204 protein-coding genes and 1 tRNA gene (1 of these 205 cut by a window edge) are annotated in these 230,686 nt (G+C 42.9%); 82 read left to right on the forward strand and 123 right to left on the reverse strand.

Features of this window, described 5'->3' with window-relative positions:
* On the reverse strand, positions 1 to 15 hold the 5' end (the start) of the coding sequence (locus tag ACQKCP_RS09335) for an argininosuccinate synthase (protein ID WP_057761167.1). Its footprint begins 1,224 nt before the window's first position; 15 of the gene's 1,239 nt are visible here — the first part of the coding sequence; it begins with the start codon at positions 13 to 15; the stop codon falls past the left edge of the window.
* Positions 16 to 350: 335 nt separating this feature from the next.
* On the opposite strand from ACQKCP_RS09335, the gene pyrC reads away from it, so the two are divergent.
* The 4 genes from pyrC to ACQKCP_RS09355 all read left to right on the forward strand — a co-directional run bounded on the left by pyrC (position 351) and on the right by ACQKCP_RS09355 (position 2,979).
* A complete protein-coding gene (gene pyrC / locus ACQKCP_RS09340; protein WP_101206305.1) occupies positions 351 to 1,421 on the forward strand; it encodes a dihydroorotase in 1,071 nt (356 codons plus the stop codon).
* A 291-nt stretch (positions 1,422 to 1,712) separates the two neighbouring features.
* Positions 1,713 to 2,372 carry a ribonuclease T gene (gene rnt / locus ACQKCP_RS09345; RefSeq protein WP_427612352.1) on the forward strand — a complete coding sequence of 220 codons (660 nt, stop codon included), beginning with the start codon at positions 1,713 to 1,715 and terminating at the stop codon, positions 2,370 to 2,372.
* 281 nt (positions 2,373 to 2,653) lie between these two features.
* Complete coding sequence (locus ACQKCP_RS09350; protein WP_134292217.1) at positions 2,654 to 2,851, forward strand: hypothetical protein; 198 nt, start codon at positions 2,654 to 2,656, stop codon at positions 2,849 to 2,851.
* Between the two features lie 52 nt (positions 2,852 to 2,903).
* Positions 2,904 to 2,979 (forward strand) — tRNA-Glu (locus ACQKCP_RS09355).
* 240 nt (positions 2,980 to 3,219) lie between these two features.
* On the opposite strand, the gene ACQKCP_RS09360 is transcribed toward ACQKCP_RS09355, so the two are convergent.
* From ACQKCP_RS09360 to ACQKCP_RS09415, 12 genes are all read right to left on the reverse strand, one after another.
* Positions 3,220 to 3,828 (reverse strand): BLUF domain-containing protein, encoded by a 609-nt coding sequence (locus ACQKCP_RS09360; protein WP_290177495.1) that lies wholly within the window; start codon positions 3,826 to 3,828, stop codon positions 3,220 to 3,222.
* 431 nt (positions 3,829 to 4,259) lie between these two features.
* Entirely contained in the window at positions 4,260 to 4,988 is a 729-nt protein-coding gene (gene ispD / locus ACQKCP_RS09365) for a 2-C-methyl-D-erythritol 4-phosphate cytidylyltransferase (RefSeq protein WP_427612128.1), read from the reverse strand.
* Positions 4,989 to 5,154: 166 nt separating this feature from the next.
* Positions 5,155 to 5,463 carry an FtsB family cell division protein gene (locus tag ACQKCP_RS09370; protein ID WP_057761172.1) on the reverse strand — a complete coding sequence of 103 codons (309 nt, stop codon included), beginning with the start codon at positions 5,461 to 5,463 and terminating at the stop codon, positions 5,155 to 5,157.
* Positions 5,464 to 5,613: 150 nt separating this feature from the next.
* Positions 5,614 to 6,930 carry a phosphopyruvate hydratase gene (gene eno / locus ACQKCP_RS09375; RefSeq protein ID WP_057761174.1) on the reverse strand — a complete coding sequence of 439 codons (1,317 nt, stop codon included), beginning with the start codon at positions 6,928 to 6,930 and terminating at the stop codon, positions 5,614 to 5,616.
* A gap of 323 nt (positions 6,931 to 7,253) precedes the next feature.
* Entirely contained in the window at positions 7,254 to 9,614 is a 2,361-nt protein-coding gene (locus ACQKCP_RS09380; protein ID WP_427612129.1) for a heavy metal translocating P-type ATPase, read from the reverse strand.
* A gap of 236 nt (positions 9,615 to 9,850) precedes the next feature.
* Positions 9,851 to 10,075: a heavy-metal-associated domain-containing protein gene (locus tag ACQKCP_RS09385; RefSeq protein ID WP_427612130.1), complete on the reverse strand. Its 225-nt coding sequence runs from the start codon at positions 10,073 to 10,075 to the stop codon at positions 9,851 to 9,853.
* A 254-nt stretch (positions 10,076 to 10,329) separates the two neighbouring features.
* Complete coding sequence (locus ACQKCP_RS09390; protein WP_296208386.1) at positions 10,330 to 10,587, reverse strand: heavy-metal-associated domain-containing protein; 258 nt, start codon at positions 10,585 to 10,587, stop codon at positions 10,330 to 10,332.
* Between the two features lie 27 nt (positions 10,588 to 10,614).
* Positions 10,615 to 11,490, reverse strand: coding sequence for a 3-deoxy-8-phosphooctulonate synthase (kdsA, locus tag ACQKCP_RS09395; protein WP_165598098.1), 876 nt, complete (start codon positions 11,488 to 11,490; stop codon positions 10,615 to 10,617).
* 214 nt (positions 11,491 to 11,704) lie between these two features.
* Positions 11,705 to 13,339, reverse strand: coding sequence for a CTP synthase (locus tag ACQKCP_RS09400; RefSeq protein WP_201568858.1), 1,635 nt, complete (start codon positions 13,337 to 13,339; stop codon positions 11,705 to 11,707).
* 195 nt (positions 13,340 to 13,534) lie between these two features.
* Positions 13,535 to 14,656: a porin gene (locus tag ACQKCP_RS09405; RefSeq protein ID WP_427612131.1), complete on the reverse strand. Its 1,122-nt coding sequence runs from the start codon at positions 14,654 to 14,656 to the stop codon at positions 13,535 to 13,537.
* A gap of 248 nt (positions 14,657 to 14,904) precedes the next feature.
* Positions 14,905 to 15,951 carry a porin gene (locus tag ACQKCP_RS09410; protein WP_427612132.1) on the reverse strand — a complete coding sequence of 349 codons (1,047 nt, stop codon included), beginning with the start codon at positions 15,949 to 15,951 and terminating at the stop codon, positions 14,905 to 14,907.
* Positions 15,952 to 16,559: 608 nt separating this feature from the next.
* Complete coding sequence (locus ACQKCP_RS09415; RefSeq protein WP_427612133.1) at positions 16,560 to 18,758, reverse strand: malate synthase G; 2,199 nt, start codon at positions 18,756 to 18,758, stop codon at positions 16,560 to 16,562.
* A gap of 551 nt (positions 18,759 to 19,309) precedes the next feature.
* Between ACQKCP_RS09415 and ACQKCP_RS09420 the strand changes: the two genes are divergently transcribed.
* Positions 19,310 to 20,107 carry a tRNA-(ms[2]io[6]A)-hydroxylase gene (locus ACQKCP_RS09420; protein WP_427612134.1) on the forward strand — a complete coding sequence of 266 codons (798 nt, stop codon included), beginning with the start codon at positions 19,310 to 19,312 and terminating at the stop codon, positions 20,105 to 20,107.
* 193 nt (positions 20,108 to 20,300) lie between these two features.
* On the opposite strand, the gene ACQKCP_RS09425 is transcribed toward ACQKCP_RS09420, so the two are convergent.
* The 6 genes from ACQKCP_RS09425 to mtgA all read right to left on the reverse strand — a co-directional run bounded on the left by ACQKCP_RS09425 (position 20,301) and on the right by mtgA (position 24,822).
* On the reverse strand, positions 20,301 to 20,501 hold the full coding sequence (locus tag ACQKCP_RS09425) for a hypothetical protein (RefSeq protein WP_201568855.1): 201 nt from the start codon (positions 20,499 to 20,501) through the stop codon (positions 20,301 to 20,303).
* 72 nt (positions 20,502 to 20,573) lie between these two features.
* A complete protein-coding gene (locus tag ACQKCP_RS09430) occupies positions 20,574 to 20,900 on the reverse strand; it encodes a hypothetical protein (RefSeq protein WP_427612135.1) in 327 nt (108 codons plus the stop codon).
* A gap of 66 nt (positions 20,901 to 20,966) precedes the next feature.
* Positions 20,967 to 21,224 carry a hypothetical protein gene (locus ACQKCP_RS09435; RefSeq protein WP_427612136.1) on the reverse strand — a complete coding sequence of 86 codons (258 nt, stop codon included), beginning with the start codon at positions 21,222 to 21,224 and terminating at the stop codon, positions 20,967 to 20,969.
* A 63-nt stretch (positions 21,225 to 21,287) separates the two neighbouring features.
* On the reverse strand, positions 21,288 to 21,458 hold the full coding sequence (locus ACQKCP_RS09440) for a hypothetical protein (protein WP_193834238.1): 171 nt from the start codon (positions 21,456 to 21,458) through the stop codon (positions 21,288 to 21,290).
* A 290-nt stretch (positions 21,459 to 21,748) separates the two neighbouring features.
* Positions 21,749 to 23,983 carry a polyphosphate kinase 1 gene (gene ppk1, locus ACQKCP_RS09445; protein ID WP_427612353.1) on the reverse strand — a complete coding sequence of 745 codons (2,235 nt, stop codon included), beginning with the start codon at positions 23,981 to 23,983 and terminating at the stop codon, positions 21,749 to 21,751.
* A gap of 149 nt (positions 23,984 to 24,132) precedes the next feature.
* Complete coding sequence (gene mtgA, locus ACQKCP_RS09450; protein WP_201548202.1) at positions 24,133 to 24,822, reverse strand: monofunctional biosynthetic peptidoglycan transglycosylase; 690 nt, start codon at positions 24,820 to 24,822, stop codon at positions 24,133 to 24,135.
* Between the two features lie 297 nt (positions 24,823 to 25,119).
* Between mtgA and ACQKCP_RS09455 the strand changes: the two genes are divergently transcribed.
* From ACQKCP_RS09455 to ACQKCP_RS09470, 4 genes are all read left to right on the forward strand, one after another.
* Positions 25,120 to 25,428: a glutaredoxin family protein gene (locus tag ACQKCP_RS09455; protein ID WP_427612137.1), complete on the forward strand. Its 309-nt coding sequence runs from the start codon at positions 25,120 to 25,122 to the stop codon at positions 25,426 to 25,428.
* Between the two features lie 56 nt (positions 25,429 to 25,484).
* Positions 25,485 to 26,684 carry an alpha-hydroxy acid oxidase gene (locus ACQKCP_RS09460; RefSeq protein WP_427612138.1) on the forward strand — a complete coding sequence of 400 codons (1,200 nt, stop codon included), beginning with the start codon at positions 25,485 to 25,487 and terminating at the stop codon, positions 26,682 to 26,684.
* A gap of 185 nt (positions 26,685 to 26,869) precedes the next feature.
* A complete protein-coding gene (locus ACQKCP_RS09465) occupies positions 26,870 to 27,958 on the forward strand; it encodes a rhomboid family intramembrane serine protease (protein ID WP_427612139.1) in 1,089 nt (362 codons plus the stop codon).
* Positions 27,959 to 28,105: 147 nt separating this feature from the next.
* Entirely contained in the window at positions 28,106 to 28,918 is an 813-nt protein-coding gene (locus ACQKCP_RS09470) for a MipA/OmpV family protein (protein WP_427612140.1), read from the forward strand.
* 169 nt (positions 28,919 to 29,087) lie between these two features.
* On the opposite strand, the gene ACQKCP_RS09475 is transcribed toward ACQKCP_RS09470, so the two are convergent.
* Positions 29,088 to 29,762 (reverse strand): DUF4145 domain-containing protein, encoded by a 675-nt coding sequence (locus ACQKCP_RS09475; protein WP_427612141.1) that lies wholly within the window; start codon positions 29,760 to 29,762, stop codon positions 29,088 to 29,090.
* Positions 29,763 to 30,054: 292 nt separating this feature from the next.
* Positions 30,055 to 31,458 (reverse strand): class II fumarate hydratase, encoded by a 1,404-nt coding sequence (gene fumC / locus ACQKCP_RS09480; protein ID WP_394212776.1) that lies wholly within the window; start codon positions 31,456 to 31,458, stop codon positions 30,055 to 30,057.
* Positions 31,459 to 31,670: 212 nt separating this feature from the next.
* Here fumC and ACQKCP_RS09485 point away from each other — a divergent pair, with 212 nt between their 5' ends.
* Both ACQKCP_RS09485 and ACQKCP_RS09490 read left to right on the forward strand, forming a co-directional pair.
* Positions 31,671 to 32,336, forward strand: a complete 666-nt coding sequence (locus tag ACQKCP_RS09485) for a 5-formyltetrahydrofolate cyclo-ligase (protein WP_427612142.1) — start codon at positions 31,671 to 31,673, stop codon at positions 32,334 to 32,336.
* Complete coding sequence (locus ACQKCP_RS09490; RefSeq protein WP_427612143.1) at positions 32,336 to 32,575, forward strand: hypothetical protein; 240 nt, start codon at positions 32,336 to 32,338, stop codon at positions 32,573 to 32,575. The genes ACQKCP_RS09485 and ACQKCP_RS09490 overlap by 1 nt, the downstream gene beginning before the upstream one ends.
* A gap of 99 nt (positions 32,576 to 32,674) precedes the next feature.
* On the opposite strand, the gene ACQKCP_RS09495 is transcribed toward ACQKCP_RS09490, so the two are convergent.
* On the reverse strand, positions 32,675 to 34,036 hold the full coding sequence (locus ACQKCP_RS09495) for a Na+/H+ antiporter family protein (protein ID WP_101205176.1): 1,362 nt from the start codon (positions 34,034 to 34,036) through the stop codon (positions 32,675 to 32,677).
* A 434-nt stretch (positions 34,037 to 34,470) separates the two neighbouring features.
* On the opposite strand from ACQKCP_RS09495, the gene lon reads away from it, so the two are divergent.
* A complete protein-coding gene (lon, locus tag ACQKCP_RS09500; RefSeq protein ID WP_427612144.1) occupies positions 34,471 to 37,074 on the forward strand; it encodes an endopeptidase La in 2,604 nt (867 codons plus the stop codon).
* A gap of 361 nt (positions 37,075 to 37,435) precedes the next feature.
* Entirely contained in the window at positions 37,436 to 37,993 is a 558-nt protein-coding gene (locus tag ACQKCP_RS09505) for a superoxide dismutase family protein (protein ID WP_427612145.1), read from the forward strand.
* A 408-nt stretch (positions 37,994 to 38,401) separates the two neighbouring features.
* Here ACQKCP_RS09505 and topA read toward each other — a convergent pair whose 3' ends face one another.
* Together topA and ACQKCP_RS09515 are read right to left on the reverse strand one after the other, a co-directional pair.
* Positions 38,402 to 41,068: a type I DNA topoisomerase gene (topA, locus tag ACQKCP_RS09510; RefSeq protein WP_427612146.1), complete on the reverse strand. Its 2,667-nt coding sequence runs from the start codon at positions 41,066 to 41,068 to the stop codon at positions 38,402 to 38,404.
* A gap of 283 nt (positions 41,069 to 41,351) precedes the next feature.
* Complete coding sequence (locus ACQKCP_RS09515; protein ID WP_427612147.1) at positions 41,352 to 41,948, reverse strand: hypothetical protein; 597 nt, start codon at positions 41,946 to 41,948, stop codon at positions 41,352 to 41,354.
* A 357-nt stretch (positions 41,949 to 42,305) separates the two neighbouring features.
* Between ACQKCP_RS09515 and ACQKCP_RS09520 the strand changes: the two genes are divergently transcribed.
* Positions 42,306 to 42,845 carry a DUF2799 domain-containing protein gene (locus ACQKCP_RS09520; protein WP_227679306.1) on the forward strand — a complete coding sequence of 180 codons (540 nt, stop codon included), beginning with the start codon at positions 42,306 to 42,308 and terminating at the stop codon, positions 42,843 to 42,845.
* A gap of 225 nt (positions 42,846 to 43,070) precedes the next feature.
* On the opposite strand, the gene ACQKCP_RS09525 is transcribed toward ACQKCP_RS09520, so the two are convergent.
* The 3 genes from ACQKCP_RS09525 to ACQKCP_RS09535 all read right to left on the reverse strand — a co-directional run bounded on the left by ACQKCP_RS09525 (position 43,071) and on the right by ACQKCP_RS09535 (position 45,371).
* Positions 43,071 to 43,472, reverse strand: a complete 402-nt coding sequence (locus ACQKCP_RS09525) for an ExbD/TolR family protein (protein ID WP_201548193.1) — start codon at positions 43,470 to 43,472, stop codon at positions 43,071 to 43,073.
* 141 nt (positions 43,473 to 43,613) lie between these two features.
* Positions 43,614 to 44,303 (reverse strand): MotA/TolQ/ExbB proton channel family protein, encoded by a 690-nt coding sequence (locus ACQKCP_RS09530; protein WP_427612148.1) that lies wholly within the window; start codon positions 44,301 to 44,303, stop codon positions 43,614 to 43,616.
* Positions 44,304 to 44,411: 108 nt separating this feature from the next.
* Entirely contained in the window at positions 44,412 to 45,371 is a 960-nt protein-coding gene (locus tag ACQKCP_RS09535; RefSeq protein ID WP_427612149.1) for a TonB family protein, read from the reverse strand.
* Between the two features lie 486 nt (positions 45,372 to 45,857).
* Between ACQKCP_RS09535 and ACQKCP_RS09540 the strand changes: the two genes are divergently transcribed.
* The 4 genes from ACQKCP_RS09540 (at position 45,858) to ACQKCP_RS09555 (ending at position 50,107) form a co-directional block, all read left to right on the forward strand.
* Entirely contained in the window at positions 45,858 to 46,910 is a 1,053-nt protein-coding gene (locus ACQKCP_RS09540) for a siderophore ABC transporter substrate-binding protein (RefSeq protein ID WP_427612150.1), read from the forward strand.
* Between the two features lie 82 nt (positions 46,911 to 46,992).
* Positions 46,993 to 48,078 (forward strand): ABC transporter permease, encoded by a 1,086-nt coding sequence (locus tag ACQKCP_RS09545; protein ID WP_427612151.1) that lies wholly within the window; start codon positions 46,993 to 46,995, stop codon positions 48,076 to 48,078.
* 95 nt (positions 48,079 to 48,173) lie between these two features.
* Positions 48,174 to 49,259, forward strand: coding sequence for an iron chelate uptake ABC transporter family permease subunit (locus ACQKCP_RS09550; protein ID WP_427612152.1), 1,086 nt, complete (start codon positions 48,174 to 48,176; stop codon positions 49,257 to 49,259).
* A 77-nt stretch (positions 49,260 to 49,336) separates the two neighbouring features.
* Positions 49,337 to 50,107, forward strand: coding sequence for an ABC transporter ATP-binding protein (locus ACQKCP_RS09555; protein WP_057761234.1), 771 nt, complete (start codon positions 49,337 to 49,339; stop codon positions 50,105 to 50,107).
* Positions 50,108 to 50,206: 99 nt separating this feature from the next.
* On the opposite strand, the gene ACQKCP_RS09560 is transcribed toward ACQKCP_RS09555, so the two are convergent.
* Positions 50,207 to 51,541 (reverse strand): PepSY-associated TM helix domain-containing protein, encoded by a 1,335-nt coding sequence (locus ACQKCP_RS09560; protein ID WP_427612153.1) that lies wholly within the window; start codon positions 51,539 to 51,541, stop codon positions 50,207 to 50,209.
* A 162-nt stretch (positions 51,542 to 51,703) separates the two neighbouring features.
* Positions 51,704 to 53,776, reverse strand: a complete 2,073-nt coding sequence (locus ACQKCP_RS09565) for a TonB-dependent receptor domain-containing protein (protein ID WP_427612154.1) — start codon at positions 53,774 to 53,776, stop codon at positions 51,704 to 51,706.
* A gap of 501 nt (positions 53,777 to 54,277) precedes the next feature.
* Between ACQKCP_RS09565 and ACQKCP_RS09570 the strand changes: the two genes are divergently transcribed.
* From ACQKCP_RS09570 to ACQKCP_RS09590, 5 genes are all read left to right on the forward strand, one after another.
* Positions 54,278 to 54,553, forward strand: a complete 276-nt coding sequence (locus ACQKCP_RS09570; RefSeq protein ID WP_427612155.1) for a Trp family transcriptional regulator — start codon at positions 54,278 to 54,280, stop codon at positions 54,551 to 54,553.
* 100 nt (positions 54,554 to 54,653) lie between these two features.
* Positions 54,654 to 56,072, forward strand: coding sequence for an anthranilate synthase component I family protein (locus ACQKCP_RS09575; RefSeq protein ID WP_427612156.1), 1,419 nt, complete (start codon positions 54,654 to 54,656; stop codon positions 56,070 to 56,072).
* Positions 56,073 to 56,144: 72 nt separating this feature from the next.
* Positions 56,145 to 56,792 carry an anthranilate synthase component II gene (locus tag ACQKCP_RS09580; RefSeq protein WP_427612157.1) on the forward strand — a complete coding sequence of 216 codons (648 nt, stop codon included), beginning with the start codon at positions 56,145 to 56,147 and terminating at the stop codon, positions 56,790 to 56,792.
* Positions 56,793 to 56,810: 18 nt separating this feature from the next.
* Positions 56,811 to 57,545: a lysozyme inhibitor LprI family protein gene (locus ACQKCP_RS09585; protein WP_427612158.1), complete on the forward strand. Its 735-nt coding sequence runs from the start codon at positions 56,811 to 56,813 to the stop codon at positions 57,543 to 57,545.
* Positions 57,546 to 57,844: 299 nt separating this feature from the next.
* Positions 57,845 to 58,798 (forward strand): DMT family transporter, encoded by a 954-nt coding sequence (locus ACQKCP_RS09590; protein ID WP_427612159.1) that lies wholly within the window; start codon positions 57,845 to 57,847, stop codon positions 58,796 to 58,798.
* A gap of 113 nt (positions 58,799 to 58,911) precedes the next feature.
* Here the strand turns inward: ACQKCP_RS09590 and ACQKCP_RS09595 are convergent, their stop codons facing one another.
* The 4 genes from ACQKCP_RS09595 to ACQKCP_RS09610 form a co-directional block, all read right to left on the reverse strand.
* Positions 58,912 to 59,655 (reverse strand): amino acid ABC transporter ATP-binding protein, encoded by a 744-nt coding sequence (locus ACQKCP_RS09595; RefSeq protein ID WP_057761251.1) that lies wholly within the window; start codon positions 59,653 to 59,655, stop codon positions 58,912 to 58,914.
* A gap of 241 nt (positions 59,656 to 59,896) precedes the next feature.
* Positions 59,897 to 60,640: an amino acid ABC transporter permease gene (locus ACQKCP_RS09600; RefSeq protein WP_057762590.1), complete on the reverse strand. Its 744-nt coding sequence runs from the start codon at positions 60,638 to 60,640 to the stop codon at positions 59,897 to 59,899.
* 14 nt (positions 60,641 to 60,654) lie between these two features.
* Positions 60,655 to 61,491: an amino acid ABC transporter substrate-binding protein gene (locus ACQKCP_RS09605; RefSeq protein WP_427612160.1), complete on the reverse strand. Its 837-nt coding sequence runs from the start codon at positions 61,489 to 61,491 to the stop codon at positions 60,655 to 60,657.
* A gap of 447 nt (positions 61,492 to 61,938) precedes the next feature.
* On the reverse strand, positions 61,939 to 62,712 hold the full coding sequence (locus tag ACQKCP_RS09610; protein ID WP_427612161.1) for a UTRA domain-containing protein: 774 nt from the start codon (positions 62,710 to 62,712) through the stop codon (positions 61,939 to 61,941).
* Between the two features lie 385 nt (positions 62,713 to 63,097).
* Here ACQKCP_RS09610 and hutU point away from each other — a divergent pair, with 385 nt between their 5' ends.
* The 11 genes from hutU to ACQKCP_RS09665 all read left to right on the forward strand — a co-directional run bounded on the left by hutU (position 63,098) and on the right by ACQKCP_RS09665 (position 75,136).
* Positions 63,098 to 64,816, forward strand: a complete 1,719-nt coding sequence (gene hutU / locus ACQKCP_RS09615) for a urocanate hydratase (protein ID WP_427612162.1) — start codon at positions 63,098 to 63,100, stop codon at positions 64,814 to 64,816.
* 70 nt (positions 64,817 to 64,886) lie between these two features.
* Positions 64,887 to 66,251 carry a YjiH family protein gene (locus ACQKCP_RS09620; protein WP_427612163.1) on the forward strand — a complete coding sequence of 455 codons (1,365 nt, stop codon included), beginning with the start codon at positions 64,887 to 64,889 and terminating at the stop codon, positions 66,249 to 66,251.
* A gap of 226 nt (positions 66,252 to 66,477) precedes the next feature.
* Positions 66,478 to 68,040: a histidine ammonia-lyase gene (hutH, locus tag ACQKCP_RS09625; protein WP_427612164.1), complete on the forward strand. Its 1,563-nt coding sequence runs from the start codon at positions 66,478 to 66,480 to the stop codon at positions 68,038 to 68,040.
* 23 nt (positions 68,041 to 68,063) lie between these two features.
* Positions 68,064 to 69,110: a formimidoylglutamase gene (hutG, locus tag ACQKCP_RS09630; RefSeq protein WP_427612165.1), complete on the forward strand. Its 1,047-nt coding sequence runs from the start codon at positions 68,064 to 68,066 to the stop codon at positions 69,108 to 69,110.
* Positions 69,111 to 69,206: 96 nt separating this feature from the next.
* Entirely contained in the window at positions 69,207 to 70,484 is a 1,278-nt protein-coding gene (gene hutI, locus ACQKCP_RS09635; RefSeq protein WP_427612354.1) for an imidazolonepropionase, read from the forward strand.
* Positions 70,485 to 70,727: 243 nt separating this feature from the next.
* Positions 70,728 to 71,090: a roadblock/LC7 domain-containing protein gene (locus tag ACQKCP_RS09640; protein WP_427612166.1), complete on the forward strand. Its 363-nt coding sequence runs from the start codon at positions 70,728 to 70,730 to the stop codon at positions 71,088 to 71,090.
* Positions 71,091 to 71,267: 177 nt separating this feature from the next.
* Complete coding sequence (locus tag ACQKCP_RS09645) at positions 71,268 to 71,762, forward strand: PAS domain-containing protein (protein ID WP_394124917.1); 495 nt, start codon at positions 71,268 to 71,270, stop codon at positions 71,760 to 71,762.
* 3 nt (positions 71,763 to 71,765) lie between these two features.
* Positions 71,766 to 72,515, forward strand: a complete 750-nt coding sequence (locus tag ACQKCP_RS09650; protein ID WP_427612167.1) for a PhnD/SsuA/transferrin family substrate-binding protein — start codon at positions 71,766 to 71,768, stop codon at positions 72,513 to 72,515.
* A gap of 124 nt (positions 72,516 to 72,639) precedes the next feature.
* A complete protein-coding gene (locus ACQKCP_RS09655; RefSeq protein WP_427612168.1) occupies positions 72,640 to 73,263 on the forward strand; it encodes a hypothetical protein in 624 nt (207 codons plus the stop codon).
* Positions 73,264 to 73,421: 158 nt separating this feature from the next.
* On the forward strand, positions 73,422 to 74,036 hold the full coding sequence (locus ACQKCP_RS09660) for a hypothetical protein (RefSeq protein WP_102093870.1): 615 nt from the start codon (positions 73,422 to 73,424) through the stop codon (positions 74,034 to 74,036).
* A gap of 419 nt (positions 74,037 to 74,455) precedes the next feature.
* A complete protein-coding gene (locus ACQKCP_RS09665) occupies positions 74,456 to 75,136 on the forward strand; it encodes a class I SAM-dependent methyltransferase (RefSeq protein ID WP_427612169.1) in 681 nt (226 codons plus the stop codon).
* Positions 75,137 to 75,155: 19 nt separating this feature from the next.
* Here the strand turns inward: ACQKCP_RS09665 and ACQKCP_RS09670 are convergent, their stop codons facing one another.
* The 7 genes from ACQKCP_RS09670 to nfsB all read right to left on the reverse strand — a co-directional run bounded on the left by ACQKCP_RS09670 (position 75,156) and on the right by nfsB (position 82,979).
* On the reverse strand, positions 75,156 to 75,731 hold the full coding sequence (locus tag ACQKCP_RS09670) for a GNAT family N-acetyltransferase (RefSeq protein WP_427612170.1): 576 nt from the start codon (positions 75,729 to 75,731) through the stop codon (positions 75,156 to 75,158).
* Positions 75,732 to 75,774: 43 nt separating this feature from the next.
* The gene (locus ACQKCP_RS09675) at positions 75,775 to 76,479 is read right to left on the reverse strand and encodes a nucleotidyltransferase family protein (RefSeq protein WP_427612171.1); all 705 of its coding nucleotides are present in this window, start codon (positions 76,477 to 76,479) and stop codon (positions 75,775 to 75,777) included.
* Positions 76,476 to 77,789, reverse strand: coding sequence for an XdhC family protein (locus tag ACQKCP_RS09680; protein WP_427612173.1), 1,314 nt, complete (start codon positions 77,787 to 77,789; stop codon positions 76,476 to 76,478). Before ACQKCP_RS09680 ends, ACQKCP_RS09675 begins: the two co-directional genes overlap by 4 nt.
* Positions 77,790 to 77,900: 111 nt before the next feature.
* On the reverse strand, positions 77,901 to 80,339 hold the full coding sequence (locus ACQKCP_RS09685; protein ID WP_427612174.1) for a molybdopterin cofactor-binding domain-containing protein: 2,439 nt from the start codon (positions 80,337 to 80,339) through the stop codon (positions 77,901 to 77,903).
* A gap of 2 nt (positions 80,340 to 80,341) precedes the next feature.
* Entirely contained in the window at positions 80,342 to 81,334 is a 993-nt protein-coding gene (locus ACQKCP_RS09690) for an FAD binding domain-containing protein (RefSeq protein ID WP_427612175.1), read from the reverse strand.
* Positions 81,331 to 81,987, reverse strand: coding sequence for a 2Fe-2S iron-sulfur cluster-binding protein (locus ACQKCP_RS09695; RefSeq protein ID WP_427612176.1), 657 nt, complete (start codon positions 81,985 to 81,987; stop codon positions 81,331 to 81,333). Before ACQKCP_RS09695 ends, ACQKCP_RS09690 begins: the two co-directional genes overlap by 4 nt.
* Positions 81,988 to 82,322: 335 nt before the next feature.
* Positions 82,323 to 82,979 carry an oxygen-insensitive NAD(P)H nitroreductase gene (gene nfsB / locus ACQKCP_RS09700; protein WP_427612177.1) on the reverse strand — a complete coding sequence of 219 codons (657 nt, stop codon included), beginning with the start codon at positions 82,977 to 82,979 and terminating at the stop codon, positions 82,323 to 82,325.
* A 391-nt stretch (positions 82,980 to 83,370) separates the two neighbouring features.
* Between nfsB and ACQKCP_RS09705 the strand changes: the two genes are divergently transcribed.
* Together ACQKCP_RS09705 and ACQKCP_RS09710 are read left to right on the forward strand one after the other, a co-directional pair.
* Complete coding sequence (locus tag ACQKCP_RS09705) at positions 83,371 to 84,024, forward strand: DsbA family oxidoreductase (RefSeq protein WP_427612178.1); 654 nt, start codon at positions 83,371 to 83,373, stop codon at positions 84,022 to 84,024.
* Positions 84,025 to 84,068: 44 nt separating this feature from the next.
* Positions 84,069 to 84,764 carry a haloacid dehalogenase type II gene (locus ACQKCP_RS09710; RefSeq protein ID WP_427612179.1) on the forward strand — a complete coding sequence of 232 codons (696 nt, stop codon included), beginning with the start codon at positions 84,069 to 84,071 and terminating at the stop codon, positions 84,762 to 84,764.
* A gap of 121 nt (positions 84,765 to 84,885) precedes the next feature.
* On the opposite strand, the gene ACQKCP_RS09715 is transcribed toward ACQKCP_RS09710, so the two are convergent.
* Positions 84,886 to 86,016 carry an S-(hydroxymethyl)glutathione dehydrogenase/class III alcohol dehydrogenase gene (locus ACQKCP_RS09715; protein ID WP_427612181.1) on the reverse strand — a complete coding sequence of 377 codons (1,131 nt, stop codon included), beginning with the start codon at positions 86,014 to 86,016 and terminating at the stop codon, positions 84,886 to 84,888.
* A gap of 292 nt (positions 86,017 to 86,308) precedes the next feature.
* On the opposite strand from ACQKCP_RS09715, the gene ACQKCP_RS09720 reads away from it, so the two are divergent.
* Positions 86,309 to 87,229: a LysR family transcriptional regulator gene (locus tag ACQKCP_RS09720; protein ID WP_427612182.1), complete on the forward strand. Its 921-nt coding sequence runs from the start codon at positions 86,309 to 86,311 to the stop codon at positions 87,227 to 87,229.
* Between the two features lie 111 nt (positions 87,230 to 87,340).
* Positions 87,341 to 87,859, forward strand: coding sequence for a DUF302 domain-containing protein (locus tag ACQKCP_RS09725; protein ID WP_427612183.1), 519 nt, complete (start codon positions 87,341 to 87,343; stop codon positions 87,857 to 87,859).
* A gap of 90 nt (positions 87,860 to 87,949) precedes the next feature.
* On the opposite strand, the gene ACQKCP_RS09730 is transcribed toward ACQKCP_RS09725, so the two are convergent.
* From ACQKCP_RS09730 to epmB, 8 genes are all read right to left on the reverse strand, one after another.
* Positions 87,950 to 88,237, reverse strand: a complete 288-nt coding sequence (locus ACQKCP_RS09730) for a DUF4031 domain-containing protein (RefSeq protein ID WP_057761296.1) — start codon at positions 88,235 to 88,237, stop codon at positions 87,950 to 87,952.
* 95 nt (positions 88,238 to 88,332) lie between these two features.
* Positions 88,333 to 90,597 carry a transglutaminaseTgpA domain-containing protein gene (locus tag ACQKCP_RS09735; protein WP_427612184.1) on the reverse strand — a complete coding sequence of 755 codons (2,265 nt, stop codon included), beginning with the start codon at positions 90,595 to 90,597 and terminating at the stop codon, positions 88,333 to 88,335.
* Positions 90,594 to 91,610 (reverse strand): hypothetical protein, encoded by a 1,017-nt coding sequence (locus ACQKCP_RS09740; RefSeq protein WP_427612185.1) that lies wholly within the window; start codon positions 91,608 to 91,610, stop codon positions 90,594 to 90,596. The genes ACQKCP_RS09735 and ACQKCP_RS09740 overlap by 4 nt, the downstream gene beginning before the upstream one ends.
* Positions 91,611 to 91,864: 254 nt before the next feature.
* Complete coding sequence (locus ACQKCP_RS09745) at positions 91,865 to 92,908, reverse strand: AAA family ATPase (RefSeq protein WP_427612186.1); 1,044 nt, start codon at positions 92,906 to 92,908, stop codon at positions 91,865 to 91,867.
* A gap of 24 nt (positions 92,909 to 92,932) precedes the next feature.
* The gene (locus tag ACQKCP_RS09750; protein ID WP_404693452.1) at positions 92,933 to 93,391 is read right to left on the reverse strand and encodes a c-type cytochrome; all 459 of its coding nucleotides are present in this window, start codon (positions 93,389 to 93,391) and stop codon (positions 92,933 to 92,935) included.
* Positions 93,392 to 93,441: 50 nt separating this feature from the next.
* Positions 93,442 to 95,529 carry an EAL domain-containing protein gene (locus ACQKCP_RS09755; protein ID WP_427612187.1) on the reverse strand — a complete coding sequence of 696 codons (2,088 nt, stop codon included), beginning with the start codon at positions 95,527 to 95,529 and terminating at the stop codon, positions 93,442 to 93,444.
* 310 nt (positions 95,530 to 95,839) lie between these two features.
* Positions 95,840 to 97,597, reverse strand: coding sequence for a hypothetical protein (locus ACQKCP_RS09760; protein WP_427612188.1), 1,758 nt, complete (start codon positions 97,595 to 97,597; stop codon positions 95,840 to 95,842).
* 357 nt (positions 97,598 to 97,954) lie between these two features.
* On the reverse strand, positions 97,955 to 98,962 hold the full coding sequence (gene epmB, locus ACQKCP_RS09765; protein WP_427612189.1) for an EF-P beta-lysylation protein EpmB: 1,008 nt from the start codon (positions 98,960 to 98,962) through the stop codon (positions 97,955 to 97,957).
* A gap of 160 nt (positions 98,963 to 99,122) precedes the next feature.
* Here epmB and efp point away from each other — a divergent pair, with 160 nt between their 5' ends.
* The gene (efp, locus tag ACQKCP_RS09770) at positions 99,123 to 99,695 is read left to right on the forward strand and encodes an elongation factor P (RefSeq protein WP_057761310.1); all 573 of its coding nucleotides are present in this window, start codon (positions 99,123 to 99,125) and stop codon (positions 99,693 to 99,695) included.
* Positions 99,696 to 99,853: 158 nt separating this feature from the next.
* Here efp and ACQKCP_RS09775 read toward each other — a convergent pair whose 3' ends face one another.
* The 11 genes from ACQKCP_RS09775 to ACQKCP_RS09825 all read right to left on the reverse strand — a co-directional run bounded on the left by ACQKCP_RS09775 (position 99,854) and on the right by ACQKCP_RS09825 (position 112,806).
* Positions 99,854 to 101,656 (reverse strand): ATP-binding protein, encoded by a 1,803-nt coding sequence (locus ACQKCP_RS09775; protein WP_427612190.1) that lies wholly within the window; start codon positions 101,654 to 101,656, stop codon positions 99,854 to 99,856.
* A gap of 30 nt (positions 101,657 to 101,686) precedes the next feature.
* Positions 101,687 to 102,547: a tRNA threonylcarbamoyladenosine dehydratase gene (locus ACQKCP_RS09780; RefSeq protein WP_427612191.1), complete on the reverse strand. Its 861-nt coding sequence runs from the start codon at positions 102,545 to 102,547 to the stop codon at positions 101,687 to 101,689.
* Between the two features lie 100 nt (positions 102,548 to 102,647).
* Entirely contained in the window at positions 102,648 to 103,604 is a 957-nt protein-coding gene (locus ACQKCP_RS09785; RefSeq protein WP_427612192.1) for a TatD family hydrolase, read from the reverse strand.
* A 137-nt stretch (positions 103,605 to 103,741) separates the two neighbouring features.
* Positions 103,742 to 103,918, reverse strand: coding sequence for a hypothetical protein (locus tag ACQKCP_RS09790; RefSeq protein WP_427612193.1), 177 nt, complete (start codon positions 103,916 to 103,918; stop codon positions 103,742 to 103,744).
* 204 nt (positions 103,919 to 104,122) lie between these two features.
* Positions 104,123 to 106,366 carry a type II secretion system secretin GspD gene (gene gspD / locus ACQKCP_RS09795; RefSeq protein WP_427612194.1) on the reverse strand — a complete coding sequence of 748 codons (2,244 nt, stop codon included), beginning with the start codon at positions 106,364 to 106,366 and terminating at the stop codon, positions 104,123 to 104,125.
* Positions 106,367 to 106,443: 77 nt separating this feature from the next.
* Positions 106,444 to 107,349 carry a type II secretion system protein N gene (locus tag ACQKCP_RS09800; protein ID WP_427612195.1) on the reverse strand — a complete coding sequence of 302 codons (906 nt, stop codon included), beginning with the start codon at positions 107,347 to 107,349 and terminating at the stop codon, positions 106,444 to 106,446.
* On the reverse strand, positions 107,350 to 108,177 hold the full coding sequence (gene gspN / locus ACQKCP_RS09805; protein WP_427612196.1) for a type II secretion system protein N: 828 nt from the start codon (positions 108,175 to 108,177) through the stop codon (positions 107,350 to 107,352).
* A 229-nt stretch (positions 108,178 to 108,406) separates the two neighbouring features.
* On the reverse strand, positions 108,407 to 108,730 hold the full coding sequence (locus ACQKCP_RS09810; protein ID WP_101204384.1) for an H-NS family nucleoid-associated regulatory protein: 324 nt from the start codon (positions 108,728 to 108,730) through the stop codon (positions 108,407 to 108,409).
* A 1,034-nt stretch (positions 108,731 to 109,764) separates the two neighbouring features.
* On the reverse strand, positions 109,765 to 110,364 hold the full coding sequence (gene ssb / locus ACQKCP_RS09815; protein WP_427612197.1) for a single-stranded DNA-binding protein: 600 nt from the start codon (positions 110,362 to 110,364) through the stop codon (positions 109,765 to 109,767).
* Between the two features lie 324 nt (positions 110,365 to 110,688).
* Positions 110,689 to 111,300 (reverse strand): DUF3833 domain-containing protein, encoded by a 612-nt coding sequence (locus tag ACQKCP_RS09820; RefSeq protein WP_427612198.1) that lies wholly within the window; start codon positions 111,298 to 111,300, stop codon positions 110,689 to 110,691.
* 141 nt (positions 111,301 to 111,441) lie between these two features.
* A complete protein-coding gene (locus tag ACQKCP_RS09825) occupies positions 111,442 to 112,806 on the reverse strand; it encodes an MFS transporter (protein WP_427612199.1) in 1,365 nt (454 codons plus the stop codon).
* Between the two features lie 667 nt (positions 112,807 to 113,473).
* On the opposite strand from ACQKCP_RS09825, the gene uvrA reads away from it, so the two are divergent.
* The 3 genes from uvrA to ACQKCP_RS09840 all read left to right on the forward strand — a co-directional run bounded on the left by uvrA (position 113,474) and on the right by ACQKCP_RS09840 (position 118,185).
* Positions 113,474 to 116,380, forward strand: a complete 2,907-nt coding sequence (uvrA, locus tag ACQKCP_RS09830; RefSeq protein WP_427612200.1) for an excinuclease ABC subunit UvrA — start codon at positions 113,474 to 113,476, stop codon at positions 116,378 to 116,380.
* Between the two features lie 316 nt (positions 116,381 to 116,696).
* Positions 116,697 to 116,963, forward strand: a complete 267-nt coding sequence (locus ACQKCP_RS09835; protein WP_427612201.1) for a hypothetical protein — start codon at positions 116,697 to 116,699, stop codon at positions 116,961 to 116,963.
* A 151-nt stretch (positions 116,964 to 117,114) separates the two neighbouring features.
* On the forward strand, positions 117,115 to 118,185 hold the full coding sequence (locus ACQKCP_RS09840; protein ID WP_427612202.1) for a WG repeat-containing protein: 1,071 nt from the start codon (positions 117,115 to 117,117) through the stop codon (positions 118,183 to 118,185).
* A gap of 198 nt (positions 118,186 to 118,383) precedes the next feature.
* Here the strand turns inward: ACQKCP_RS09840 and ACQKCP_RS09845 are convergent, their stop codons facing one another.
* Both ACQKCP_RS09845 and ACQKCP_RS09850 read right to left on the reverse strand, forming a co-directional pair.
* The gene (locus ACQKCP_RS09845; RefSeq protein WP_427612203.1) at positions 118,384 to 118,626 is read right to left on the reverse strand and encodes an acyl-CoA thioesterase; all 243 of its coding nucleotides are present in this window, start codon (positions 118,624 to 118,626) and stop codon (positions 118,384 to 118,386) included.
* A 106-nt stretch (positions 118,627 to 118,732) separates the two neighbouring features.
* Complete coding sequence (locus ACQKCP_RS09850; RefSeq protein ID WP_427612204.1) at positions 118,733 to 119,014, reverse strand: DUF503 domain-containing protein; 282 nt, start codon at positions 119,012 to 119,014, stop codon at positions 118,733 to 118,735.
* Between the two features lie 123 nt (positions 119,015 to 119,137).
* On the opposite strand from ACQKCP_RS09850, the gene ACQKCP_RS09855 reads away from it, so the two are divergent.
* The 4 genes from ACQKCP_RS09855 to ACQKCP_RS09870 all read left to right on the forward strand — a co-directional run bounded on the left by ACQKCP_RS09855 (position 119,138) and on the right by ACQKCP_RS09870 (position 122,382).
* Positions 119,138 to 119,926 (forward strand): threonine/serine ThrE exporter family protein, encoded by a 789-nt coding sequence (locus tag ACQKCP_RS09855; RefSeq protein ID WP_379543090.1) that lies wholly within the window; start codon positions 119,138 to 119,140, stop codon positions 119,924 to 119,926.
* A 1-nt stretch (position 119,927) separates the two neighbouring features.
* Positions 119,928 to 120,380, forward strand: coding sequence for a threonine/serine exporter family protein (locus ACQKCP_RS09860; RefSeq protein ID WP_101205820.1), 453 nt, complete (start codon positions 119,928 to 119,930; stop codon positions 120,378 to 120,380).
* Between the two features lie 174 nt (positions 120,381 to 120,554).
* A complete protein-coding gene (gene gorA / locus ACQKCP_RS09865; RefSeq protein WP_427612205.1) occupies positions 120,555 to 121,919 on the forward strand; it encodes a glutathione-disulfide reductase in 1,365 nt (454 codons plus the stop codon).
* Between the two features lie 301 nt (positions 121,920 to 122,220).
* Entirely contained in the window at positions 122,221 to 122,382 is a 162-nt protein-coding gene (locus tag ACQKCP_RS09870; protein ID WP_227511163.1) for a hypothetical protein, read from the forward strand.
* Positions 122,383 to 122,426: 44 nt separating this feature from the next.
* Here ACQKCP_RS09870 and ACQKCP_RS09875 read toward each other — a convergent pair whose 3' ends face one another.
* Entirely contained in the window at positions 122,427 to 123,050 is a 624-nt protein-coding gene (locus ACQKCP_RS09875) for a GNAT family N-acetyltransferase (protein WP_427612206.1), read from the reverse strand.
* A 365-nt stretch (positions 123,051 to 123,415) separates the two neighbouring features.
* Positions 123,416 to 125,065 (reverse strand): FAD-dependent oxidoreductase, encoded by a 1,650-nt coding sequence (locus ACQKCP_RS09880; protein ID WP_427612207.1) that lies wholly within the window; start codon positions 125,063 to 125,065, stop codon positions 123,416 to 123,418.
* A gap of 375 nt (positions 125,066 to 125,440) precedes the next feature.
* Here ACQKCP_RS09880 and truD point away from each other — a divergent pair, with 375 nt between their 5' ends.
* Positions 125,441 to 126,619: a tRNA pseudouridine(13) synthase TruD gene (gene truD / locus ACQKCP_RS09885; RefSeq protein ID WP_427612355.1), complete on the forward strand. Its 1,179-nt coding sequence runs from the start codon at positions 125,441 to 125,443 to the stop codon at positions 126,617 to 126,619.
* 105 nt (positions 126,620 to 126,724) lie between these two features.
* On the opposite strand, the gene ACQKCP_RS09890 is transcribed toward truD, so the two are convergent.
* A complete protein-coding gene (locus tag ACQKCP_RS09890; RefSeq protein WP_427612208.1) occupies positions 126,725 to 128,182 on the reverse strand; it encodes a diguanylate cyclase in 1,458 nt (485 codons plus the stop codon).
* A gap of 293 nt (positions 128,183 to 128,475) precedes the next feature.
* Positions 128,476 to 129,357: a PHP domain-containing protein gene (locus ACQKCP_RS09895; RefSeq protein WP_427612209.1), complete on the reverse strand. Its 882-nt coding sequence runs from the start codon at positions 129,355 to 129,357 to the stop codon at positions 128,476 to 128,478.
* 291 nt (positions 129,358 to 129,648) lie between these two features.
* Here ACQKCP_RS09895 and ispZ point away from each other — a divergent pair, with 291 nt between their 5' ends.
* The 6 genes from ispZ (at position 129,649) to ACQKCP_RS09925 (ending at position 134,476) form a co-directional block, all read left to right on the forward strand.
* On the forward strand, positions 129,649 to 130,200 hold the full coding sequence (gene ispZ / locus ACQKCP_RS09900; protein WP_101205812.1) for a septation protein IspZ: 552 nt from the start codon (positions 129,649 to 129,651) through the stop codon (positions 130,198 to 130,200).
* Between the two features lie 94 nt (positions 130,201 to 130,294).
* Positions 130,295 to 130,621 (forward strand): YciI family protein, encoded by a 327-nt coding sequence (locus ACQKCP_RS09905; protein WP_191114132.1) that lies wholly within the window; start codon positions 130,295 to 130,297, stop codon positions 130,619 to 130,621.
* The gene (locus tag ACQKCP_RS09910) at positions 130,618 to 131,067 is read left to right on the forward strand and encodes a hypothetical protein (RefSeq protein ID WP_427612210.1); all 450 of its coding nucleotides are present in this window, start codon (positions 130,618 to 130,620) and stop codon (positions 131,065 to 131,067) included. The genes ACQKCP_RS09905 and ACQKCP_RS09910 overlap by 4 nt, the downstream gene beginning before the upstream one ends.
* Positions 131,068 to 131,191: 124 nt before the next feature.
* Positions 131,192 to 133,219 (forward strand): FAD-dependent 5-carboxymethylaminomethyl-2-thiouridine(34) oxidoreductase MnmC, encoded by a 2,028-nt coding sequence (mnmC, locus tag ACQKCP_RS09915; RefSeq protein ID WP_427612211.1) that lies wholly within the window; start codon positions 131,192 to 131,194, stop codon positions 133,217 to 133,219.
* Between the two features lie 101 nt (positions 133,220 to 133,320).
* Positions 133,321 to 133,755 carry a secondary thiamine-phosphate synthase enzyme YjbQ gene (locus ACQKCP_RS09920; RefSeq protein ID WP_427612212.1) on the forward strand — a complete coding sequence of 145 codons (435 nt, stop codon included), beginning with the start codon at positions 133,321 to 133,323 and terminating at the stop codon, positions 133,753 to 133,755.
* An 82-nt stretch (positions 133,756 to 133,837) separates the two neighbouring features.
* On the forward strand, positions 133,838 to 134,476 hold the full coding sequence (locus tag ACQKCP_RS09925; RefSeq protein ID WP_427612213.1) for a hypothetical protein: 639 nt from the start codon (positions 133,838 to 133,840) through the stop codon (positions 134,474 to 134,476).
* Between the two features lie 151 nt (positions 134,477 to 134,627).
* Here ACQKCP_RS09925 and ACQKCP_RS09930 read toward each other — a convergent pair whose 3' ends face one another.
* From ACQKCP_RS09930 to ffh, 6 genes are all read right to left on the reverse strand, one after another.
* On the reverse strand, positions 134,628 to 135,305 hold the full coding sequence (locus ACQKCP_RS09930; protein ID WP_427612214.1) for a DUF4112 domain-containing protein: 678 nt from the start codon (positions 135,303 to 135,305) through the stop codon (positions 134,628 to 134,630).
* The gene (gene ubiA, locus ACQKCP_RS09935) at positions 135,298 to 136,215 is read right to left on the reverse strand and encodes a 4-hydroxybenzoate octaprenyltransferase (RefSeq protein WP_427612215.1); all 918 of its coding nucleotides are present in this window, start codon (positions 136,213 to 136,215) and stop codon (positions 135,298 to 135,300) included. The genes ACQKCP_RS09930 and ubiA overlap by 8 nt, the downstream gene beginning before the upstream one ends.
* Before the next feature lie 406 nt (positions 136,216 to 136,621).
* Entirely contained in the window at positions 136,622 to 137,521 is a 900-nt protein-coding gene (locus tag ACQKCP_RS09940) for a class I SAM-dependent methyltransferase (protein WP_427612216.1), read from the reverse strand.
* Between the two features lie 66 nt (positions 137,522 to 137,587).
* The gene (locus tag ACQKCP_RS09945; RefSeq protein ID WP_427612217.1) at positions 137,588 to 138,430 is read right to left on the reverse strand and encodes an undecaprenyl-diphosphate phosphatase; all 843 of its coding nucleotides are present in this window, start codon (positions 138,428 to 138,430) and stop codon (positions 137,588 to 137,590) included.
* 142 nt (positions 138,431 to 138,572) lie between these two features.
* The gene (gene tsaB / locus ACQKCP_RS09950; protein WP_427612356.1) at positions 138,573 to 139,274 is read right to left on the reverse strand and encodes a tRNA (adenosine(37)-N6)-threonylcarbamoyltransferase complex dimerization subunit type 1 TsaB; all 702 of its coding nucleotides are present in this window, start codon (positions 139,272 to 139,274) and stop codon (positions 138,573 to 138,575) included.
* Between the two features lie 267 nt (positions 139,275 to 139,541).
* The gene (gene ffh, locus ACQKCP_RS09955; RefSeq protein ID WP_427612218.1) at positions 139,542 to 141,086 is read right to left on the reverse strand and encodes a signal recognition particle protein; all 1,545 of its coding nucleotides are present in this window, start codon (positions 141,084 to 141,086) and stop codon (positions 139,542 to 139,544) included.
* 452 nt (positions 141,087 to 141,538) lie between these two features.
* Between ffh and ACQKCP_RS09960 the strand changes: the two genes are divergently transcribed.
* Positions 141,539 to 142,303 carry a cytochrome C assembly family protein gene (locus ACQKCP_RS09960; protein WP_427612357.1) on the forward strand — a complete coding sequence of 255 codons (765 nt, stop codon included), beginning with the start codon at positions 141,539 to 141,541 and terminating at the stop codon, positions 142,301 to 142,303.
* 84 nt (positions 142,304 to 142,387) lie between these two features.
* Here ACQKCP_RS09960 and purU read toward each other — a convergent pair whose 3' ends face one another.
* Both purU and ACQKCP_RS09970 read right to left on the reverse strand, forming a co-directional pair.
* A complete protein-coding gene (gene purU / locus ACQKCP_RS09965; protein ID WP_227679356.1) occupies positions 142,388 to 143,308 on the reverse strand; it encodes a formyltetrahydrofolate deformylase in 921 nt (306 codons plus the stop codon).
* 185 nt (positions 143,309 to 143,493) lie between these two features.
* The gene (locus ACQKCP_RS09970) at positions 143,494 to 145,563 is read right to left on the reverse strand and encodes an Ig-like domain-containing protein (RefSeq protein ID WP_427612219.1); all 2,070 of its coding nucleotides are present in this window, start codon (positions 145,561 to 145,563) and stop codon (positions 143,494 to 143,496) included.
* A gap of 484 nt (positions 145,564 to 146,047) precedes the next feature.
* Between ACQKCP_RS09970 and rpmB the strand changes: the two genes are divergently transcribed.
* Complete coding sequence (gene rpmB / locus ACQKCP_RS09975) at positions 146,048 to 146,284, forward strand: 50S ribosomal protein L28 (protein WP_057761372.1); 237 nt, start codon at positions 146,048 to 146,050, stop codon at positions 146,282 to 146,284.
* Between the two features lie 128 nt (positions 146,285 to 146,412).
* Positions 146,413 to 146,568, forward strand: coding sequence for a 50S ribosomal protein L33 (rpmG, locus tag ACQKCP_RS09980; protein ID WP_010201403.1), 156 nt, complete (start codon positions 146,413 to 146,415; stop codon positions 146,566 to 146,568).
* A 169-nt stretch (positions 146,569 to 146,737) separates the two neighbouring features.
* On the opposite strand, the gene ACQKCP_RS09985 is transcribed toward rpmG, so the two are convergent.
* From ACQKCP_RS09985 to ispH, 11 genes are all read right to left on the reverse strand, one after another.
* A complete protein-coding gene (locus ACQKCP_RS09985; RefSeq protein WP_427612220.1) occupies positions 146,738 to 147,049 on the reverse strand; it encodes a hypothetical protein in 312 nt (103 codons plus the stop codon).
* Positions 147,050 to 147,270: 221 nt separating this feature from the next.
* The gene (locus ACQKCP_RS09990) at positions 147,271 to 147,582 is read right to left on the reverse strand and encodes a hypothetical protein (RefSeq protein ID WP_057761376.1); all 312 of its coding nucleotides are present in this window, start codon (positions 147,580 to 147,582) and stop codon (positions 147,271 to 147,273) included.
* A gap of 120 nt (positions 147,583 to 147,702) precedes the next feature.
* On the reverse strand, positions 147,703 to 148,101 hold the full coding sequence (locus tag ACQKCP_RS09995) for a hypothetical protein (RefSeq protein ID WP_427612221.1): 399 nt from the start codon (positions 148,099 to 148,101) through the stop codon (positions 147,703 to 147,705).
* Between the two features lie 211 nt (positions 148,102 to 148,312).
* A complete protein-coding gene (gene rpe / locus ACQKCP_RS10000; protein ID WP_057761380.1) occupies positions 148,313 to 149,002 on the reverse strand; it encodes a ribulose-phosphate 3-epimerase in 690 nt (229 codons plus the stop codon).
* 114 nt (positions 149,003 to 149,116) lie between these two features.
* A complete protein-coding gene (locus ACQKCP_RS10005; protein WP_427612358.1) occupies positions 149,117 to 149,398 on the reverse strand; it encodes a TIGR03643 family protein in 282 nt (93 codons plus the stop codon).
* A 229-nt stretch (positions 149,399 to 149,627) separates the two neighbouring features.
* The gene (gene fghA, locus ACQKCP_RS10010) at positions 149,628 to 150,518 is read right to left on the reverse strand and encodes an S-formylglutathione hydrolase (RefSeq protein ID WP_427612222.1); all 891 of its coding nucleotides are present in this window, start codon (positions 150,516 to 150,518) and stop codon (positions 149,628 to 149,630) included.
* Between the two features lie 120 nt (positions 150,519 to 150,638).
* Positions 150,639 to 152,120, reverse strand: a complete 1,482-nt coding sequence (locus ACQKCP_RS10015) for a C13 family peptidase (protein WP_427612223.1) — start codon at positions 152,118 to 152,120, stop codon at positions 150,639 to 150,641.
* 320 nt (positions 152,121 to 152,440) lie between these two features.
* Positions 152,441 to 154,402 (reverse strand): molecular chaperone HtpG, encoded by a 1,962-nt coding sequence (gene htpG / locus ACQKCP_RS10020; RefSeq protein ID WP_427612224.1) that lies wholly within the window; start codon positions 154,400 to 154,402, stop codon positions 152,441 to 152,443.
* 534 nt (positions 154,403 to 154,936) lie between these two features.
* Positions 154,937 to 155,752: a thioesterase family protein gene (locus tag ACQKCP_RS10025; RefSeq protein WP_427612225.1), complete on the reverse strand. Its 816-nt coding sequence runs from the start codon at positions 155,750 to 155,752 to the stop codon at positions 154,937 to 154,939.
* 54 nt (positions 155,753 to 155,806) lie between these two features.
* Positions 155,807 to 156,055 carry a hypothetical protein gene (locus ACQKCP_RS10030; RefSeq protein WP_057761390.1) on the reverse strand — a complete coding sequence of 83 codons (249 nt, stop codon included), beginning with the start codon at positions 156,053 to 156,055 and terminating at the stop codon, positions 155,807 to 155,809.
* 53 nt (positions 156,056 to 156,108) lie between these two features.
* Positions 156,109 to 157,065, reverse strand: a complete 957-nt coding sequence (gene ispH, locus ACQKCP_RS10035; protein ID WP_057761392.1) for a 4-hydroxy-3-methylbut-2-enyl diphosphate reductase — start codon at positions 157,063 to 157,065, stop codon at positions 156,109 to 156,111.
* A 373-nt stretch (positions 157,066 to 157,438) separates the two neighbouring features.
* On the opposite strand from ispH, the gene gmk reads away from it, so the two are divergent.
* The 8 genes from gmk (at position 157,439) to ACQKCP_RS10075 (ending at position 168,391) form a co-directional block, all read left to right on the forward strand.
* The gene (gmk, locus tag ACQKCP_RS10040; RefSeq protein ID WP_102091897.1) at positions 157,439 to 158,065 is read left to right on the forward strand and encodes a guanylate kinase; all 627 of its coding nucleotides are present in this window, start codon (positions 157,439 to 157,441) and stop codon (positions 158,063 to 158,065) included.
* A 164-nt stretch (positions 158,066 to 158,229) separates the two neighbouring features.
* On the forward strand, positions 158,230 to 158,490 hold the full coding sequence (gene rpoZ, locus ACQKCP_RS10045; RefSeq protein WP_057761396.1) for a DNA-directed RNA polymerase subunit omega: 261 nt from the start codon (positions 158,230 to 158,232) through the stop codon (positions 158,488 to 158,490).
* A gap of 339 nt (positions 158,491 to 158,829) precedes the next feature.
* Positions 158,830 to 161,028 carry a RelA/SpoT family protein gene (locus ACQKCP_RS10050; protein ID WP_057761397.1) on the forward strand — a complete coding sequence of 733 codons (2,199 nt, stop codon included), beginning with the start codon at positions 158,830 to 158,832 and terminating at the stop codon, positions 161,026 to 161,028.
* Between the two features lie 113 nt (positions 161,029 to 161,141).
* Positions 161,142 to 161,522 carry a RidA family protein gene (locus ACQKCP_RS10055; protein ID WP_057761400.1) on the forward strand — a complete coding sequence of 127 codons (381 nt, stop codon included), beginning with the start codon at positions 161,142 to 161,144 and terminating at the stop codon, positions 161,520 to 161,522.
* 174 nt (positions 161,523 to 161,696) lie between these two features.
* A complete protein-coding gene (locus ACQKCP_RS10060; protein ID WP_427612226.1) occupies positions 161,697 to 163,985 on the forward strand; it encodes a primosomal protein N' in 2,289 nt (762 codons plus the stop codon).
* 234 nt (positions 163,986 to 164,219) lie between these two features.
* Positions 164,220 to 165,401, forward strand: coding sequence for a cation diffusion facilitator family transporter (locus ACQKCP_RS10065; protein WP_427612227.1), 1,182 nt, complete (start codon positions 164,220 to 164,222; stop codon positions 165,399 to 165,401).
* Between the two features lie 307 nt (positions 165,402 to 165,708).
* Positions 165,709 to 166,413, forward strand: a complete 705-nt coding sequence (locus ACQKCP_RS10070) for a hypothetical protein (RefSeq protein ID WP_102091894.1) — start codon at positions 165,709 to 165,711, stop codon at positions 166,411 to 166,413.
* Positions 166,414 to 166,504: 91 nt separating this feature from the next.
* Positions 166,505 to 168,391, forward strand: a complete 1,887-nt coding sequence (locus tag ACQKCP_RS10075; protein ID WP_057761405.1) for a monovalent cation:proton antiporter-2 (CPA2) family protein — start codon at positions 166,505 to 166,507, stop codon at positions 168,389 to 168,391.
* A 58-nt stretch (positions 168,392 to 168,449) separates the two neighbouring features.
* Here the strand turns inward: ACQKCP_RS10075 and ACQKCP_RS10080 are convergent, their stop codons facing one another.
* Entirely contained in the window at positions 168,450 to 169,379 is a 930-nt protein-coding gene (locus ACQKCP_RS10080; protein ID WP_427612228.1) for a DUF2628 domain-containing protein, read from the reverse strand.
* A gap of 201 nt (positions 169,380 to 169,580) precedes the next feature.
* Between ACQKCP_RS10080 and trmB the strand changes: the two genes are divergently transcribed.
* From trmB to ACQKCP_RS10095, 3 genes are all read left to right on the forward strand, one after another.
* Complete coding sequence (gene trmB, locus ACQKCP_RS10085) at positions 169,581 to 170,420, forward strand: tRNA (guanosine(46)-N7)-methyltransferase TrmB (RefSeq protein ID WP_427612229.1); 840 nt, start codon at positions 169,581 to 169,583, stop codon at positions 170,418 to 170,420.
* Between the two features lie 1,056 nt (positions 170,421 to 171,476).
* Complete coding sequence (gene recA, locus ACQKCP_RS10090; protein WP_427612230.1) at positions 171,477 to 172,529, forward strand: recombinase RecA; 1,053 nt, start codon at positions 171,477 to 171,479, stop codon at positions 172,527 to 172,529.
* 40 nt (positions 172,530 to 172,569) lie between these two features.
* Positions 172,570 to 173,661 (forward strand): regulatory protein RecX, encoded by a 1,092-nt coding sequence (locus ACQKCP_RS10095; protein ID WP_427612231.1) that lies wholly within the window; start codon positions 172,570 to 172,572, stop codon positions 173,659 to 173,661.
* Positions 173,662 to 173,853: 192 nt separating this feature from the next.
* On the opposite strand, the gene ACQKCP_RS10100 is transcribed toward ACQKCP_RS10095, so the two are convergent.
* From ACQKCP_RS10100 to ACQKCP_RS10125, 6 genes are all read right to left on the reverse strand, one after another.
* Complete coding sequence (locus ACQKCP_RS10100; protein ID WP_427612232.1) at positions 173,854 to 174,567, reverse strand: YidB family protein; 714 nt, start codon at positions 174,565 to 174,567, stop codon at positions 173,854 to 173,856.
* 241 nt (positions 174,568 to 174,808) lie between these two features.
* Positions 174,809 to 175,267, reverse strand: coding sequence for a hypothetical protein (locus tag ACQKCP_RS10105; RefSeq protein WP_427612233.1), 459 nt, complete (start codon positions 175,265 to 175,267; stop codon positions 174,809 to 174,811).
* 52 nt (positions 175,268 to 175,319) lie between these two features.
* Positions 175,320 to 175,601, reverse strand: a complete 282-nt coding sequence (locus ACQKCP_RS10110) for a succinate dehydrogenase assembly factor 2 (RefSeq protein WP_057761419.1) — start codon at positions 175,599 to 175,601, stop codon at positions 175,320 to 175,322.
* Positions 175,602 to 175,727: 126 nt separating this feature from the next.
* On the reverse strand, positions 175,728 to 176,621 hold the full coding sequence (folP, locus tag ACQKCP_RS10115; protein WP_427612234.1) for a dihydropteroate synthase: 894 nt from the start codon (positions 176,619 to 176,621) through the stop codon (positions 175,728 to 175,730).
* Positions 176,622 to 176,785: 164 nt separating this feature from the next.
* Positions 176,786 to 178,681, reverse strand: coding sequence for an ATP-dependent zinc metalloprotease FtsH (ftsH, locus tag ACQKCP_RS10120; RefSeq protein ID WP_057761422.1), 1,896 nt, complete (start codon positions 178,679 to 178,681; stop codon positions 176,786 to 176,788).
* Positions 178,682 to 179,082: 401 nt separating this feature from the next.
* Positions 179,083 to 179,715 (reverse strand): RlmE family RNA methyltransferase, encoded by a 633-nt coding sequence (locus ACQKCP_RS10125; RefSeq protein WP_427612235.1) that lies wholly within the window; start codon positions 179,713 to 179,715, stop codon positions 179,083 to 179,085.
* A gap of 334 nt (positions 179,716 to 180,049) precedes the next feature.
* Between ACQKCP_RS10125 and ACQKCP_RS10130 the strand changes: the two genes are divergently transcribed.
* Both ACQKCP_RS10130 and ACQKCP_RS10135 read left to right on the forward strand, forming a co-directional pair.
* Positions 180,050 to 180,361 carry a YhbY family RNA-binding protein gene (locus tag ACQKCP_RS10130; RefSeq protein ID WP_057761426.1) on the forward strand — a complete coding sequence of 104 codons (312 nt, stop codon included), beginning with the start codon at positions 180,050 to 180,052 and terminating at the stop codon, positions 180,359 to 180,361.
* A 219-nt stretch (positions 180,362 to 180,580) separates the two neighbouring features.
* Positions 180,581 to 181,354 (forward strand): hypothetical protein, encoded by a 774-nt coding sequence (locus ACQKCP_RS10135; protein ID WP_427612236.1) that lies wholly within the window; start codon positions 180,581 to 180,583, stop codon positions 181,352 to 181,354.
* 155 nt (positions 181,355 to 181,509) lie between these two features.
* On the opposite strand, the gene ACQKCP_RS10140 is transcribed toward ACQKCP_RS10135, so the two are convergent.
* Positions 181,510 to 182,238 (reverse strand): CHAP domain-containing protein, encoded by a 729-nt coding sequence (locus ACQKCP_RS10140; RefSeq protein WP_057761430.1) that lies wholly within the window; start codon positions 182,236 to 182,238, stop codon positions 181,510 to 181,512.
* A gap of 249 nt (positions 182,239 to 182,487) precedes the next feature.
* Between ACQKCP_RS10140 and ACQKCP_RS10145 the strand changes: the two genes are divergently transcribed.
* Positions 182,488 to 183,003, forward strand: coding sequence for a hypothetical protein (locus ACQKCP_RS10145; RefSeq protein WP_165597662.1), 516 nt, complete (start codon positions 182,488 to 182,490; stop codon positions 183,001 to 183,003).
* A 298-nt stretch (positions 183,004 to 183,301) separates the two neighbouring features.
* On the opposite strand, the gene lpxC is transcribed toward ACQKCP_RS10145, so the two are convergent.
* The 12 genes from lpxC to ACQKCP_RS10205 all read right to left on the reverse strand — a co-directional run bounded on the left by lpxC (position 183,302) and on the right by ACQKCP_RS10205 (position 198,580).
* Positions 183,302 to 184,219 carry a UDP-3-O-acyl-N-acetylglucosamine deacetylase gene (gene lpxC, locus ACQKCP_RS10150; RefSeq protein ID WP_201548757.1) on the reverse strand — a complete coding sequence of 306 codons (918 nt, stop codon included), beginning with the start codon at positions 184,217 to 184,219 and terminating at the stop codon, positions 183,302 to 183,304.
* Positions 184,220 to 184,543: 324 nt separating this feature from the next.
* Positions 184,544 to 185,749, reverse strand: a complete 1,206-nt coding sequence (gene ftsZ / locus ACQKCP_RS10155; protein ID WP_179797600.1) for a cell division protein FtsZ — start codon at positions 185,747 to 185,749, stop codon at positions 184,544 to 184,546.
* A gap of 266 nt (positions 185,750 to 186,015) precedes the next feature.
* A complete protein-coding gene (ftsA, locus tag ACQKCP_RS10160) occupies positions 186,016 to 187,308 on the reverse strand; it encodes a cell division protein FtsA (protein WP_057761435.1) in 1,293 nt (430 codons plus the stop codon).
* A 164-nt stretch (positions 187,309 to 187,472) separates the two neighbouring features.
* Positions 187,473 to 188,261, reverse strand: coding sequence for a cell division protein FtsQ/DivIB (locus ACQKCP_RS10165; RefSeq protein ID WP_427612237.1), 789 nt, complete (start codon positions 188,259 to 188,261; stop codon positions 187,473 to 187,475).
* Positions 188,262 to 188,638: 377 nt separating this feature from the next.
* Positions 188,639 to 189,631, reverse strand: coding sequence for a D-alanine--D-alanine ligase (locus ACQKCP_RS10170; protein WP_298809125.1), 993 nt, complete (start codon positions 189,629 to 189,631; stop codon positions 188,639 to 188,641).
* A 23-nt stretch (positions 189,632 to 189,654) separates the two neighbouring features.
* The gene (gene murC / locus ACQKCP_RS10175) at positions 189,655 to 191,094 is read right to left on the reverse strand and encodes a UDP-N-acetylmuramate--L-alanine ligase (protein ID WP_160022333.1); all 1,440 of its coding nucleotides are present in this window, start codon (positions 191,092 to 191,094) and stop codon (positions 189,655 to 189,657) included.
* A 66-nt stretch (positions 191,095 to 191,160) separates the two neighbouring features.
* Positions 191,161 to 192,246, reverse strand: coding sequence for an undecaprenyldiphospho-muramoylpentapeptide beta-N-acetylglucosaminyltransferase (murG, locus tag ACQKCP_RS10180; protein WP_427612238.1), 1,086 nt, complete (start codon positions 192,244 to 192,246; stop codon positions 191,161 to 191,163).
* Positions 192,247 to 192,542: 296 nt separating this feature from the next.
* Entirely contained in the window at positions 192,543 to 193,514 is a 972-nt protein-coding gene (gshB, locus tag ACQKCP_RS10185) for a glutathione synthase (protein WP_427612239.1), read from the reverse strand.
* 52 nt (positions 193,515 to 193,566) lie between these two features.
* Positions 193,567 to 194,280 (reverse strand): orotate phosphoribosyltransferase, encoded by a 714-nt coding sequence (gene pyrE / locus ACQKCP_RS10190; RefSeq protein ID WP_427612240.1) that lies wholly within the window; start codon positions 194,278 to 194,280, stop codon positions 193,567 to 193,569.
* Between the two features lie 62 nt (positions 194,281 to 194,342).
* On the reverse strand, positions 194,343 to 195,377 hold the full coding sequence (locus ACQKCP_RS10195) for a hypothetical protein (protein ID WP_427612241.1): 1,035 nt from the start codon (positions 195,375 to 195,377) through the stop codon (positions 194,343 to 194,345).
* An 80-nt stretch (positions 195,378 to 195,457) separates the two neighbouring features.
* On the reverse strand, positions 195,458 to 196,297 hold the full coding sequence (locus tag ACQKCP_RS10200; RefSeq protein ID WP_427612242.1) for an SDR family oxidoreductase: 840 nt from the start codon (positions 196,295 to 196,297) through the stop codon (positions 195,458 to 195,460).
* 135 nt (positions 196,298 to 196,432) lie between these two features.
* Positions 196,433 to 198,580: a DUF4105 domain-containing protein gene (locus ACQKCP_RS10205; RefSeq protein ID WP_427612243.1), complete on the reverse strand. Its 2,148-nt coding sequence runs from the start codon at positions 198,578 to 198,580 to the stop codon at positions 196,433 to 196,435.
* A 151-nt stretch (positions 198,581 to 198,731) separates the two neighbouring features.
* On the opposite strand from ACQKCP_RS10205, the gene ampD reads away from it, so the two are divergent.
* From ampD to ACQKCP_RS10225, 4 genes are all read left to right on the forward strand, one after another.
* The gene (gene ampD / locus ACQKCP_RS10210; RefSeq protein ID WP_427612244.1) at positions 198,732 to 199,340 is read left to right on the forward strand and encodes a 1,6-anhydro-N-acetylmuramyl-L-alanine amidase AmpD; all 609 of its coding nucleotides are present in this window, start codon (positions 198,732 to 198,734) and stop codon (positions 199,338 to 199,340) included.
* 36 nt (positions 199,341 to 199,376) lie between these two features.
* Positions 199,377 to 199,895 (forward strand): hypothetical protein, encoded by a 519-nt coding sequence (locus ACQKCP_RS10215; protein ID WP_427612245.1) that lies wholly within the window; start codon positions 199,377 to 199,379, stop codon positions 199,893 to 199,895.
* 142 nt (positions 199,896 to 200,037) lie between these two features.
* A complete protein-coding gene (gene murJ, locus ACQKCP_RS10220) occupies positions 200,038 to 201,588 on the forward strand; it encodes a murein biosynthesis integral membrane protein MurJ (RefSeq protein ID WP_057761456.1) in 1,551 nt (516 codons plus the stop codon).
* Positions 201,589 to 201,717: 129 nt separating this feature from the next.
* The gene (locus ACQKCP_RS10225; RefSeq protein ID WP_427612246.1) at positions 201,718 to 202,341 is read left to right on the forward strand and encodes a hypothetical protein; all 624 of its coding nucleotides are present in this window, start codon (positions 201,718 to 201,720) and stop codon (positions 202,339 to 202,341) included.
* 11 nt (positions 202,342 to 202,352) lie between these two features.
* Here the strand turns inward: ACQKCP_RS10225 and ACQKCP_RS10230 are convergent, their stop codons facing one another.
* Complete coding sequence (locus ACQKCP_RS10230; RefSeq protein ID WP_427612247.1) at positions 202,353 to 202,973, reverse strand: N-acetyltransferase family protein; 621 nt, start codon at positions 202,971 to 202,973, stop codon at positions 202,353 to 202,355.
* Between the two features lie 215 nt (positions 202,974 to 203,188).
* Here ACQKCP_RS10230 and ribF point away from each other — a divergent pair, with 215 nt between their 5' ends.
* On the forward strand, positions 203,189 to 204,271 hold the full coding sequence (ribF, locus tag ACQKCP_RS10235; protein WP_427612248.1) for a riboflavin biosynthesis protein RibF: 1,083 nt from the start codon (positions 203,189 to 203,191) through the stop codon (positions 204,269 to 204,271).
* Between the two features lie 79 nt (positions 204,272 to 204,350).
* Here ribF and ACQKCP_RS10240 read toward each other — a convergent pair whose 3' ends face one another.
* The 4 genes from ACQKCP_RS10240 to ACQKCP_RS10255 form a co-directional block, all read right to left on the reverse strand.
* Positions 204,351 to 204,590 (reverse strand): DUF2789 domain-containing protein, encoded by a 240-nt coding sequence (locus tag ACQKCP_RS10240; RefSeq protein WP_160022359.1) that lies wholly within the window; start codon positions 204,588 to 204,590, stop codon positions 204,351 to 204,353.
* Between the two features lie 294 nt (positions 204,591 to 204,884).
* Positions 204,885 to 205,874, reverse strand: a complete 990-nt coding sequence (locus ACQKCP_RS10245; RefSeq protein WP_201568741.1) for a malate dehydrogenase — start codon at positions 205,872 to 205,874, stop codon at positions 204,885 to 204,887.
* A 369-nt stretch (positions 205,875 to 206,243) separates the two neighbouring features.
* Entirely contained in the window at positions 206,244 to 206,924 is a 681-nt protein-coding gene (locus ACQKCP_RS10250; RefSeq protein WP_427612249.1) for a ribonuclease T2, read from the reverse strand.
* Positions 206,925 to 207,419: 495 nt separating this feature from the next.
* Positions 207,420 to 209,561, reverse strand: a complete 2,142-nt coding sequence (locus ACQKCP_RS10255) for a transglycosylase SLT domain-containing protein (protein ID WP_427612250.1) — start codon at positions 209,559 to 209,561, stop codon at positions 207,420 to 207,422.
* A 347-nt stretch (positions 209,562 to 209,908) separates the two neighbouring features.
* On the opposite strand from ACQKCP_RS10255, the gene miaB reads away from it, so the two are divergent.
* Positions 209,909 to 211,402 (forward strand): tRNA (N6-isopentenyl adenosine(37)-C2)-methylthiotransferase MiaB, encoded by a 1,494-nt coding sequence (gene miaB, locus ACQKCP_RS10260; RefSeq protein WP_191114172.1) that lies wholly within the window; start codon positions 209,909 to 209,911, stop codon positions 211,400 to 211,402.
* A 101-nt stretch (positions 211,403 to 211,503) separates the two neighbouring features.
* Here the strand turns inward: miaB and ACQKCP_RS10265 are convergent, their stop codons facing one another.
* The 5 genes from ACQKCP_RS10265 to ACQKCP_RS10285 all read right to left on the reverse strand — a co-directional run bounded on the left by ACQKCP_RS10265 (position 211,504) and on the right by ACQKCP_RS10285 (position 216,740).
* Positions 211,504 to 211,740, reverse strand: a complete 237-nt coding sequence (locus ACQKCP_RS10265) for a hypothetical protein (protein WP_427612251.1) — start codon at positions 211,738 to 211,740, stop codon at positions 211,504 to 211,506.
* Between the two features lie 150 nt (positions 211,741 to 211,890).
* Positions 211,891 to 213,105, reverse strand: coding sequence for an RtcB family protein (locus tag ACQKCP_RS10270; RefSeq protein WP_427612252.1), 1,215 nt, complete (start codon positions 213,103 to 213,105; stop codon positions 211,891 to 211,893).
* Positions 213,106 to 213,887: 782 nt separating this feature from the next.
* Positions 213,888 to 214,613 (reverse strand): LysE family translocator, encoded by a 726-nt coding sequence (locus tag ACQKCP_RS10275; protein ID WP_427612253.1) that lies wholly within the window; start codon positions 214,611 to 214,613, stop codon positions 213,888 to 213,890.
* A gap of 156 nt (positions 214,614 to 214,769) precedes the next feature.
* Positions 214,770 to 216,038, reverse strand: a complete 1,269-nt coding sequence (argE, locus tag ACQKCP_RS10280; RefSeq protein WP_427612254.1) for an acetylornithine deacetylase — start codon at positions 216,036 to 216,038, stop codon at positions 214,770 to 214,772.
* Positions 216,039 to 216,086: 48 nt separating this feature from the next.
* Positions 216,087 to 216,740 carry a UPF0149 family protein gene (locus tag ACQKCP_RS10285; protein ID WP_057761477.1) on the reverse strand — a complete coding sequence of 218 codons (654 nt, stop codon included), beginning with the start codon at positions 216,738 to 216,740 and terminating at the stop codon, positions 216,087 to 216,089.
* Between the two features lie 212 nt (positions 216,741 to 216,952).
* Between ACQKCP_RS10285 and ACQKCP_RS10290 the strand changes: the two genes are divergently transcribed.
* Both ACQKCP_RS10290 and ACQKCP_RS10295 read left to right on the forward strand, forming a co-directional pair.
* Positions 216,953 to 217,393 (forward strand): hypothetical protein, encoded by a 441-nt coding sequence (locus tag ACQKCP_RS10290; RefSeq protein ID WP_057761479.1) that lies wholly within the window; start codon positions 216,953 to 216,955, stop codon positions 217,391 to 217,393.
* A gap of 108 nt (positions 217,394 to 217,501) precedes the next feature.
* Complete coding sequence (locus ACQKCP_RS10295) at positions 217,502 to 217,948, forward strand: cell division protein ZapA (RefSeq protein ID WP_427612255.1); 447 nt, start codon at positions 217,502 to 217,504, stop codon at positions 217,946 to 217,948.
* Between the two features lie 78 nt (positions 217,949 to 218,026).
* Here ACQKCP_RS10295 and ACQKCP_RS10300 read toward each other — a convergent pair whose 3' ends face one another.
* From ACQKCP_RS10300 to ACQKCP_RS10315, 4 genes are all read right to left on the reverse strand, one after another.
* A complete protein-coding gene (locus ACQKCP_RS10300) occupies positions 218,027 to 218,317 on the reverse strand; it encodes a hypothetical protein (RefSeq protein WP_427612256.1) in 291 nt (96 codons plus the stop codon).
* 297 nt (positions 218,318 to 218,614) lie between these two features.
* Positions 218,615 to 220,708, reverse strand: a complete 2,094-nt coding sequence (glyS, locus tag ACQKCP_RS10305) for a glycine--tRNA ligase subunit beta (RefSeq protein WP_427612257.1) — start codon at positions 220,706 to 220,708, stop codon at positions 218,615 to 218,617.
* Positions 220,709 to 220,717: 9 nt separating this feature from the next.
* Entirely contained in the window at positions 220,718 to 221,719 is a 1,002-nt protein-coding gene (gene glyQ / locus ACQKCP_RS10310) for a glycine--tRNA ligase subunit alpha (RefSeq protein WP_427612359.1), read from the reverse strand.
* A gap of 460 nt (positions 221,720 to 222,179) precedes the next feature.
* Positions 222,180 to 222,392 (reverse strand): PspC domain-containing protein, encoded by a 213-nt coding sequence (locus tag ACQKCP_RS10315; RefSeq protein ID WP_238052839.1) that lies wholly within the window; start codon positions 222,390 to 222,392, stop codon positions 222,180 to 222,182.
* A 746-nt stretch (positions 222,393 to 223,138) separates the two neighbouring features.
* On the opposite strand from ACQKCP_RS10315, the gene nadR reads away from it, so the two are divergent.
* The 3 genes from nadR to ACQKCP_RS10330 all read left to right on the forward strand — a co-directional run bounded on the left by nadR (position 223,139) and on the right by ACQKCP_RS10330 (position 225,693).
* Positions 223,139 to 224,197 (forward strand): multifunctional transcriptional regulator/nicotinamide-nucleotide adenylyltransferase/ribosylnicotinamide kinase NadR, encoded by a 1,059-nt coding sequence (gene nadR / locus ACQKCP_RS10320; protein WP_427612258.1) that lies wholly within the window; start codon positions 223,139 to 223,141, stop codon positions 224,195 to 224,197.
* A 108-nt stretch (positions 224,198 to 224,305) separates the two neighbouring features.
* Positions 224,306 to 225,037 carry a nicotinamide riboside transporter PnuC gene (pnuC, locus tag ACQKCP_RS10325; RefSeq protein WP_238052837.1) on the forward strand — a complete coding sequence of 244 codons (732 nt, stop codon included), beginning with the start codon at positions 224,306 to 224,308 and terminating at the stop codon, positions 225,035 to 225,037.
* A 221-nt stretch (positions 225,038 to 225,258) separates the two neighbouring features.
* Complete coding sequence (locus ACQKCP_RS10330) at positions 225,259 to 225,693, forward strand: DUF962 domain-containing protein (protein WP_427612259.1); 435 nt, start codon at positions 225,259 to 225,261, stop codon at positions 225,691 to 225,693.
* A 171-nt stretch (positions 225,694 to 225,864) separates the two neighbouring features.
* Here ACQKCP_RS10330 and ACQKCP_RS10335 read toward each other — a convergent pair whose 3' ends face one another.
* From ACQKCP_RS10335 to ACQKCP_RS10345, 3 genes are all read right to left on the reverse strand, one after another.
* Positions 225,865 to 226,476, reverse strand: coding sequence for a nitroreductase family protein (locus ACQKCP_RS10335; RefSeq protein WP_427612260.1), 612 nt, complete (start codon positions 226,474 to 226,476; stop codon positions 225,865 to 225,867).
* Between the two features lie 109 nt (positions 226,477 to 226,585).
* On the reverse strand, positions 226,586 to 227,299 hold the full coding sequence (locus ACQKCP_RS10340) for a pirin family protein (RefSeq protein WP_427612261.1): 714 nt from the start codon (positions 227,297 to 227,299) through the stop codon (positions 226,586 to 226,588).
* 345 nt (positions 227,300 to 227,644) lie between these two features.
* Complete coding sequence (locus ACQKCP_RS10345) at positions 227,645 to 228,025, reverse strand: DoxX family protein (RefSeq protein WP_057761496.1); 381 nt, start codon at positions 228,023 to 228,025, stop codon at positions 227,645 to 227,647.
* A gap of 137 nt (positions 228,026 to 228,162) precedes the next feature.
* On the opposite strand from ACQKCP_RS10345, the gene ACQKCP_RS10350 reads away from it, so the two are divergent.
* Positions 228,163 to 229,068 carry a LysR family transcriptional regulator gene (locus tag ACQKCP_RS10350; protein ID WP_427612262.1) on the forward strand — a complete coding sequence of 302 codons (906 nt, stop codon included), beginning with the start codon at positions 228,163 to 228,165 and terminating at the stop codon, positions 229,066 to 229,068.
* Between the two features lie 34 nt (positions 229,069 to 229,102).
* Here the strand turns inward: ACQKCP_RS10350 and nhaC are convergent, their stop codons facing one another.
* A complete protein-coding gene (gene nhaC / locus ACQKCP_RS10355) occupies positions 229,103 to 230,509 on the reverse strand; it encodes a Na+/H+ antiporter NhaC (protein WP_427612263.1) in 1,407 nt (468 codons plus the stop codon).
* Positions 230,510 to 230,686: the final 177 nt, after the last annotated feature.

A 230,686-nucleotide genomic window follows, 5' to 3' on the forward strand; every position in this document is an offset into this window, starting at 1 on the left:
ATCAAGTTGAGCCATGAATAACTCCCATTATGAAATATAGTTTTAGAAAAGGCGACGATCAAATCGAAAGCAAGTTGAACGATAATTACCTGCTCAGTGTACATCATATTTACTATGGGCAAAAGTCTAACTGCCATAAGGCGTGCGCTTTTGACTTAAATTCTAGTCAACCTCATTTTTGCCACCAGCATTTAAACATCATTTAACGACAAGATATTAATCTTAGCTCGATGAATTATGTATAGATATCTAGCCTTATATTTAGTCAAGTGGGCAAATCTGTTATGATAGACCCACAGTATCACTCCCTTTTGTTTCCTTTATTTGACGATATAGAGCGCTTTGACACTATGACTGATTCGATTAGAGAATTGACCATCCTTCAGCCAGATGACTGGCATATTCATTTGCGTGACGATCTCGCCTTGAGCACGACCGTACCTCATGCAGCAAGCAGCTTCAACCGTGTCATCTGTATGCCAAACCTTGTGCCTCCAGTCAAAAATGCGCAGGATGCAATTGCCTACCGCGCACGTATCATGGAGCAATTAGCAGCTAGTGATTTAAGTCTTGAGCGCAAGTCAGCTTTTGATCCACGTATGACTCTATACTTAACGGATAACACCACTGCCCAAGATATCGAGTTGGCAGCGCAGTCAGGTATCGTACAGGCAGTCAAACTCTACCCTGCTGGGGCGACTACCAACTCCGCAGACGGCGTCACCAATATTAATGCCTGCGTCGATGTCTTTGAAGCACTAGAAAAATATAATTTGCCATTGCTAATTCATGGTGAAGTGACCCAAGACCATATAGATATCTTTGATCGTGAAAAACGTTTCTTAGATGAAGTATTGGCCCAAATTATCGTAAAATTCCCTACATTGAAAATAGTAGTAGAGCACATCACTACCAGCGATGCAGCAGATTTTGTATTGTCACAAGGTAACCATGTTGCTGCCACTATTACGCCGCAGCATTTGATGTTTAACCGCAATCATCTATTGGTTGGTGGTATCAAACCGCATTTCTATTGCCTGCCTATCTTAAAGCGTGAAAGCCATCAAAAAGTGCTATTAGATGTAGCCACTAGTGGTAATCCAAAGTTCTTTTTAGGTACTGACTCTGCGCCACATGCGACAGATAAAAAAGAAGCCGCTTGTGGCTGTGCAGGTTGCTATAGTGCAGCCACGGCGCTGCCCTTGTATGCGACTGCTTTTGATAGTGTTGGAAAAATAGATAAGTTAGAGGGTTTTGCCAGTCGTTTTGGCGCTCAGTTCTACGGCTTACCTCTAAATGAAAGCACTATCACGCTTGTCAACACGCCTATGCAAGTGCCGACTGACTATCCTTATTTTGATGGTGCATCATTGACGCCTTTAATGGCAGGTGAAACGCTACCTTGGTCAATTAAGGCTTAATACCCACAAAGCTTAGCATTCAATAAACGACCTATTATTTTATCCTATGATATTAATGATACCTTTGTAGTAGATTTCTTTGTACCTAAGGTACGATTGGTATCATAAGATGCTTATTTCTTATTCAATATATTAGTACGACTGATAAAAGTGATTTAACTTTATATGACCAATCGAAACATAGCGACCTTGCCTGACGAAGACTTATCAAACCCTAAATCTGCCAGTCCTGATGCTACTCTAAGCACTTCCGATGAAGATGCAGCTTCAGCGACAGATGAGCAAGCGCCTATGGCCTTAAAAGACCGCTTTCGCAAGTTCTTGCCTGTCGTCGTCGACGTGGAAACAGCAGGCTTCAACGCCCAGACCGATGCCCTGTTAGAAATTGCCTGTATTCCCGTCTTACTGAATGAGCAAGGTATATTTTATCCAGGTGAAGCTTTTAATGCTCATATCGAGCCTTTTGAAGGCGCAAACTTAGAGCCAAGTGCGCTTGCCTTTACCGGTATTGACCCTAAAAACCCAATGCGCAAAGCTATTGCTGAAGATGAAAAAACAGCCTTACGCCGCATCTTTAAAGGGTTAAAAGACGTACGCCGTGACGAAGAATGCCGTCAATGTGTCTTAATTGGGCACAATGCCCATTTTGACTTGGCTTTTTTGAATGCAGCTGTGCTACGAACCAATAGCAAAAACCACAATCCATTTCATAACTTTTCAGTATTCGATACCGTAACCTTATCAGCATTAGCCTTTGGTCAAACCGTCCTAGCACGCGCTTGTAAAGCAGCAGGATTGGAGTTTGATGGTAAGAATGCTCACTCAGCTCTGTATGACACTCAAAAGACTGCTGAGCTATTTTGCCATATACTAAATAACTATCCTATGTTGGCCAATGCGCTGCATAATGAAGAGGCTAAAGAAGAGCCAGCTGATAGCGACAGTCAATAAGTCACATATCCTATATTGCCAATCATACATAATAGTGCTATTTGTAATACTTGATGACTTTGACATCTTGATTTGGCAATCAATAGGGATATGGTTGATATCATAATAAATAGACGGAACTATTTTAGTGATTACAGATGTGGTTGTTTTATTCGATATGAATAACGGTCTGATGATAAAATATCACTCTTCAGCGATACAGTTATATCCTATAGATGGTTTAAGTTGCTCACACTGTCTTGATAGCAAGCACTATCAAGATTAATAGGAGGGACTTTATTATGGATCCACAGCTCAAGTTATGGGGCACCATTCTCGGCTATATGCTGCTCGCATTGACGATTAGCGCCTGTACTTCTTTATGGATTCGCTATCATTTAAAGCGAAATGACCTACATCCTCGTCGCGCAATTAAAAAAAGATATTTAATTTTAAAAAGACGTAGAAAAAGGCTTGACAGGAAGCGCCGTCGCTATTAAAATACGCACCACTTCAGCATAAATGGTGAAAGCAGTTGAAGTGTTGTTACTAGTCCCCATCGTCTAGAGGCCTAGGACACCGCCCTTTCACGGCGGTAACGGGGGTTCGAATCCCCCTGGGGACGCCACTATTTGGCGTCACTTGTTGGCACTATTGCTTAGCATTAGATTAGACTAACAAGCGTACCACCAAAACCCAGTTCATAATTTATTATGAACTGGGTTTTTTTACGTCTCTCATTAAGAGCCAACTTATTTTTTTAAATAAAAAAGCCAGCATTCAATTGATGCTGGCTTTTTCTATTTGGTTGTCTTATTAATTATAAATATAACTTCGCTTAATGGACAATTTTATTAAAATCTATCGATTACAGCAGTAACCATAGCAACGTAGCAACTATCATCAATCCCAATATCGTCTGGATTAAAAAGAACGCCTGATGCTGCCCTACAACCTTACTTAGAGTGACCCCTAGCGTACTGTATTTGACAGGAGGCGTGTCGACATTACCTGTTCTCGTTTGCTCTTCATAGTAGCCTTGCAAAACGTCCAAGAACTTCTGCCACTCATTAGAATCCCACTCATACGGCTTAAATGGCATTAACTTTTTAAGCTCAGGCTCTTTAGTCATCCAACGCTCAAGGGTAATCGAACGTAATGACCAACTGGCAAAACGACGTTTGGTAATTTCGGAAAAGTCTAAAATCTTTAATTCTTTATGTCGATCATCTACCAACAAACGATTTTTTAGATTGGTTAGTGCCTGCTCTGATCCCTCGACACACTGTAAAAAGTAGCCATTGCCATAGCAAAGAATACCGGTGACATTATCTATTTGATTGCGTTCAACCGCGGTCTCTGAGATATCATTAAGCGTGCTAGGACTTGAAAGACCAGTAGAGGTAATCCGGCTTATATATACAAGCTGGCAGAGATCTGGCGTTACTGGATTTGTTGAATCGTTGATTGTTGACAATCAGCTTCTCCCTATTATCAGGTAAATGTCGCTAAAACAATCATACTAACTTCAGAAAAAATATAGAGACAACATAACTAAGCGTAATGAATCGGTCTGATATATTATTGATTTTATAAGTTTTTATATTAATTGTATTAAGTTAGTTACATCATAGGTTAGTTTGGTCATTAAAGCAACCTATTACTGGACATAGGCTCGCTCAGACACAAAAAACATATGTAATAACCATATTATATTCCAAAGTAGATTATATATATTCTTGGTATAGGCTTTAGTAATAGATTATTTTTGAATTCATTAATTTCTAAGAACAGTACAGAAAAGTCTAACGAGGATATAGTGATTACTGAAGCCATAATACTTATCATGACCATTATTAAGTATAAAAGGAGTAAAACTGATGCTCGTTAGCGGAAGCAGAGTTGAAACTAAGACTGAAGCGCCATAATCGCTGTTAACAGTACCGCATCATCAGGATAGGTCAGTTTTATATTCTGGCGACTACCAGAGACTAAGCGTATTGGTAAACCTAGTTGTTCAAAAGCACTGGCCTCATCTGTAATGCTTAGCTGATGTTCAAACACATGTTTTAGGACTTTTTTTAATTGACCTAAGCGAAATACTTGCGGGGTTTGTGCTTGCCACATATTGCTACGATCAATGGTAGATTTGGTGTAAGAATATGGACGACTCTCTTCTGTATTTGTAGCTTGCTGATAGGAAGCTTTTAACGTATCGGCCACTGGTGTCGCTAGAATAGCGCCGTAAGGCTCCAACATCGCTGCTTCAATCACTTGATCGATATCTGAACTTGGTACAGCGGGACGTGCTGCATCGTGAATAAGCACCAAATCTGAATCATCAGCACCTGTCTGACTAATTGCTTCAACGCCTGCTTGTACTGACTGCCAACGCTTTGCTCCGCCGACTGCATAGCTTATAGGAAGGGCAAACTCTAATTGTTGAGCCGTCCTGTCATCTGCTGCCACGACCAATAGACACTTATCAATATAAGCACTACAAGCAAGCCGTGCCACGCTATGCTGCAATAGCGTCTGACCTTCTAGCATTGTATATTGCTTGGCGATAGACGCACCAAAACGGCTGCCGCGACCAGCTGCGACGATCATGGCATGTATATTAGGGGTTGTATTCATAGTGGTGTACTCATGGTTTAGCCCATGACAGTATATGTAAAGAGGAATAAAGCAGGTGTTAAGTATAATGAATGGTGTCAGATAACAACTTTATAATGCTACGTCATGAAAATTAATTCATGTCGTAAAAATTAGTGTATTCGTGAAAGCTAGTGTATTTATAAAGCTAATAGTTGCTGTGCGTGGTTGGTGCGGTGGATACTTGGACAAAAGTCTCATTGGGTTTGATTAAACCTAAATCTAAGCGAGCATGCTCTTCTACGGCCTCAAGTCCCGTTTTTAAATCTTGAACATCGGTGCGTAGTAAGTTGTTTGCTGCAACTTGATTGTCATTCAAACGTTGTTGCTCTTCAATTTGAGCTGTCAACTTATTGTGTTCAAAACGACCATTTTCACCCAACCAATACTGATATTGCAATCCTAAAAGCACTGCAACGGCTAAAGCAAGTAGTATAAATTGGCTAAAATATTTCATAAGGTGATAACGCCAAACGGTATAAAAGAGGATAGTAAAATTTAAGCTGATTAGGCGATATACAAATGATTATATATCGCCCAAATATTGACTTCAGCTGACGAGTCTAGGCTTTTCAACGTATATTACGCTAAAAAGCCAGTTAAACTCTTAGCCACGTAGACCGATAAACTCTTCACGGCCACGATAGCTTGCACGTACTTGCTGCTCGATACGTAGCAATTGGTTGTACTTCGCTACGCGATCTGAACGACATAGCGAGCCAGTTTTGATCTGACCAGCAGCGGTACCAACTGCTAAGTCTGCAATGGTGCTGTCTTCCGTTTCGCCTGAACGATGCGAAATGATGGTTGCATAGCCATTTTTCTTAGCCATATAAATCGCATCTAGCGTTTCTGACAAGGTGCCAATTTGGTTAAACTTAATCAAAATGGCATTAGCAATGTGCTTATCAATACCTTCCTGCAAGATCGCAGGATTGGTCACAAACAAATCATCACCAACCAATTGGACTTTATCGCCAATCTGCTCGGTCAGATATTTCCAGCCATCCCAATCTGACTCATCAAGACCATCTTCGATAGAGATAATAGGATACTGACGTGCCAGCCCAACTAGGTAGTCTGAGAACCCTTGGCTATCAAAGGCTTTATTACCTTCGCCTGCCAAAACGTATTGACCGTTTTTGTAAAACTCACTAGCCGCACAATCTAGCGCAAGATGGATATCTTCACCAGCTTTGTAGCCAACTTGTTCAATCGCCTGCATGATAACCGTGATGGCTTCTTCATTGCTACGTAGGTTCGGTGCAAAACCACCTTCATCACCAACGGCAGTATTTAAGCCTTGCGATTTTAATACAGACTTTAAGCTATGGAAAATCTCTGTACCAGCACGTAGCGCTTCTGAGAAGCTTGTGAAGCCTACAGGCTCAATCATAAACTCTTGGATATCAACCGTGTTGTCCGCGTGCTCGCCACCGTTCAAGATGTTCATCATTGGTACAGGCATGGTCAACGACGTTTGATTACGTAGATTGGCAATATATTGATGTAATGGCAGATTCTGTGACTTGGCTGCCGCTTTTGCAGTCGCAAGTGACACAGCTAGCATGGCGTTAGCACCCAAGCTTTCTTTGTTTTCTGTACCATCTAGCGCAATCATGGCATCATCAATCGCCTGTTGCTCAGTCACATCTTTGTCAATCAAGGCACTGCGAATTTGACTGTTGACATTAGAAACGGCTTTTTTGACGCCTTTACCCATAAAGCGGGTCTTGTCGCCATCACGTAGCTCAAGCGCTTCACGTGAGCCTGTTGATGCGCCACTTGGAGCAGCAGCACGGCCGACAGTACCGTCAGCTAAGATAACATCAGCTTCGATAGTTGGGTTGCCGCGCGAGTCTAAAATTTCACGAGCGCGAATGTCTTTAATTGCGGTGACGTTGTTGGTTTCTTCAGCGTACATAATGTCTGTTAATTCCTTTGGTCATGCCAAGTTTGTGAGATAAATAACGGCAGCTAGCATACAAAAAAGATAAAGCAAAATATCATATAGCGCGTAGTCCTAAAAACCCTTTATACCTTTCTATTTTTTGGCTATCGTTACTTAGCAATTAGAGGGATATAAAGCAGATTAATAGTCGGCTATAGTGCTTGGCATCATAGCATATATTTTACCAAACTTCCCTTATCTTACACCGACTTGCCGTCATAAAAACAATCTTATAGATACATATATGCGATGGTTGCCTCTTTTATATTTGTAGAATACCTAAGCAAATATGATAGCTACGATTTCGCTATGCGTTTATTATCCGTATGAGAGATTGATACTGTATTATCTAGCTCAACCTCTGTCTTAAACCGTGTCAATCGTAGTGCATTCATAAGTACTGAGATGGAGCTAAGTGCCATAGCAGCGGCGGCAATCATCGGATTCAAAAACCCAAACGCAGCAAGCGGAATACCAAGACAGTTATAAATAAAGGCAAAAAACAGATTTTGTTTAATATTGCGTAGCGTCGCTTGAGCGATTTTTTGTGCCGCATCGATATGCATGAGCGACTCGCCCATGAGACGTGCAGAGGCACTATGCTGCGCGACATCAGTCCCCTCAAACATCGCAAAACTGGCATCGGCAGTGGCCATCGCTGGTGCATCGTTGACGCCGTCTCCTGCCATCGCTACCTTATGACCAGCAGTTTGCAATAGTGCAATTTGACTGGCCTTGTCACGTGGGCTCATCTTGCCATAAGCCTTATCAATACCCAACTGCCCTGCTACATGATCGACGACGGACTGCTTATCACCACTCATCAAGATCACATTGATACCCGCATCTTGTAGTGCAGCGATTGCTTGAGGCGTATCTGCTTTTAAGTCATCGGCTAGTGCAAACGCGCCTAATGGCTCATCATTGATACTAATCGCAACGGTACTAGCAATTTGCCATACTTTTGGCATCAATTTAGGCAGCGTCAGGTTCGCAAACTCTGCCGTACCCACTTTTATTAATCCAAGCCCTTCGATATTTGCTTGTATACCAGCGCCTTTTATCACACTGATATCGGTCACATTAAATAAAGACAGTTGACGTTCTTTAGCCATATTGACGAGAGCCGTTGCTAATGGATGACTGGCGTGCGCTTCGACACTGGCCGCAATCTGCAATACATCGTCCACAGCAAGCGATTTATCCACCATGACATGATCGACGATAGTAGGTTTACCAATCGTCAATGTACCTGTTTTATCGAGTACTACCGTATCGATATTACCTGCTGCCTCAAGACTTTGTGCATCCTTGAACCACACCCCATGACGCGCGGCAACGCCCATACCAGCCATGATCGCCGCTGGCGTGGCCAAACCAAGCGCACAAGGACAAGCAATGACCAATACTGATACGGCATGCATTAGGGCAGTATCAACCATACCTGTTAGCCACCATGTAACCCCAAAGGTAACCAACGCAATCGTTACCACTACAGGGACAAAAGTAGCCGTTACTCGATCCGCGAGACGCGCTAGATTGGCTTTTGAGCCTTGTGCATCACTCAACGCTTGTACCATATCGCCGAGTTTCGTGTCGCTGCCCTTCGCACTGACACGATACAGCAGACTACCATTCTCTACTAAGGCACCTGCTAGTAATCCATCGCCTTGCTCTTTTTTGAGGGCTACCGACTCGCCAGTTAAATGACTCTCCACGCACCAACCGCTGCCATCTATGACGGTACCATCTGTAGCGACGCGGCTGCCTTGCTTTGCACGTAGGATGTCACCTACTTGTACATCAGACAACGCAATATTATGAAATTCACCATTTGGCTGCTGCTGCTCTACTTCATCAGGTGTCAATGACAATAATAAATCAATACTGTTTAGGCTGTGCTTCTTGGTACGTTCCTCAAGATATTTGCCTGTACGTACAAAGGCAATGACCATCACCCCTGCTTCAAAATATACGGCTGGACTGTTACCAGCACCGTGTCCGCCCAAATGTCCACTTTGCAACAAGCTGTTTAAAGTACCATCGCCGTGCGTGAGCCATAGATAAGTCGAATATGCCCATATCGTCACTGTACCAATGACCACCAGTACATCCATATTGGCAAGGCCACCTTTTATAGATGCCCATGCGCTCTTATAAAACGGTAGCGCTAAACCAAACTGTACTACAGTCGCTAAAATAAATTGCACCCAGACTGGCGGCATCCACGCCATATCAAAACCTGTCAACATTCCTGCCATACCTACCAAAAATGGCACCAAACAAACCCATAACCCGATCAAACGCCATGGGTATTGAGTGGCGGTGTCTTCGTCAGTCTGAGCAAATAAGCTATCGGCTGCCTGCACATTAGCGACAAAGCCTGTTTTATTCACCCACTCCGTCACCTGTTCGGGCGTCGTTTGGGTCGGATCATAATCAACATTGGCAGTCTCGCCAGCAAAACTCACACTTACCTCGTACACTGAAGGCTTCTTGTTAAGCACCTTCTCGATTCTTGAGGCGCAGGCCTGACAAGTCATGCCGTCAATCGCTAATTGCAAATGCGCACGTTGCGGTGTCAGTGGCGTGTTGGACTCAACATCAGTTTCGACATCATAAGACTTATCTTTGGTAGTACGGGTGGTATCGTTCATAAATAAAACTCGTCATGGTACCTATAAATTTGTAGGAACCACGATAAAATATCAGTGGGTGGGCAAAAAATTCAAATAAAGCAATTGGGTAATATCGTATTCAATATGAGTACTTTAGACAAAGTAGCAATGTATCAAAGTATCGAGACTGCAGACTCATAATCGTTAATCATTAAAAAACCAGCTATCATGCTTGCAATAACATGTTAGCTGGTTCTGTAAATAAGTGATGAGATTTATGAGTTAGCAACTGTCGCCTCAAATCCGGCATCATCAATAGCTGAAGCAATAGCCTCTGCACTGGTTTTGCTATCATCAAAGTTTACCGTCGCTAAGTTGTCAGCGAGGTCAACGGTAATAGTCTCTAATCCATCAATATCGGCTGTTGCTGTATGTACGCTTGCTACGCATCCGCCACAAGTCATACCATCAATTTTAATAATACGTGTTTGATCTGCCATATTGGGCTCCTTATTTTTATTAGTAACAGGCAGCTCTAATAGTGATTTTATTGATGCTTACTTTGATATTTTTTGAGTTATCAAAGTAAGAGCAACTATCAAAGCTGTATTAAATAAGCATAAGCCCTATTATCCTCGACAACAAGACCGTTTGGTTGTTGCTTTATTAACGAGATGCTACTAACGAGGCAGCAACTTATCAATAAAAACGTAAAAGAGCTCATCGACAAGTTTATAACAATAGCTATTTGTAATTATAAATCGTTATGGTGTGGGTTCTGCGGTGAATCAATCGGAAATGGCTGAGTCACATAATCCACCATACTAATCGCTGCTGTTAAGGCATGGATACTAGTATCTGTATCATCATAGCTTACCGTTGCGACATTATGCTTAGGATCCAAATTAATAGCCGTCACGCCTGAGATGTTCTTAAGCGCGGTCATTACGCTATCTAAGCCTTCTACATCATCGATATTTTCGATGCTTACTTGCGCCATCTGAATTGCCATTGTATAGCCCTCTTATCACGTACCGTATCAATGAGTATCCAATACTTCAAAACCTTTGACCAAATCATCAATTTGCTTAAGCTGACGTAAGAACGGCTCTAGTTGGCTCATACGCAGCGCACATGGACCATCACACTTTGCGGTCTCTGGGTTTGGATGCGCTTCTAAAAACAACCCTGCCAACCCTGTAGCCATACCTGCACGGGCAAGCGTTGTAATCTGCTCACGACGTCCACCAGCGCTATCACTACGTGCACCTGGCTGCTGTAAGCTATGCGTCACGTCAAAGAATACAGGGATATCCATCTGCTTCATGGTATCAAAACCAAGCATATCCACGACTAAATTATTATAGCCGAAGGCACTACCACGCTCACAAAGTATCAATTTATCATTACCACCTTCTAGGCACTTATTGACGATATGACGCATCTCGTGAGGGGCCAAAAACTGCGCCTTTTTGATATTAATAATGGCATCTGTTTTTGCCATCGCATGCACTAGATCCGTCTGACGTGACAAAAATGCAGGTAACTGAATAATATCAGCCACTTCAGCGACTGGTGCTGCTTGATGTGGTTCATGCACATCAGTGATAATCGGTACTTGGAATTTTTCTTTGATTTGTCCGAGCCAATCGATACCCTGCTCTAAACCAGGACCACGATACGAATGCAGACTTGAACGATTGGCCTTATCAAAGCTCGCTTTAAAAACATAGCCGATACCCAATCGCTGGCAAATATCAACATACTGCTCAGCAATCTCAAATGCCAATTCTTTAGACTCTAAAACATTCATACCACCAAACAATACAAAAGGCTGGTCGTTACCAATGTTAATCGTATCGTTGTTAGGAGTGTTAAGCGTGATATGTGATTGTGCGGTCAATAAGTTTTCCATGAAGCCATTACCTCTTATTTTGTTATAAATATGTCTATCCCATATTGTAACCGATAGGCTGATTAAAAAAAGTATGCAAGCGTAATTAGACGTCGTTAGTAAAAATGATTTTCGCTAATAACTACTCGCAGTTTGGATTAAGCAAAAAAAAGACCAATCCGAAGATCAGTCTTTTTTATAATAAACGCTTTCAATATACATTACATTTTGAGAGCTATTTTGCTTCGCTATGGTTCTTAGCGGCTTTTACAAAGCTATTAAACAGTGGATGACCACCACGTGGTGAGCTAGTGAACTCAGGATGGAACTGCACAGCGACAAACCATGGATGCTCAGAGATCTCTACCGACTCTACCAAATGCTGCTTGGCAGAATAACCAGATATGGTCATACCTGCTTGCTCTAACGGCTCGATATAACGATTGTTCATCTCATAGCGATGGCGATGACGCTCAGTGATATTGCTGGCACCGTAAATTTGACTTAGCTTACTACCAGAAACCAGCTCTGCTTGCTGTGCGCCTAGACGCATCGTGCCACCAAGGTCTGAATCATCACTACGAATCTGTAGCTCGCCGCGCTCATCTAACCATTCAGTGATAAGACCAATGATAGGCTCAGCTGTCTTACGATCAAACTCAGAAGAGTTCGCATTAATATTAAGTACATTACGTGCATACTCAATCACAGCCAACTGCATACCAAGACAAATGCCTAAATACGGAACGTTGTTTTCACGAGCATAAGTGATGGCTTTTATTTTACCCATCGTACCGCGCTCACCGAAACCACCTGGTACTAAGATAGCATCAGCATCGTTTAGCTGCGCAAGCAAAGTATCGTCATCTTCTAGACGTTCAGCATCGATGTAGTCAATCTTCACATCTACTTTATGAGTGATACCTGCATGTAGCAATGCTTCGTTAATAGACTTATAAGCATCTGGAAGCTCGACGTATTTGCCGACCATCGCAACAGTAACTGTTCCTTCTGGATTCAACTGAGCTTCAACCACTTTGTCCCAATCGCTCAAATCAGCTTCAGGCACATCAAGACCGAAACGCTCACAGATTAAATCATCAAGATCTTGCTCGTGTAATGTGCGTGGTATCTGATAGATACTCTGTGCATCTTCACACATGATGACCGCACGCTCTTCAACGTTGGTAAATAGCGCAATCTTGCGACGGTTGTCTTGTGAAATATGATGGTCAGAGCGGCAGATTAGGATATCAGGCTGTAGGCCAATAGAGCGTAATTCTTTCACTGAATGCTGCGTTGGCTTGGTTTTGGTCTCACCAGCACTAGCAATATACGGTACTAAAGTAAGATGCATTAGCATGGCTCTATTACGGCCAAGCTCTACTTGCATCTGACGTACAGCTTCCATAAACGGAAGTGATTCAATATCACCAACAGTACCGCCAATTTCGATAATAGCGATATCATACCCTTCGCCACTGGCAAGGATTTTGTTTTTAATTTCATCAGTAATATGCGGAATAACCTGTACAGTACCGCCTAGATATTCACCACGGCGTTCTTTATTCAACACATTCTGATAAATACGGCCACTTGTGAAGTTATTACTCTTACTCATTTTTGAGTGACGCAAGAAGCGCTCGTAATAACCCAAATCTAGATCGGTCTCTGCGCCATCTTCAGTGACGAATACTTCACCATGCTGAAACGGGCTCATTGTACCTGGATCGACGTTAATATACGGATCCATTTTGGTCATCGTGACAGTCACGCCACGTGCTTCTAAGACCGCTGCAAGAGAAGCTGCGGTGATACCTTTTCCTAGTGAGGACACTACCCCACCGGTCACGAATATAAACTTGGTCATAGTACTCTGTCGGTAATTGGTAAAGAAGGATTTTACTAAAAATACGCCATAAAATATAGGGCAAAAATGCAAACTGTCTAAAACTCTTATGTTTTCGTTCTGGTAGCAAACATTTTTCTATTGTTAAAACGCTACACAACAAAAAACTCACCCCGAAGGATGAGTTTTTATAAATAACTTATAAGCGTATCTGATTTAGAATTTGTATTCTAAACCGCCACCGATAGCGAATACATCCGCATCACCGCGTGCAACAACTTCTTCAGAAGTATTGTCGTCATAGTCTCTGACTACTAGGAGACCATTTTCTAAATCTGCAGAGTTTTTACCGATATAAGCATGTGCAATCATATTGTCTTTGAATTTATACTTACCGCCCAATACGATTTGGTCTGAATCATTGCCGCCTAGACCTGCTAAGTTCTCAGTCTTATCATACTGTAGATAAACAGAAGCTGGACGTGAGAAGTTGGTTAGACCCATTTCAGCACTGACGACCAAGCCTTTCTCTTCATTGTTTGAGTCATCAAAATCTACTTGTTGATATAGAGCGCCTAACTTCACTGGATAAGCCACGTATTTACCTAGGTCGACACTAGCACTACCGCGTAGAATCTCACCTGTGACACTCATATCTTTATCATACCCAACGCCTGCGGTAAAACCAGTGCCTGGGTCAAACATTAACGAAGCACCGAAGCCACTATCGCGATCACTACTATCAGAAACAAAAGATTCGTCAGCGCCGTACTGTAGCGCAAGCTCTACTGGTAAATCGTTATATTTAGGCGCAATCCACACGATTGAGTTATTGATACGCTCACCATCAGTCAAGGTAAGTGCTTCAGTTAGTGTATTGCTACTACCTAAAGAGCTCGAACCAATGTTATCCCAATACCCTTCATTTACAGTCACGTTGTTAACATAATCAGAAACTGAGTAGTTACGACCGAATCGGAATTGGCCAAAGTTTTTATTCTTTAGACCCAGATAAGTGTCGCGGCTTTTGAAACCAATATTGTCACTGCCACTGTCATCGATTTTGATACCGTACTCTAACTGATAGATGACGTCTGTATTAGCAGTGATTGCCTCAGATCCTTTGAATCCTAAACGTGAAGAGTGTGAGCTAACTTGTACCGAGCTGTTGTCTTCGTTGACATTGATAGCATCGTTTGGCAAATCCATCGACTGGCGATCAAGCTCAGCATTCACATAGTTAGCAGTCACAAATGCCTTACCATAGACAGTTGGGGCTGCTTGAACAGTAGAAACTGATAGCGTTGCAATTGCTGAAGCTAAAAGTAATTTTTTCAAAGGATATCTCCACTTTACGATTTGAGTGATAAATGGTCTAAGATCGTTAGATATATAATGGCAAGGTCCTATACCTTCGAAACCATATATATAGCGAGCCATAAGAACTGCTTAGACATAACTTTACCAAGAAAATATTACAGTAAGATGAAAAAACCAAAGTTTACATCGCCGTTATCATTCTTTATCGCACAAAAAAACTCACCCCGAAGGATGAGTCTTTTTATGTAATCTGCTTAAGTGTGATACTAGAATAAGTATTCTAGACCGCCACCCAATGCGAATACGTCAAGATCAGTATTGCTATCACCGTCTTCAGCAGAGTTGTTACCGATATAGGCATGAGCAATCATGTTGTCTTTAAAGTTATATTTGCCACCTACAACCACTTGATCTGAATCACGGTTGTTAACACCAGCTAAGTTTTCGGTACCGTTATACTGTACATATACAGATGCTGGACGAGCAAAGTTGTTTAGACCCATTTCAGCGCTTACGATTAGACCTTTTTCGTCTTTATTACCGCCATCGAAATCAGCTACTTGATACATAGCACCTAGCATAACTGGTGCAGCCATGTATTTACCTAGATCAACAGTAGCGCTACCACGTAGAAGGTCACCATCTTGGCTCATGTCTTTTTCGTAAGCAACACCAGCAGTGAAGCCAGTACCTTGGTCAAACATCAAAGAAGCACCGTAGCCACTGTCACGGTCATCACTGTCAGAAACAAATGATTCGTCAGCACCATACTGTAGAGCAAGCTCTAAAGGCAAACCGTTGTATTTAGGTGCAATCCATACGATAGAATCATTAACACGGCCGCCATCAGCCATAGTTACAGCGTCAAGTACGTCGCCATCCATATCAAGATTACTAACACCTAGGTTATCCCAGTAGCCTTCAGTAACAGTCACGTTGTTGATGTAGTCAGTTACTGAGTAGTTACGACCAAAACGGAACTGACCGAAGTCTTTGTTGTTTAGACCAAGGTAAGTATCACGGCTTTTGAAACCAATGTTGTCATCATTACCGTCGATAGCAATGCCATACTCTAACTGATAGATAACATCAGTGTTAGCAGTCATCGCTTCAGAACCTTTGAAACCAAGGCGTGAAATGTTTGAGTTGATTTGTACTGAATCGCTATCTACGTCGAACTGATCATCAGTACCGTCACGCTCAGCATTTACATAGTCAGCAGTAACGAAAGCTTTACCATAAACGGTAGGTGCTGCATTGGCTGCAGATACAGATAGGGCTGCGATTGCTGTAGCTAAAAGTAGTTTTTTCATGGGGTATCTCCACTTTACAATTGTAGTAATGAGCAAGCTATTATTAGCTGGCGCCCATAATGGTATCGTCACAAATCCTCAAAGATATAATGTGTAACTGGCTACCGAGATTAGTCAGAAACAAGTGTGGCGAATTTCTATTACAGTAAGGTAAAAAACCATGACACACATGACTGGGATTAAACAACGCAACTGCCATGTAACGTTTGGTCTTTATTGCTCCGTGCGTAACATCCGTTACCAAACTCATACTTCGAATACAAGCATAACAACTTTGACATAATTTGCAACATATTTTTTTGCTTTTTCGATACACGCGTTATCGAATAACAAATAATTTCTTATATTTGAACGATTGTAAAAAAACTTCTATTTACTCAGTTAGATACGAATAATATTGGTTAATACCGTTACTAATAGTCTTAAACGCACGTTATAGATACTAAGTAATATGCCAAAAAAGAGCGCTATTTATTGGTTACAAATAGCGCTCATAAAACAGTTTATGACTTATTTTTGACACATTTATTAGTTACAAACGAGCAAGACTGAATGGCATACTTGCTCACCAAGTATGCTCTAATACATGTCATATTTAGCCTATTGTTCTAAGCGTTTGCTTTAAGATCCAAACGTGCTTGATGCAACAATGGCTCAGTATAACCACTAGGCTGTGCGCGTCCTTTAAAAACTAAATCACAGGCGGCTTTGAACGCATAAGAGCTATCGAAGTTATCTGCCATTGATTGATAGTCATCGTCGCCTGCATTTTGCTCATCGACGACCTTGGCCATACGTTTCATCGTATCCATCACTTGCTGCTCGCTCACCACGTCATGATGTAACCAGTTGGCAATATGCTGGCTAGAGATGCGTAAGGTAGCGCGATCTTCCATTAAGCCGACATCATTGATATCAGGTACTTTGGAACAGCCAACGCCTTGGTTTACCCAGCGTACCACATACCCTAAGATACCTTGAGCATTGTTTTCAAGCTCTTGCTGCTTCTCTTCCTCTGCCCAATTGGTATTTTTTGCTAATGGAATGGTCAAAATATCATCTAAGCTGGCACGCTCACGCGACTTTAGGCTATCTTGTACATCGGCTACGCTAACTTGATGATAGTGTATGCTATGTAAGGTAGCACCCGTTGGTGATGGTACCCAAGCCGTACTGGCTCCAGATTTAGGATGAGCCGCTTTGGTGTCCATCATCTCTTTCATTTCGTCAGGTTTGGCCCACATGCCTTTACCAATTTGAGCATGACCTTGCAGACCAGTCTCTAGACCGATATCGACGTTCCACTGCTCGTAAGCGGGTTGCCATGCTTGCGACTTCATGTCACCTTTTGGCACAAATGGACCAGCATTCATACTGGTATGCATCTCATCACCAGTTCGATCTAAGAAGCCCGTATTAATGAAGATAACGCGCTCTTTTGCTTGGCGAATCGCTTCTTTTAGATTGACCGTCATACGGCGCTCTTCGTCCATGATACCGATTTTGAGCGTATTGCGTTCTAGACCTAGCAAGTCTTCTGATGCATTGAATAAATCATTGGCCATTTTGACTTCTTCAGGGCCGTGCATTTTTGGCTTCACAATATACATTGAGCCTTGGCGTGAGTTTGATAGCTCGTTTTTGCCTTTGATATCATTGAGTGACAACAATGGCGTAATTAAACCATCCATTAAGCCTTCAAATATCTGCTCTTGACCATTGCCTAAATCAACCAAAATTGCAGGGTTCTGCATGAGATGACCCACGTTACGAATCAACAATAGCGAACGGCCTGGCAAGATCAGCTTGCCACCATCTGGTGTGTTATATTCACGATCTGGGTTTTGCTTACGTGTACGCGTCTTGCCACCTTTTTCAAAGGTTTCTTGTAGGTCGCTATTCATCAAGCCAAGCCAATTACGATAAACTTCGACTTTTTCTTCTGCATCTACAGCAGCGACTGAATCTTCACAATCCTGAATGGCTGTCATAGCCGACTCAAGCAGTACGTCCTTGATGTTTGCTGGATCGTCTTTACCCACTGGATGACTACTGTCGATTTGAATCTCAGCATGCAAGCCGTTGTTCTTTAACAGCACACCTGTAGGAGCTTCAGCGTTACCGACAAAACCGACAAACTTAGCCGTATCTTTTAGCTCAGTACTGCTATCACCTTGTACGACTTCTAGCTTGCCATCGACTACCTTAAAGCCAGTCACATCATTGTAAGAGCCGGATGCTAGTGTGAAGTGCTCATCTAAGAACGCTTTAGCGTAAGCGACAACAGCAGCGCCGCGAGTAGGATTATAGCTACCACCCGCTTCTTGGCCATTATCACTGCTGATAACATCGGTGCCATACAAAGCATCGTATAAACTACCCCATCGTGCGTTGGTCGCATTAAGCGCATAACGAGCATTACGAACTGGTACGACTAGCTGCGGCCCTGCGATGTGCGCGATTTCATCATCGACGTTTTTGGTATCAACCGTAAATGCTTCGCCTTCAGGTAGCAAATAACCAATTTCTTGTAGGAATGTCTTATAAGCTGGATAATCTATTTCGCCATCTTTTGCAGGATTATCTAGATGCCATTGGTCAATCTGTGCTTGAATCTTGTCACGAGTCGCAAGCAACGCTTTATTGCGCGGGGTAAATTTTTTAATAACCTTTTCGAAACCTGACCAATAATCGTCTGAATCCACACCGACTTTCGGTAGTACTTCGTTTTCAATAAAGTCATATAACTGCTGATCGATGGCAAGACTGCCTTTTTGAATACGATTGGTGTTAGAAGACTGGCTCATATTGTTATCCTTAGCTGTTCGTGAGGGGTACTAATACTGAGTTGTGACAGTAACTATTTAAGAGTTTTTAAGCTTGTAAGGTTTTAAACGTTCATATCTCATTCATTGTGGAATCTTTGATTCTCTAATTTTTCTGAGAAGATATATCTACAAAGTTTATGTTCTAGTAAAAGGTAACCTATTAATATTAGACTTACTCTTTACTAAGAGCGAATCATAAAAGTAAGACGAAATGCTTAAATAGCAAAATCTCATCCTACTATCAAATAATAAAATTAACAAGGAAACACCATTCACTAAGTAAATACTTAGGCTGTTTAATAATGATAGTCTATAAGTGGCCTACTCTAGAGGCTATAATCATCATCTGGGAAATAGATGCAGCAATGTTAATATAAACAGTAAGTAATCATTGATACCTTTAATTATGCTTAACCGTTATCTATTAATAAACACCTATTGATGACTGTCAGTTATTTAGCATCGTATCTAGGTCAGACTAACGATATAATTACTCGTATTACCATTCATAAATAAAGCTTTCTTAGACTATGACTATCAATCAACAAGACCTCACGACATTACCATCAACAGTAAATGCTATAGATAACGAGAGTATCGAAAAAAAATCTGTCGAAGAAAATATCTCTCAAACTGTAAATAGTAGTGCTGAATCAGATCTAATCGAAGAAAAACTGCTTGAAGAAGACAGTGTCGATATTACGCATCTGCGCACTCCTATAAAGGTAGACTTATCTCCTGTTTATAACTTCTTGGGTGCTCGAACCACGCAATCTTGGGTAGATGCCGCGATTAAAAACCTACCTATGATTATTCAAGACCATGCTAACTGCGAAAAAAAGGCCGCTGGCACCGCGATGAATTTGATATTTCGTTATGAGTTCTCGTATGACTTGCAACGTAAATTGGCGCAGCTGATACGTGAAGAGATGCTGCACTACGAGCAAGTACTGGGTATCATGAATGAGCGTGGGCAGGAATGGAAATATCTGAGTGCTGGGCGCTATGCTAAGGGTATGTTGAAGCACAAACGCACTTATGAGCCAGCAGCGATGGTTGATGTATTGATAATTGGGGCGTTTATTGAGGCGCGCTCTTGTGAGCGTTTTGCAGCGTTGGCCGAAGTCATTAATGATGAACGCTTAGCGAAGTATTATCGTTATCTACTCAAGTCAGAGAGCCGTCATTTCGAAGATTATCTTGCACTCGCTCAATCATTGTCAGATGAGAATATCGATGAGAGAGTTGCCTTTCTTAAGGAAGTAGAGGCTGAATTAATCAGTAGCCCAGATGCTGAGCTACGTTTTCATAGTGGCACACCTGCTTAAAGCCTACGCCTTACCTAAACCTGTTACCTATATAATGTTGAAAGTAAAAATGCAGGAAGCAAAAATATAGGAAACAAAAAAAGGCACTATGTTTGATACGAGTTATATACTCTTACCAAATACAGTGCCTTTTTATCTATATACAAATGCCTATTTATGTACAAATACTAATAGCTATTAATATAGTGAATTCTTACTTTTTATCTTCCATCAATGGACTATCATACTGTTTGTTGCTCTTGGCAACATTATGCGGATCATGATCTTCCGTAGCCTTTTCTGCTGCGGCTGGATTTGCTTTTTGTAATGCATCATCAGGGACAATACCATTATTGTCATCTGCATCTTTTAAGCTATGATCGTTATTGACGCTTTCGTTATGTGAGTTATTCATTAATACTCCCTACTATGATAATTACTCGTCTAACCCAAGAAACACTATAGATCTGTCGAAATTTAAACCTATCTAATCTTTTTCATCAGGATTTAAAATACGGGTTTGTGCGTTATCAATGTTGGCATAACGATTTAAATCATTAATACCCTCACTTTTTGGTGCTGCACTACCGACAGTATCTTCATTGATATTGTCATCAAATGCGGTACTTCCTTCTTGATCACGGCGATCTGGTTGGCGCGCTGGATTGTCATTGTCATTTACATGTTCTGAGTCGACCACAGATTCATCAAAAGTATCAGTCCCTTTGTTCTCAGTAGTATTTTTTTCAATTGCACTATGATCATCAGATCCTAGTACTTTTTTCTTGTCTATTGCTAAGTCTTTGGCTTGCATTATCATATCCTCTTTTTATATTTATAATTTTATCGATTTGGTTAGCCTGCAGTTACCTATATTCCTTTACTTATTACCTTTTTGGCTCAAGTCATAGGCACTTAGTTCTGCTGCGTTCTTGCCACCAGCTGGAAGGTCTTCTTCTTTACGTGGGTCAGCATAAACTTCGTCAGTCTCTTGTGAGTCTTGCTCAGGGCCATCAATTTCAGGCTTGTGCTTGCGCCCTGCATAGCTATCTTTAGGGTTTTCTAACTCATTAGCAGCAGGGTCATCCACGATTACTTTTTCTTCTGTGTCTGTTGCTACTGGTTCTTGCATAGTCATGGCGCGTCCCTCGCTTTATTATTGGTTATTATTAATTATTAGGTCGATGTTTGATGTCGTAGATTACTTATCAGTACGTAGATCATCATCGATAAAAGGTGTTTGCTCTTCTTCGCTTAATGATTCAGGAGCGTCGACTTTTTTATTCTCTGCTAAGTTCTTCTCAACTTCCTGACCATTTACCTGTTCTACAGCTTGTTTTATATCTGAATTGTCATCGTTAGTAGTACTCATGGTTCATTTCCTATTATTATGATTTTATTAAATTGTTTTGAACTTGCACCAACGCCCAAATGAGTAACCAATACTTATCAAGTAGCGTCAGGATTGATATTAATTATAGGTATGACGTTGGGTAATGCACCAGTGTACTGCCGTATCAATATGTGAATAATTGTGAGGTTGCAAGTCAGTTTGTAACTTTTACAATTGGTGAGCACAAAAAACCAAGCACCAGTATTTACCAGTGCTTGGTCAGATAGATAATTGAATAGCTGATTATCGCCTAAAGGTGCTTTTACGGATTAGCTAGACTCTTCGACACGATTAATCGTTTTTAATAAATGCTCTTGTGCGACATGTGGCTCCTCACCTGCTGCTGGCTGTAGCTGCTGCCAAACGCCAGTGCCATCAAGTGTCCACGCTTGTGTATTATCCTGTAAGTAGTTAATTAAGCCATCTTGATAAATCTGCTTAAACAGTTTCTTGTTCTCAATCGGGAACGCCACTTCTACACGATGGAACAGGTTACGATCCATCCAGTCTGCACTACCGCAGTATAAACGCTCATCGCCATTATTATAGAAATAATAAACGCGTGTATGCTCCAAAAACCGACCGATAACAGAACGCACAGTGATGTTTTCAGAGAGTCCTTTTACTTGTGGACGTAAACAACACATAGACCGCAGAATTAACTCAATCTTAACGCCTGCCTGCGAGGCATCGTATAACTTATCAATAAGGCGGCGCTCAGTTAACGCATTGGCTTTGATAATGATATGAGAACGTTTGCCCGCTTTGGCATGAGCGATTTCATCATCGATAAAGCTCATTAGTTTTTCATGCAGCGTAAACGGGGCATGTAGCAGTTTTTTGAGGTTGGCAGGCTTACCCATGCCGGTTAGCTCTTGGAAAATCTTGTGAACGTCTTCTGAGATATCAGGATCAGCGCTAAACAGACCATAATCCGTATAAACCTTGGCATTGGCCGCGTGATAGTTACCGGTGCCCAGATGCACATAACGGCGGATTCGGTCTTCCTCGCGGCGTACGATTAGCATGAGCTTGGCATGGGTCTTGTAACCGACGATACCGTAGACCACGACCGCGCCTGCTTCTTGTAGATAGTTGGCAACTGCGATATTAGACGCTTCATCAAAACGCGCACGCAGTTCAATAACAGCCGTGACTTCTTTGCCATTACGAGCGGCGGCGGCAAGTGCTTTGACGATTTCTGAATTGGTGCCTGAACGATATAGCGTTTGTTTAATCGCCAATACTTTAGGGTCGCTGGCCGCTTGCCAAAGTAAATTAATAATCGGAGAAAAGGCATGAAAAGGATGATGAACCAACACATCGCTTTTACGCATGGCAGCGAACATACTGGTCGATTTATCTGACTTATCCATTTCTCGGCGGAATGCCTTTGGCACGACATGAGTAAATGGCTGGTAGCGTAGTGCAGGAATATTAAAGTCAAACAGTAAACGCGTTAGGTTGACTGGGCCATTGACACGGTATAGCTGATTGTCATGCAGCTCAAACTCATTGAGCAGATACTCACTGATATGCGTTGGGCAATCGGTTGTGACTTCAAGGCGCACCTTATCACCAAAGCGGCGGTTTTCAAGCTCGCCTTCTAGTGCTTTGGCAATATCTTCGACATCATCAGCCAAATCTAAATCAGCATTACGTGTCAGCCTAAATTGATGACAGCCTGTCACACTCATTCCAGGGAATAGCTCACCGATATGCTCATGAATGATAGCGGATAGCATCACATGATGCTCTTTGCCACCAGTTAGCTCATCTGGCAGGCGTATCACACGCGGTAGACTGCGCGGCGCAGGTACAATCGCTAAGTTGATATCGCGTCCAAAGGCGTCTTTACCTTCCAATGTGGCGATAAAGTTTAAGCTTTTATTTACAAGACGCGGGAACGGATGCGCCGGATCAATACTAATCGGCGTCAATACGGGTACGACTTGCTCCGTAAAATAGCGCTTCATCCATGCAGACTGTTCAGCGTTTAGCTCATCACGCTTTAGGTAGCGGATATCTTCGAGCGCAAGTGCTGGCAGGATATCCTCATTAAGAATACGATACTGCTCACTGATTGCAGCATGAGTGATAATAGATATCTCGTTTAGCACTTCGCTAGGACGCATGCCATGAGCACTGGTAGATATATCACCGATATTGAGCTTTTGCATGATACCAGCGACACGAATCTCAAAAAACTCATCAAGATTGGATGAAAAAATAATCAAGAAAAATAAGCGCTCAAGCAATGGGTGACGCGAACTAGATGCCTGCGCTAATACCCGCAGATGAAACTGTAGTAAAGACAAATCACGATTGATATAACTGCTCGGTGAATAGCTGCCATCTGCTGAGCGTTGCCATTCGATTTCTGCTAAATTATTCTGGATACTATCTACACTAATGTCTTCACTAATATTGTCATTAGCGCCGTCTTCAACATTATTAACGTCAATCATATCGTTAACATCACTACTGCCCTGATTACTAGTCATCTCTACCACGTCACTACTCCTTTTGCGTTATCGATACGCCATCATCTTTTATCGTTCTGTCTTTTCTAGGGCATGCCCTAGTTTTATTCGAAATAGCCGAGCCTACAACATTCGATCCTATAATCTAGCCCAACCCTAATGCTTTATACTTATGAAGAGGCTTGCGGTAATACAGCATTTTTCATGCGTTTTTTGATAATACGTTGCTTGTTACGCAAACGCTTATCACCTTGATTGTCTTCGTAGTACTTTGGATTGGTAAGCATCGCAATTAGAAGCGCTGACTCATCTCGGTTTAGATTGGCCGCAGACTTATCGAAATAATGATGCGCTGCTGCATCAATACCATAGATACCGTTGCCAAACTCCGCCACATTTAGGTAAGCGGTCATAATGCGCTGCTTGTCCCACAAGGTCTCAATCATCACAGTGATGACAGCCTCTTCCGCTTTACGCACATAAGAGCGATGCGAGGTTAGGAACAAGTTCTTTGCCAATTGCTGAGTAATCGTTGAGCCACCAGCAGACATTTTGCCTGTCTCTTCATTTTTCTTTTGCGCCGCTTTGATACCTTTAAAATCAAAACCACTGTGCTGACTAAACGTCGAGTCTTCACTCACAATCGCTGCTTGCTTGGCAGATTTGGCAATCGCATCATATTCAGCCCATGTCTGAGTGACTGTGCCGCCCGTTAGGCGATGCGTCAACATAAACATACTGTTGTTGATTGGCTGCGTTTTCCAAATTAATAGTAGCCCAACGACCAATATATGAAATGCGACAACCAGTAGCATAATTGCCAATAACAGACGTTTGATAAATGTGCCAAAACTTGCCATGCGCGATATCCGAGTGGTTAAAAAAGTAATAAGATAAGGTTGATACTCTATCAATAACTATGAGACATCAACTAAGAATCAATGATTATAAATGGGCTATTTATAGCCAATCATTAACTGTTGAGCATTAGTCATTAATAACGATCAATAGCAGGTCATCTTACCTAATCTCACAATCGCTGTCATTATTTACCCCACTTCTTTATGATGTAATGACCGTTAAAGTATTTTATGTTTTAAATAAGCGCATGCTGAGCATCAGCGCTTTGCAATCAATATGAAGATAAGAGACTAACCATGCACGATGATAATATAGAAGTATTACGAGCGCGTGTTATTGCAGCAAGCCCAAGCCTAAACAGCACTGAAAATAACAATCAATGGTGGCTACTGGGCACCTCGGGCTGTCATTTATGTGATATCGCTGAGCAAATAATTACTCAGTTTCAGGCGGTACAACCGATTAGTTATCAACATGTCGATATTGCAGACTTTGATGAGGCACTTATGATGGAATTTGCCACCACTATTCCTGTAATTTTGACGCCATCCAAACGATTAAACTATCCGTTTTCGGTGGTGGATTTACAGCAGCTGATCGTTTAATAGCATTAGACATATAACAAAGACGTCCTATTACGATGATAAAGTGGTGAGAAATCATGAAAGATTTAAAACCTGTCTTAAAGAAAATAACAGAGATTGAAGACCTGCGCCGTGTCGCCGAGCGTAAAGTGCCGCGCATGTTTTATGACTATGTCGATTCAGGCTCATGGACTGAGACCACGTATCGCAGTAATGAAACTGACTTTGACCGTATCAAGCTACGCCAACGGGTATTGGTCGATATGGACAATCGCAGCCTAGCGACACAAATGATTGGCGAGTCCGTCAATATGCCCGTTGCCATCGCCCCAACTGGGTTCACTGGCATGATATGGGCAGATGGCGAAATTCACGCCGCGCGTGCCGCTGAAAAATTTGGCGTGCCCTTCTCGCTCTCGACCATGAGCATCTGCTCTATCGAAGATATCGCTACTCATACCAGCAAGCCGTTTTGGTTTCAGTTATATGTCATGCGCGACCAAGACTATATGGCCAATCTGATTCAACGGGCCAAAGATGCCAATTGCTCAGCACTGATATTAACTGCCGACTTGCAGGTCATGGGTCAGCGTCATAAAGATATCAAAAACGGTTTGTCTGCACCGCCGAAACCGACACTTACCAATATCATAAACCTAATGACCAAGCCGCAATGGTGTATGAGTATGCTAGGCACTAAACGTCGTAGCTTTGGCAATATCGTCGGTCATGCCAAAGGCGTTGAAGACTTGTCATCATTAAGCTCATGGACAGAAGAGCAGTTTGATCCACGTTTGAGCTGGGATGATGTAGCGCGTATCAAAGATATGTGGGGCGGCAAGCTCATCATCAAAGGCATCATGGAACCTGAAGATGCCATCATGGCTGCCCGTAGCGGTGCTGATGCACTGGTCGTCTCTAACCATGGTGGCCGCCAATTAGATGGCGCACTGTCTTCTATTTCTGCACTATCTGACATCGTACAAGCCGTCCATGCTGAGGATAGCGATATCGAGGTATGGTTAGATAGTGGTATTCGCTCCGGTCAAGATGTACTAAAAGCCATCTCATTGGGTGCAAAGGGCACAATGATTGGTCGCGCTTTCCTCTATGGACTGGGTGCTTATGGTGAAGATGGCGTACGCCGCGCGCTTGAAATCATCTACAAAGAGTGTGATATCTCAATGGCGTTCTGCGGTCATACCGATATCAATAAAGTTACGGACGATATCTTGGTAAAAGGCACTTATGAAAATCTTAAAGTTGGTCATTTTTAGAGCTGTTCATTTTCAAGAGCTATCCGTTTTTCAGAACTTTCCATTTCTAAGAACTATCTAGTTTTAAAAGCTATCAAGTCATAAAGATTATAAAAACTTGTACTATGATGACCTGCGGATACATAACATTATCTGACCATACCCTTTATACTATCTATACAACATTTTGATGATATCTCGCTTTTATGACCATTCAACAACTATTAAAAACAGCACCCGTCACTACCCTGCTATTAGCCAGCTTTATTGGGCTATTTATTATGCAGATATTGACGGGCGTCGATGCCAACAATCCCTCCACTGAAGCGCTGCTCAAATGGGGTGCCAATGCATTACCATTTACCATGGGTGATGATCCTTGGCGACTGGTCAGCAGTGCGTTTTTGCACATTGGTTTGATGCATTTATTGTTTAATGGGTTTGCCATGTATTTCTTTGGGCAGATTGCCGAGCCGATGTTTGGCTCAGCCAAATTTTTAGCGTTATTTTTACTAGCAGCAATTGGCGGTAACTTGCTCAATAGCTATGTCACATGGCAAAGTATATTGGATGGTACGGGACAGCCTGGACTATCAGCTGGCGCATCAGGCGGTATCATGGGCATTGGTGCGGCACTATTAATCGCGGCACTATTTAAAATATCGGTCAATGGCATGGTGCTCAATCTAAAAAGCCTGATATTTATTATGGGCATCAACCTCGTCTATGGGTTTGCCGTACCGGGTATTGATAATGCTGGTCATATCGGTGGCGCAATCACAGGTTTAGTGATTGCATTAGCTTTTGCCATTGGCTACCGTCAGCGTCTAGCAGTCGCTATACAAAACGCAGCGATTCAGCAGCAGCGCACGCTAAACGCTTATCAAACCAACTATTCATATAGTGCTCACGACACCCCATCATATAACAGTCATTATAGTGGCCAGTATAATGACCAACACGATAATCAAAGTCCGTATGATGCCACTTCTATCGAACAATCGCCTTATCTTAATTCTGCTTCGACTGAGCAAGATACTGTGCTTGCTAACAATGAAACGAATGTGTCTGATATAAATGCTAACAATAGTGCTGAAAGCGTTACTGCTAACAATTCACCGTTAAGTCATGAAGCTGTTCATCATAATAGTATTGAACCCGAAGCACTTAAAAAACCTTCCATTATTTGGCAACTATTACCATGGTTGGCGATGTTACTTATTAGCATTGGTTTTGTCTGGTGGTGGCAAGATATTCATCAACAGTTACTGCAAGTACTAAAAGCCATTGAGTAAATGCTCATACTTATCTATCATTGCTATATAGTCTCCAAAAACAGCATACTGACCTATATTACTGATTCATTTTATAGCTTGCCCTTTTGAACACGTTTTGCTTAATCGCACCACTCAGTTATTTATACTCACTTACGAGATCCAATTATGTTAAAAATTGCAGCGCTACCTAATATCTCTACACGTACTATATTTAGCGCGTTCACAGCTACTGCACTACTTAGTGTGGCTAACATGTCTAACGCCGCACTTTTTAATGACAACCTGCCGACTGACAAAGATGCTGAGCTCAGCGTTGGGGTCAATGTCATGGCAGTCAAATCGGCCTATGATCTCGAAGACAGCACTGAAGTGCGCGTGCTACCAGGTGCATTTTATGACAACAACAAAGTCTATGTACGCGGTGCGCAAGCTGGTGCGTATCTGATCAATGATGGTGTCAATCAGCTGTCTGCTTATGCCAAGCTTGCAGGTTCTGAGTTTGATCCTGATGATGCCAATGGCGCACTGCAAGGCTTGGATGAGCGTAAATCATCAGCAGAAGCAGGTCTTAGCTATCAGCGTCGTACGGCTATTGGCGGCATCCGCGCGCAGATAGGTGCTGATGTATTAGATCGTAGTGGTGGTAACACGGCTCGCTTGACCTACCTTTCTAGAATTACTAGAGGCAAGCTGACGGTTTATCCAAGCATCGGCTTTGAATATCATGATGCTGATTACAATGAATACTACTATGGCGTCAGTGAAAAAGAGTCAGCAGAGACAGGCGTTGACGCTTATAAATCTAACTCAAGCCTGAATCCGTATATCAATATCAGTGCTAACTATGACTTTAATGAGCGCTGGGCAGGATTTGCCAATCAAAGCGTGAGCTATGTACCAAATGAGCAATACGATAGCCCAATGGTTGACTCTCGTACTGAAGCGGCGACAACGCTTGGTTTGCTTTATAAGTTTTAATTCAGCTTAGAATTTTGATAACAAAAAGACCTTGCCGCGTGATGTGGTAAGGTCTTTTTTTATGACAACTTTAATTGTAAGGTATGCCTAGCGCACCGATAATATAGCTATTTCTTGAAACTGGTATGTGAGACGCAGCCTAGTCTAGAAAATCCTTTTAAATATGTAGTTAAAGATTACTAACTTTGGATTTAGCATCTTTATCTTCTGCAGATTTCCTCGGACCTTCTGGAGTGAGTTGATACAAAGCGTCTAGTTCTTTTGGTTCTGAAATCCCTTTTTTTACTATGAAATTAAGAAGGTCAAACATTTTAGATGCTACAAAATCAAAATCTTCTTCTTTCATTGTTCCTGGATGTACAGCATTATTACCTGTAATGCGTACAGTGTCAGCTACTTTAACAACCATTGGAGGTAAGATATTTTTAGCAGCAAGACTACGGATATCGTTATTTATATTACTTCCATCCTCACCGAGGTGCTTACATAGTTTCTGCAACCCCAATCTAAGTAAAGCTGCTGCTCCACGAGGCGACTTTGAGAATATTCTTGCTGCCTCCACATAGTCAATTTTTACATCTTCGGGCATATCATTTTCAGGTAAGGCAGCCATACCGTTATCTGGAAATAAAATCTCGGCATTTTTAGCTATTCTTCCATACGAACTTTCATCATATTCAGTTACTCTCCACAAGCTATTCTCGTCACAGCATGAGCAAAGTGACTCATAATACTTTGTATATGAATTGGTATTTTTTAACTGATTCCAAGTCATATGTGAATAAGTGCCACATAAAGGACAATGGAAGCCGTTTTTTTTGAATTCTGGTGCAATAAATTTCATACTTATTTAACCTTTCTGGTACTTATCGATTCTATATGATACTAGTATTAGCTTCATAGTTTAAAGGCATAGATCTGAAAATGAAATTAAGCTATAAAATAACGAAATACTAATTTTTTTATTATAATCAACAATGAAAAAAGACCTTGCCACATTACATGACAAGGTCTTTTTATTTCTAGATTCTTAGTGGCACAAATGTGACACTGCTACTAGAAAGACGAGGGCAAATTGTACTTATCATACATTAAGCAAGTCTGACACCGTAGCAGGTCGTTATTTTGTCTACTGCTTACTTAGGATGTACCATATCAGCAGGAATGACCCACTCATCAAACTGCGCTTCAGTTAGTAGCTCTAGCTCAACCGCAACTTGCTTCAAAGTTTTGTTTTCTTTATAAGCCGTCTTAGCGATTTTGGCTGCATTTTCATAGCCAACATGACGGTTCAATGACGTCACTAGCATCAATGAGTTGTGCAAGAAGTCATCGATTTTGTCTTTTACTGGCTCGATACCAACGGCACAGTTTTCGTTGAAGCTGTTGCAAGCATCGCCAAGCAGCTTGATAGATTGTAACAAGTTAAAGGCGATAACTGGCTTATACACGTTTAGCTCAAAGTTACCTGACGCACCAGCCATGCTGATAGTCGTGTCGTTACCCATGACCTGAGCGACAACCATCGTCATTGCTTCTGACTGAGTTGGGTTTACTTTGCCTGGCATGATAGAAGAGCCTGGCTCATTTTCAGGAATCGTCAACTCGCCAAGACCACAACGAGGGCCAGATGCCAACCAACGTACGTCGTTAGCGATTTTGTTTAAGCTGGCTGCTAGCGTCTTTAATGCGCCTGAGGCGAATACTTCTGCATCACGAGCGGCTAGTGCTTCGAATTTGTTTGGTGACGTGACGAATGGCAAGCCAGTCAAAGTCGCTAGTTGCTCAGCTGATTTTACTGCATAGTCAGGGTGGGCATTTAGACCAGTACCAACCGCAGTACCGCCTAGTGGCAATTCATATAGGCCTTGTAGCGCGTTGTCGATACGAGTTAACGCGTGGTCAAGTTGGCTCACATAGCCGCTGAACTCTTGGCCTAGGGTCAAAGGCGTCGCGTCTTGTAGATGCGTACGACCAATTTTTACGATGCTATCGAATTCTTTGGCTTTTGCCGCTAGCGTATCGCGTAGTGCTTTTACCGCTGGAATCAATAAGCTGTTGATCTGACGAGCAGCAGCCACACGAATCGCCGTTGGGAAGCTGTCATTGGTAGACTGTGCATGGTTCACATGGTCATTTGGGTGAATTGGCGTGTAGCTGCCACGCTCAGAACCAGCGATTTCGTTAGCACGGTTGGCCAATACTTCGTTCATGTTCATGTTTGACTGGGTGCCAGAACCTGTCTGCCATACGACCAATGGGAACTGATCGACCAGACCACCATTGATGATTTCGTCAGCGGCTTGTACGATAAGGTCACGCTTGTCGCCTTCGATACGCTCTAGGCTTGCATTGGTAATCGCAGCGGCTTTTTTGACCAGTGCCATCGCTTCAATCATTGGACGTGGCAATGTCTCGCCACCGATTTTGAAGTTTTCGCGGCTACGCTGAGTTTGCGCACCCCAATAAGCATCAGCTGGGACTTCTACGTTACCCATGGTGTCTTTTTCGGTACGAGTTGCCTGATTCTGTGTCGACATAACTACCCTCTTTACTGGTTTGTTGTTAGATAACTGAACGATAAAAAGTGCAACAGCTGCTGCACATAAACGGAAATACGATGTAAAGTGGCGTTATGATAGCATGACTAAGGCGTGTTGAATATTCACAAATAGCCTTGATCAATGCCTAAAAACGAATGTCTAAAAACGCCTGTCACCACCAATCTGATACTTCATTGGATAAGATACCTATGCACTCTAAAACTATGCCCACTGAGCCAAAAACTTTTAACTCACAAGAGCCCACACTAAGTAACCCTCCTAGACGACACTTTACTCGCCAACGCCGTCAGTTGAATGTTGGCGCGCGCAGACAATTTGCTCAATCTGCAAGCTTACATTTGACCAAACTACAGCAGCGATTGCCTACACATGCGCGTATTGGACTTTATTATGATGGCTTTGGTGAGCTACCCACTCAGCCACTATTGGACTGGTGTCAGCGCTTAGGCTATTTACCTTATTTACCAATTGTTGGTTCACTTAGTCGTACTAGCAATGGCAATGATGATAAGCGCCTGCGCTTTGTACCTGTTTATCATTCAAAATTGATCAACGTCCCTACTCGCATTCACCAATTAGGCATGAAACAAAACCACAGTCGCGCTTTACTATGGGCATCAGAACTAGACATGATTATTTGTCCACTGGTAGCGGTTGATCTAAATGGTAATCGTATGGGCATGGGTGGCGGGTTCTATGATACGACCCTTGGAAAAAGCTATCGATCAGGTGCGTCAAGGCCGTTAAAAATTGGCTGGTGCTATGATTTTCAAGTGGTTGAACAATTAGCACGTCAACCGTGGGATGTGCCATTAGATGGTTTAATTACCCCAAGCGGCATAAGGTGGTTTTAATGAAAGACCATAAACAGTTTGAACAAGATTCCAGTGCAGACAGTGTGGATGAGTATTTGCAGACATTAGGCAATGGGGAGGCTAGAGAGCAACGCTACTACAGTCAAGAACAGCCCTTTAGCGCTGATGAGATGGCAAAGCTAGTCAATGAAGAACGCTTAAATGCGTTGCTCGCGCAAAGTGATACATTTTTGAGCAGTTTGAATGGTGAGATAAAAGATTTTGATGATGAGTATTAAAAAATATATTAATTAAGCAATAAAGAGAAATGAAAAAGGCGAGCATAGCTTATAGCTATACTCGCCCTTTATATTAAACCTAATCATTCAAATCACTTACTACAACACCATCGCTGCAATCCAACCAAAGGCCAGTAGCGGAATATTGTAGTGTAAGAATGTCGGTATCACACTGTCTTTAATATGGTCATGCTGTCCATCGATGTTTAGACCAGAGGTTGGCCCCAATGTCGAATCTGACGCAGGCGAACCGGCATCCCCAAGCGCGCCAGCCGTACCGATAATCGCCACAGTAGCCAATGGCGAAAATCCTAATGAAATGCATAGAGGTACATAAATCGCAGCCAAAATAGGAATGGTCGAGAATGAAGAACCGATACCCATAGTCACAATCAAACCAATCAATAGCATAATAAATGCCGCCATCGCTTTGTTACCAGCGAATAGTGAGGCTGCGCCATCGACCAATGGTTGAATCTGCTCAGTGGCTTTCATTACTTCAGCGAAGCCCTGCGCGGTAATCATAATAAAGCCAATCATCGCCATCAGTTTGATACCGTCATTAAAGACGCCATCAGCATCACGCCACTTCACCACGCCGGTCGCCATAAACACACCAAAGCCAAACATTGAGCCCAGTAGTAGCGAGTCAGTATATAGCTGCACCACAAAAGCCGTAACGATAGCAGCCAGTGCAACCAGTGTCTTTAGCTTGCTTTGCGACTGTGCGCCAGCAGCAGTTTTGCTTAATGCATCACCTTCTACTACGGCATCATGCGCTTGCTGATCTATCGCAATCTGCTGATATGCGCGTGGCTTACGGTAGCTAATAAATACAGCAACCAGCAGACCAATTAGCATACCCAGTGCAGGAATCGCCATAGCCTGCACCACAGAAATATTAGCAACATCAATACCTGCTTCACCCACGTTTTTTAGCATAATCTGATTGAGGTAGATATCACCAAAGCCATAAGGAATAAACATATAGGTGGTGACCAGTCCGAAAGTAATCAGACAAGCAATCAGGCGTCTATCAATCTGCATGCGATTGAATGCTAATAATAGTGGCGGTACCAGTAATGGAATAAAGGCAATATGAATAGGGATTAAGTTTTGGCTAAAGCAGCTCATAGTAATGAGGCCTGCAAACAGCATGTACTTAATCATGCCACTCGTACCAGCAGCATCAATACGCTTGATGACCGCGCCTGCCAATGACTGCGGCAAACCTGAATGAGCAATCGCTACCGCAAACGCCCCAAGCAGTGCATACGACAACGCAATCTCTGCGCCATTACGGATGCCTTCTTGAAAAGCATTGAGCGTATCAGTAATACCAAGCCCTGCTAGCAGTCCACCTGCCAGCGCCCCGATTAATAAACTGAGCACCACGTGCACTCGCGAAAGTGACAGTCCTAGCATGATAATAACTGCTAGCAATACTGCATTGATGGCCATGTGTTGCCCCTTGTTCTTTATACTTTGGTCTTAATGAGACCTATGAATATTGAAACTAATGAATATCGCCCTGTTGTCTAAAACGTCTCAATATGAGAGCCTGTTTTAGACGCGCGCCAGTTTACCTTATTTTGGGTATAAAGCCTACGCATAGAACCGATTAGGCATCAACATAGGTAGCCAAATACCACCTATACATCTAAACCCTCTTCTATAATTTCTGACTGTCTTTATCCTTCACAGACCAGTTATACCGTTGACGACATGTCATTGGTAACATTGATTGCATTAATAACTGGGCACTCAGACAACTATTTAACAAAGATAAGCAGACGACTTCACCAATCAGCCTTGCAATTTTTTTCGTGAGCACCATTTATCTAAACATGAACCACGAACTTGACTTTACAAGTCTGGGGAACGAGGAAAAACATATGAGTGAACATAATATTGATAAAGACAACATCGACATCGATGTATCATCTGCCCTTAACACTGACACGACGTCTGATGCAAATACTGACACTGACGCTAACATCAGTGCTGACGCGAATAATGAGACAGAAATCTCATCTACGGATGCGTCAAATGCCTCATTCAACGCTGTCAAAGACAATGAAGATGAAAGCTATCTGCCACTGCTAGCCTTACGCGACGTCGTCGTCTATCCACATATGCAGATTGCATTGTTTGTGGGACGTGCGCCATCGGTGAAAGCGGTTGAGTTGGCACAAGCTGAGTATGGCAACAAAGTATTAGTAGTCGCGCAAAAAGACTCACTGACCGAAGATATTGATCAAGATAACTTGTATCAGTACGGTACGGTGTGTCGCATCGTCAGCACCATGCCCCATGATAGCGATGAGAACTGCATTAAAGTATTGATCGAAGGTCAATACCGCGCTCGTGTCGATAACATAGAAGGCCATGACGATTTATTGATGGCGAGATTTGAACGTGCCGACCTCGATGTCAGCATGGATGAGAGCCAACAGAAAAACACCATTCAAGCATTAACTACATTATTCGAAAGCTATGCAGATGCGCGACTTCGCAATGCACGTGAGCTGACTCGTGTGGCCAAACGTATCGACGACTTGCTTGAGTTGGTTTATTTCATCTCAACTCGTGTGTCGATGGATCTTGATATCAAACAGTCTTTCCTAGAAGAAGACGATATCAAAACGCATATCAATACTTTGACTGAATATCTGGTCAAGCAAAGTGCTGAGCAAAATATCGAACAAGATATCCAAGATGCTGTCCGTCAGCAAATGGAAGACAATCAGCGCGAATACTTCTTGAACGAGAAGATGAAAGCCATTAAAAATGAGCTGTCAGATATGAATGACGGTGCATTCGATGGTGAAGATGATGTGGCTGAGCTAGAGCAGCGTTTAGAAGATGCTGACTTGCCAGACGATGTACGCAAAAAAGCTGAGCAAGAGTTCAAAAAGCTCAAAATGATGCCACCTGCGTCAAGTGAGTCATCAGTGGTACGCAACTATATTGAATGGATTTTGGATACGCCGTGGAATGCGACGACCAAAGTATCTATCAATCTAGACAAAGCTAAGACGGTATTAGACGAAGACCATTACGGTCTACAAGATGTAAAAGACCGCATTTTAGAATATCTCGCCGTGCAATCACGCGTGAAGAAGCTTCGTGGCCCGATTCTATGTCTCGTCGGTCCTCCAGGTGTCGGTAAAACCTCATTGGGTGAATCTATCGCCCGTGCCACGGGTCGCAAGTTTGTGCGTATGGCGCTTGGTGGCGTACGTGATGAGGCAGAGATTCGTGGTCATCGCCGTACTTATATCGGTGCAATGCCAGGTAAAATTGTACAGTCATTGGCAAAAGTAGAAGTCAAAAACCCGCTATTCCTATTGGATGAAATCGATAAGATGGCGCAAGACTTCCGCGGTGATCCAGCATCAGCGTTGCTTGAAGTATTGGACCCATCACAGAACGATACGTTTAACGACCATTATTTAGATATGGACTTAGATTTGTCGCAAGTGATGTTTATCTGTACTGCTAACAGTATGGATATTCCGCCTGCGCTGCTTGACCGTATGGAAGTTATTCGTCTGCCTGGTTATACCGAAGAAGAAAAGGTCAGTATCGCACAGAAATACCTAGTACCAAAAGCGATTAAGCAAAACGGTCTTAAAGAAGGTGAAATTGAGATTGTTGAAGCAGCATTGCACAGCATCGTGCGTAGCTATACGCGTGAAGCAGGTGTCCGTAACCTTGAGCGTGAAGTGAATAAAATCTGCCGTAAAGTGGTTCGCGGTTCGGTTGAAACTCATGGTGCTCGCGCTCCGAAAAAAGCAGAACGTCAGCTAGTGACAGTCGATGACAAAAATATCGATGATTATCTAGGTGTACATCAGTATGACTACGGTCTGGCTGAAGAAGAGCCTGAGATTGGTCGTATTACTGGTCTTGCATGGACTCAGGTCGGTGGTGAGCTATTGACCATCGAAGCGGTCGGTATGAAAGGTAAAGGCGAGCTTAGCTTTACCGGTTCACTAGGCGATGTAATGAAAGAGTCAATTCGCGCAGCCATGAGCGTGGTTCGTGCTCGCGGTGATAGCTTAGGTATTGACTACGAGACGTTTAAAACAACAGACGTCCATGTGCATATGCCAGAAGGCGCCACGCCAAAAGACGGCCCATCAGCTGGTGGTGCACTGACGACAGCGCTAGTCTCTGCGTTGACAGGTATCGCTATCCGTCCAGATATTGCGATGACAGGTGAGATTACCTTACGCGGTAAGATCCTACGTATCGGTGGTCTCAAAGAGAAATTGCTTGCGGCACATCGCGGCGGTATCAAGCACGTCTTGATCCCAGCGACCAATGAGCGAGATTTGGCTGATATCCCTGATAACGTGAAAGAAGGCTTAACCATTCAGCCAGTTGCCACGATTGAGGAAATCTTAAAGGTTGCTTTGGTCAGTATGCCAACACCAATCAAACCTGCCAAAGTGACTGTTGATAAAACCTCTGGAAAAGCACTGCATAATTAATTGAACCTTTATTAAACTCGTCTTATAGATTAGGAAGCCGCTTATCACAATGATGGGCGGTTTTTTTTATGCCTGTTTATTGTTCATTTGCTTGCAGTTCGTAGCCTTCTTAATAGGGTTCTCACACATTTAAAGCCATTTAATTTCAAAATTATTTATGCTACTTCGTTTTTCAAACCCATACGATACTTACATTTATTAACTGATTGTTGCGCATTTGATGAATAACTATAGAGTCAGCTTGGCTATACTGACTCCGATGTTAACGAATATTAACACCGATTTTTATAGAACAATAACGATAGATATTCGTGGCTTTGATGAATATTAAAAATAACAACTCAAACAATTGGAGATAATAATGAATAAGACATTACTTGCAAGCACCCTATTATGCGGTTCAGCGTTAGCAGTGACTGGCTGCCAAACCGTAGAAAACCAAATGCAAACAGGCAATCCTTTAGCACAGCCGACGCTAAAATCAACTATAAATACGGTAGATGGCGAGAAGAAAGAAGTTGGTCAAGTTTTCTTACGTCCAGTCGATGGCGGTGTCCAAGTTTACGGTAAACTCACTAACTTACAGCCAGGCAGAACTGTCTCATTACATATCCATGAAACAGGTAGCTGTGACGTCATGGGTAAAGCAGCAGGCGGTCACTTCAACCCAGACAACAAGCCACACTCCAATCCAGATGACATGAATGGTCATGCTGGTGACTTGCCAAACTTAACTGCTAATGAAGATGGTGTTGCTACTATCAACTATGTGAATAAGAAAATCGCAGCGACTGAAGCAGGCAAATACAGCGTAAATCGTTTGGCCTTTATCGTACATGCTGGCGTTGACGACTATACCAGTCAGCCTTCAGGTAATGCAGGCGATCGTATTGGTTGCGGTATCATCGTAAAAAACTAATACTATCTAAACCTATGAACTTAAGCTAGGTTTGCAAACGTAGAAATAGCTTAAAAGAAATATTATAGGCGCAAAAAAAACCCTCTTAAACTGTAAGAGGGTTTTTTATTGGAAGTAACTATTAGGTTTGTTTAAGCAAATATAAAGCTAGGGCGTGTCTTCATTTTGAAAATGGTGATAAAAATGAGATAAATTGCAGTCAAACAAGGAAAATAGCGCAGATAATATCGAGATATTAGTCAGCTATTTGACGCCGTTTGGCAAGATTTAGCCATTTTTAACCCATTTAGATAAATATCGATTGAATTGAGGACACGCCCTAATACAAGAAAGACCAATGCAAATTGTACCTGTAGTACATTAAATGAGTCTGACGCTATAAAAGCCCTATACTGGATTTAACAATAGTTACTCCTCTACCCATTCACCTTTACGCCAGTAAACACCCCAACGTGTGGCCTTGCCGTTTTTCTCAGAGCCGATATACTGCTCTTTTTTCTTACGTGACCAGCGCAAGATGGTTGGGTTACCTTCAGGATCTTCATCTGGCCCTGCAAACAGATACTGGAACTTATCTTCCATTTTATCTTTAATTTCTCGTAGCTCAGCCAGCTTTGGCGGACGTGTCTCGCGCACTTTTGGAAACTTAGACGCTGCTAAGAACATCCCAGCCGCCCCTTCACGCAAGATGAAATAATCATCGTGCTTGGTCGACTTTAGCTCTGGTAGGTGGATTGGGTCCATACGTGGCGGTGCTGCTTCGCCTGTTTTTAGTACCTTGCGCGTATTATCACAGTTCTGACAAGCAAAGTACGGACCAAAGCGTCCTGTTTTAAGCTCCATCTGTCCATCACACTTGTTACAGTCAATGGTTGGTGCATCTGAGCCAGGTACTTCAAATTTACCTTCTTCTAGAATATAACCATCGCAATCAGGGTTGTTACCGCAAATGTGTAGTTTGAGACCACCATCTACGATGTAACCATTCATCGCCGTGCCACATTTCGGACAGCGTTTTTTCTCCATCAAATCTTTAACTTCTGCCGCCTCGTCATCACCTTCCGCATCATCTAGATTGGCGAATGCTTCGACTGGCATTAGATTTTTGGTGCCTTTACAGCGCTCTTTTGGCGGTAGATTGTAGCCAGTACAGCCTAAGAATACACCTGTTGACCCTGTGCGCAGTTGCATAGGACGATCACAGATATCGCAATGGACATCTGGCACGTCAGTCGGATCGTTTGGACGCATACCATCTTTTTCTTTGGCACGCTCTAGAGTCGTTTTGAACTCGCCATAGAAATTATCAAGCACATCTTTCCAGTCTTGATCACCCTCTGCCACATGATCGAGCTTGTCCTCTAACGCAGCGGTAAAAGTATAATCCATTAAATCTGGAAAGCTAGCCGTCAATCTATCAGTGACGATATCACCCATTTTTTCAGCAAATAAACGCTTGTTCTCAAGCTTCACGTAGCCGCGATCTTGAATGGTTGAGATAATTGAGGCATACGTCGATGGACGACCGATACCTTTTTTCTCAAGCTCTTTTACTAGACTGGCTTCAGTATAGCGAGGCGCAGGCTTGGTAAAGTGTTGACTTGGATCTAGCTTATCTAGGTTTAACTTATCGCCTTTCTTGACATCAGGCAGTAAGGTATCGTCAGTCTTGGCCGGTGGCATGACTCTTGTGTAGCCATCAAACACCATGGTACGACCGCGCGCTTTTAACTCGATATCGTCTGCGCCTACAAATAGGTTCACTGATAGGTATTTGGCAGGTAACATCTGACACGCCACAAATTGACGCCAGATTAGCTCATATAGACGTATTGCATCACGCTCAACACCTTTGAGCTGTGTTGACTTCATATTGACATTAGAAGGACGAATTGCTTCATGCGCCTCTTGTGCGCCCTGCTTGTTACCATAGAAATTTGGCTTTTCTGGCACGTATTTTGCGCCATAGCTATCTTCGATATGACCACGGACAGCAGCAAGCGCGTCGCCTGATAAGAATGTCGAATCGGTACGCATATAAGTAATATGACCTGCTTCATACAGACGCTGCGCTAAAATCATGGTTTTCTTAACAGAGAAACCTAAGCGGGTACTAGCAGCCTGTTGCAAGGTCGAAGTAATAAATGGCGCGCTTGGACGTGATTGCGTTGGTTTCTCTTCACGCTCTTTGACGATAAAATCGCTTGCCTTGAGCACCTCTAACACTTTATCGGTCTGCTCTTTATTACCAAGTTTTAAAGTTTTGCCACCTTGTTTGGTCGCCTCTAAGCGGATACCGATTTGCTCAGCATCTGAGGTTTTTTTTGCTTTACCATTGGCAATGTGCGTGTCTGCATGAATTTGCCAGTACTCTTCTGGAATGAATGCGCGAATCTCATGCTCACGCTCGACGACCAAGCGCATAGCGACTGACTGTACACGGCCTGCCGACAGTCCTCGGGCAATCTTTTGCCATAATAATGGCGATACCATAAAGCCAACAACACGGTCCAAGAATCTGCGCGCTTGCTGCGCGTTCACGCGGTCAATGTCTAATTTCGAAGGCTGTTTAAACGCACTTTGAATAGCTGACTTGGTAATCTCGTTAAAGACCACACGTTGATACTTGCTATCAGGGCCACCGATGACTTCTTTTAGATGCCAAGCAATCGCTTCCCCTTCTCTATCCATATCCGTTGCTAGATAGATTTTTTCAGCGTCTTTGGCTAATGCTTTAAGCTCTTTGATGACTTTGGTTTTGTTTGGTAGTACTTCATAGACTGCCGCCCAATCATGCTCTGGATCTACACCCATGCGGCGTACCAGTGCTTGTTGCGCTTTTTCTTCTTTGGTCAGACTGTCATCTTTTTTAGCGGTTGTGGCTTTCTTTGCACTTTTGCTCGCACTGACCGGCAAATCACGGACGTGACCGATACTTGAGCGTACGATAAAGTCATCACCAAGGTATTTATTAATCGTTTTTGCCTTGGCTGGTGATTCTACAATCACCAAAGACTTACCCTTCGGGCTGTCAGCAGCTGGTGCTGGACTTTTTTTGGTTGTGGTTTTTGCCATGTTTGACGACACCATAATATAAGTAAATTAAAAGTAAGGTTAAATTCAGCAGCACGGCAATTTATGGAAGCTGATACTCACGGTTTGACCATGGTTCAGCTATTTATAGTAATAATCGCTGCTGATAAAAAAGGTTATAAAACAAATAATAACCATAAAATAAAGATATAGTTATAAAGACGTTACACTGCTAAGCGTTAAACTGTCAACTTTAAATAATTTGAATATGATAAACCGCTTGCATATTGCCCTTTAATGGAGACGAAAAAACGCTTTACTAGGTTTATGCTTGTTTTTGCATCTGTAGCGCCCATTTCTCAAGGTTTTCTTTGAGCACTAATAAGTCCGCTTCGATCCGTTTTTGATGATACGTTGGGTTAGATGCTGGACGTACGTAGGCAATATCTTCCCAATAAATAATAATGCTATTTGCCTTGGTCAATAGACCTTTAACAAACGGCTCGATACTTACTGGCAGCTCTAACGGCACTTGATCCAAGCTAAAATCAATCTTTTTGACTACTGGATTATTGCTGATTTGACTAGATCGAATCGCACTGGGAATAGTAAGCGTCTTATCATCTGTACTGGTATCAACAAAACTACTGTCTGGTCGCCACTGTCCATCAATCACTTGATAACGGGTATGCGGCAGTTTAGTGTCTTCAAATATTAGGCAGTATTGTCCAAGCATACCGCGGCCATACTCATTGTCACGGCCTTTGATCCAATCAGGGCACGAAACAAGTTTTGGATTGAGCTGTAGACGACGCGCGGTCATACGCAGCTTATCCAAACGCTGATCGATACCGTTCGGTTTGAGCGCCATCATACTCCCTAATACGAATAGTACAATGATAACGCCAATCAATGTTCCCATGATGGTCTGGCCTTTTGACTAAATGAAAAAGATACTAAGAGAGATATAGATAAATATCGCTAATGAACCGTTATTTATAAATAGTACATATAGATTTGCGATTAGCAGGATAATAAACAACGATATATAAGGGCTTATAATGAGCACGAACCATTAAAAATCAAGCGTTGTCGTCCAATCGCGGTGCAACAGGTGCTTTTAAAGCATATGACAATTTAGCAAGTTACGCTATTAAATCAATTATTTAGCGTATACAAAATTACCAACCACAGTACGCTATAAAAACCAGATACGAAAAGTGGTCAGCGCAAAAAAGTGCTATGATAAACCATAATTTTAAACGCGCGCAGGTTTATTATGAATTATCTTATTGAGTCAAACTCATCGGGCGCTTATCACGCTCGCAAGCTGACAAGTAAAGTCATGAGCAAAGCAGGCATGAGCTTATCGCTACTTGGCGCGGTCGTACTGACATTATCGGGCTGTGCCACGACTCAGAGCCTAACTCCGCAGCAGTGTCAAAGCAGTAACTGGCAAGAAGTCGGCTATGCTGATGGCTCGCAAGGACGTTCAGGCGCTTACTTCGGTCACTATACCAATAGCTGCGCCAGTGTCGGCGGTGCTAGCCCTAACCGTATCCAATGGGAGCAAGGCCGTCAACAAGGTCTCAAAAACTACTGTACCGAGCTGAATGCTTATAAGCTCGGCCGCGAAGGCTATGACTGGCAACCTGTCTGTTCGTTAGAGGGTATTGATAAGTTAGAAGAAGCCTACTCCCAAGGGCGCTACTACTATATCCGTCAGCGCGATCTCGACTACTTACGCTCACCTTACCCATTTGGCTACAGACATGCAGGCTTCGGTTACGGCTATCGCCCATTTGGCTACGGCTGGTAAAAAAAGAAAACCTCACTAACGACTTAATTTGAGGTTTAAGTAGTTAATGAGGTTGGAGAAAATTTTATTATTTTAATTGTTTTTATTATAGCGGTGCTTGTCGTCTTACTGGTCGGGCTATTGATTTATCTAGCCAGTTTTCTACTATAGAGCCAAAGCTACTAGTACTAACTCACAGTGCTTAAACTATTCAATGCTTAAGTTCTTAAAGATTTAGCTACTAAGCTACTCATTCACAAAGGCGATTTTGGTCAGTCCAGCGTTACTTGCCGCTGCTAAGACTTGAGCGACCGTATCGTACCTCCCTTCTTTATCCGCACGTAACTGTACCGCTGGATTCTTACCAGTCGCGCCTTGTTGCTGCAAGCGATTCTCTAACTCTTCCATACTGATTGGATCGCTATCCCAGAATATACCCGCGTCTTTATCAATACTGACTTGAATCGCTTCTGGCGGCGTTTCATTGAGCGCGGCACTAGTCTCTGGCAAATCTAAAGGCACCGTCGGATTCAACACGGTCGCTGTCAATAAAAATATAATCATCAATACCAGCATGATATCGATCAGCGGAATGAGGTTCATCTCATCCATGCTTCGTACGTCATCATCACCCAATTGAAATGCCATAGTTACTCTCAATGCTTTTGGTTATTTTCACACAGCCAAGCCGCTTTTTGACGATTTGTCGACTTGTCATTTTAGCCTTTACAGACCTATCGCTTACAGACCTAGCATCTACAGAATCAGTATCTGTAGAAATAATATTATCTATAGCTGCTTTGGTACAGAATTACTGTAGTTGCTGGTATGCTGAGTCTCGCTCGTCGTTGAACGACTGCTCGTTGCAGAGTGCACTTGTGAGGCGCTAGCAGCATGGCTTGCAGTTACCTTGGTAGTATCCACAAGACCCGTTGATTGCGCCAATAAATCATGCGCTCTGTCGTTGGCTTGATACATTATGCGGCGATTGATACGTACTGCAAGGTTGTAAAACACCACGGCTGGAATCGCTACTGCAATACCAAGACCTGTCATAATCAGTGCTTCACCGACTGGCCCTGCAACCTGCCCCAATCCTGCCTGACCACTCATACCGATGTTGTGCAAGGCATGGAAAATACCCCATACCGTACCAAACAAGCCGATGAACGGTGCAATCGCTGCTGTCGTACCAAGAATCGGCAGACCGCGCTCACTAGCAAAACGATAGCGACCGATATGCTTGAGCAAAGTCTGCTCAGTCACCAAACGGCGTGTGGCAGCATCAGTACCAGCCAAATCAGACTGTCTGGCTTGCAATTGCTGACTTAAATCATCTGCTACGTTGGTCGCCAGTTTGCGGCTTTGCAATACGCGGACGATACCTGTCACCCAAGAGAGAATAGATAACGCAAGCAACAAAAAGAACAACGTTTTTGTCACCATGTCGCTGATCTGCCAGTATTGCATAAAGTCCATGTCAGACTCCTTAATGTGTAATGCCATTACATGATACTGAGGTAAATATCATGTTTAGTTTTATAATGAAAGATGATCAATAAATATGTTGTTATAAAATGTGAGTTATCAAGGAACCGCGTAACTGATCGGTAGGGTCACATCACCTACTACGGGTACACCATTCTTAGTAAAGGGTTTGAACTTGCCAGATCGAACTTGACGTCGGGCTTCTTTGTCTACTAGCGGATTACCTGATGATTGAGCAACGCGCACGTTATCGATACCGCCTTGCTTGTTGACTCGTAATACCAAGACAACGTTGAGCGTATCACCAGAACGGGCTCTACGTGCGGCGCGCTCAGGGAAACTAAAGTTTGGCGCAGATGCCCAATTGGCTGAGCTAGCAGTAAAGCTCACAGGCTCATTACTCTGTGCTAAAGCAGCTGCTGCGTCTGCCTCAGCTCTTGCTTGTGCAGCGGCGGCCTCTGCGGCAGCCTTCGCTTGAGCGGCAGCTTTGGCATCAGCGACTCTTTTGGCTTCTTGCTCTGCCCTAGCTTGTGCTTCTTGCTCAGCTTTTCTGGCTTGACGCTCTGATTCAGCTTGGGCAGCTGCTTTGCGCTGTGCTTCAGCTGCTGAGTTATCAACCTTTGGTTTCGGTAGCGGCTCTTTTGGGGCTACTTTTTGACTGGTATCAGGACGAGGCTTTTCTGACGCTATCACAGGCGTCACTTTCGGCTCTGTATTTTTTACAACAAGCTCTTTTGGTTTTACTGGTGTCTCTGTTGGTTTTCTAACCGACTCTTTAGGCTTTGGTTCAGGTTGCGGCGCTGGCTGAACTTGCACCTCAGGCTGTACTTCTTTTTTAGCTGTGACTGTTTGTTTTTCTACTTCAGTTGAGACCGTTTTTGCCGGTAATGACACAAACTTTATCTCAAGCGGTGACATCTCTTTTTTTGGCTCAGGTTTGAGTTCAGGCGTTTTTATTGCCACTAGTGCAATTGCGGCAAGCACATGGAGTCCTAGTACTGCAACAATAGCTAGCAATAACGACTTAAGTGGTGGCGCGTCTAAATCCGTTGAACTCATAACAGCCTAATGTTTATTACTCAGAGTAGAATGGCGTAGATAATAATGCAAACGATAATTATTATCAATAATAATTTACAATATTTTCGCTATTTAATACATCTCTGACACGTGACATTGCTTAGTGATTTTACCTATCAGAACGCTCATTTTCATGAACGTTCTCTACTTCTCAGTTTCACTACTATGAAACTTATCTTTTTATCAAATGATACGTTGCGTTTAATATAGCAAGTACTGTTAATAAAAACCATTATCATTTATATTGATAATGAGTCTCAACTACTTTATTATAACCGCTGTATTGTCTACCCATACTATTTTTATAAAAACTATTCGTATAAAAAGTTAGTGATTGGTACTAAGTAGACTATTTATTTTATGCTTTTTATCTCAAGCATCGTTCAGACTTAATATTTTTAGCGTCATTCATTTGCAATTATTTTAGACAATTGCTTCAACATTTTTTGATAGACCGAGTTCATTATGCCGACACATTTATTATCTAGCAGACCTACCGCCTCTTTTTTCAAACGTCCATTACTGACTGCCGCCATGACAGCTTTGTTAGCTACCGTAGTGGCAGGATGTAGCTCGCCTGAATCTAATGACTCTGAGCCAGCAGACGCCAAAACCGAAAACCCAACGGCTGATGAATCACAGAACGTTGCTAATAATGACGCTGTATCTGCTGAGAAAATCATGGTCAATACCGTAAAAGGTGATGTTGAGCTGGCCATGAACCCATCGCCACTTGTCGTTTATGACATGACGTTGATGCAAGACTTGGCGGCGCTAGATGTGGCGGTCGATGGTATGCCTGGCGGTCTATTGCTAAAGAATCTACACTCAGAAACGCAGCCTGATCCAAAATCGGTAGGTACTGTGTTTGAGCCAGATCTTGAAGCGTTGAATGCAATGCAGCCGCAAGCTATTTTGGTCGGTTCACGCATGGCAGAAAAATACGACGAGCTATCAAGTATTGCGCCAACATTGGATATGAGTATTGATACAGCTAACATTTACGAATCAAGCAAGCAGCGCCTACATGATCTAGGTGCATTGTTTGGTAAAAGCGATCAAGCCGCTAAGCTACAACAGAACATTGATGGACTCATCACTGAGACCGAAAGTCTAACGAAAGAAAATAAAGGCACTGGCCTAGTTGTCATGGTCAATGGCAACAAAATGTCAGCTTATGGTGATAAGTCTCGCTATGGTTTTATCCATACTGTGTTAGGTGTACCGATGGCAGATGACAAAATTGCCGATGCGCCTCATGGTCAGCCGATATCGTTTGAATATATTCAAAAAGCCAATCCTGATTGGTTATTTGTCATCGACCGCAGTGCCGCAATTGGTGAAGACGGTATTGGTGCCAAGGCCGTATTAGACAATCCATTGGTTGCCCAGAGCAATGCGTGGAGCAAGCAGCAAGTGGTTTATCTGAGCCCAGACTCTTACTTAGCATTTGGCGGTTATTACCAATGGATGCAAGATCTAACGACGATCAAAGATGCTTTTACTAACGCTAAATAACGTCGTTGCTTATACAAACGATTATTGCTCAAGTAGGTAATTATTACCGTTAACCATGCACATTTTTAAGCCAGTAGAGATTATGTCGTTATTTTCACACCGTACTCATGCTAGGCTCAAATCCAGTACTGCTCCATCAGCATCAAGCTGGCAGAGCAGTACTGGCAATGCGTTGCATCGACGTACTGTCATACCACCGTGGTTCATCAATACAGCAAGCCTCATTCTTATGGGGCTTTTGGTGTTATTGAGCTTATCTATTGGGGTGGCTGACTTTTCGTGGTCAGGTATCTTGCAGAGCCTTCTGACGCAGAGTGCTAATTCTGATAGCTCATTGTTATTGGTTAGCCGTATACCGCGCACCATCGCCATTATCTTGACTGGCATTGCAATGGCTGTGGCTGGGATGATTATCCAAGTAGTGCTAAAAAACCGCTTTGTAGAGCCATCTATGGTTGGTGCGACTCAGAGCGCTGCACTTGGTTTGCTGGTAGTCAGTCTGCTGTTCCCTGCCAGTGCGCTCATTGTCAAAATGGGCGTGGCAACCATCGCTGCCGTTTTTGGCATGATGCTATTTATGCTGCTCATTCACCGTATTCCGCCCACTGATTTTTTGATGATTCCACTGATTGGTATTGTCTTTGGCGGCATTATTGAAGCCGTCACTACCTTTATCGCCTATCAGACCGAATCACTACAGATGCTGAGTGTTTGGCAGTTTGGTGATTTTTCGGGCGTATTGGCAGGGCGCTATGAGCTGTTGTGGCTCACGGGTGGACTGTGTGTGCTGGCTTATATTATTGCCGACAAGCTGACCATCGTCGGTTTGGGTGACAATATCGCCTTAAACTTAGGTATTAGTAAGCGTCAGGTCACTTGGATTGGCGTGGGTATGGTAGCCATGATGAGCGCTGTCGTGGTCGTGACTGTAGGCATGATTCCTTTTATTGGGCTGGTCGTACCAAACATTGTGAGCCGTCTAATGGGAGATAAGTTGCGTCGCAGCTTGCCAGCAGTTGCCCTACTTGGTGCTTCAGCGGTGTTGCTATGCGATATTATCGGGCGCTCTATTCGTTATCCATTTGAAGTGCCTGTCGCCACCATTTTTGGTGTGGTTGGTACGGTGCTGTTTTTATGGCTGTTATTACGTGCACCGGCTGAGCAGTAGCACTATGTTCACTAACTATGTATTAGTTTTCAACACTCACTTACCGTCGTTCATTTTTGCCTTATTAGATAAGCTTGGCACCATAGGATTTTTGTATGTTCTCATCAACTAAGCTTACTTCCACCAAGACTGATGCTACCAACACTAGCATAGCGATAGATAACTCATTTTCAGCAGACGGTCAGTATTCAGCCGCTGCACAAGGTCATTTGGCAAAGCTTTGGGCATGGATAGCTGCGCATCCAAAATCCATAGCAGCTATTATTCTACTTATCTCGACGACCTTGTTTATGACACTCAATGTCAATGGCTATTGGGACTTTGCACTACCATTACGCGGCAAGAAACTGCTGGCACTAATGGTGGTTGGCTATGCGATTGGCGTGTCGACGTTACTGTTTCAGACGTTGACTCACAATCCAATCCTAACACCCTCCCTACTCGGGTTTGATTCACTCTATGTTCTGTTGCAGAGCTTACTGGTCTTCTTTTTAGGTGCGATTAGCTTTACCAGTCTCGACCCTATTGCCAAGTTCACGCTAGAGATTGTCCTGATGTTTGGGGCATCTTTATTATTATTTAAGCTGTTATTTTCTAAAAGTAGTCAGGATCTGACGCGGCTAATATTGGTGGGCGTTATCTTTGGTGTGTTGTTTCACAGTTTGTCAGCACTCATTGCACGGCTGATTAACCCTGACGATTTTGTGGTCGTACAGTCCGCTAGCTACGCGCAGTTCAATACGGTCAACCCTCAGCTACTAGGTATCAGCTTATTTATCTGTGCCATCACTGCGATATTTGTGTGGCGCTGGCGTTACCAGTGCGATGTGTTGATGCTCGGACAAGCACAAGCCGTCAACCTTGGTATCAACTATCAACGCCTAGCATTTGGTCTATTAACTGTCATCGCTGTATTGGTTGCCACGGCCACTGCACTGGTCGGTCCAGTGACTTTCTTTGGTCTATTGGTTTGCGCATTGACCAATCGTATCGCGCGACATATGTATCACACCGAACGGCTGATATTGGTCAGCTTGGTCGCTATGATTTGCTTAGTACTGGGTCAAACACTCTTTGAGCAAGTGCTAGATATGGCAGGCGTATTGTCAGTGGTGATAGAGCTAGCAGGCGGATTGATGTTCTTAGCATTGATATTTATGTCTCAACGTCGTTCGTTATAACTACTTAGCCGACATTGTTTATTTAGCCGATCCTGTTCATCAAGAAAAACCTAAGACTTTTTTAAATAAGACTGACTATGATTAAACTGAATAATATCTCTCATCATATTGGCAAACAACAAATCTTACATGACATTACGTTGTCCCTACCAACGGCGCAGGTGATTGCTTTGATTGGGCCTAATGGTGCTGGAAAGTCTACGTTGTTTTCTGTTATGGCTCGCTTGCAGCCGCTACAATCTGGGCAGGTGAGCTTCGCTGTAGATAATGAGGAACGTGATATCGTTAGCTGTCAGGCGCGGACGCTGGCCAAGACTGTTGCTATGCTTGGGCAAGACAATCATGTACAAGGACGACTGCGCGTACATGAGCTACTGATGTTTGGTCGTTACCCTTATCATCAAGGGCAACCGACCGCCGACGATCAGCAAAAAGTACAGGAAATCCTTGAGCGCTTTGAGCTTGAGCCACTTGCCGAGCGTTTCTTGTCAACGCTATCAGGTGGACAGCGACAGCGCGTGCTGATCGCTATGATTGTCTGCCAAGATACGCCCTATCTATTGCTCGATGAGCCACTGAACAACCTAGATATGTATCATGCTGGTCGGCTGATGCGTGAGCTACGTCAGCTTAGCCACAATCAGCAAAAAACCGTGGTAATAGTCCTGCATGATATCAACCAAGCGGCACAGTTTGCAGATACAGTAGTTACGATGAAAGCAGGAGAAGTGACGGCTGTTGGTCGCCCTGCTGATGTTATTACTAAAGAGACAATGAAAGATTTATACAACGTCGATGTCACTGTCCTAAGCCATCAGGGTCGTCCAGTGATTGTTGATACGGTTTAATGACTAAACCGTATTCAAGTACGCAATAAAAAACTCAATATAGTGCCAGTACATTGGTACTAGCAATATATTGAGCATATTAATTTTATGTCTTAATATCTATTTAAGTTTTTGTGATGCTTTAAGTCGCTGCTGTCGCCCTTTCCACCACAGATAGACGCCAGTAACTGACAACACTGTCACAGCCAAACCTACCAATGCTAAAAATATTTGATACAGTAAGTGGCCAATGCCATGGCCAATATGACCCATATGTAAAGTCATCAACCAATTGTTAGTTTTGCTACCAAATGATGAGTTTTGGTAGCCGAAGTTTACCTGTTCAACGCTACCCGTTTTTGCATTGACCGTGATGGATGATGCACCGCCTTTTTTACCAATGTCCTTATCTGTCTTAAAGCGCAGCTGCCATTGACCCTCATCCTCAATCCAGCGTATGCCTAAAAACTCCCGTACTAGCATACCCTTGCTTTGGGCAGCGATGTTTGCCTGCTTACTTAAATAAGAAATGCTATTGGCTTTGTTGACCACATCAACAGCTTCGACATCGACAACCTCATTGTTTACAGCCTCAACCCTAGTCCCTGTTTCTGCACCAGAAGCCTGTTCTGCTTTTTCTGATGGCTTTCTTGAGTTCTCCTGTCTTTCCTCTCTGCCTTCAAGACCTACGACAGTATGCATCACAGGTTGATAGACCTCTCTTAGGTTAAAACCAACACTCGACCACGCGATGACAAACAGTATGAGCCATAACCACAGCCCAAAGGCATGGTGTAGATCATAGTTGAGCTTAAAGAGATTGGTTTTGCGGCGGATTTTCCACGCTGGTAACCAACGTTTAAAAAAGGAGGCACGTTTTTTAGGCGAGGTTTGATTCTGTGCTTTTTTCTTGAGCGCTCTAGGAAACGTTAAGTAAAAGCCAATAAAGCAATTAATCGTCCACACGAGCGCGACAATCCCTAGTAGCAATTTTCCAATATCACCCAGTAATAAATCGCGATGTAACCAAAACACTTTCCACATGGTGTTGTGCCATGCCCACTCATCTCTATCACGAGTACCAATAATATCGCCAGTATAAGGGTGGACATAAACCTGTTGAAACGGTGCTTTTGGTTGGTTTTGGGCGGCTTTTCCTCGTGCTCTATCTACCGAAAATACAGCTGACCTCTCTGCTGCTATCGAGGTTGGCATGCTAGAAAAAGCATATTGAGGGTACGCACTAATGACCTTGTTATGAAGCTCTGCAATAGGCAGATGTGATGCGTTCTGCTTCTCAACCTGAGCCAGTTTATGGTTGAAGATATCGTCTAGCTCGTCATGAAATGCCAATAATGAGCCAGTAATACCAGTGATAATTAAAAAAGTTGCCATGGCAAGCCCAGTATAACGATGGAGCCATAGGCAGGCTTGACGAGGATTGAATGAAATCATTAGTGTTGGTTCTTTGTCATATGTTGTTTTGGTAGGTACTTATCAGCTAATACATCATTACTGTTATAGCCAATGTAAAAGTTAATAGGCAATAAAAAGCCAGCTCCCGTGTAAGACAGCTGACTTTATAAGTACGATTAGACTTAAGTTCGATAAGCTAGATTAGAACTGATACGTTAAAGACGTTTTGATATTACTTCCCATTTCAAAATCAGTATAGTCATCATCGATAGAGTTACGTGATGCATGGCTTGCATAAGTCTCATCAAAGATATTGTATACGCCTAGTGTGGCCTTTAAACCTTCGATTTGAGTTGGCGTGTAAGTCATAAAGATATCGTGCACGTCATAGCCTGGTTTTTCGTTGTCATCATCAGCGGTATTCGGCGTCACATCGGCGACATAAGTACTGCGCCAGCCAAGTTCGGTAGTGTTGGTTGGAGCGTAACCCAAGTTGACCATGTACTTATCGCCAGACTCAGAGCCACTACCACTGACAGAAGAAATATTATAACCCGTATCTTCGCCTTTGCTACGCGCACGAGCATAGCTTAGCCCCATGTTGAAGTTATTTGCGCGATAGTCGGCTGATAGCTCTACACCTTTGATTTTGAAATCTTCGTCATTATTAATAACACCTTGGCAACTGCCGTTTAATTGTCCAGTCGCACAATCTAAACCAACTCTACCATTACCTGCACGTACAAACTCAATATAGTTTTCGATATTGGTTTCAAAGTATTTAGCACTTAATTTTAAAGAGTCATCAGCCATAGTCAGACCACGCAGCGTTGTAGCAATACCGACTTCTGCATTGTCACCTTCTTCTGCTTTTAGGTCATTGTTCACATACGTATCAGCGCCATCGGTGTTAAAAATCGTTTGGCTAAGATCTGGACCATTAAATAACTGAGTATAGCTTGCAAATAGCTGGGTGCGCGGTGCAATCTCATAGCTAGCAGCCAATGCGCCAACGACATTGTCATAAGTCTTGCCAGCCGATACATACTCTGGAGACTCATAACGGTCATAACGGACGCCTGGCGTTAAGCTAAGCTTACCCATTTGCCATTGGTCTTCTAGATATACAGAAGTATTGGTTGCCTCATCAGTGCTCGCATTGCCAAAGTCACGTGTCATCTCAGATTCTTTTTTATAATGCTCAACTCCAGCGATTAACTTATGAACCCCTGGCACACCGTTAATAATACTGCTATCGATGACACTGGTGTTTTGCACTTTTGCGCCTGTGGTTTGGACTTCTGCATCAAACTCAAACCCAGGTTCGCCATCAGAGTTACGCAAAATCTGCGTACTGGTCTGATATACATTGGCGTCTACATTGACCAACTGGTTGGCAGGATTGTATGCGTAGTCAAGCGCATAGGTATCGCGTTTGACTTCCTGCGGGATGATTGGGTTCCAGCCACCAGCAGGAAAATCTGGACGTAATGGGAACTTGCCTTTGTTTTCGGTACGGCTAAAGCTAGCCCCTACATGATGATCACTACCGACATAAGCACCAGCTTTTAATAGGATGTTTTCGCCTTCGCTGTCTTCCGTTTGGATTTTACGGCCTTTACCGTCTTCACCAGCGTCTGCATTGCGTTTGCCATAATAAGCCAGTAAATCAATATTTTCTGTTGGCGCACCATACACAGTGGCTGAAGTTAGCAGTTCATCATTGTTGCTCGCATAACCTGTATGCAGCTTAGCACCTACCTTTTGACCTGGCTTGAGTAAATCTGCCGCGTCGACTGTCTCAAAAGCAACTGCACCGCCGATAGCATCATTGCCTAGCGTCACTGAGTTATTGCCGACTGATACTTCTGCTTGTTTTAGCAAATCTGGATCAATAGTGACATCACCCATATGGTAGAACAACGCGCCTTCTTGACGTGCGCCATCAATCGTGACTTTTAGGTTGGTATCATCAAGACCACGTACACGAATACGTTGGTTGACTGATGAGGTACCGCCCACGCTTACCCCTGGTACAACGTCCAGAAAATCGCTCAAATGGCTGGCTTGTGCAGCTGGGGTGTAGTCATCTATGTAGACAGAGTCTTCTTGTACAGCGTCACGTACTGAGCTATTCGCTGTTACAGTGATAGTCTGTAATGTCGTGTTTGGCATATCTGCTGCCGTTGCGGCACTGGCAGCTTGCGTCCACAATACAGCGGCGACACCGATAGACAATACTGTCAATTGACTAGATAACTTTACTTCGCGCATAACACATTTACTCACTTTGTTTACTGTCAGAAATTAGAATTTTTAGAATTATTTTTAAAAGATGTCGTCAAACAACCCTTAAAATAGTGCCTACCAGAAGATTAAATATCTTAAAACACTTAACTCATCGTACGAATAACATGATTAATGTTAATGATAATGATTTGCGTTTAAATAATGAGAGGCATAATAACGAAGTATTAACACTTTGGCAATAATTAATATAATAAATTCTCAGTTTTAGCTCTGAATATGCTGAGAGAGTGCAAAAGTGCTTCTGTTCTAATCATAAACATAGCATTCAATACGAGTTTATCTATGCCTTAAGGCTATATGTAATCAGGCACAGAGACTCATCACGTCCATAGCAGTCTGCTATTAACTTAGCTCATGACTTGTTTTTCTTGTACTACTGTACTAGAATACTGAAACAAGATAGTTCTCAGCGAAAAATCGCTCAATAACCGACCTATCTATTTTCTTTGGCTAAGATTACCTATTATGACTACCGATCCTTATCAAAGCTTAGTGAAACATTTGACCAACTGTACTGATAGCGCAGATATCGAAAAGCTGCTCAGTGCCCTGCTGACCGATAAAGAACAGCATGACATCGCCAATCGTATTCGCATTTTTGACTTGCTAGATCGTGGCATCACCCAGCGTGATATCTCTGAGCAGCTAGGTGTTGGTATCGCCACTGTCTCTCGCGGTGCCAAGGCCAAGCAAAGCCATGATGTCAGCGCGTTATTGGCCACTCATAGAGAGCACTCTTAACCTCTAACGACCATACTATCTAGCTTTTTACTAACGACTTTCACACTTATTAATCAACACTTATTAATCAACACATATTTGAACCATTTCGGACTTTGTTATGACCTCTAGTACTCGCATACAGACCAAGCCTGCTCCTATCGATATTCCGAGCAAACCACAACGTATCAAACTGACGCAAGATATCGATTTTTTTGCATTATTCAAACGTATCGAAAGCGCGTTTGATACCTGCTATTTGCTCGAATCATTAGGTGAAGATAGCCATATCTCGCGCCATCATGCGATTGGCTTTGACCCTGTGACGACTATCGCCGCATTAGACCGCAACACGCTTGCCATTACCGATAATAAAACTACTAAAACCAACCATTATCAAACTGACAACCCTTATCAGCTACTGCGTGATATAACGCCGCAGCATGTCATCGCTCGTGATCAAAGCGGTGGTCTGGTCGGATATTTGGGTTATGACTGCGTGAACTTCTTTGAACCCAGCCTCAATGCAAAAGCCAGCGAAGACTTTGAACCATTTAAGTTTGGCGTGTATCTAGATGGATTGACCCTAGATAAGATGACTGGGGAAATTTTCTACTTTTATTACCCAACTGCTCAACAAGAAAACCGCATCGAGCAAATCAAAGCCCTACTCGATGAGCCAACGCCTAGCTATGAAGCGCCTAAAGTTGAGTTTTTAGGTGATGGTATGAGCCAAGAAGAGCATGCCAATGTCGTCATGCAAGTCAAAGAAGACATCATCGCTGGGCGTATCTTTCAGTGCGAGGTTGGCTTTAAGTCTAAGTACCGTATTGCCGGTGACAAAATGCCGATTTATGAAAAGTTGCGTGCCGTCAACCCATCACCGCATATGTATTTTATGAAATTTGCGCAGCAATGCATCATTGGCGCTTCTCCTGAGTTGTTATTCCGCTTGCGCCAAGGTGAAATGGAAACCTATCCGCTCGCAGGGACTGCCAAGCGCGGCGCCGATGTGATCGAAGACCGTAAGCTTGCCCGCGCCTTGCTCAACGATGACAAAGAAATTGCCGAGCACAATATGCTAGTCGATTTGCATCGCAATGATATTGGCCGTGTTGCACGATTTGGTACGGTAAAAGTACGTAGCTTGATGGATATCAAACGCTTCTCTCACGTACAGCATATTTCTTCTGAGATCGTTGGTATCCTGCATCCTAACGAAGATATGTTTAGTGCCCTTGCTAGCAATTTCCCTGCTGGGACACTATCAGGCGCACCTAAAGTAGAAGCCATCAAAGTCATCAACGAGCTAGAGCCTGATGGACGCGGTGCTTATGGCGGTGCATTAGGCTCGTTCAATTTTAATGGTGATTGTATCTTTGCCATTCCTATTCGCAGTCTGTTTATCAATGGCGAGTCTGCCTATGCTCAAACTTGCGGCGGTAACGTTTACGACTCAAACCCAGCCGATGAGTACTTAGAGATTCAGCGTAAACTGTCGGCGATGAAAGTCGTACTAGACAGCTTTATGCAGTCGTAATTCATACCAAACGTACTGCATAAATTGACCATATTTTACCTAGCACTATTTTTACAAAAGAGTTTATGACCCATGAATGTTTTAATTATCGATAACTACGACTCGTTTACCTTTAATCTCTACCAATACGTGGGCGAGATTTTGCAAACCTTAGACAGTGATGAAGAAGCCAGCGTCATCGTTAAACGCAATAACGAAATTACTTTAGCAGACGTAGAAGCGATGAATCTTGATAGAATCATTATTTCACCTGGCCCTGGCTCCCCTGATGATCCAGCTTATTTTGGTATCTGTGCAGAGGTTATCGAGACACTGGGCAAGACGGTGCCACTACTGGGCGTCTGCTTAGGTATGCAAGGCATTGCTCATGTGTTCGGTGGTGATGTGGTACGCGCCAGTGTACCGATGCATGGCAAAGTCTCATCGATTCGCCATGATAACTCAGGTATCTATCAAGGCTTACCACAAGAGCTTGAGATCATGCGCTATCACTCACTGGTGGTAAAAGCCGACACCATACCAAGCTGTCTGACGATTACCTCGGTAGTCGCCAATGACAGCTGTGCTGAATTAAGCTTTGCTGAGTCAGCGTTGACTGGTGATGAAATTATGGGACTGGCGCACAAAGAGCACCCAATTCAAGGCGTACAGTTTCACCCTGAGTCATTTGCTACTGAAGGTGCTAAACGATTGCTGAGTAACTTTTTGCTGCAGGTATAAACCTATATGTCCGTCTCCATGTCTAACTTAAGCCTAAATACATCCAGTTTACTCGGACGTACTGCGTTGCTCCTGAGCTTAACGCTAATGACATCTATCAGTTCGGCTGTAGCACCTGTACAGGCAAACTTTACAATGGGCATGGACATCCAAGGTCAACGTCTCAACCTTTATGAGAGCTGTGCAGAAGGAAGCGTCACTTGCAACAATATGCTGTTAGTCGCTCCCGATTTAGGACGATTATTGCAGACAACACCAGAACCTAGTAAGTCGCCCTATGCTGTCAAATACTACTCTGCGCAAACCAAGCATAGCTTGTGTAAAGATGGCGTGACCCCGTGTCGATTTCAGGGTTATATCTTTGAAGGTGAAGATTTTGATGGGTTTATAGATACATCGAACCATGAGATATCTATAAGAAGTAAATGGACAGTCGATACCTATAGTGCCACTTACAAAGAAAACGAGACTTACCTACCATTAGCCTCACAAGCTGCTCTAATTGATCAGATATATAACACGTCTGATAAAGCATTGAATGAAAGCTACAGAGTAACGCGAAATGAAGTCAGACGCCTGTACGGTGAGGATATGACGGCTGACCTTAAAAAAGAGCAGACTCAGTGGATAAAACAGCGCTCAACAAACTGCGGGGCTGATACGGATCATTTACCAAGAACCCAATTGGAAAAAGTGTGCTTTATTCAGCAAAATGCTCTTCGAGAGCAAACATTCTTTTTATGGATTGATTAACAGAGACTATAGAAATAAAAAAGTGATGCGAACACGAATATGATATGAGCCAACTATTAGATATTGTTTAGGTTATTTAGCAAACGCTAGCCATTTTTTAGCCATTTGAATAACTATTGATTGAATTTAGGACACGCCCTAGTAGCGGTTTATAATCTTTTAGTGATAGACTCAAAAGAATAAACAAAAGACAGCCTTTAATCAGGTTGTCTTTTCTTATTTCAGTATTGCTTGGAGAGATTGTATTAATAGCAATCTTACAACATCTTGTGTCACTTAGATCGTAAGAAGAAAACAGTATGGCAAACATCGACAACGGAATGACGACCCACTCGCATCAATCATGGCTAGGTACCATTCAAATCATCACGGCTGCTATCTGCTGGGGCACGTTGGGTATATTCTCGACCTATCTCAACCAAATTGGATTTAGTGGTTGGCAAGTAACCATATTACGCATTGTCACGGCGGCCTTTATTATTTTAGCCATGCTACCAAAACTGTGGCCACACCTTATCAAATTACAACTAAAGCAATGGCTTGGACTGGCGATGCAGTCGTTGATAGGTGTCCTTGGTATGTCGGTCTGCTATTTTTTTGCGGTCAGTTATGTCGGTGCTGGCCCTGCCGTTGCCTTACTCTATACCGCGCCCGTATTTAGTTTGTTGTTTTCAAAATTCTTACTGAGCGAGTCCATTACTCGGAAATCAGTGTTGCTAGCACTAATGGCAGTATTTGGTGTTGGCTTGACAATGTTAGGTGAGCAAGCAAAAGTTAACTGGGGGATTTTACTCGGTCTATCAGCAGGGATGTGTTATTCGTTATATGGCGTATTGGGCAAGCGCGCAATGCATTACGCTCACCCTGCCCCTCTGGTATTTTTCACTTCCATTATCATTAGTGCTGGCGTACTACTGCTCTTGCCTGAGACCTATAACACTTATGAGCAGCTATTAGATCTGCCCTTAATGACTTGGGGCTATGTTTTAGGATTATCACTGCTGGGTACCGTCGTGCCATTTGGGCTATATATGAAGGCATTGGAAAAGCTGCCCGCCACTCGTGCATCGGTATTTACGATTTTCGAGCCATTGACTGCGATTGCACTTGCAGTGCTATTACTGCATCAATCTTTGTCTTGGATTCAGTATTTGGGTGTGGCACTTATCTTACTGGCAGCTTTATTAAATGCTGTGTTAAATGGCACTGCTACTCGTGTACCTCGCTGGTTAAAGCAACGACAAAAAATATAGTTTACTGTCTATTATTTGAAATACGTCCTATTTATTGCGATAAAAAAAAGCCCCAACCATTTCATCATGATTGGGGCTTTTTTGTTTCATCACTTACGCAAAACCAAACGTTTTTATTGCTCAATACGTTGCAAAAATGCCTGCGTACGAGGATGCTTTGAGTCTTCAAACAGCTGCTTAGCACTACCTTCTTCGACCACATGGCCATCCTCAATCAGTACAACATGATCGGCAACGTCACGAGCAAAGTTGATTTCGTGAGTCACTACGACCATCGTCCAACCTTCAGAGGCGAGCTGTTTCATCGTCTCAAGCACATCCTGTACCAACTCTGGATCAAGCGCAGAGGTTGGCTCATCAAACAGTAAGAGCGATGGCTCAATAGCAAGCGCACGGGCAATACCAATACGCTGCTGCTGACCACCAGATAACTGGAACGGATAGAGATCCGCTTTGTCCGACAGTCCAACTTTTTCTAGTAATACCAGTGCCTGCTCACGGGCTTGTGCTTTGCTCTGCCCTTGTACTACTGTAGGCCCAAGCATCAAGTTTTCAATGGCTGTCTTATGTGGAAACAAGTTATAAGATTGAAACACCATACCTGACTTACGCTGTAAGGCTAATAGCGTTTTTTTGCTTGGCTTAGTCGCAAAGTCGACACTCAAGCTATCGTCATCAAAAGCAATCACACCTTGGTCAGGAATCTCTAGCGCATTCAAACAACGCAAAAAGGTGGTTTTACCCGATCCTGAAGGTCCTAATATTACGACCACTTTACCTTTATTAATGGTCAAGTCGATGCCTTTTAGCACCTGATTGCCACCAAAGGCTTTATGAATATTAGTGACTTTGATCATAAAAATTCCTGTTGTGCTAGGGCGTGTCATCAATTAGCCCATTTAATCATTTAGCGGTCTTAAAATGGCTAAATCTTGTCAAATATCGTCAAAAATATTGTGAACATACCTATATTCTCTGCAATTTTTTCCTCATTTGACTACTATTTATCTCATTTTAAGCCTCGCTATCTAAATGATGACACGCCCTAGTCTATATTTGCGAGTGTCTATTGAGCCATAATTTATTTTACTACGTAGCTTATTTTGCTACATAACGGTCTAGCCGAGTTTCAAGCTTGCCTTGGATAAAGGTCAAGAACAGACAAATACCCCAGTAGATAATCGCGGCTTCGGTATAGACCAACATAAACTCATAGTTACGAGCTGTGATAATCTGCGCTTGTTTGAATAGCTCAGTGACCAGCACCAATGAAGCAAGTGAGGTATCTTTTACCAAACTGATAAAGGTATTAGATAACGGCGGCACCGATACTCTAAGCGCCTGCGGTAAAATCACATGACGAAAAGTCTGTAGATACGTCAAACCAACCGTCGATCCTGCTTCCCACTGCCCTTTTGGTATCGATAAAATCGAGGCACGCACTGTCTCCGATGCATAAGCACCGATGTTCAGTGAGAACGCGATAATCGCTGAGGGAAAGGGATCTAGCTTCACCCCGACACTTGGCAGACCATAAAAAATAATAAACAGCTGAACTAACATCGGTGTACCGCGAATGGCGGACACATAGACACGAGCGAGCCGATAGATGATTTCATGGAACCAAGTGGCACGCGGAATAATACGAATCAATGCCACTGTCAGTGCAATGGCCATACCGATCGCAAATGAGATCAACGCCAGCGGTATCGAATAATAGATACCGCCTTTGAGCATTGGCCAAAACGACGAGATGACAATCTGCGCTCGATCAGGACTCATAAATGGCAATACGGCCAATAAGTCCGCGAACCATGATGTAGACATTACAGAAGCTGACATGATAGAAACTGACATTATTTTTGTTGACTTATATCAGCACCAAAGAACTGTTCGCTAAGCTTGGTTAGCGTACCTTCAGCCGCCAATTCAGCCATCGCTTCATCTAATTTAGCTACAACTTCATCATCACCTTTGATAAGCACTAGGCCTGAACCTGTTTGTTCACTTGCAGGTGCAGTCAGTTTAATCTCAAGATTAGAATCTGGAAATTTTTTGAGATAATCTAACACCGCTAGATTGTCATTCATCGTAAAGTCAGCACGGTCCTGCTTCACTAATTGAATCGCTTGCGCCATACCATCGACAGGGACGATTTCTGCGCCATAACGCTCTGCAAGCTCACCGTAGTTACTGCTAAGTGATTGCGCCGTACGTAGGCCTTTTAGGCCTTCCCACGAGCTATAACGGTTGTCATCAGTAGGTGCCAATACAACCGCACCTGACCAACTATAAGCCATTGCTTTATCATACTTTGCTTTACGCTCAGGCGTGGTCAAACTAACTTGGTTAGCCACCATATCAAAACGTTTTGAATCCAAACCTGCCAGCATCGCATCCCATTGGGTTTCTTTAAACTCAACGTCTACGCCTAATTTATCCGCGACTGCACGCGTTACTTCGACATCATAACCCGTTAGTTTGCCGCTCTCATCATGATACGTGAACGGAGGATAAGTACCCTCTGTACCGACGTTGATGGTGCCGCCGTTGTTGATACGTTGTAGCAAATCAGAACCGCCTGTTGCAGCGCTGTCAGTTGCACTGGTATCGGCTTCGTTGGTAGTAGATTGACCACAAGCGGCAAGGAACATAGTGCTGGCGGCAAGGGCTAAAAGAGTACGACGTTTCATAAGACGTCCTTATAAGAGTGAATGAATAAAGTAAAAACGCATAATGCTAATAAGACACACAGCACTAATAAAATATACGGTGCTAATAAATAGGGCAAGCCGATACAGAAGAACAATATAAGCTCCTCTATGATATTCGGCTTTGGTTGCCCGATTTGAGGCTATTTGGGCTATTTTTCAATACTGTTTCTATATTATATTTTAATTTTTAACGATTGTTCAAATATTCTGACGAGTTTAATTAACGTCAATTGCTATCTTATTAAATAGCAGCTTATGGATATAGTATCTCACTTTAGACAGAAAAACGTACAAAATCAGTGAGCATACGTAAGCTATAGTCAGTTCAATATAATTTCGATACAAGCAAACCGAGTGCAAGTTATACATTAGTATGCTTAGCGAGGATGACGATGTAGCGGATTTATATAGGCTTGACTATATCTGCTACAACTCGCCTGAGAACTGATAGCGATCACCCGCATGCCACATTTTTACAAAGGTAACGACTTGGCCAGCCGAATAGGTCTGCCGACGCAGCACAAGCGTTGGTGACTGCGGCGCAATTTGCAAAAACTCAGCAATCTCATCAGGGGCTGCCAATGCTCGGATGGTATAGCTACCACTTTCTAGAGGACTTTTGGCAATTAAGTAATCACTGGTATTGACCACACTAAAATCCTGATCGATAAACTTCGGCACTTTTTTAGCATCAACCCAGCGTTCTTCAAACTGTATGGGCTGACCATCGGCAAAGTGAATGATTTTTACTTCATACAGGACAGCTTCATCACTAGCATCTGTCTGAGCAATCGCGTTTACAGACGTAGCCCCTTCATCAATCACAGACTCTTCATCAATACCAAACTTACGACGCAGCTCATTATCGAGCATAGCAACAGTAACAGTACGCTTACTCACGACCTGTGCCTCATAATCACGATTGGCAGACTTTAAATCCTCAGCGATATTGCGCACCTCAACAAACGTATGATTGAACTGCTGCTGCGCGACAAACGTGCCCGACCCTTGCCGACGCTCTAGTACCCGCTCCTCGCTCAGCTCTTTTAGCGCACGGTTGACCGTCATTCGTGACACACCGAACTCTTCAGCCAATGCCATTTCTGTCGAAATCGCGTTGCCCGCTTGCCACTTACCAGAATGAATGTTGTCTAGTATGGCGTTTTTTATGCGTTGATACGCCGGAATCGTCTTTGTCATATCCGCCTTTAACCGTCAGTTTTGCTAATAGGAATGACCACATAATATCACGAGACCATCGCGCAAGCCTTAGTCAAAATGTCTGATCGTTCAGTATTAACTAGGGCGTTTTTCAACTCACTCGATGTTATCTAAATCGGCTGAGTTAATAATAAAAATAATCAGCTCATGAAAAAAAACCTTGCATGAAAAAAGTATCTTTGATAATTTGTATATACAACTTTACAGCAGTGCTAGAAAATTTGTTTCATCGATTCGATATTTTTATGAATTTAGATGAATAATTAGTAGTAGATAAATACTTAGTAAATGAATATCTAGACTGACTGTAAGACACTTACTTTAATGACTTTATCGCCCTATTCGCTATCACAAGGATATGATCATGACTACTGACAACGGAACCAACAAAGAGACTAAGCTGACTCGCCGTGATGAGAGCCGTAATATTGCTGCGCCTATCGGTAGCACGCTACATTGCAAAAGCTGGCTGACCGAAGCCCCTTATCGCATGCTGCAAAACAACCTGCATCCTGATGTGGCAGAAAACCCAAAAAGTCTGGTCGTCTACGGTGGTATCGGACGCGCAGCCCGTAACTGGGAAAGCTATGATCAAATCTTAGAATCACTAAAAGAGTTAGAAGATGATGAGACGTTGCTAGTACAGTCTGGTAAGCCAGTCGGCGTGTTTCAAACACATGAAAACGCACCACGCGTATTAATTGCCAATTCAAACCTTGTACCGCGCTGGGCAACGTGGGAGCACTTCAACGAGCTGGATCGCAAAGACCTATTTATGTACGGTCAGATGACTGCCGGCAGCTGGATTTATATCGGTACGCAAGGCATTGTCCAAGGTACGTATGAGACTTTTGTGGAAGCGGGTCGTCAGCATTATGATGGTAGCTGGGCGGGTCGTTGGATTTTGACCGCTGGTCTTGGTGGCATGGGCGGCGCGCAGCCATTGGCTGCAACTTTTGCAGGTGCGACTTCATTAAACATCGAGTGTCAGCAGTCTAGTATCGATTTCCGTTTGCGCACGGGTTATGTCGATAAGCAAGCGGACAATCTTGACCATGCTTATGAGTTAATCAAAAAACATACGGACGCGGGCGAAGCTGTCTCTATTGCTCTACTTGGTAATGCCGCAGATATCTTGCCTGAGATGGTCAAGCGTGCTAATGCTGGCGGTATGAAGCCTGACTTGGTCACCGACCAAACCTCAGCGCATGACTTGATCAATGGCTATCTACCAATCGGTTGGACAGTAGAGGAATGGAAAGCTGCTCAAGAAGATCCAGAGCAACATGCAGCACTGACCAAAGCCGCTGCTCAGTCTTGTGCCGTACACGTCCAAGCGATTTTAGACTTGCAAGCGATGGACATTCCAGCGACTGATTACGGTAACAACATCCGTCAGGTCGCTTTTGATGAAGGGGTCAAAGATGCCTTTAATTTCCCAGGCTTTGTCCCTGCATATATTCGTCCGCTGTTTTGCCAAGGCAAAGGCCCATTCCGCTGGGTAGCGTTATCAGGTGATCCAGAAGATATCTACAAAACCGATCAAAAAATTAAAGAGCTGTTCCCTGAAAACAAACATATTCATCGTTGGTTAGATATGGCAAAAGAGCGCATTCAGTTCCAAGGCTTGCCTGCGCGTATCTGCTGGTTAGGGCTTGGTGAACGTGATAAAGCAGGTTTAGCATTTAATGAAATGGTCAAAAACGGCGAGCTAAAAGGCCCGATCGTTATTGGTCGTGATCACTTAGACACGGGTTCTGTCGCCAGTCCAAACCGCGAAACAGAGAGTATGAAAGACGGCTCAGACGCGGTATCTGATTGGGCACTATTGAACGGCATGCTGAATGTGGCAGGCGGCGCAACGTGGGTATCACTACATCATGGCGGCGGTGTAGGCATGGGCTACTCGCAGCACTCGGGTATGGTCATCGTTGCGGATGGTACTGACGCTGCTGCCAAACGCTTGTCACGAGTACTTGTCAATGACTGCGGCTCAGGCGTTATGCGTCATGCCGATGCAGGTTATGAGCTGGCGATTAAAACAGCGAAAGACTATGGTCTAAACCTGCCAATGATCAAATAGTTTGTCCCTTGTCCTTATACGCTGTAGCTAGGTATAAGGACATAATCGATATTTTATCAAGGAGGATAATATGATTGAGCAAAATACGATATCTAGTCTGAACGATGAAAATATGACAACATCGTCAAAAAAACTGCTATCCACCCCTATTGCTTTAATACAGCTTATCGTATTCAGTGCAATCGGTTTGGTCATGTTTTTTGTGCCATTTACCATTGGTGAAAAAAGCACGATTTTGTTCGATCATGGCGCAACCTATCTGGTCACTCAGCAGCACACCTTGTCCGTGACATTACTGTTTCTACTCATGATCTATGGTGTGAGTAAGCCATTTATCGACGGCTCATGGCGTAAAAATATCACTCATATGATTATGACTGCTTTTAAAATCATGGGTCTGATACTAGCAGTGATGTATGTGGCTGACGTAGCGCCTGCCTTTATGATGGAAAAGGACATGCTGCCGTTTCTGTTTGAAAAACTGGCCTTACCAGTCGGTATGATTGTACCGATTGGGGCGTTGATATTGGCATTCTTGGTTGGTTTTGGCTTACTAGAAATGGTTGGTGTGCTCATGCAGCCGATTATGAAACCTATTTGGAAAACCCCAGGTTCATCAGCGATTGATGCCGTTGCTTCCTTCGTCGGTAGCTACTCCATTGGTTTGCTCATCACCAATCGTGTGTACTTACAAAAGCAATATTCAGCGCGTGAAGCCATTATCATTGCGACCGGGTTTTCGACCGTATCAGCGGCGTTTATGGTGATTGTTGCCAAAACGCTTGGTCTGATGGAGTTTTGGAATGTGTTCTTTTGGTCTACGCTAGTGATCACCTTTATTGTTACTGCGATTACCGCTCGTATTCCGCCTATCAGCCTCTTTGATGATAGCGTTGAACGTCCCGCTTTAGACCATAAACGTGGTACACGGCTAGCAGCTGCGTTTGATTTAGGCTTATCCACTTCGCGCCGTGCCACTGACCTCAAACAAATCTTATGGTCTAATTTTCGCGACGGTCTAACGATGGCCGCTGCTATCGTGCCATCTATCATTGCTGTCGGCTTAACAGGATTGCTATTAGCAAAATATACGCCCGTATTCGATGCGTTGGGTTTGCTTCTTTATCCCTTTACATGGCTTGGCGGCCTACCAGAACCACTTGTCGCGGCCAAAGGAATGTCAGCGGGATTGGCTGAGATGTTCTTGCCAGCATTACTGCTAAGTGAGGCAGATATTCTGACACGCTATGTCGCAGGGGTCATTTCCATTAGCAGTGTGCTGTTCTTCTCAGCCATGATTCCATGCGTGCTTGCCACTGAAATTCCTATCTCTGTTGGCAAAATGGTCATCATTTGGTTCGAGCGCGTGGTACTCAGTATTTTATTGGCTGCGGCATTCGGACAACTGGCCATGTACTTCAACTGGATTGGCTAAAAAATTCAAACCCGATAATAGCTATTGCGTTGATTAAAATCCTTTTAACAACTTCATTTTAATAAAGACACGAAACAAAAATAATATAACCCACATAGTCGATTCAATTTAAAAGTAGTACAAGGCAACCGAGTGTAGATGTATATGTGATACTTCAAGCGAGGTTAACGCTGTAATACTTTTATAGTGGAATGACTATATGACTTACCACACTAGGATGACCCCTATGAACGACATCAAACAACTAACACTACATCCTCGCCAGCTTAGCTTTGAGATGCTACGTGATATCTACGAGCAGCCTGTCATATTGACACTACCTGAGAGTGCCTATGAAGCGATAGATGCCTCGCACGAAGATGTACGCACTATCATTGCACGAGACAAAAGCGCTTATGGTATTAATACTGGTTTTGGCCTATTGGCAAAGACGCGTATCAGTGATGACCAACTTGAGCTACTTCAGCGCAACCTAATTGTTTCTCACTCAGTGGGTACTGGTGAAGCACTTCCTGCCGGCGTAGTACGACTGATTATGGTGATGAAAGTTGCCAGTCTGGCGCAAGGCGTTTCCGGCGTACGCCGCGAGGTAGTCGATAGTTTACTGGCCTTAATCAATAATCAGATCACACCCAATATCCCAGCCAAAGGTTCAGTTGGCGCATCTGGTGACTTAGCGCCATTATCACATATGACACTTGCGATGATGGGCGAAGGTGATGTCTTTGTTGGCGGTAAAAAAGTGCCTGCAGCAGAAGCGCTAGCCCAGCATGGGCTTGAGCCTATTACTCTTGCAGCCAAAGAAGGCCTTGCACTGATCAACGGTACGCAAGTCTCAACTGCACTGGCATTACGTGGTTATTTCTTGGCGCGTGATTTACTTGAGACCGCCACCATCGTCGGTTCACTGTCAATTGATGCGGCTAAAGGATCAGACTCACCATTTGATGCGCGTATTCACGAAGTACGTGGCCATCATGGTCAAATCGAAATCGCCAAAGCACACCGTCAACTCATCAAAGGCAGTGCTATCCGTGCCTCACATGACGGCGAGCAAGACGATAGAGTGCAAGACCCTTACTGCCTACGCTGTCAGCCACAGGTTATGGGTGCCTGCCTTGATATCATCAACCAAGCAGGTAAAACCTTATTAATCGAATCCAATGCAGTAACTGACAACCCACTTATTTTCAATAACGAAGATGGGCCTGTCGCCATATCAGGTGGTAACTTCCATGCTGAGCCAGTCGCTTTTGCCGCGGATATTTTAGCCTTGGCAATCGCTGAGATTGGCTCTATGTCTGAGCGCCGTGTCGCTTTGCTAATCGATGCGACGCTGTCAGGTGGTCTGCCGCCATTCTTGGTTGATAACGCTGGGGTAAACTCAGGATTTATGATTGCGCATGTGACCGCAGCGGCTCTGGCTTCAGAAAACAAATCTATCGCCCACCCTGGTAGCGTCGATAGCATCCCGACTTCTGCTAACCAAGAAGACCATGTGTCTATGGCCACCTATTGCGCACGCCGCCTATACGAGATGGCGCAAAACACTGCCACCATTATTGGTATTGAACTTCTGGCTGCTGGTCAAGGCATCGACTTCCATCGCGGACTAGATACGTCAGAGCCGCTGACTGTGGCACATCAGAAACTACGTGAGAAAGTGACTTTCTATGATAAAGATCGCTACCTAGCCCCTGATATCGAAGCAGCCAAGCAGTTGGTATTAGACGGTACGCTTGCCGAACATTGGCAGTCACTACGCAGCGATTGGTACGAGTCTAAATAAAGATCAATAAGCGGAGAGCAGCGATGACAATAGCGAGAACAACAACACCGAATACCACATGTATTAGCCATACACCTGCTGATATGAGCCAGTGGACAGGACGTGCAGAGCCATTTGAGACTGCGCGTGCCCGCTATTGGTATCAGCTTGCTCAGCCTTACGAGGATCAAAATATTGGGCTAATTGGTTTTGCATGTGATCAAGGCGTCAGACGCAATCAAGGCCGCGTAGGTGCTAGAGCTGCCCCGCCATTGATTCGTCGAGCTTTTGCTACGCTGCCAGTCATCGCTAAATTGCAACAACGTTTTGATGGTCAATTATCAACTTTATTGGGTGATGCAGGTGATATACATTGTCACGACGAGAATAGTTTTGCCGAGAGTACTCTTGAGCAAGCGCAGATCAAATATGCCGATGCAGTGAGTACAATCGTCAAGCAAGGTGGACTCCCCATCGGATTGGGTGGTGGTCATGCTATTGCTTATGGTAGCTTTTTAGGATTATGGCAGACCTTGGAAAATACTAACAATGCCAATGTCACGCCTACTATCGGAATTATTAATTTTGATGCCCATCTTGATATTCGTCAGTCTGATGTAGCGACCTCTGGGACACCATTTCGCCAAATTTCCGAACATCTTGACGCATACGATCAGCCTTTTCACTATTGCTGTATTGGCGTCAGTCGATTCTCTAATACGGCGGCGCTTTTTGATCGCGCTGAACAATTGGGCGTACAGGTTATTAGCGATGAAGACTGTCATTATCAGCCTTGGGATACACTTGCTGAGCAGGTCAAAAGCTTTGTAGATCAGGTCGATATCATATATCTAACCATCGATATGGACTGCTTTCCTGCCACTGTTGTGCCCGGTGTGAGCGCCCCAGCTGCTTACGGCATTGATCTTGGTTTTGTTGAGCGTATGGTCAAAACCATTATGGCATCAGGCAAAGTAAAAATCGCAGACATTGCTGAAATCAATCCTACTTTTGATATTGACAGTCGTAGCTGCAAAGTCGCTGCTCGCTTACTAGCGACTATTGTAGAGCAGCATTTACTTAGCGCTTAAACACATTAGCCTCCCAATAATTAGGAGCATATTATGAATAAATCAAAGAACTCCGTATCGAAAAATCCTGTAGAACAGACGCTAGACGAGTCTACTATGACATCATTTGACCATGTCATTATCAATGCCAATGTCGCCACTTTTTCAGAGCAGCATGGTTTTGGTATTGAGATAAGTGATGATGCCGATAATCCAGATGGTAGCATCACATACGGTCAGTTGCATAATGCGGTCATCGGTATTAAAAATGGCAAAATCGCTTGGGTTGGCACACAGCATCAAATCACTGCTCATTTGTCTAAATATCAAGCTAGCCAAATCACGGATGTAAATGATAAATGGATAACTCCCGGACTCATCGATTGCCATACGCATATCGTCTATGGCGGCAACCGCAGCAATGAGTTCGAAGCGCGATTGCAGGGCGTTAGTTATCAAGATATTGCTGCACAAGGCGGCGGTATTGTCGCGACGGTCAGCGCTACCCGCGCTGCCAGTATTGAATCGCTATTTGCCCAAAGTGAAAAACGCTTAATCGCACTTATGAAAGAAGGTGTCACCAGTATCGAAATCAAGTCAGGTTATGGCTTGGACTTGGACACTGAACACAAAATGCTCACGGTCGCTCGCCAACTGGGTGAAAAATACGACATTCATGTGAGTACCACGTATTTGGCGGCTCATGCCTTGCCACCTGAGTATAAAAATCGTGCAGATGACTATATTGAGCAAGTCTGCGAGTGGTTACCGATTCTACATGCAGAAGGCTTGGTTGATGCAGTCGACGGATTTTGTGAAAACATCGCCTTTAGCACAGAGCAAATCAGACGAGTGTTTGAAGTAGCTCGCTCATTAAATCTACCAGTCAAACTGCACTCTGAGCAGCTGTCTGATATAGGCGGTAGTGCCCTAATTGCTGAATATAAAGGCCTATCGAGCGATCATCTAGAGCATTTGTCAGAAGAAGATATCAAAAAAATGGCCGCTAGCAATACCGTTGCTGTGATATTGCCAGGGGCGTTTTATACGTTACGTGACACTAAGTTGCCACCGATTGAGGCATTACGCAAACATCAAGTTCCTATGGCAATTTCAACTGATTGTAATCCTGGCACCTCACCGTTAACGTCGCTTTTATTGACGATGAACATGGGCTGCACGCTGTTTTACCTGACACCTGAAGAAGTACTGGCAGGCTCGACCGTCTATGCAGCACAAGCGTTAGGACTACCTAACAAAGGCAGAATAGAAGTGGGCTGCGATGCTGATTTAGCGCTATGGGATATCTCTCGTCCTGCTGACTTAGCCTATCAAATGGGGCTAAACCCTATCCAAGGCATCATGGTTCAAGGTAAATGGCGCGACACAATATAATCAACCTACCTTTATTTATCTCAATTAAAAAGCCCTAGTCATTCAATGATTGGGGCTTTTTTAATAATAAAGTTGCAAATTTCATAAATTTAAAGAAAAAATACCTAATAACCTCACTTTAAACAGGGATTTGCTATATCAATATTATTAGTAAGGAATTATAATACCCTTTTTTAAACAAGGTTATTTTTGGCTAACTATAGTTCATAAATAAAAACTAACAAACAGTATAGAGAAAGCGATATGCGTACAGATTCATTTCAGCAGATATTGGAAGACTTAAACAGTTCATCAGCAGATGTTGAAGCATCTGCGCTAATCTCTAACGATGGTCTTATGATTGCTTCAGCTCTACCAACCGGCGTGGATGAAGATCGCGTGGGTGCTATGTCAGCAGCATTATTATCATTAGGTGACCGTGCAGGACGCGAGTTGGCACGCGGTAGTATTGATCGCATTATGATTCAAGGCGAGGAAGGCTACGTCATCATGACCTCATCAGGCGATGAAGCGGTACTCACCATAATGGCAAAACCCAATGCCAAGCTTGGCTTAATATTCCTAGATATTAAGCGCGCCTCAGAAGCGTTGGCAAAGCTTATTTGATTAGCAGTTACTTATCGAATTTATTAGCTTTTTAATTACTATAAATATAGTCGGTTCAATATAATTTGAATACAAGGAAGCCGAGTGAGAGTACTACAAGTAGTAGGCTAAGCAAGGCTGACACCGTATCCAATTTATAGAGGATTGACTACATAACGATCAACGAAGGAGATGACCATGGGTTCTCCAATCCCTGATGCACACAAACCCGATATGCCTGCTGAGCAAATCACGATGACTTATCATGATGGCACCTCACGAACTGTCTATGATACTGGTATAGAGCGCCCCTACCCAGACGGTAAGCTAATTGTCTCGCGTACCAATCTCGACGGTATCATCACTCACGTCAACGATGCCTTCGTCGAAATCAGTGGCTATCATGTAGATGAATTAATTGGCCAACAGCACTATATTTTGCGTCATCCTGATATGCCAAAAGCTGCCTATAAAGACTTATGGAATACTGCCGAGTCTGGACAAAAATGGCATGGCTATGTCAAAAATTTATGCAAAGACGGCAGTCATTATTGGGTCTATGCCACTGTGGTGCCTAACGTGCGTCGCGGCGAAACCGTCGGCTACACCTCGGTACGACGCAAACCATCACGCAGCAAAATTGAAGCGGCGATGACTCAATATGCCCAAATGAAACAAGATGAGGAAGGCTAAGTCATGACGACACACAATATGTTAATCGCCCCTGATTTCTCGCCTGATCGCTTTGCAGGCTGGCACATGTTCAACACCTTGATTCAAAAACGTGCCAACTTAAACATGCATCTCAATATCCCTGCCTCTCATGCTGAGCAAGAGCATGTCATTGATGCTGGTGACATTCAAATCATTTATGCCAACCCTTTTGATGCAGCCACTCTCATCCGCGAGCAAGGCTATCGAGCCATTGCCCGACCTATCGGTAAATCTGACGAGATGATCATTGCAGCCGCTGCCAATAGCACTATCAGCCGTTTGGAAGACATTCAAGCAGGGGCTACTGTCGCGATGGCCGACAACCGAGATGTCAAACTGATTGGCTTGCGCTTGCTAGAAGCCGTCGATATAGAAGCGTCTGATCTCAACTGGGATGTGACCGAGACCTATCAAGCGGCTGCCCGCAAGGTCATCAAAGGTGAAGCCCAAGTCGCGTTCTTTTTGGCAGAGATTTTTCATAGCTTCTCACGCTTGACCAAGACTCAGCTGTCAGTACTTATCGAAAGTGACTTGGCTGATATCAGTCATGTGTTACTAGTCAAAGAAGACTTTCCCGATGCACAAATCTTTCTAGAGGCCATTCTCAATTTGCACAACGATGCAGATGGTAAAGAAGCCTTGGCTGAGCTTGGCATGCCTCAAGGATTTGAGCCAATGAGCGAAGAAGATGCCGAGTTTATGATTGATTTAATGCAAACGTTATTGGACTAGTCGCTCAATAATTATATTGATATCAAGCGCTATTTCTCTGGATTACATCATCGCTTGTCGTATGACATCATTATCATTGAAGCAAGCACCGTCGTCATAATAGCGATGACAGGAGGGTATTATAATGTCTGATTCAGACCTGATCAAAGAAAATGAAAGAGTCGCGCACCGAGTATTTCGGTTTTACTCTCGTAAAGTATTTTTGGCACCTAATAACCGTCACTTTCATGAGCAGCGTATCAATGCAGCGTTACTGTTGACGGAGAAAGAGCCGTTACAAGGTGCTGTAGCGGACTTTTTTTATGGGTGTTGGTTTGATATCCCATATGATGTAAACAACCTATTTACTCGTATCAAAGATCGTTTGTATCCTCATGTCCAGCAGGGCTTTCGTGATTGCATTGATAAAAAAAGATACATCCAGCGCAATAGTATGTTGGCCACTCGTTGGAGTGTGCTGATATCCCCTTCTCTCAATGAGCAAAAGCAACGCCTACGTATCAGCAGCGACGATGCCAGAGAAATCGCTAAAGACATCACCACTGAGCTGATGCAAGCGCGTGATGACGAAGATTGGGGTACGATTGAGCAAATCGAAAATGAGTTTTTTGCCCATTGTACTGCGCGCAATGATCGTCTCGCATTTTCGTTGGTATGGTTTCGCTTGGGTAGAAGTGATTGGCAGTTCGATGCGCGTTGGGACAACTGCCAACATCATCTCGATCAAACTATAGTCAAATCCATATAAAGCTGCTACATCGTCATCGTCATCGTCATCGTCATCGTCACTAAGCATATTAATGTATAACTTACGCTCGGTTTCCTTGTATCGAAATTATTTGAACTCAACGATATGAAAGCTTAATTTGTCACTTATTAATCACTTTTATCATAATGGTAGTTACTATGTCTTCTTACTTAAATGCTGATAAAACCTATCTTACTCTGACGCCAGCTGGTATTTTTGAAGCGTTTTCACAGAACGAACCGACTGATGAGCAGTTGGCATTACAGAATTTGCTATCTTATGATCAGACACTGCTCGCTGCTGACTGGCTTCAGCGATATTCTGAACAATGGCTACAAGGTTTTATAGAACAAGGCTGGATTGAAAAGCTGTCGCTGTTTTTACCAGCGCCTAACTTGCCATTAGACCAGTTTTTGCCTTATGTCGTGGCGAGCTTATCTGGTAAACGCCGAGCCGCGATTGGCTCTGATGAAGGGTTTTGTTTGGCTCGAGTTGGCTATAGTCAAGAAGAAGCGGACATGCTCAGTGTCGCCGCCGCTGATTTTTCAGGCTTTATGCTCCGCCAAAAGCAACGTGGGTGGGCGGTAGAGAGTCAGGCAATCTCGTTTTTTCAACAGGTCGACCTACTCATTCCTGAGACCAGCTTTGTGTTTTTATGGATAGATAATGCAGGCTACGTCCTCATCATCGATGGCGAACCTTTGACCAACAGTCGTGCTTTTGTCGAGCTAGTATGGGCCCTTAAAACGTCTGGATTGAGATTTCTTAACTAAGGAGGTTTCTTAACTGACTTAACTCGCTTAATTCATTCCACTTTATCGTCTGATTTGATGCCTAATCTCAATCTTTTACGCGAGCATAAGCAGTGTGCTTAGCTAAAATCAAGCGCACCGCTTATTCTCAGATAAATCTTTTTCGTACCATTCTTACCTATATCACTCTTTGATATCAGCCAACTCTACGCAGCAATAACAATACTCTCAGAATTAACAATAACTTGTCAGAATTTAGGTCATACTCTTCTCATACACTTAGGTATTTTCTTGCCACAACTTAAGTTGCCATAAATCTCTAATTATTCAAACATCTATACAGCTTCCAACATTTTAATTATCTTTTCCAACGTCGTACCCTACCGAAATCGGCAACTCCTGCCAAACCTTGCATTCTTGCTTATTTTTTAGGACAGTTTATGACTTCGCTGACCACTGTGCGCGTGCGTTATCAAACGATTGAAATTGGCAACACCGACATTCATATTTGTACTTTGCGTGATAATCAACAATTTAGCGACCCTGATGACGAAGCGTTAAACCTTGGCATCTGCTCTGCTTCTTGGCCGATGTTTGGGGTGATATGGCCTTCAAGCTTGGTGCTGGCCAATCATATGCTTGATTACGATATTGCAGGCAAACGTATCTTGGAAGTTGGCTGCGGTATGGCGCTCTCTAGTCTGCTATTGAATCATAGACATGCGGACATTACAGCGACTGACTATCATCCAACGGTTGAGTATTTCCTTGATAGGAATACCACGCTGAATAATAACAAAGAGATTAATTTTGAGCGTTTAGACTGGGCAGAGGACAATAGCCATCTTGGTAAGTTTGATATGATTATCGGCAGTGACTTGCTCTATGAAGACCAACACATTGACATATTAGCCGAGTTCATTGACCGCCATGCTATGCTGACTTGCGAGGTCATCGTGGTCGATCCTGGTCGCGGTCGCAAAAACAAGCTAACCAACAAGATGACTGAGTTTGGCTTTAGTAGTAAGCACGTTAAACCTGAAAATACGACTTATCTAGATTTACCGTTTAAGGGACACATTTTGACGTTTTCGCGTGATAATATTAATCGAACAGAGTAAAAGTCAGCTATTAATGCAACTAGGTGAGCACAGTATCTTGCCACTGCTGACGAGATATCTTGTACAGTACATGCTCAGCAAGCCGATGATTAGACTCAAGCATAGGGTGAAAAAAATCCTCCTGTGTATTAGTCATACCAAGGCGCTCCATAACCAATTGTGAGCGCCTATTGATAACGGCAGTAAAGGCAACGACTTCATCTAATCCTAATGCATCAAACGCAAAATTCAATGAAGCTCTTGCCGCCTCCATCGCATACCCTAATCCCCAATAGTCATTATGTAGCCGCCAAGCAATCTCGACAGCAGGAGAGAACTGCATATCGGCATGCGCATGATTTAACCCAACCATACCAATAAAAGCATCTGTCTCTTTTAGACTGACGGCCCAAAAACCCCACCCATTATCATCAATCAGCGACTGGCATTTTTTGGCGATAGTATTACTCATCGAAGTAGTTAATAGCTTAGGAAAGTATTCCATTACTCTAGAGTTAGCATTCATCTCAGCGAATGGTGTAAAGTCGCTCGCTTGCCACTGTCGTAGATACAGTCGTTCGGTTTCTATCGTATTTATAATTTTATTCTCTCGCATTTCGTTGTTCAAAATGAATACTATTCAAATTAAATTAATCAGGCTAACTATCAAGCCAGCCTTGTTGTTTGGCATAGGCTAGCTGCTCGGGCGTATCAATATCGTAGCTGAGTTGGTCATCATCGACCTCACCTATTTGTTCAGCGGGCAACCCTCTAATGAGGTGACGAAGCCCTTTATCTCCTGTTAATCCTGACTGCCACTGTCTCAGCAGTTTATAGTCAATTACTAAAGGCAGACCTATGATATCAGATACCATTTTATCTCGATTTTGATGTTTTTCTAAACGTTGCCAACTGTGATAGCGACTGGCTACTACTGGCTGCTCGCCCGCTAGTAAAGCCATTAGATGTGGCTCATCTAATAATACTTGATCTATTCCCATGATGAGCACTCGATCGATTGAAGTCGATTCAAAAGCAACAATTGTCTCAATACCCAAACGTAAACTATACGCCATACCAGTATCAGCTTGTGAGTTCACCACTATTTGAACCGTTGGATATTGATTGGCCAACTCTGTAATCGTACTAGCAATCAAATGATGGTTATCAGGAATGACAATGACAATGGCTTTCGGATTAGTAGTTGTTGTCAGTCGAGTCATATAAGTAATCAATGGCTCGCCATGTTTAACAAGTAGCTGCTTGGGTTGGCCAAGGCGCTGACTGAGGCCACTTGCTAAGATAATGACCGCATGGTTTTGGCTCTGCTGTTCAGTACCTTCTGTAAATACACGCTTACTCATACGCCACTCTGGACAGTATTGGCATCCGTATCACTACTCACCGCTGAGATATTTGAAAGATTACTATGTGAACCATCTACTGAAGCGGTTTGATTGTGCATGACCGTATTTATTTCTGCCATGATACCAAGCGCAAGTGCCTCAGGGCCATCTCCACCTAGCTTATAACCAATCGGATAATGCAATTTATGAATACCCGCTTTTAACATAGTAGGATTGCTAATATTTATGCTGATTTCATTTATTAAACGTTCGGTACGATATCGCGGCCCTAACTGTCCTAAGTATCTATAATTGTCTGGATGCTTGAGTAGTATTGCTAGGCGAGCACGATCTTGACTCAAGCTGTGTGACATCAGAGCGACGGCTGCGTTATTACTGAGCTTAAGCAAAGTCTCACTGTCATCTAAATATAGCGACATCACAACGTCGGCTTGAGGAAACCGCATACGCGTCGCATATTGCGCGCGACTGTCTACGACCGTCACATGCCAATCTTGCAGCTTGGCCATGGTCACCAGTGGCATCACGTCGTTACCTGCCCCGCAAATCAATAGACGCAATTGTGGTTGCAGGCGCTGCACAAGCCACTCTGTTGTTACCTCGCCGTTTTCCACCGTCACATATTCGGCATTTTTATCAGACAGCTTATACTGTGCTAATTCTTCTATGGTATTGGCAAGTATGCTTGAAAGAGCTGTTTTCCCTTGTGCAGAAACACTTCCCAAACTGCGGTGTTCATCTAAATTAATACGCATCCCAGTTCGCAAATTATCACTGTTTTGCGTTATAGAATCTTGATGCTGATAGTCGTTAGCACGAATTAGAGTCGCTACAGTAATCGGCTGCTGAGTACGTCGAACATTACGGATTGTCTCTAACAATGGCGTTGCTGTCGTTAGTCGCTCAAACAATACATGCACTCGCCCATTACAGCCTAATCCAAAATTTAGCTCATCAAAGTCCGCGCCATCTAAGTCGCTATCTGGCTCATCATATATATCAGACTTAGTTCGCTTCACACCTGCTTGCGCTTGGCCATCGTCAGCATATTGAATGTCATCACCCGTCTGATAGACTTGCACATTGGCACCGTTACGAGTAAGCCAAAAGGCACGTTTGATAATATGCGGCTCCAAGCAACCGCCACTAATCATCCCAACTGAGCGACCATCCTCACAGATAAGCATCATCGCGCCAGCACGGCGATATGCTGAGCCTTCAGTACGTACGACCGTTGCCAATACAGCATCAATACCCTGTTGCTTAGCTTTGATTGCCAGCTTAAGAATGTCAGCGACCTGATTCATAACGCCTCTTATTTGGTAGTTATTTTCTTGATAATGACGAAATATACTGCTGATTGAGTTATAAAAACCCGCTCATTAAGCGGGTTCCTGTCGTACATATGGCTTAAAAAATTACTCTGGCATCTCGTAAAGCAATTTATCAAGCGTAATCGGAAAATCATAAACACGTACGCCGACGGCATTGTATACAGCGTTAGCAATCGCAGCGGCAGCACCGGCAATAGCCGTCTCACCAATACCCTTGATATGCATTGGGTTGGTATAAGGGTCATCCTCTTCTACCAATATCACATCTAGCTGTGGTACGTCGGCATTAACTGGCACATGGTACTCAGCGAGGTCATGGTTACACAGGCGTCCGTCACGTTTATCGTGGATGACCTCTTCCATCAACGCTGAACCAATACCAAACACCATGCCACCATAGCATTGCGAAGTCGCTGTTTTATGGTTAAGAATACGACCTGCGGCAAATGCGCCTGTCATACGTTTTACTCGAATTTCACCAGTGAATTTATGCACGGCTACTTCAGCGAAGTTTGCACCAAAAGAAGACTGACGATACTTTTTACCATTTTTTCCTGGTTTTATCTGTCCTTTGGCACTGACTTTTTGATCCTCATAGCCTGCGATCACGTCAGCAAGCGCATATGATTCTGTATTGTCAAAATCATATTTTTCTGATTCTGACTGTTCTTCTAATACATTCTCTGAAAATGAAACTCCGGTCGTTTCAGATATTTTATCAATAGTACTGTCAGCAAACGCTTGACCATTCTCTTTGGCTGCCTCTACTGCAGTCAATTCGTGCTTGCCTACTCGCTTAATTTGACCATTATCTAACTGAATCGTATCAGGATACAGGCCGACTTTTGCTGCTAGCATCTCACGAAGCTGCTCACAAGCGAGGTAGACACCACTACCTGCACTCGCAGCGCCCCAACTACCACCTGAACCTGATGCAGGCGGCAGGGCACTATCGCCTAATTTCATCTCGATATGGTCAATGGGCAACCCTAATAAATCTGCAGCTACCTGAGAAAACACTGTATAAGACCCTGTACCGATATCCGTCATATCTGTCTCAATAACCGCTTTAATACCGAGCGCTTTTGACTTATCGATTTGCAGCGTTGCGCGCGCTTCAGAAGACTGTAACTGATTACCACGTGCGGCCGCAGCCATGCCTGTGCCTATCCACCAGTCGCCTTCTAATTGGCTAGCAGGCTTTGCGTTGCGATGACTCCAACCGAACTGCTCAGCGCCTTGCTCCATACAGGCAATTAGCTGGCGCGTCGAAAATGGAATGTCTTTACTAGGGTCTTTTTCGGGCTCATTACGGCGGCGCAGCTCTATAGGATCAAGATTTAACTGCACAGCCAACTCATCCATCGCACATTCAACGGCAAGCATACCGACCGCTTCACCAGGCGCACGCATCGAACCTGATAGCACTTGGTTCATGTCGACCATTTCATAGTTTACACGGCGGTTTTTACCACTGTATAGATAGTGCGTAGACAAGGCAGTTGGCTCAAAGAACGCTTCATCTGGCAAATTGCTAGAAATAGTATCGTGAATCAACGTATCGATAACGCCATCCTTGTCGCAGCCAATTGCAATACGCTGACGAGTGTTTGAGCGTCTGACCGTTGCTTCCATCACCTGTGGACGGGTCATGGTAATCAATACTGGTCGACCAAGATCTTTTGACGCAATAGCAGCGGCAATAGATTCAGGAGCGATACCGAGCTTGCTACCAAACCCACCACCAACATAGTGTGCAATTAATTGAACTTGATCTTTGTCTAAGTCTAGTGCATCCATGACTTGCTGCTTACAAGACGCCAGCATTTGATTTGCCGTATAAAGAACGAGCTTATCCCCTTCCCAATGTGCCAATGTCGCATGTGGCTCCATCGCAGAGCTGTTTTGGCTTGGCGTATGATAGAAACGATCAAGCGTCACCTCAGCATCAGCCAATCCTTGCTCAGGATCGCCTTGGACATAATTTTTGTCAGAGCCTTTTTTCTCATCAACTTCATGGGCGTTAGACAACTCTTTGGTAAAATTCAATGCCGCTTGGTCAGTCTCATCTTTATAAGTGACTTTAAGTGCGTTCGCTCCTTCTGTTGCTGCTTCAAAGGTTTCAGCGATGACCACCGCAATAGGCTGACCATGATAAAAAATCTCAGTTGCTCCCTGCTTTGGCGCTTTTTTTAATCCGCCTTGCTGAGAATTACGCAAAAAGTGCTTAGGGTCTGTCACGACCTTGATAATATTAGGAATGCCATCTAAAGAACTGCTATCAATATTTTTGACTTGTCCTTTGGCAATGGTCGCACCGACCAAGACACCGTACGCTTTATTATCCAAATGAATTTCGGCACTGTAAGGCGCTTGACCACTAACCTTTAGCGAGCCGTCAACACGGTTAATTGGCTTACCGACTAGTTTGCTCGCTGTTGTGCTAAATAAAGACTCAACAGGCTCATCCATGGTCATTTTTCTGGTCGGTTCTGACTGAGTGATTGATTCAAATAATGACATGATTATGCTCCCTCGCCCGCTAGTGCGCGCTGAATGACTTGTTTTAGTAGGCGACGCGTCAACGGTATCTTAAAGTCGTTTTGACCATTACCTTTGGCATCATTCAATAACAGATCGGCGGCTTGCGCGATAATATCTTTATTGCCATCGGTATCCGTTAACAGTGCCTCAACCGCTTCGTTACGCCATGGCTCCGTACCGATACCACCAAATGCCAATCGTACCGTCTTTAGATTGCCGTTATCGTCAACGTCTATCACTGCGGCACAGGACACAAGCGCAAAGGCATAAGAGGCACGATCACGCACTTTGTCATAGGTGTGCATACCTTTGATAGGCGCAGGTAATACAACGTGAGTAATTAATTCACCTGCCTCTAATACGTTTTCGATATGCGGCGTGTCTTTTGGTAAGCAATAAAAGTCTTTCACATTGATAGCGCGAGTCGATCCGTCAGCTTTGACTGTCTCTATAGTGGCATCCAGCAAGCGCATGGCCACTGCCATATCAGAGGGATGCTGAGCAATACACGCATCGCTCGTGCCTAAAATAGCCAACGTACGGTTCTCACCATTGATAGCAGGACAACCTGTGCCCGGTTCACGCTTATTACAAGCACTGTCTGTCTGATAAAAATAATAACAACGGGTGCGCTGTAAAAAATTGCCACCAGTCGTTGCTTTATTACGCAGCTGACCAGTTGCCCCTGCCAAAATCGCTCGGGATAATACTGGGTAATTTGCAATGACTTCAGGATGCGCCGCCAAATCACTATTGGTCACAAGCGTGCCGATACGTAAACCACCTTCGGCAGTGGTTTCGACCTTTTCTAACTCTAAACGGGTAATATCGACCAATTTGATTGGTGTCTCAATCTCCAATTTCATCAAGTCTAGTAAGTTGGTACCGCCTGCGATAAATGACGTATCTTTGGTACTGGTAGATGTCGCCGCTTGCTCTGGCGCATCAGCACGACTGTATTCGAAGCGTTTCATGAGCGGCCTCCTGTTGTAGCAGTTGCTGTCTTGTTATTCGATGAGGTCTTACCAAGTTGTGCTTCGCTCGGTGGCGGTGACCAGATACCTGTCACGCTTGAGTTTTGCACTGCGTTGTCTGTTGTTTGAGTACTAGATTCTGGTACTTGACTTTCAAGCACTTGTGAAATGGCTTTGATAATATTTGGATAAGCTGAGCAACGGCAGATATTACCGCTCATGCGCTCAGCAATTTCTTGTATAAGGAGACCATCAGGATTTTTTAAGTCGGTGCTAACATGGCTTGGCCAATTTTGCTTTACTTCTTCTATCAATGCAGTTGCTGAACAAATCTGACCAGGCGTGCAGTACCCGCACTGAAAGGCATCATTATCCTTAAATGCTTGCTGCAATGCCGATAATGACTCTGGCATTCCAATGCCTTCGATCGTTGTGATGTCATCACCATCATGCATAACGGCGAGTGTCAGACAAGAATTAACCCGTCGTCCATTGATGAGCATGGTACATGCTCCGCATTGACCGTGGTCGCAGCCTTTTTTGGGTCCAGTAATTTGTAGGTGCTGACGACAGACGTCGAGCAGTGTCGTACGAGCGTCAAGATTTTCAAGCTGATAATCTTGCTTATTGATTGTTAAGGTCAAAGTAGACATGCTGGCTTCTCGCTGGCAGATGAATATAATGGAATGGTGAAATACGCGTCAAAATAACAGCGTTAATAAATTTATTATGACGTATGAAAAAAGTTGTTTTGTTTTTACTTTGTAGGGATTCCAGTGTAGTTTCTAATCTGCGAGAGTATCGAAATGTTAGCGCTGCTAATAGGTGGTATGTGGTTTATCATCAGTTTTTAACGTTATTTCAAAGAAAATCTGGCTAAAAAAAGCCCCGTAAACAGTTAGTTTACGAGGCTCTTAAATAGACTTTTTACGTGTAGTATTTAGTAGATCTGTCTATCAAAAATGTCGTTTGCTTAGCTGATGACTGGCTATGCCTTCGTGATAATAGTTTCTTCATCAAAGCGTGATTTTGGCAGCTCAGCGTTAAAGTCATCTTTACTACGGTAACCAAGCGATACGACTGCCACAGCGGTGTAGCCTTTACTACGTAAATCAAACTCTTCATCAAGTGCTTTTAAGTCTGCCCCTTCCATCGGAACCGCATCAATACCCAAAGTCGCAGCCCCTAGTAGCAAAGCGCCCATATTGAGATACAATTGCTCTATCAACCAATGTGGCTCGTCCTTTTGCTCATAACGACGAATGTCCAAAAACATTTTACGCGTCTGATGCATTTGCTCTTTAAATTTTGGCTCTGCAAAACGACCATCTGCCTCTTCTTTTTCTAGTATGTCATTCAAAAACTCATCATCTGCATAGACACGGCTACAGAATACAATGACGTGCGAGGCACCTTTTACTTTGGCATCGTTGAACTCGTACATGCCCTCCGTGCCTTTTGCGATTCGGGCTTTACCAGCTTCATCATCAGCAATGACAAAATGCCAAGGCTGAATGTTGGTACTCGAAGGACTGAGGCGCAAAATATCCTTTAGACTTTGGAAATCTTCTGCTGAGATTTTCTTATTGGTATCAAACTCTTTTGTGCTGTAGCGCCAGTTCATTGCTTCAGTGATATTTTTCATCTGTGACTCCATTATTGATATTAATTTTTATTCTTGCTTAGAATTTTTCTTTTTCAATTATCATTTCAACGAAGCCACTTTAAATAAAAAGCTATTTTATGACCATGCCTGCTTGGTTAAGTATTCGTAGGTTTTGTTATGACTGAGTCAGCGTATTGCAAAAACGCCTACTTTCTTATTAGTAATGGTTACAATTACGCTACCGAATTGGCGACGCCGACTGCGCAGACTACATTGTAATCACTTAGTCATTCTCTTAGTATGAACTGACTTGATATATGGTAACTAGTTATAGTTGTCTGATAACTAGGTATATCTGCTTGATTCCAACTGATATGCCTCTATCTATACATCTCAAATAAAACATACATAATAATACCCGCGAGGAAATATGAGCACATCAGAAAAACCACTCCGAATAGATATCGTGTCAGACGTCGTCTGTCCTTGGTGCGTTATCGGTTATCGCCAATTAGCAGCAGCACTTGAGCAAACCAATACCGCTCACACTATCCACTGGCACCCGTTTGAGCTAAACCCAAATATGCCAAGCGAAGGTCAAAACCTACGTGAGCACATCATCGAGAAGTACGGCTCTACTAAGCAAGAATCAGATGCTAGCCGAGTCAGAATGACTGAAGCTGGACAGGAAGTTGGCTTTGAATTTAATTTCAATGATGACACACGTATGCACAACACCTTTAATTTGCATCAGCTGCTACATTTCGCTGATCAGCAAGGCCGCATGCATGAGCTAAAGCAAGCCTTGTTTGCTGCGCATTTCACCAATAACAGAGATATCTCAGATATCAATGTGCTTGCCGATATTGCAGCAGAGACTGGGCTTGATCGTAGTAAGTCATTAGCAGTGTTGGAAGGTCAATTCTTTGCAAAAGAAGTACGAGCAGAAGAGCAGCATTGGCAACAGCAAGGCATCCAAAGTGTACCAGCGATTATCTTTAATGAGCGTCATCTGGTCAGCGGTGCTCAAGGGGTCGAGAACTATATCAGTATCTTAGAGCAATTGGCCAACATGACTGAGTAAACCATACGACGTTATAAAAATGTCATTCTATAAAAGGATACTTTATGTCTTCTGAACGCTTTCCCTCGATTATTGTGTTCGACGTCAACGAAACATTGCTCGATATCGACACGCTAACGCCTTTATTCACGCGCGTATTTGGCAAGCAAAGAGTGCTGCGAGAATGGTTCGCTCAGCTGGTGTTGTACTCGCAGACCATGACGTTGTCCGGCCTCTATACGCCTTTTGGCGAGCTCGGCGTTGGTGCATTGCGAATGGTTGCTAACATCAGACAAGTCGCTTTGACAGACGACGATATCAATGAGTTCAAAGAAAGAATGAGCGCGTTGCCTGCGCATCCTGATGCAGCGCCAGCACTGACTCGTTTGCGCGATGCAGGGTTTCGACTGGTCACGCTGACCAATTCAGCAAGCAGTGCGTCCCCAACGCCATTAGAAAAAGCAGGTCTCAGTCAATTCTTTGAGCAGCACTTTAGCATTGAGACTGTTGGCAAGTTCAAGCCAGCACCTGATACATACCAATTGGTGGCTGATACGCTAGCCGTTGACACATCAGATTTATGCCTTGTTGCCTGTCATCTCTGGGACACTATAGGCGCACAAGCGGCAGGTTGTCGCGGTGCATTTCTGACCCGTCCCTACAATGCAATGCTGAACACGCCTAATGTACCAGTTCCAGATTTGACTGCATCAGATTTATCGACACTAGCGGATCTAATCATTAGCAAAAAGAGTGCTTGAGACTTTTAATTACTAAGCTATGTGTGGAAATAATATTAAAAAAAGGCTGCCTCAATATTGAAGCAGCCTTTTTATTTTTAATAAAGTATTTCTAAGACAATAACGTCGTTGCTGTCATTGATTACTCTGAGAAGTGTACAACCGTACGGATACTTTCGCCTTTGTGCATCAACTCAAACGCTTCGTTGACGTCTTCTATTGGCATAGTATGAGTAATGAAATCTTGTAAAGGAATCTCGCCCGCTAAGTAACGCTCAACGTAGCCTGGTAATTCTGAACGGCCTTTTACACCGCCAAATGCGGAACCCTTCCAGACTCGACCAGTCACTAACTGGAATGGACGGGTTGAGATTTCTTGCCCAGCACCAGCGACACCGATGATGACCGACTCACCCCAGCCTTTATGACAGCACTCTAGCGCTGAACGCATGACATCGACATTACCGATACATTCAAACGAATAATCAACACCGCCATCGGTTAGCTCAACGATCACTTCTTGAATTGGTTTGTCGTAATCTTTCGGGTTGATACAGTCAGTTGCACCTAGTTTTTTGGCTAGCTCAAACTTGCTTTCATTGATATCAATCGCAATGATGCGGCTGGCTTTTGCCATGGCAGCACCAATCACTGCTGACAGTCCGATACCGCCCAGTCCAAAGATAGCAACAGTCGCGCCCTCTTCGACTTTTGCAGTATTCATGACTGCGCCCATGCCGGTAGTCACGCCGCAACCAAGCAAGCAGACTTCTTCCAATGGCGCTTCTTTATTAACTTTAGCCAAAGAAATCTCTGGTAAAACCGTGTACTCAGAAAAAGTCGAGCAACCCATATAATGGTAGATAGGTTCGCCGTCTTTATAAAAACGTGTGGTGCCATCTGGCATCAAGCCCTTGCCTTGAGTCTCGCGTACTGCCGAGCAAAGATTGGTTTTTCCTGAGCGGCACATTTTACAGACACCGCATTCTGCCGTGTATAACGGAATGACATGATCGCCGACCTGCACGCTGGTCACGCCTTCACCAACTTGTTCAACGATACCGCCGCCTTCATGACCCAAGATCGCAGGGAACACGCCTTCTGGGTCTTCACCAGACAAGGTAAAAGCATCTGTGTGACAGACACCACTGGCAACGATTTTTACCAATACTTCACCTTTGCGCGGTAGCATGACGTCCACCTCTTCGATAGATAGTGGCTGCTTTGGACCCCACGCGATGGCGGCTTTTGATTTGATAAATTTATCTGACATAAAAATCTCTCTTTTTAATTGATTGTTATTTATGGGTGATGACATGACAGTTGCGTTATAAGTACAAGCAGTTTTAAAAGTTTGCTAACGCATTTTGTGGCTTTTGGCGTTTACTATATCCACAGTTAAAACAAATAAAGATAGACTGAGCTTATCTTGCCTGCCCTCTATAGGCAAGTATCGATGACAGTAAAACACCATCTGTTTACATTGATACTAACCATTATATTTATTTCTGAGCGGATAACAATATGCTATATTTGCAAATATCTTTTACATATTGGTAATAATCATGCGCTGGGAAGGGATTAGTGAGTTTGTCTATGTCGCAGAATATGAGAGCTTTACACGTGGTGCAAAAGAGCTAGGTATCTCGACGGCACAAGTCAGCCGCCAAATCAGCGCGTTAGAGAAACGATTGAACATCAAACTACTCTATCGCACCACCCGTAAGGTCTCACTGACTGAGGAGGGCCGCGTGTTTTATCAGCACTGTCGCAGCGTGCTCGATGGCTTAGATGCGGCTGAACAAGCGGTGGGTAATCTACAATCCAAACCCCAAGGCCGAATCAAACTGACCGCCCCTGTGACCTATGGCGAGCAGCAACTGTTGCCGCTGATTAATGATTTTATGGGGCAATATCACGATATCGAAGTGACGGCGTTTTTGAGTAATCAAAAGATTGATTTGATTGAAGGGGGTTATGACTTAGCGATTCGTATTGGCAAATTGCATGACTCGACGATGATGGCAAAGAAACTTAGCCTGCGTACTAACTTTGTCTGCGCGGCACCCTCTTATCTAAAAAAACACGGTATACCGCATCATTTAAGTGATTTAAGTCAACATAACTGCCTATTGGGTACTCGTGACTACTGGCACTTTATAGATACTGCTAAAGCAAAAGAGAATAGCGATACTAATCGTAAGACCGACAACCAACAAACGAGCGTAGAAAGGAACCTGCGTGTCTCTGGTACGGTGCAATATAACAGCGGCTATAGTCTGGTCGATGCTGCGCTAAAAGGGTTAGGTATCGTACAGCTGCCTGATTATTATGTACAAAAGTATTTAGCATCCGGCGAGTTGGTTAGTTTACTTGATGACTATAGAGAGCCCGAAGAAAGCATTTGGGCCATTTATCCGCATAACCGTCATTTATCACCAAAGATTAGGCTGCTCGTAGATTATTTGGCAGAACATTTGGTTTAACGTTCTGTTAAGACGTATTGCAATCACAAACCTGATTACGCACAATGAATATTCGATGTTGCTCATTATAGTTAGGACTGACCATACTACAGACAACTTATAGGTGTAATTATGATTAAAATCGTCTCTATCGCTGCGCTGGCAGTGGCCGTTTCTTCTTGTGCCAGTATCGATACGCTGCTGGATAAAACCAAGAGCACTGGTTCTATGACAGACACCACAACCTCTATCAATGCCGAAAAAGGCTTGGTAACTTTACAGAGCAATCACTCCGTCCAAGATACCGCAGACAAACTGGTCTCAGTTATCGAAAGCAAGGGTATGAAAGTATTTGCGCGAGTCGATCATCAGAAAAATGCACAGAGTGTCGACTTATCATTGAGACCAACGCAAGTCGTTATGTTTGGTAACCCTAAAGCAGGTACGCCATTGATGAACTGTGAGCAAACCGTTGCCATTGATTTGCCGCAAAAAATCTTAATTAGCGAAGGTGCCGATAAAAAAGTATGGCTGTCATACAATAACCCTGACTACCTCAAGACACGCCACAATATAAAAGGTTGCGATACCGAGATTGCTAATATCTCAAAAGCGCTTAACGCTATCAGTACTGCAGCAATAGCAAAATAATGTGTTTGGTATAGTTGAGTAAATATACATTCGAGTAAATAAGTGAGATGTGCGGTGAAGTGTTACTTATTTACTTGAAAATCCCTCATATTAAGAATGACTAGATTGCTCTATCTGGTCATTCAACTCTACTTTTAATTTTTTTGCGCACTCGATAATCTTTTTTCTATCGGCAGGAATAGCACCTTGTGCAATAGCGATTTCACGCATTTGAACGGTGATATCATAATGAGGATAGCTGGCATTACGATGAAATAGACGCGCATCCACATCAATAAATGCCGCAAAATCATGCAGCTCTTGCAAGCTATCCGCCAGCATATGGCACCACTTATGGCCTTTGAATTTTATCTGTACAAAATCTACATATATCGCCATATAACCACCTCTCTACTTATTCACTAATTCGCTTATCTATTTTTTAATTAGCTCAAAACACCTTAGCAACTTAATAACACTATCACCCAAAATCTCTATAATAATGCGCGCACATCTTTTTTAAGTTGTTTAAGTCGTTCTTGATACTCGCTATGACTCCTATCAAATGTACTCAGTCGTCCATAGCGTAACTGACGGTAGTTTTGTCTAATTTCAATAAGCTTTGTCTGAATAACGATTGGGTCGCTACTATCTGTTAGCTGACTCGTAGCAGAATGAGCATTGCCACCCTGACGGCTATCAATAGCTGATGCCAAACGTTCCAACCAAGCTAGCTGCCCTTCATTATCATTGCGGGCTAATAATTTGTCGTGTTTGGCAACACGTTTTGAGAGCTGAGCAAGAGGTAAGTCTGCTGGGTGCCAACGTTTGCGGCGGCGATACCAAATGACAAATACTAAGATAGCCATAACGGAAACCGCACTGGTGGCTAACCAAATGATTTGCTGCATGATTGAGCTAATATTGAACCATTTGAGTAGCGAGTCGGCCTGTTTGTCTTGGTCATAGCCGACTACGTCTTTTTGCCAGTAGTAGCTCGCTTGGTCTGATAATCGGCGTAGCGTTTGTAGCATTTGATACTGCTGATAGCTGATTTGTGCACTGGCACCATTGCCAAACATAGCTGCCCCTTGCTGCTCGGTCATCGTATTCATGCCTTGCTCTACTCGCTCAGGCGCCACAAAGGCTGTCGGATCCACACGTACCCAGCCTCGGCCCTCAAGCCAAACCTCAGTCCATGCATGCGCATCCATTTGCCGCACTTCCCATACGTTACCATTACGACTCGGCTCACCGCCTTGATAGCCGGCTACTACTCGTGCAGGAATACCAGCGGCGCGTAGCATAAAGGTAAAGCTTGACGAATAATGCTCACAAAACCCTGCTTTGGTTTCAAATAAAAATTCGTCAATACGATTGGTATTGAGCCGTGGTGGCGACAACGTATAGCGAAACTCTGTTCGATTGATCCATTGCTCGATAGCCGCTATGTAGCGCACAGGGTCTGAACCTGACTGCTCAAATAATTGCTTAGCAAGCGCGCGTGCTTGTGGATTACCTTCATTAGGCAAGGCAAGGTTCTCACGTCTTGATGCCTCTGTTAGAACTGGATCAATACGCATCTGTGCAAACTGCAACACATCATAGCGAAGTTGCTGCGTAACAGGTTGATCCTTTGATAAGGTAAATTCAGAGGTAGTATTGATATCTGGCTGCTGGGAGAACGGATAATCAAGACCAAATAGCCAGTTTTGCTGAGTGGGTTCTAAGATAACCTTGTAATTGACAGGTGCCGCCCTTGATTCATCAGGTACAGTAGCGAAGGCGTTCTGAATCCATGCAGGTGCTTGCAATCTCGACGACCATTGATCCTTCTGAGGGGCCGGACGCCATGTGACACCATCGAAATCACTAAATACTAAACCGCGCCAATACAGCTGCTGTTGTGGTGGGCGCTCATCAGCAAACTCTACCCGAAAAGCTAGCTCAGTTGACTGCCCTAAATTGGCAAAATCACCAGGAGACATGCTATCAGACACACCTGTAACGGCTTGCTGACCTGATAGCTGTACGGACCACAGCGGTGGCAGTCTCGGAAAAAATAAAAATAGCACCACCAATAATGGCAATGCACCAACCCCTAACACGCCCAATGTACGCAAGCGTCCGTCACCGTTAGCATTGCCATCATCATTAAGCGCAATAAATGTTAGCAACACAATGACTGCGCCAACGATCACTTCTAAAGTAGTCAGTAAACCTTGGTCCATCAAAAATAATGCCGCAAGCACGAACAATGATAAATTCAACACCACATAGGCATCGCGGCGCTTATACAGCTCCCATAGCTTACTAACTAGGCATAGCACCAAAAACGCCACGCCCATATCGAGCCCAAATGCTGTATTGTAGGTTAGCCACAGACCTAATAGCCCCAGCAGAAAGCCTAGCATTTGCATACTTTGATAAATACGCTTTAGGTGCGATAGTTTTTTGAATTTAGCTTTGATATGAGGCAATTGAGCGGCGATACTGACGGAGGCAAATCCTATCAGCCACAATGGTAAATGTGCGGCATGCGGTAACACAACGACGACTTGAGCAATTAATATCCAATAATAAGCTGGCAGTGCAAATAACTTACGATACCATTTAGCGTCATTTCGCTCAGGTTGAAACGAGACTTTTTGACCTAAAGCCAACTGCTCAAAGCTGGCCGTTTTTGTAGCATCGGCCGTAGAATACTTTGTGGACAGTACATCAACATCAGTGGAAGATAAGCGTTTAGAATTGGTCATGGTGCTTTCGCAAGCCTTAGCAAGCATGCTTGCGCAAAGGGTTCTCCGTTACCCATCTCCGTAGTAGCAGGAGTATCACTAGGTAAACGCATTTGAAACGGCACGCCTAGCTGACCCAGCGTCAATGCCCCATAAGCCAATTGTGCAAGTTTTTGTTCGTGATGTGCAGCTGGCATATCTGCATAATCAAGCGTTTGCTCATGACCAACCGGATCAGCGAAGTGCTTGGTTAGCATACCTTGTCCCCGCGCCACATGCCCCCAAGAGACTCGGGCCAATGACTCACCCTCGATATAGTTGTCTAATCGCTCAAAGTCGTCCTGACCTTGTCTATACTGCCCACCTGTTGGTAAATCCTCTAAGCTTGCAATTGCATATTTTGCTTGCCAGTCAAAAACTTCAGGTTTTGGATATACCCACGCTGTACGCGCAAAGTAGACATAAGACCATGCACGCATGATACCTAGAGGATAAACTGTTTTTATTTTCAACCGTGGTAGTTCAAGTTGGCCACGGTTGTAGGTCTGGACAGGCAGTCGAATGACTTGCTCGCCTTGTAATCGCGTGATGAGCACTGAACTTTGCGCATTTATGCCATTTTTGGTTTTCTTATTGGCTAACTGCTCAAATTCAAATAGCAACTGACGCCTTGGTTGGCGACTATCACTATTCAACTGTAGTGTAACCCAAACAGGCGCACCTGCCTCTGTCATAGTGACTTCTAGTAAACGCACTTGCAGACCGGATATGTGAGCAAAAGTGACATGAAAACTAATTAGCCAAACACTGACCAGATAAAAGCACAAACCAAGCACTAAGTTGTTGCCATAGTTAATACCCGCGATAAAGGTAATCCCTAACAATACGGCGAATAGCATTCCTTCACGACTAAAGAAAATATAGACATTACGCAAATTAAGCGTAGCACTATCACTCTTAGGTGCGCGCGCGGCAAACCAGCGGCTCAGAGCTGATTTTATTGGTGCGGTTAAGGCCTTTGGTAACAAGCTCATGACTACCCTATTATTACCATCTGATTGACAATACTGTCGGTATTTGTATTTATATCTGACTGACAAACAAACTCACAAATAGAACGATATAGTTGATTCCGGACAATTAGAATACAAGAAAAGCGGGCGAAAATACCGTAAATAGTGAACTGAGTGACTTTGATATTTCGTTATGAGTTATATAGATTTGACTACGTGTAGAACTATATTTCAGCGATGTAGTTAATCAATAGGGTCAAACAGTCTGCCAGCTGCTAAGCAACGACTGACACTTCTGCTAGGATACGTTGGGCGATGGTTTTTGTTGCTTGACCACCAGTCACATTCGCGGGTACGAAACGCTGACCGAGGCGATGATCAGTGACCGCAGCAAACACCGCTTGGATATCTTCAGGGGTCACTTCCATATATCCCGATACATAGGCATGTGCTTGGGCAGCACGTTGTAGCGACAACACGCCGCGAGGGGATAAGCCATGATACTCTTGGCTTGCACGAGTTTTTGCAACCAGTCTTTGCAAATAATCCAATACTGTATCTGCCACATAAACCTGCCTGACACCCTGCTGAGCCAGTAGTACAGCTTCAGTATCAAGTACCGTATTCAAATCTTTGAGCAGCTCGCGACGATCTTTACCTTTTAGCAGCTCACGCTCTGCGGCAGGCGATGGATAACCCAATGACAAACATAACAAGAATCTGTCTAACTGCGACTCTGGGAGCGGATAGACACCTGCTTGTTGCAATGGATTTTGAGTGGCAATCACAAAGAACGGCTGCGGCAAAGGATAAGTCTGGCCATCTTGCGTGACTTGTCGCTCTTCCATCGCTTCAAGTAGCGCACTCTGTGTTTTAGGACTGGAACGGTTGATTTCATCAGCAAGTAATAACTGAGTAAAGACAGGGCCCGGACGAAACTCAAATTGCTGTTTACTTTGGTCGTAGATGCTCATACCTAAAATATCAGCAGGCAACATATCATTGGTAAACTGCACTCGGCTAAAGCTCAAACCTAACAACTGCGCCAAGCCCTGTGCCAAAGTCGTCTTACCCATACCAGGCAAGTCCTGTAACAACAAATGACCGCCTGCCAGGATACAACTGAGTGCTAGCCTAACTGCTTGTGGCTTGTCCAATACAATCTGATTTAATTGCGCTAACAGCTGTGCAATTTTCTGCTGATTGTGTTGAAAATCAGCCGTACTAGGGATGGACTGGCTAAGCGAATTCGCTGTTCTCTGAGAGATGGATAATGATCTATCGTTAGCTGCATGGGTCATAGTAGGTTGTTGGCTCATTTTTTAGGTCATAACGATGATAAGTCAGTTCACATCATCTGTAACGGTTGGTGCAGCGGCACGGAGCGTAGATAAATAAGCAATGATATCGGCACGCTCTTTCGCATCTGGCATCGGGTCAGACAGCATTTTGGAGTCTGGCATGGCTTTTTGGGCATCTGCAATATATGGATTGAGTGTCTCTGCATCCCATACCCAACCTGAATCTTCTAGCCCTTTACTGTAGGTATAGTCTTTTAACTCGGCAGCCGGCGCACCGTATATATTCATTAATTGTGGGCCTTTTTTATTCAGACCTGCATTACGTTGATGGCATTGACCGCAAGCATCTTTATAAATTATCGAACCGTTGTCCGCATCTCCGTCGGTATATAAGGGCAGAGTCACAGGAGCACGGTGGTCAGGTGGCGTTTTCTCACAAGCTGCAAGCAACAAAACAGCAGCCAAAAGACTGCTCATTTGATATTTATTAATAAGTGTCATTTTTAGCAATCTTTGGTTGAGGAATATTATCGCCATGACATATTGGCCCTTTAACTCGCTACCTTTATTGTGCTACTAGGCTCTTCTAAATAATACCCCTGCAAATAGCGTGCGCCCACACTCCAAGCGACCGACATCGTGGCTGCATCTTCGATATAAGGCATGAGCACATCGACTTTGATATCATTAGTGCGCATGATAATAGACTTGACCGTTTCTAAATTTTCTGCTGAACCAATGTCTTGAATATAACTGCGTGCTAAGCGTACCATATCAGGCTGGACAAAATTGGCAATTTCGATAGATTTGGCAGACGAGCCAAAGTTATTAACACCGATTTGACAATTGACATCGTTGAGCGCGGAAAATTGGGATTTGGCGACGGTTAAATGATCAGAGATATCTATTTCATTGAACTGTAGTGTTAATACACCAGCTGTACCGCCCACTGCCTTTATCAACTGACTGGCAACAATCGGCAATTTTTTATCAACTAATGAAGCACTGGTTAACTGTACTAACAATCTGGCTTCAGGATGCACTTTACGTACATCATTAATTTTTTTGCAGGCATTAATAAGTACCCAACGATCGATCTTTTCTAATAGTTGATGCGTTTTAGCCACTGCCATAAACTGATCAGGGGTCAATACAGTATTGTCCGCATCGGACAATGGTAGCCTTAGATACACTTCAAAGAAATCGCTACGATCGTTGTTGATATCGTATATTGATTGGAATGATAGCTCAAAGCGGTTGTTAGTAATGGCATCAACCAACGATTCGGCAAGTGCATGATCGTCACTATTAGCATGTTCGCTTGGATCATATATATGATAAGAGCCACCGCTATTAGAAGTTTCTACCATGATTTGACTCATAGCATCCATAGCACGTTCTAGTATGACAGTAGGCTCTGCTGTGTTCTTTTCAATTTTGACAATAGCAGTGCTAACCGTTGTATTCGTCGTACGTTTATCTACCTCAATAAACATATCCTTAATAGAGGAACCGATATGCACAGCCAGTTCTTCAAGTTCACTTGCAGTCTTATTTTTGACAAGTATCGTAAACGCGGTATCACTAAAACGGCTCACATGACCATCAGGTACTAGCTCATCTAACGTATAGGCAACTTGTTTGACAGTCGTATCTATTCCTTGTAGACCTAAGCTACTTCTTATTCTACCTACATTGTCAAGCTGCACATATAGCAGTGCTGCTGTCATCAATCCTTGTACTGCCTGCTGATGTATTATTGCCATCTGCTCTTCAAAACCACGACGATTATCAAGGCCTGTTAAATTGTCTTTGCGCTCAGCGGCAGCCAAGCGTTTAGCGACCTCTGCACTATTACTATTGTTTTGTTGAATAATAATCTGAGTGACTGGCTCACCTTCTAATGTTGCCGATGCCAATTGTAACTTTGCTTCAAAAGTGCTGCCATCTGTCCGCACACTTTCAAAATTAAACTCAACGTCTTGGCGACTGCCTTTGTCAAACTGACGTAAAAACTGTTTAAATCCTTTGACACTATCACCACCCGAAATCAAATCAATAATAGGCACGCCTACCGCTTCATTCATTGATTTGAAACCGAATAATTGGAGATAGGGATCATTAGCAAAGATATGAATCCCTTCATCAATATAAGCAACCGCACTCTTAGAGTTCTTAATCAATACATTAGCACGCTGTTCTGCTTCAGAAAGTACTTGACGTAAAGTTTTTAGCTCACGACGACTGCGCAAACTACTATGCTGCAGACAAATAGCCATGACGACAGGCATTTCTTGATCGATGGTGAGCGCTTTGACCATTGTGCCACTAATGACAGTAGGTAGTCCTTCCTCATTACAAGCTGTCGTCGCTATCTCTTCGTTCACTAGACAAATCATCGGCAGATCAATACTTTGCTCTTGTACTAGGCTCACTACATCCGTAAAGCTCATATCATAAGCCTTACCAAATACCAAGACATCCCACGGTTGGCGTAAGAGTTTCAATAGCTCCTCTTTATCGTCCAAAAAACCCAAATTCACATTATCGTAATAAGGACTCAATAACTGCACAAGACGTTCAGCGTAGAGCTGATCATCATTGATTACCAATAAATTCAAAAGAGATTGAGAGCGCATAGGGAGCCTTTTAGTCGTATTTTTATCTTGATACCTTACACCTTTCCTTCAGACTAGCCTAACATGAAAGAAGCATTAGGATGAAGTTCAGAAAATCTTATCGTATTGACTGAGTTTTTGGTTTAGGTTGTTTTTTTATTGTTAGGGGTATCATAGAAGTCAGAGTAACAACATCCGTCATTATAGACAATAATTCAGCCCGCTGCAGATTAACTTACCCCCCTTGTTGTGCATCATATTTTTGTGAAAAACCTGTATAACTTCGCTGCTACTAACCTATCCATCTGCGTTTTGGGAACAAAGATAAGACCTATAGTTGCGCTACCTCATATTGACTAAACTCATCAGTCATCATCAGCCTACGCCCTAATCGTAAAGAGGTTTGTTTATTGCCGATACGCATGACGACTCTATCATCGATTTGAAAATAAGAAGGTGGTACTATCAACGTGCCAGTAGTGTTCAGCTTTTCATCTTTTCCAAGGATAAATGCTGGTACAAAATGGTGGCTTCTCGTTTTGCTGCCTTCCAAACGTAACCCACACGCTACAAGCTTATGTCCGAGTACCTGCCATTCTACTTCTAGATTTTTGGTATCTAGATTGAGCCAGCGTACCACGCCTATTGACCAGTCAGGTTGAACCGTGTCATCAGAGCGGCAGACTAGAAGCAAATTCATGATATGTAAGGGCTTTGGTGCCGTTGTAGAAAAGTCAAGGTCAGCTTTCTCTACACTAAGCCCACCTTTATTGAGAACAGCTTCATCAATAGAATCCTTGTCTAGCTCACTATCTTTCGGTAACAGATGTAGTGTGCGATATGGTGAAAAATTGTCATGATCATCAAACAACTCTATGGTTGCACTGTCGTAAGCGCGTCTTTTGTCGAATGTATTGTATAAAGGGCGCTCTTCTTCTCTCAGATCTTTTATAGAAATTAGGTTAGCAAAGCTTTGTGAATGACTAGCATGATAGTGTATATCGCTGAAGTTAGTAATTAATTTCGCATGCTGGGTGGTACTATATTTGGTTGGCAAGGTAAGTGGCGGCTGTAAGTAACGATAGCTAATAGTCATTGAAATAGTATTGAGTAAACTATACTCCACTCCTACACCACCTTCTTCTATAAAAGCTCGCTTACGTGAATTGAAATATAGAACCATCGGCGTAAGCTCTATAAATAGACAATCATGACGATCTTCATACGGATTAATATTAGAGTTGGCAGTTAAATAACTGGGTGGGCTATTACTATGAAGATCAACAAAAACCCGTGTCTCAGTGGTTGGCTCCATTGTTGCAACCATATACTTAGCCCACTCAGGCAGTAATCGTTGTACCAGTAAGATTGTGGGGCGTCTCATAGCACGCACGTTCAATAAATGTTGTAAACAGATTTGGCAATATAATTGATGAATATTATTTGCCTGATGTGTGGCAGTATGTATGCTCAGGTCAATATCAGTCACTTTTTGCTTATGCGCTAAATAGTACAACTGATTGATTCTAGACCATAGGTAATTTGATGGCTTTCGATAACATAGCGCCTCTTCACCTAATAGTTTTTGGTATCTTAATAGTGACTGATACGTCGCAATAGCGAGCGTGCTAGAAGGCTTGTTCTCAGTACTAAAATAGCGCTGCCAACCTTTACTAGAAGAAAACTTCAACGGATCATTTGAAGATAAAGCTTTACGACGTATAACTCTATCGTAGACCATGATAATCAAATAATGTAGTGATTGTATTTGAGCAACACATGACATTTGAGACTGATTAAGCGCACCTGTCTCATATATATAATGTTGCCTCAGAGTCGCTATCAATCGATCTGAAGCATCGACTACTGTGGCCGTAAGTTTAAGGCGTTGTTGGTCATCTATATTGGCTTCACGTAGTACTGTTAGTACACTTTCTAGATGTTCTGCTTGCTGCTCCTGAGTTTGCGAAGGTAGCGTTGTCAATAGCTTGAGTAAGTATCGCTCTTGACCGTTTACTGAACGATTTGATGACAGAGGTAGTGGCGCTGTAGAATTTAAATAATCTTTAAATATCGATAAATTTATCATCAGTATCCTTTCATTATTGGTCACTTTCAGGTAATCAGCAATGTAACTTTATACAGGGCATAAAGAATGCTTGTTAAGGTCGACTGTAGAAGAATGATGATGTCTATCTATTATGGGCCTTAATTAAAAAATACACTCAAATAATATATGGGCACTATTGGAACCATATATTTAACTTTACATGCTCTTTTATTAATCTGCGTGCCGATAGTCTATATTCTTTTCCCATAATATATCCATTTATTATATTGGAAAAGTAAGAATCTTAAATTTTTATTTTCAATAAGTGTTATTTACACACCTCACAACAACCATTCTTTGTTTACTAATTCCCCTAAATTGTTATAGTGCCCTACATTAGCTATTGCTGTAAATATCAATCGGCACTTTAAAGGGTCTATTCGGTAACTCTCTGACCAACTTAGGGACAAGATAACCTGGCAATGATGCTAACAATGACCAATAAAGCTCAATCGCTGATTGCTCACTACTATCAAAATGCGCCGCACCAGCCACCTTGTCCAACACATGCAAATAATATGGTAGCACGCCAGAAGTAAACAAACGCTGACTAAGCTGCACTTGCGCGTCAAGAGTATCGTTAATACCTTTTAACAACACGGCTTGGTTTAATAGAGTAATCCCAGCTGCTCTCGCACGTTGCAAGTATTCAGTGGTTGGTGCATCTAGCTCATTGGCATGATTACAGTGAATAACCATTACAATATGGCAGCGACTCTGAGACAGCTTTTCTAACAATGCAGCGTCCAAGCGTGCAGGTATCACCAATGGTAAACGCGTATGCAATCGAATGGTAGTAATCTGCGGAAGAGACTCCAAAGTATCTAACCATGAAAACAAACGTCTATTGGTCACATTTAGTGGATCACCACCACTCAAAATTACCTCATTGACCTCAGGATTCGCATTAATATAGTTAATGATATTTTCTTTTGCATCAGCAGTCGGCATATTGGCACTATAGTCAAAATGCTGACGAAAGCAGTAACGGCAGTGAATAGCACACGCGCCTGTAATCGTTAACAACACTCTTGATTGATATTTATGCAGCAAGCCTTTTACAGGATTTTGAGTGTTTTCGCTTAGCGGATCTGCTACGTAGCCTGTGACGTTAATTTGCTCTTGCTGGTCTGGCAACACTTGTTTAAGCAAGGGATCATTACGGTCGCCAATAGCCATTTTTGTCACAAAGCCACGCGGCACACGCAGTTCAAAATGCTTAGGTACGTAAACTTCTGCACGCATTGATTCAAGCTGTAAGATACTCAATAGCTCATCAACAGATGTAATAGCTTCCGATAATTGCGTTTGCCAGTTTTTTTGTGTGATTAAATGGTTTATCATGACAGCCTATTACCTGTGCCCAAAATCCGATATTATACGCCCTTAGTGTCTAGCCTATCAAAGTATCCTCGTTAATCCGTAAATACTTGGCATAACAGAAAATTTTGGTACAGTCAGCCCTATGTCTTACTATTATATTTACAACCCCTAGGAGTTTCTTGTGGCAAGTTTTTCTACTAATGAATTTAAAGCTGGTCTAAAAGTGATGCTTGATGGCAACCCTTGTGCCATTCTTGAAAACGAGTTTGTCAAACCTGGTAAAGGTCAAGCCTTCAACCGTGTTAAGTTGCGCAATCTTCGTAGTGGCAAAGTACTGGAACAAACTTTCAAATCAGGTGACAGCTTAGAAGCTGCTGATGTGATGGATACTGAAATGAACTATCTATACAACGATGGCGAGTTTTGGCATTTTATGCATCCTGAGAGCTTTGAGCAGATTCAAGCGGACAAAAACGCAATGAGTGACTCAATCAAGTGGTTAAAAGAAAACAGCAATGCTCTATGTACCATTACGTTATTTAATGGTGCTCCTCTGTCAGTCACGCCGCCTAACTTCGTTGAGTTAGAAATCACAGAAACAGATCCTGGCGTACGCGGCGATACTTCAGGCGGTGGTGGCAAACCTGCTAAATTAGAGACAGGTGCCGTTGTACGTGTACCATTATTTGTGCAACAAGGTGAAGTGGTTCGTGTCGATACGCGTACTGGCGACTACCAAACTCGCGTGAACTAATATCGCTCTAAACATGACTGGTAGTTGATATTTACTGATATCTTTATCATCAATAAAAAAGCTTAACCACCATATAGGCGGTTAAGCTTTTTTTATATTTATCAATCTTGGTTATATCGAAATGCTAATCAATGGCGCTAATGCTAATATCTAGTAAGTTACTCTTCTTCCAATGATTGCTTTTGTATCAGCCAATACTGTACTAAGGCATTCAACTGTTCTTGCTTAAAAGGTTTGGTGCAATAGTCCTGCATACCAACTTTCAGATATTTCTCCCGCTCGCCGTCCATTGCATTGGCAGTTAGGGCAATAATGGGCGGCAACGCTTGAGGATCATATAATTCATGCAATTTAATAGTTGCCTGTACACCGTCCATAATCGGCATATGATGATCCATCAATATCACATCATAACGGTCAGGGAATAAAGCAAAAGCCTCAATTGCTTGCTGACCATCTGTAACATGGGTGACGGTATGACCACTGCTGGTTAGGGATTTTTTAGCTATGATTGCATTGACAGCATCATCCTCGACTAACAAGATATGGCCAGACCGCTCATGCGTAGGTTCAATCATGGTCGTATCGTGAGAGTCTTGCCATGTCTCATACTTGTTTTCATCAATAGTAGTCAGCGGTAATAAAACACTAAATGTCGTACCAACCCCTACTTCACTGTTTACGTGAATGTGACCACCCATCAAATCGACTAGGGACTTACAAACAGACAGTCCAAGTCCAGTACCACCGTAAATACGATGAGTAAACTTATTTGCTTGGTCATAAGCGTCAAATATCGCCTCTAACGACTCCTCTTTGATACCAACACCCGTATCTTTTACTTCTATACACAAAGTCATGTTCTGACCAGTTTTATCGCATTCTATTTTGTTTGCTTCTTTTTCTTGACTCGTACTCACGAATTTTTCGTCAATGTTATTTGGACAGTAGCAATTGTCCATATGTTTAACATCGATACTTACTTGACCACCTTCACGTGTAAACTTGATCGCGTTATTGACCAAGTTTGCGATAATCTGCTTTAGACGTACAGGATCGCCGTTTACATAAGGTGATAGTGTTTCAGTATAATGATAATCTAAGGTTACACCTCTTTGACGTGCTTTTATTGCAAATAAACTGACGACTTCATTACATAAACTAGATAAATTCAATGGAATAGAATCAATCGTCATTTTTCCAGACTCAACCTTCGATAAGTCTAAAATACCATTAATAATGACCATTAAATGCTCATTGGAGACTTTAATGTTATCAACATAGTCACGCTGTTCGCTACTGAGTTCGGTATCACCTAACATCTCTACCATACCGATAATACCGTTCATCGGTGTACGAATCTCATGACTCATATTAGCCAAAAAGCTCGATTTCATCTCATTAGCACGCTTAGCATCGCGTTGCTTATCTTGTAATTTCAACGCATCTGCGGCCATCATTGCAAACTGCGCCAATATCTTTTCTTGTTGACTACTAAAACTTTGATGTGGCTCAGTATCCATAAGACATAAGGTGCCTAGACGATACCTTTTGTTGTCTTCATTTAAGATAATAGGTGCACCAACATAAAATCGTAAATACGGAGCACCTGTGACCATCGGACTTTGACTAAAACGACTATCCTTAAAGGTGTCTAGCACGATTAATACATCATCAGACAATATTGTATAATTACAAAAAGCCGTGTTACGTGGCCCTTTGCTTACAGCCTCATCTTCACTATCGAATTGACAGGCTGGCTTTAAATATTGGGTTTCCTCATCCATGAAAGTAATGGTGACTACAGGCACATCAAAAAACAGCTTTACGAGTTCAACTAGCCGATCAAATGCAGGCTCCTCATCTTCATTGAGTACCTGATACTTTCTTAGCTTATTGATACGCTCTATTTCATCTACCGCGACAGGGTAGCTCTGCTGAGGTGAGTTAGATATAGACAAGGTAAACTCCGTTAAATAATATCAGACGTATTAGTTACGACTCGTCTGTCTTATTAATAATTGTAATGCTTCACTCACCATAATCATCGCCACCACTGACGTAACGACTACTGCTGAGCCATAACCGCCGCATTGCAAACCGCCTGTCTGACAGCTTTTATCTACAATTGGCGGCTCTGTCGAATAGACACATTTGATACCAAATTTTTCTTTCAAAGCACTGTTAATGCCTTTTTCGTGGCGTAACTTGTTGCGTAACTTGGCAAGTAGTGGGTCTTGATAACAGTCACGCAAATCACTTACTCTAATCTGACTTGGATCTATCTTACCACCTGCACCGCCCGCACAGACCAACTTTAGTTTATTAAAACGACAGTGTAAAGCGATTGCTAGTTTCGCATTCATATCGTCTACGCAATCTAAAATAACAATCGGTCTACCCTGAGCATTGGCAGATTTGACTGCTTCACGACTTGGTAGGAGTGTGGCGACATTATCTACTGTCAAAAAATCATCGACTAAATTTAACGTTACTGTAGGATTAATCTCTCTAATACGAGCTGCCATTGCGTCAATTTTACTTTGTCCAAACGTGCTGTCTAGTGCAGGCAATTGGCGATTGACATTAGACGCAATCAATACATCTAAATCAATCAACGTAATCGTTCCCACTGCTGTCCGAGCTAGCGCCTCGGCTGCCCAAGAGCCAACCCCTCCTACACCAATAATGTAGACATGAGCTGCCGAAAAAGTATCAACCGCAGAGGTACCATATAATGTCCGTGTACCTTGAAAACGACGATCGTACTGCTCATCTTGTTGGCGCGATTCGTCTTGTGCAAGACTGTCTTCGACGGATTTTGGTTGTTCAAATTGTCGCGTGTTACTCATAACAGATCAAATTCTCTTTTCAAATATTTTGGTTGTCATTTATTTGGCTAGTACTTTTTAGCTTCTAATTACCGCTATGCTTTTTTTATAAGTAGCACAGTTAAGTTGGATAAGCCCAGTCTACTTTCAGAGCATCACAGCTATTTTGCCATAACTGCTTAGCAAGTTTATCATGTGGTATTTCTAATAGCTCACTCAAGCTTGCTAATACCCATGGCAGATTGGCTGGTATATTTCTATCATGTGAATGGGTGTCATCCGATGTCTGACACATAGTAGGTGTCATATCTGGACAATCCGTTTCAATGACCAAGCATTTGATACCATGACTCTCAACTGCTACTTGAATAGCACGGCGCAGTTTTTTGGCATTCGGATTGGTTATCTGACCCGTAACACCAAGCTTAAACCCCAATTTTACAAAAGCCTTCGCCTCTTGTTCACCACCGCTAAAACTGTGGGCAATACCGCCTAATGTATGCGCATCGTATTTATGCGTTTTTAATATTGCGAGCGCTTCAGCATGCGCCTTACGAATATGTAGCATCACTGGCAGATTATGGGTTACTGCTATATCCAACTGCGCTGCAAAGAATCTTTTTTGTTTAGCAAACATATCAGGCTGCTTCATTGCATCGGTAAAGGTGTCTAATCCAATCTCACCAATAGCTAATGGACGACTCTCTATCACCATTTGTTCAAGTTGTATCAAATGATCATCGGTATGCTGCTCAATATAAAAAGGATGTAAACCGAGCGCGATATAGGCTGCAACATCGCACTTATCTTCATTATTCACCTTTGTCACAGACGACTGCGACAGTTTATTGATAAAGTCTTGAGTATCATACATTCGATCAAAATACTGATATAAATAACCTACTAGCACTAAGTGACGAATACCTTGACTATAAGCCTGCTCTACCTGCTGTCTGCGATCATTGTCGAACACTGGAGCATCAAAATGTGTATGCGTATCTATAAGAGGATAGACATTTTTTAAAACTTCTCTAGCGTTTGTTCTCTCAGCAATGGTCGCTGATTTGTTGCCACACATCAATAAACTCCAAAACTGACTTTTCAGAACATAGAATTGAGTAATAAACACTAAGCAATTTTTACTATATAAGTATTTTTATATAAGAATATTGCTATAGACGCATTATTGAGCTTCTATTTTCTAATTACTAGCTTCTATTTATTAGCTGCATTTTCACGAGCATCATTGATATCATTACCTTTAGATACGGTATCATGGTTGTTTACTGTCTTCGTATTGTCCTTTCGACTACTGCGCCTAGGAATGAGTAATAGTGCAGTTGCAGCCACACTTAGTAAAAGCCATTTTTTTGTATTTTTATCATCTGTCATTTTAGCTTCTGATTTACTGTCGTGGAAAATAAGATACGTAATTCATTATTCTATTAGTAACCAATATACTCAAATATAAAAGCAGCTATGTTTATCTGTGTTATGAATACGCAAGCTAATGTACGATGTAACTAGTATCTATGACATCGTACATTAATTTATGTCGGTTGAATCATATTAACCGTTATATATAGAGCTAATATTTTAACGATTAAGAGGATAGGTCGTGATACCGCTATTAGGACTATCTACTCTCGTAAAACCTTGCGAAGTAGATTTTGGCGCTTGATCACGTTTAGGGATAAGGGGATTTAGCGGCATGAGCTCGTAATCTGCACTGACATTACCATTCCAACCTTCAGTGCCGCTCAATGGTAATTGCTTGATCGTACCGTTTTTATCAATGACCAGCTGCAACACTCGCATTTGATTGAACTTGCGTTCAGTCACACTCGCTACCGCGCCGCCATCACGTAAGATAGTCGGCTGTAAAAAGATAATCAAATTGCTCTTTTGGGTGCTGTCGTTGTCAGAACGAAAGAGTCTACCGATAACAGGAACATTGCCTAGTCCAGGAACCTTCTGTTGACGTGTGGTGGTGTTATCACGCATTAATCCGCCCAAGGCGATCGTCTGCTGATCATCCGCTAGAATGGTCGTATTAATAAGGCTTTTATTGGTAATTAGCCCACTGGCATTACCCGTACTGCCTGGCACGACTGATGAGACTTCTTGCGACACTTCCAATCGTACTGTGCCATTGTCACCAATATGAGGAATGACATTCAGATTAATACCAATGTCTTGGCGATCAATTGTCTGAAATGGGTTGTTTGAGTTATTGCCACTGGTGGTAAAAGAACCTGTGACAAAAGGTACGTTTTGACCAACTAAGATACTGGCTTTTTCATTATCCAATGTCAAAATCGATGGCATGGATAGCAAGTTGGCACTGGTAGATGAGTCAAGCGCCTGTAAAATAGCACCATAAAACTCTGTATTGCCCTGACTGTCTTTGCGACTGTCTCCAATGCCTATCAATGCACCTGCGATAGAGCTGGCAGCAGCACTAATACCTGCCGTACTCGTCCCTGCTAAAGCAGCCGCCGCAAGCGTCGTCGCGCTGGCTCCCACATTGTTAAAGTTGACCACTCCATAGCCACTATTGGCATTACCTAGCGCCCACTGAACGCCTAGCTGGGTGGCATCGTCGCCTGACACTTCAACAATAGCGGCTTGAATCAATACTTGTGCACGGCGACTGTCTAATTGGTTGACTGCATCTTCAATCTCGAACATGAGCTCAGGTGCGGCATTGACGATAACGGCATTTTGAGTTTCATCGGCAATAATACTAAACGGACGACCGCCCACTCCTGTGCTTGTTCCACTTGTGCTGCTAGTCGAGACAGCGGCCGCACTGCTACCTAAGCTATCGCTGGCTGCGTTGTTGATTGCTGCACCTGTGCTGCTTACATCATTTAGCGACGCTGATTCTAACGTCGAGGTCGCGCCAGCACTATTAATAGATTGATTAGCAAGTAAGCCGCGTAACATATCGGCGATATGACCAGCACTAGCATACTTTAAACGAAAGACACGTAAACCACTTAAACGTCTGGTCGGCGTGGTATCCAATTGATTGACCATTTCTTGGACTTTAGCAATCATTTCAGGACTGCCTTTGACCAACAGTCTATCGCTCGACGTATCAGCAATCACCTTTAGCTGATTGTTGCCACCTTGGGCTTGCCCGCTACCTGCACTTGAGACTAAGGCGCTAATCAACTCCATCATACGCTCGGCATCGACGTGGCGCAGTGGTATCACTTGCAAACTGTCATTTACATTGCTATCTAAATCACGGATAAGAGCTGTCAGTTGATTAAGACTGTCTGCTCGATCGGACAATACTAGTGCATTGACACCAGGTACAGCGGCCGCGTGAGCCGACTGCGGCATCAATGGGCGAATAACACCTAATACTTCTGCAGCTTGGGTGTTGGTCAAATAAATAACTCGAGTAGCGAGCGACTCGCCAACACTATCACCGCGTAAATCAACCGCCACACCAGATTGCTTAGCAATATTATCTGGCACCAGTTTTGTCGTCATTCCCGATTCAATCGCAGCGATACCGTTCACTTGCATCACGCTCAGAAATAACTGATAGATCTCATCACGGGACAGGGCTTTGTTAGAGATGACTGTCACATTGCCATTGATACGTGGATCGAGCACAAAGTTTTGATCTGTGATGGTCGCAACTTCATTGATAAAGGCTTTGATATCAGCATCTTGTAAATTGACTTTCCAGCTCTCAGCATTGGCAAGACCAATACCAGCAGCCCATAACGGCACTGCTAGACAAAGTGGCCGACACAGGCGCATCAAACGCTGCAGGCTACGATACAAAGGCGTGGCTGAAAAATTCTGAAAACTTACCATATTGATGATTACCTACAGTGATATTGCTTACTATGTGCTGAGTTTTTAAGGAGCAATTTTGCTAAAAACCTACCTTGCTAGAACTGCTGGCGAATCGTAATAACTTGCTCACCACGTTGAACCTCTATCTGCGCTTCACCTGCTTGCTGTACTTGCTGAAGTACACCAGCATCCTGCGCAGGGTTATTACCCACGCTCTGTCCGTTGACGGTCAGTACCTTATCGCCCGGCTCTAAACCTAAACGATTACGTAGGCCAGCAGGCATCGCCGCTGTGACTTGGTAGCTTTCACCTGATGCCATCACACCCATCCTACTTAGATAACTGGCAGGGTTTTCTTGCAAGGCCGTAACCGCTTCTTCGATAGCTGACTGTGGATTACTTGAAGTGTCTGCGCCAGTTGTCCCTTCTGCCTCAGGAACAGCGTTTTGTACTGGTTGGGGCGCTGTAGGCAACATGCTATTATTTGGCAAACGCTGGTTACTTATTCCGCTTGCTAGCATATCACTTTGGTCTAATGGCATTGCCTCTGGCATTTTAATAAAGGTTTCTTTATCGTTAGCATCAGCGATGATAACTGAATTCCAGTCAACAGCCACGAGCGTATAATCGCTGTTTTTTAGCTCATCACCGATGCGGTAATTTTTGACTTCGCCATTAACATTCAGTAAGGCGGAAGACATGCTCTCAGGTATGGCTAGCAGTACGCCTTTTAGCTCAATGTTAGGAAGTGGTTGCACGGCTGCGGTAATAGGATCGGGCTCAGCAAAGATTGCAAATAAGCCACTATAATCATTGGTAGATTTGGCACTATTTTGTAGAGGCGCTAAAGGCAATGCAGGTGCTAAAGGCGCTGCTAGCAATAACCATAAAAGACGGGCGGCTGTCCAGCATAGCCAAGCAATGGCTAACAATAATAGCCAACCTGAAAAGCGATTGAGAGTATTGATAACAGGTTTTAGGCTTGCGGCAATATTAAGCATTTAGTTCGCCCCCAAACCAGCTAACAATGGCTGGCGCACACTGACAACTGGCGTATCTTGGGGGGCTTGTCCTTTATACTCAGGCATGTTCTCTAGCAAGCGCTGCGTCAAACTGACATCGAGCATATTATCGCTGTCGAGATACAGATCTCCCAAACGCTTATCTTGATTGTTCAATAAATTAATATGGAGCAAATCTCTATTGTTTTTTTGCTCTGTACTAAGCTCGGCTCTTAGAGCAGGCATCGTAATATAAAAAACTTTGCCACCACTAGGATAGCCTACCTCACCGCCAACCCAAGTCAATTGACCATCCGCTGCACTAAATCCGCCAGCGTCTTTAGCAGGTTCACTACTAGATGCATCACTTTTATCAGACTGACGCGTTAGCGATACATTATTTACTTGAATAGGGGTATTCGGCAGCTGCCAGTTGACCACACTCGCTAGCGTCTCAGGTGCAATTTTTCCACTCATGTTGTCAACTTGCCATGAGTTTAACCCACGTTTAACTTGCCCATTCAGACGTGTCTGTGATGAGTGAATATTGACGTCCGCACCTAGCTTACCTATGAGTAACTGCCAAGGCTGCCATGACCATTCTGCCATACCTGTAAGCGACGACGATGACATAGGCAACTGCCAAATAGCAGCACCTTGCCATACATTGCCAGATACATGCTGGACATAAGGCGTATCTGGCGCGTATTTCTCAAGTAACCATGCTGCTGGCATTTGCAAAACAGCAAATAGCGCAAACAACACAAACCCCACTAGCCACCAGAGCTTACGAGGACGTTTATGAGAAAACTCAGATACTTGGGTCACAGTCGTACAACTCTTATATAAGACAAAAACGTCATTATCATAACAAACAATGGCATATAGATGACAGAAAAAAAGCCAGTATCTTTTTGCCAAAATACTGACAGTAAAGATACTGGCTTTTATTTTCTCGAAAGCAGCTATATCTATCGCTAAATGGTTGTAAATACACCATTATAAATAGCAACTTCAAGCTGGCTCACAGAAATTAACTTTATAGGAAAACAGCTAATTAAATAGCAAAATCTTCGATATCACGACCTGCTGCTAGCGCTTCAACTAACCACGTTGGCTTACGGCCACGGCCAGTCCAAGTTTCACTATGGTCATCAGTATTGCGATATTTAATACTGCGTTTTTTCTCTAACTTTTCACCAGCTTTCAGTATCTCTTCGATCGTTGCATTGCTATCTTCTGCAATCTGCTCGAACTGCATATAGGCATCATACAAACGTTGATGTTGTTTTTTGGCGATAAGTTGTTGAGCGTTTTCAGTGATAGCACGTAACTCATCTACGTTCAAATTTTCTAAATCAATTGCGTTATTTTTGCTCATAATAAATCCAACTATAAAATAAGAGTGTGGCCTCTATTGAGGTATTGTTTTTCGTGAAAACATGCGGAGAACAAATCGTTCATTGGCCATTAAATCTATGTATAAAATATAATTAATTCTAAAGAATATTTAATTTCTAATAACAGCCCGAACAATCCATTATAAATAGAAAATATATAGCGATAGATGCTCATTGTATCCATTTTGAATAAAATTAGTTTTAGATAAATCTAAACACATAAGTCACCATGCTTTATATATTGCTATTATAGCTTTGAAAGCATCTTCTAATAATAAAACAAAATTCTAGTACTTTGACTACTGCTAGAATTTCGCAATGATATTTCGACAAAAATCTACTGTTAAAATAATAGAGTAGTAAGTCAATGCACTATACTCTCAAATACTGCTAATCTTGGAGATAGTTTTGCATTAGCTCTGTAACTTGCTATGTCGTTCCTACGGTACTTTCTGAATAAGTTAACCATTTCATATAAAGATCTATTATCCAAATAGCTTTCGATTTATTAATAAGAAACAAGTAAAACTTTGGCTATTATCATCGAAATTTATTTTATTTAAAAACGATCAATATATATTAACTATACGCCATATAAAGTTAGTATAGCAATTTTTAAAACTAAACGTCACTAATCATAATTATTTTTTGGTACAAACGGTCAATATAGAGTATAGAAGGTAGTAGGCATACTAGCTAATGTGAAAACCAATAGTATTAAACCAATGCCAAATAAACTTAAGTTTAATCGTTTAGGTATTAAGAGCATATTAAATAAATTAAAAATTATTCAATAAAAAATTAGTTTAGCTACGTTAAAAAGTATCAACTGAATTATATTTTTGGATTTAGTTAATCCTCTATAAAAGAGCTACAGCGTTAACCTCGCTTGAAGTATCACAGTTACATCTGCACTCAGTTGCCTTATATCTCTTTTAAACTGAATCAACTATAGCAAGCATTAAAAAAGCCCTGCAGTTGCAGGGCTTTTTTACATTAAAGTCTAAGGTATATCTTAGAACGGAATATCATCATCTACAGGGCCGTCTGGCATTGCTGTAGGCTTAGATTGTGCAGGTTTCTGTGCTGGCTGATTGAACTGGTTTTGCTGAGCAGGCGCTTGATTGTTAAAACTGTTCTGACCACCTTGAGCCGCTGGTTGGTTATAGCCGCCTTGATGTGCCATCTGGTTATTTGCTTGCTGACCAAAGTTGTTCTGGTTGTTTTGACTACCTTGATTATCGTAGCCGCCACTTTGACCTTGGTTTTGACCGCCGCCAGTTTGACCATCGAGCATCTGCATTTGTTCAGCACGAATCTCAGTAATATAACGGTCTTGACCACTTTGGTCTTGGTATTTACGTGTACGCAAACTACCTTCGATATAGACTTTGCTGCCTTTGCGCAGGTATTGCGCTGCGATTTCACCTAGACGGTTAAAAAGTGCGATACGATGCCACTCTGTCGCTTCTCTTTTTTCGCCGCTTTGCTTGTCTGTCCACTGCTCTGATGTCGCAACCGAGATATTGGTCACGCTACCGCCATTGCTAAATTGGCGTGCCTCAGGATCTGCTCCGAGGTTACCGATGATGATAACTTTATTGACTCCGCGCATAATACCGTCCTTTTACTTATGAATAGTTTAATAAATTGTTTTAATCGTTATCTGATAGCGTCAGTTGGCACTATCAATTGTATAATTTTACTTTAACCAATTTTTACCGGAATATCTATAGGCTACCTATAGTGCACGTCAGTCTATGTCGCTTAGACACTCTATCTTGATATACTAGTCGATATTGTAGAGTCTAATAAATAATAGGTAATAGGTAATAGATAAATATGCTGCTATTTTGCCATTTTAAGACGCTGAAGACCACCATCTACCTTTATCGATATTGCATAGCACCTAACTTGTTATCAAGTGATATAGAAATTTCTAGTTCGCATCAGAAGGCTTACGATGCATACTTAACGTCACGCTACCCAGCTCTATGCCGAATTTTTTCATCACTGAGCGATTGAGCATGACATCTTCATTGATAAGATACATCCAATCATCGAACGTCACTTTATAGGTTTTGTCCTCGACAGGTAACTCTAATAAGTAATTCCAGTGCAACGTATTGCCAACCACTTGCCCTGTTGCCTCACCAATGACATCACCTGCCACACCTTTCCAACTACCATCTGCCTGCTCAGTCAGGCGCCATATACGCTGCGATTTCGTGCCATCTGCCCACGAGAACTTCTCGTTTAGGACAATGACACCATCTCCCTCATGGGTTGCATCAATATCAACATAAAAGCGCTTTTTGACTTCGCCATTTCGACCTTGGAACATACCCCAACCATCGATTTGACCCGAAAAAAACTCATGCATGTCGAGCGTTGGTGTGGTGTTCTGATACGCCTGAATATTTTGCGTAGCACAACCAGAGGTCAGCAGCATGGCTGATAAACCAAGACCTACTGTTAACTTAGCTATTGAGCGATGCGCCTTCTTTTTAACCTCAATGACATTACCAGACAACATCTTAAATTTACTCATATTAATTCCTTTTAAATAGAGATAAATAGTTAGTTTCTACTTATTGATACTGGTGGTTTATGAGATTGCTGTCTGTGCAATTTTTGCTATTTGGCTTTATTTCTATATAAAAACATAAGTCTAAAGCTGTTATATATCATATTAAATATCTAGCGGACTTTGCGCCAAACTCGATAGCTGTTGACGAGAATCATCCGTCAACTGTGTCTTATCTAACTTCAAATAAGCGACTTGCTCTTTTGCCATTACGACCAGCTCATCAACACCATCTACTGCCAGCATTTGCCGTGACCAGTCTTGGATATTGATGTCTTTGGGAATAGTAACCGTCGTGCTCGATAGATAAGGTGGCTGAGAAATGGGAATAATGATAAGCAATGCGGCACCCATAATAATAGCCAGTATGCCCCACGCCAACAAATTAGGCTGGCTTAATAACAGACCACCCATTGCCCCGCCTACAAATGCTCCAAAGAACTGACTAGAAGAGTTAAGCCCCATCGCGGTCGCTTTATTGGCGACTGGTGCACGCTTAGATATCCATGAGGGAATCGTCGCCTCAAGCAGGTTAAAGCCCATAAAGTACAGCAGCAAGCCCAATATAATACCAATACCGACCTGACTACCAAGCGCGAGTATGGCTAAAGCGGCGGTCATTAATGCGATTGCACCCAAAAACACCTGACGCATTTTGCGTTTCTTTTCAGCGATGATAATAAACGGTATCGCGATGGCGAAGCCAATAAACAATAGTGGCAAATACACCATGCCTTGCTGACGTACTGATAAGCCAAGTACGTCACTGAGCTGGTGCGGCAATATCACAAATATCGCCGTCATCGTTAGGTGTAGCGCAAAGATACCGATATGTAAGCGGTTAAGATCGCCAATCTTGAGGACAGTGGCTAACTGTTGACCAATGGTTTTGTTATCCAAATTATGCTTAAGCACGCGCATAGGCGTCGGTACCACCACCAATAGCAGCATCGCCAAAATAGCAAATCCTGAAGTTAGCCAAAATAGCCCAGAGATACCGAGCGAGCCGACTAATAATGGACCAAAGGCAAACGCAAGCATAATAGAGGTCGCAATCGTCAGACCCATCGTGGCCATCGCCTTGGTACGCATTTCCTCACGAGTCACATCAGCCAATAATGCCATAAGCACAGCAGAGACCGCACCACTACCTGCCAGCGCCCGACCAATAATCACTTCGTAAATATCAGTCGCATTTGCTGCAATCATGCCGCCGACAGCGAACAGTATCAACCCTAGAAAAATAATAGGCTTACGCGGAAATTTATCAGCAGCCAAACTCATCGGTATCTGAAAGATGGCCTGCCCTAAGCCATAAATACCAACGGCCAACCCAATCAAAAACGGCGTCGCGTGTGCATAATTGTCACCGTATACAGAAAATACCGGCACAATCATAAACAAGCCAATCATACGTAAGGCAAAGATGCCACCGACTCCGAGGATTGCCCGTTTCTCTACGCTATTCATACTTGCCTCACTGGTTGATCATTGCTGGTTGCTCACTGCTATCTTTCATGACTAACACTGTGCCATACCGTGATTTATCACTACTGGTTTATCAAGGCATTGGCCTATAAATCAAGCCCCCTAGTATAAGACATTCGCCGTTTGGTTGCCGAGACTTTTGTCTTACTGGTGCAGTAACGTATGCGCCCTTAACCCAAGCCATTCATATTACGAGATTATTTTGTTACCAACTGCATCAGATGCACAGTGACACCTTGAATAATGCTGTCACCATGACAATAAAGTAAAACGTTGTCAGCAAAATTAATGGCTCACTCATCATATCTATATAACGACGAACGCTTCTATAAAATGACATTTTTGGTCAAAACCATAACAAACGATGCCTGTTACTTAACACTGATTTGATTTAGATTTGATTAGTCCTATAAAAAACAGTCATAGAAGCGACAAGCAACATAAAGCCAAACAATAATAGAAAACGAATAACTAGGCTGGCATAACTTTTACCTTATCAATGTATGTACCTTTTATAACGACACTACTTATAACAACATCATAAATTTAGAATTATTCACGTTTTAACCAACCACTTTACTGATCTATATTTACTTTTAACTTGAGATATTTCCCAATCCCCTTTTAGCAAATAGGAAACCTGTAACCGATGGCACATGACCATATCGCAATACGCGGCGCACGTACTCATAATTTAAAAAACATCGATTTAGACATCCCACGAGATAAATTCGTGGTAATTACTGGCCTATCTGGCTCTGGTAAATCTTCGTTGGCATTTGACACCTTGTATGCCGAAGGGCAACGTCGTTATGTCGAGAGTTTATCGGCCTACGCGCGTCAGTTCCTCTCACAAATGGAAAAACCTGATGTCGATAGTATCGAGGGTCTATCCCCTGCGATTGCTATCGAGCAAAAATCAACCAACCATAACCCACGCTCGACTGTCGGTACGATTACCGAAATTTATGACTATCTGCGTCTACTCTATGCACGTATCGGTACGCCATATTGCCCTGAGCACGGTGAGCCAATGGTTGCGCAGTCGGTCACTGAGATGGTCGATCAGGTCATGGCATTGCCAGATGATACTAAGATTATGATCTTGGCACCCGTCATTCGCGAGCGTAAAGGCGAGCATACTGTCTTGCTTGAGCAGCTGATTGGACAAGGTTTTGTCCGTGTGCGCGTTGATGGTGATGTCTATGACACTGATGAGCTACCGACGTTGGATAAGAAGAAAAAACATACCATCGAAGTAGTGGTCGATCGTTTTAAAGTCCGTGATGACTTGGGCAACCGTGTCGCTGAGAGCTTGGAGACGGCGCTACGTTTGGGTCAAGGACTGGTCACGCTGCACTTTATGGATGGTAATCCAAAAGAAGGCGGTGATGAAAACCAAGTCATGTCAGCCAAGCACTCATGCCCTGTCTGTGATCGTGCAGTGCCTGAGCTTGAGCCACGTATGTTTAGTTTTAACAACCCATATGGTGCATGCCCAAGCTGTGATGGTCTCGGAAAACGTCAATATTTTGCCGCTGAAAAACTGATTACTCATCATGAGAAGTCACTTAACCAAGGCGCAATCAATGGTTGGGACAAGCGTCATGCGTACTATTTTGGTTTGCTTAGCACGGTCTGTAAGTATTTCAAAATCGATATGGATGCGCCATGGCAGGATTTATCTAAAGAGCAGCAAGACCTTATCATGCATGGCTCTGGTAAAGAAAAACTGACCTTTAATTTTACCGATGAGCGCGGTCGTAAGACCAATAAGACTGTACCATTTGAAGGTGTGCTTCCCTATCTAGAGCGTCGTTATGCCAAGACGCAAAGTAACCTTGTCCGTGATGAGTTAGCCAAATATCTGGCAGATACCACTTGTAACGTCTGTGACGGCGCGCGTCTGAATGAAATCTCACGCAATGTCCGTGTCGATGACCAAACCATCGCTCAAATCGTCAAGCTGTCTATCGGTGATGCGGCCGACTATTATAAAACGCTAAAGATTGGCGGTCATAAAGGTGAAGTAGCTGAAAAAATCTTTAAAGAGATTAATGAGCGCTTAAACTTTCTCGTCAGCGTTGGACTAGATTATTTAACCCTTGCTCGCTCTGCCGAGACACTATCAGGCGGTGAAGCGCAGCGTATTCGTCTGGCCAGCCAAATCGGTGCAGGTTTGATGGGCGTCATGTATGTACTTGATGAGCCATCCATCGGTCTGCATCAGCGTGACAACGATCGCCTGCTAAAAACCCTAACGCGCTTGCGTGATTTGGGCAATACGGTACTGGTCGTTGAACATGATGAAGATGCGATTCGCCAAGCGGATCACGTTATCGATATCGGTATCGGTGCAGGCGTACATGGCGGCCATGTCATCGCTCAAGGTACAGTCGATGACATCATGGCAAACAAAGAATCGCTGACTGGGCAATATATGTCTGGTAAGAAGAAAATCGAGATTCCAAAAGTTCGTCATACTGCCAAGACTATGGACGTCGAAGTCACAGGTAAGGCCAAACCTAAGAAAGTTCCGATGACGATTGAGCTAAAAGGCGCATCAGGCAATAACTTGCACGATGTGGATTTGACCATTCCTGTTGGTATCATGACTTGTATCACGGGTGTCTCAGGTTCAGGCAAATCAACTTTGATTAACCGTACCCTTATGCCATTGGCAGCGACTCAGTTAAACAATGCCTCAACGCTGATTGCCGATAAGTTTGAAAGCATCAGCGGTCTTGAGCATTTGGACAAAATGGTCGATATCGATCAAAGCCCAATCGGTCGTACACCGCGTTCAAACCCAGCGACTTATACGGGTGTGTTTACCCCTGTGCGTGAGATGTTTGCCCAGACACAAGAAGCGCGTGCCCGCGGTTACAAGCCTGGCCGCTTTAGTTTCAACGTAAAAGGCGGACGCTGTGAGATGTGCCAAGGCGATGGTCTCATCAAAGTTGAGATGCATTTCTTACCCGACATGTATGTGCCGTGCGATACCTGTGAAGGAAAGCGCTACAACCGCGAAACCTTAGAGATTCACTATAAAGGTAAGAGTATCGCTGATGTGCTCGATATGACGGTTGAAGATGCCACTGAGTTCTTCTCAGCGATACCAGCGATCTATCGTCGTCTGCAAGCCTTGATGGATGTGGGTCTTGGCTATATTCGCTTAGGTCAGTCTGCGCCTACGCTATCAGGTGGTGAAGCGCAACGTGTCAAACTGGCGCGTGAGCTTGCCAAGCGTGATACGGGACAGACGCTCTATATCTTGGATGAGCCAACCACTGGTTTGCATTTCCATGATATCGATAAACTTCTCACTATCCTGCATGCCCTACGCGATAAAGGTAATACTATCGTGGTCATCGAGCATAACTTGGATGTTATCAAAACCGCAGACTGGGTGATTGATCTGGGCCCTGAAGGCGGTAAAGGTGGCGGATTAATCATCGCTGAAGGCACGCCTGAACAAGTAGCCGAAGTCAAAGAATCCTACACGGGCATATTCTTAAAGCCAATGCTAGAGCAAGGCATGAAAGAAGTCAGCTAATACTATTAGTCATGATTGATAAAAGGCTACTCTTCATAGGGTGGCCTTTTTATTGGGTGGAATAAGGCATTGTCTAGCCTGCACACTGTAGGTCTTGATTGATATATATCAAGACCTATAGTGCATTGCGTTACTTTTCTTAATATTTATTAAAGATATTTAAACATTAAATGTATTAATCTTTAAGGGGTTAGATATGATGCGTAGACGCATACGATATAGAAATAACTGGTTAACAACCTTGTAGCAAGTGATAGCACGTACAAATTGACACTGCTCACCCTTATACCAACCCTAAAACCTTTAAGGACTTTTTATGAAAAAATTACTGTTCATTATCTTGGCATCTACTGTTGGCGTTAGCGCCTGTGCGTCAAGCGGTACATCAAATGGCACAAGCGATCGCAATCATCAAAGACCTGCGATGTCTGCTGATATGAAACAAGCGATGGATGATTGTGCTCAACGAGCTGGCGTAAAAATGTCTAAAGAAAGTCGTCCAAGCCAAAGTGATATGAAAAAACTAGAAGCCTGTATGACTGCAAAGGGGTTTGAGAAGCCTGCAGGCCAAGGTCGTCACTAATAACTGGTATTTGTTAGATAATCATTGATGAAAGGCCACTCTTTAGGGAGTGGCCTTTTTTTGTGTTTAAAATTAGCTTAAGTTCTATTAGTACTTTAAACTGACTATTACAATTTATAAGTAATAATTTGCTTTTAAGGTAAAAGATTTAATGCAAATTTTTAGTGGAATAAAACCAAATTTTAAATTAATGGTCTTGAGCTTGGCTTTAATTTTGGTTAGCAACAGCAGTCATGCTATATCAAAAAAATGTCTGATAGACGAAGGCTATAGCCTACCTGAAAATACCAGAGTAGAGTTATTTGAGTGCTATCACAATGGTTTTGTTGAAGGCTTAGTCGTCGTTGTTCGAGGTGAAGTATTTGGCGAAAATAATAAATACGGCTTTGCAAATAAACAGGGTCAAATCATTATACCACTCAACTTTGACCACGCATCTTCTTTCAAAAATGGCTTTGCTAAGGTAGAACAACAAGGAAAATTTGGTTTTATTAATCTTAAAGGTGAACAGCTTGTGCCTATTGAATATGATTCGGCAAGGTCATTTTCAGACAGTTTTGCCGTCGTTGAAAAGGCAGATAACTATGGCTTTATCAATACGCAAGGAGAGGTTGCAATACCACTAATATATGATACAAGCTGGGATTTTTTAGGAGGTTTAGCACTCGTTGGGTTAAACGATAAAATTGGTATAATCAATCCTAAAGGGCAATTGGTTATACCTATAGAATACGACACTGCCTACCCTGCTGGCGTTGGTGACGAGCTAATAGCTTTAAAAAAAGAAGATAAATGGGGCTATGCAGATAGGACAGGCCAAATTATTGTGCCATTTATATATGATGAAGCGCGGTCCTTTAGTGAGCAAGATAATGGTCTTGCACATGTTAAAAAAAATGGTAAGTTTGGCTATATAGATCTACAAGGACAAGTAGCAATACCTATAGAATATGAAATCTTAGGAGCATTTATAGATCAAAAAATTCTAAACGAAATTAGTTTATATCCTGAAGAGCTGGCAAAAGTCAAAAAAGATGGCAAGACTTTTTATATTAATAGAGAAGGCGAAAAACTTGGCATATTTTATTTAGTTTTTAGAACAGTTCTACTTAGCATATGGCCATATATATGGCAGTTATTCTTACAGTTTTTTTTGATTGTAGTGCTCATTACAGCAATAATCAAAATTAGTCAGATTATTGTCGGAAGGTTGAAAACTTAGTAGACAGTTTAAGCAGAGCTTATAACTTCTGCTATTCTTGAGTTTTACGACTAATTTTTTGGATTTCATATCTCGGTACCAACCTATCCCTCATTATAATTAGCTTTCAAAATTTCAATGTCTCTTAAAATTTATGTATGGTTTTAGCTGATTTGAGCCACTTAGATAAACGGCCAACCAATGAGCTACCCACCCTCCCTACACCAACAATTTCTCCAAGCTTAAACGCATTTTATCTGAGATAGCAGTCGGCTTTCTCGTTTCAGCATCGACATACACATGGACGAATCGACCTTGCGCCACCGCCGTTGCCTCAACATCATTTTCATCAGCATTGAAAACCGCGACTAGATAGCTGACCGAAGAGTTACCAATTTTAGTCACGCCAATGCCGACTTCTAGCTCGTAGGTTGGGTTGACGAAGGAATCCCAACAATCCAATATTAAGCTAGGTTAACATTAAATTCTTCGTAGGGTTGGGTGTCGCAAGCTCCACCCAACCTACAAGTTAAACATTTTTCAGAATTAAGATATAAAACCAGTTAACCTAAACAAACTCCCTCTCAACATTCATTACCCTTGCATCTACCGTACGTTCTAGCTTTTCCTCAATTTGACTACATTGCGACTCGACCTCACGTTTAGATAGTCCAACGATCACAAACGTCCATTCGCTCGCGTCATGGCGCGCGCGGCCGTCGCTCTCACAAACTGCGACGCTTGGCGTATTGCCAAAGCGCGCATGCAAGCCGCCCATACGGTGGCGTTTCTCTTTTAGCGAACTACAGCCGGGTAATGAAAACGTCAGCGTCAAAATAGCGATATGCATTTTATGCTCCTTATCAAAAAATTTTACAATAGCATCCAATATAATATCCGTTAATGCCTGCGCATCAGCACCTATACCCTTTATAATAGTGTATCAATACCAACCAATCTGCGTATCTCAACCATGACCTCTATCAGCTACGTAAAGCAGCAGCGCATTACCCGACTATGCGTGCGCTGCGGACTACTCCTTATGCAGTATGGCGCTGAGTCTGCCGTGGTGGTGGACTTATCCAAACGCTTGGGGCTTGCCTTGGGAATGAACAGCGTCGAATGTTCGCTGAACTTCAACGCCATTACCCTGACGACTATCTGTGACGAGCGCTGTATTACCACCACCAGAGATACGATCAATCAGAGCATCAATGTCAATTTATTGGTACAGATCCAGCAAATCGTCAACAAGACCGAAGCCACTGTCGATCACAATGACTTGATTGACCGCACTACCCTTGCTTTTGATGAGTTGGATAAGACCGTATATCCAACGTGGCTAGTAAGTATATTTGTTGGTGCCTCTTGTGCGGCGTTTGCTTATCTGAATGGAGGTAGTTGGTCGATTACTGCGGTGACATTCATCGCGGGTATGGTGGCGATGTTTACTCGTATTTATTTGTCCAAGCACCACTTTAACCCTTTTATCACGGTCATTGTGACCGCTTTTATTGCCTCGCTCATTGGCGCGACGACCTACTACTTTGATATTGGCAATAATGCCGATATTGCCGTGGCCTCTAGTGTATTGCTATTGGTGCCTAGCTTTCCATTGATTAACTCTTTGTCCGATATCTTAAAAGGCTATGTCAATATTGGCGTTGGGCGTGCGGTCTTTACCTATATGCTTACCTTATCCGCGTGCGTCGGTATCGTGATGGCATTGGTTTTACTTCGCATACAGCACTGGGGGTTTTAAGATGTGGTTTATTAAAACCGTCATACTGTCTTGTATCATCACCCTTGGTTGGACGCTGATGTTTAGCGTACCCAAACGCTACATCCTGCCGTGTTTGCTGATGACCGCGTTTGGCTTTGGACTAAAGACTGCCCTTGTTTATCAACACATCCATATCGTGGTTGCTAGCTTTTTTGGGGCGATGCTTGCCAGCTTTTTGGGTGTGTATTTTTCTAAGAAATATACTCTGCCGCCCAAAGCGCTCATCTCGCCTAGCGTCATTTGTATGATGCCCGGTATCGCTGCTTATAAGGCGATGGTCAGTATGGTGCAGATTGGCTATTTTGGCTTTTCAGACGAGTTATTTAGCCAAATGATGGTGTACTTGTTTGAAGCGCTGTTTGTCACCTCAGGATTGGTGCTTGGCTTGTCTATTCCGGGACTATTATTTTATAGACGTCGTCCTATTGTATAAATGGGTTTGAGTGGATTTAAATATCCAGATGTTGGGCTTTTCTTAACCAAGCCCTGTTGATACTCTAGCGATTCAACATACGCTAACCATAAAAAACTTGTAAGATGGATGATAAGACCCATTACAGTAGAGTCAGAAACAGCACCCATAACAACTTAATAAAGAGACCGTATTATGACCAAACATTATGACTATATCTCTATTGGCGGCGGTAGCGGTGGCATCGCGTCACTCAACCGTGCAGCCAACTATGGCAAAAAATGCGCCATTATCGAAGCCAACCAACTGGGCGGCACTTGTGTGAATTTGGGCTGTGTTCCCAAAAAAGTAATGTGGTATGGCGCGCAAGTAGCTGAAGCCATCCATAAATATGCGCCAGACTATGGTTTTGATGTTGAGTTAAAAGGTTTTGACTTCCAAAAGCTGGTACAGAGCCGCCAACAATATATCGAAAACATTCACCGCGCTTATGACAATAACTTGGCAAAAAACGGCGTAGAAGTGATCAAAGGCTTTGCCAAATTTGTCGATACCAATACCGTAGAAGTAAATGGCGAGCTGATTACCGCTGACCATATTTTGATTGCTACGGGCGGTCATCCTATTCAGCCAGATATCAAAGGCGCAGAATACGGCATCGACTCTGACGGCTTTTTTGCGTTGAATCATTTGCCAAAACGCGTGGCGATTGTGGGCGCTGGCTATATCGCTGTCGAGATCGCAGGCGTGTTAAACAGTCTGGGTGCCGAAGTGCATTTGTATGTACGCAAACATTCACCACTCCGTACGTTTGACCATACTATCGTAGAGACTTTGCTGATAGAAATGGAACAAGCCGGTATTAAGTTACACACCAATACCCTAATCAGTGAAGTCAATAAAAATGACGATGATAGCCTCGATTTAACCACCAATGATGGCGGTGAAGACTGTATCGATACTGTCGACTGCTTGATTTGGGCCATTGGTCGCGCGCCATCGACTGATGGAATCAATCTGCAAGTGACAGGGGTCGAGACAACCGAGACGGGTAAAATCAAAGTCGATAAATTCCAAAACACCAATGTCGATGGTATTTATGCAGTCGGTGATATTATCGAAAACAGCGTAGATTTAACGCCTGTAGCGATTGCCGCTGGTCGCCGCTTATCTGAGCGTTTGTTTAACAATAAGCCTAATGAGCATTTGGACTACTCGTTGATACCGACGGTAATTTTTACCCATCCGGCTATCGGTACGATTGGCCTGTCTGAAATCGACGCGGTAGAACGCTATGGCAAAGAAAACATCAAGTGTTATACCTCAAGCTTTACCGATATGTATAGCGCAGTCACTCAACATCGTCAAAAATGCACCATGAAACTAGTATGCTTGGGCGATGATGAAAAAGTTATTGGCTTGCATGGAATTGGTTTTGGCGTCGATGAGATGATTCAGGGCTTTGCAGTCGCTATTAAAATGGGCGCGACTAAAGCTGACTTTGATAATACCGTTGCCATCCATCCAACTGGTTCAGAAGAGTTTGTGACGATGCGCTAGACTCACTGTTTAACATTTCTCTTAGTCTTAGCTATTATAAAAAAGGATGCCTTTTGAGCGTCCTTTTTTATTGTCAGTCATTACGTAAGCATATAGCTTCGTAGGTCTAAAAATAGCTCATTACTTTTATATCGCACTGATGACTACTGTATTTTTCTAATCATTATTTGCATTAAGAAATTTAAAGCAAGGCATACTGACAGCGCAATCCCGATGCTGTTATGATGCGCTTAATACTGACCGTTGAGAGATGACTGTGTGGCAGGTGTACTTATTTATATTACCGATTGGGCTTGGGATAATGACGCTGGCAGCAAGCCTATTGTTTTTGTTCGCTTATCTGATGTCGGATGATAATGCCACGCGCTTGCCAGCATTTAACTGGTTCAAGCGCTTGATTATTGTAGCATTTATGCTGCTGAGTATCGGTCTATTTATGACTTTTGGACATTTTTGGGGTTGAGCGAGATAGAATATTTTTTAGTGTTTTTTACTAGGCCAACTTGATTAGCTAACGATTTTTTCTAGTTCTAATAGCTCTAAATCATCACGCTTTGGCTCGCCATTATTGCCATCGTTTGGAAACGGCATTTTATTACCATTGAACTGATAACCACGGCGCTGATAGTAAGCCAAAAGCTCAGGACGATGACTTAAGATAGACATGGTCAGACGGCTAGGCTGACTCAGTGACTGTAAGTGGCGATCTGCAAAGGTCTCAGCCGCTTGTAAAATCACGTTGCCGACACCCTTCCCTTGTAGCACAGGATGTACCGCAAACATGCCGATATAGGCTTTCTTATTCGAGGCAGCATCAGTTTTGATATCGACAGCGATACAGCCAAGTATCTCACCCGTTTCTTCTCCACCACGGTGGCCTGTTGTGGTTTTTGGATAAACGAAATAATAGTGCTTAGGGTCATTGATTACGGCAGCGAGCTCCGCTGATGTGGTCCTGATACCACCTATCAAATCGGCCTCATTGGTCCAACCTGCTGTCTCACGATAGCAGCAGTTCAATAACTGCTCAAGTGCGCCAATATCATCTAATGTCGCTTCACGCAAAAATATCGACTCTTTATTAAAGTGGTCTATTTTTATATTGCTGTTATTTATATTATTTTCGCTCATATTATAATTTTTCCTTTTCCGTCTATGGATAGTTGCATTCAAATAATTTCGATACAAGAAAACCGAGTGCAAGCTATACATTAGTATACTTAATGAGGGTAACGATGTAGCGGATTTATATGGATTTGACTATAAAAAGACTGACTTAGATCACTAAGCCAGTCTAGGGTATGTCATTAATTAGATTGTGCGGCTTAAAATGAGAAAAATTGTAGATAAACGAGGAAGAAATTGCCGTCAATATGAACATATTTGCAAGGTTTCTGACGATGTTTAGCAAAATTTAGCCATTTTAAGACCACTAAATGTGTTCATGTGCTAATTGATGACATACCCCAGATACTAATACTTATTGCTTGATAGTACTAGCGCGATAATGCATGGGCTTGCTCAATAATATCGAGCCCTGCATTAAGCTGCGCGCGCGTCGGTGCATGACCACGGCGTAATAGCTCGGAGAAGGCAACCAGCTCTTTATCACGTCCAAGCGTACTTGCTGCACTAGCCCGTGTATCCTCGCCTTCATCATCGAAGTAGTATTCGATATAATCATGCGTATCTGGCGTACCAAATAGGATATTATGATCTGGTGTCTCGGCATGTCCGATATAGCGTAGGCTCTTGCCATATTGCATGGTCCAAAAGAAAGGAATACGCGCCTCTAATGAGTCAACACTGTCATCATTTAGGATTGCAGCTGCCGTGACCATGCCATGCTGCAATGCTACGCGCCAATGCTCAATACGCATGCGACCCATTTGGTTGGTAGCTTTAGCAATATCACCTAGCGCGTAGACGCCATCGCGCAGCTGTAGATGCGCATCGACTTGTACACCATCTGGATCGTTAACTTCGCTCAATATCTCTGTGCGTGGAGACACGCCAGTACCCAGTATCACAATATCAGCGTCAATATGCTCGCCATTCGCCAGCGTGACACCGCCTACATTTGAGAAAGCCTGATTATTATTATCTCCATCCTTGTCCACTTGACGGTCAATCTTAGTGATTTCATTGACGGTTGCGTCAAACACAAAATTGATGCCCTTATCTTCATGTAACTTAATTAAGGCGTTACTTACCGTTTCAGAGACAATATTGCCCATCACGCGGCTACCTTGACCAATCACTGTAATAGAAGCTGTTGTACCAGCTTGTGCTAATGCCGAAGCGGTTTCCATACCGATAAAACCTGTACCGATAATCACCACACGCTGATCATGACTGGCCGCTTTAATTAATTTGGCATCACTCATACTACGTAGCGTATATACGCCATCTATCTCAGCACCTTTGATAAGTGGTAAGTTTGGTTTAGCACCAGTGGCGACAACCAAGAAGTCTGCGGTTTGTCGCTCGCTGTTGCTATCATCATCTTTGATGACAACGGTCGCTTCATTGGGTAGCACTTCACTAACCGTTTGGTTGAGGCGTAACTCAATATTGTTATTATCCGCCCAGTCAGCACCGCCCAATAGCAGCTTATTCTCGTCCACCTTGCCTGCCAAAAACGCTTTAGATAATAAAGGTCGGTTGTAAGGAGCCTTATCCTCTTTATTAATCAAAGTAATCTTGCCACCATAGCCACCCTGACGCAACTGATCGGCTGTCATAAATCCTGCACCGCCCCCACCAACGATAATAGTATGGGTGTCAGTCAATTTGTCATTTTCGACCTGCCTCGTTACCTGAGCTGAGGTATCGACTGTCAGATTATCACCATCATGAGTCAGCTCATACTGGGTCAAACCTTTTGTCGCTATCGGCTCTAATAGTGAGCCGTCGCGACTATCAAAAGTCGCATGATGCCAAGGACAGACTACCCGATTGCCACAACGTAATCCGTTACCCAAATCTGCACCCGCATGTGGGCACTTACCATCGAATGCACGGAACTCATCGTCATCGCGAGTGATTAAAATGATACTATCGTCTTCTTGCTTATATGATTTCATACCACCGCTTGGGATATCCGCTTTACTGATGGTGACTGTGTTGATCGTTGCGTCGGTCATAATGCTTCCTTAACAGTTATAATGATGTCTAATGACAGCAGGTTGAAAATGACCGTAACAAACCAGACAAATTCAACTTATCCTATTATTTTTAATATGCTATGCATTGATAGTAGCAAGAGCGCCTCGCACACGATGTTTTTTTGTATGTTTGCTGCGTTGCAAAACGTAATTATGCGACTTTGCTTTCCGCACTTCTTTTACTTCTAATCATTATTAATAAACAAAATAAAAGACGACCTTATGACTTCTCAAGACAACCAAAACGAAATAACTACTACTTCTCAAGACAGTTTAGATAACCCAGCTGCTACTATTGATCGAACAACTGTTGCTCAAAACGCTAATGAACGAACAGCCAGTGAGCAAATTGATATGGCTCATATGGATATTGCTACTATTACAGATACTGCAAATTTGCCACAGCCAAGTTTGCAGCCAATACAGCAAGCGACTTATAAAGCCAATACGACTGATTTTATCGTTAATGAGCTATTGCCGTTAGACTTCACTGGTGAAGGTGAGCATTTATGGTTGCATATTGAAAAATCAGGCATGAATACTGCTTATCTGGCGAAACTACTGTCAGAGTGGGCAGACATTCCATTACGTGACGTCGGCTACTCAGGGTTGAAAGATCGTCACGCGTTGACAACACAATGGTTCAGTTTGCGTATACCAAAAAAACAATTGCCACCTACTGAGTTTGCACCAGTAGACATCGGTGAAAATGAGACTGTCACTATCCTTGCACAGTACTGGCACAATAAAAAGCTCAATCGCGGTACGCACCGTGCCAATCAGTTTGTTATTACTTTACGTGATATTCAGTTTGCGAGCGTTGGTGACGAAAATGTTGATGACGAAAGTAACGTGTCACCTGAGCAACTACTATATGCAAAAGAGACCGTCAATCAGCATCTAACGCGCATTGGTGAAAACGGCGTACCCAATTATTTTGGTCCACAGCGTTTTGGTCGTCAGGGTAATAACGTCAGAGAGGCTTTATCACTGTTTGCTCGTTCACCGCGAGAGCCTCGTCCGCAGCCAAAAAAGAGCAAACGTAAGCGTGCACCGCGCGAGCAAAATACGATGGAATTGTCTGCTGCACGTAGCTTGATATTTAATGAGATATTGGCAGCGCGAGTGCGTAATGGCAGCTGGAACACTGGCCTAGCAGGTGAAGTGTTTAATTTAGATGGTTCAGGCTCGATATTCACTAGTGAAACACTAGATGATACGTTGCATGCTCGTATTGACAGTGGCGATATTCACCCAACGGCTGTGCTATGGGGCACGGGTAACGATAAAGTTACCGGTAGCGCTGCAGATTTAGAGATCGAGGTAGTACAATATAGCCCTCTACTTATGCAACTGGCAACTGGATTAGAGCAGCGCGATATTAAGGCGCAAAGACGAGCGCTGCGCCTACCGATTGAGGCGTTAAGTTGGGAGTGGTCGGACGATCAAACACTGGTATTAAACTTTACTCTGACTACGGGTAGCTTTGCCACAAGTGTGCTCGCAAGCTTGGTACAGCAATTAGCGTCTTGATTGTATTAAATAGAAGCCTCAATTGGACTAATCAATAGAATATCAGCCATACTAATAATACTTACATAGTGTTATCGATATGGCTGATCGTTAATAAATTAATGGCTAGCGGCTTTTGTAAAGCGATTGCTTACCCCCTTCTTTTTCAGCCCACATCTCATTTGCACTGACAACTTGATTGCGACCACGGTGCTTGGCTTCATATAAGGCCTTGTCCGCTGTGCTAATAAGTCGTTGGCAGATATCGCTAGGCAGCTTTTGTATTGAGGCAATTTGGCTCTCCGCGCGCTGAGTAGCAATTGGCTTGATAAGAGGTGACGTTCGAGCGACGGTCTTTTGCTGCGTAATCTTTTCATACCCTTGGACAATACAAGCTCGTTCTTCATGAGTTAAGGTATATAACCCAAAGCTTGCTGTCACATTAAAATCAGCCAGACCTTCAATCTTCATGACATGCTCAGCAATATTTAGCCGTAATTGCTCAGCTATCACCATAGCACTATCATGCTTCGTGTCTGGTAGTACAACCAAAAACTCTTCGCCGCCGTAACGACTGATGATTGACTCATCTGTTAACGACTGCGATAGCGTCTGCGATATTTCAATCAGAACCTGATCACCTACGTCGTGACCATAATTATCGTTAATCTGTTTGAACCAATCTAAATCTAATAGCATGACGCTTAAGTCTTGATATTCTCTCACCGTTGCCAAGGCATACTTCATCTTTTTCAGACCGTAGCGGCGGTTTTTAAGCTGAGTAAGCTCGTCCTGATTGGCATGTAGAAGGGTCTCAAACCGACTATCATCTAACACCAATAGCAAAGCACGAAACATATAAACAATAAAAATCGCTTTTGGTAGCGCTAAATATAAATGCGTCGATCGCCAAAAAAATGCGGATGAACGCTGTAGCTCGCTGATACTATCCCAATTTAAGACATTATTTTCAAAAGCCAACGCAGCAACCGCATTTTCAGCAGCCATAATCTCGTTGTAAGTTAGATAGTTATGACTTTCAAGCATGGGATGAATGACGGTCAATTGGCGTAAATTAGGCAGACTGATACCAAAGTAAGGTGACATGATCGCTAATAGCATCAAGATAATATGCAGCCAAAACATACGCCAAGCATAGCGGCGCTTAATCAGCATCATGCCAAGCATAGCACCGCCGACGAGCGACACGCCTGCAAACAGACTGCTGTACCCTATCATCACAATAACAGTAGAAATGTAGGCGGTGTAAACCAAAACCAAAGCTATCTGCCATCTGCTTAAGACAATATCGTTGTCATTGCTTGAGTGAAATAAGCCTTTGACCATGCATAAAAAGAACAGCCCGACAAAGCTAATCCCAAGCCATAATGGATATAGATAATGCATATTTACATAGGTGTTTAATGCATCTTGCTGCCACCAGACATACAAGCACCAGAACCAATGCAATGACACTTCTAACACGATAAATAAGGCCATCAGCGATGTTCGGTCAGCAGCCTGCCACTCAAAGATCATTTGAGAGATTTTGTTGTAACCTAGATGGGATATAGATACAGCCATAGAGGGGCTACCGCAGAGAGTGTAAATACATTAAAAGGTATAAATGCGTTGAATATATAAGTGCTAAAATCAAAGCTAAAGCATATTATCCGCCCTGAAACTTTCATATCAAGTGTTACAAGTTCTGGCTCTATTATCAATCTGTTTTACGCATTTATTTCCCAATAATTTCTCTATGAATGCAATTTTGTTTACTTACCCATTCTTAGCCTTATTCATCATGATAAATAAGGCCCTATTGCTATTGAAAACAACCTTATTAGAAATAACTGTAATAAAGTAAATCCTACTCACTAAGCAAGCGTTGCAAAAGACTCCCAAATCCCTTGCTGATCATCATTTAAAATAGGGACATCGCCCAAACGTCGCCAAGGCATGTTACTACCGTGAAAATCACTACCAATAGATGCCGCAAGACCATGCTCAGCAATGCTACGATCAACCATTCTGCGGGTACTAATTGGCTCACTAGTGGCTGGCAGTTCGCAAGCATCGCCGCCAAGCTGCGCAAACTCTTCGATCAGTTTACGTACGCGTGTCGCTGATAGTTGATATCGCGTGGGATGTGCGAGCACCGCTTTGCCGCCGCAAGCATGAATCAGTTCAATACCATGCTGCATCGTTAACGCCTCGATTGCTACATAAGCAGGTTTATTATCTGCTAGGTACTTATCAAAGGCTTTTTGAACGGTTTTGACTTCACCGCGCTCAAACAATACCTGTCCAATATGGGCGCGCCCGACTGCTTGTGGGTTGCCGCCTGCCTTATCGAGCACTGCTTGCCATAGCTCATCATAATTAATATCTAATAGCTCACTCAATTTTTCGGCGATACGCTGACCACGAGTGGCTCGACTGTCTTGCAGTTGCTGCAGCGTTGCGTGCATTTTTTCGCGATCAGTAAAGTCCAGTCCAAGTACATGAATGATTTTATTGGTGGATTTATTCTTTCCGTAACCACCGCTTAATGTATGTTCACAGCTGATTTCAACGCCATTAATAATCTGCATATCGCAGGCACTGGCAGCGACCCTTGCCTCGTCAATTCCTGCTAGCGTGTCATGGTCAGTCAATGCCAATACGTTGATGCCCGCTGCATGGGCACGCTGTATGACCTCGGTCGGCGCATAAGTACCATCTGAACAAGTACTGTGGCAATGTAAGTCAATTTTCATAAGCTGAGCCTTAAAGTGTTAAATAAAATAGAAGTAGAATAAAAGCTAGTTAGCAGACAGTCATTGTTACGATTATGTGCGTTGTAGTTTGTCTTGATGATTCTGTAGATTTAGCAGTTATCGGTGCTGTATTTGTGTTTATATTTGACCAGTAGCATGATCATCAGCCGCAATAAGAAAGTATTACTCTGTAGGTCGCGTATATCGCATGATTATCGTGTTGATTGCTTTTTTTTGGTGCGGTAGACGTGTAAACTACCCCATACGTTTTTGTTGGACATACCCTTTGCTATGAAAGCATTATTAGACTTTATTCCCTTAATTGCCTTTTTTATCGCGGCGCGTTATAACGGTATTTTAGCAGCGGCAGGGGCTTTGCTCGTCGCCACTATTATCGTTTACGCCATTCATTTTATTCGTCAAAAAGGTAAGTTTGATAAGCAGCAATGGGTTGTCTTATTATTAACGATTTTATTCTGCGGCGGCACATTACTGCTGCGTGATGATATTTATTTGCGCTGGAAGTCGCCCATTATCAATGGTATTTTTGCATTGACGCTATTCGTCAGTGCCGCTATTAATAAGCCATTGATGCAGCTTGCTATGAAAGAGGTATTTACCCTGACGCTTAGCGGCTGGAAAAAACTGACCGTTGCTTGGGCGTTGTTTTTTGCCCTAATGGCTGTACTACATTATATCACAGCGTTCACAATGTCAGATGAAGCATGGATCAACTTTAAGACCTATGGCTGGATTCCAATTATGCTGGTGTTTGTCGTGGCTCAATTTGCCGTGTTGAAAAAGCATCTCAACCCTGCCCTAACAGACAAAGCCACAAAATAATTTCTGTTGCCTGGTCATAGCAGCAATCACTTTGTCGCTATGACGTTTATACTAAGCTCATTATTACTTTTTTATTATTCACTAAGGAGGTCTCATGTCTTTATTTGCCATCATTGGTCATGACGTGGCTAACAGCAGTGCACAACGTCTGATTACTCGTACTGAACATATTGAACGCCTAAAAGCACTGCACCAAGAGGGACGCCTCGTTATCGCAGGTCCAACGCCTATCGAGCATGGTAAAAGTGATATGTCAGGCAGCTTAATCATTGCAGACTTTGACTCTATCGAAGCGGCTCAGGCTTGGGCAAACGATGAGCCTTATTTACGTGATGGCGTGTATAGTCATGTCGATATCAAACCATTTATTCAAGCATTGCCAGCGCCAACTGACAGTAATAATCAAGTAGCTGCATCGTGATTCAGAAAGTCTCTTTTTCACCTACCTGCTTCTACAAAAGTGCCCTGATTGGTCTCATGTTAGTGACAGCCGTTTCGGCGCAAGCTGCACCCGCTGCGCCTATAACACCTGCTGTCGATGCAACCGATCCGACAGCAGTGCTGCCGCTGACTGGGCCAGTAGCGGCGCGCGCTTTGCCCACGAAAAACTCAGCGCTAGATATCAATGATACCTTGGCGGCACAGTTGCAACCATCTACTAAAGCATTGTCAGCTGCGAATCAAGAACTGCTCAGCCGTAATGCGCAACTACAGCGCCAAGTGAACGATTTACAGACTCAAGTGAATGTCTTGGTTTACGAAAGTAAAGGACAGTTGTTTCTATACGGTGCGTTTACCGTTTTGATCAGTCTATTAGTCGGTATTTTTGTCTCGTGGTTAGTATTTGTCCGTCGTGAACGCTGGTAGCATATGCTTTGCTAGTACTGATATACATGACCCTACTTCGTTGTATCTAACCAAATGTCGATATCATTGATCCGTCACTACTCATCGTTTAGCTACCGTTCCTGATATTCCTAAGAAGTGCCTCATGTCTACCGCTAATCATCAAAATCCAGAACACTTAAACGTTATCACACCTGCCAAGATTGACTGGCAAACGGATGATACTGGCAATATGGTGCCAGTATCAGGTGAGTTTGGAGATGTGTATTTTTCTCATGCTGATGGTTTGGCAGAGACGCGTCACGTGTTTCTAGAGCACAATCAGTTATCAGAACGTTTAGTACACCTTGCACCAAAGCAATGCTTTACGATTGCTGAGCTAGGCTTTGGAACTGGGCTTAATCTACTAGCAACGTGGCAATTGTGGCGCCAACTGCGTGACACCAATCCGCAATTAGCAACGGCTCGTCTGCACTTTATTACTACTGAAAAGTTCCCTATACCGCTAGCAGATTTGACGCAGATACTTGCGTTATGGGGTCGGCGCGCGCCTGAGCTAATAGCATTTATTGAGCCACTTTTGGCTGCATATCCGCCCCTGATTGCAGGCTGTCATCGTTTAAGTTTTTCTCATGATAACTTAACTGTCGATATGTGGCTTGGTGATGCAGCAGAAAGTCTAAGCAAACTGGCATTAGACCACTTTAACCAGCATACACCTTATATTGATGCATGGTTTTTAGATGGTTTTGCGCCTTCTTGCAACAGCACCTTGTGGGCTGACAGTATCTTTGGACAAATGCAGCGCCTATCACGCCCTCATACTACTGCCGCCACTTATAGCTGTGCAGGTATCGTCAAGCGTGGACTAAAACAACATGGCTTTCAAATTAAAAAAGTCAGAGGTTTTGGTCGAAAGCGAGAAATGCTAACGGCCATCATGACCAATGTAGAAAATGGTGATACTGATAGTGTTAATGAAGGTCGCGATGCAAAGCAGGAAACGACTGATAGCACATTCGATAATACTGTCGTCATTGGTGCAGGTGTATCAGGGTTGCTCACAGCTTGGTCGCTTGCCAATCGTGGTATTACCGTCACCTTATTAGATAAATCAGCGCCCTTGGCAGGTGCATCGGGCAATCCTAGAGCATTACTTGCGCCCAAAATGACGCCGATTCACCATGTTGACGAGCATCTGCATACTATAGGTTATCTCCATAGCAGCAGGCTATATAGAGACCTTAATAAAACAGCTGTACAGCTTAATACAGCACCGGTACTTGAACTGACTGGCGCCCTTGATTTACTCATAAAAGCCAATATCGGTACAGAACAAATTGCCGACTATCCTGATGATATGGCGACCACCCTATCGCATGTGCAAGCACAGATTACTAGTGGCCTAAAAGAGCAGAACTTATCAGAGAACTTATACTTACCTCAGTCTGGTCTGGTCAATCCACAAGCACTAAAAGACATTATACTGACTCATCCACTCATTCGCTTTCAGCAGTTAGAAGTGAATAAAATTAACGAAACTGAGCAGGAAGTTCGTATCGAAGGTATTGATAGAAATCGAAACTCTATCAATGTGACTGCTGATAATATCGTCATTTGCGCGGCTTTTGAAAGTCATCAATTGGATAAGCGTATTTTTGATTGCCGTAAAATTCGTGGGCAGCTGTCTTGGTTTACGCCTACGGTTGAGCAACTTGCAAAACTGCCTAAAATACCACTTAAATATAGTGGTTACTGTGCGCGGTTCAACGCGCAGGCTGGAGATGATGAGCCATATTTATTGCTCGGCGCGAGTTTTATCCGCAATGACACAAGTACTGACATACGTCCTGAAGAGCATCAGATTAGCCGAGACAAGCTCATCTCTGCCATTCCTGAGATGGCATCTGTCATTCCGGCAGATACGAGTCTATGGCAGGGACGAGCAGGGATTCGCACCCAAACGCCTGATTACCATCCTATCGTTGGACAATTGATAAATAGTCAGCGAATATGGACGATGAGTGCGATGGGCGCAAAAGGTTATGCATTGGCACCTATTTGTGCTGAAGCATTAGCAGATATGATGCTAGGCTCATTCGCACCACTGTCAGAGACGATGCTCGCACGTTTATCACCCAATCGTACACGGCTACAGACGCCGCTTGTTTAAGAATAAATGGCTCTTGTGTAAATAACAGCAACGATTTTCATAGTTCATACTGTCTTATGATATCTTAATTTGATGTCGACCCTAATAATGAGATATGCCCCATGAGCTATTACCAAACCACCCTTACTCTACCCGCCTATGCGCGTGGCATTCATATCATTACTCCGAAGGTCGAAGAAGCTATTTCTCAGCTGTTACCTCACTCTGCAAAGGTAGGGTTGGTTCATCTGTTTTTGCTGCATACGTCAGCCAGTCTTGCGATCAATGAAAATGCTGATCCAGATGTCCGACTAGATACAGAAGATTGGCTTAATAAAATCGCACCAGAAGATCAGACAGAGTATCGCCATACTTTAGAAGGATCGGATGACTTGCCAGCGCATTTTAAAAGCATGATGCTTGGAGTAAGCTTGACTATACCGCTTGTCGATGGTGAGTTAGGACTGGGTACGTGGCAAGGTATTTATTTATGTGAGCATAGAAACATTCAAGAATATGGTGGACAGCGTAAGCTGGTGATTACGGTAAATACGTAATAATATACTGTCAACAAATAGCAGGTTGACCCTTGCCAATTACCACATTTACGTAGAGCGCTATTAACGGATAAAGCTGATTATGAATACTTCTCTCTCAAAAAAACTAAACTTACGAAAATCTAAACTGCTTTATCGTACGGCTCCTGCTATTTTCTTCAGCCTGTTGCTACTGACTGCTTGTCAAAAAGATCCAGAACCTGAAGCAACTGATACAACTACAGCTGAGACCTCAACGCAAACCACGCCAGTAACGACCAATATCAATGTTGATGAAGCGGAAGATAGCAATGTAGATGACGCTAAAAATGTAGCACAGACTGATTCAGAACGTGATATGAGCTTAACAGAGTTAGATAAAGATCTTAGTGATACTACGTCCACTGCAAATGATGGCGCTGAAAAACCTAATCCAGAACAAGCTATCAAAGGCGCACAAATCACTGATGTCCGTTATAAAAGTGCAGCAGGTGAGAATTTGTCCGTGGTCTTTGAGACGTCGGCAGCTGGTATGCTTAACGCTATCATTACCCGCCCCAACCAGCCAAAAATGACCTTAAGCGCACCCGAAGGCCAAGGCAATAATCCTACCTATCAATCAGCTGACGGCAGTATCCAACTCGTAAGCCATGCTGGTGGCGGCACTATCGACCTTATCCGAAATAATAAAGTCACTAGCTTTGATGCCGTTAGTGCTGAAGCAGAAGTCATCACTGAATAAAGTCTGAGGCGGCCTTTGTTTCAATGCCCTATTTAAAACCATAAAAAAGGCGGCAAACGTTATTATCGTTGCCGCCTTTTTCGTTTCTGTGTATTGCTCTGTACTGACTTTTATCTACTAAGCTATCTAACTAGGTGATGAGTGATTGTATTTAACCAAACCCAGTCGATTGCCCAAACATCCCAACCAACCAGCTTATCACTGTCCACAGCCCCCAACCGACAAATACAATGACTAGCAGTCCAAGAAAATCAGGGATGTGCAGATATAACCAAGCAACGACTGGATTGCGCCAAAAAAAACCGAAGCGGCTTTGCTGCTGCTTGTCTTCTAGTGACTGGTGCAAAAACGGTCGATCCATATGCATGGTTTCGGTAATACCATACTCGTGGTGTAAATGCTCGTGCACGATACCCAGTGTCTTGCGGCTAGGGCGAATGAAAATATCTAATAACGTACCAATGCCAGGTACGATACCAACGACCATATCAATAAGTGCCAATCTCACCGCTGGCGTCATTTTATGAGCGGGCACACCTAACTGACGTCCTAATATAAATGCATAACTGGTCAATGCCAATCCTGCCAAGTCTCCTGCTAGTGGAATGGTCGAAAGCGCGGCATCCGCACCCATTCCTTGCTTAGTAAAAGGCACTCGCACTAGTGAATCCATAGTATTGGCAAACTTCGCCAGTTTACGCTCAGTTGCAATAACTTGCTCGCGAGTCAGCCCATGTTCGGCAAGTTTAGCTTGATAGTCTACGCCTGAGCCATTTGTATCAGACAATTTCTTTGATTTGAATCTCGGCAACTTATCGAACTTATCCATTTAGCGTCGTCCATATGCAAGTAACTGCGATGAGAGCAAAGACATAGCGCCCTACCCAGATATTAGCCAAGAACGCCTGAAAGCAAGCCAAAGGGTTACGACTGGCACAAGCGCTGTTTTGTTTGGCAAACATCATCGCAACTAGCGCCAGTCCAAATACTGGGGTTACGCCTAATGTGGTCGGAGCAAAGTAATGCCACATAACCACGCCCATCATTAGCAAGAAGAGCATCTGTAATATTGAGATGATAATCACATCATAACGACCGAATAGTATCGCTGTTGATTTCACGCCAATCTTTAAGTCATCCTCACGGTCAGCCATGGCGTACTGGGTATCATAGGCCACTGTCCAACACATATAGGCTAAGAATAGCAGCCAACACCAAATATCGGGAGCACCTTGCACTGCCACATAGGACATCGGTATCGCCCATCCAAAAGCAGCTGCTAAAAATACTTGCGGCAAGTGCGTATAGCGTTTCATAAATGGATAAATAAATGCCAATATAACGGCACCGAGCGACCAGTAAAATACAGCTATAGGCAGGAAAAATAGCAGACTGGCACTTAACAGCACCAGTACTAAAAATGCAGCGACGGCTTCTTTGCCAGATAAGCGTCCATCTGCTAACGGGCGACCTTTAGTGCGGGTCACATGACCATCTACTTTTCGATCAGCGAAGTCATTGATCGCACAACCAGCCGCTCGCATAAATATTGCACCAAGGGCAAATATCGCGAACACCTTAATACTTGGCAACGCTGCCGTCATTCCTTGCTGCTGCGCTTGATTCATTGCAGCGAGTAGTACGCCCCAAAGCGTTGGCCATAAGAGCAGCTCAATGCCGACTGGCTTATCAAAACGGGTTAGCTGGATGTAGGCTTGTAGCTTGTCTTTAAATGTCATGGTTTTTTATTGTCATTAATTGGATACTTTTTATGTGCGCTTATACATTTAGCTCAGAACAACTAAATTGATTTTTGAAGGGGCTAGTTGCTGAGTTTTATTAGACTAATTACTAAGTTTAATGGACTGGCTACTGAATTTGTTGCCACAATTTGTTCGCTTCGATCAGTGATAGCTCAGGATATTGCTTGCGCAAAGCTTTTAACGCTGGGACTTTATCTTTTTGTGCTGCTTGCTGACGTAAAAACTCTAGTTGCTATTGTGGATTGCTCAGCTCTTTTAACCGTGCCTCAAGCCGAAGAATGCGAGTACGCAGCATGATATTAATCAACAATAGAATTGCACACATAAGCTAATTGATTACGTACATTTATACTCGTACATTCGTTATCACAAACAGCAGCTATCAGACAAAATACCCATCAAAGCGTACGGCTTCATTATGCCAGCTTTCACTAGCTGGCTCATCAGCAAGCAGCGGTGCAAACTGTGGGCGCTTTACGACTACGCGGCCTTGGCTTTGGCTATTCTGTTTGACAACGACCTGCGCCCTACTTAGCAGTTGTTGCTCTTCATCTGACGTTGGTGGACGAGCCAATTGATGCAGTGCTTGCATATGTTTACCGACTTTTGCCCCTTTGCCTGTCTTGCTGTCTTGATAGCTATCCTCTGGAAACATCGGATCCAAATAGACGACATCGATTGTCGTAGCATTATCTATTACATTGCTTGCTTCTAGATTCGCAAAATAACTGAGCGCATCAGTGTTAATAATCTGTAGACGGCTCATGAGCTTTTGCCAATTGGGTAGCACACTCATACGCTGCTGCTCTGCAAGTAACAGCAATGCCATCAACGGCTGCTGCTCAAGCATAGTAACTTGGGCACCAGTACTGGCCAATATCAAACTATCATGCCCAAAGCCAGCAGTTGCATCAATAACGTGACTATCTGATGTGATTTTGGCCGCTTGTAATAGCAACTCAGACTTACGGCCAGCACTCACTACACGGCGCTGCAACTTGTCCCACTCAGGTGCCACACTGAGCCTATCACTTAGCCATGATAGCTTATCTTTATCATCTAATAATAAAATAGGCTGAGTAGATGCTTGGCTCAATTGCTGACGGCGCTTTTGAGTTAACTTCTCTGTAGCGACCTCGATATCTAAGATAATTGGTAATGTATGCTCAGCTATCAATGACTGTAAGCGCTCAACCTGTGCTTGCTGGCTGTCATTGACGTAGAATAACTGACAATGCACAACAGCACCTGTTTCGTCATACGTTTGGGGCACATCTGTCATAACCATCATCCTATTTGCTGCTTATTTTCACTATAAATTACTGCCGTGTTAAATTATAACGCAAATCTAGCCAGCCATTTGATAACCAAAGCCCCAAGCGGCGACCAACACGATAACACCCGTGATGATGCGCAACCAAGCAAAAATAGTAAAGTCACGGCGACTTACCCATGCCACAAGTAAGCGGATACAAAGTAGCGCCACTACAAATGATATGATGGTTCCGATACCTAGCACTAGCCAGTCTTCACTGTTGGTCAGTACGTCACCATGTTTGACTAAGTCCAACAGTGCCGCGCCTACAATGACAGGAATACCCAAAAAGAAAGAAAACTCAGCAGAAGCCTTACGTGAGACACCTAACCACAACGCACCAATAATAGTGGCGCCTGAGCGTGACGTCCCTGGTATAAGAGCTAAACATTGGAACAAACCAATCATCAACGCAGTTTTTATGCTGACATCTTCTGCCTCTTCTGCAATGACCGTTTTAGGACGCTTTTCCACGTAAAATATCAGTAGACCGCCGATGATGAGCATAATGGCAACGACGATAGGATTAAACAAATAAGCTTTGATTTCATCGGCAAAGGTAAAACCAACAATCATCACAGGGATAGTAGAGACAATCAGACTCAGTCCCAGCTGTCTAGGATTGGTCATGCCCTCTGCTTTACCAGTCAGCAAGCCCATCAACGCTTGCCACAACCTACCCCAATAGTCATAAATCACTGCCAAAATAGCGCCAAGCTGTACCACCACGACAAATAAATCAACTTTTTCTTTAGTCCAGAAACCCATCACATCTGCTGATAAGATCAAATATCCCGTACTAGAGATGGGTAAAAATTCAGTGATACCTTCAACGATACCCATGATGACAGCTTGAACGAATAAAACTATATCCACAGTGACTTTCCTAGAAACAGACTGGCCTGAAAAAACTGGCCTAAAAACAGACCGATTGGCTGTCCTATATTAACGTTGATTTTATATGGGTATACGCTTGCTAAACACTAAAAAGCTGGCTGCAAAAAGCATATTTATCAAGCTATGCTTTGCCTTGCTCTTTAAGTGTTTTCCAAGCTTGATTACGTAGATATTTTGGCAATGCCTGCGACGCTTCTGTACCACCATCGTTTGCAAACTGAGCAATACCAAGCTGCCCAATGACAACAGCATCTGGCCAAACATCTTCATGGTAGTCTTGCTGATCATATCGTGCCAATAGCGGCGCGCCATTACCCACAATAGGTAGGCTAAGTGCGGTTTGGCGATCATAATCTAATAGCTGCTCAGTGCTATCGCTACCATCAGCCAAGACTGGCTGCATAATGCTATGACCTAATTGGTCGTCAGTTACCAACTCATACTGTCCAAAGTAGACTTGCTGCATACGAGCATCAAGAGCGCTATATAGGTGTGTCAGCCCATACTTCTGATACGCGCATTGTGCGATTGCTTGCAGGCTTGAGACGCCAACGCAAGGCAAATCATGCGCTACAGACAGAGCCTGTACCACTGCCGTATTGATGCGAATACCACTAAACGCACCCGGCCCGCGATTGAATATCAAAGCCTGTATATCGGCAAGACGTAACTGCGCCTCGGACAATGCAGCATCAATCATCGGTAAAATCTGCTGAGTCTGCTGACGCTTACCTGTTTCGGTATGGCTCGACAATACCTGTCCACTCGAATCTAAAATCGCGATCGAACACTGATCGAACACGGTATCCATTGCTAAAAACATCACAACCTCGGCTTTTACTTTTGGCGTTCTAAATGGGTTTGTCAGATTTTAATAATTTTTAATAGCTATTTATTATTTATGTACTATCAAAATTCAGACAGAATGAAACAGCGCCTATCATAGCATTTAGGCTAAATGAATTTTATGAATTTCTACGTTTTCCACACTTTATTCATCTGTACTTATTCATAGCTAATCATAAAAAACCCTAAAGCTTAGGTAGCTTTAGGGCCTGTATAAAATGCTTTCAGTATACATCACGATAGCTTAGAAGCGTGTTTTAAACTTCTTTGGCGCTTGGTTTTGCATTTCTTGCATTTGCTTTTGCATCTCTTCAGTGCTTGGCATGTTATTTGGATCCAGTCCCATTTGTTTGGCCATTTGTTCTGGATTCACATCTTTAGTGCCGCCTTGCTGACCACCGCCAAACAATGGACCGCCGCCACCGCCCGCGCCGCCACCACCCATCAGCCCTTGCATAGACTTCATCATTTTACTAATCCCTTCAGGTTTAGAGATCATTTTCATCATTTTTGCCATTTGCTTGTGCTGTTTGAGCAAACGATTGACATCTTGAATCTCACGGCCTGAACCTGCAGCGATACGGCGCTTACGACTTGGGTTAATCTTATCAGGGTTTTTACGCTCAAAAGGTGTCATTGAATTGATTAATGCTTCCATTTCACGTACTTTTTCTTCTGGTTTGGCGTCTTCAACGGCTTTTTGCATGTCTGAGCCGCCCATACCAGGCATCTTATCCAAGAAGCCTGCCATACCGCCCATGCTCTTCATCTGCTGGAACTGGGTCAATAGATCCTCAAGGTCGAAGTCACCGCCCTTTTGCATCTTTTTCGCCATTTTTTCGGCTTTATCACGGTCGATTTTCTGCTCAACTTCTTCGACCAAGCTCAGAACATCACCCATACCAAGGATACGCTGGGCAATACGCTCAGGGTGGAACAGTTCTAGCTCGTCAAGTTTTTCACCGCGACCTAAGAACTTAATTGGCTTACCCGTGATAGCACGTACAGAAAGCGCCGCACCGCCTCGCGCATCACCGTCAGTCTTGGTTAAGATAACACCCGTCAATGGCAACGCATCATTAAAGGCTTTTGCGGTATTGGCGGCATCTTGACCCGTCATTGCATCGACGACAAATAGCGTCTCAGATGGGTTAACCGCAGCCGTTAGCGCCTTGATCTCATCCATCATAGTATCGTCGATATGTAGACGACCCGCGGTATCAATAATCAGGATATCTTGATATTGGATTTTGGCTTCTTCAATCGCACGCTTTGCGATATCAATTGGATTCTCATCTGTACTTGAGTTCACAAACTTAGCATTCACTTGACCGGCTACTTGCTCAAGCTGTTTGATAGCCGCTGGACGATAAACGTCGGCAGAGACTAGCATCACTTTTTTCTTTTGACGCTCTTGTAAATATTTTGCCAACTTACCAGCTGTAGTCGTTTTACCCGCACCTTGCAAACCTGCTAGCAAATAGACAACAGGCGGTTTACCTGTCATCTCTAACTGTTGGTTGGCGCTACCCATCATTTCGGTCAGCTCGTCGTGTACGATTTTGACAAAGGCTTGACCTGGCGCTAACTCTTTTAGCACCTCAGCACCAAGCGCTTGTTCTTTTACGCGTTTTACAAAATCACGAGTGACAGGCAACGCCACATCAGCTTCTAACAACGCCATACGCACTTCACGTAACGTGTCTTTAATATTGTCTTCGGTCAACTGCCCGGTACCAACGATGTTACGTAGGCTCGACGATAAACGTTCTGTTAAAGTATCAAACATAAATAACTCTCAATTAAAATGGTTTTCAATTAAATAATACGCAATTAAAATAACTCTAAATCAAACCATTAAAATGGTTCATAAATAATATTAGGATACGCTATAAGATATTAGGATATTGCATGACAAGGGACATGATAAAAGAATTATATTATCAATACTATAGCATTAACACGGCTCAAAACTTATAGCCGTTTCGCAAAGGACACAGCGCTTATAATTGTATTCAACTTTTTATAGATGACATATTTTACGTTTTGCGCTATGCAGCACTACCGATCATTTATAAGTTATAAGCAAGATGGTGCTCAATTGGCACCCATTTTATGATAAATTGGACGATTATTCTAATCATTCTGATAATACCACTTTAGCGACACATTGAGCGGCAGTTTATGCTCAGTATAAGATGAGGCTTTTTATCTGTGCACTTTGCATTCTTACTTGCTAGCATGGCTTATATCTTAGTCAGCATCCATATTGGTTGGGCGCTGGTTCAGGACAAACCTATCCACAAAAGCCTCAGTTTGGGCTTATTGCTGGTTGGCATGGCTGCACATGCGGCACTGCTATATCCATACGTTGTGACATTGTATGGTTTAAATTTCAACTTATTCAATATCATCAGTCTGACCAGTTTATTTTTCTTATTCTTTTATCTGTTGTTCTGTTTATACCGCCCTATTCTTAGCCTTGGTATTTTGGCTGCACCCACTGCGCTAATAGGTATGACTATCGGCTATGTCGGCCGCGCCCCTTATCAACCATTAACTGATGTCAGTATCGGGCTTGAAATCCATATCATATTATCATTGGCTGCCTATTGTGTGCTGTTGATGGCTGCGGTACAAGCGCTATTTCTACGTCTACAAATACGTGAGCTCAAGCATCATACCATTCATCGCTTTTGGGTCAATAAACTCCCCTCCTTGCAAAGTATGGAGAGTTTATTATTCGATATGCTGTTGGTTGGCTTTGTATTGCTCAGTATTGCACTGGGGATTGGGTTTATTTATGTACAAGATTTGATGGCACAACATATTGTGCATAAGACTGTTTTTAGTCTACTGTCGTGGTTATTATTTGGTGTACTACTATTCGGTAATTGGCGTGCAGGCTGGCGAGGCAAACGTGCGGCCAACATCACTATTTATGCCTTTATCCTATTAGCGATTGGCTTTGTTGGTAGCAAGTTTGTCCTAGAAATGCTCCTATAAAATATATGTTCAAAAAAGGCGGTCAGCAACACTAGTTACTGACCGCCTTTTTTATATTTTTAGCCAACTCACTATTAAGTTTTCTTAGTTAAATACGACTGTCTTATTACCTGCCACAATCACACGATTTTGCACATGCCAGTTTACGGCACGTGCTAATACGTTGCGTTCGATATCACGGCCGATAGCACGTAGCTCTGTCACCCCTTGGCGATGCGTCACACGGTGTACATCCTGCTCGATGATAGGCCCTTGATCAAGCTCAGCTGTGACATAGTGCGCAGTTGCGCCGATAAGCTTAACGCCTTTATCGTAAGCTTGACGATAAGGATCTGCACCCACAAACGCCGGCAAGAAAGAATGATGAATATTGATAATCTGCATCGGCCAACGTTTGACGAAATCTGATGACAATATCTGCATATAGCGCGCCAATACTAACAAGTCGTTACCTGCCATTAACTTATGGATCTGCTCTTCTGCATCGAACTTATTGTCTTTGGTCACTGGCACATGATTAAAGGTAATACCAAAATTTTGTACTGCTTGCTTTAAATCAGGATGATTGCTGACCACACAAGTAATCTCGCAATCGAGCAGTCCACGCTGATGTCGCCATAATAAATCTAACAACGCATGATCAAATTTAGATACCAAAATACCGACTTTGGTCTTCGTTGCATTATTATGTAGACGCCAATCCATATCGTGGCGCTTAGCAACCGTATGCGCAAAGCTGGCCTCAAAATTCTCGATAATATCGCTCAATCCTGCCAAGGCAAACTCTAAACGCATAAAATATTGACCGCCTTCATGCGCCGTTGAATACTGATCGAGCGTAATGATATTAGCACCATAACGATGAATAAATTCAGAGACTGCCTGTACGATACCTGCCTGATCTTTACATTTGATGAGCAGAGTAGCTGTATCAATGGCGCTAGGAATCTGTTTGCTCTGAGAAGCTATGGTCGATAATGAAACCGTTTTAGTGTTGTCTGACATAATTCGCCCAATATAAAAAATGATGACTTATCGCTGAAAAATTGCTGACAGCGTAGTAAACCGGTTATTTTAATCTTTTTTGCAATACTTTGCTGAGCGAGTTGGTTTTTTTTGGTTATTTAAGTCTATAAAGCAAAAACCCCAACTTAGGGTTGGGGTTTTTTAGTTGTCAAATAAGAAAATGTTTAGAAAATTTGAACTATCGTAGTTTTTGAAGTTGGTGCTGGAGTGGTAACTGATAATTTAATACTATCACCAGCAGCACAACCAGATGTTGATACTGTATAACGAACTTCGCTACTACCATCAAAGTAGTTTTGATTAGCCACACTATCTACACGATTTAAGTTCACAAGGTTTGGTACCGTTATATTTCCACCTACAATTTCTGGTTCACACGTCAGATCGTTGTCAGTATCATCTTTTACTACAAGGCTTAGTGCAGTTCCAGATGGCATAGAAACTGTTCTCACGCTATTACCATACATCTCGAAAGATATAGCTCCAGATCCTACGCTATAATTGTAGAAAGTTGGAGTATCGTTAGCGAAGCCCATAATAACCTGTTTACGCAATACTGTTGAGAGTAGGTCATCACATGTCGTTACATCTACATTAGGTTTAATAATGAAATTTGGCAAATTAGGCTGAGATAAAGTCGTTGCTGCACAAGTCGCTTTGTCACCACCTTCTTGTTCACCTCTTTTATAGACAAACTCACCTGGCGTATACTTCAAATCCTCATTATCGTCGCGGAAAAAGTTACCAATGTTATCTAATAGCTCGTCAAACTCAGCAGTATAAACATTATCTCCATTCAAATCTGAATAAGCTTTGTCGCCCTCTACATAAGCGATAACACTTACACGGCCATTCGTAGGTCGAGGGTTTTGAGAGGTAAAAGTTACTGTGCAATTACCGCTCACTGTTGCACAATTTGGCGTTACAGTCCCGCCTTCCGCTACAAAACTTACTACAGTACCATCGGGAACAAAATTGCCTTGACGATCCGTCAAATATGCCGATATGTTTGTAGAGTCAATAGCATTGTCAGCCAAAACATTTTTACCTATCGCTAATGTCACGCCATTCTGAGTAGGACGGCCTGTTGCAACAGATATATTCTTCGCCAATGCAAAAGTATCAGTGTTTGATTTCAAAAAAGCCTTAATTTCTACTGGTCCTGGAATATTTCCAGGATATAAATTCACTGTAACTTTCCCTAAAGAATCACTTTTTAAGGTTTTCGAGGCTCGATTGCCTTGCGAGACAAAATTAAAGTCACTTGGTGATTTAATTAAATCTAGAGTAACTTCTTGGTTTGCTGCAGGCACACCGTTAGCGTAAATAGTAAAATCTATCTGGCTAGATGAAGATGAGCCGCTATTTTTTGCACCCAATACAACAGAGTTGGTCGTCGTATAGACAATAGAACTCGCTTCGATGGCTTTAATATTTACATCAATACTTTGTGAAGACGATGTGTCGTTTGCCGTGACTGCAGTGATGGTTTGGATACCTTCACACAAATTACCATTACTATCAATAGCGCTATAAGTCGAGCTCACATTGCCTTGATTTGAAGAGCTAATGCTAACGCTCTCAAATGAACCACAAGTCGATGACAAATTAACAGTCACGTCATTCTGAAAGTGATCAGTTAATGTATCTTTGGTTTGCAAGGTAACGATTGTAGACCCACCAGACTCTAAAGTGTCTTCACCCGTCGAAAAATTCACCAGCGTAATATCAACCGCTTGTAATGAATAGTTATAACTAGCAGTGGTTGCACTCACATCGTCATATACCGCTGTAGCAGACAAACTGTAACTACCAGTATCAGTAGAAGACAATGGTGCGACCGATGTTGTTGCTACGCCTTCCGCATTAGTGAGTACTGCTCCATTGGATGTGCCAAACTGTACACCATCACCGCTAAATGTCACCAAAGCACCACTTACCCCATTACCCTCAGAGTCAGTAACAACTACTTGAGCCGTAACGCCTGACATAGAAACAACTCTAGTCAGATTAGCATTGGTATCTAATAGAGATATCGTACTAACATTAAGAACATCTCCAATGTCACCACTACCTACACCTCCATCATCAGTACCTATCGTAACACCCAGATCAGGCGCTGGCGCGATAGTATCAGTACCGTCACCGCCACCACCACAACCCGCTAGGGCTAATGATAATGTGAGTGCTGTTAATTGAAACAACTTAGAAGTGGGCAGGGATGTATATGACATGTTTTAACTCCGCATGAGCAGTAATTTATCTGAGCAAATAAACAAAAAATCATTACCCAGAATCAAAAGAGATTGGTAATGATACATAGATTTACAGTAATACTGGTGTATTAACAGATTGTATTAAATATATAACAGCAACTTTACTGACTTTTGTTATAACTTACAACTAAAAATTAATCTTTACTATTAAACAATCAACAACATAGAGCGCTCATTTCAGGGTATAATAGCCCTTCTTTAATTCGACAGTTATTGTAAAAATATTTGAGTATTCAGCTGTTTTATGGTATAAATGTCGGCTTTAAAATTTTCTGAATTGGTCAGCCTGTTATTTGCCTTTAGATAGCAGCAAAACCAGCTCAACCTTCATATAGTTTTGTTTGGTGCAAAGCTGCCGCTTGCTGTGTCCATGCCGCAAAAACGTGCAACTTGCCCAGACTGGTATGAGAAAAACTCATACCTCATAGATTAGGAGTTCGCCATGTCTCGAGTTTGCCAAGTGACTGGAAAGCGCCCTATGGTGGGTAATAATGTTTCGCATGCAAACAACAAAACCCGTCGTCGCTTTCTACCAAACCTTCACAACCATCGTTTTTGGGTAGAGTCTGAAAACCGCTTTGTACGTCTACGTGTGTCTACCAAAGGTATGCGCATCATTGACAAACTTGGTATCGATAAAGTGTTAGCGGATCTACGCGCACAAGGTCAAAAAGTTTAAGTTAAAAATAGCAGCTGAGTGATGACTCTCATCATTTAGGCTGCTGTTTTGCTACATTAATTGTGGCAACTTACTCTTTGAGACACGTACCTATCGTTTGAAGACCCCTCATTTACAGGAAAGCTATCATGAGAGATAAAATTAAATTAGTATCAACAGCTGGTACTGGGTATTACTACACCACTACTAAAAACAAGCGCACTATGCCTGGCAAAATGGAAATCAAAAAGTTTGATCCAAAAGTACGCCAGCATGTAATCTTTAAAGAAGCTAAAATCAAATAATTTCCATCATTTGTAGAAGGCATTTTTATAAATACTTTCTATAAAAAAGTTATTTGAACAAAAAAAGGGTTTATCAATTGATAAACCCTTTTTTTATGGTTGTAGTTTGATGTTGCTAAGCTATATCTTCAGTCATTCGCTTTGACTGGTGCTCAAAGATAAACAAAGATTAGCTGTAATGTATTGGTTCTTTATCATATACATGCGCATGCCACTTGCTCATTTGCTTTTGCATAATGACCTGAATCGCAGCATGAATCATATGTTGACCAATCGCCTGAGTGTCACTACCAAGTAGTTCTTTTAGCTTGTCAGAAAAATCGATAATCATTAGCGGTGCTTCGTCTTGTTCAGCATCACGCAATAACAACCTACCATCATCTGCTTCCACCAACTCTAACGTGGTTTCTTTGGCAAATCCTGCAAACTGATCGCTACTCTCGTTATCTACTTCTATATCATTATCGATATCGTATGGCATTAATGTGTTCCTTATTATCCCGTTTAGTACTGGTAGAGAAACTAGTCATTGCAAAGCAGTCATTTTCTAAAAATAAACCCATTCGGCAAATCTATCGTCTTACAGTAACGCGGGTAAATCTGTCTTACTCATACAATGGACGCTTTAACACTGGAATTCAAGGGCTGTCACATAAGTCTTCGCTATAAAAGCAAACTTGAATGCCATGTCATTTGTATATATTAGTGCCAATAACGCAACTTTCCTAATGTAAATAAGAAGGCCACAAACATTCCAAGATAATAAACCAGCTTTAGCTCAAGGCTAGGATCACGATACTTAAATGGTAGTGCAACGGTGGCCGTCGCAGTAGGCAATATCAGCAGCATAAGCAGCCAGTTTTCAATGACATTTAGCCAACCCTGTAAGTCGGTTCCGTGACGTAGTGACGCCAACCCCATTAATAAACAAGCGATAATTAAGCTGGTAAATAAGCCATTTGGTAAGTCTTTAGGATAGATAATTTTAGCAATACTGGCTGGTACGATTCTCATATAAAATTCCAGTCATGCTTGTAGAACATGGCTTAATGATTAAAAAATATTACGACTTTATATATAGGCGCGAATAAATAATAGAGACGCGAAAAAGCATTATATTTACAGCGATATAACTTAACTATAAGTACCCATCAGCCATAGCATCGATATACAAGAAGTCAAATAACCCAAACTAATGGCATTCCAAGTTTCAATATGCAGGCCCTTAACTTTGTTAAGTATGCGAGAACCCACCCAAAAAAATAGCGGAATACCTAACATAAACGCAGGCACAATGACCGCAGCATGGCGCAGCACGGTTTCGACGTCATCACCTACCATCAGGCGAAAGCCATAACCTGCCAAACTAAGTACAAGTGCAAACATCGCTAAGCCAACGGTAATACCTCTAGGCACCAAGCTGCGCTGCGGTATTTCACTTTCAAGTGATTGCTTAGCCTGCTGATTCAACGCTTCGTGAGAACTTGCTTGCACAGAAGGTTCTTTTGAACTGCTAGAATTATTTGTGTCCATATTTCACCTTTACGTGACTGACCGTTATATAGAGTTGATTCAATTTAAAAGAGAGACAAGGCAACTGAGTGCAGATGTAATTGTAATACTTCAAGCGAAGTTAACGCTGTAGCTCTTTTATATCGGATTAACTATATAGTCATAAGTTATACAGCACATTCTAATATTATTATTGTATGGCTAATAGCGTTTATTAACCATACAACACTCGCTAGCTGTTGTTGGCTAATAGCAACTCTGCGCGCATCTCATCGATAGCCGCTTTATAGTCTTCTTGATTGAAGATTGCAGAACCCGCAACGAACATATCAGCGCCTGCTTCAGCAATCGCACGTATATTACTGGCTTTGATACCGCCATCAACTTCCAATCGAATATCTCGACCACTAGTAATAATACGCTGACGTACCTGACGAACTTTATCTAAAGTACTATCGATAAACGACTGTCCACCGTAGCCCGGGTTCACACTCATTAATAAAATCTGATCTACTTTATCCATGACATAATCAAGATAATGCAGCGGGGTCGCTGGGTTCAATACCAAACCGCACTCTGCACCGCCATCTTTGATCAACTGAAGTGAGCGATCGATATGAGCGCTGGCTTCAGGATGGAAGGTAATGATACTAGCACCCGCTTCCAAAAACTGCTCAATCATACTATCGACAGGTGAAACCATAAGATGCACATCAATTGGCGCTTCAACACCATAGTCACGCAATGCCTTACAAATCATGCTACCAAATGTCAAATTGGGTACGTAATGATTGTCCATTACATCAAAATGAATCACATCGGCACCCGATTCTAGTACCTTCTCCACTTCTTCGCCCAACCGCGCGAAATCAGCTGAGAGTATCGACGGTGCAATAAGATAAGGTTTAGCAGGACTGTTCATAATTGAGCTACCTAATTCATGTTTATATAAGATATTGATAAATTAAAAAGAAAATCTTAATTGGCTCACATATATTGCAAGCCCTTTATGCACTGATGTTAAATACTTAATTATCTAACGCTGCTTATATTGAGTTTTGCAATAAGCACGGCCAACTTCAAAGGAGCGCTTTGCCTCATGCTTGGTAGCACGATTGCTCACTCTCTGACGCCATAAGCGAAAAGATGACGGCTTTAGCTCTTGGCGCATGAGTTTAATAACCCCAGTCTCATCGAGACCATAGCTATGCTCTATGGCACCGAATGGCGTTCTATCTTCCCATGCCATCTCTATCACACGAGATATTTGCACATCATCAAGTACTCTATCGCCAACGTCGTTGACGGTTTTTGCAATCAGGTCGTCTGACTTAACTTGAGACACTTCATCACTATAATCAATGTTACGTTGTTTTTTTTGTAGAGCAGCATCCATATCAGCTTGCATAGTCGCTTTTGTAGAGCTCGTATCTACTGACTTATTCTTCGAATTAGAAGCTGTCAAATCTTGATAACTTGCCATAAAAATCACCTTCTGAGCATGAATGGAATATCGAAAAATGTATCACGATCATCTGAATGACAACTTAGCTCATTTGAGCCATATGCCAATGATGTTCGATATGATCATTAATCACCGTTTGGATAAAATAATAGCTGTGGTCATGCCCCGCTTGATAGCGTAATGTTAAGGGCTGTTTGGCTTTTGCACAAGCATCTTGTAGTTTAGATGTCTGTAGCTGCCCTTCTGCTAAGAAGTTATCAGCTGCGCCTTGATCAACCAAAATGCTCGAATACTGCTGGCCAACCTTTTCGATCATCTGTGAGGCGTCCGCTTGTGCCCATAGAGACTTATCATCACCGAAATACTCTGTATAGGCAGCTTGCCCCCATGCAGACTCACTTGCCGCACATACTGGCGATAAAGCCGATACGCTGACAAACTTACTTGGGAACTTAAACCCTAGCAATAACGCGCCATGACCACCCATTGAGTGTCCTGTGACACCGATGCTGTGAATGGGAAACTCTGAACGTAGTAAGTCATATAGCTCATCGACGATGTAGCTTTGCATGTTGAAGTTGTCTGACCAAGGCGCTTGGGTCGCGTCAACATAATAGCTTGCACCTTGACCGACAAAATAGCGATCGTCGTTTGGTACATCGCTGTCTTCACTACTTCTAGGTGATGTATCAGGTGCGATAAGTATCATACCAAGCTCGCTACATTTTTGCTGAAAATGCGCCTTATGGGTGACATTATCAGCATTACACGTCAAACCTGATAGGTACAGTATCGCAGGACAACGTCGTCCAGCCAAGGCTTCATCAGGTAGATAAATGCTAAACGTCATAGAGGTTTTGGTAGATGTCGACTCGTGGCTATAATAATGTTGCTCACCATTAAAACAGCGATTCACGCTTTTTTGGGTAAGCTGTTTATTGGTAGATAAACTATGACTATAGGAATTTTTCATGAGTGATATCCTTTTATTCAAAATAGAACCAATGACGATGTTTAATAAATACTCATCATCTAATAGTAAATCTGATATTGGCATTTATAAAATGCTAGATCATACTTTGTATGTATTCAGCTATTTAGCAGCTATCTCTACTTCGTCTACCGATAGATTAGTAGCACTGTCAGGTAAAATATTAACCGTTGTAGAAGTAGCATTATTTGTAATACTAGCAACGGATGGGCGTGCCTTATCAAACAATACTTGCTCAAACGCAGGTAAGGCGGTTTCCATCAAACTACCAATAACCATTTGCGGCTCTGATGGCTCAAAGCCCATTGCGCTCTCACGCTCATTGACCCGTATACTGGCATCCTTAAAAGCCGACTCAAAACTGGTATTCCCTCGTAGACTTTCAGCAAAGAACGCTTGGCCAAAATAGGTCATCTCAGCTGTGTTGGTGCAGCCAAACGATGCTTTGTCAGCGGCTGATGCAGTAATCACTACCGTGGTTGGCGATGCCAATTCATCAATAAACGAACCTGAGTAGCAGGCAGACACCACAATCACACGCCAGCGGATACCAGATGCGTCTAGCGCGTCACGCAACCATGTGGCATCTAAATTATCCATCGCAAGCGGCGGATTTGCCAACTGAACGATATCTTGGTTACCATGTGAAGACAACGTCAGGAACAACACATCTTCATCAGCATTCATCTGCTGACCGATTTTCTTTAGACCGCGCAAAATGCTGGTCTTAGTAGCGATTGGTTCGTCTAACCAGCTATAAGTATTGTTAATCAGCGATAGTGAATGCCCGCTAGTACCAAAGCGCACATCAAACAACTCGCGCACCTTGTTAATCTCAGAGCGGAAGACGTTTTGATCAGAGAATCCTGCCACTCCCATAAAGTACCAGTCGGTTTTGCCATCGATACTCGGGTCTATACTATCCAATGCTTGCTGTAATAAGCGCGGCTGCTGATATAGTGCCGCCTCTTCTAGTACAGGCTCTACAGGTATTTGCTTAAAGATTGGCTGATCAGCAACATTACGCTGCCAGATAGTCAGCAACGCTACCGCGCCAACCAATACAATGATGCGCTCCCACCATGGTATACGCAGACGACGGGAGAAAATCCAAAGTAACGCTAGCGTTTGCCATAAGAATAATATTAAAAACAGTACTGGTAAGAACGAATAACTCCAATTTGGCAACCAACCGTAGCTGCCAAAAAACTGCACCAAGCTCTGTAATAGGGCTGATAATGTATCAGCGACCAACCACAATACTACTGGTACAAATACCAATGCTTGGTTGCTCGCTCGCCGAGCCAAAATAATACCACCAAGCAAAATAATCATCGGCCAGATCAAATAACTGACCAATCCTTGCTCATTAAATATGCTGCCACTTTCAGCAGCTAACCATGAAAACAAGACATTACTACCAAGCGCCAATAGTGCAAATACGGCAAACTGTACAAAAGTAGGTTTAACCCAAGAAAAAGCCCGTGTTGAGCCCACTAGCATCCACAAGGTTGCAATAATATTGGCAGCGAAATTGAGCGAAAAACGCTGAAGCGAGACGGTTTTTAACGACGTAAGTGACAAAGACTTAGACCTCTAGCCAGTCGAGAAAAATAAAATGACTCAATGATAATTATCTTAATGTAACAGCCGCGCGGTGCAATCAGTTGACGATTTTTTGTACAGCATGCAGACATCGATTTATATTGAATTCACGATGGAGTGATTATAGAAGATGACTAGCATTGCCTAATATTTTAGCTCGCTAATCTATCGCGATTGTAACGGATTGTCGGTTAAGAGGATAAGGCTGATTTGTAAAATTCACTCAAATTTGGCTAAAAATTCAAATAAAAAAGGAGGCTTCTTATATAAAGCCTCCTTTTTTTACTCATTACTAAACATTATCTCATCAATAGTTCATTGACGCGTTTTAGGTAAGCGGCTGGATCGTCTAGCTGACCGCCATCTGCTAACAATGCCTGATCAAAAATAACTTGCGCCAGATCATCAAATTGCTCACTGCTCTCAAGCTTCTTAATGAGTGGATGATCAGGGTTTACTTCTAGCGTTGGCTTACTTGCTGGTACGTCCTGACCCATTTGCTGTAGCATCTGAATCATTTGTGGTGATAGCTCACCTTCACCAACAACCAAGCAAGCTGGACTATCAACCAAACGAGTCGATACTTTGACGTCTTTGGCACGCTCGCCCAACGCAGCTTTTAGTTTATCAACAACAGGCTTTAGCGTTTCTTGTGCTTTCTCCGCTTCCGCTTTTTCTGCTTCATCTTGCAAGTCGCCTAGGTCTACGGCGCCTTTGGCGATGTTTTGCAGCGGTGTCTCATCGAACGAGGTCAAGAAGTTCATTGCCCATTCATCAACACGGCTGGTCATCAAGATAACTTCGATGCCTTTTTTCTTGAATAACTCAAGTTGCGGGCTGTTTTTCGCAGCGGCTAGATTATCAGCGGTGAGGTAGTAGATGGCTTTTTGGCCATCCTTCATACGACCTTTATAGTCTTCAAAGCTCGTCACTAGGCCGTCTTGGGTGCTAGTTGCATAACGCAATAGCTTAGCAATACGTTCTTGATTGCCTGCGTCTTCGCCTAAACCTTCTTTGATAACATCACCAAACTCTGCATAGAACTGGGCAAATTTCTCTTGCTTGTCACTGTCTTCGCTATTCGCAAGGCTTGCGAGTAAGGTTAAGATACGGCGAGCGTTACCATCACGGATAGATTTTACATCACGTGACTCTTGTAGTAGCTCACGGCTAACGTTCAATGGCAAGTCTGCTGAATCGATGACACCTTTCACGAAACGCAAATACATCGGTAGCAATTGCTCAGCTTCGTCCATGATAAAGACGCGCTTCACATATAGCTTTAGACCATGCTGCTGCTCACGAGTGTATAGATCGACTGGCGCTTTTTTAGGGATATATAATAGCTGCGTATACTGTACGCGACCCTCTACACGGTTATGCGTCCAAGTAAGCGGCGCATCCATGTCATAAGAAATATTCTTATAAAAATCAACATACTCATCATCTTCAATTTCAGAGCTTGAGCGGGTCCATAGTGCACTGGCCTTGTTTATGGTTTCCCACTCATCAGTGAGTACCATCTGGCCACTAGCAGGCGTATCGTCGTTTTCGTCTTCTTTTACATCTTCTTGCCAGATCTCTTTACGCATTTGAATCGGCAAACTGATATGGTCAGAGTATTTATTAACCAAGCGCTTGATTTTGCTGCGATCTAAGTAGTTATCTTCGCCTTCGCTATACTCTTCTTTTAGATGCAAAGTAATCGCTGTACCGCGCGTGTCTTTGGTAATAGGCTCAACAGTAAAGCTACCAGTACCATCTGATACCCAGCGCACGCCTTTATCCGCAGTCTCGCCCGCTTTACGTGATTCAACACTGATGGTATCGGCCACAATAAAACCTGAGTAAAAACCAACACCGAATTGACCAATCAATTGACCATCTTGTTTTTGTGATTCAGACAATTTATCCAAAAATGCTTTGGTGCCTGATTTAGCAATCGTACCTAAGTTTTCGATTGCATCGGCTTCGTTCATACCAATACCATTGTCGGTAAAGGTAATAGTTTTGGCGGCTTCGTCAACAGCGATGCGGATTTTTAATTCGCCATCATCTTCATAAAGGCTATCATCATTTGTGCCTTCAAAGCGCAACTTGTCACAAGCATCCGACGCATTAGATACCAACTCGCGGACAAAAATATCAGCGTTAGAATATAGTGAATGCGTTACCAAATGCAGTAATTGCGCCACTTCCGCTTCAAACGTATGTTTTTTTAATTCTGGATTCAGACCTTCAGCTTGAGTTGCTTCACTCATAAAAACTCCTTTAAATTCTATGAAAGACCTATTATCAGATAACGATATACTCACTAAAGCCGCTCTCATAATGTTAGAGAACCTGCCGTATGCAATACCGTTAAACTGTCTATACTAATAGGGGCATTGAGAAAAAATTCAAGCTCAAAAGCTTTATTCCATAAAAAACACCGCGCTTGTTTATCAAGGCGGTGTTCTGGTATCAGTTATTTGTTTGCTTGGTTTTTACTTACTTGATTATTTAATTGCTCAGTTATTTTCTGACATAGCAATCAACGCGCAAACAACAGCAACTATTCTGAATATGCTTCTATCAATATATCCCAAAGAGTCGTCAGCTTTTTTGAAAATTGAGTATGGGTTTTCATAGTAACCTCTATGTCGATTAATATCGGCTTGTTAGTAATATTATGTTTTTAGTAATATTGTCTTGTTAGCTACTATTAAAACCATTTCTCCAACATTTGTATAATTAATTGATTACAACGTATCATTTTATTTTTCAAAACTATAAAATGACTGACTCTTAGCCTTTTAACGTGGCATCGGACGAATAGTAAGGATTTGCTCACTACGACCAAAAGGCCCATGTATATCGTGCAATACCGCACTGGTCAGTCCGATACCATCGTCGCCATATTGTTGTACAGCCTCGATACCGAGCCAGCGACCTTTTGGCGAGCGATGCATATGGATTTGCAAATCAGTATTGGGAAACATCCACTCTAACTTAGATAAACCAAGACCCAATCTTGGTACAACACCATTGGCAGTATCGACCATACCTAACAGATGAACCAAGTCATCAGTCGGCTCGCCTTCAATCATGTCGAGATCATTGGTAATCCATACCATACCGCGACCAGAACGACGTTCTTCTGTCGCTACTAGACGTACGCTTTCAATAAAACCGCCCGGCCAGCCTTTCATACCTTCCCAAACTGGCAACTCTTCAGGTTTGTATTCTGCTGGTTGATCTTCAAGTCCAGCAATCTCACTGGTATCTTGAGTAATCAGTCGCCACGCTCTTGCAATGATAGCATCGCGACCACGGCTACTCATGACCGCTTCGACCAGCTCAATAGTCTTACCCGGTCGGATACAGCGAGTAGTGATAGTAAAATCGTCAAGCGGTATTAGCCCCAAGATATCGAGGCTCACACGTGCGATACGAGTATTAGGTTGTGGCGCGAAGCTGTTGATCTCAGCTGTTAATAGGCCTGTTGCTGGTGCCATGTGCTGCTCATGCTCATTCCAAGCACCTTGTGCATGCTTGGTTGGCTGATAATGCGCTACACTAACACCGTCTTCTTGTAATTCTCGTTTAATAAATTTGTAATAAGCAGTCATAGCTATCCTATATTTGGCACTTTCATCTGTATTTTTTATTTATGCTTGTATTTTTTATTTATGGATAAGCTCTTGTTTTCTTAGCGTGAGAATACGGCGCGCTTTCTGTATGAAAAACAATAAACAGATCATGACTACTGCGAGCATCGCGTAGAAAAAGCTTTTTTCTGCCATAAACTTCATGATATTCATAAACAATACGAAAACCACTGCTGCCATCACTAGCATATTGAGTTTTAGTTGCTTGTTGACTTCAGCGAGCGTGGCCTCTGCCAATACAAATCTGGCTTTTGGTTCTTTCATGCGACCTTATCCATATCAATGATGGTTCATACAAATATAAATACAAACACTAATTATTTACCAACCTGAGTAACAGGAATCCGCAGCGCTTTCGGCAGACTAAACGTCACATTTTCTTCAATACCAGATAGCTCACTAGGCAGATCACCACCCCAATCTTGCAGCTGTTGCAATACTTCTTGGATCAACACTTCAGGCGCGGATGCACCAGCGGTCACGCCTATACTCTGCACACCATCTAACCAACGCTTGTCCATCTCACTGGCATTATCAATCAAATAAGCACGGCAATTCATACGCTCAGCCAGCTCACGTAAGCGATTAGAGTTTGATGAGTTTGGCGAACCGACCACTAGTACGACTTCACAGCGACTGGCCAAATCTTTTACCGCATCTTGGCGGTTTTGAGTGGCATAGCAAATGTCATCTTTGCGAGGGCCTTGGATACTAGGAAATTTTTCACGCAGCGCATCGATGACGCGCGCAGTATCATCCATCGACAAGGTTGTCTGAGTCACAAATGCCAAGCGTTCAGCATCTTGTACAGTCAATGCGGCCACATCACCTTCATCTTCGACCAGATGAATCTGCCCACCATGGCGACGGTTGAAACGCCCCATAGTGCCTTCGACTTCTGGGTGTCCTGCATGTCCTATTAACACTGCATCCATTCCATCTTGCGCAAACTTTGCTACTTCGATGTGTACTTTAGTTACCAGCGGGCATGTTGCATCAAACACCGTCAAATCACGACGCTCAGCCTCATCTTCGACTGCTTTAGAGACCCCATGAGCGGAGAAAATAACGATAGAGCCGTCTGGCACTTCGTGAAGCTCTTCAACAAACACCGCACCACGATTGGCCAAGTCTGACACCACAAACTTATTATGCACAACTTCGTGACGGACATAAATAGGCGGCTCAAAACGTGTCAATGCTTCATTAACAATCGCAATTGCACGGTCCACACCAGCACAAAATCCACGGGGATTGGCAAGATAAATTTGCATAAAAAGACCTATCATTGGATAATTTATAGTTAAAACGTATTTTTGAATTTTTTATTCAAAAGTTGGGGCGAAATCAATGCCCTACTTTAGCATAATTTGCTTTTGTCGCTCTCTAAAATAGCTGTCTACTCATAGCAATATTTTGTAGGCAAACCTCAGCATACTTACGACATATTGCAAAACCAGCTTTAACTTGTATAAAAGCAGTTTATAATAATGCATCTATTATAATTTCTATCGCCATACATGATGGCGTTTTTTATTTTTTCCAGTCTTTGTTTTTGACTGAGGCACTGCTTAACTTTTTATCAACACACATTTATTACAATACATTTTACGAGTTACTAAGACACTTTCTATTAGGATAAATTGTATGACAGGTTCATTATTCATCGTTACTGCCGCTTCAGGTACTGGCAAAACCTCACTGGTTAAGCAATTGCTTGCTACCACCAATGACTTGACTGTCAGCGTCTCTCACACCACTCGCGCACCGCGTCCAGGCGAGATTGACGGTCAGCACTATCATTTCACAGATACCGATAGTTTTACCAATGGTATCAATGCGGGTCTATTTCTAGAGCATGCTGAAGTATTTGGTAACTATTATGGCACGTCAGAGGAAAGTGTACGTACCCAGCTAGCGGCGGGTATCGACGTTATTTTGGAGATTGACTGGCAAGGCGCGACGCAAATCAGAAATATCTTTCCCGATGCCATTATGGTTTTTATTCTACCACCTAGCATTGCGACATTACGTCAACGTCTCTCAACCCGCGCGCAGGATTCTGTAGAAGTTATAGAGCGCCGTCTAGCTGGCGCAGTCACCGAAATGGCACAATACGTGAATGCTGACTATGTAGTGATCAATGATAATTTTGATGTAGCCTTAGCTGAGCTAAAAGCCATTATCGTGGCCGACAGGCAGACACTTGGTCGTCAGCAGCAGCGCTATCATCGTACGATTAGCAACTTGCTAAACACTCAGGTAGAAGAGTAAACTACGCACAAGCAGCTAATCTCGTAAGTAGATATAAAAAGCAACTACGCGACTTGGCAAAAAATGCTATAATATTTAGCTATCCCCCTTTATATTTTTGATATTATTTTTGTTGAGTGGCGGGCAAGGTCCGTTACTAATAAAAACAACCGAGGTAGCTATTTATGGCACGAGTGACGATTGAAGATTGTTTGGATAATGTTGATAATCGCTTTGAGCTAATTTTGGTCGCAAGCAAACGCGCCCGTCAATTGGCCAAAGGTATTGCCGAGCCGTTGGTTGACGTTGATAACGACAAGCCTACAGTATTGGCACTACGTGAAATTGCCGCTGGCAAAATCACACGCGATATCCTAAATCAGCCAGAGCATAATTTTGCTACTAGCTCATTAGATTTAGCATTGTCAGGCGACCACAGCTTCTAATAAGCTGTTTTGATAAGATGTATTTTATAAAGCCAATCGTGTTTTTATAAATTAAATACACATCTTGATCAACTATAGAGACCACAGCATAGGCTGTGGTTTTTTGGTTGTAATAATAATGTATTGGCTATTTTGGTCACCATTTATCCCTAAAATAGACCACTGAGTGAAATTTTTTCATCGCCCACACGCTTATCAGTTGACATTGAAAGCGATTTGCGATTAATTAGAGAATGGCGTACTCATCCTTAAGTTTTGTATGGTAGGTCATTATTTAGCCTCCATTTGCTTCGGTAAGTGGCCCAACAAGTAGGTCATGGAAAATAGGATCATCATTTTATGAGTCAAACCCTACCCAAACTCAGTCATCACCTCGTCGATGATGCTCAATATAACTTACTACGTTCGGTAGGTTATCTCACTGCTGCTGAGCGCCGTGATATTGTTGATGCTTGTGAGTTCGGAGATATTGCGCACATTAAAGACAAGCGCAAATCAGGGGAACCTTATATCACGCATCCAATCGCTGTCGCTGAGATACTAGCGGGTTTTCGCTTAGATCGAGATACCATCATTGCAGCAATCCTGCATGATACGGTCGAAGATACCGAGGTTAGCGATGAGCAAATCAAGCAGCGTTATGGCGAAATTGTATCAAGACTGGTCGATGGTGTGACCAAGCTAAAATCATCTTCACATAACAAGCAGCAAAATAAAGCGGCCACCTTTCATAAAATTCTGACCGCCACCCTCGCCGACCCGCGTGTACTCATTATCAAGCTTGCTGACCGTCTACATAATATGTCTACGCTTGACGCGGTACGTCCTGAGAAGCAGCGCACCACAGCTCAAGAAACCTTGGATTTTTATGTGCCATTTGCCCGATTAATGGGTCTGAATGATATTGCTGACTATATCGAAGTATTGTGTTATCGCAATTTAGACTCTGATATGTACAACAAGTTGTCTGATAAACTGCTACAGCATGGGCTTGGACGTAACTTTCAAAGAGAGTCCATTCATCGTTATTTGAGTATCGTGCTAAATAACTTGGATCTTAATGGTCTGGTCAAAGTCTTAGACAATCGCGTGGTCATATATCGTCAGTTTTTCCGCAATCGCGGTGAGATTAATGCGCTACTGCGTCACTACGCGTTTGAAATCGTCCTCGACAATATCGAAGCCTGCGACAAGCTCGCCTATTACTTAATCAAAAAATATCAGATTGATGATACCCATATTGCGGATAATATTCGTCGTCCGCTGCCAGGTGGTAACCAGTCCCTCACCCTCATCTATGAGCGTGACAATGACGTGGTAAAAGTCACTATATTGACCAAGCAAATGCAGAGCGCTGCAAGACTTGGTGTCATCGGGGCAGAGCATGCATCTGATGTGAGTCAATCGGTCATCCAAGCATCATTGCGCAACATGAAAGATTTGGTTGATGAAGACAATCTGAATGAAAATAGTCCTGATTTCTCAGCGGCAGTCTCTACTATTAATGAGCTGATGGATTACCTGCATTCTAGTAAAATCATTTGTTACAGTCCTCAAGGGCGTGCTTACGAGCTTCCGCAAGGTGCAACCGCGCTAGATTTTGCCTACGCGGTCGGTCCTATGATTGGTAACGTTGCCGTTGGTGCAAATATCGATGGCAAAGCTGCAAAACTTGGCACTGTGGTAAAAAACGGACAATCCGTTGAGATAGAAGTAAACAGTCATTCAGAACCAAAAGCGGAGTGGTTAGGATTTGTAGTGACTAACAAAGCTCGTGAAGAGATTTTACGTTGGTTTAAAGATTTATCTGTCGCTGACAAACAACATCATGGCAGGCAAGCATTAGATCGTGCACTCCGAACGCATCAGAAAAGTTTTGATGATTTGACAGATGCTGACTGGAAAGACCTGACTGAATGGCGCGGCCTAACTGAAAAAGATGCGTTATTTGAACAAATAAGCTCAGGTACGCTACTTCCTCAGCTAGTCGTGACACGTTTATTTAGCGATGAGCTGAGCGACCTACAGGCAAAAGTACATAGCGATGACATGACCCAGCCGCAACAGCTGATTGCAAATGCTGCTGGCGTTGAGCTTGATTTTGCCAATTGCTGTCATCCGATATATGGCGACCCTATCGTAGGGCATCTATCACGTCATGGTTTGGTCGTTCATCGTCATAAATGTTTCTCACTGGACGATATCCGTAAAGACAATCCTTATCAGGTGATCCAATTGCGTTGGCGCAATGACAATGCGGTCAAACAAGGCGACATCGGTGAGCATGACCTAAAGAACAGCGGCAAGATTCGTTTTCCTGCTTACTTAAAGCTCTCTATTGCGCTTAGTGACGAGCAAATCAGTGAAGTTATCTATCACTTACGCCAGCTCAATATGGGTGTGGAAACCGTTGATGTTCGCAATACGGATACCATCATTCATATCGTGGTACGTAGTCGCAACCACTTAGCACAGGGTATCCGTGAACTACGTTCGCTGCTAGGTTTCCCTAACATTATACGGTTATATCAATTATAATAAGCGCATTTGCTGATTTGCATCACTGCTATAGTCGTGATGCAAATAGCTAAAATAGAACTACTATTCTAGTAGCAATGAATCAATCACATAAAATATAAAAGGGACATCCCATGACTCGTCAAACCATCCAAACTGATAAAGCACCTGCAGCAGTCGGCACCTATTCTCAAGCTGTAAAAGTCGGCAATACTGTTTATATCTCAGGTCAGCTTGGTTTTGATCCTGACACGATGGAGCTAAGAGAAGGTTTTAAAGCACAAGCTGAGCAAGTATTTGAAAACATCAAAGCTATCTGTGAAGCAGCTGGTGGCAGTCTAAATGACGTGGTCAAATTCAATGTATCTTTGACGGATTTAAGTGATTTTGCTGTCTTGAACGAAGTGTTTGTCGCCAATCTAAGCGAGCCATACCCTGCCCGTGCTGCCGTCCAAGTAGCTGCTCTACCTAAAGGTGGCGTGGTAGAAATTGAGTCTATTCTTTATATCGAATAAGATGATATTTGATGCTTAATATTAGGTGCTCATTATTAAGCTTCATTATTAAGCGCTAATTTTAGCAACAGCCTATAAGTCATATCACCATAAGCTTAGCATCATGCTAAGCTTATTGGTCTCCGTTCTATTATTCTGATCTCATATTCACCTAATAAGACTGCGAAACCGTTTATGTTGGTACAAGTTGCTCTGCCCGTTCCCCTTTATCGGGTATTTGACTATAGCCTACCAGCTGATATGCTTGCTTTGCCAAACAGTGCGATACCGCAAATTGGCAGCCGTGTTGAGGTTTCGTTTGGTCGTCAGACTCTGATTGGCATTGTGATTGCTCATATTTCACAAGACGATAGCAACGTACCTGTTAATAAAATCAAACCCATCAATAAATGTCTAGATGCTGAGCCTATTTTGGACGCTGGCATGCTCAAGCTTGCTTACTGGTTGGCCCGCTATTACCACTATCCGCTTGGCGACGTGTTAGCAGTTATCCTGCCAAGCCTTGTCCGTCAAGGCAAACCATTAGACTTGCTGATTACCCATTGGCGAATTTTGCCTCATATCACTGATGATGATTTTCGAGCCAATGCTAAAAAACAAAAGCAGCAGTTCGACATGCTAAAGTTACATGGTCAGCATGGCGCAAGTGAAGATGTATTGCTACTAGAAGGGATGCAACGAGCCTTTTTAAAGACGCTAGAAGATAAAGGGTTAGTCGAACGCTATATTCAACCAAAACAAGCACCTGCTCCAGTTAAACTGGCAAAAATGCCACTTGATCTCAATGATGAGCAGAAACTTGCTGTCGACGCTATTATTGCTGCCCATGAGTCCGATACTTACACTGGTTTTCTGCTCAACGGTATTACTGGTAGTGGTAAAACCGAAGTTTATCTGCAAGCGATGCAAGCCGTACTAGAGGCTGGCAAACAAGTCCTTATTTTAGTGCCAGAGATTGGTCTCACACCGCAAACGCGGGCAAGATTTGCCAGTCGGTTTGCCGCCCATATTGTGCTATTACATTCTGGCATGACTAACACTCATCGCTTACAAGGTTGGCAAGACTGCCGCACGGGGCATGCACAAATCGTGATCGGTACACGTTCGGCTGTGCTATATCCTTTCGCAGACTTAGGCTTGATTGTCGTTGATGAGGCGCATGATGGCTCGTATAAGCAACAAGACACGTTACGTTATCATGCCGCTGATGTCGCTCTCTATCGAGGTTTGCAATACAAAATCCCAGTGATACTTGGTACTGCCACACCTTCTCTTGAGCATTTAAAACTGGTCGATGATGGCAAACTATCAGAATACCAACTGCTTACTCGTCCAGGTAATGCCAAGCCTGCAACCATGCAGCTGATCGATGCTCGCTTGCAAAGTACTCATCAACAAGCACAAGATGACGGTGCACGCTATGATACAGGTCTGACGGATGCCATGATCGGGGCGATACGGCAAACTCTAGAAGCTGGTGATCAGGTATTAATATTTTTGAATCGTCGTGGCTATGCGCCTGTTCTATTGTGCGAGGCTTGTGGCTGGCAAGCAGATTGTCCGCGCTGTGACGCTCACCTGACCGTTCACTATAATAGCCAATCCCAGCGAAACAGTTATTCAAGTAACTCTTACTTAAAATGCCATCATTGCGATTGGCAAGCCTATATCCCTACCGTATGCCCTGATTGTGGCAGTCAAAATCTGGATGCCAAAGGTATGGGAACGACAAGGCTCAGTGAAAATCTACATGCAATCTTTGCTAACCCTCAAACTAGCAAAGAGCTCTATCCGATTATTCAGATAGACCGTGATACCACAAGACGCAAAGACAGCTGGGGAAACATTTACGAGCAAATTAATAAAGGCAACCCTGCCATATTGGTCGGTACACAGATGGTTGCCAAAGGTCATCACTTCCCCAACGTTACATTGGTTTGCTTACCCAATGCCGATCGCGGATTTTTATCAGCAGACTTCCGCTCACCAGAACATACCGCACAGCTCATGATTCAGGTGGCTGGCCGTGCTGGTCGAGGTGACAAAGCTGGCCGCGTATTGATTCAAACGTTGCAGCCTGATAACGAATTACTATTAAAACTGGTCAAAGATGGCTACTTGTCATTTGCGCGCGAGCTACTGCAAGAGCGTCAAATGATGGGCTTACCTCCTTATCGACATGCTGCATTGATACGCTGTGAAGGCAAAACATTGGCAGCAACTACTCAAGCGCTCAAGGATGCTATTGCGCACTTGCCTAATGCCCATAACCTCGCTGTTCTCGGTCCTATTGATGCGCCCATGAGTAAAAAGAATAGCCGCTACCATGCACAGCTTTTGCTATTGGCTAAAGACCGTCGTCAATTGCACCATGTGTTGGGACAGTGGTGGCAGCCAGTGCTCGCCCTACCAAGCGCTAAATACCTTAAGCTCACTTTGGATATTGATCCTGTCGGTTGGTAACTCTCATCTAAAACTTAATACACGATAGCGTATTTTCCTGCTCCCCTTCTCATCACATTTACTTCGTCGTTACAGCTTCTCATGCTTGGCTATGTTAAATTTATAATTATCAAATGGTATGCGGTAAAGGCTCTACGCCTACTCTACTCATAGCAAGCATCACTTATTAGTAAACGTCACTTATCAGTAAACATCATCTATCGAACGCAACTATCAGCGAATTTGAGTATTATTATGAATCCAAATAATCCAAACTCTGACGAGCACAATCATAGCCAGCAGCATGATAATACGGATGTGCCTAAGTACGTGCGCGAAGATGAAGAAAATAACTACACTCAGAAAAACCAAGGCCATCACGATCATGATGAGCATCTAGAACAGACAACTACAGCACGAGATACCAAGGGCTATCAGCGTACCTTGCTGTTCAGCTTTATTATCATTACTGGTTATATGTTTATCGAAGCCATTGGTGGCTGGCTCACTGGTAGTTTGGCCTTGTTATCTGATGCAGGGCATATGCTAAGCGATGCGATAGCGCTCGGTGCCACTTTGGTCGCGTTTAAAATCGGCGAAAAAGCAGCTACTCACCAGAAAACCTTTGGTTACAAGCGCTTTGAGATATTAGTCGCTACAGTAAATGGCGCGACACTTGTCATAATCGCTTTGATGATTTTTTATGAAGCGATTAAACGCTTTAACTCACCGCCAGAAATTGCGACCCAAGGCATGCTTATCGTGGCGACTATCGGTATGCTGATCAATATTTTGGTCGCTTGGCTAATGCACCGAGGTAGTCAAGGTGACAAGTCACATGGCCATAATCATGGTACGGATGATGCCAAGGTCGCAGAGCAGAAACCTAATAATGAAGAACCCGTTAACCTCAATATGCAAAGCGCTTATTTACATGTATTGAGCGATTTATTAGGGTCAGTAGCTGCAATTGTCGCTGCGCTACTCATGATGGGGTTTGGTTGGGTATGGGCAGATGCAGTGGCATCAGTAATCGTTGCCGTACTTATTTTAATCAGTGGCTACCGCGTCGTACGTGATTCTGTGCATATATTGATGGAAGGAACGCCCGCCAATATATCGCTAGTCGATGTGGAGCAAAAATTACTCGAAGACGCTCAAGTACAAAAAGTACATGACCTACATGTTTGGAGTATTACTAGCGGTCTCAATGCACTCTCTTGTCACGTGGTGGTCGATGGTGAAATGAGTATCCATGAATCAAATATTCTAATTGCCAGTCTAGAACAAAGACTGCTAGAGCTTGGTATTCATCATGCTACTATTCAGGTCGAAAGCTCGTCTCACCCGCAGAATATTGCACATAGCGATGCATTGGTCTGTGATATTTCGGGACAGCTACCTGATGGTAATAGTCATATTGGTCATAACCATTAACGATAAATTATCAGCTAAGTGACTGAATAAAGAAGTCAGTAACTTGAAACACGTCCTAGAAAATACAAATATAGGCATCTGATACTGGCTCATACTAAAAGTTACATGGAATTAAAACTAGAATCTAGATCACATTAAAGCAGTCGTGACTTGCGACAATCTTTTATTTTATTCCATTCAAAAAAATTAAGTCCGAATCGGCTTATGTGGTTATAATAACTATTATAAAGTTTTGTTTAGCACCCCAGTTAATTTTTATAATCATACTTTTTGGTATTTTCACTCTATCTATTGATGATACAACACTATGTCTAGACGCTCAGCACCCTTTGTCGCCCCAGACTATATCGATGATCCTGCATCAAAAGATGGCAAAAAACACGCCAAAGTTTTGTTATCAACGCTGCAAGAAGACATTGCAAACTTTCGTAATGAACAGTTTCCACCTGATATTTTGCGCCAAATCCGTGATATGCCTATTTATGAAGGCAACTTAGCCGAAGTCCAAACCTATCAGCAACGTTGGCAAAATCTACTTGAGCGTGCAAAGGACTTTTATCCAGCGGCCAATATGCCACCTGACTATCTACCGCTCCCTGCCAGCCTTGAAATACCACAATTCATCTATCACGTTCAGCGTCTACATTTAACTAAGACACGCGCTAAAGAATCTAAAAGCTTTGGATCAGTAGGCGCCCTGACTGATAAATGTGGTCAATATACGGATGATGAAATTGAGCGCATGACAGCAGTGCTAGAAAATGACGAGGAAGCGCGACTGGTAGCGCACCGTGAATTTATCGATCTGCGTGCTTATGTTTTTTGTCGTGATAGTAAGGGCGAGATGCTAGAACCTGAGCGGGTACGCTTTTATCGTACTGGTCTGATTGTACATGCCCTGCCTGACTTTAAGATTGTAGATAGTCGCCAGACACCGCGCAAACGCCGCAACGATGCTTATAACAATCCGCTTGCAGACAATGGTGTGTGGAAAATTTATCGCAAAAAATAATAGATACTAGCGCGATATCGTTTTAGCCATACTGATTTTAGTCACGTTCATTTTATATTGTATATTTTATTCAAATTTTTAAGGAGCCCAAATGTTTGCTGCCGCCGCCGGCTCACCAAATCTCATGTTGCAAGCCACTATTTTTTTGGGAGCAGCATTGCTCTTTGTGCCTCTCGGTAAACGCTTCGGCATTGCAACGGTTTTAGGCTACCTCATCACTGGACTCATATTGGGCCCAAGTGGCTTGGATGTGGCAGGCGACGCTGAAAGTCTATTGCACTTTTCAGAGTTTGGCGTGGTCATGCTGCTGTTTATTATCGGGCTTGAGCTCCAGCCTTCGCGGCTCTGGGCATTGCGCCGCTCTATATTTGTATTGGGCGGTTTGCAGGTCGGTTTGACTGGTACGCTACTGATGTGGCTATTACATCAGTTTTTCTCCTTACAACTAGATACTGCCTTTATCGTTGGTTTTGGTTTAGCCCTGTCTTCTACTGCGTTTGTACTACAGATACTGACTGAAAAACAGCAGCTTTCAAGCACGCATGGTCGAGAAGCCTTCACTATCTTATTATTCCAAGATATTGCGGTCATTCCACTATTAGCAGTCATTCCGTTCTTATCAGGGGTGCGTGAACAAAGCTACGATTTGATTTATTTTGGTAAAGTATTTGCTGTCTTTGCCGGTCTGATTTTTGCCAGCCGTTATGTGGTTCGACCATTCTTTAAATTTGTGGCTTCCAGTGGTGCATCAGAACTACTGACAGCGGTCGCCCTATTTATCGTGATGGGCGTATCTATCTTGATGGGTCAAATCGGCCTATCAATGGCGTTGGGTGCATTTTTGACAGGTGTGTTGCTCGCTGATTCTGAGTATCGTCACGAACTAGAGGCCAGTATCGAACCTTTTAAAGGGTTGCTATTAGGTCTGTTCTTTATGTCAGTCGGTATGCTTACCGACGTCAAACTTATTTTGGCAGAACCCATCTTTATTATTGGCTGCGCCCTCGCATTGATGTTCATCAAGTTTGCAGTGATTGCAGGTATTGCCAAAGTATCGGGCAATCGCTGGCCGACCAGTATCAGATTGGGTGTAACCCTAGCCCAAGGTGGTGAGTTTGCCTTCGTCCTATTCAGTGTTGCCACTGCTCAAAACGTCTTGCGCCCCGAGCTTGCTAATACTCTCAATCTTGTGGTTACCATCTCGATGGCGCTAACACCTCTGGCATTCTTGTTATTAGAAAAAGTGGGTGAGCCGTTATTTGCCAAGAGTAAACCGAGTCGCGAATACGATACCATTCCCGATCATGAGCATCAGGTCATTATTGCAGGCTTTGGCCGCGTCGGACAGATTATTGGCCGTGTACTGCGCATGCATAATATCGAATTTACCGCTATCGAACGCTCTGCAAACCGAGTAGATTTTGTAAGAAAATTCGGTAACCAAGTCTATTATGGTGACCCAAAGAACCCTGAAATTCTACGAGCGGCAGGTATTCAAAAAGCGCGAGTGTTTATTCTTGCCATCGATGACTTAGAACGCTCTATCACTACCGCCCAGTATTTACGCAAAAATTATCCTGAACTGATTGTCTTAGCAAGAGCACGCGACCGTCAGCACTATTATCGTTTGCGTGAAGTTGGCGTGCGGCATATTTGGCGTGAGACTTATTTGTCGTCTTTGGACATGTCACGTGAATCACTACAGTTATTAGGTATCTCACCAGAAAAAGCGCGAGAAACAGTAAAAACATTCCGTGATTATGATGATGACTTGATCGAACGCCAACAAGCTATCTACGATGATGAAGCTAGCATGATTGAGTCCGCGCAATCATCAATGGCTGAGCTTGAAAGCTTGTTTGACGAAGATATTGGTAAAGCACGTAAAATGGATTTGACCGATTTTTATGAAGCGTTAAAGAGCCAAGCAACACCAGTTGAAGAAAAGGATGATACTGCAACGGACTCTAAGCATTAGCTCTAAGAATCAGCTCTCAACACTAGCAACACCTACAAGTACTCGTCAAATACAGCCCCTAATCAGCTATGCAGTTTTTAGGGGCTTGTTTTTTATTTAATGAGCTGGTGCAATCCCAGTTATCACTGTCTGGTATATGATAAAAGACCAGCATCTGCTCGTTTAAGTAGCGTATCGGAAACGTCACGTTCTGAATCGTTGCCACTACCGCACAGTCGGTTTCTGTTACGCCAGCAGCTTGAGTATCGACATGCATGCGTATTTGCTGCTGCTCGGTACTCAGAGGCAAATTTACTGGGCACTGCCCTGTCTGCTGATAAATCAACGCCACTCGATTTTGGGCATTCTTTGCAATATCATAAGCGTCAAACAACACTTCGTTTGCTTTTGGCTTGGCAATAATCGGTAAGAACTGCACCTTAATTACCAATAGCGAAAACGCAAAAAAACCAAACCCTAATGCCAGTCCGAATAAGCTAACGCCACCTTCTCTCTGCAGATGTGCCTTCTGTGCTGACTCATCTCGCGGATGATCATTTATCGCATCAGCGATCTCACGCCTTGCCATTCGGTAGTAATACGCATCCGTCCAACGTGCCACCATAAACGACCAAAACAGCCAAATAACAGCAGCAATACCAATACGTGTTGCCATCTGATAAGCATCTGGTACATAGGACATCGCTATAAATTCAAAGGCGACTAGCACCAGCGCGACATTAAGCTGGATAAAAGACCACCCTGCGACACTATAGACAATCGCATCCATATAGCGCTTGCGATATAGCAGCCAAGGAAAAGTGATAAAAAACGCAGCCCAATGCCATTTTGGCGACAGATAACCTTGCTGATCAAACTGCTCAAAGCGTTTGAGATAATAACGCTGGGTACGATTGCCTATGAACCACTTGTCTAACTGCTTACGTTTAGTAAGTGTTAACGACTCTTGATAAAATGGTGGCGGTGAATCGGTCTCGATAAATAACATGGCAACACGCTCTACTTACTGACTCTTAGAAAAAGCATTTAAAAGATACCATTATATGATAACGCCAAAACCCATGTGTAACATAGAGAAACCATAGCACTGACCAGCAAATACGCTAAAATAGGATTGTCCGTTCACAGTTGTATGGATTTAACTTATAATAAGCAAACATCACCCACCTAATTAAGCCTTACGAATCCTATGAGTCAACATTCTGATATCAATGACAACGTCAATAGTACCGATACTACTGATGAGCAAACCCTTAATAGCACAAGCGAGCCTATCGATATCGATAACAGCACCAACCAAGAGATAGAACCGACCTCTGACAAGCATATCCGCATCGTCAATACGTTTATGAAGCGCCGTACGCACATGAACAAAAACGCTGAGCTTGCACTAACTGCTCCAGAGTTTTCTGAGTATTTGGTCAATAACAGTTTTGGTGATGGCGATCTTACCGGTATTGATAACTTACGTACGTTATTCGCTGATAGCCCTAATGGCGCAGATGCACCGCTTACGGTAGAGATTGGTTTTGGCTTGGGTGATTCGTTTATTGAGATGGCGGCCGCTGACCCTACTCGTAATTTTGTCGGTGTAGAAGTGCATGAGCCTGGTATTGGTAAATGTGCGTATATGGCTGGCACCCAAGATTTGAGCAACGTAAAAATCATCAACGGTGATGCCATTCAATTGCTCAAGCAACTACCAGAAAACCATATCGACCGTATTCAGCTATACTTCCCTGATCCATGGCAAAAGAAGCGTCACTATAAGCGTCGTTTTGTCAGTCCTGAACGTATGACCATCGTTACGCGCAGCTTAAAACAAGGCGGCTGGTTCCATACAGCAACTGACTGGGAGCATTATGCATTTTGGATGGTTGAAGTATTGGATGGTTTCGCTGGATTGACCAACAAAGCAGGTACAGGTAATTTCACTGAGCGTCCTGACTTTCGTCCAATGACTAAGTTTGAGCGTCGTGGCCTCGATCGTGGGCATGGCGTCTGGGATTTGATCTATATCAAAGACTGATTAATACAGCTCTACTTTTAAGTGTTTTGACAAAGCGGCTATCTGATGTAGCCGCTTTTTTTTGGCCTTCTATAGGCTGTAGAAAATATCTCTAAAAATACTAGACATCCTATGCATAACTATGTCTACTGACATCTTAGATGTATATCTTGAGTCATACTCCTGACTTTTAATGCCTATAGTATGATTATGCATAAAAAAAGATAGATTTATAATTTGTGAAACATAGCGCTCATAGCGTTGTTTATAGATAAAATAGAACCTGTAAAGTGATTAGAAACGAAATATAGAATCCATTCCTAATACTAATAATCTACGTAAACTTATGTATTATAAGGCTTTACAGAGTTCTCCCCATAAGCTGTGGATAACCCTGTGCATAAGTCACTACTTGACAACTTTATAGCTAAGCAACTTAAAGGATAAGGTAAAATCGTTCATTTTTTGTACAATTTATAAAACCTTTAAAATCAGTTACTTATATTAAATTTTTACACATAAAAAATTATTTTAAATAATTTCTAAAATAATTTAATTCTTCATAATGTTTCACAATCAGTGAAAATAAGCTTTTTATCTGTTGTGGACAACTCCTAAATCTATTGACAAGCATAGTCATTATCAGGTTCAAAACAACAGCGACCTATCGCATCATTTCTGTAAATTTTAGCCTCATACCATACGACAGATAGTGTCGTCTAGCATCCCTCAACGCTCATTATAGTGCTTTGCTTTTGTTATAATTACCTTATCAAATCAACAGTGTTAAGAAGTTGAGTCAAGTAATTAGCATGCCAAGTCTGACTTAAAAACAACGATAACGACAGTATAGTACGGACTTATTTTTACTTCTCTCGCTATTTAATTTTACTGTATAGTAGAACGATACCTTCGATACTACTACCTATACCAGTCACGTGACAACCTATTTTTTATAAAACAGCCAAACAATAATTGTTGACCTCATAACAGTCAGTATGCGTTTACCAAAAGTTTTAACAGTACCAATATTTTATTTATAGCATCAACTTAACTACCGAAAACAAGGAATCCAATATGGACGACAATAAAGCCAAAGCCCTCAAAGCGGCATTAGGTCAAATCGAAAAGCAATTTGGTAAAAACACCATCATGCATCTAGGCGATGACTCGGCCATTATGGATGTCGATGTGGTCTCTACAGGCTCTCTAGGATTAGACATTGCGCTTGGCATTGGTGGTCTACCAAAAGGCCGTATCGTTGAAATTTACGGCCCAGAAAGCTCAGGTAAGACGACGATGACCCTGCAAGCTATTGCAGAATGTCAAAAGCAAGGTGGTACTTGTGCCTTTATCGATGCCGAGCATGCGCTTGACCCTGTTTATGCTCGCAAGCTTGGGGTAAACACTGATGACTTATTGCTCTCGCAGCCTGACAATGGCGAGCAAGCACTTGAAATTACCGATATGTTGGTACGCTCAGGCGCAATCGATATGATCGTGATTGACTCAGTAGCCGCCTTGACGCCACGTGCTGAGATTGAAGGCGAAATGGGCGACTCACACATGGGTCTACAAGCGCGTCTTATGAGCCAAGCCCTACGTAAAATCACTGGTAACGCCAAACGCTCTAACTGTATGGTAGTGTTTATTAACCAGATTCGTATGAAAATCGGTGTTATGTTCGGTAGCCCTGAGACTACGACTGGTGGTAACGCGCTGAAATTCTACGCCTCTGTACGTATGGATATTCGCCGTATTGGTGCGGTCAAAAACGGTGATGAAATCATCGGTAACCAGACCCGTGTTAAAGTTATCAAAAACAAAATGGCACCACCTTTCCGCCAAGCTGAGTTCGAAATCACTTACGGTGAAGGTACGAATCACTTAGCCGAAGTCATTGACTTAGGTGTAGAGATTGGAGCTGTTGGCAAAGCAGGATCTTGGTACAGCTATGGCGACGAAAAAATCGGTCAAGGTAAAGCCAACTCTGTGCTTTTCTTAAAAGAGAACCCTGCCATTGCACAAGAAATCGAAGACAAGATTCGTGACGAAAAGCTTGGTACAAAGAAAATTAGTAAAGCCGACGAAACTGAAGAAGCAGAACAGGCTTCTGAACCTGTACAATAATGGTTTAACGATTAACCGTTGTCAGTCACTATGATTCATTATGAAAATTAAAACCTTAGCTGAAATTCTAGCTGAGTCGGGTGCCGACTCAGCTAGTTCTGTTGATAATAAACCAAAAAAACCGTTCAAGAACTCTCATACGAAAGAGCCTAAAAAACGAGAGAAATCCAGTAAACGGACTACCCGTTCAAATAAAGATGATTCAGTCACGAATGACGCTACTATTGATACAGCGTTTTTCGAAGGCTCTTCTCCTAAATCAAAAAAGAACTCTAAATCTAAAAAACGTAAAAAGCGTTTTCATCCAGCGGCTAATTTTATCGCTGAGCCTAGTGACACCTCTACATATCAACCACCTGAAGCGCAAACCATCAAAGAGATGCTGGCAGAAGTCAAACTCGATATTCAGAATGACGAAATTAGTGATGGTTTGACAACTGGTACTAGTGATAGCACTGAGCCGCTATCCAAAAACTCAGAAAATGAAGCTGAGCTTTTTGCTATCAATGATAGTGAAACAGACAGCCAAAACGATAACATACCAGCCGCGCTCAAAGCCTACTTACGAACCCCTGAACAAAAACAAGCAGAAATCGATGCGATCAAAGCTGAAAGTCGATTGCGTTGGCTCGCATTTTATTATTTATCACGCCGTGAATACGGTAAGGCTGAGCTAAAGCAAAAGCTGATCGACAAAGAACAAGACCCAGAAAAAATTGACGCACTACTTGATGAGTTTGAAGAAAAAGGTTATCAAAGTGATTACCGCACTACCCTAATGCTGATACGTGAGAACATTCGTAAAGGCCGCGGACGTGGTCGGATCAAACAAGAATTCTATCGTAAGAAGATTGCTATGCCAGGTAACATCGATGAGCTAATCGATATGGCAAATATTGAGTCTGATGAATTTAGTGAGTTTGTAGATGATGATGCAGACAACCTAGTCGATGGTGTAGATTGGCTAAAACTAGCGGTGATAGCTCGTACCAAAAAATACGGTAATAAGATACCAGTTGAGCAAAAAGAAAAAGCTAAGCAGCTACGATTTTTGCAGTATAGAGGGTTTAATACCGATATCTGCTTTGCCGCACTTAACCATACTACAGAGTCGCTAGACGAAAGATTTTAAGGGCTTACTATCGCTATCACTGTTCCTGCCAAACGGTATTTATCGACAGTCATACTCTTGTGATGGACATAAAAAAGAGCACGTTATATGACGTGCCCTTTAATTAATACTGCCAGTCATTCTAATCTGTATAACTTTAAAGTATTTGATTAGAAATTTTCAAACTCAAAGCTGTCAAACTACTTGAACAAACTACTTAAAATTACCAAGACGGCTAGATAGCTGGCTAATGATTTGATCTATCTCTTCATTGGCCTCAGACTCATTATCCAGATTGCCATTAGGCGTTAGCTGATTCATTACCTCAGGCAACAGCTCAGCGAGTCCCTGTCTTACCTCAGTTTCATTAGCACCAGTATGAGCGGCTACTTGCTGAATTTCGTTTTCATCAAACAAACGGTTAATTTCTTTTGGATCTAAATTATCGTTTGCTTCGTTATTACTCATCCAAGAGCGTGCTTGACCTTCATAGCCCATACCAGTGATTTTTGACAACGCCCCACTCAAGCCGCCATTACGTTTGATCCAGCTAAGTACCATAGGCATCAATGCAGCAACGAGCATACCTTTACCACCAAACCCGCTATTAGTTCGCTGACCACCTAATACACTACCTAAAATATCACCTAATCCGCCAGCACCTGAGCTCATACCGCCGCGCTGACTACCACCCGTGAGACCACCAATAATGTCATCTAAGCCAAAACCATTATCTGCTTGACGGCTATTCTGTTGAGGGCTATAACCACCTGCCTGAATGCCACCGCCCAGCACACTACCTAAAATATCACCTAGTCCGCCAGTCTGCCGTGTTTCAGTACGTTGGTTAACTGGATTGCGCTGAGCGTCGTCTGGATTCATTGCACTACGTGCCACTTGGCTCACTAAATTCCCTAATAAGCTCATTATTTATTCCTCTTTTTATCGTATTGTTTAGTACAAAAATACTGCTAAAACTTATAAAACCTCATATCTGCCTACATTTTTTTTAATAAAAGGACAGCAGAATTACGAGTTTTACTCTCTATTTTTAATATAACAGATTTTAATATAACAAACCTTTTTGTCCTTTGAGATAGATATTTTGTTATGACGTGTAGAGTTTTCTCATCGTAAAAGGAAAAACTTAAGCTCCATAAATACTCAGTTATCTAGCATTACCCTTACTGATATTCGCTAAAATATTTAACTGTCGCCATTGCTCGTAATTTACTTGGTCGCGAAATATAGTAGTCGAAAACGTTCTTTGATAAGGTTCAACGATATTGAACTCGATACTCATCGCCCACTGATAGCGATTTATATCGATTAACTCTGCTTGCCATAACTCATCGCCGCGACCCGTTCGTATCAGTAACTGCCACTCTTTATCGACACGCTGACTGAGCGATGGCTGACTAATATGTAATAGTATCGGTCTCGATATAATCAGATAACTTGCGACCGCTGCCGAGACTGTTAAGATTAGTAAATACTGCCACAAAGTCAAAGATGCAAACCATGCTAATATCATCATAACGCCAGTCAAGCCTACATATAGCAGCGCGCGTAAATAACTGGCAAGCTTGATAGCTGTATCAATACGTAGCGAGGTTACTAGCGTCATATAAGCGTACCATGGGAAACGTTAGATATTGTACTGACCCGTTCCTTAAGACCTAAACCAAGTCTTTGGTATGACGCCATGTTTTTATCTTATTGACCAACGCCCAGATATCATCCTCTTCTGGACGATTTTGATTGGTAAAGTAATCAAGCAAGTCTGGGTCTTCATGAGTGAGCATTTCTGCAAATGTTGCTTGTTCAGTAGCATCTGCTGTCAGATACAGCTCTTTGACATAAGGATCAATATAAAAATCCAATTCTTTTAATCCGCGGCGAGCTTGATAAATGATACGGCGCTGCTCATTGGTTGGTTCTGGCTGAGTGGTACTAGTCATAAATTTACTCTTATTAATTGAGATAGTTTTATTGGTTTAGATAGTTTAAAAATAGACGTTAAGCATAGCGTATAGAATATTTATAGTCTTAAAATCTCACTATGCATTCGGACATGTAGAATGAAATTAACAACGATATGCTGACAGTTGACTCCATAAGGCCATTGCTTGCTGCATCATCGCCACGTTATGCGTACGAATGATACTTGCTCCTTGTTGTAGCGCAAACAACCCAGCTGCCGTTCCTGCCGAATCACGCTCTACCGCTTGCGTCGTACTCACAGCGTCAACTTCACTTTTAGTCAATACTTCTGCTAAAAACCGCTTACGAGAAATGCCAAACATCATCGGCAGCCCTAATGCTTGCAAGCTACTCAGCTGACTTAATAGCGCGCAATGATGTTCATAGTTTTTGGCAAAACCAAAACCTGGGTCGATAATAATATTGCTTCGTTTGACGCCGATGCTAACTACTTCGTTAATACGGTCAATCAGCTCTGTACTCACCTCATCGATCACATTGTCATACTGTGCTAGATTATTCATTGTCGTTGGCTCACCGCGCATATGCATTAGCATAACAGGTATATTAAGCTTAGCCGCCAGCTCTGCCGCACCAGTACGTTTCAATGCTCGTACATCGTTCCAAATGTCAGCACCTTCATTAAACGCTGCCTGCATGACTTCAGGACTGCTAGTATCAATCGATAACCAAATACTGTCACTATAGTGCTGACGAATGGCTCGAACCACTGGTACAACTCGTTGTATCTCATCATCAGTCGCCACAGTTTGCGCATTTGGACGAGTAGATTCACCACCTATATCGATAATAGTGGCGCCTTCCTTTATCATCTGCTGACAATGAGCGACGGCCTTATCTACTGCGTTAAACTGTCCACCGTCTGAAAATGAATCTGGCGTTACGTTCAAGATACCCATGATATGCGGCTGCGACAAATCTAAGGTTTTATCACGGCTAGATACTTGATAGTTGGGTAAAGATTGGAATAATGACATGAATAATCCATCACAAGTAAAATTTATAATGCAGCTTCAGTTATTGTTATCTATGCTTATGATACCAGTAAATCTTATAGGGTTCTAAACCCTTCATAAAATGATGACAATAAAAAAGCCCTTTATCATAAAGGGCTTTTTGTAAAACATGAATGTGCTAACACTTACATCGCTGGTAATGGTGGCGGTGTAGCACCAGTCGTTTTAACATCATTTTTAGATAAGTTTACTTCGTTATGCTGGTAAACTCTAGGTGGACGTGGTTCTTCACCTGCTAAGATATCTTGCAGTTGGTCACGATCAATGGTTTCCCAGTTCATAAGCGCATCAACCATTGCATGCATTTTATCTTGGTTGGCTTCAATCAATTCACGAGCGATATCATACTGCTCTTCTAGCATACGACGCACTTCTTCATCGACTTTCTGCTGAGTAGCTTCAGAGATAGTACGTCCACCACCGCCGAAATAGCCTTGTGAGTTATCGTCATCTTCGTACACCATGATACCAAGTGCATCAGACATACCGTACTTCGTGACCATTGCACGTGCCATTTTAGTAGCTCGTTCAAAGTCGTTCGAAGCACCCGTTGACATCTGATTGATAAACACTTCTTCAGCAATACGACCACCGAACAAAATAGCAATGTCGCTCAGCATTTTCGACTTATACATACTGGTTTGATCATGCTCAGGCAACTGCCAAGTAACACCAAGGGCAAAGCCGCGCGGCATAATGGTAACCTTATGCACCGGATCTGTACCTGGCAATAGCTCAGCTACTAACGCATGACCCGCTTCATGATACGCAGTTGCACGGCGCTCTTCTTCGCGTATAACCATGGATTTGCGTTCAGGACCCATATATAGCTTGTCTTTTGCATCTTCGAAGTCATTCATATCGACGCTAGTCTTATTGCGACGCGCGGCGAACAATGCAGCTTCGTTTACAAGGTTGGCGAGCTGTGCACCACTAAATCCAGGCGTACCACGAGCAAGAGAACTGGCATCTACACTGATTGTATTCGGCAGTTTCTTCAAATGAACTTTTAGGATTTGTTCACGGCCTTTGATATCCGGCAAGCCTACTTGTACCTGACGGTCAAAACGACCTGGACGCAGTAATGCTTTATCGAGCACATCAGCACGGTTGGTTGCGGCAATAACAATAACGCCTTCATTACCTTCAAAGCCATCCATTTCAACCAATAACTGGTTCAATGTCTGCTCGCGCTCATCATTACCGCCGCCCATACCGGAACCACGATGACGACCGACTGCATCAATCTCATCGATAAAGATGATACAAGGAGCGCTTTTTTTCGCCTGTTCGAACATATCACGAACACGTGATGCACCAACACCGACGAACATTTCAACAAAATCAGAACCTGAAATTGAGAAGAACGGCACTTTAGCTTCACCAGCAATAGCTCTCGCTAGCAAGGTTTTACCTGTACCTGGAGGACCTACCATCAAGATACCACGAGGAATCGTTGCACCCAGTTTGGTAAATTTATCTGGATCACGTAAGAACTCAACCACTTCAACGACTTCTTCTTTGGCTTCTTCACAACCAGCCACATCTTCGAAGTTAACGTTGATTTGATCTTCGGTCAGCATTTTTGCTTTCGATTTACCAAAGCTCATCGGGCCACCGCCTTTACCGCCAGCGCCGCCTTGCATATTACGCATAAAGAATAAGAACAGACCAATAATCAATAGAATTGGGAAGCTGGCTATCAGTAGTTGCATTAGTACGCTTTGGCGCTTTGGTGCAGTTCCTTGAACTTCGACTTGGTTCTCACGTAGCATTGGCATGAGCTGGTCATCTGACACAGCTGGTCTAATGGTCTCAAAAGATGAGCCATTTTTCTTTTCGCCGGTGATCTGTTCGCCGTCGATCTCGACACTGGCTACTTGGTTTTCTGACACTGCTGTCACAAACTCAGAGTAGTTAAGGTTATCCGGCTCAGAAGATTGATCAAAGCCGCTAAACACCAGCACCAAAACGCCGATTACCACCAGCCACAATAAGGTATTTTTTACCATGTCGCTCACTAGTTATTCCCATCCCTTACTTATTGGTGTGTTTATTAAACACGTGACGTCTATAAACGTATTGCTCATTTTTAACGAATACCCCGATAATAAAAAGCTGCTAAATTAAACTTATATGATTTATAGATAGCATAAAAATTGTTTTTATAAATAATCAGTATGAGATAAACATAGATATACGATCATTGAGCTTGTAAAACGCTTATTATCAGACGACTTTGCCTAAAACGTATGCTAAAAACAAAGGTAATATACCATGATATGTGGTGCTAACCCGTATAATTCAAGCAGGTTTCACGATTATTCCTTTAACAATTGACGCAGCTTTTATATCGCGATAATAACACTTTATGGTGGTTTACCCTCTCGCTTACAAGAGCAGCAACCTATTGATGTTAAAACTATTTAATCGCTATCCAAAACATCTCTTTTGAGCGTGGTCGTGACGCACCTGGCTTTATACTACGAATCTTACTAAAATCCTGCTGCATCTGCTTGCGTAATTCTTGTGTACCCTCGCCTTGAAACACTTTCATAATAAGTGCGCCACCTTCTGGTAAGGTTGCAAGCGCGAAGTCCACTGCTAGCTCACATAAGTACATCATACGTGGCTGATCGATAGAACTGTTCCCAGCCGTATTGGGTGCCATATCAGACAATACAACATCGACTTGTCTATCACCTACTTCTGCCATAATGGCGTCAAACACTTCAGCTTCACGAAAATCGCCCTGAATGAAAGTAACATCAGGCAAGGTATCCATCGCCAAAATATCAGAGGCAATCAAGATACCATCGTCACCTACCAATCGACCAGCGACTTGTGACCAGCTACCAGGCGCACTGCCCAAATCTACGACCGTCATGCCTTTTTTGATCAGGTTGGTTTTTTCATTAATCTCTAATAATTTATAAGCGGCACGGGCACGGTAGCCATCTTTGTGAGCTTTTTGTACATAATGATCGTCAATATGCTCTTTCATCCAAGCACTGCTGCTCTTTGATAGTTTTTTGTTTTCGATACGCGTGGCCAAAATACCTGCTCCTATTGCTTTACTAAATCTAGCTACTTTAATTGCTCTATCACTTACAAACTGATATTAATCCGTTGCGGATTATTCTAAATACGGTGTTAATCAGATTTTTTATTCATGGTTGGTTGCAAACTGACCAAATTCTATTGGTTAAATAACTGTTTTATAAGGCAGTAGCGTTTATAATGTACCAAACATTCAGTTTAACATTTTCGTCACGTAAAATCGTGCAAAATCCTGCTGATCTCATGCAAGATGGTCACAGATTATCTATAATGATCAATAACTGTTTTTGACAGTACCATTTTTATTTTTACCAACACTTAGGAATTCTATGCAACTCGATAACGCTACCATCAAACGTCTAAAAGGCATCGGTCACGAGCTAAAGCCTATCGTTATGATCGGCAACAAGGGTATTACCCCAACCATCACTGAAGAAATCGATCGCGCGCTAACAGATCATGAGCTTATCAAAGTGAAATTGCCTGCTGGCACGAAAGAAGAGCGTGACATCGTTGGCGCTGAACTTGCTAAAGCGGCTAATGCGTCTTTGGTTCATTCTATTGGTCGTATGGCATTATTACTACGTAAAAACCCAAATGCCAACCCAAAACTGTCTAACCTAGCACGTCACGCGCAGTAATATGTCATGACCGACTAGACTTAAGTGACTGGGTTTTATGTTCACTTATATCATAGCCAAACGATAATGAAATACAAAGGCCGCGACGCATTTTGCTCGCGGCTTTTATGTTTTTCAATAGTCTCGGTTATACTTACCATATAGTATTAGTACCCTTAATTAGTATAATTTCTCTTGTCACTATCACCTCTTTATTATTACCGTCGAGATGTACTCGTAATGAACCAATCTTTTAACCTCCGTCTAGCCACCGAAACGATAGCGAAAGATGCTCAGCAATTAGGCGTGTCTATAGAAGAGCTTGAGAATATCTCTATCGAAGTAAGTGCAGAGATCATCCAGCAACCAGCTTTACAACTAATGCTGACCTATCAAGTGACTCTGCCTAGCCAAATTCTAGCAAACCAACTCAATTGGTCAACATGGCAACAAACTCAAGTAAATTTCACTGATTACCTATGGGAAGAAACCTGCCTTGAATGTTTTATTGCTGGCAGTGAGATTGATGGTAGTAAAATTAATAATGAAAATATCGTAGCAACTCACCAGATAGAACCTCACAAGATACCACTTCAGCAAGCAACCGCTTATATAGAGATTAATGCGAGCCCTGATGGTCGTTATGCACTTTATCAATTTGAAAACTATCGTAACCCTGCGGCACTACCGCCAGTACCGTTGTATGAAACCGACGGAACCACGCGCGCATCTATTAATTGGCGTAACTGTAAAAAGCTAGTAGATATATCAGGGGAAAGCCATTTATCTAAAAACCCAATGGTAGTGCAGACACCTACTCATTATGAGCGCAGCTTTAGCCTGCCTATAATTCAACTACCGAATCAACAATACGCTATTGCAAACATGATGATCGAACAAATACATCCTTGTGTCATCCTATGGTTTGGCGAAACTGATTTATACTTTGCCTCGAGCCATGCCTGCCCTCCTGATTTTCACAATCGCGACTATTGGCCAAAATTTGAGCTTTGATTCGTTTATAGGAGCTGCACTCATTTAAATATAGCTATTCTTAGATATAATTATTTAAAGCACAAAAAAAACCCAGTAATGTCATAAAGAGCATTACTGAGTTTGGAGAAAACTTTAGTCTTATTTAACTGATACTTACTTCATTTAACTGATGTTTATTTGTCAGCCATCGCAAGGTAGATACCACGGTCTGATGCATCATCAACATACTGCGAATCACGCCATGTCGTATAGCTGTAGTTACCGCTATATGGGCTGATGCTGTTTTGACGGAAATCAGATACCCAATCATTGCCATCAAAAATCTGGATATGGCCATGTGGACGGCTTGACGTGCGGTTATAGACAACGACATCACCAACTTGTGGTGCCATGTCGTTACTGATCTTGGTAAAGCCAGCTTGGGCTAGCGTGCCACGAGAAGCGTACTGATAGGCTGAAGGGTTAGGCGTAAATTCGTAACCTGCTGATTGTAATGCTTTACGTACATAGCGAGCACAGTAGCCAGAGCTTCTAGATAGTGCGACTCGTGATGCATTTGCTGCTGCAATAGCAGGAGCAGAATTGCGGTCAGGTACACGGCTTGCTTGCTGCTGACGCTGCTCGTAAGACAAACGACTGGTCAGTGAAGCGAGTTGATATTCTTTTTGCTTAGCATGAGCGCTTAGGTTGTCAATTGCTTGACTGATCTCATCGTTGCTATATACATGTGCACCACTGTTAGTGCTATAGATGTTGCGACTAGAACCATAGTTCGCAGAAGTAGAAATATTTGTGATGGTATGACTCAAGGTATTATTTGGTTGAAAGGTTGTTTCGGCAGCACCACTCGTCTGTGCGATACCCATTCCCAATACTGACAAAATTAATAAAGCTTGTTTCATAAATTTACTACCTATTGTTAATACAAGTCTGCTCGTCATCCGTAACGAAGCATCAATTAATTTAGAGGATATAATCATCAAATAGACGTGATAAAATCCCTATTACAACGGTTCATTCTTTTCAAATAGCGACTAGTGCCAGTAGTACCTCCCACCTAGTCAACTATCTTATAAGCCATCTGCTATATATTGCTTTTAGCATGTCTGTTATGAGTATCGATTTTGTCACCTATTAGATGAGTACTTACGATGTCAAAAAAACAACCTAATCGGCTTGCCCAGCTTATAGATCATCAAGCATTTGCTGGTAGCGCGCTACCTCAAACCCTTGCTAACAACATGCGACTATATATAGAAGCAACCAACGAGATAAAAGAGCTATTGGTAGACTGTCTACCTGAAGAAATACTCAATACCTGTTGGGTTGTAGGCTTATCACCTGAGCAGTTGATATTAAGTGTTAGCTCAATGACAGCAGCAAATCATATTCGCTATTTACATAGCTCGTATTTGCAAATACTAACAGAGCAGTCAATTACATTTAAACAACTCAAGCAAATTCGCGTCGTTGTGGCTAAAAGCTCTGCCGATAATTATTCATCTAAACAATCATCAACATCATCACTGCACTTGCCAAATTCTCGTAAAGCCAATGAAAATCAGGCGCTTAGCCAGAACACAAAACGGACTATATCACAGGCTGCAGAGCATGTCACCACTGATGAAAATCTCAAAAAAGCCCTTTTGCGTTTGATAAATCATTAAAAATACCGACCTTTAAATGTAAAGTTATGTAAATAAGAGCAGGTGTTAGCATTGATAAAGATGGATTTTTGTAATGTATCAGGTAAAAAAAATCCTTCATTAGTTACATCCAGATTATGGATATAGCTAACGAAGGACTTAAAAACCATCTACAGCTTTTGTATTATGTGCCTTAACGGAAAATTCATATATTTATATAGACTATATATTCAAAATAAAGCATATTATATAAATGTAATTATGAGCCGTCTATGTAATATTGCGTAAATGTTTCGATACTTCCTGTATATTCCTGTATTTATCCTTCAATAGCCAAATCACTAAGTGGCAAATACTCGATAGGACAGGTTACATTGTCATCAAAAGTTACAATTTCAAAGTTATCTTCGTCAGACAGTATTTCACGTACTAATAAATTATTTAGAGCATGACCAGACTTATAGGCATTAAAACGACCTAAAATTGGGTAGCCAATCAGATGCAAATCTCCCAAAGCATCTAAAATTTTATGACGGACAAACTCATCGTTAAAACGTAAGCCTTCTGCATTAAGTATGTTGGCATCATCGATAACGATGGCGTTTTCCATACTGCCACCTAATGCTAGGTTATTTTGACGTAGCGCTTCTATATCACGTAAAAATCCAAAAGTACGCGCAGTACTTAATTGTTCGATGAAGTTCTGTGTAGAGAACTGCAACTGTGCATGCTGAAAGTTCTTATCAAACGCAGGATGATCAAAATCAATTTCGAAATTTAATTCATACCCTTCATAAGGACGTAGCTCTGCCCACTTATCTTCCAGCTTTACTCGCACTGGACGTATAATTTTAATAAATTTCTTGGCCGCTTCTTGCTCACAAAATCCTGCATCTAGTAAGAGCGCAACAAAAGGCGCAGCGCTACCATCCATAATTGGTATCTCTGAAGCAGAGACCCGAACTAACAGATTGTCTACTCCTAGACCAGCGATGGCACTAAGCAGATGCTCAACCGTCCCCACTCGCGTACCACCAAATACTAAGTTCGATGACATCATCGTGTCTTGTACTAAAAACGCACTCGCTGGGATTGGTTGACTACCTTCTATATCAGAGCGCTCGAAAACAATACCAGTGTCAATCGGCTGTGGATGAAACTCCAAGTCAACAGGCTGACCACTATGTAGACCAGTACCCGTAACGGCTATTGCTGTTTTTATGGTTCTTTGGTTCATGGTTGTCTTCTCACATATTTTGTTACAATTGACATAGTGTACCATTACCGACCCCTTATTCGCTATATATAAAAAGCGCTAATTTTCTTATCTCCTTGATTGATAACACTTATCGTCAACTTTCTATCGCTGATTTTTACTTCTTATGTCCTATTCAATGCTATAAAACAACGAGATTGATATAAGTTTAGACAGGCATATACATATAGATTACATAGAAGACTGTCATGGTTTTTCTTATAAAAATCGGCTCACCTTTCTTTAAACACAAAAAAGCCAACGTTAAAACGCTGGCTTTTTCTTACTCACAGTAAATTAGAATTACTATTTATTCTGTTGACGCTTTAAATAGTCTTGAATACTGTTTGTTTTAGTCTTAGGCTGCTCTTGAGGTGCATTTGCACTAGGACGTGCAACGCTATCTTGATGCTGCTGAGCTTGTAACTGCTTCTGACTGTTTAAAGCGCTGGTATGCACGTTAGGATCAACAGGTTGCGTGCTATTAACAGAAGGTACTGGCTGCTCTACTACTTCTGGCTCTTGTCCAGCATTTTCATCTAACGTTAAGCCAGTTGCGATGACGGTTACATGTAAGTCGTCACCCATTTTTTCATCAATCACAGAACCGTAGAAAATATGAGCGTCGTCGATATCAGTGATTTCTTCAACTATTGCACTGATTTTGCTCATTTCATCTAGTGACAATGACTCTGAAGAAATAACGTTAACCAGTAGACCTTTTGCATTTTCTAAACGCAAATCATCAAGTAGTGGTGATCTGATAGCTTTTTCAGTCGCTTGACGTGCACGATCATCACCGCTGGCACGACCAATACCCATCATCGCATGACCTTTCGCAGTCATCGCCGTACGGATATCGTTAAAGTCAATATTGATCATACCTTCGCTAGCGATGGTTTCCGCAATACCTTGAACAGCATGCAGCAATACATCATCCGCTTTTTTGAAAGCATCTTGCATAGAGATGTTGCCGTATACACTCATCAACTTATCATTCGGAATCGTGATAATTGAGTCGACAAAGTTAGTTAGCTGCTCAATACCTGCTTTAGCAGCTTTGATACGCTTACCACCTTCGAATTTGAATGGCGTAGTCACAACAGCAACTGTTAATACTTCCATTTCTTTCGCAATACGAGCAACAACTGGCGCTGCGCCTGTACCAGTACCGCCGCCCATACCAGCAGTGATAAATACCATATCTGAGTGCTCAAGCAATGCGCGAATCGCTTCTTCTTCGCTCTCTGCTGCTTCACGACCCACTTCTGGATTTGCGCCTGCCCCTAGACCACGGTTCGTTTTTGCACCTAATTGCAGTTTATGCGGTGCAGTAAGACGATCTAGCGCTTGTTTATCTGTATTGGCACAAACGAACGTTACACCTCTGATGCCTTGCTGTACCATATGTTCAACTGCATTACCGCCGCCGCCACCAACACCGAATACAGTGAAGCTTGCTTGGCCATTGTTTTGAAGCTGATTATCATCTGGCATGGTGTATTTTGACATAAAAAAGATTCTCCAGTTGCAGATAGCGTGTAAGTCGATACATAGTAACGCACTCATGTGGCGCGCTATCGACATACTATATATAAATGTATTTAAATAAAACAGGGTATGGCTAAAATCGATCAGTATAGACAATAATATGTCATTATCACTTAATACTTTATTTTTAAAACTAATTTATTCGCAATATTACTTTATTTTATTGCTTAACTAATTTAGAGACATTCCATAATGTATAGATGCTCTAGATATTCTGTTAAATAAGACTATAGTATTTTCTTTAAGACATTTGCAAACCGTTGACCCGCGCTCCGAAACACGCCTGATACGCGATTGTTTTGAATCGCTTCAGGTTCGCTTTTCTCGCTACGGCGGAATTGCTCACTCTGACTATATAACAATGTGCCAAAAGCCGTCTGATAAGCACGATCGTTCACTTGGCTATTTAGTAGCTTAAATGACTCGTCATTATCAAAATGATTATAAGCACTGATAGCAGGATGGGTGTTTGTTAGTACGACAGGCATTTTTAGTAGCTTTTTGGCAAAGGGTATCATACCTTTAATCGTACTACCGCCGCCAGTCAACACAATCCCTTTATCGATATAGCCTATCAAACCCGCTTCGTGTAATTGACGCGCTACTTCAGTGAATATCTGAACGTAACGAGCCTCAATAATACGTGCCAAGTTATAGATACCAATATTGATTTCGTCACCCGAGCCTTGAGGTTTAAACAAAAAGAAGGCGCTAGGATCGACACTATTAACATCAGCTGTACCATGAGACTTCTTCAGCTTTTCAGCTTCAATCATGGAAATACCAAAATCAGCTGAAATATCCATTGTCACTTCATGACTGCCTGTTGCTATACAATGTGTAAAAATCAGCTTATTCTCTTTATACACACAGATACTAGTCGTACTAGCACCGATATCTACTAAGCAAACCCCTTGTTGGCGTTCCTCAGTCATCAAACTATACTCAGCACTGGTCACTGCATCGAAAACAATATGATCAATGCCGACGTCACAACTTTGCAATAGCTTTTGGATATTCTGACGGCTGGCAACAGGCATCATCATCATGTGGTACATCACGGTGATATTGTGTGCCATCATCTCGATGACATCATCCACCATAAAATCTTGCTCATCAACATAGATACCTTGCTGACAGCAATGCATCAAATAATAGTCAGATGATAAATCACGCGATTTTGCATTGGCCAATGCTTGTACCATGTCTTTGGCACGTACAACTTCATCTTCTACTTTGACCTCTCCAGCACTGTTTTTGCTAGATAGCTCAGGGGTCGCAAGCGTTAACCAAACACTATGCACACGGCAGTTAGCGGTGTCTTCTGCTTCTTGAATGGCTTGCTTAATAGCACCTTGCAGACGTTCACGATGCTTTATTTGACCTTGATAAAAATCGCTGTTTTTAACTTGTCCTACGCCCAAAATACGAATGTCTTTTGCAGAGACAACATTGCCTATGACGACATATACTGCCGTGGCACTTAGATGGACAACAACCAGATTTTCATTATTTTTCATGGTACCAGACAAATTATCGCTAAATAGAAGAGCAAGTGATGCTCTTCTATTAAATCATTAAAAAAAGCGTTACTAATACGCTATGATGTTGTACATATTTTCTTCAAACTAAATAAACCGTATTAGCTCACATCGGTTATGCATAGATGTAGTGCTTACTTAGGCTATTCTGATTCAGCACTCTGTGTCACGTTCCAAGCGATGGTAAAGCCATTTTTGTATCGTAAATCTACAGACTGCATCTCATCTCGACGCGTACTTAACTGATTGCCAAGCAGTTGGCTTAAATTCAGTAGTTTTTGTGCCGTATTTTCATTGTCTACAATCACACGTAGCCCATTGTCAAAGCGAATTAGCCAAGTCATTCTCGGTGACAGAATGATATCTTCGACCTGCATACCAAGCGGTGCATACCAATCATTGACCTGCTGCATTTGTTGCATAATAACTGGTGCTTGAGACATCTCGCCTTGTAGGGTGGCAAAACGCTCTTGTGTTAAATCTCTACTATCAGCAGGAACAAACACAGCCCCTTTTGCATCGACCAAACGTTCTGTACCAAAATTGGCAACTGCCTGTTTGGGTAATGCGTTGACGACGATGCCACGTTGCCAATCACGAGAGATACTCACTTGGTCTACCCAAGCTAAACCCATCGTGATGTCGCGCAATGCTTGCAAATCAGAAGTAAAAAAGCTACTTACTTGTTGTTGTTCCATCACGTCTTGTAATGAGCGATATTGAGCAGCAGACAAACCTTGATTACTGACATAAATATTTGCGGGCGGCGCATCACGCAGCGCTTTGCCGCCCATCATTAATATTAGCACTAGCAAACCTAAGACAAGTACCATAAATAGATACTTTACCGTTGCCGGTATTTGGATCTTAGATTTTGGGCGACCGGCTTTATCACTCATCAAGTCAGTTACCTCGTTGACAGTTTGAGCCATAACGACCTTTGTCCCTATATTTGCATAAAACTGATCATGCTATTTATTGATATAAATCTGCGTATTTTTGGCAGAAGCTTATTAAGTCGATATGTTATCAAATTTTATTAAAAATATAGCTCATATACAGCGATTACGTCGATTTAAACGTAACATTTTTCTTAAATTATGAATAAGTTATCAGTTGTATTCACAAAACAACATAAATATCACCGAAATAGACCTATTCTTACAATATTAACGTATTTTATGGTTAAACAATAGCCAAACACTAACTAGCAGCAGCGAATTTACACAAGTTTACACGAAGCTGTGGTATAGCAGCTCTAGTGACACAAAGAGTCATCACTATCTGCTCAATTTAGTTGATTTGACAGTTATAGCGTTTGTGCCAAAATATGCCAACATAGCGCGTCAAAATCTAGTCCGCGAGCTTTAGCTGCCATCGGCACCAAACTGTGACTGGTCATACCTGGTACAGTATTGATTTCAAGCAACCAAAAATTGCCTGCTTCGTCTTGCATCGCATCGATACGCCCCCAGCCTTTTGCATCTACTGCACGAAATGCCGCAAGGCTTAAATCTTGCAAGTGCTTTTCATCAGCAGCGCTCAATCCACAAGGAATGTAATAACTGGTATCGTTACGATTATACTTGGCTTCAAAATCATAGAAGTTAGTAATGTCGGCAGGCTCAAGGCGAATAACTGGATAGGCTTCGTCATCGATAATAACAATCGTAAATTCGCGACCTGTAATCCAGCGCTCAGCCATTACCGCATCACCACATTCCACTGCAGTTGCATAAGCGGCAGGCAGCTCATCAAGATGATTAACCTTAGTCATGCCAATGCTTGAACCTTCATGAACTGGTTTAATGATAAGTGGCAAACCTAGCATGTTAACCACTTGCTGCCAGTCAGTATCAGCCGTCAATAATGAAAATGGTGCAGTTGAAAGGCCGCAACCTTGCCACAGTTGTTTGGTACGTACTTTGTCCATACCTAGTGCAGAAGCTAGAATCCCTGAACCAGTTTGCGGTATATCAAACCACTGTAATACGCCTTGCAACAAGCCATCTTCGCCGCCACGACCATGCAACACATTAAACACGCGGTCGAATTTGCGTAGCTCAGTAATGTCTTGATGCTTTGGATCAAAGTGAGTGGCATCAACGCCTTGGTTTTGGAGTGCTTGCAATACTGCCGCACCACTATCCAAAGACACGCTGCGCTCATTGCTACTGCCACCATAAATAACGGCGACTTTGCCAAACTGACTGGCGTCTTTTGTATGAGTCGTCGTGTCTAAAGATGTATCGTTGATAGCTGCATTTTGAGTGCTATTATTGTCTTTATTATCAGTTGTCATGAGGATCGTCCCTAAATTTTAGCTTACTTAATATAAAGGTTATTGGCAGCCAAATCGATAGCAATTTGTCCGACATTACCAGCGCCTTGGGTGATCAGCATATCGTTAGCTTTTAACAAACGCTGCATCACAGGGGCTAGATTGTCTTTATCAATAATAGTCGGTTCAACTTCACCGCGCAAACGGATACTGCGCGCTAGTGACTTGGTATCAGCGCCCGTAATCGGGTTCTCACCTGCTGAATAAACATCTAATAATAATAGCTCATCAACACTCGATAGCACTTCTACAAAATCATCGTAGCAATCACGGGTACGGCTATAACGATGCGGCTGAAATAGCATCACTAAACGACGATCAGGGAAGCTTTGACGAGCGGCTTTGATGGTCGCATCAACTTCTTTTGGATGATGACCATAATCATCAATCAATAAGACATTACCATCATCGATATCGACAGAGGCGTGCTGCTCAAAACGACGACCTACGCCTTCAAATTTCTGCAAGGCACGCTCAATCGCTGCATCATCAACGCCTTCGTCAGTCGCCATCGTGATAGCAGCAAGCGCGTTATAGACGTTATGTGTACCAGGAATGTTCAACGTTAGACGTAATGGCTCACGGTCACGGCGCAGTACGGTAAAGTGAGTTTTAGTTCCTTCTGTCACCAAATCTACAGCTTGTACATCATTGAACGGCTCAAGGCCAAAGGTCAATACTGGACGACCGATATCATCAATCATTGCATACAGCTCAGGGTCGTCACCGCAGACCACTGCCAAACCGTAAAATGGCATGTTTTGTAGAAACTGGATATAGGCGGCTTTTAATTTATCAAAGCTGTTTTCGTAGGTTTCCATATGGTCTTGGTCGATATTGGTCACAATCGCAGCCATCGGATGCAATGACAAGAACGATGCATCAGACTCATCAGCTTCTGCTACCAAGAAACGGCTGCTACCCAATGCCGCATTTTTGCCTGACGCATTTAACTTACCGCCGATAACATAGGTAGGATCTAGCTGTCCTTCTGCCATCATCGTGGTGAGCAAACTGGTTGTCGTCGTTTTGCCATGCGCACCAGCAACTGCGATACCATGACGATAGCGCATTAATTCACCAAGCATATCGGCGCGGCGTACCACCGGCAGACGAGCTTCAAGCGCTGCTTTTACCTCAGGATTGCTACGATCAATCGCTGATGAGACAACGATAACATCGGCATTGGCAATATTTTTGGAGTCATGGCCTATCGATATCTCGATGCCAATCTGCTGTAGACGCTTAGTCACCAAGCTTTCTGCGATGTCAGAACCACTGACCTGATAGCCTTGATTGTTCATCACCTCAGCGATACCACACATGCCTGAGCCACCAATACCGATGAAATGCAAATGCTGGATACGGCGCATTTCTGGTATTTCAATCAAACGCTTAGGTAGAGCTTTCGCAGAGGTAGGCATAAGGATCTCTCTTTATTAAAGGTCAATAAAACTTAGTAAATTCGAATAAGGGGTATAGATGACAGACTATAGTGCTTGCCAAATGATATCAGCAACTTGCTTACTCGCACTACGGTTGGCCAATGCGTGGCCTTTTTTTGCCATGGCTAAGCATTTCTCTCGATTGAGTGCGCCAAGCTCGTCACTTAGACTCTTGGCAGTTAGCTCTGACTGCGGTAATAGAATTGCAGCATCATGCGAGGTCAACGTGCGTGCATTAGCCGTCTGATGGTCATCCACTGCATGCGGTAGCGGTACAAAAATAGCGGCGATGCCGACGTTTTGAATTTCAGTCACGGTCAATGCACCTGCGCGGCAAACGATGATGTCTGCCCAGTTATAAGCTGCAGCCATATCATTTATAAAGGGCTGTACAGTAAACTGGTGGTTGTTTAAGTCTTGTGCGCTATAAGCTGCTTGCGTGGCTGCTTCATTGTTGCGTCCACACTGGTGTAGGACTTCAAATGGCTGATCTAGTAATGCTAATGCTTTTGGTACTGTATCATTTAATACCTGAGCGCCAAGTGAACCGCCTACTACCAACAGCTTAAGCGGTGAACTGTCATTTACATCGTAGCGTATGGTTGGCTCTGCGACACCAGTAATGGCGTTACGCACAGGATTGCCCACTGTCTCAAGCTTGGCATCTTGCTGACTATTAGCAAAGGTATTTTCAAACGCTTGTAATGTTTTGGTCGACAGTTTAGATAAGTAGCGGTTGCTCATGCCAGCGATGGCATTTTGCTCATGGATGATCAACGGCGTATTAGTCATACGTGCAGCAATACCGCCGGGTGCAGTGACATAACCACCGAATCCAACGACCACATCGATCTGATTACTACGAATCACTTTTACGGCAGCCATCGTCGCGGATAACAGAGTCATTGGTAGCTTCAATAATCGACCAACGCCTTTACCACGAAGTCCTTGCATATTAATAGCATGAAAAGGATAACCTGTCGGCTCAACCAAACCGTTTTCCATACCGTTTGGCGTTCCCAACCAATGAATTACCGCACCGCGCTGGGTCAGCTCGTCGCTCACTGCAAGCGCTGGAAAAACATGCCCGCCCGTACCAGCTGCCATCATCAATATATGCGGTGTTTTCATGAACGCCTGCCTATCTTTACTTTATTTATATGAAGGGTTTATCTCACTGCTGCGCTGACAATTATGAAAAATCATGACCTAGCCAAAGCCCGCATAGTATAGAGGAAATCATTGTCTTATATACAGTACTTTATGCAGCAAAAATAACAAAAATCCAAGCCATGATCGGTCATAGCTTGGCGTCGTGTCATGCTAATAAACGGTAAGGAAAATCAATGACTAACGATGCCTCAAAATATGGGTTTTACGTAGTCAAAATATTCCTGAACTCAAAACTTTCCTCAACATAGCTAAAGCTACGCAGTAAATTTATTCTCAATCGCCATGATAAAATCGGTCGCGATATCTGTACCGCATTGGTCATCAATCTCGCGTACGCACGTTGGGCTAGTGACGTTAATCTCAGTGATACGTCCACCAATCAAGTCTAGACCAACGAACATTAGGCCCTTTTCTTTGACGATTGGTGCCACAACTTCTGCTACTTGGCGTTCGATATCAGTCAATGGCATAGCAACGCCACTACCACCAGCTGCTAGATTACCACGGGTCTCGCCTTTGGTTGGAATACGAGCCAAACTATAATCTCCCACGACTCCATCGACGATTAATACGCGCTTATCGCCCTCTTTGATTTCTGGCAAATAACGCTGCGCCATGATGGGCAAAGTCTCAAGCTCAGTCAGTACCTCTAACGTCACTCCAATGTTTGGGCTATCAGCAGTCAAACGAAAAATACCAGTGCCGCCCATACCATCTAATGGCTTGACGATGACATCCTGTTGTTCAGCGATAAACTTACGAATGTGTGCTTGTTTGCTGGTTACAATCGTTGGGCTCATATAATCACTGAACCACGTCGCAAATAACTTCTCATTGCAGTCGCGAATTGCCTGCGGATCATTGACCACGAGCACGCCTGCGGCTTTGGCATGGTCAAGCATATAAGTGGCATAAATAAAGCGCATATCAAACGGCGGATCTTTGCGCATCAAAATCACGTCATAGTCGCCGACTGGCCCTGTGCTTTTATCACCCAATGTATAGAAATCTGCAGGATCACGCTTTACTGTAAGCGGCTGCGTATCAACCATCAACTGACCACGGTCCAACCACAGGTCATGAATCTGACAATAACCGAGCTGATGGCCACGGTCTTGAGCGGCCCACATCATAGCGAGACTGGTGTCTTTTTTATAATTAACCCGCTCGATCGGATCCATAATAACGAGTATTTTTAGCGATTTTTCTTGTTTTTGTTGGCTCATGATAAGACTCACTTACGTTATATTATTAATATGAAACGAACTCAGTGCCCAACTATACGCCGTACTGCTCACGGTAATGTTGCATTTTGGCTAACTGGGTCGCGTCTTTATGCTGGCCGTTTTGTGCACCATGGTCATCGGCCAAATAACTGATTAAATCATCGATATCAACCAATGCACGCACAGGCACTTGTAAGGTCGCAGCAAGCTCTTGAATCGCAGAGTGCGCTGCTTGACCTTTTTCTTTACGATCAAGTGCGACGATAATACCAGCAACGCTTGCGCCTGCTTTCTCTAAAATCTCGACTACTTCGCGCATGGCTGTACCCGCTGTGATGACGTCGTCAAGCACCCAAACTGCCTTGCCAGTTACGTCAGCACCGACCAAATTGCCGCCTTCGCCGTGAGTTTTGGCCTCTTTACGGTTATAGCCCCACTTGGCGTTAATACCATGATGTAACCATAGCGCTTGCGCCGTCGCTGCGACAAAAGGAATACCTTTATAAGCCGCACCAAAGATGACCAGCTCTTGCTCATTATCGCCGTTATGTGCACCCATTTCTTCAGCCAAGGCATCTGCATAACCACGTGCTAGTAACGACAACATCTCACCAGTCGCAAGCAAGCCTGCATTAAAAAAGTACGGACTGATACGACCAGACTTTAGAACAAACTCACCGAATTTGAGCACTTGGTTGTCTAGAGCCAGTTGAATAAATTGATGAGATGAAAATGTAGGGTCTTGAGGGCGTGTTACATGAGACATTATGACATTCCTATCAGCAAAAAGAGGGGACAAAAAATTTGCATTATTGTACGCATTATTGATCAGCTTGACCAACCATTGATCTCATAATCCTGCATATTGGCGTAGCGAGTCAACAAACCACTACGCGACGAGATATTAAAATAGCTTTGTCCATCTGCTCGGACTTGTATCTCCCAGCCCAAATGATAAGCGGCAACAATAATATGACTAGCAAATAGTCGAATCTGACGATATGCGTGGCGTTGCGACGGCTCACAAACGATCTGGCTGAGCAAGTAGCTACGCACATACTGACAAATTTCTGCGGCGCTATAGCTATGATTGATACTCTTACGGGTACTACACTGCTTTAGCGCATGGACGGCCACGCTACATGCCATAATATCCGTGGCCAAACTGCCCTCGCCTGTTTCAAACTGCTGCGGTTGTAGTATCACTTGCCAATCGTCGGCATATAGACTGTTGAGTAGCTCATCAGGATTATAGCGTTTGGTCAATGCGCGCATAGATAATGCAGAATTTTGAGCCTTGCTGTCATTATTTGAGTCATCATCTGAATCGTTATCTGATTCAACCCCGGTAGCGCTATCAGTAGGCAAAGACCCATAACGGTTCAGTTTTGGATAAGCGCGAATCGCCTGTTGAATATCTGACATGTCTAACAACGTCATATCCGATAATGTCGATATTAGTGGCTGCTCACTATGATTCTGATGAAAGCTATCCGGCAATTCGATAAGCTGTGCTGCATTCAGCAATGATAAATGCTCTGCCAGTGCTTCTGAAGCAATCAGCGACCATTTCGATAAGCTGTCTGCATTGGGCTGATAAAACCGTGTCGAGTTACCGTAGAGCCTGCGCAGTTGACCATTTAGGCGACGAGCAGGCTCAGGAATGTCACTTAATGGTCTGGCAGGATCAAGAGGAGATTGTTTGGGATCAAAGTTAGGATGTACGATCGCAGGCTGCTGTGAATCAGCTAATATAGACGATTGCTCAGCCTTTTTTTGGACGTGACCTTCTGCCAGCTGCCCACCTTCTGTTGCCAGATTAGCATGGGATAAACGGTCATCAGAAGTAGAAGGCTGGGACATGAAATCTCCATAGACTATAAAATAAATAAGAACGATTACACCAAGGGCTATTTTACTCTTTAGGGCTTAACTCTAAAGGCTTACTCTTGATGGTTTAAAATATCACGGTAGCCTGTCTGCCAATCAGCATAATCAAGCCAAGCTAACGGAATGTTGCTGTGCAAGCGTTTTCCTGTCACTGAGGTTTTTGTATTATCAATAGTAGGAGGTGTCTCGCCAACCTGCTCACTAAGCCAAACCCCTAGCTCAAACGTAGTAACAGGTCGATAGTCCGTCGCTAGATAGACAGACTTTGGTGCTTTTATCGTCAAAACTTTGGCGATGATATTGACCAAGTCGCGATCCATAATACGGTTGCTCCAATGCTCAGCTGGCACTGGATCTTTATTTGGCTCACGAGCCTTACGTAGTCGCATTAAGCGCTCGCGCCCATAGATACCACTAGGACGGATGACCACTGCTTTATCACCAAAGCCTTGTTGCAGCGCTTGTTCTGCTTGCAATATGAATTTCGAGGCTTCACGCGCAGGCGTAACAGGTGCAGTATGCTCATCAATCCACTCACCATTGTCCTGACCATAGACACCAGTAGAAGAAATGAATACCACACGTTCAATTTTAGTGAGCTGTGGAGCAAGCGTTGCTAAATGCTGGCTAATCGCTAGATAACTGTCGTGATAACCGCTGGTTGAATACTCGTCAGGGGTGACGATAATTGCAATATGAGTAAATGTTTGTAGCTGCTCAGCCGTCAAAGTCAACGCATTAGTCTGCAAAAAACCTGCACTATCTACCAAACCATAATGATGACGCTCACTACGAGCCATCCCAGTCACACAATAGCTATCTTGGGCAAGTTTATTGGTCACTGGCAGGCCGATATCACCTTGTCCGATAATTAGTAAATTTTGCGTACTCATAAAGCATCTTTTCCTTTATACAACTTCCTTTATACAACGATTACAGCGCTTAGAAGCCATTTTGTTTAAATTAATGCCTAAATCAACAGCTAAAAATGCCTAAATCAGTGTCTAAACCAATATCTAAATCAGTGCCTAAAAATACCGTCTGTACGATAGCTGTATATCATCATTGGCATCGATACGTTCTTGCCATTCGTAATTGGCATTGATACGTAATGCTTGTTTTTTATCAATATCGTATTGCAGCCCTAAGCTTGAGACTGGTTGCCAATAATGGCCACGGACGTTGGTTTCATCGCTGCTGCCATGATACCAATATGGCAATTGCAATTCAGCTTGCGCGCGTAACTGATTGTTAATCTGATAACGGCAGCCTGCATTGATACCTGCGCCTAGACGAAAACCTTTATTGATACCGCGTCCTACTTGCCCCGTACCTGCTAAAAAGGTATAGCACAATTGCGGCGGCATCTCACCAGTACCTGAGGCTGGTGTACCAAATGCCCATGACCAGCCTTTCTCGTAACCCACGCTACCGACCAAATGATCCGTACCTGCCTCTTGCGATCCATCGTTTACTCGCGTCGCCTCGATACTGGCACCCCAAGTATTGCCTTTTTTGGCTGCATTGACTGGATTAAAAGAGCGTCCTCGAATCAACGTGACGTTTTGCAAGACCACATTGTCTGGCTGGTTGGGCTTATTATCATCTGTGTCATACAATCGTAATGTCGCAGCCAGCCCTTCTAAGTTAAAGAATTGTGGATACCCTGAGGCGTGGTCAAGCGTATCATGAAACCCCGCTCGAAACCCAATATCCATATAGTCATCGTCGCCACGCTGCCCTATACCTATCGTACCCAACTGTAGCGGATGCCTGTCTATTGGATTATTATCCGATACGTCGATTTGACGCTTGAGTAGTGTTTGCCCATCAGCTGACATGCTCGATACAGGGTTAAGCTGCGCAGACTTGATCTCATTCACGGTTTGTTTGGCGCTATTGTGATAGCCCAACTGCGCGCGCTGTTGTTTTTTATCATTGAGCTGATTTTGACGTAAGGTATTATCAGCAGGCGTATAAGTGGTACTTGCCAGCAACTGCTTATCATTTAATAGTTGAATCACATCAGAAGGCACGACGGCGTAAGACAATTGGCTCAGTAAGTTTTGCTGCGGACGGACCACATCAATAAGACGCAAAATCTCAGAAGCACAATTGTCCGTGGTAAAGTAATACGGCATCTTTAATGCTTTGGTTTCCCAAACGTGGCGCATAATCTGCTGCACTTCCGCCGGCGTCAGACTCAACTGATATGTCCACGTATCACGTTCATCGTCTTGCAGGTATTTCGCTAGCATCTCTGGATAAGGGTCAATTTCGATAGCGCTGTTGTAACTACCAATCATTGACTTAGTAGCATAGATCGGGAAACTGTCGTTTGGATCACCGTCTACCGTATAGTTCAGCGCATAAGCCTTATCGATTTGGTTTGGATCGGCGATACTCAATTTTGAGTCAATGCGTAACAGCGTATGAGCAAACGCAGAGAGCGGATTGTCCAAATACTCCTGCGCAAACATGATAGATAGCTGCTCAGGCGCTAATGCCGACATCCATTCATCCAATTCCGGACAGTCAGCAGATAGACTTGCAGCATCGATCGCTAGCACCTCTGCTAGCCATGCCACTCGCGCTGGAAAACGGCACAAGACAGAATTATTATTGGTATCAGTTTTTGCTTGGTCATTATCAGTCGCTGATGATGACACCAACTCTTGTGCAAGTGCCGCGAGCATCGCGTCCAACTCTGCACCTGAATCCCGTTGACCATTTTTACTTAAAAAAAAGCTCGGGTCATCAACCAAACTCTCGGTTTTCTTTTTACCCAATACACTGTTTTTATCATCGTAAAAATACAACAAGCGTCGCCATGTTGTATGCTGTGCCAACTTGTCTGTTTTTACTTGCTGCCGCCATATCGATAGCAGCCGTTCTGTCGCTAAACTTGATTCAGATAAAGTACTCTTTTGAATATTAGGTATAGCACTACTGATGCTACCCGACTCAGATAATGCATCTGAATTAGAATAAGTAGGTGCTGTGCTGGATGCGTCAGGTGACAATGCATCTGATTCAAGGACAGAGAGCGGCGTTGGTAAAAATGCCTGTGTTTGAGCTGAGAGTAGCAACCCTGCTATAGCCAATGGCAGACGTGCTCGCAGGCCAATGGTCATTAGCGTACAATCGATAGGTATGGACGTCAGTTTTATAGACATGAGGTAGAATCTCGCACGTTATTATTCATACGCTATCAGCGTTATTAAAGTTTCTGGGTCAAAAATTCGAACACATAGCCCGCTATCGTTTAGCTATTTAGATAGATTGTCTATTACACCATTATCAATACTAGTACAAAAAGAGAGCATTATGCCCGTATTATCACCAAACTCATCATCTACGTCGCCAATGACTATCAAAGATGGTCTACTATCGGCAGCCACTTGGCTGGCCTCACCTAATTACAATGTAAGGCCAAAAGGTTTAAGTATTGACACCATCGTCGTACACAATATCAGTCTACCACCGAATGAATTTGGCGCCTGCGACACTAGTGGCACACATTATGTGAAAGCATTATTTACTAATCAATTGGACTGGGATGCTCATCCTTATTTTCAAACAATTAAAGGCGCAGAAGTATCAGCGCATTTATTTATCGAACGTGATGGCGCTATCACTCAGTTTGTCAATTTCAACGAACGGGCGTGGCATGCTGGGCGGTCTAGCTACTTGGGCCGACCTGAATGTAATGATTATAGCATTGGCATCGAGCTTGAAGGGTCGGATTTTGTGTCCTTCACCTCTGCTCAATATGAGCAGCTAGCCGAAGTAATTGCCGCCATGTATAAGGCCTATCCCAAAACACGTCGCCACTTGACGGGCCATAGCGATATCGCGCCTGGGCGTAAAACTGACCCTGGTGATTTTTTTGAATGGGCAAGGTTGCGTGAGAGTATCTCGAACCTATTAAATTAGGGAGTGGTCTAATATGAATTACTGTATGGAGAATTTATGACTTGGATTGAGGTAGTTGATTCAGCAGTTAAGATTGGCTTGGGTGCATTTATAACAGGCATCATCGCTTTTGTACTGTCTACAACTCAGCATCGTAATGATCGCAAGAAGGCGAAAGTTGCACGCGAATTCGAGATGCTAAAAGAAGTGGCAGAAAAAACAGAGTCTTTCAATAACGTTGCTTTAAGGTATTGGTCATTATATTCTGATTGGCGTAGAAGGTTAATACTAGATAGCTCTGTTCCCAAATCAAACATTTTATTAGATGCTCAACATGATCTATTCAATAGCTTTAGTGAATTGACTACAGCAGAATCCTTATTATTGCTATTTGGTTATAACGAAGCTTCAATTTCACTAAGATTATATGGTGAAACAGTGATAGCCTTCAGAAAAAGAGTGGCATCTTTAGATATACCTTTTGATGAAAATGACGCAGCCAGCTATAGAGAATCTATGATTGATAAGCGGGCTCAGTTATTTCAAATACTAAACGAAATTTATAAAACGATCTAAGATAAGAAGTCTCAGTTTTCCACATATCATATTCCACATCCAATCCATTTATCTCAATGGTGAAAGTGATATAATTCGTCAGTTTTTCATCCATATCACATCGGCACATAACTCAATATACAACTTGGCAAGATAGGTTCTCATGGCAAAAAGTCGGTTATTTCGTTCAACCATGGTGGTCAGCAGTATGACCATGTTATCGCGTATTTTAGGTTTGGTACGTGATGTTGTATTGCTAGGGGTTTTTGGTGCAGGTGGTTTGATGGATGCCTTTTTGGTCGCCTTCAAAATCCCAAACTTCTTACGACGACTGTTTGCAGAAGGCGCGTTTAGCCAAGCATTCGTGCCAGTCCTGTCCGAATACAAAGAAAAGTACAGCTTACAACAAGTGCAGATTTTGGTCAGTCGCACCTCGGGCGCATTATTGCTAGTGTTATCGATGCTGACAGTGGTGGTCATCTTAATCGCACCTTGGGTGGTAACGTTATTTGCCCCTGGGTTTGCCGATCAACCCAATAAGTTTGCCATCACTGCTGAATTACTGCGTCTTACCTTTCCGTATTTGCTATTCATCTCTATGACAGCCTTTGCGAGTGGTATTCTGCAAAGCTACGGTCGTTTTGCCGCACCCGCCTTTGCGCCAGTGCTGTTGAATCTGTGTATGATTGGTGGTGCTCTGATTTTTGCGCCAATGTTTGATACACCCATCATGGCGCTTGGCTATGCCGTTGCTATCGCAGGTTTGCTACAGTTTTTGATTCAACTGCCGCAGCTCTGGCAACAAAAGCTGCTTGTCGCACCAAAGATTGACTTCCAGCACGAAGGTGTTCGTCGGATTTTGAAACTGATGTTACCTGCTATCTTTGGTGTTTCTGTTACTCAGATTAATTTACTATTGAACACTATCTTTGCCTCGTTAATGATTGGCGGTTCCGTCTCTTGGCTCTATGCAGCTGAACGTATGAGCGAGCTACCATTAGGTCTGATTGGTGTGGCAATTGGTACCGTCATATTACCAAGCCTATCAAAAAGCGAAGCTCAAAAGGACGATGTCAGTTTCAAAAAGACCATCGACTGGGCAGCACGTCTTATCATCTTGGTCGGGGTCCCCGCCTCAGCTGCCCTATTTGTACTGGCAGATGTATTGATGCAAGCGCTGTTCTTACGCGGTGAGTTTACCTTACGTGACGCCCAGATGAGCTCACTGGCCCTACGTAGTATGGCAGGTGGTATCTTAGGGTTTATGCTTATTAAGATTTTTGCCCCTGCATTTTTTGCGCGTCAAGACACCAGAACCCCTGTAAAAATCGGTATCATTTCTGTCATCGCCAATATGATCTTTAGTGTTATTTTTATCGGGATATTTTACTTCTTAGAGATACCGCTACATGGTGGTCTGGCATTGGCTACGACTGGCGCTGCTTTTGTAAACGCAGGCTTGCTATATTACTTCTTACATAAGCGTGATATTTTCCGTTTCGGTCCGCATTGGAAAAAGCTGTTTACGCAGTTTGCTATCTCGACTGGCTCTATGATTGGTGTGCTTTATTTTATGCTGCCTTACTTCCCTACCGATCAGGCTCAGTGGCAACGTATCGTCGCGCTGATTATTATGTGTGCCGTCGGAGCGCTGGTTTACGGTGTGGTATTGCTAGCGACTGGTTTCCGTCCGCGTCAGCTAAAGCACGGTTAGGATAAAATATAAGCAAACTTATGACAGGCTTACGAAACCAAAACAAGCCTGTCATGAGAAATGACAATGCTCGCTGCTAATAATTGTCATAATAGATCACTAATGAATACATGACATTTGAGGTTTAATATGACAACGAAACAGCCAATCTTTCAGCGCTTACCAATTTTGCTAGCAACTGGTGTACTAAGCACTGGATTACTTATTAGCGGTTGTAGCAATAATGAGTCGGCTGAAACTGCTACCGAGAATGAAGATGTGGCAGCGACCGTTGATACCTCAGAAGACGTCACATTAGACAATGATACGACTGACCAAACGATGACCGATGACCGTGGTAGCGAAGCAGGTGAAATTACAGATGGCACTGAAGATAAGACAGCGATTGATAGTGACAATATTAATCCAGTTACTGATGCGGCCGAACAAAAAAGCCTAGTAACCAATCCAACTCAAGCCGGTACTCCAGAGGATATTGTCAAGCAAGCCTTAAACAGCTTATATTACGGTGACGTAAAGGATGCGGCGTCATATTACCAAGTTGATATGGCAAACTTCGAAGAAGAGCTTGCCAATACCCAGTCTGCGTTTCAGCAAACGGTGGATGGCGTTACGATTACTGATACCAAATACAACGATGATAAAACTCGTGCCACCATCACTGGCGAGCTGATGCTAAAAGGACAGAGCGAACCTGCACCACTGACCTACCAGCTACAGAAGATAGAAGGTCAATGGAAGATTTTGGGTTAGAGCGTTTTAAATTAAATTGTTTCAGACGCTTTATCTAAAATATCTTCTGACGTGACTGCTTTGCCAAGCATCACAACATCAGCGATAAACCCTTCCATATCGCAGACTTCGGGCATATAGCCCCATTGTTCAAAGCCAAGCTTACGGAATAATCCTAAGCTTGGATGGTTATGAGCAAAGACAAGGGCAATGACATTTCGAATACCTAGGCGTGGTGCTTGCGTCAACATCCAACGGGTCAGCAAACTGCCTAACCCTTTGCCCTGATAATCTTGATTTAGATAAATGCTAATCTCGGTACTGATATGATAGGCCGTACGTGCGTACAAATCACTAAAGCTGCCCCATGCGACTATCGGTTCCTTTGTTTGATCCACGTCATCTGATGGTAATGCCTTGACCACATATATCGGTCTGGTTGCGCTATCCAAATGTTCCTCAAACCAAGCGGCACGTTCCTCTAGCGTAACCAATGCAAGATTGGCTGTTGCTTGTTTGCCCGGTATGCTTTGATTATAAATGGCTAAAACTTCTGCTAAATCTTCTTTACCTGCACGCTGCACAACGAACTGATCGGTGAGCTGATATGTCGATAGTTCGGTTGGTATAGTATTTAAGGCAGCAGCAGACATAAGATCTCCATCGTTGTCGAGATTGTTGTTAGGATTGGTATTAGCATCATTGGCAATAAAGAATAGCTACCCTACGTGCCATACTTGCATTACACGTAGACTATAGGATGTTAGTGTGGCTATTTTACTTTATAATGGCTGGTTTTAGACACATCAATTTTAAGCATAGATGTGTTTTTTCGTTTTTTATTTGGTCTCATCATAGCTGAAAACTTATGAAAACCTATTTTCTTGAGCAACTGATTTCGTCGCCACACACCTCATCTACGGACACTGTCCCAGTAGAGTTGGCATCTTGCGTGCTCACTATCGGTAATTTCGACGGTGTGCACCTTGGTCATCAAGCCATGCTAGCCCAAGTTCGTGAGATTGCACATACCCAAAACTTGGGTGCGGCGGTCATGATATTTGAGCCGCAGCCACGTGAGTTTTTTGCACCTGCTAAAGCGCCTGCACGTTTGACCAATCTGGCAGAGAAGCAAGCACTGCTAGCAGAATATGGCGTTGAGACATTGATCGTAGCAGGTTTTGATACAGAGTTTCGCTCGCTATCAGCACAAGCATTTGCCGATATAGTAGCCAAGCGTTTGAACGTAAAAGCATTGGTGCTGGGCGATGACTTTCGCTTTGGCCATGATCGTACTGGCGACAGTCAGTTTTTGCGTGATTATGGTTTGGATGTGACCAACCTGCATACGGTCACTGATAGTAATACTGATAGCGACATTGTTGATAGCGACAGTATTGATACGACCGATAACGACGCTGCCCGTATCAGCTCTACTCGGGTTCGTGATTTACTATTGGCAGGTGATCTTCAGGCGGCCAATAGGTTACTTGGTCGTGACTATGCAATCACAGGAGTGGTTGTGCGCGGCGACCAGATAGGTCGAACAATAGACTTCCCTACCGCAAATATCGATTTGCAACGAATAAAACCTGCCCTACATGGTATTTTTGCAGTTGACGTGGTGAGCTTAGATGACAATGGTAATGTGATAGCTAATGGTTTGACTGCGCTTGCCACCGACGGTCATACAGGTGTTGCCGGCTTGCGTCCACATAGTTTGTTCGGCACGGCTAATATTGGCAAAAGACCTTCTGTTGATAAAGGTGATGACTGGCGACTAGAAGTCCACTTTCCGCAGTTGCAAGCTGATTTATACGGACTGAACTTACACGTACGTTTCCTACACTTCTTGCATGGTGAGCGTCGCTATGATGGATTAGAAGCATTAAAAGCCGGTATTCATCAAGATGTCGCCGACTTACTTGAGTGGCGCGACAAGCAAATTTAAAATTTAGTGTTAGTCCAGACATAAAAAACCCCGCGTTATTAAGACTATCGCGGGGTTTTTCAAATATGTTTATAAATCTTTATGCGTCAGGATGTAAACGGACATTTAGCTCATCAATGGTTTCTACCCATGCTGCATCTTTTTGCCACTCTTCCTGTAGGAACATACGCTGATTATCTGTCCAAATGCTAGCCTCTGTCAGTTTTTCTTCACTAGCTAATTGGTTTTCTGCGATAAAGTTATCAATTGCTTCATCAGAGCTATCTAGACCTAACTGAGCAAATAACTCATTCATACTGTATTCTGGTTCACCCAACATAACTTTCTCCTTAAATGGTACGAATATGGCCGTACTTATTGTTTAATGTGCTTATTATTCAAATTGACATATTCATTGTAGCAAGCTTTATTTTAATAGCTGTTAATCAACGTTTATCTAACGTTATCAATTGTATTAACGGTAAACTGATTTTATTCGTTCAAAATGATGATTAAATTGCTCTCATCTGCCTATTTCTTATAGACATAAAAAAAGCCCTCATATTTAAGAGGGCTTTTTTGTACTACTTATCTTTACTACTTAAATCATAGCTTACTGGATAGCAGCTTAGATTTACGGTAGTAAATGTGCTACTGCATCACGCTCTTCGCTAAGCTCTTGCTCAGTGGCAGCCATTTTCTCTTTAGAGAAATCTGATGATACGTCAACGCCGTCTACGATAGACCAGTCGCCGTTAGTGCATGTGCATGGGAATGAGTAGATCAAACCTTCAGCAATACCGTATTCGCCGTTTGAGTAAACGCCCATAGATACCCAATCGTTTTCATCAGTACCTAGCGCCCACGTACGCATGTGTGCGATAGCAGCGTTGGCAGCAGAAGCCGCAGATGATGCACCGCGAGCTTTAATAATCGCAGCACCGCGCTGTTGTACTTCTGGGATATAAGTCGCTTCGTACCATTCACGATCAACTAAATCTAGCGCAGGCTTGCCGTTTACCGTACAAGTGGTTAGATCTGGATACTGAGTTGACGAATGGTTGCCCCAGATGATCATTTTCTTCACGTCATTTACAGTGCTGTCAGTCTTGCCAGCCAACTGTGCCATAGCACGGTTGTGGTCTAGACGAGTCATTGCAGTGAAGTTGCGTGGATCAAGATCTGGTGCATTGCGCTGAGCGATAAGTGCATTGGTGTTGGCAGGGTTACCGACTACCAATACTTTTACATCACGACTAGCGACTTCGTTCAATGCTTTACCTTGTGCTGAGAAAATCGCAGCGTTGGCTTCTAGCAAATCTTTACGCTCCATACCTGGGCCACGAGGACGTGCACCAACCAGTAAAGCATAATCGATATCTTTGAATGCGACATTAGCATCGTCAGTTTGGACGATACCAGCCAACAATGGGAATGCACAGTCTTCTAGTTCCATGACCACACCCTTTAGGGCGTCAAGAGCTGGCGTAATTTCAAGTAATTGCAAAATAACTGGCTGATCTTTACCTAGCATCTCGCCAGATGCAATACGAAATAGCATCGCGTAGCTGATATTACCAGCGGCACCAGTGACGGCAACACGTAAAGGCTGTTTCATTGACATTGAATACTCCCTAATTAATTATTAGATAATTCTAATGAACGATTATCATTTTAGATATCGACTTGTTTGCCGCATAGCAGCATGTATAAACCGAGAGCTAGTGTAGCACTTCATCGCAGTGACCGTCTAGATACAGTCATAGACCCGTCAGGGATTATATTGTTACATTTTATACGAGAGGATTTCTGCAGAGGCTAAGCGCTTACGGATAAAGCGCTAGAGGGCTTTATCACATGATAACTAAAGCACATTTTCACTACGTTATGCGTAGATATAATGGTCAAAATAGGCAATTTTTACTATTAGGTTGGGCTAAGTGAAATGAAAAACGGTATCAAAAAAGAGGTCTAAGCAGATAATAAGTAAAGTCTATCGTCCACCTGAAATGATAAATTTACTGCCACAGCTGTCTACAACGTCATGACAAGTGCCAAAATCACTACCCTCATAACACACATGTATATCAGTGAGTATCGATTGGCGACGGCTGCCTTCTTGACAAATGAGGTCCACACTATTCGAAGACATACCACTATTGAGGCGAGTCATTTGACTGATAAATCGTGATTTAGAAACAGTATAACTATTACCAGTATTTAGCTCATTTGGTAGTTTTAATCCACCTGCATAATTGGTAATCTGGCGGAAGTAACTGCTGGCGCTAAGCGGACTACAAGCTCCATAACGTTGCCACGTTTGGCTACGTACCGTTGTGTCAGGCATGATGCGGTTGACGACTTTTAGTTGTAGCGGTGTAAGGCGTGGCTCACTACCGCGACCGCAGCGCTCACCATATCCCATATCCAGACCAGATACAGTCAACGAATAACCTTCTAAACACTGGCGCATACGTGCCCTCGTCGGCTGCATATTGCATAATGCTGGGGTCATCTCGATCATCAATACGCGCTGACCAGTCTTAACCGTGCTAGCCGCCTGTACTGGCATCAATACAACACCTTGTATTAGTAGTAAAGCGCCGAAGCTCATCGTCGCTTTGATACTACCTACACTGTGTTTACTAGCCAACCCTGCACGCAATTGCACCATAGAATTAGCAGCCTTGTTGCTTACGTTTGTATCTGTCTTTGTATTTGCCTTCGATAAAAAGCATATCCGATTAGATAACGAATATTTGGTTTTTGGCGACGTAGACAGACTAAAATATTTTTTGATCATAGGACTGAGGGCAGTTAGTTAGCAATGATAAGACATAGGCTATAACTTAAATCATTAGACGCGATACATAAAACACGCATTGACCTAAGAACAAGACTGAAAAATAGGGTTTCCCATTAAGGCAATGGTAACAAAACGTTTTTTTTAATCTATAGCAAAAACGTAAACGTTGACGACATCGTCAGGAAGCTCGATAAATGTTGATAAAGAACTGAAGGATAAAGAATATGAAATTTATCTTAGCCAGATGAGTATTGCTCGGGCAAAGCAAAGTTGATCAATTAACAACTAGTAAAGCAAATCAGCAGATAAAAATAAACCACTAACAATAACTCATTAGTGGTTTATCAAATGCAAGTTCAGTGATTAAAAACCAGCTGGCACCGTACCCATACGCTGACTAATCGGCTGACCACGACCCAATAGACTGCTGTAGATAGTGGCGTTTTCCATTACGTGTTTGACATAATTACGTGTCTCTGGGAATGCAATCGACTCTACATATTGATCTGCGGCAAGTGAGCCATAAACTGGCTGCCAACGTTTGGCATTGTTAGGTCCAGCGTTATAGCCTGCGGTTGCCAATACTGGCTGATAGTTTAGCTTACCCAAGATATCACCCATATACCATGTACCATAGCGGATATTAGTATCACCACTGTTGGCACGGCTCGCACTATACGTTTCGCCTAGATTGCGAGCGATATATTTTGCGGTGTCAGGCATGACTTGCATTAACCCGCTCGCGCCCACGTTTGAGCGCGCAGAGGATACGAAACGGCTTTCTTGACGCATAATACCGTACGCCCATGCTGGATCAATACCCGCTGATTCACTATAACGCACAACTGCGCTTTGATGCGGCATCGGATGCGAAAGTGCTAAGCTATCCACTCTATCAGTATTATCAACCGCATAAATCGCTCGATCGAGCCAGCCCATATCATAGGCTTGACGAGCAGCGGCAATAATTAAATTGTCATCACGATTATCACGAGCTTGCTTCACCGCCCAGTTCCACTCGCGATTGGCATAAGCACGACTGGCCTCAGAGTTGTATAACGCAAACGCACGAGCAAAATTCGCATCTTGCATGACGCGCGCGCGGTCAGCGGTACTGACATTAGGCAAATTACTACCGCCTAAACGGCTAGCATCAAAACGCTGCCCTATTTTATCTTTTGCCATTAGACCGTAATAGTCATTACTTTTTGCTAAGTTCTGATACATTTTTTTAGACGTATTGCGCTTGCTACTATCGCTTGACTGCTCATACGCACGAGCTAGCCAATACTGCCACTGGGCTTCTTTTTGCGTTTCGCCATCCATTTTTGAGATAGCTTCTACCACATCATCCCAACGACTGAAGCGAATCGCTGCCATAGCGTAATCTTCAGCTTCTTCAAAATTAAAATCATTGTCCAAACTGTTGCGGAACCAATCCACTGCTTCAGCGTTAAAACCATCGTCAGTGTTGTGATTCATACGCTGCACGCCAAGCGTACGATAAGCATAGCGTCGCGTTTCGTCATTTAATAATTTGACCGCGCGCTGATTGTCTTGTTTGATATCAAAGTCTAACTGTAGCGCCGCCTCACGATAAGACTTATCAGCCATACGGCCGATTGCGTACATATATAGGTATTGATTGGTTTGGCTTGCAGGCTCACGACCAAAACGGCTAAAGAAAGAAGACGGGTTTAGCTGAATTTCACTGAGCGCAGAATAAGCAATTGGCGTACCAAGGCGCGAGGACAATGCCATAATATCGCCTGTCTTGCCTTTACGTAGCATACGCTTGAGACGAGCCGCACGATCTTGATTACTAATTAGTGCGTTGTTATTCATCTCCATCGCTAGCTGATCGCACAATGCTGGTTGCTTTTTGGTGGTCAGCCATACATCAGATTTGGCTGCCATAGCACGCATGGTGTCACCGCCATTATTAAACCCAAGCGCAACGGCACAGCGCTCACTGGCATCGGCATTGGTAATCAAATTGGCTACCTGTCTAACCGAGGCATAATCATTCGATCCTGCCTTGGTCTCCGCAAAGTCAGCCACTAATTTTTCAGCCATAACCGTATCTGGATACTGACGCACAAACTGTGAGACAGCTGCTGAACTCTGTGAATTAAGATCTAAATTCATGCGCCAATAGGTCGGATACATCGCAAACAAGCCGCCGCTCATGACTTGCTCATAGTTATAGAGCGCACTCACATCACCGCGGTCTGCGGCGATAGCGGCCGCCATAAATGAGTCAATACTACTGTCTTGCTGATAATCTTGTTGATAGTTACTTTCTTGTTGGTAGCTTTCCTCATCGCCCCATGTCAACTCGGCACAAGCGACTTGTGACACACCAAGTGCACTGACCGCTGTTGCCACGCTCAACGCGCTCAACGCGCTCAACCGTAGCGTACCTACTGTGATTCGCTTTGACGCGTGTTTTTGACTGATAGACTCTTCATCCTTGATGCTATGCGCAACACGCAACTTTGTCATACTGACTCTCTTTATGATATCTCTATAAATATGTGAATAACGGTTCGCTAAGTACCGCCAAGGGTATAGCAATCATCATACTATACTCATTGTGCTTTCAACTATCTCCTTTACCTTTTGTTAATAAATAGGACAGCACGGTGTAACATAGAAGTGATAACGAGCCGCAGTTTTTATGAATGGTAATATGAACGACAGTAAATAATTGATACTGCTATGAATTATTTATCATATTGATACCTCATCGCTCGTGCTAATTTTTCACATTGGCACAGGGTTGTGATAAAATACGCCACCTGTTAATCCGCTACTCCGCTATATTTTTGGTCAATCATGGACTTATCCTTATGAGTGTTACTGTATTCAATCCCCGCATCGATGACGATGCTGTTGCTGAGACGACTGTCACCGCACGTGCTGTCACTGCACTCAAAGAAGCAAGTTCAGCCCAAGCGCCCGTCGAAAAAGCAGCGACAAAAAAGGTCTTTGTCACGACCCAAGGCTGTCAGATGAATGTCTATGACTCTGGCAAAATGCTAGATGTGCTAGGCGACTCACATGGTATGGAAGTGACTCATGATATCGATGAGGCCGATGTACTACTGATGAACACCTGCTCTATCCGCGAAAAAGCGCAAGAGAAAGTCTTTTCAGAATTGGGTCGCTGGCGCAAACTAAAAGAAAAACGCCCTGACCTCGTCATTGGTGTTGGTGGCTGTGTGGCTTCACAAGAAGGCGATAATATTCAGAAGCGTGCACCCTACGTCGATATGGTATTTGGCCCGCAAACCTTGCATCGCCTGCCAGAGCTATACGACCAATCAAATGAGCAACGTGAAATCGCACCTAAAAATCGTATCGGTACGATTGATGTGTCGTTCCCTAGCATCGAAAAGTTTGACTTTTTGCCAGAGCCAAGAGTAGAAGGCTATAAAGCGTTTGTCTCTATTATGGAAGGCTGTTCAAAATATTGCTCATTCTGCGTAGTGCCTTATACTCGCGGTGAAGAATTATCGCGTCCACTTGATGATGTGTTGGCTGAGATTGACAGCCTTGCCGCTCAAGGTATCCGTGAAATCAACCTATTGGGTCAAAACGTCAACGGCTATCGCGGCGAAAAAGACGATGGCAGTATTTGCCGTTTCGCTGAGCTACTGCACTATGTATCACATGTCGACGGTGTTGAGCGTATTCGCTATACGACTAGCCATCCGCTAGAATTCACTGATGATATCATTGACGCGTATGCACAATTGCCAGAGCTGGTTTCACACTTACATTTACCTGTTCAGAGTGGCTCAAACGCTATCTTGGCAGCGATGAAGCGCAACCATACGATTGATGTGTATATCAATCAGATCAATAAGCTTAAAGCCATTCGTCCTGATATTCACTTATCGAGTGACTTTATCATTGGCTTCCCTGGTGAGACCGATCAAGACTTCCAAGATACGTTGAACTTGGCGAAAGAGTTGAACTTCGATCACTCTTACAGCTTTATCTACTCTAAGCGGCCAGGCACGCCAGCCGCTGAGTTGCCAGATGATGTAAGTTTCAAAACTAAAAAAGAACGCTTGGCTGAATTCCAAAAAGTCATCATTGACTCAACGCTAGCGAAAACGCATGAAATGGTCGGCACCACGACACGTGTGTTGGTGGAGCAAGTGGCCAATCGTCATCCTGATTGCTTAATCGGTACAGCAGATAACACTCGTACCGTTATGTTCCCTCATGATGTTGAGAAAATGGATGAGCTATTGGGTAAACTCGTGAGCGTACGTATTACTGATTTCGTTAGTCCGCACATGGTGAAAGGTGAGCTAATCGAAGTATTGGCATAGCGGTTAAGGTAATAATGGTTAAATTATAAGTTTGAGTAAGAATAAGAAAGCCGTTCACTAGTATAGCGAACGGCTTTTTTGTGGGTGAATATTAACTATCATTATTCTGATAACCAATCTGTCTTCAGTAACTGCTGCTTGGTCTCGCGGCGACGTTTTTTTCGGACGATATCGATATCTTCTTTTTCATGAATACCACCTTTTCTTAATAGTGGATCCAGTGCCAAATAGTTGCGCGGCTTGACTGTGCCTAGCGAGTGTTGCACACCTGTCTCAGCTTGCTGCTCTAACTGTCGTTCAATCTGTTTGGCCTTTTTTAAGGTTTGTTTTAAGCTCATATTGTTACCTATATTTTTAACAACTCTAAATCTGTTTTATATGTTCGAGTGACAGCATAGTGGGATCACGACTAGGAAATCGAGCGCAAATAGTACACTTAGTACATTTAGCTCGATTGAAACTGTCGTGACTCGCTATGGTTTTATTCGTTAGCCTTTAATACACATGACCTGCTTAAGCGTATGCACCACTTCAACCAAATCTTTTTGATTGGCCATCACTTCATCAATGTCTTTATACGCTCCGGGTATTTCATCGATGACGCCTTTGTCTTTGCGACATTCAACACCTTCCGTCTGCGCCTTTAACTCGTCGATGGTGAACGCTCGTATGGCTTTACCACGGCTCATCTGTCGTCCTGCCCCATGTGAACATGAGCAAAACGATTCTTCTGCGCCAAGACCACGTACGATAAAGGATTTTGCGCCCATAGATCCTGGGATAATCCCAAGCTCACCAGCATAAGCACTGATCGCACCTTTACGCGTCACATAAACTTGCTCACCGAAATGCACCTCTTCATTGACATAATTATGATGACAATTGATGGCTTCTTTGGTCAGCTGAAATCGAGGCAACCCCGCTTGTGGCGACTGCAATGACTTAATGACGAGACGCATCATCTCGCGGCGGTTCTCTAATGCGTAGTCCTGCGCCCAGCTCACTGCTTCGACATAATCAGCAAAACTATCAGACCCTTCGGCAAAGTAAGACAAATCTCGATCTGGCACATGACCGAAGCGCGATTGACGTTCTTTTTTGGCAAGGTTGATGAAATAACGACCGATACAGTTACCAATACCGCGACTGCCAGAATGCAGCATTACCCAGACATCATTGTTTTCATCCAAGCACAGCTCAATAAAGTGATTACCACCGCCCAATGTACCTAACTGCTTTGCCCAAGTACGCTCAAAACCTTTAAGCATTTTAAGTAAACCTGGGTGTTTATCGGTAATTGGCTTTAGGCGTTTGCCTAATGGATCAAGTGTGGAGTTTTTCGCTTGGATTTGCTTGTGCATGTTGAAACCCACAGGCACTTGCTGTTCCACTACTGAACGTAATGACCTTAAGCTATCAGGCAAATCACTTGCCGTCAGGGACAAACGTACTGCGTTCATACCGCAGCCGATATCCACACCGACCGCCGCAGGAATGATGGCAGACTTGGTCGGAATCACGCTGCCAACGGTTGCGCCTTTGCCAACGTGTACATCAGGCATAACCGCAATGTGCGAATGTACAAACTCTAGCTGAGCCAAGTTACGTAATTGCTGCATGGCGCCTTGCTCAACATCCGAGGTATAAATCTTGACAGGTACGCCATGTTTACTATTTTTATTTAATACTAATTGAATGCTCATTATTTATTTTTTCCAATTTTTTTATTTTGAAGCCATGTATTTTTTAATTTGCCTATTTATATTTTTAAGACACAGTTATCCGTCTTAAATAAACACGATGTTTAATAAGAAAATAAATATTAAATAAAAAATTTAGGCAATAAAAAACCGTATTTTTATTAATTAAAAAATCAATAAAAATTCATGGTTAATTTATTATGGACATTTTAAAGAAATATAATATAGATCAGAACCGTCGGCCACAGCGTAAATATTATACGCATAGGAAAGCTTTAGCTAAATCATAGCCTGAGTCGCTTTATTAGCAATAACGGTAAAGAAAAATGTTAGGCAAACAGATAACAGCAGGTGCAATATGGCTTAGCACGATCGCAGAGCAAATTTGGCACAGTAGACTTAGAAAAAAGATAGCGCAAGTAGATACAGAAGGCTATTCGTTGATATCGATAGATGGGATATCACTCAATAGCTTATATAAAAATTTAGCCAAACCTTTTCGAAGGTGTCATTGCTGTCATGTGGTTTACACATTCAATCTTTAAAAACGTCTTGGTAGTTATATAGGACACGATGATTCCTCCATAGGTTGTGGCTAATGTCAGGGAGACAATAGCAGTTGATTGAAATGATTTATCGCTTATGAAAGATAAGCGATATAAATCAATGAGCCAATAATAACGATTTAAAAATTAAAGTCAATAATTAATTTGGCTTGTATAGAAAATAATTTAATAAACGTGTGTTTAATTAATCACTGTGATTCAAAATCTTATCGGTAGTTTTTAAGCTATAAAACTATTTATCACTTCAGCCAATAAAGCGGCAGCAATGATTATAAATATTACCCCACATCCACGATTGAGCCAAGCTAAGCGATTACCCACATCGAGCCAACTTGCTAGCTTTTTGCCACCTAGTGTATATACGATCTGCCAAATCGTTTCGCTCAAAAACAAGCCGATGGTCAATAGAACATATTGTGGCCATAGTGGCGCACTAAAATTGATAAATTTAGGGAAAAAGGCCGCAAAGAACAAGATAGCTTTCGGATTAGATAGTGACACCCAAATACCAGTACGAAACAAGGTCGTGTTGCTCGGCGCTATTTTAGTAGCAGCACTAGAGAGTGAGCGCGGCTGTGGTGTAGGCAATCCATCAGTAGCAGCATAGTCTGCTGCTACCTCTGCACTCAACTCTTTAGCATCACTCATCAAGCTACTGTCACCAGCATCGCGCCATGAGCTGATACCCAAATAGATTAAGTATGCCGCACCCACGGCTTTAATGATTGTCAGTAGCCACGGTGACTGGCGACTGATTACGTCTAATCCAAGCAGTGTCGATAGCAGTAATACAAACAAGCCAAGGCTCAGACCTGCCAGTGTCCATAAGGTTCGTTTGACGCCATAGTTCATGCCATACTGAAATGCCAACAGCATATTAGGACCAGGGGTCGCTGAGATAAAAAACGTACTTGCGAAAAATACTGCAAACAGATGCCAAGACATCAACCCACCCCTACTTTGTCATGTGTAAATGGTTCTAATATGAAAGGCTATACGACTAAAAAATAAACACCGCCATTAAGACGGTGTCACTTATACCTATATATCAAAAAGTCTCGTAGAAATCATTAAAGAAACTACATGCCTTCTTCTGAATAATTATGACTGCATGGACGGCTGAGTCGTACAGCTATCTAACAACTTCTTTAAGAACGCATCGCAGCGTTCAATTTCGCTAAGCTCCACATACTCATCCGCTTTGTGTGCCTGTTCAATACTACCAGGGCCACAGATAATCGTTGGAATACCTGCATTGGTAAACTGACCGCCTTCAGTCGCGTAAGCCACTTTATGACGTTCATCATCTCCTGTAAGCGCAGCGATCAATGATTGCAACTCAGCACTATCGTCATCTGTCATTGCTGGGACGCTTTCTTCTTGCATCAGCTCAATGCCAGTCTCTGGCGCACGCGCTTGCATTTGCGCATTTAGTTCAGCGATTTTCACCTGAATGGGCGCTAGTATATCGTCTTGCGTCATGTGCGGCAGGTTGCGATAATCAAAAGTAAACTCGCATAGGTTGGGCACGATATTAGTCGCTGTACCACCGTGTATGGTACCTACTGACAATGTCGAATAAGGCACCGTAAATAACGCATCGTTATCATCACGAGCGCTCAGCTCTTCAGCAAGCGTATCTACATAGCCGACCAATCTGCTAGCGTAGCTAATCGCATTGACACCCTGTGCGATTAATGACGAATGCGCTGACTTGCCATGTACACGGCAACGATAAACTGCGATGCCTTTGTGTGCAACTACCATGGCCATGTTAGTTGGCTCACCGACGATACAATAATCAGGCGTGATGCCACGTGCTTTTAGGTCTGCCAAAATCAATGGCGCACCCAAGCAGCCAACCTCTTCATCAAACGACAATGCCAAATGCAACGGACGACGTAGCTGACCGCTATTCGATAACTGCACGGCTTGCGGCAATACCGTTAGTGCACAAGCGATAAAGCCCTTCATATCACACGCACCGCGACCATATAGCTTATCACCACGTATCGTCGCGGTAAATGGCTCTGAAGACCACGCTTGCCCATCAACTGGCACAACGTCGGTATGACCTGATAAGACCAGACCGTTATTGATAATATCAGCGTTTTCACCAGCTGGTACAGTCACAAACAAGTTAGCTTTGGTTTTAGCTTCATTAAAGGTCAAATCTACCGTCAAACCCATCTGCTCACAGTATGACTTTACATCGTTAATCAAAGCCAAATTAGAGTGACGACTGACTGTATCAAAGGCGATGAGACGTGTTAGCCAATCGAGGCTCTGAGTAGGGTGCTCAGCATTTTTCAGCTGGACATCGCTGCTACTATCAACATTATCGCTATTACTACTGTTATTTTGGATCATAAAATATCCTTACTACAATTTTCAGAACTATGATGTATCAGAGCTGCCTTACGATGGATTGTTATGGTTCATCACATCAACCACTGGCGGCATTGGTTTTGGTAGCTTACCTTCTGCCTGTAGCTCTTTGGTTGTTTTGGCATCGATAGATAAACCCGCGATGAGCGCGATATCTTTTACAGCCTTGCGTTTACGCGTGGCAAAGCTTACGGGGACCATACGAGCAAATTCATAGATATAAAGATAAGACTCTTCCCCACCTTCAAAATCTTCATCATCTTCGAGACGAATTGCGCCAATCTTAGCCAAATCAGATAGCATCTCGTTTTCTTCACTGGTCAAACCACAATCGGTAATACCAAAACCGGTCATAAAACCGTTTGCCCACTGTTTCAACGCCATCACGCGCTCGTATAAATCATGTTCATCATCTGGAATGAGCGGCATATACGCGTAGGCATCATCTTTGTCTTTTAGCTGAAACACGATGTCTTCCGCTTCTTCTGTCAGCAAGGTCAATGCAGGCTCTGGTAGCGGGGCAAAGCTGAGCTCTTCAAACACCTTAGCCCAAGTTGCTTCGTCGGGCGCATTACAAGCCGTCATAAGCCCTGTCATCATGCCATGCACTTCGCTGATAGACACGTCAGTCCAATCATCAAACGCGGTCAGCCAAGTATTCCAGCCAGAGATATTATCATTCATAATAGATGTCCTAGTAATTGATTATTGCTCATAAAATAAAAATAGTCGCGATAAAATGTCATGGACAAATCATCGATAAATAAAAGTGAAAAGACAAAGCCTGATGCTTGTAATTACTTTGTTGATATAGATATTATGCGGTCACCTATGGCATTATTAAATGCAGCGAACAAAATTCATTCACGCTTACTTGTTAAGGATAAAAACTGACTATGTATGATCAACTTAGAATATTAGAAAAAATGGTACTCGACATCAAAAAACAGTATCAGCTTGTCAGTGCTGAACTTAGCAGCTTAAAACAACATCCTGTTACTGATTCAAAAGAATTTGCCGCACTAAAAACCAAATTAGATAACAGTCATAACGAACGTGACGGTGCCAAAAAACAACTGAACGATCTCGACAAGCGCTATCAAAGTCTTGCAGAAGCGCACCATATGATCGGTGAAGAACAAGACAAACTGCAAAAACAGATTAGCCAATTACAACAACAAAACAGCGAGCTGCAACAACACAATAATGAGCTAAAGCAGCAGTATAGCGATATCAAACAACAAAACAGTGAACTGCAAAAAAAGAACCAATTGGCAGCCGAGCGTACGCAAGTCGTATTACAGCGCCTAACCCGTATCGATCAAGCAGAAGGCTAACGTTTTCTTGTAGCAGATAGCAAAGACGTACTGCTTATTAAACTGCCCAATGCTATTTGTAAAATCTGATATCACTCATTTCACTGACCAGACATTGTAGGATTTATCATGACCGATGACCAAAGCAAATCGATAGAAAAACAACCAAAAAATACTCAAGCGCCAAGTGCGCCAGTACCAGCGCAAAAAACGACACCAGCAGCATCAAATATATCAAGCGCCATGGCACAATCTAATACCAAAACACCTAAAGCGCCAGAACCACAAATCAAAAAAGTTGATATTGCAATTGCTGGGGTTACTTATCCAATTTTTTGTCCAGTACATGAGCAAGAAGAGCTACTGTCAGCGGTTTCGTATATCAACAACTATGCGCTCGATCTAAAAAGAGACGCGCCAAGCCTCAGTCAAGAAAGCATACTGGTACTGTGCTGCTTAAACTTGTATGAAAAAATCCATGCCAATCAAAGAAGTGATGAAGATCGCTTGCAGAAAGACAAACAGTCTGAGGTATTGCTCAATAAAATTATGAAGGATGCTCATTCTATTCTGTAGATGCATCGTATTGTATTAAACATATAAGCGCCTAGTTAATAAAGTTAGGCGCTTTTTTATGGTCAATTATTTATCTATTTATGCATAAGGCGTGTAGGTCTTGCCTGCGTGAAAGTCTGCCTGATGTTCATAATTGCAAAAGAACAATTCTTGGTTCGCTTCAACATTGCCATCGATAGCAGTATTTGATTTGGTTTCAAGTACACCGCGATATTCAGCCAAGCTGTTGCCACAGAAATTACACTGACGCGGAGTGGTCACATCCCCTTCTTTTGGCATCATACTCTTAGGTGCACGCGGGTACATAAACTTATAAAAAGCCCACATTGAAGCCCAGATAATAAGGATGACAATAATAACAGCAAACACGGCAGTGCTCCTTCGATTAGGGGTAAACGTGAGAAATAATGAAATCTACTAAATAAGATTATTTAACAAGTCTTGATAGCATAAATTTTACCGTCAATAATAGCGATAGTACAATGCCTTTACCGTTTAATTGCTAATTGCGCTAACTGACTGGTTATATCTAACGGATAACTGTATAAGTAAACCAGTCAACTCCATAACAAAAAACCTGGCCATGATAAGCCAGGTTTTTTATCAAAAGTAACCGTCAGGTTAAAGCAATAATCAAATAAAAATAACAATCAGCTTTTAGTAGGATTACAGCTGTAGCTCGCTGATATCAGCTACCGTCAAGAACAAGGCACGAACTTGTTTTAGCAATGCCAAGCGATTGTTTTTAAGCGCAGCATCTTCACTGTTGACCATTACTTGATCAAAGAACTGGGTCAACGGCTCATCTAAGCTAGCCAGCGTTTGCAATACTTGCGTATAGTCCGCTTGCTCCAGCAGTGGTTGTACCACTGTCTGTGCTTGCTGCACATTTGCATATAAGTTTTGCTCAGCAGGTTCAGACAGTAGTGCCTCATCGACTGTATCAGCAACGCTCACTTCTGACTTGGCCAATATGTTAGCAACGCGTTTGTTTGAATCAGCCAACATCGACGCTTGTGACAGCTCGCTAAATGCTTGCACTGCACGGATACGCTGATCAAAATCAAGCGGCATATGCGGGTTGATCGCTTGCACTGCTTGAATCGTATCGACACTAACGCCCTGCTCTGTATACATCGCACGATAGCGCGAGTTTAGGAATGCCATGACTTGGGTAAAAGTATCACCCATTTTGGCAATCTTACTACCTTCAGCATCACTATAGCCTTTAATCGCTTGCTCAACGAGCGCAACCAGGTTAATCGGGAGCTGCTTTTCGATTAAAATGCGCAAGATGCCAATAGCAGAACGACGTAAGCTAAATGGATCCTTTGAACCCGTTGGTGCTTGGTCAATCGCAAAAATACCAACCAACGTATCCAAACGATCAGCTAACGCTAAGCAAATGCCAATTGGTGTCTGTGGTAATACATCGCCACTGAATTTCGGCAGATACTGCTCTTCCAAACTGGCGGCGACCGCTTCAGGCTCATCATTTAGACGCGCATAATACGTACCTGCGATACCTTGTAATTCAGGGTATTCGCCAACGAGCGAGCTGGCCAAATCTGCTTTAGACAAAATGCCTGCACGTACTGCTTCATCAATACTAATATCAATGCCCTGCTGCTGCATCAACGTGGCGATAAACGCAGCAAGCTTAGCAATACGCTCAGACTTCTCCCAAATCGTACCCAGTTTGTCTTGGAATACGCGATTTTTTAGGCTTTCTGTGAGCGCAAACAATGGCTGCTTTTGATCTTGCAAGAAGAAAAACTCTGCATCAGCCAAACGTGGACGTACAACTTTTTCATTACCTTCAATAATCTGGTTAGGATCTTTTGATTCAATATTGGTAATAAAAATGAAATACGGCTGCAATTTGCCAGTTTTATCGGTTAAGCAGAAATATTTTTGATCCGCTTGCATGGTCGAGATAAGCGCTTCTTGCGGTACTTGTAAAAAGCGCGCTTCAAAGCTTGCTCTTAGCGCAATTGGGAAGTCGACCAATGCGGTGACTTCATCTAACAAATCTTGCGGTACGATGGCATCAGAATTAACTTCATCTGCCAATGCTTTGACTTGGTTTTTGATCAGCATTTGACGCTTATCAAAATCTGCTACTACTTTTAGACCACTTAGTAATTCTTCATAATCATTGGCATGAGCAATACTGTGATAATCAGGGCTATGGAAGCGATGACCACGCGTTTGCGTACCAGTCTGATGACCTTGGATAGTGGCATCGATGACAGTATCATCCTGCATCAATACTGCCCACTGTACTGGACGTACAAACTCGTTACGGCTAGCGCCTGAGCGCATACGCTTAGCAATCGGCAGATTATCTAGTGCAGTTTGAAAAATTGCAGGCAGTAGCTCAGTGGTCGCTTGACCACGGATAGTCTGCTCAAAACCAACATAGTCACCTTTGTCGGTTTTGATCGTCGTAAGCTCGCTGGCTTCAATACCTAAGCCTTTGGCAAAACCCATGGCCGCACGTGTTGGATTACCCTCTGCGTCAAATGCCGCTTTAATCGCTGGTCCGCGTTTTTGCTCAGTACGATCTGGCTGCTTATCGCTAATACCTTGAATCTGAATTGCCAAACGGCGCGGAGCAGCAAAGGCTTTGATACTATCAAAGGTAATATCTGCTGCAGTTAATTGCTCAGTAACACTGGCTTGTAGCGCATCACGTAATGGTTTTAGGCTCTTTGGAGGTAGCTCTTCACACCCCAGTTCAAATAGAATAGTACTCATGGGATGCTCCTATTTATCGTTAGTAGATTGGTTAGTGTCAGTAGTTTCTTTTGCTATGCCGTCTGCTGCTAAGCTGTCTGCTGCCACGTCTTCTTTTGGCAAATACTTATCAAGTGCGGCTTGGCGATGCTCTTCATCAGCCAATGGGAAGCCCAATTTGGCACGAGCTTCGACATAACCAAAAGCAACCTTACGAGCAAGCGTACGCACACGTAGGATAAAACGCTGACGCTCAGTCACTGAAATAGCGCCGCGTGCATCAAGTAAGTTAAACGCATGAGATGCTTTTAATACCATTTCATAAGCGGGCAACGGCAATCCTGCATCGACCAATTTGTCGGCTTGTTGCTCGTAAAAATCAAACATCTCACCCATCATTGGCACATCAGCGTGCTCAAAGTTGTAGGTAGACTGCTCGACTTCGTTTTGATGAAAGACATCGCCATATGTGACACGGCCAAACTCACCGTCTGCCCAGACCAAATCATAAACGCTATCGACGCCCTGTACATACATGGCCAAACGCTCAAGTCCGTAAGTGATTTCGCCAGTGACTGGGAAGCACTCGATACCGCCAACTTGCTGGAAGTACGTGAACTGCGTGACTTCCATACCGTTTAACCAGATCTCCCAACCCAATCCCCACGCACCAAGCGTTGGCGATTCCCAGTTGTCTTCTACAAAGCGCACGTCATGCACCAATGGATCAATACCAATGGCTCGTAGTGAGTCCAAATACAGCTCTTGGATGTTCGGTGGATTCGGCTTTAGCACGACTTGGAACTGATAATAATGCTGCAGGCGGTTCGGGTTATCACCATAGCGCCCGTCAGTAGGACGACGTGATGGTTGTACATAGGCTGCATTCCAACGCTCAGGACCTAACGAGCGCAAAAACGTCGCGGTATGAAAAGTACCTGCACCGACTTCCATGTCGTAAGGCTGCAATACAACGCAGCCTTTATCGGCCCAATAATTTTGCAAAGTTAAGATTAAATCTTGAAAAGTCATCGGTTGAGAGTCTTTATCTTGTGTCATCGGGGTTATCGCTTGGGATGTCATAGTTTCGGTTTTCATAGTAAAGCCACTGTGAAATGAGTATTATTAAATAAATCTCTGATAGCGCTCGCGCGACCTATTCGGCAACGACTCTATCTGCCTGCTCACCTTACTAAAAATTGACTATTTTATCCATATTTACATCAACTAAATTTGCATAGTGCGCACAAAACTTCGGTTGTATAGCGTATTTTCAGGTAAATCATCATAGAAGTCGCACTAATATAATGAATAAAAAAATACCCAAATGCGCTAGCATTCGGGCAGGAGGAAAATTGTATCTTGGGCATCCTGATTGATCAGGCTTTTTATTTTTTGGAGGTTTACTGTTTTTAACAACTACGTCTAACTTAAACTTAACTCTTTAACTGGTTCAAAAAAACTAATTTTAAAGATAACTATCAGGCTCCCACTATTGATAAGACTGATTATTAGCTTTTGGCATAATTATCCATAGGATGATATAAATCAAAATGCCTGGTACTGCTGCGCTTAATGATGAGATTATTACAAATAATACTCTCACCCATGTTGGCGACCAACCAGCATACTCTGCAATGCCACCCATCACACCTGCTATCATGCGATTGTTTGGTGAGCGATGTAATTTTGCTAACTTAGCCAAATCAAATACCTCTCTAGTTTCTATTCTTGTTTATTTTTTATTCTATTTTTCTAACAGTCTTACATATTTAGCTAAAACATTATCTTGCTTTGCTAACTTACGAATCAGTATATCAATAATTCAGGATTTATCTGTTGAAGGTATAGCAGTACTTTGTGAGTTTATGCTACTCAAGCTTACCCTAATCTGTCATAGCACCATGCAAGCCCCTGATTTTAAATAGTTATTTCAAAATGTTTCAAAACCGCCTTTGTTGCTATAACCTTGCAATTTAGCTTCACGTATCTCGTTATTTTTAATTTAATCAAAGAGATAAGCTCGCTTTATAACGCTAAAATTGAGTCAAACTTTTGATAGTCTGAATAATATTTTAGCTAACCAATTTTACTCAGTTAAAAAATTCTCAATTAAAAAACGTGCGATTCCTTGTACGTTCGATATACCTTATTTTTACAATAACTCACCTGCAAATCATCCAAAACCTTTATACCATGCTGATTAGCAACTTAGGTTTTTCAGATGTTCTATGATGAAAACTAGGACACTGCTCAACTATTAGATAAAAATACCTTTACGAAGAAGATTAAAAGTAAGTAACGTGGTTGGTATTACTATTCTTAATAGATTTCTACTTTGGATCTTGATAGATGTCTAGTTTGGATCATTTAACTTAGACAGCATCAGCCATATTTTTTGGAATAGACATGGAACACTGAGATTAGAATAAAAAAATAATAAGGATAATTATGTACGACACTGGATTGATGATTGGACATTTTGAGCCCCTGCACTTAGGGCAGATGCGCAGCATATTGGATGCAGCAGGACAAGCCAAAACCTTGCATATCGTTATTATGGCGCATCCATCGCCGCATCCAGATTTTACCATTACCTTACAAGACAAAGCGCGTTGGCTACAGATGGCCTGTGCCGACTTGCCATTTATTCATATTCATACTACCCATGAGATTGAGCTACCGCTGCACGAGCATCTGTATAGCACTAGCGATGAAGTCAGTATCGATGTCGCTGCTAGTAATGCCAAATTACAACGCTTAATGGATGCCTTATCACTACCAGCAGAGACTGTATTGTTTATAGCGGACAACCATCCGCTCACTCGCAATGACATACAAGAGCAGCTGCTTTTGCCAGTCGTTACTACGCCGCTACAGCCGGAGTTTGACTCTTATGCGATTGCGCGTGATCCCGTTGCACATTGGTCAGCACTTCATCCACAAGCGCGCGTCGACTATACCAAGACTGTCGCTATCGTCGGCGGTGAAAGCTCAGGCAAGACAACGCTGGTACATAAGCTTGCCAATTATTATGGTGCCAGCTTTGCCCTAGAAATGGGTCGTCTGTATGTCGGTACGGATTTGGGTGGTAGCGAGGTTGGATTACAGTACAGTGATTATGGCCCTATTTGTCTCGACCATGCTCAGGCAATACGTGATGCTAAAGCCAATGCAACGGCCCCTATCACCATCGTTGATACTGACTTTGTCACTACGCAAGCATTTTGTGAAGAGTATGAGGGTCGCACGCATCCCTTTGTGGCTGCTTGTATTGATGAGTTTCGTTTAGACCACACCATTATGTTAGATAACAATACGCCATGGGTTGATGATGGTATGCGATCTTTGGGTACGCCTGAAGCTCGTGGACGCTTTGAGCAGCGTTTGATAGATATTTTTGCGCGTCACGATATTACGCCGCATATGATCGATCAGCCCGACTATGATGCTCGCTACCAGCAAGCACTATTATTAATCGATCAATATATCTATGGCAAAAAATCATAAACTGTACTGAGCATATTTATAATAATTTATTCACTAGCACACGTTATTTAACTAATACATGACAGTTAGCACTATGTTGATATCAATATTTACTTTAGGGGAAAAGCGATGCGTATTCAGCTATTGGACAACATCACCGGAAAATGGGCGATGCAATGGATTATCATTTGGTTTATTTGCGGGGTCATTGCCTTGTCCGCAGGTTTTTGGCTCACCACCGACCATACCACGCTTGACTGGTTTTATTTAGCGGTCTCGTTCATTGGTTTGGTTTGCGTAGTCTCGCTGTCATTTCGCAAAAATGTCATGGGCAATGGCTTTGGTATGGGGGCAACCGCAGGGGAGGTTATCGTACAGGCAACGTCTGGTGCAGTAGGCTTAATGCTTGCTCCATTATTTAACTTTTTTACCCATGTTTACGGTATTTTTTATTGGTCGAAGCACACCGATCCTGATGGCGACATGATACCTAAATCAGCAAGTAAAGCTGTTTGGTTGATTACCGCTGCCTTCATCATCGTTGGACTTGCACTATTCCCTACGGTAAATGACTTATTAGCAAGCTATGGTTATGCGGTCGTACAGGATGATAGTAGTCTATTTTTGGGATTTATCTCTTTCTTTTGGATTAATGTGATTGCCTTTGTGCTTTCTATTACCGCTCAGGCAGCTATGATTCTGCGTTATTCATTTAATTGGTGGTTGTGGATTATCGTCAACTTCGTCTGGCTCATTGTGAATCTGATGTCTGGTAACTATATCTTTGCTATTCAGACTATGGTGTATCAAGTAAACGCCTTTATCGGCCTGTATGAATGGCATCGCAGCGAGCAGGGATAACGCGTCTCTTATACAAAAACCCCTTGGAAGTTTGAATAAAATCTTGCTGATATAGTATCAATAGTACGAGTGAACTTGACTGTGCCGTCTATCAGATAACGTGGTAGACAGGCGCAATTAGTGCTACAACTGATATTAACAATCGTATTCATACTGAGATCAGTAGCGAGTCCATTAGCGAGTATAAGTTACTTATTTTATTTACTAACAGGGAGGTTAGTATGTCTCGTCAACCAAAAATGTCCAAACGTACGCTAGAGCAATGGCTTAGTGAGTACTCTGTCAGTCATCAAAACTTGGTCAATAAAAAAATCCATTGGCTATGTGTGCCAACTATCTTTGTCAGCCTGTTAGGTATGGGTATGTCGCTATCCGTATGGTTTACCTTGGTACTAAGCGCATTGGTATTACTGTTTTATATGCGCTTATCTACGCCACTGTTTTTAGCGATGGGGATATTTATTCTTATTTGTCTGTCAGTGATGGCAGCGATGCCATGGGGCTTTAAAGCATGGGCGGCGGTATTTATAGTTGCTTGGATTGGCCAGTTCATCGGTCATAAGATCGAAGGCAAAAAACCTTCTTTCTTTAAGGATTTACAGTTTTTGTTAATCGGTCCAGCATGGGTGGCTAATAGTTTGATGCAGCGTAAATAGTCGTCAATCTCTGCAGGAATTCATTTTAGCTTTAGACTACTCAACAACCTCTACAACTTTTACCCTTAACAAAATAATATCACCAATGAAAAAGCGCCACCCAGAGATTACTGAGTGGCGCTTTTTGTTTTACATAAGCTTTTAGGGCTATATAGAATAGACTACCCTATCTTATGCACCAAAAACTTTCATACGCTCTTCGACTGGCTTAAATGCTTTTTCGCCCGCTGGCTGCTCAATTGTTCCAAATACCAATTGTGCATTTAGCGTCCAGTCTTTGTCGATATCCCAAGCACTAGCTACTTTTTGATCGATTACTGGATTGTAGTGCTGTAAGTTTGCGCCAACATCGATACTGGCTAGTGCCGTCCAGATAACATACTGATGCATGGCGCTGGTTTGACTTGCCCAGATTGGGAAGTTGTCAGCATATAGTGGCGCTGCTTCTTGCATGCCTCTGACGACTGCTTGATCTTCAAAGAACAGCACCGTACCAGCACCATTACGGAAACCATTGACACGCTCTTTGGTCGATTTGAACTTCTCTTCGTCACCAACGATTTCACGTAACGTATCTTCGGTCATATCCCACAACTTACGATGATCATCGCCGAACAATACAACGATACGCGTAGATTGCGAGTTAAACGACGATGGCGTGTGCAAAATAGCATGCTCAACTATTTTTACGATTTCATCATTAGCTACTGGTAGCTGGTTGCTTAGCGCATAGATAGAACGACGTTTCTCTGCTAGCTGATGTAATGTTGTTAAATCTGACATAGTGTTTCTCCACGTTGTTAGTAAAATAGTTATTAATAAGAGTAATTTTTAACGTTAATATTTATTGGTATGAGTACTTTAATTGATAAAGCACTTTGCTATCCGATGACTACATAAATAGCGGTACTTCCATCACTAGCACACGGCTAGCTACTGTTGCGTCCATCGTAAAGCTCTGAGTATCCCAAATGCAAAGGCCGTCACGAGTAAACAGGACTTGGCCATTTATCACGACCTCACCACTGATGACAAACACGTAGACACCGTTGTTAGGATTATTTAACTGATAAGTTTGCGATATATCTTCGTCAAAATCACCCATGCTAAACCAAGCATCTTGATGAATCCAAACCCCTGCATCATCAGCATTAGGCGATAGCACTTGGCTAAACTCGTTAGGTCGCATGATATCGCCCATATGCACTTGCTGATAACGCGGTGCGACATCCATTTTGTTTGGTTTCACCCAAATTTGCAAAAACCTCACAGCCTCTGCATCGTCACCGTTCATTTCACTATGGGTAATGCCTGTACCCGCTGACATTACTTGAATTTCGCCAGTTTCTATGACGCCCTCGTTGCCGATACTGTCGCCATGAGCGAGCTTGCCGGATAGAGGAATACTGATAATCTCCATGTTTCGGTGCGAGTGCTTATCGAATCCCTGACCGCCAATGACAAAATCATCATTAATAACGCGTAATGCACCAAAGCCCATACGCTCAGGATTATGGTAATTGGCAAAGCTAAAAGTATGTCTGCTTTTAAGCCAGCCATGATTGGCATCGCCACGTGAGTCTGCTGCATGATAGATTGTTTTCATAATTCGTCCTTAGCTATCAACAGATTAATCCTCTATATACTTATTATCGATTAATCTATTTAAACAATGGACTTATTATAATTACTAATTCTACATAGATAAACAACGCTAAATGCAATTAACTATTCTGTTTTGTAGAACAATCAGAGCAATTTTAACGTAATACAGATTTTTTACATATATTAGCACAGCTAACTTTGTATAAATTACTTTAAGTTATGCTTATATAAAAAATTGTCTGCTGTTGAGATTTTCTGTGAAAATGTTCATGACGCTCTTTATTTAAACTACCTCTTTATAATTGTTCTTCGTAAGCGTATAAGAGGTAACTCAGCTACTGATTGTTTATCGCTTATTATCTATTGAGTAAGCACCCGCACCATGAGCAAAAATCATTAAAAACCCACCTGCGATTGAAATATTTTTCATAAATGAGATCATCTGTGATTCGTCAGTCCAGAACTGATGAAAAATAATGGCTGACACGATGCTAAACCCGGCAAACAAGAAAGCAATTGGGCGAGCTTTATAACCTAGCAAGATAGCGATACCACCTAATACCTCAAACGCGATTACCAATGGTAGTAACATACCAGGCACACCTACTGATTCCATATAGCCTTGAGTAGTCGCATAATCTGTGATTTTACCAATGCCTGCAAAGATGAAAATGATTGACAATAATAGACGGCCGAGCGGCGCGCTAAATTGCTGTAATTTGTCCATAATGATGCTGCAAAAGTGTGTTTAATCATGTCTTTAAGTAGAGAATAGCGCGATTATAGGCGTTGACTAGCATGGGACAAACAGCAATAATCACAAATATAAGTTCTTGGTGTAAGAACAATCATGAGGCATCGATAATGGGTCAATTAGAAGACATGGCGATGTTTGTACGCATTGTTGAGGCAGGTAGTATTACCAAAGCTGCTGAGCAGTTAGATATTGCAAAATCAGCCGTCAGTCGCCGACTCAAAGAATTGGAAGAGCGTTTAGGCAGTCAATTAATCAGCCGTACTACCCGCCAATCTAAATTGACGCAAGCTGGTGAGCAATATTATCAGCAAGTGAACCATATCTTGCGTGCGGTTGACGCTGTCAATGAGCATACTACTGACGCTCCTATGCGTATTGAAGGTACGCTAAAAATGACAGCGCCGTTGTCCTTTGGACTCATGCATTTGAACGATGTGATTGATAAATACGCCAATAAACATCCCAATCTGAGATTCGATCTGGATTTTTCTGACCGACGTATCGATTTGATTGAAGAAGGCTATGAGTTGGCCATTCGAATCGGAAAGCTACAAGATTCTAGCTATCAAGCAAAAAAGTTAGCATTGATTCGTTGTGTGATTTGCGCCAGTCCCGATTATTTGGCAAGAATGGGCATGCCTGAGACGCTAGATGATTTAGACAACCATGCGCTATTGCAATACAGTCTCGGTCAAACCAATAGTATAAACTTGGTGGATACTGAAGGCAGAAGTCATCATCGTACGATAGATGCCAAAATCAAAGCCACCAATGGTGAGTTCTTAGTGGATTTGGCAGTCAAGGGCCATGGGATTACTTTTGTGCCAACCTTTATAGCTTATAAACAACTGGCGCTGGGCGAGCTTGTACCTGTCTTCCAACACTATCAACTGCCAACCCTAACCGCTTATGCTGTTTATCCAAAAAATCGTTTTTTGTCGCAGCGTTGTCGCTACTTGATTGATTTTATTGCAGAGCAATTCGGTGACAACCCGTACTGGGATCAATATTAATCAATACTCTTATTATCCCTAACGATATCAATTGCTATTGATTTTTGGTCGCCGTCCCCTCTTTCACTCTACTAATCGTCACCCCAGTGAAGCCGAATAATATCGTCAACAATAGTGATAAATAACAAAAGAACGCATAAGGCAAGTAGTCTAATACCGGCACCCCTAACGTCTGACTGATAAACACCCCGCACACACTCCAAGGCACTAATGGATTAATCACCGTTCCTGCATCCTCAATCGTCCGCGACAAATTCTTTGGATGTAAATGTAGACGCTCAAACGTCGACCGAAATGCCGTACCTGATAATAGAATACTCAAATACTGCTCACCAATCAGCACGTTAATGCTCAGTGCCGACATCGCTGCCGCAAATATCGCTCGTCCTGAAGTCGTCAATGTATCCTTAATACCAGATAGTAGTGCTGGCAGAATCCCTAATGCCGTTAACAGACCACCTAAGCTTAATGCCAGTATCACAATCGCCTGGGTAAAGAACATACTCTGTACACCGCCACGCGACAGCATACCGCCTACCTCACCCAGCTCTAATGACTCAGCAGGAGCATAGCCTGCAAACAGATAGCCGCCCAGTTGACCAAAGCTTGGTGAGCTATGTACATAAGTAATGATCAGTGCCGCGGCAATGGTACAGATAATCGTATAAATCGCATTAACCCGAAACAGTGCTAGTCCGACTAATATCACAAACGGCAGTACCGAATATCCATGTACCAAACCACTGTTGATGAGCTGACCTTGCAATATAGTCACTTGACTCAGATCAGCACTGGTCGTCTGTCCTGAGAACATCCAAAACAAGATAACCGTCAATATCCATGCCGGTACTGTCGTATACATCATATTACGAATATGCTCAAACAGATCAATACCGACGACAGAGGACGCAATCGTACAAGTATCGGACAATGGCGACATCTTATCGCCAAAGAAGGCGCCTGATACTACCGCCCCTGCTGCTATTGCCACATTGGCATCAAACGCATTACTCATACCAATAAACGCCACGCCCAAAGTCGCTGCAGTCGTCAAACTACTACCCAAAGCAATACCAATAATAGAGGTTAAGATAAAGGCAGAGATATAATAGTACTCAGGTGAGATCAGCTGAAAGCCTACATACATCAGTGTAGGAATCGCTCCTGACATCATTAGAGCCGCAACCATCAGTCCAATGAAGAAGAACAAATAGATAGCACCAATACCGCGCATGACACCTGAGGCCATTTGCGCTTGCATGTCATCAAAGCTGAGACCTTTATACATACCGATAGCCAGTAGCACACAGATAGCCAAGATAAGAGATAGATGAGGCACCCAGCCAAAACCAATCATGGTGATACCCATGATACCGATGACGATGGCGGATATGATAAAGGCGAGTTTGGCACTGATTAATGTGAGCGGTTTTGGTGGCATTGGATGCCCTTATGTTGCTATAGGTTTAATTTTCTCAAATATTTAAGTTATGCGTCAATTCTTCAGTATTTATTATGGCTAGACCCTGTCTTGCTTCTAGTTAGCTTTAGTTTTTGCTTTCTATGTTCTCGCTATCATCTAACTTAGGACAGATTTTACACATAAAAAAAAGCCTCA

Source organism: Psychrobacter sp. NPDC078631, from assembly GCF_050268165.1.
Taxonomy (GTDB): Bacteria; Pseudomonadota; Gammaproteobacteria; order Pseudomonadales; family Moraxellaceae; genus Psychrobacter.

Coding starts and splice junctions, on each gene's coding strand:
- pyrC (WP_101206305.1), top strand. CDS start 351: ATGACTGATTCGATTAGAGAATTGACCATCCTTCAGCCAGATGACTGG.
- rnt (WP_427612352.1), top strand. CDS start 1,713: ATGGCCTTAAAAGACCGCTTTCGCAAGTTCTTGCCTGTCGTCGTCGAC.
- ACQKCP_RS09350 (WP_134292217.1), top strand. CDS start 2,654: ATGGATCCACAGCTCAAGTTATGGGGCACCATTCTCGGCTATATGCTG.
- ispD (WP_427612128.1), bottom strand. CDS start 4,988: ATGAATACAACCCCTAATATACATGCCATGATCGTCGCAGCTGGTCGC.
- ACQKCP_RS09370 (WP_057761172.1), bottom strand. CDS start 5,463: ATGAAATATTTTAGCCAATTTATACTACTTGCTTTAGCCGTTGCAGTG.
- eno (WP_057761174.1), bottom strand. CDS start 6,930: ATGTACGCTGAAGAAACCAACAACGTCACCGCAATTAAAGACATTCGC.
- ACQKCP_RS09380 (WP_427612129.1), bottom strand. CDS start 9,614: ATGAACGATACCACCCGTACTACCAAAGATAAGTCTTATGATGTCGAA.
- ACQKCP_RS09385 (WP_427612130.1), bottom strand. CDS start 10,075: ATGGCAGATCAAACACGTATTATTAAAATTGATGGTATGACTTGTGGC.
- ACQKCP_RS09390 (WP_296208386.1), bottom strand. CDS start 10,587: ATGGCAATTCAGATGGCGCAAGTAAGCATCGAAAATATCGATGATGTA.
- kdsA (WP_165598098.1), bottom strand. CDS start 11,490: ATGGAAAACTTATTGACCGCACAATCACATATCACGCTTAACACTCCT.
- ACQKCP_RS09400 (WP_201568858.1), bottom strand. CDS start 13,339: ATGACCAAGTTTATATTCGTGACCGGTGGGGTAGTGTCCTCACTAGGA.
- ACQKCP_RS09410 (WP_427612132.1), bottom strand. CDS start 15,951: ATGAAAAAACTACTTTTAGCTACAGCAATCGCAGCCCTATCTGTATCT.
- ACQKCP_RS09415 (WP_427612133.1), bottom strand. CDS start 18,758: ATGAGCCAGTCTTCTAACACCAATCGTATTCAAAAAGGCAGTCTTGCC.
- ACQKCP_RS09420 (WP_427612134.1), top strand. CDS start 19,310: ATGACTATCAATCAACAAGACCTCACGACATTACCATCAACAGTAAAT.
- ACQKCP_RS09425 (WP_201568855.1), bottom strand. CDS start 20,501: ATGAATAACTCACATAACGAAAGCGTCAATAACGATCATAGCTTAAAA.
- ACQKCP_RS09430 (WP_427612135.1), bottom strand. CDS start 20,900: ATGCAAGCCAAAGACTTAGCAATAGACAAGAAAAAAGTACTAGGATCT.
- ACQKCP_RS09435 (WP_427612136.1), bottom strand. CDS start 21,224: ATGACTATGCAAGAACCAGTAGCAACAGACACAGAAGAAAAAGTAATC.
- ACQKCP_RS09440 (WP_193834238.1), bottom strand. CDS start 21,458: ATGAGTACTACTAACGATGACAATTCAGATATAAAACAAGCTGTAGAA.
- ppk1 (WP_427612353.1), bottom strand. CDS start 23,983: ATGACTAGTAATCAGGGCAGTAGTGATGTTAACGATATGATTGACGTT.
- mtgA (WP_201548202.1), bottom strand. CDS start 24,822: ATGGCAAGTTTTGGCACATTTATCAAACGTCTGTTATTGGCAATTATG.
- ACQKCP_RS09455 (WP_427612137.1), top strand. CDS start 25,120: ATGCACGATGATAATATAGAAGTATTACGAGCGCGTGTTATTGCAGCA.
- ACQKCP_RS09460 (WP_427612138.1), top strand. CDS start 25,485: ATGAAAGATTTAAAACCTGTCTTAAAGAAAATAACAGAGATTGAAGAC.
- ACQKCP_RS09465 (WP_427612139.1), top strand. CDS start 26,870: ATGACCATTCAACAACTATTAAAAACAGCACCCGTCACTACCCTGCTA.
- ACQKCP_RS09470 (WP_427612140.1), top strand. CDS start 28,106: ATGTTAAAAATTGCAGCGCTACCTAATATCTCTACACGTACTATATTT.
- ACQKCP_RS09475 (WP_427612141.1), bottom strand. CDS start 29,762: ATGAAATTTATTGCACCAGAATTCAAAAAAAACGGCTTCCATTGTCCT.
- fumC (WP_394212776.1), bottom strand. CDS start 31,458: ATGTCGACACAGAATCAGGCAACTCGTACCGAAAAAGACACCATGGGT.
- ACQKCP_RS09485 (WP_427612142.1), top strand. CDS start 31,671: ATGCACTCTAAAACTATGCCCACTGAGCCAAAAACTTTTAACTCACAA.
- ACQKCP_RS09490 (WP_427612143.1), top strand. CDS start 32,336: ATGAAAGACCATAAACAGTTTGAACAAGATTCCAGTGCAGACAGTGTG.
- ACQKCP_RS09495 (WP_101205176.1), bottom strand. CDS start 34,036: ATGGCCATCAATGCAGTATTGCTAGCAGTTATTATCATGCTAGGACTG.
- lon (WP_427612144.1), top strand. CDS start 34,471: ATGAGTGAACATAATATTGATAAAGACAACATCGACATCGATGTATCA.
- ACQKCP_RS09505 (WP_427612145.1), top strand. CDS start 37,436: ATGAATAAGACATTACTTGCAAGCACCCTATTATGCGGTTCAGCGTTA.
- topA (WP_427612146.1), bottom strand. CDS start 41,068: ATGGCAAAAACCACAACCAAAAAAAGTCCAGCACCAGCTGCTGACAGC.
- ACQKCP_RS09515 (WP_427612147.1), bottom strand. CDS start 41,948: ATGGGAACATTGATTGGCGTTATCATTGTACTATTCGTATTAGGGAGT.
- ACQKCP_RS09520 (WP_227679306.1), top strand. CDS start 42,306: ATGAATTATCTTATTGAGTCAAACTCATCGGGCGCTTATCACGCTCGC.
- ACQKCP_RS09525 (WP_201548193.1), bottom strand. CDS start 43,472: ATGGCATTTCAATTGGGTGATGATGACGTACGAAGCATGGATGAGATG.
- ACQKCP_RS09530 (WP_427612148.1), bottom strand. CDS start 44,303: ATGGACTTTATGCAATACTGGCAGATCAGCGACATGGTGACAAAAACG.
- ACQKCP_RS09535 (WP_427612149.1), bottom strand. CDS start 45,371: ATGAGTTCAACGGATTTAGACGCGCCACCACTTAAGTCGTTATTGCTA.
- ACQKCP_RS09540 (WP_427612150.1), top strand. CDS start 45,858: ATGCCGACACATTTATTATCTAGCAGACCTACCGCCTCTTTTTTCAAA.
- ACQKCP_RS09545 (WP_427612151.1), top strand. CDS start 46,993: ATGTCGTTATTTTCACACCGTACTCATGCTAGGCTCAAATCCAGTACT.
- ACQKCP_RS09550 (WP_427612152.1), top strand. CDS start 48,174: ATGTTCTCATCAACTAAGCTTACTTCCACCAAGACTGATGCTACCAAC.
- ACQKCP_RS09555 (WP_057761234.1), top strand. CDS start 49,337: ATGATTAAACTGAATAATATCTCTCATCATATTGGCAAACAACAAATC.
- ACQKCP_RS09560 (WP_427612153.1), bottom strand. CDS start 51,541: ATGATTTCATTCAATCCTCGTCAAGCCTGCCTATGGCTCCATCGTTAT.
- ACQKCP_RS09565 (WP_427612154.1), bottom strand. CDS start 53,776: ATGCGCGAAGTAAAGTTATCTAGTCAATTGACAGTATTGTCTATCGGT.
- ACQKCP_RS09570 (WP_427612155.1), top strand. CDS start 54,278: ATGACTACCGATCCTTATCAAAGCTTAGTGAAACATTTGACCAACTGT.
- ACQKCP_RS09575 (WP_427612156.1), top strand. CDS start 54,654: ATGACCTCTAGTACTCGCATACAGACCAAGCCTGCTCCTATCGATATT.
- ACQKCP_RS09580 (WP_427612157.1), top strand. CDS start 56,145: ATGAATGTTTTAATTATCGATAACTACGACTCGTTTACCTTTAATCTC.
- ACQKCP_RS09585 (WP_427612158.1), top strand. CDS start 56,811: ATGTCTAACTTAAGCCTAAATACATCCAGTTTACTCGGACGTACTGCG.
- ACQKCP_RS09590 (WP_427612159.1), top strand. CDS start 57,845: ATGGCAAACATCGACAACGGAATGACGACCCACTCGCATCAATCATGG.
- ACQKCP_RS09595 (WP_057761251.1), bottom strand. CDS start 59,655: ATGATCAAAGTCACTAATATTCATAAAGCCTTTGGTGGCAATCAGGTG.
- ACQKCP_RS09600 (WP_057762590.1), bottom strand. CDS start 60,640: ATGTCAGCTTCTGTAATGTCTACATCATGGTTCGCGGACTTATTGGCC.
- ACQKCP_RS09605 (WP_427612160.1), bottom strand. CDS start 61,491: ATGAAACGTCGTACTCTTTTAGCCCTTGCCGCCAGCACTATGTTCCTT.
- ACQKCP_RS09610 (WP_427612161.1), bottom strand. CDS start 62,712: ATGACAAAGACGATTCCGGCGTATCAACGCATAAAAAACGCCATACTA.
- hutU (WP_427612162.1), top strand. CDS start 63,098: ATGACTACTGACAACGGAACCAACAAAGAGACTAAGCTGACTCGCCGT.
- ACQKCP_RS09620 (WP_427612163.1), top strand. CDS start 64,887: ATGATTGAGCAAAATACGATATCTAGTCTGAACGATGAAAATATGACA.
- hutH (WP_427612164.1), top strand. CDS start 66,478: ATGAACGACATCAAACAACTAACACTACATCCTCGCCAGCTTAGCTTT.
- hutG (WP_427612165.1), top strand. CDS start 68,064: ATGACAATAGCGAGAACAACAACACCGAATACCACATGTATTAGCCAT.
- hutI (WP_427612354.1), top strand. CDS start 69,207: ATGACATCATTTGACCATGTCATTATCAATGCCAATGTCGCCACTTTT.
- ACQKCP_RS09640 (WP_427612166.1), top strand. CDS start 70,728: ATGCGTACAGATTCATTTCAGCAGATATTGGAAGACTTAAACAGTTCA.
- ACQKCP_RS09645 (WP_394124917.1), top strand. CDS start 71,268: ATGGGTTCTCCAATCCCTGATGCACACAAACCCGATATGCCTGCTGAG.
- ACQKCP_RS09650 (WP_427612167.1), top strand. CDS start 71,766: ATGACGACACACAATATGTTAATCGCCCCTGATTTCTCGCCTGATCGC.
- ACQKCP_RS09655 (WP_427612168.1), top strand. CDS start 72,640: ATGTCTGATTCAGACCTGATCAAAGAAAATGAAAGAGTCGCGCACCGA.
- ACQKCP_RS09660 (WP_102093870.1), top strand. CDS start 73,422: ATGTCTTCTTACTTAAATGCTGATAAAACCTATCTTACTCTGACGCCA.
- ACQKCP_RS09665 (WP_427612169.1), top strand. CDS start 74,456: ATGACTTCGCTGACCACTGTGCGCGTGCGTTATCAAACGATTGAAATT.
- ACQKCP_RS09670 (WP_427612170.1), bottom strand. CDS start 75,731: ATGCGAGAGAATAAAATTATAAATACGATAGAAACCGAACGACTGTAT.
- ACQKCP_RS09675 (WP_427612171.1), bottom strand. CDS start 76,479: ATGAGTAAGCGTGTATTTACAGAAGGTACTGAACAGCAGAGCCAAAAC.
- ACQKCP_RS09680 (WP_427612173.1), bottom strand. CDS start 77,789: ATGAATCAGGTCGCTGACATTCTTAAGCTGGCAATCAAAGCTAAGCAA.
- ACQKCP_RS09685 (WP_427612174.1), bottom strand. CDS start 80,339: ATGTCATTATTTGAATCAATCACTCAGTCAGAACCGACCAGAAAAATG.
- ACQKCP_RS09690 (WP_427612175.1), bottom strand. CDS start 81,334: ATGAAACGCTTCGAATACAGTCGTGCTGATGCGCCAGAGCAAGCGGCG.
- ACQKCP_RS09695 (WP_427612176.1), bottom strand. CDS start 81,987: ATGTCTACTTTGACCTTAACAATCAATAAGCAAGATTATCAGCTTGAA.
- nfsB (WP_427612177.1), bottom strand. CDS start 82,979: ATGAAAAATATCACTGAAGCAATGAACTGGCGCTACAGCACAAAAGAG.
- ACQKCP_RS09705 (WP_427612178.1), top strand. CDS start 83,371: ATGAGCACATCAGAAAAACCACTCCGAATAGATATCGTGTCAGACGTC.
- ACQKCP_RS09710 (WP_427612179.1), top strand. CDS start 84,069: ATGTCTTCTGAACGCTTTCCCTCGATTATTGTGTTCGACGTCAACGAA.
- ACQKCP_RS09715 (WP_427612181.1), bottom strand. CDS start 86,016: ATGTCAGATAAATTTATCAAATCAAAAGCCGCCATCGCGTGGGGTCCA.
- ACQKCP_RS09720 (WP_427612182.1), top strand. CDS start 86,309: ATGCGCTGGGAAGGGATTAGTGAGTTTGTCTATGTCGCAGAATATGAG.
- ACQKCP_RS09725 (WP_427612183.1), top strand. CDS start 87,341: ATGATTAAAATCGTCTCTATCGCTGCGCTGGCAGTGGCCGTTTCTTCT.
- ACQKCP_RS09730 (WP_057761296.1), bottom strand. CDS start 88,237: ATGGCGATATATGTAGATTTTGTACAGATAAAATTCAAAGGCCATAAG.
- ACQKCP_RS09735 (WP_427612184.1), bottom strand. CDS start 90,597: ATGACCAATTCTAAACGCTTATCTTCCACTGATGTTGATGTACTGTCC.
- ACQKCP_RS09740 (WP_427612185.1), bottom strand. CDS start 91,610: ATGAGCTTGTTACCAAAGGCCTTAACCGCACCAATAAAATCAGCTCTG.
- ACQKCP_RS09745 (WP_427612186.1), bottom strand. CDS start 92,908: ATGAGCCAACAACCTACTATGACCCATGCAGCTAACGATAGATCATTA.
- ACQKCP_RS09750 (WP_404693452.1), bottom strand. CDS start 93,391: ATGACACTTATTAATAAATATCAAATGAGCAGTCTTTTGGCTGCTGTT.
- ACQKCP_RS09755 (WP_427612187.1), bottom strand. CDS start 95,529: ATGCGCTCTCAATCTCTTTTGAATTTATTGGTAATCAATGATGATCAG.
- ACQKCP_RS09760 (WP_427612188.1), bottom strand. CDS start 97,597: ATGATAAATTTATCGATATTTAAAGATTATTTAAATTCTACAGCGCCA.
- epmB (WP_427612189.1), bottom strand. CDS start 98,962: ATGATAAACCATTTAATCACACAAAAAAACTGGCAAACGCAATTATCG.
- ACQKCP_RS09780 (WP_427612191.1), bottom strand. CDS start 102,547: ATGAGTAACACGCGACAATTTGAACAACCAAAATCCGTCGAAGACAGT.
- ACQKCP_RS09785 (WP_427612192.1), bottom strand. CDS start 103,604: ATGTGTGGCAACAAATCAGCGACCATTGCTGAGAGAACAAACGCTAGA.
- ACQKCP_RS09790 (WP_427612193.1), bottom strand. CDS start 103,918: ATGACAGATGATAAAAATACAAAAAAATGGCTTTTACTAAGTGTGGCT.
- gspD (WP_427612194.1), bottom strand. CDS start 106,366: ATGGTAAGTTTTCAGAATTTTTCAGCCACGCCTTTGTATCGTAGCCTG.
- ACQKCP_RS09800 (WP_427612195.1), bottom strand. CDS start 107,349: ATGCTTAATATTGCCGCAAGCCTAAAACCTGTTATCAATACTCTCAAT.
- ACQKCP_RS09810 (WP_101204384.1), bottom strand. CDS start 108,730: ATGAGCAAAAATAACGCAATTGATTTAGAAAATTTGAACGTAGATGAG.
- ssb (WP_427612197.1), bottom strand. CDS start 110,364: ATGCGCGGAGTCAATAAAGTTATCATCATCGGTAACCTCGGAGCAGAT.
- ACQKCP_RS09820 (WP_427612198.1), bottom strand. CDS start 111,300: ATGAGTAAATTTAAGATGTTGTCTGGTAATGTCATTGAGGTTAAAAAG.
- ACQKCP_RS09825 (WP_427612199.1), bottom strand. CDS start 112,806: ATGAATAGCGTAGAGAAACGGGCAATCCTCGGAGTCGGTGGCATCTTT.
- uvrA (WP_427612200.1), top strand. CDS start 113,474: ATGGCACATGACCATATCGCAATACGCGGCGCACGTACTCATAATTTA.
- ACQKCP_RS09835 (WP_427612201.1), top strand. CDS start 116,697: ATGAAAAAATTACTGTTCATTATCTTGGCATCTACTGTTGGCGTTAGC.
- ACQKCP_RS09840 (WP_427612202.1), top strand. CDS start 117,115: ATGCAAATTTTTAGTGGAATAAAACCAAATTTTAAATTAATGGTCTTG.
- ACQKCP_RS09850 (WP_427612204.1), bottom strand. CDS start 119,014: ATGCATATCGCTATTTTGACGCTGACGTTTTCATTACCCGGCTGTAGT.
- ACQKCP_RS09855 (WP_379543090.1), top strand. CDS start 119,138: ATGACCTCTATCAGCTACGTAAAGCAGCAGCGCATTACCCGACTATGC.
- ACQKCP_RS09860 (WP_101205820.1), top strand. CDS start 119,928: ATGTGGTTTATTAAAACCGTCATACTGTCTTGTATCATCACCCTTGGT.
- gorA (WP_427612205.1), top strand. CDS start 120,555: ATGACCAAACATTATGACTATATCTCTATTGGCGGCGGTAGCGGTGGC.
- ACQKCP_RS09870 (WP_227511163.1), top strand. CDS start 122,221: ATGACGCTGGCAGCAAGCCTATTGTTTTTGTTCGCTTATCTGATGTCG.
- ACQKCP_RS09875 (WP_427612206.1), bottom strand. CDS start 123,050: ATGAGCGAAAATAATATAAATAACAGCAATATAAAAATAGACCACTTT.
- ACQKCP_RS09880 (WP_427612207.1), bottom strand. CDS start 125,065: ATGACCGACGCAACGATCAACACAGTCACCATCAGTAAAGCGGATATC.
- truD (WP_427612355.1), top strand. CDS start 125,441: ATGGCTCATATGGATATTGCTACTATTACAGATACTGCAAATTTGCCA.
- ACQKCP_RS09890 (WP_427612208.1), bottom strand. CDS start 128,182: ATGGCTGTATCTATATCCCATCTAGGTTACAACAAAATCTCTCAAATG.
- ACQKCP_RS09895 (WP_427612209.1), bottom strand. CDS start 129,357: ATGAAAATTGACTTACATTGCCACAGTACTTGTTCAGATGGTACTTAT.
- ispZ (WP_101205812.1), top strand. CDS start 129,649: ATGAAAGCATTATTAGACTTTATTCCCTTAATTGCCTTTTTTATCGCG.
- ACQKCP_RS09905 (WP_191114132.1), top strand. CDS start 130,295: ATGTCTTTATTTGCCATCATTGGTCATGACGTGGCTAACAGCAGTGCA.
- mnmC (WP_427612211.1), top strand. CDS start 131,192: ATGTCTACCGCTAATCATCAAAATCCAGAACACTTAAACGTTATCACA.
- ACQKCP_RS09920 (WP_427612212.1), top strand. CDS start 133,321: ATGAGCTATTACCAAACCACCCTTACTCTACCCGCCTATGCGCGTGGC.
- ACQKCP_RS09925 (WP_427612213.1), top strand. CDS start 133,838: ATGAATACTTCTCTCTCAAAAAAACTAAACTTACGAAAATCTAAACTG.
- ACQKCP_RS09930 (WP_427612214.1), bottom strand. CDS start 135,305: ATGGATAAGTTCGATAAGTTGCCGAGATTCAAATCAAAGAAATTGTCT.
- ubiA (WP_427612215.1), bottom strand. CDS start 136,215: ATGACATTTAAAGACAAGCTACAAGCCTACATCCAGCTAACCCGTTTT.
- ACQKCP_RS09940 (WP_427612216.1), bottom strand. CDS start 137,521: ATGACAGATGTGCCCCAAACGTATGACGAAACAGGTGCTGTTGTGCAT.
- tsaB (WP_427612356.1), bottom strand. CDS start 139,274: ATGTTTTTAGCAATGGATACCGTGTTCGATCAGTGTTCGATCGCGATT.
- ffh (WP_427612218.1), bottom strand. CDS start 141,086: ATGTTTGATACTTTAACAGAACGTTTATCGTCGAGCCTACGTAACATC.
- ACQKCP_RS09960 (WP_427612357.1), top strand. CDS start 141,539: ATGGCTTATATCTTAGTCAGCATCCATATTGGTTGGGCGCTGGTTCAG.
- purU (WP_227679356.1), bottom strand. CDS start 143,308: ATGTCAGACAACACTAAAACGGTTTCATTATCGACCATAGCTTCTCAG.
- ACQKCP_RS09970 (WP_427612219.1), bottom strand. CDS start 145,563: ATGTCATATACATCCCTGCCCACTTCTAAGTTGTTTCAATTAACAGCA.
- rpmB (WP_057761372.1), top strand. CDS start 146,048: ATGTCTCGAGTTTGCCAAGTGACTGGAAAGCGCCCTATGGTGGGTAAT.
- rpmG (WP_010201403.1), top strand. CDS start 146,413: ATGAGAGATAAAATTAAATTAGTATCAACAGCTGGTACTGGGTATTAC.
- ACQKCP_RS09985 (WP_427612220.1), bottom strand. CDS start 147,049: ATGCCATACGATATCGATAATGATATAGAAGTAGATAACGAGAGTAGC.
- ACQKCP_RS09990 (WP_057761376.1), bottom strand. CDS start 147,582: ATGAGAATCGTACCAGCCAGTATTGCTAAAATTATCTATCCTAAAGAC.
- ACQKCP_RS09995 (WP_427612221.1), bottom strand. CDS start 148,101: ATGGACACAAATAATTCTAGCAGTTCAAAAGAACCTTCTGTGCAAGCA.
- rpe (WP_057761380.1), bottom strand. CDS start 149,002: ATGAACAGTCCTGCTAAACCTTATCTTATTGCACCGTCGATACTCTCA.
- fghA (WP_427612222.1), bottom strand. CDS start 150,518: ATGAAAAATTCCTATAGTCATAGTTTATCTACCAATAAACAGCTTACC.
- htpG (WP_427612224.1), bottom strand. CDS start 154,402: ATGAGTGAAGCAACTCAAGCTGAAGGTCTGAATCCAGAATTAAAAAAA.
- ACQKCP_RS10025 (WP_427612225.1), bottom strand. CDS start 155,752: ATGACTGCTTATTACAAATTTATTAAACGAGAATTACAAGAAGACGGT.
- ACQKCP_RS10030 (WP_057761390.1), bottom strand. CDS start 156,055: ATGAAAGAACCAAAAGCCAGATTTGTATTGGCAGAGGCCACGCTCGCT.
- ispH (WP_057761392.1), bottom strand. CDS start 157,065: ATGCAAATTTATCTTGCCAATCCCCGTGGATTTTGTGCTGGTGTGGAC.
- gmk (WP_102091897.1), top strand. CDS start 157,439: ATGACAGGTTCATTATTCATCGTTACTGCCGCTTCAGGTACTGGCAAA.
- rpoZ (WP_057761396.1), top strand. CDS start 158,230: ATGGCACGAGTGACGATTGAAGATTGTTTGGATAATGTTGATAATCGC.
- ACQKCP_RS10050 (WP_057761397.1), top strand. CDS start 158,830: ATGAGTCAAACCCTACCCAAACTCAGTCATCACCTCGTCGATGATGCT.
- ACQKCP_RS10055 (WP_057761400.1), top strand. CDS start 161,142: ATGACTCGTCAAACCATCCAAACTGATAAAGCACCTGCAGCAGTCGGC.
- ACQKCP_RS10060 (WP_427612226.1), top strand. CDS start 161,697: ATGTTGGTACAAGTTGCTCTGCCCGTTCCCCTTTATCGGGTATTTGAC.
- ACQKCP_RS10065 (WP_427612227.1), top strand. CDS start 164,220: ATGAATCCAAATAATCCAAACTCTGACGAGCACAATCATAGCCAGCAG.
- ACQKCP_RS10070 (WP_102091894.1), top strand. CDS start 165,709: ATGTCTAGACGCTCAGCACCCTTTGTCGCCCCAGACTATATCGATGAT.
- ACQKCP_RS10075 (WP_057761405.1), top strand. CDS start 166,505: ATGTTTGCTGCCGCCGCCGGCTCACCAAATCTCATGTTGCAAGCCACT.
- ACQKCP_RS10080 (WP_427612228.1), bottom strand. CDS start 169,379: ATGTTATTTATCGAGACCGATTCACCGCCACCATTTTATCAAGAGTCG.
- trmB (WP_427612229.1), top strand. CDS start 169,581: ATGAGTCAACATTCTGATATCAATGACAACGTCAATAGTACCGATACT.
- recA (WP_427612230.1), top strand. CDS start 171,477: ATGGACGACAATAAAGCCAAAGCCCTCAAAGCGGCATTAGGTCAAATC.
- ACQKCP_RS10095 (WP_427612231.1), top strand. CDS start 172,570: ATGAAAATTAAAACCTTAGCTGAAATTCTAGCTGAGTCGGGTGCCGAC.
- ACQKCP_RS10100 (WP_427612232.1), bottom strand. CDS start 174,567: ATGAGCTTATTAGGGAATTTAGTGAGCCAAGTGGCACGTAGTGCAATG.
- ACQKCP_RS10105 (WP_427612233.1), bottom strand. CDS start 175,267: ATGACGCTAGTAACCTCGCTACGTATTGATACAGCTATCAAGCTTGCC.
- ACQKCP_RS10110 (WP_057761419.1), bottom strand. CDS start 175,601: ATGACTAGTACCACTCAGCCAGAACCAACCAATGAGCAGCGCCGTATC.
- folP (WP_427612234.1), bottom strand. CDS start 176,621: ATGTCATTATTCCAATCTTTACCCAACTATCAAGTATCTAGCCGTGAT.
- ACQKCP_RS10130 (WP_057761426.1), top strand. CDS start 180,050: ATGCAACTCGATAACGCTACCATCAAACGTCTAAAAGGCATCGGTCAC.
- ACQKCP_RS10135 (WP_427612236.1), top strand. CDS start 180,581: ATGAACCAATCTTTTAACCTCCGTCTAGCCACCGAAACGATAGCGAAA.
- ACQKCP_RS10140 (WP_057761430.1), bottom strand. CDS start 182,238: ATGAAACAAGCTTTATTAATTTTGTCAGTATTGGGAATGGGTATCGCA.
- ACQKCP_RS10145 (WP_165597662.1), top strand. CDS start 182,488: ATGTCAAAAAAACAACCTAATCGGCTTGCCCAGCTTATAGATCATCAA.
- lpxC (WP_201548757.1), bottom strand. CDS start 184,219: ATGAACCAAAGAACCATAAAAACAGCAATAGCCGTTACGGGTACTGGT.
- ftsZ (WP_179797600.1), bottom strand. CDS start 185,749: ATGTCAAAATACACCATGCCAGATGATAATCAGCTTCAAAACAATGGC.
- ftsA (WP_057761435.1), bottom strand. CDS start 187,308: ATGAAAAATAATGAAAATCTGGTTGTTGTCCATCTAAGTGCCACGGCA.
- ACQKCP_RS10165 (WP_427612237.1), bottom strand. CDS start 188,261: ATGGCTCAAACTGTCAACGAGGTAACTGACTTGATGAGTGATAAAGCC.
- ACQKCP_RS10170 (WP_298809125.1), bottom strand. CDS start 189,631: ATGACAACTGATAATAAAGACAATAATAGCACTCAAAATGCAGCTATC.
- murC (WP_160022333.1), bottom strand. CDS start 191,094: ATGCCTACCTCTGCGAAAGCTCTACCTAAGCGTTTGATTGAAATACCA.
- murG (WP_427612238.1), bottom strand. CDS start 192,246: ATGAAAACACCGCATATATTGATGATGGCAGCTGGTACGGGCGGGCAT.
- gshB (WP_427612239.1), bottom strand. CDS start 193,514: ATGAGCCAACAAAAACAAGAAAAATCGCTAAAAATACTCGTTATTATG.
- pyrE (WP_427612240.1), bottom strand. CDS start 194,280: ATGTCTCATGTAACACGCCCTCAAGACCCTACATTTTCATCTCATCAA.
- ACQKCP_RS10195 (WP_427612241.1), bottom strand. CDS start 195,377: ATGTCCCAGCCTTCTACTTCTGATGACCGTTTATCCCATGCTAATCTG.
- ACQKCP_RS10200 (WP_427612242.1), bottom strand. CDS start 196,297: ATGAGTACGCAAAATTTACTAATTATCGGACAAGGTGATATCGGCCTG.
- ACQKCP_RS10205 (WP_427612243.1), bottom strand. CDS start 198,580: ATGTCTATAAAACTGACGTCCATACCTATCGATTGTACGCTAATGACC.
- ampD (WP_427612244.1), top strand. CDS start 198,732: ATGCCCGTATTATCACCAAACTCATCATCTACGTCGCCAATGACTATC.
- ACQKCP_RS10215 (WP_427612245.1), top strand. CDS start 199,377: ATGACTTGGATTGAGGTAGTTGATTCAGCAGTTAAGATTGGCTTGGGT.
- murJ (WP_057761456.1), top strand. CDS start 200,038: ATGGCAAAAAGTCGGTTATTTCGTTCAACCATGGTGGTCAGCAGTATG.
- ACQKCP_RS10225 (WP_427612246.1), top strand. CDS start 201,718: ATGACAACGAAACAGCCAATCTTTCAGCGCTTACCAATTTTGCTAGCA.
- ACQKCP_RS10230 (WP_427612247.1), bottom strand. CDS start 202,973: ATGTCTGCTGCTGCCTTAAATACTATACCAACCGAACTATCGACATAT.
- ribF (WP_427612248.1), top strand. CDS start 203,189: ATGAAAACCTATTTTCTTGAGCAACTGATTTCGTCGCCACACACCTCA.
- ACQKCP_RS10240 (WP_160022359.1), bottom strand. CDS start 204,590: ATGTTGGGTGAACCAGAATACAGTATGAATGAGTTATTTGCTCAGTTA.
- ACQKCP_RS10245 (WP_201568741.1), bottom strand. CDS start 205,874: ATGTCAATGAAACAGCCTTTACGTGTTGCCGTCACTGGTGCCGCTGGT.
- ACQKCP_RS10250 (WP_427612249.1), bottom strand. CDS start 206,924: ATGGTGCAATTGCGTGCAGGGTTGGCTAGTAAACACAGTGTAGGTAGT.
- ACQKCP_RS10255 (WP_427612250.1), bottom strand. CDS start 209,561: ATGACAAAGTTGCGTGTTGCGCATAGCATCAAGGATGAAGAGTCTATC.
- miaB (WP_191114172.1), top strand. CDS start 209,909: ATGAGTGTTACTGTATTCAATCCCCGCATCGATGACGATGCTGTTGCT.
- ACQKCP_RS10265 (WP_427612251.1), bottom strand. CDS start 211,740: ATGAGCTTAAAACAAACCTTAAAAAAGGCCAAACAGATTGAACGACAG.
- ACQKCP_RS10270 (WP_427612252.1), bottom strand. CDS start 213,105: ATGAGCATTCAATTAGTATTAAATAAAAATAGTAAACATGGCGTACCT.
- ACQKCP_RS10275 (WP_427612253.1), bottom strand. CDS start 214,613: ATGTCTTGGCATCTGTTTGCAGTATTTTTCGCAAGTACGTTTTTTATC.
- argE (WP_427612254.1), bottom strand. CDS start 216,038: ATGATCCAAAATAACAGTAGTAATAGCGATAATGTTGATAGTAGCAGC.
- ACQKCP_RS10285 (WP_057761477.1), bottom strand. CDS start 216,740: ATGAATGATAATATCTCTGGCTGGAATACTTGGCTGACCGCGTTTGAT.
- ACQKCP_RS10290 (WP_057761479.1), top strand. CDS start 216,953: ATGTATGATCAACTTAGAATATTAGAAAAAATGGTACTCGACATCAAA.
- ACQKCP_RS10295 (WP_427612255.1), top strand. CDS start 217,502: ATGACCGATGACCAAAGCAAATCGATAGAAAAACAACCAAAAAATACT.
- glyS (WP_427612257.1), bottom strand. CDS start 220,708: ATGAGTACTATTCTATTTGAACTGGGGTGTGAAGAGCTACCTCCAAAG.
- glyQ (WP_427612359.1), bottom strand. CDS start 221,719: ATGACTTTTCAAGATTTAATCTTAACTTTGCAAAATTATTGGGCCGAT.
- nadR (WP_427612258.1), top strand. CDS start 223,139: ATGTACGACACTGGATTGATGATTGGACATTTTGAGCCCCTGCACTTA.
- pnuC (WP_238052837.1), top strand. CDS start 224,306: ATGCGTATTCAGCTATTGGACAACATCACCGGAAAATGGGCGATGCAA.
- ACQKCP_RS10330 (WP_427612259.1), top strand. CDS start 225,259: ATGTCTCGTCAACCAAAAATGTCCAAACGTACGCTAGAGCAATGGCTT.
- ACQKCP_RS10335 (WP_427612260.1), bottom strand. CDS start 226,476: ATGTCAGATTTAACAACATTACATCAGCTAGCAGAGAAACGTCGTTCT.
- ACQKCP_RS10340 (WP_427612261.1), bottom strand. CDS start 227,299: ATGAAAACAATCTATCATGCAGCAGACTCACGTGGCGATGCCAATCAT.
- ACQKCP_RS10345 (WP_057761496.1), bottom strand. CDS start 228,025: ATGGACAAATTACAGCAATTTAGCGCGCCGCTCGGCCGTCTATTATTG.
- ACQKCP_RS10350 (WP_427612262.1), top strand. CDS start 228,163: ATGGGTCAATTAGAAGACATGGCGATGTTTGTACGCATTGTTGAGGCA.
- nhaC (WP_427612263.1), bottom strand. CDS start 230,509: ATGCCACCAAAACCGCTCACATTAATCAGTGCCAAACTCGCCTTTATC.